Annotated in this window: 205 protein-coding genes, 11 pseudogenes and 1 riboswitch; of the genes and pseudogenes, 186 read left to right on the forward strand and 30 right to left on the reverse strand. The window is 53.0% G+C overall.

Translation table 11 applies throughout. From position 1 onward, the window contains the following. Positions 1-458 precede the first annotated feature (458 nt). The 32 genes and pseudogenes from BLP91_RS02460 (at position 459) to BLP91_RS02615 (ending at position 31,468) form a co-directional block, all read left to right on the forward strand. Positions 459-1,046, forward strand: a complete 588-nt coding sequence (locus BLP91_RS02460) for a TetR/AcrR family transcriptional regulator (protein ID WP_245662021.1) — start codon at positions 459-461, stop codon at positions 1,044-1,046. Between the two features lie 79 nt (positions 1,047-1,125). Next, positions 1,126-1,881 carry an SDR family NAD(P)-dependent oxidoreductase gene (locus BLP91_RS02465; protein WP_091566360.1) on the forward strand — a complete coding sequence of 252 codons (756 nt, stop codon included), beginning with the start codon at positions 1,126-1,128 and terminating at the stop codon, positions 1,879-1,881. A 30-nt stretch (positions 1,882-1,911) separates the two neighbouring features. Continuing rightward, on the forward strand, positions 1,912-2,121 hold the full coding sequence (locus tag BLP91_RS16995) for a hypothetical protein (RefSeq protein ID WP_245662023.1): 210 nt from the start codon (positions 1,912-1,914) through the stop codon (positions 2,119-2,121). Beyond that, positions 2,118-2,891 (forward strand): NADPH:quinone oxidoreductase family protein, encoded by a 774-nt coding sequence (locus BLP91_RS02470; RefSeq protein ID WP_245662025.1) that lies wholly within the window; start codon positions 2,118-2,120, stop codon positions 2,889-2,891. Before BLP91_RS16995 ends, BLP91_RS02470 begins: the two co-directional genes overlap by 4 nt. A gap of 73 nt (positions 2,892-2,964) precedes the next feature. After that, a pseudogene (locus tag BLP91_RS02475) lies at positions 2,965-3,830 on the forward strand (branched-chain amino acid ABC transporter permease). Further along, entirely contained in the window at positions 3,827-4,831 is a 1,005-nt protein-coding gene (locus BLP91_RS02480) for a branched-chain amino acid ABC transporter permease (protein WP_091566363.1), read from the forward strand. Before BLP91_RS02475 ends, BLP91_RS02480 begins: the two are co-directional and overlap by 4 nt. Next, positions 4,831-5,616, forward strand: coding sequence for an ABC transporter ATP-binding protein (locus BLP91_RS02485; RefSeq protein ID WP_091566365.1), 786 nt, complete (start codon positions 4,831-4,833; stop codon positions 5,614-5,616). Before BLP91_RS02480 ends, BLP91_RS02485 begins: the two co-directional genes overlap by 1 nt. Then, positions 5,594-6,309, forward strand: a pseudogene (locus BLP91_RS02490) (ABC transporter ATP-binding protein). The gene BLP91_RS02485 and the pseudogene BLP91_RS02490 overlap by 23 nt, the downstream one beginning before the upstream one ends. 13 nt (positions 6,310-6,322) lie before the next feature. After that, positions 6,323-7,569: pseudogene (locus BLP91_RS02495) on the forward strand (ABC transporter substrate-binding protein). A gap of 81 nt (positions 7,570-7,650) precedes the next feature. Continuing rightward, positions 7,651-8,814, forward strand: a complete 1,164-nt coding sequence (locus BLP91_RS02500) for a thiolase family protein (protein WP_091566367.1) — start codon at positions 7,651-7,653, stop codon at positions 8,812-8,814. 31 nt (positions 8,815-8,845) lie between these two features. Beyond that, a complete protein-coding gene (locus BLP91_RS02505; RefSeq protein WP_091566369.1) occupies positions 8,846-10,012 on the forward strand; it encodes an acyl-CoA dehydrogenase family protein in 1,167 nt (388 codons plus the stop codon). Positions 10,013-10,142: 130 nt separating this feature from the next. Next, positions 10,143-11,558 (forward strand): amidase, encoded by a 1,416-nt coding sequence (locus BLP91_RS02510; RefSeq protein ID WP_176757775.1) that lies wholly within the window; start codon positions 10,143-10,145, stop codon positions 11,556-11,558. Positions 11,559-11,576: 18 nt separating this feature from the next. After that, a complete protein-coding gene (locus BLP91_RS17225; RefSeq protein WP_091566373.1) occupies positions 11,577-11,741 on the forward strand; it encodes an SDR family NAD(P)-dependent oxidoreductase in 165 nt (54 codons plus the stop codon). Beyond that, positions 11,716-12,348: an SDR family NAD(P)-dependent oxidoreductase gene (locus BLP91_RS02520; protein ID WP_091566375.1), complete on the forward strand. Its 633-nt coding sequence runs from the start codon at positions 11,716-11,718 to the stop codon at positions 12,346-12,348. Before BLP91_RS17225 ends, BLP91_RS02520 begins: the two co-directional genes overlap by 26 nt. Before the next feature lie 136 nt (positions 12,349-12,484). After that, complete coding sequence (locus BLP91_RS02525; protein WP_091566377.1) at positions 12,485-14,158, forward strand: long-chain fatty acid--CoA ligase; 1,674 nt, start codon at positions 12,485-12,487, stop codon at positions 14,156-14,158. Between the two features lie 106 nt (positions 14,159-14,264). Continuing rightward, positions 14,265-15,035: a 2,4-dienoyl-CoA reductase gene (fadH, locus tag BLP91_RS02530; protein WP_091566712.1), complete on the forward strand. Its 771-nt coding sequence runs from the start codon at positions 14,265-14,267 to the stop codon at positions 15,033-15,035. A gap of 922 nt (positions 15,036-15,957) precedes the next feature. Then, complete coding sequence (locus BLP91_RS02540) at positions 15,958-16,500, forward strand: MBL fold metallo-hydrolase (RefSeq protein ID WP_143003440.1); 543 nt, start codon at positions 15,958-15,960, stop codon at positions 16,498-16,500. 164 nt (positions 16,501-16,664) lie between these two features. Beyond that, positions 16,665-18,389: a sigma-54 interaction domain-containing protein gene (locus tag BLP91_RS02545; protein WP_091566384.1), complete on the forward strand. Its 1,725-nt coding sequence runs from the start codon at positions 16,665-16,667 to the stop codon at positions 18,387-18,389. Between the two features lie 216 nt (positions 18,390-18,605). After that, positions 18,606-19,496 (forward strand): 3-hydroxyacyl-CoA dehydrogenase family protein, encoded by an 891-nt coding sequence (locus BLP91_RS02550; protein WP_091566386.1) that lies wholly within the window; start codon positions 18,606-18,608, stop codon positions 19,494-19,496. A gap of 14 nt (positions 19,497-19,510) precedes the next feature. Next, the gene (locus BLP91_RS02555) at positions 19,511-20,659 is read left to right on the forward strand and encodes an acyl-CoA dehydrogenase family protein (RefSeq protein ID WP_176757776.1); all 1,149 of its coding nucleotides are present in this window, start codon (positions 19,511-19,513) and stop codon (positions 20,657-20,659) included. Positions 20,660-20,672: 13 nt separating this feature from the next. Further along, entirely contained in the window at positions 20,673-21,323 is a 651-nt protein-coding gene (locus BLP91_RS02560; RefSeq protein ID WP_245662032.1) for a CoA transferase subunit A, read from the forward strand. Between the two features lie 5 nt (positions 21,324-21,328). Continuing rightward, positions 21,329-22,006: a 3-oxoacid CoA-transferase subunit B gene (locus BLP91_RS02565; protein ID WP_091566388.1), complete on the forward strand. Its 678-nt coding sequence runs from the start codon at positions 21,329-21,331 to the stop codon at positions 22,004-22,006. Beyond that, positions 22,003-23,262 carry an ABC transporter substrate-binding protein gene (locus BLP91_RS02570; protein WP_091566390.1) on the forward strand — a complete coding sequence of 420 codons (1,260 nt, stop codon included), beginning with the start codon at positions 22,003-22,005 and terminating at the stop codon, positions 23,260-23,262. The genes BLP91_RS02565 and BLP91_RS02570 overlap by 4 nt, the downstream gene beginning before the upstream one ends. 13 nt (positions 23,263-23,275) lie before the next feature. Continuing rightward, the gene (locus tag BLP91_RS02575; RefSeq protein WP_091566392.1) at positions 23,276-24,151 is read left to right on the forward strand and encodes a branched-chain amino acid ABC transporter permease; all 876 of its coding nucleotides are present in this window, start codon (positions 23,276-23,278) and stop codon (positions 24,149-24,151) included. Beyond that, entirely contained in the window at positions 24,151-25,218 is a 1,068-nt protein-coding gene (locus BLP91_RS02580) for a branched-chain amino acid ABC transporter permease (RefSeq protein WP_176757777.1), read from the forward strand. The genes BLP91_RS02575 and BLP91_RS02580 overlap by 1 nt, the downstream gene beginning before the upstream one ends. Further along, positions 25,154-25,888, forward strand: coding sequence for an ABC transporter ATP-binding protein (locus BLP91_RS02585; protein ID WP_091566396.1), 735 nt, complete (start codon positions 25,154-25,156; stop codon positions 25,886-25,888). Before BLP91_RS02580 ends, BLP91_RS02585 begins: the two co-directional genes overlap by 65 nt. Next, a complete protein-coding gene (locus tag BLP91_RS02590; RefSeq protein WP_091566398.1) occupies positions 25,875-26,579 on the forward strand; it encodes an ABC transporter ATP-binding protein in 705 nt (234 codons plus the stop codon). The genes BLP91_RS02585 and BLP91_RS02590 overlap by 14 nt, the downstream gene beginning before the upstream one ends. Before the next feature lie 149 nt (positions 26,580-26,728). Then, positions 26,729-26,938 carry a hotdog domain-containing protein gene (locus BLP91_RS17465; protein WP_176757778.1) on the forward strand — a complete coding sequence of 70 codons (210 nt, stop codon included), beginning with the start codon at positions 26,729-26,731 and terminating at the stop codon, positions 26,936-26,938. 97 nt (positions 26,939-27,035) lie between these two features. Then, a complete protein-coding gene (locus BLP91_RS02600) occupies positions 27,036-28,247 on the forward strand; it encodes an acyl-CoA dehydrogenase family protein (protein ID WP_091566402.1) in 1,212 nt (403 codons plus the stop codon). 126 nt (positions 28,248-28,373) lie between these two features. Further along, the gene (locus tag BLP91_RS02605; RefSeq protein WP_176757779.1) at positions 28,374-29,129 is read left to right on the forward strand and encodes a sugar phosphate isomerase/epimerase family protein; all 756 of its coding nucleotides are present in this window, start codon (positions 28,374-28,376) and stop codon (positions 29,127-29,129) included. 113 nt (positions 29,130-29,242) lie between these two features. After that, positions 29,243-30,373 carry a Gfo/Idh/MocA family protein gene (locus tag BLP91_RS02610; protein ID WP_091566717.1) on the forward strand — a complete coding sequence of 377 codons (1,131 nt, stop codon included), beginning with the start codon at positions 29,243-29,245 and terminating at the stop codon, positions 30,371-30,373. 48 nt (positions 30,374-30,421) lie between these two features. Further along, the gene (locus BLP91_RS02615) at positions 30,422-31,468 is read left to right on the forward strand and encodes a Gfo/Idh/MocA family protein (protein ID WP_091566406.1); all 1,047 of its coding nucleotides are present in this window, start codon (positions 30,422-30,424) and stop codon (positions 31,466-31,468) included. Positions 31,469-31,831: 363 nt separating this feature from the next. Here the strand turns inward: BLP91_RS02615 and BLP91_RS02620 are convergent, their stop codons facing one another. Then, positions 31,832-32,926, reverse strand: a complete 1,095-nt coding sequence (locus BLP91_RS02620) for an acyltransferase family protein (RefSeq protein WP_091566408.1) — start codon at positions 32,924-32,926, stop codon at positions 31,832-31,834. A gap of 734 nt (positions 32,927-33,660) precedes the next feature. Here BLP91_RS02620 and BLP91_RS02625 point away from each other — a divergent pair. The 5 genes from BLP91_RS02625 to BLP91_RS02645 all read left to right on the forward strand — a co-directional run bounded on the left by BLP91_RS02625 (position 33,661) and on the right by BLP91_RS02645 (position 39,411). Next, the gene (locus tag BLP91_RS02625) at positions 33,661-35,055 is read left to right on the forward strand and encodes an APC family permease (protein WP_091566719.1); all 1,395 of its coding nucleotides are present in this window, start codon (positions 33,661-33,663) and stop codon (positions 35,053-35,055) included. A 93-nt stretch (positions 35,056-35,148) separates the two neighbouring features. Further along, positions 35,149-36,372: an L-2-hydroxyglutarate oxidase gene (gene lhgO, locus BLP91_RS02630; protein WP_091566410.1), complete on the forward strand. Its 1,224-nt coding sequence runs from the start codon at positions 35,149-35,151 to the stop codon at positions 36,370-36,372. A 197-nt stretch (positions 36,373-36,569) separates the two neighbouring features. Further along, positions 36,570-37,769 (forward strand): CaiB/BaiF CoA transferase family protein, encoded by a 1,200-nt coding sequence (locus BLP91_RS02635; RefSeq protein ID WP_091566412.1) that lies wholly within the window; start codon positions 36,570-36,572, stop codon positions 37,767-37,769. 18 nt (positions 37,770-37,787) lie between these two features. Continuing rightward, positions 37,788-38,993, forward strand: coding sequence for an acyl-CoA dehydrogenase family protein (locus tag BLP91_RS02640; protein WP_091566413.1), 1,206 nt, complete (start codon positions 37,788-37,790; stop codon positions 38,991-38,993). An 82-nt stretch (positions 38,994-39,075) separates the two neighbouring features. Then, entirely contained in the window at positions 39,076-39,411 is a 336-nt protein-coding gene (locus tag BLP91_RS02645) for a DUF3870 domain-containing protein (protein ID WP_091566415.1), read from the forward strand. A gap of 173 nt (positions 39,412-39,584) precedes the next feature. Here the strand turns inward: BLP91_RS02645 and BLP91_RS02650 are convergent, their stop codons facing one another. Continuing rightward, positions 39,585-40,136 (reverse strand): hypothetical protein, encoded by a 552-nt coding sequence (locus BLP91_RS02650; protein ID WP_091566417.1) that lies wholly within the window; start codon positions 40,134-40,136, stop codon positions 39,585-39,587. 42 nt (positions 40,137-40,178) lie between these two features. On the opposite strand from BLP91_RS02650, the gene BLP91_RS02655 reads away from it, so the two are divergent. After that, positions 40,179-41,768 (forward strand): solute:sodium symporter family transporter, encoded by a 1,590-nt coding sequence (locus tag BLP91_RS02655; protein ID WP_091566419.1) that lies wholly within the window; start codon positions 40,179-40,181, stop codon positions 41,766-41,768. A 164-nt stretch (positions 41,769-41,932) separates the two neighbouring features. Here the strand turns inward: BLP91_RS02655 and BLP91_RS16290 are convergent, their stop codons facing one another. Continuing rightward, on the reverse strand, positions 41,933-42,178 hold the full coding sequence (locus BLP91_RS16290) for a hypothetical protein (protein WP_143003441.1): 246 nt from the start codon (positions 42,176-42,178) through the stop codon (positions 41,933-41,935). A gap of 473 nt (positions 42,179-42,651) precedes the next feature. Between BLP91_RS16290 and BLP91_RS02665 the strand changes: the two genes are divergently transcribed. From BLP91_RS02665 to BLP91_RS02710, 11 genes and pseudogenes are all read left to right on the forward strand, one after another. After that, positions 42,652-42,993: a hypothetical protein gene (locus BLP91_RS02665; RefSeq protein ID WP_091566423.1), complete on the forward strand. Its 342-nt coding sequence runs from the start codon at positions 42,652-42,654 to the stop codon at positions 42,991-42,993. A 261-nt stretch (positions 42,994-43,254) separates the two neighbouring features. Next, positions 43,255-43,479: an Lrp/AsnC family transcriptional regulator gene (locus tag BLP91_RS17000; protein ID WP_245662033.1), complete on the forward strand. Its 225-nt coding sequence runs from the start codon at positions 43,255-43,257 to the stop codon at positions 43,477-43,479. Positions 43,480-43,497: 18 nt separating this feature from the next. After that, positions 43,498-43,731, forward strand: coding sequence for an Lrp/AsnC ligand binding domain-containing protein (locus tag BLP91_RS17005; RefSeq protein ID WP_245662034.1), 234 nt, complete (start codon positions 43,498-43,500; stop codon positions 43,729-43,731). A 12-nt stretch (positions 43,732-43,743) separates the two neighbouring features. After that, positions 43,744-44,685, forward strand: coding sequence for a nickel ABC transporter permease (gene nikB / locus BLP91_RS02675; protein WP_091566425.1), 942 nt, complete (start codon positions 43,744-43,746; stop codon positions 44,683-44,685). 15 nt (positions 44,686-44,700) lie between these two features. After that, positions 44,701-45,600, forward strand: a complete 900-nt coding sequence (locus tag BLP91_RS02680; RefSeq protein ID WP_091566427.1) for an ABC transporter permease — start codon at positions 44,701-44,703, stop codon at positions 45,598-45,600. A gap of 175 nt (positions 45,601-45,775) precedes the next feature. Beyond that, positions 45,776-47,148, forward strand: a pseudogene (locus BLP91_RS02685) (ABC transporter substrate-binding protein). Between the two features lie 12 nt (positions 47,149-47,160). Beyond that, a complete protein-coding gene (locus BLP91_RS02690) occupies positions 47,161-48,156 on the forward strand; it encodes an ABC transporter ATP-binding protein (protein WP_091566429.1) in 996 nt (331 codons plus the stop codon). Beyond that, the gene (locus BLP91_RS02695; protein WP_091566431.1) at positions 48,134-49,102 is read left to right on the forward strand and encodes an ABC transporter ATP-binding protein; all 969 of its coding nucleotides are present in this window, start codon (positions 48,134-48,136) and stop codon (positions 49,100-49,102) included. The genes BLP91_RS02690 and BLP91_RS02695 overlap by 23 nt, the downstream gene beginning before the upstream one ends. Positions 49,103-49,128: 26 nt before the next feature. Further along, positions 49,129-49,719, forward strand: coding sequence for a chromate transporter (locus BLP91_RS02700; RefSeq protein ID WP_091566432.1), 591 nt, complete (start codon positions 49,129-49,131; stop codon positions 49,717-49,719). A gap of 5 nt (positions 49,720-49,724) precedes the next feature. Continuing rightward, positions 49,725-50,255 carry a chromate transporter gene (locus tag BLP91_RS02705; protein ID WP_091566434.1) on the forward strand — a complete coding sequence of 177 codons (531 nt, stop codon included), beginning with the start codon at positions 49,725-49,727 and terminating at the stop codon, positions 50,253-50,255. A 21-nt stretch (positions 50,256-50,276) separates the two neighbouring features. Beyond that, positions 50,277-51,884 carry a gamma-glutamyltransferase family protein gene (locus BLP91_RS02710; RefSeq protein WP_176757780.1) on the forward strand — a complete coding sequence of 536 codons (1,608 nt, stop codon included), beginning with the start codon at positions 50,277-50,279 and terminating at the stop codon, positions 51,882-51,884. A gap of 77 nt (positions 51,885-51,961) precedes the next feature. Here BLP91_RS02710 and BLP91_RS02715 read toward each other — a convergent pair whose 3' ends face one another. Continuing rightward, positions 51,962-52,771, reverse strand: coding sequence for an acyltransferase (locus tag BLP91_RS02715; protein ID WP_091566439.1), 810 nt, complete (start codon positions 52,769-52,771; stop codon positions 51,962-51,964). Positions 52,772-53,068: 297 nt separating this feature from the next. On the opposite strand from BLP91_RS02715, the gene BLP91_RS02720 reads away from it, so the two are divergent. The 10 genes and pseudogenes from BLP91_RS02720 to BLP91_RS02770 all read left to right on the forward strand — a co-directional run bounded on the left by BLP91_RS02720 (position 53,069) and on the right by BLP91_RS02770 (position 59,931). Further along, positions 53,069-53,830 (forward strand): GntR family transcriptional regulator, encoded by a 762-nt coding sequence (locus BLP91_RS02720; protein ID WP_176757781.1) that lies wholly within the window; start codon positions 53,069-53,071, stop codon positions 53,828-53,830. 53 nt (positions 53,831-53,883) lie between these two features. Continuing rightward, entirely contained in the window at positions 53,884-54,357 is a 474-nt protein-coding gene (locus BLP91_RS02725) for a fumarate hydratase (RefSeq protein ID WP_245662036.1), read from the forward strand. A gap of 12 nt (positions 54,358-54,369) precedes the next feature. Then, the gene (locus tag BLP91_RS02730) at positions 54,370-54,927 is read left to right on the forward strand and encodes a FumA C-terminus/TtdB family hydratase beta subunit (RefSeq protein WP_091566444.1); all 558 of its coding nucleotides are present in this window, start codon (positions 54,370-54,372) and stop codon (positions 54,925-54,927) included. A 57-nt stretch (positions 54,928-54,984) separates the two neighbouring features. Next, a pseudogene (locus tag BLP91_RS17010) lies at positions 54,985-55,846 on the forward strand (HpcH/HpaI aldolase/citrate lyase family protein). A gap of 3 nt (positions 55,847-55,849) precedes the next feature. Further along, entirely contained in the window at positions 55,850-56,635 is a 786-nt protein-coding gene (locus BLP91_RS02745) for an enoyl-CoA hydratase/isomerase family protein (protein WP_245662043.1), read from the forward strand. Between the two features lie 6 nt (positions 56,636-56,641). Next, positions 56,642-57,816 (forward strand): annotated as a pseudogene (locus BLP91_RS02750) (acyl-CoA dehydrogenase family protein). A 12-nt stretch (positions 57,817-57,828) separates the two neighbouring features. After that, entirely contained in the window at positions 57,829-59,010 is a 1,182-nt protein-coding gene (locus BLP91_RS02755) for a CaiB/BaiF CoA transferase family protein (RefSeq protein ID WP_091566450.1), read from the forward strand. A 254-nt stretch (positions 59,011-59,264) separates the two neighbouring features. After that, positions 59,265-59,517, forward strand: a pseudogene (locus tag BLP91_RS02760) (ASCH domain-containing protein); the annotation flags it as partial. 2 nt (positions 59,518-59,519) lie between these two features. Continuing rightward, a pseudogene (locus BLP91_RS02765) lies at positions 59,520-59,771 on the forward strand (transketolase C-terminal domain-containing protein); the annotation flags it as partial. Positions 59,772-59,796: 25 nt separating this feature from the next. After that, entirely contained in the window at positions 59,797-59,931 is a 135-nt protein-coding gene (locus BLP91_RS02770) for a biotin/lipoyl-containing protein (protein WP_091566452.1), read from the forward strand. Positions 59,932-60,167: 236 nt separating this feature from the next. On the opposite strand, the gene BLP91_RS02775 is transcribed toward BLP91_RS02770, so the two are convergent. Further along, the gene (locus BLP91_RS02775; protein ID WP_091566454.1) at positions 60,168-62,216 is read right to left on the reverse strand and encodes a catalase; all 2,049 of its coding nucleotides are present in this window, start codon (positions 62,214-62,216) and stop codon (positions 60,168-60,170) included. Between the two features lie 433 nt (positions 62,217-62,649). Between BLP91_RS02775 and BLP91_RS17475 the strand changes: the two genes are divergently transcribed. From BLP91_RS17475 to BLP91_RS02800, 5 genes and pseudogenes are all read left to right on the forward strand, one after another. Next, on the forward strand, positions 62,650-62,736 hold the full coding sequence (locus BLP91_RS17475; protein WP_091566456.1) for an IS3 family transposase: 87 nt from the start codon (positions 62,650-62,652) through the stop codon (positions 62,734-62,736). Positions 62,737-62,854: 118 nt separating this feature from the next. Continuing rightward, positions 62,855-63,115: pseudogene (locus BLP91_RS17480) on the forward strand (undecaprenyl-diphosphate phosphatase); the annotation flags it as partial. A 99-nt stretch (positions 63,116-63,214) separates the two neighbouring features. Next, a riboswitch (cobalamin riboswitch) is annotated at positions 63,215-63,398 on the forward strand. A gap of 523 nt (positions 63,399-63,921) precedes the next feature. Further along, positions 63,922-65,325 carry a cobyrinic acid a,c-diamide synthase CobB gene (locus BLP91_RS02790; RefSeq protein WP_091566458.1) on the forward strand — a complete coding sequence of 468 codons (1,404 nt, stop codon included), beginning with the start codon at positions 63,922-63,924 and terminating at the stop codon, positions 65,323-65,325. Between the two features lie 251 nt (positions 65,326-65,576). Next, a complete protein-coding gene (locus tag BLP91_RS02795; protein WP_091566460.1) occupies positions 65,577-67,154 on the forward strand; it encodes a cobyric acid synthase in 1,578 nt (525 codons plus the stop codon). A 70-nt stretch (positions 67,155-67,224) separates the two neighbouring features. Further along, entirely contained in the window at positions 67,225-67,404 is a 180-nt protein-coding gene (locus BLP91_RS02800; RefSeq protein ID WP_091566462.1) for an ATP:cob(I)alamin adenosyltransferase, read from the forward strand. A gap of 220 nt (positions 67,405-67,624) precedes the next feature. Here the strand turns inward: BLP91_RS02800 and BLP91_RS02805 are convergent, their stop codons facing one another. Both BLP91_RS02805 and BLP91_RS02810 read right to left on the reverse strand, forming a co-directional pair. Further along, on the reverse strand, positions 67,625-68,650 hold the full coding sequence (locus tag BLP91_RS02805; protein ID WP_176757783.1) for a methyltransferase domain-containing protein: 1,026 nt from the start codon (positions 68,648-68,650) through the stop codon (positions 67,625-67,627). Between the two features lie 331 nt (positions 68,651-68,981). Then, positions 68,982-69,170, reverse strand: coding sequence for a hypothetical protein (locus tag BLP91_RS02810; protein ID WP_091566466.1), 189 nt, complete (start codon positions 69,168-69,170; stop codon positions 68,982-68,984). Between the two features lie 171 nt (positions 69,171-69,341). On the opposite strand from BLP91_RS02810, the gene BLP91_RS02815 reads away from it, so the two are divergent. Then, complete coding sequence (locus tag BLP91_RS02815) at positions 69,342-70,868, forward strand: acyl-CoA synthetase (RefSeq protein ID WP_091566468.1); 1,527 nt, start codon at positions 69,342-69,344, stop codon at positions 70,866-70,868. 225 nt (positions 70,869-71,093) lie between these two features. Here BLP91_RS02815 and BLP91_RS02820 read toward each other — a convergent pair whose 3' ends face one another. The 3 genes from BLP91_RS02820 to BLP91_RS02830 all read right to left on the reverse strand — a co-directional run bounded on the left by BLP91_RS02820 (position 71,094) and on the right by BLP91_RS02830 (position 74,507). Further along, entirely contained in the window at positions 71,094-72,338 is a 1,245-nt protein-coding gene (locus BLP91_RS02820; protein WP_091566470.1) for a glutamate-5-semialdehyde dehydrogenase, read from the reverse strand. Beyond that, complete coding sequence (proB, locus tag BLP91_RS02825) at positions 72,331-73,497, reverse strand: glutamate 5-kinase (RefSeq protein WP_245662060.1); 1,167 nt, start codon at positions 73,495-73,497, stop codon at positions 72,331-72,333. Before proB ends, BLP91_RS02820 begins: the two co-directional genes overlap by 8 nt. A 314-nt stretch (positions 73,498-73,811) precedes the next feature. After that, positions 73,812-74,507: a uracil-DNA glycosylase gene (locus BLP91_RS02830; RefSeq protein ID WP_091566474.1), complete on the reverse strand. Its 696-nt coding sequence runs from the start codon at positions 74,505-74,507 to the stop codon at positions 73,812-73,814. A 159-nt stretch (positions 74,508-74,666) separates the two neighbouring features. Here BLP91_RS02830 and BLP91_RS02835 point away from each other — a divergent pair, with 159 nt between their 5' ends. From BLP91_RS02835 to BLP91_RS02865, 7 genes are all read left to right on the forward strand, one after another. Beyond that, entirely contained in the window at positions 74,667-74,900 is a 234-nt protein-coding gene (locus BLP91_RS02835) for a hypothetical protein (protein ID WP_091566476.1), read from the forward strand. A gap of 114 nt (positions 74,901-75,014) precedes the next feature. Further along, on the forward strand, positions 75,015-76,193 hold the full coding sequence (locus tag BLP91_RS02840) for an acetyl-CoA C-acetyltransferase (protein WP_091566477.1): 1,179 nt from the start codon (positions 75,015-75,017) through the stop codon (positions 76,191-76,193). A 31-nt stretch (positions 76,194-76,224) separates the two neighbouring features. After that, on the forward strand, positions 76,225-76,638 hold the full coding sequence (locus BLP91_RS02845) for an acyl-CoA thioesterase (protein ID WP_091566479.1): 414 nt from the start codon (positions 76,225-76,227) through the stop codon (positions 76,636-76,638). Between the two features lie 115 nt (positions 76,639-76,753). After that, positions 76,754-77,305: a GNAT family N-acetyltransferase gene (locus BLP91_RS02850; protein WP_091566481.1), complete on the forward strand. Its 552-nt coding sequence runs from the start codon at positions 76,754-76,756 to the stop codon at positions 77,303-77,305. 127 nt (positions 77,306-77,432) lie between these two features. Further along, entirely contained in the window at positions 77,433-79,037 is a 1,605-nt protein-coding gene (gene dcuS, locus BLP91_RS02855) for a DcuS/MalK family sensor histidine kinase (protein ID WP_091566483.1), read from the forward strand. Next, positions 79,034-79,753, forward strand: coding sequence for a response regulator (locus tag BLP91_RS02860; RefSeq protein WP_091566485.1), 720 nt, complete (start codon positions 79,034-79,036; stop codon positions 79,751-79,753). Before dcuS ends, BLP91_RS02860 begins: the two co-directional genes overlap by 4 nt. A 96-nt stretch (positions 79,754-79,849) precedes the next feature. Next, positions 79,850-81,160, forward strand: a complete 1,311-nt coding sequence (locus BLP91_RS02865; RefSeq protein WP_091566487.1) for a 2-hydroxycarboxylate transporter family protein — start codon at positions 79,850-79,852, stop codon at positions 81,158-81,160. A 69-nt stretch (positions 81,161-81,229) separates the two neighbouring features. On the opposite strand, the gene gltC is transcribed toward BLP91_RS02865, so the two are convergent. Together gltC and BLP91_RS17485 are read right to left on the reverse strand one after the other, a co-directional pair. After that, positions 81,230-82,135 carry a glutamate biosynthesis transcriptional regulator GltC gene (gltC, locus tag BLP91_RS02870; RefSeq protein ID WP_091566489.1) on the reverse strand — a complete coding sequence of 302 codons (906 nt, stop codon included), beginning with the start codon at positions 82,133-82,135 and terminating at the stop codon, positions 81,230-81,232. Between the two features lie 322 nt (positions 82,136-82,457). Then, positions 82,458-82,660: pseudogene (locus tag BLP91_RS17485) on the reverse strand (glycerol dehydrogenase); the annotation flags it as partial. 175 nt (positions 82,661-82,835) lie between these two features. Between BLP91_RS17485 and BLP91_RS02875 the strand changes: the two are divergent. The 4 genes from BLP91_RS02875 (at position 82,836) to BLP91_RS02890 (ending at position 89,410) form a co-directional block, all read left to right on the forward strand. Beyond that, the gene (locus tag BLP91_RS02875) at positions 82,836-83,894 is read left to right on the forward strand and encodes an SDR family oxidoreductase (protein WP_245662062.1); all 1,059 of its coding nucleotides are present in this window, start codon (positions 82,836-82,838) and stop codon (positions 83,892-83,894) included. A gap of 264 nt (positions 83,895-84,158) precedes the next feature. Then, positions 84,159-87,812, forward strand: a complete 3,654-nt coding sequence (locus BLP91_RS02880; RefSeq protein WP_091566491.1) for a dynamin family protein — start codon at positions 84,159-84,161, stop codon at positions 87,810-87,812. 107 nt (positions 87,813-87,919) lie between these two features. After that, on the forward strand, positions 87,920-89,098 hold the full coding sequence (locus tag BLP91_RS02885) for a glycosyl hydrolase family 18 protein (protein ID WP_091566493.1): 1,179 nt from the start codon (positions 87,920-87,922) through the stop codon (positions 89,096-89,098). A 69-nt stretch (positions 89,099-89,167) separates the two neighbouring features. Then, entirely contained in the window at positions 89,168-89,410 is a 243-nt protein-coding gene (locus BLP91_RS02890; RefSeq protein WP_143003445.1) for a hypothetical protein, read from the forward strand. 34 nt (positions 89,411-89,444) lie between these two features. On the opposite strand, the gene lepB is transcribed toward BLP91_RS02890, so the two are convergent. The 3 genes from lepB to BLP91_RS16565 form a co-directional block, all read right to left on the reverse strand. Then, positions 89,445-90,032, reverse strand: a complete 588-nt coding sequence (gene lepB / locus BLP91_RS02895; protein ID WP_091566496.1) for a signal peptidase I — start codon at positions 90,030-90,032, stop codon at positions 89,445-89,447. Between the two features lie 141 nt (positions 90,033-90,173). Continuing rightward, entirely contained in the window at positions 90,174-91,427 is a 1,254-nt protein-coding gene (locus BLP91_RS02900) for an L-lactate MFS transporter (protein WP_091566498.1), read from the reverse strand. Between the two features lie 149 nt (positions 91,428-91,576). Next, entirely contained in the window at positions 91,577-91,729 is a 153-nt protein-coding gene (locus tag BLP91_RS16565; protein WP_176757784.1) for a hypothetical protein, read from the reverse strand. Between the two features lie 370 nt (positions 91,730-92,099). On the opposite strand from BLP91_RS16565, the gene BLP91_RS02905 reads away from it, so the two are divergent. Beyond that, positions 92,100-93,236 carry a DUF819 family protein gene (locus tag BLP91_RS02905; RefSeq protein ID WP_176757785.1) on the forward strand — a complete coding sequence of 379 codons (1,137 nt, stop codon included), beginning with the start codon at positions 92,100-92,102 and terminating at the stop codon, positions 93,234-93,236. A 44-nt stretch (positions 93,237-93,280) separates the two neighbouring features. On the opposite strand, the gene BLP91_RS02910 is transcribed toward BLP91_RS02905, so the two are convergent. Next, positions 93,281-94,873: an alkaline phosphatase family protein gene (locus BLP91_RS02910; RefSeq protein WP_245662064.1), complete on the reverse strand. Its 1,593-nt coding sequence runs from the start codon at positions 94,871-94,873 to the stop codon at positions 93,281-93,283. Positions 94,874-95,005: 132 nt separating this feature from the next. Here BLP91_RS02910 and BLP91_RS02915 point away from each other — a divergent pair, with 132 nt between their 5' ends. Further along, positions 95,006-95,404: an acyl-CoA thioesterase gene (locus BLP91_RS02915; RefSeq protein ID WP_091566502.1), complete on the forward strand. Its 399-nt coding sequence runs from the start codon at positions 95,006-95,008 to the stop codon at positions 95,402-95,404. Between the two features lie 34 nt (positions 95,405-95,438). On the opposite strand, the gene BLP91_RS02920 is transcribed toward BLP91_RS02915, so the two are convergent. After that, positions 95,439-95,978: a methyltransferase family protein gene (locus tag BLP91_RS02920; protein WP_091566504.1), complete on the reverse strand. Its 540-nt coding sequence runs from the start codon at positions 95,976-95,978 to the stop codon at positions 95,439-95,441. 115 nt (positions 95,979-96,093) lie between these two features. On the opposite strand from BLP91_RS02920, the gene BLP91_RS02925 reads away from it, so the two are divergent. From BLP91_RS02925 to kynB, 5 genes are all read left to right on the forward strand, one after another. After that, on the forward strand, positions 96,094-96,498 hold the full coding sequence (locus BLP91_RS02925; protein ID WP_091566505.1) for a PaaI family thioesterase: 405 nt from the start codon (positions 96,094-96,096) through the stop codon (positions 96,496-96,498). A 105-nt stretch (positions 96,499-96,603) separates the two neighbouring features. Beyond that, positions 96,604-97,464 (forward strand): SagB/ThcOx family dehydrogenase, encoded by an 861-nt coding sequence (locus tag BLP91_RS02930; protein WP_091566506.1) that lies wholly within the window; start codon positions 96,604-96,606, stop codon positions 97,462-97,464. 54 nt (positions 97,465-97,518) lie between these two features. Continuing rightward, positions 97,519-98,355, forward strand: a complete 837-nt coding sequence (gene kynA / locus BLP91_RS02935) for a tryptophan 2,3-dioxygenase (protein WP_425412164.1) — start codon at positions 97,519-97,521, stop codon at positions 98,353-98,355. A gap of 18 nt (positions 98,356-98,373) precedes the next feature. Then, positions 98,374-99,648 carry a kynureninase gene (gene kynU, locus BLP91_RS02940; protein ID WP_091566507.1) on the forward strand — a complete coding sequence of 425 codons (1,275 nt, stop codon included), beginning with the start codon at positions 98,374-98,376 and terminating at the stop codon, positions 99,646-99,648. Continuing rightward, complete coding sequence (kynB, locus tag BLP91_RS02945) at positions 99,645-100,274, forward strand: arylformamidase (protein WP_091566508.1); 630 nt, start codon at positions 99,645-99,647, stop codon at positions 100,272-100,274. The genes kynU and kynB overlap by 4 nt, the downstream gene beginning before the upstream one ends. Before the next feature lie 36 nt (positions 100,275-100,310). Here kynB and BLP91_RS02950 read toward each other — a convergent pair whose 3' ends face one another. Together BLP91_RS02950 and BLP91_RS02955 are read right to left on the reverse strand one after the other, a co-directional pair. Continuing rightward, a complete protein-coding gene (locus tag BLP91_RS02950) occupies positions 100,311-100,739 on the reverse strand; it encodes a hypothetical protein (protein ID WP_091566509.1) in 429 nt (142 codons plus the stop codon). A 112-nt stretch (positions 100,740-100,851) separates the two neighbouring features. Next, on the reverse strand, positions 100,852-101,328 hold the full coding sequence (locus tag BLP91_RS02955) for a cupredoxin domain-containing protein (protein WP_091566510.1): 477 nt from the start codon (positions 101,326-101,328) through the stop codon (positions 100,852-100,854). Positions 101,329-101,776: 448 nt separating this feature from the next. Here BLP91_RS02955 and BLP91_RS16570 point away from each other — a divergent pair, with 448 nt between their 5' ends. The 43 genes from BLP91_RS16570 to BLP91_RS03170 all read left to right on the forward strand — a co-directional run bounded on the left by BLP91_RS16570 (position 101,777) and on the right by BLP91_RS03170 (position 147,708). Beyond that, a complete protein-coding gene (locus BLP91_RS16570) occupies positions 101,777-101,917 on the forward strand; it encodes a hypothetical protein (protein ID WP_171049737.1) in 141 nt (46 codons plus the stop codon). A gap of 326 nt (positions 101,918-102,243) precedes the next feature. Then, positions 102,244-103,404 (forward strand): ADP-forming succinate--CoA ligase subunit beta, encoded by a 1,161-nt coding sequence (gene sucC / locus BLP91_RS02965; protein ID WP_091566514.1) that lies wholly within the window; start codon positions 102,244-102,246, stop codon positions 103,402-103,404. 41 nt (positions 103,405-103,445) lie between these two features. Next, the gene (gene sucD / locus BLP91_RS02970) at positions 103,446-104,351 is read left to right on the forward strand and encodes a succinate--CoA ligase subunit alpha (protein ID WP_091566516.1); all 906 of its coding nucleotides are present in this window, start codon (positions 103,446-103,448) and stop codon (positions 104,349-104,351) included. A 61-nt stretch (positions 104,352-104,412) separates the two neighbouring features. After that, positions 104,413-105,507, forward strand: coding sequence for a DNA-processing protein DprA (dprA, locus tag BLP91_RS02975; RefSeq protein ID WP_091566518.1), 1,095 nt, complete (start codon positions 104,413-104,415; stop codon positions 105,505-105,507). Between the two features lie 581 nt (positions 105,508-106,088). Continuing rightward, on the forward strand, positions 106,089-106,235 hold the full coding sequence (locus BLP91_RS16575; RefSeq protein ID WP_171049727.1) for a hypothetical protein: 147 nt from the start codon (positions 106,089-106,091) through the stop codon (positions 106,233-106,235). A gap of 292 nt (positions 106,236-106,527) precedes the next feature. Next, positions 106,528-108,603 carry a type I DNA topoisomerase gene (gene topA, locus BLP91_RS02985; RefSeq protein WP_091566522.1) on the forward strand — a complete coding sequence of 692 codons (2,076 nt, stop codon included), beginning with the start codon at positions 106,528-106,530 and terminating at the stop codon, positions 108,601-108,603. A 14-nt stretch (positions 108,604-108,617) separates the two neighbouring features. Then, positions 108,618-109,949 carry an FADH(2)-oxidizing methylenetetrahydrofolate--tRNA-(uracil(54)-C(5))-methyltransferase TrmFO gene (trmFO, locus tag BLP91_RS02990; RefSeq protein WP_091566524.1) on the forward strand — a complete coding sequence of 444 codons (1,332 nt, stop codon included), beginning with the start codon at positions 108,618-108,620 and terminating at the stop codon, positions 109,947-109,949. 243 nt (positions 109,950-110,192) lie between these two features. Continuing rightward, positions 110,193-110,732: an ATP-dependent protease subunit HslV gene (gene hslV / locus BLP91_RS03000; protein WP_091566528.1), complete on the forward strand. Its 540-nt coding sequence runs from the start codon at positions 110,193-110,195 to the stop codon at positions 110,730-110,732. Between the two features lie 3 nt (positions 110,733-110,735). Continuing rightward, entirely contained in the window at positions 110,736-112,154 is a 1,419-nt protein-coding gene (gene hslU, locus BLP91_RS03005; protein WP_091566530.1) for an ATP-dependent protease ATPase subunit HslU, read from the forward strand. 17 nt (positions 112,155-112,171) lie between these two features. After that, positions 112,172-112,951 carry a GTP-sensing pleiotropic transcriptional regulator CodY gene (gene codY / locus BLP91_RS03010; protein ID WP_091566532.1) on the forward strand — a complete coding sequence of 260 codons (780 nt, stop codon included), beginning with the start codon at positions 112,172-112,174 and terminating at the stop codon, positions 112,949-112,951. Between the two features lie 185 nt (positions 112,952-113,136). Then, positions 113,137-113,838, forward strand: coding sequence for a 30S ribosomal protein S2 (rpsB, locus tag BLP91_RS03015; protein ID WP_091566534.1), 702 nt, complete (start codon positions 113,137-113,139; stop codon positions 113,836-113,838). 78 nt (positions 113,839-113,916) lie between these two features. Further along, positions 113,917-114,567: a translation elongation factor Ts gene (gene tsf, locus BLP91_RS03020; RefSeq protein ID WP_091566536.1), complete on the forward strand. Its 651-nt coding sequence runs from the start codon at positions 113,917-113,919 to the stop codon at positions 114,565-114,567. 111 nt (positions 114,568-114,678) lie between these two features. Next, the gene (gene pyrH / locus BLP91_RS03025; RefSeq protein ID WP_091566538.1) at positions 114,679-115,404 is read left to right on the forward strand and encodes a UMP kinase; all 726 of its coding nucleotides are present in this window, start codon (positions 114,679-114,681) and stop codon (positions 115,402-115,404) included. Further along, positions 115,405-115,962 carry a ribosome recycling factor gene (gene frr / locus BLP91_RS03030; RefSeq protein WP_091566540.1) on the forward strand — a complete coding sequence of 186 codons (558 nt, stop codon included), beginning with the start codon at positions 115,405-115,407 and terminating at the stop codon, positions 115,960-115,962. Between the two features lie 203 nt (positions 115,963-116,165). Continuing rightward, complete coding sequence (locus BLP91_RS03035) at positions 116,166-116,957, forward strand: undecaprenyl pyrophosphate synthase (protein WP_091566542.1); 792 nt, start codon at positions 116,166-116,168, stop codon at positions 116,955-116,957. A 20-nt stretch (positions 116,958-116,977) separates the two neighbouring features. After that, positions 116,978-117,763, forward strand: coding sequence for a phosphatidate cytidylyltransferase (locus BLP91_RS03040; RefSeq protein ID WP_091566544.1), 786 nt, complete (start codon positions 116,978-116,980; stop codon positions 117,761-117,763). A gap of 14 nt (positions 117,764-117,777) precedes the next feature. Beyond that, the gene (locus BLP91_RS03045) at positions 117,778-118,935 is read left to right on the forward strand and encodes a 1-deoxy-D-xylulose-5-phosphate reductoisomerase (protein ID WP_091566546.1); all 1,158 of its coding nucleotides are present in this window, start codon (positions 117,778-117,780) and stop codon (positions 118,933-118,935) included. A gap of 33 nt (positions 118,936-118,968) precedes the next feature. Continuing rightward, entirely contained in the window at positions 118,969-120,315 is a 1,347-nt protein-coding gene (gene rseP, locus BLP91_RS03050; RefSeq protein WP_091566548.1) for an RIP metalloprotease RseP, read from the forward strand. A 29-nt stretch (positions 120,316-120,344) separates the two neighbouring features. Next, entirely contained in the window at positions 120,345-122,069 is a 1,725-nt protein-coding gene (locus BLP91_RS03055) for a proline--tRNA ligase (protein WP_091566550.1), read from the forward strand. Positions 122,070-122,226: 157 nt separating this feature from the next. Beyond that, the gene (locus tag BLP91_RS03060) at positions 122,227-126,519 is read left to right on the forward strand and encodes a PolC-type DNA polymerase III (protein WP_245662082.1); all 4,293 of its coding nucleotides are present in this window, start codon (positions 122,227-122,229) and stop codon (positions 126,517-126,519) included. Positions 126,520-126,768: 249 nt separating this feature from the next. After that, entirely contained in the window at positions 126,769-127,230 is a 462-nt protein-coding gene (rimP, locus tag BLP91_RS03065) for a ribosome maturation factor RimP (protein ID WP_091566551.1), read from the forward strand. 23 nt (positions 127,231-127,253) lie between these two features. Next, positions 127,254-128,459: a transcription termination factor NusA gene (nusA, locus tag BLP91_RS03070; RefSeq protein WP_091566732.1), complete on the forward strand. Its 1,206-nt coding sequence runs from the start codon at positions 127,254-127,256 to the stop codon at positions 128,457-128,459. A gap of 25 nt (positions 128,460-128,484) precedes the next feature. Continuing rightward, positions 128,485-128,766, forward strand: a complete 282-nt coding sequence (gene rnpM, locus BLP91_RS03075) for an RNase P modulator RnpM (protein WP_091566553.1) — start codon at positions 128,485-128,487, stop codon at positions 128,764-128,766. Beyond that, the gene (locus tag BLP91_RS03080) at positions 128,759-129,064 is read left to right on the forward strand and encodes a L7Ae/L30e/S12e/Gadd45 family ribosomal protein (RefSeq protein ID WP_091566555.1); all 306 of its coding nucleotides are present in this window, start codon (positions 128,759-128,761) and stop codon (positions 129,062-129,064) included. The genes rnpM and BLP91_RS03080 overlap by 8 nt, the downstream gene beginning before the upstream one ends. 14 nt (positions 129,065-129,078) lie before the next feature. Further along, the gene (gene infB / locus BLP91_RS03085; protein ID WP_091566557.1) at positions 129,079-131,271 is read left to right on the forward strand and encodes a translation initiation factor IF-2; all 2,193 of its coding nucleotides are present in this window, start codon (positions 129,079-129,081) and stop codon (positions 131,269-131,271) included. 3 nt (positions 131,272-131,274) lie between these two features. Beyond that, complete coding sequence (locus tag BLP91_RS03090; protein WP_091566559.1) at positions 131,275-131,556, forward strand: DUF503 domain-containing protein; 282 nt, start codon at positions 131,275-131,277, stop codon at positions 131,554-131,556. A 39-nt stretch (positions 131,557-131,595) separates the two neighbouring features. After that, on the forward strand, positions 131,596-131,955 hold the full coding sequence (gene rbfA / locus BLP91_RS03095; RefSeq protein ID WP_091566560.1) for a 30S ribosome-binding factor RbfA: 360 nt from the start codon (positions 131,596-131,598) through the stop codon (positions 131,953-131,955). After that, on the forward strand, positions 131,936-132,931 hold the full coding sequence (locus BLP91_RS03100; RefSeq protein ID WP_091566562.1) for a DHH family phosphoesterase: 996 nt from the start codon (positions 131,936-131,938) through the stop codon (positions 132,929-132,931). The genes rbfA and BLP91_RS03100 overlap by 20 nt, the downstream gene beginning before the upstream one ends. Next, entirely contained in the window at positions 132,931-133,830 is a 900-nt protein-coding gene (gene truB / locus BLP91_RS03105) for a tRNA pseudouridine(55) synthase TruB (RefSeq protein WP_091566564.1), read from the forward strand. Before BLP91_RS03100 ends, truB begins: the two co-directional genes overlap by 1 nt. Positions 133,831-133,835: 5 nt before the next feature. Further along, positions 133,836-134,789, forward strand: coding sequence for a bifunctional riboflavin kinase/FAD synthetase (locus BLP91_RS03110; protein WP_091566566.1), 954 nt, complete (start codon positions 133,836-133,838; stop codon positions 134,787-134,789). 177 nt (positions 134,790-134,966) lie between these two features. Beyond that, complete coding sequence (gene rpsO / locus BLP91_RS03115) at positions 134,967-135,236, forward strand: 30S ribosomal protein S15 (RefSeq protein WP_091566568.1); 270 nt, start codon at positions 134,967-134,969, stop codon at positions 135,234-135,236. A gap of 127 nt (positions 135,237-135,363) precedes the next feature. Beyond that, entirely contained in the window at positions 135,364-137,454 is a 2,091-nt protein-coding gene (pnp, locus tag BLP91_RS03120) for a polyribonucleotide nucleotidyltransferase (protein WP_091566570.1), read from the forward strand. 131 nt (positions 137,455-137,585) lie between these two features. After that, positions 137,586-138,575 carry a polysaccharide deacetylase family protein gene (locus BLP91_RS03125; RefSeq protein ID WP_091566572.1) on the forward strand — a complete coding sequence of 330 codons (990 nt, stop codon included), beginning with the start codon at positions 137,586-137,588 and terminating at the stop codon, positions 138,573-138,575. Positions 138,576-138,641: 66 nt separating this feature from the next. Beyond that, positions 138,642-139,898, forward strand: a complete 1,257-nt coding sequence (locus BLP91_RS03130; RefSeq protein WP_091566574.1) for a M16 family metallopeptidase — start codon at positions 138,642-138,644, stop codon at positions 139,896-139,898. Continuing rightward, positions 139,888-140,334 carry a dUTP diphosphatase gene (dut, locus tag BLP91_RS03135; protein WP_091566575.1) on the forward strand — a complete coding sequence of 149 codons (447 nt, stop codon included), beginning with the start codon at positions 139,888-139,890 and terminating at the stop codon, positions 140,332-140,334. Before BLP91_RS03130 ends, dut begins: the two co-directional genes overlap by 11 nt. A gap of 21 nt (positions 140,335-140,355) precedes the next feature. Next, a complete protein-coding gene (locus tag BLP91_RS17230) occupies positions 140,356-140,484 on the forward strand; it encodes a hypothetical protein (RefSeq protein ID WP_281220338.1) in 129 nt (42 codons plus the stop codon). A gap of 112 nt (positions 140,485-140,596) precedes the next feature. Further along, positions 140,597-140,845 (forward strand): YlmC/YmxH family sporulation protein, encoded by a 249-nt coding sequence (locus BLP91_RS03140; RefSeq protein WP_091566577.1) that lies wholly within the window; start codon positions 140,597-140,599, stop codon positions 140,843-140,845. Between the two features lie 164 nt (positions 140,846-141,009). Next, positions 141,010-141,906 (forward strand): dipicolinate synthase subunit DpsA, encoded by an 897-nt coding sequence (dpsA, locus tag BLP91_RS03145; protein WP_091566579.1) that lies wholly within the window; start codon positions 141,010-141,012, stop codon positions 141,904-141,906. After that, positions 141,903-142,505, forward strand: coding sequence for a dipicolinate synthase subunit B (locus BLP91_RS03150; protein WP_091566581.1), 603 nt, complete (start codon positions 141,903-141,905; stop codon positions 142,503-142,505). The genes dpsA and BLP91_RS03150 overlap by 4 nt, the downstream gene beginning before the upstream one ends. A 110-nt stretch (positions 142,506-142,615) precedes the next feature. After that, positions 142,616-143,647: an aspartate-semialdehyde dehydrogenase gene (locus BLP91_RS03155; protein ID WP_091566584.1), complete on the forward strand. Its 1,032-nt coding sequence runs from the start codon at positions 142,616-142,618 to the stop codon at positions 143,645-143,647. A gap of 17 nt (positions 143,648-143,664) precedes the next feature. Further along, the gene (gene dapG / locus BLP91_RS03160) at positions 143,665-144,897 is read left to right on the forward strand and encodes an aspartate kinase (protein WP_091566586.1); all 1,233 of its coding nucleotides are present in this window, start codon (positions 143,665-143,667) and stop codon (positions 144,895-144,897) included. 59 nt (positions 144,898-144,956) lie between these two features. Next, a complete protein-coding gene (gene dapA, locus BLP91_RS03165) occupies positions 144,957-145,847 on the forward strand; it encodes a 4-hydroxy-tetrahydrodipicolinate synthase (protein ID WP_091566588.1) in 891 nt (296 codons plus the stop codon). 181 nt (positions 145,848-146,028) lie between these two features. After that, on the forward strand, positions 146,029-147,708 hold the full coding sequence (locus BLP91_RS03170) for a ribonuclease J (RefSeq protein ID WP_091566590.1): 1,680 nt from the start codon (positions 146,029-146,031) through the stop codon (positions 147,706-147,708). A 48-nt stretch (positions 147,709-147,756) separates the two neighbouring features. Here the strand turns inward: BLP91_RS03170 and cls are convergent, their stop codons facing one another. After that, on the reverse strand, positions 147,757-149,205 hold the full coding sequence (gene cls, locus BLP91_RS03175; RefSeq protein WP_091566734.1) for a cardiolipin synthase: 1,449 nt from the start codon (positions 149,203-149,205) through the stop codon (positions 147,757-147,759). A gap of 153 nt (positions 149,206-149,358) precedes the next feature. Here cls and BLP91_RS03180 point away from each other — a divergent pair, with 153 nt between their 5' ends. From BLP91_RS03180 to BLP91_RS03190, 3 genes are all read left to right on the forward strand, one after another. Beyond that, a complete protein-coding gene (locus BLP91_RS03180) occupies positions 149,359-150,144 on the forward strand; it encodes a ClpP family protease (protein ID WP_245662065.1) in 786 nt (261 codons plus the stop codon). After that, a complete protein-coding gene (locus tag BLP91_RS03185) occupies positions 150,141-150,350 on the forward strand; it encodes a YlzJ-like family protein (RefSeq protein WP_091566592.1) in 210 nt (69 codons plus the stop codon). Before BLP91_RS03180 ends, BLP91_RS03185 begins: the two co-directional genes overlap by 4 nt. 99 nt (positions 150,351-150,449) lie before the next feature. Then, the gene (locus tag BLP91_RS03190) at positions 150,450-152,789 is read left to right on the forward strand and encodes a DNA translocase FtsK (RefSeq protein ID WP_091566594.1); all 2,340 of its coding nucleotides are present in this window, start codon (positions 150,450-150,452) and stop codon (positions 152,787-152,789) included. Positions 152,790-152,935: 146 nt separating this feature from the next. Here the strand turns inward: BLP91_RS03190 and BLP91_RS16295 are convergent, their stop codons facing one another. Further along, positions 152,936-153,157 carry a hypothetical protein gene (locus BLP91_RS16295; RefSeq protein WP_176757786.1) on the reverse strand — a complete coding sequence of 74 codons (222 nt, stop codon included), beginning with the start codon at positions 153,155-153,157 and terminating at the stop codon, positions 152,936-152,938. 315 nt (positions 153,158-153,472) lie between these two features. On the opposite strand from BLP91_RS16295, the gene yfmF reads away from it, so the two are divergent. The 11 genes from yfmF to BLP91_RS03250 all read left to right on the forward strand — a co-directional run bounded on the left by yfmF (position 153,473) and on the right by BLP91_RS03250 (position 165,362). Then, positions 153,473-154,771 carry an EF-P 5-aminopentanol modification-associated protein YfmF gene (gene yfmF, locus BLP91_RS03200; protein ID WP_245662067.1) on the forward strand — a complete coding sequence of 433 codons (1,299 nt, stop codon included), beginning with the start codon at positions 153,473-153,475 and terminating at the stop codon, positions 154,769-154,771. Next, positions 154,758-156,047, forward strand: coding sequence for an EF-P 5-aminopentanol modification-associated protein YfmH (gene yfmH / locus BLP91_RS03205; protein WP_091566597.1), 1,290 nt, complete (start codon positions 154,758-154,760; stop codon positions 156,045-156,047). The genes yfmF and yfmH overlap by 14 nt, the downstream gene beginning before the upstream one ends. A gap of 54 nt (positions 156,048-156,101) precedes the next feature. Further along, on the forward strand, positions 156,102-156,857 hold the full coding sequence (gene ymfI, locus BLP91_RS03210; protein WP_176757787.1) for an elongation factor P 5-aminopentanone reductase: 756 nt from the start codon (positions 156,102-156,104) through the stop codon (positions 156,855-156,857). An 85-nt stretch (positions 156,858-156,942) separates the two neighbouring features. Continuing rightward, positions 156,943-157,203, forward strand: a complete 261-nt coding sequence (locus BLP91_RS03215; RefSeq protein WP_091566601.1) for a DUF3243 domain-containing protein — start codon at positions 156,943-156,945, stop codon at positions 157,201-157,203. Positions 157,204-157,383: 180 nt separating this feature from the next. Further along, positions 157,384-158,157 carry a DUF3388 domain-containing protein gene (locus tag BLP91_RS03220; RefSeq protein ID WP_091566603.1) on the forward strand — a complete coding sequence of 258 codons (774 nt, stop codon included), beginning with the start codon at positions 157,384-157,386 and terminating at the stop codon, positions 158,155-158,157. A gap of 29 nt (positions 158,158-158,186) precedes the next feature. Beyond that, positions 158,187-159,359: a helix-turn-helix domain-containing protein gene (locus tag BLP91_RS03225; protein WP_091566604.1), complete on the forward strand. Its 1,173-nt coding sequence runs from the start codon at positions 158,187-158,189 to the stop codon at positions 159,357-159,359. Between the two features lie 21 nt (positions 159,360-159,380). Beyond that, entirely contained in the window at positions 159,381-160,541 is a 1,161-nt protein-coding gene (locus BLP91_RS03230; RefSeq protein ID WP_091566606.1) for a helix-turn-helix domain-containing protein, read from the forward strand. 150 nt (positions 160,542-160,691) lie between these two features. Then, the gene (locus BLP91_RS03235) at positions 160,692-161,540 is read left to right on the forward strand and encodes a RodZ domain-containing protein (protein WP_091566608.1); all 849 of its coding nucleotides are present in this window, start codon (positions 160,692-160,694) and stop codon (positions 161,538-161,540) included. 387 nt (positions 161,541-161,927) lie between these two features. After that, on the forward strand, positions 161,928-162,512 hold the full coding sequence (gene pgsA, locus BLP91_RS03240) for a CDP-diacylglycerol--glycerol-3-phosphate 3-phosphatidyltransferase (RefSeq protein WP_091566610.1): 585 nt from the start codon (positions 161,928-161,930) through the stop codon (positions 162,510-162,512). Positions 162,513-162,529: 17 nt separating this feature from the next. Then, a complete protein-coding gene (locus BLP91_RS03245; RefSeq protein ID WP_091566612.1) occupies positions 162,530-163,792 on the forward strand; it encodes a competence/damage-inducible protein A in 1,263 nt (420 codons plus the stop codon). Beyond that, complete coding sequence (locus BLP91_RS03250; RefSeq protein ID WP_091566614.1) at positions 163,779-165,362, forward strand: DEAD/DEAH box helicase; 1,584 nt, start codon at positions 163,779-163,781, stop codon at positions 165,360-165,362. The genes BLP91_RS03245 and BLP91_RS03250 overlap by 14 nt, the downstream gene beginning before the upstream one ends. Positions 165,363-165,414: 52 nt before the next feature. Here the strand turns inward: BLP91_RS03250 and BLP91_RS03255 are convergent, their stop codons facing one another. Beyond that, positions 165,415-165,726, reverse strand: coding sequence for a metal-sulfur cluster assembly factor (locus tag BLP91_RS03255; RefSeq protein ID WP_091566616.1), 312 nt, complete (start codon positions 165,724-165,726; stop codon positions 165,415-165,417). Positions 165,727-165,905: 179 nt separating this feature from the next. Here BLP91_RS03255 and recA point away from each other — a divergent pair, with 179 nt between their 5' ends. From recA to BLP91_RS03325, 14 genes are all read left to right on the forward strand, one after another. Further along, on the forward strand, positions 165,906-166,988 hold the full coding sequence (gene recA / locus BLP91_RS03260; protein ID WP_091566618.1) for a recombinase RecA: 1,083 nt from the start codon (positions 165,906-165,908) through the stop codon (positions 166,986-166,988). Positions 166,989-167,001: 13 nt separating this feature from the next. Continuing rightward, entirely contained in the window at positions 167,002-167,646 is a 645-nt protein-coding gene (locus BLP91_RS03265) for a RecX family transcriptional regulator (protein ID WP_091566620.1), read from the forward strand. Positions 167,647-167,649: 3 nt separating this feature from the next. Then, positions 167,650-168,645, forward strand: coding sequence for a metallophosphoesterase family protein (locus tag BLP91_RS03270; RefSeq protein ID WP_091566622.1), 996 nt, complete (start codon positions 167,650-167,652; stop codon positions 168,643-168,645). Next, complete coding sequence (locus BLP91_RS03275) at positions 168,642-170,108, forward strand: AAA family ATPase (RefSeq protein WP_091566624.1); 1,467 nt, start codon at positions 168,642-168,644, stop codon at positions 170,106-170,108. Before BLP91_RS03270 ends, BLP91_RS03275 begins: the two co-directional genes overlap by 4 nt. Next, positions 170,083-170,346, forward strand: a complete 264-nt coding sequence (locus tag BLP91_RS03280; RefSeq protein ID WP_091566626.1) for a hypothetical protein — start codon at positions 170,083-170,085, stop codon at positions 170,344-170,346. Before BLP91_RS03275 ends, BLP91_RS03280 begins: the two co-directional genes overlap by 26 nt. Next, entirely contained in the window at positions 170,330-171,001 is a 672-nt protein-coding gene (locus BLP91_RS03285) for an ATPase (RefSeq protein ID WP_091566629.1), read from the forward strand. The genes BLP91_RS03280 and BLP91_RS03285 overlap by 17 nt, the downstream gene beginning before the upstream one ends. Before the next feature lie 356 nt (positions 171,002-171,357). After that, entirely contained in the window at positions 171,358-172,902 is a 1,545-nt protein-coding gene (gene rny / locus BLP91_RS03290) for a ribonuclease Y (protein ID WP_091566630.1), read from the forward strand. Positions 172,903-172,951: 49 nt separating this feature from the next. After that, a complete protein-coding gene (locus BLP91_RS03295) occupies positions 172,952-173,743 on the forward strand; it encodes a TIGR00282 family metallophosphoesterase (RefSeq protein ID WP_091566631.1) in 792 nt (263 codons plus the stop codon). Positions 173,744-173,886: 143 nt separating this feature from the next. Continuing rightward, positions 173,887-174,147, forward strand: coding sequence for a stage V sporulation protein S (locus BLP91_RS03300; protein WP_040387185.1), 261 nt, complete (start codon positions 173,887-173,889; stop codon positions 174,145-174,147). 76 nt (positions 174,148-174,223) lie between these two features. Further along, positions 174,224-175,168, forward strand: coding sequence for a dipeptidase (locus tag BLP91_RS03305; RefSeq protein WP_091566633.1), 945 nt, complete (start codon positions 174,224-174,226; stop codon positions 175,166-175,168). A gap of 316 nt (positions 175,169-175,484) precedes the next feature. Next, positions 175,485-177,245, forward strand: a complete 1,761-nt coding sequence (locus tag BLP91_RS03310; RefSeq protein ID WP_091566635.1) for a 2-oxoacid:acceptor oxidoreductase subunit alpha — start codon at positions 175,485-175,487, stop codon at positions 177,243-177,245. Next, positions 177,232-178,098, forward strand: coding sequence for a 2-oxoacid:ferredoxin oxidoreductase subunit beta (locus BLP91_RS03315; RefSeq protein ID WP_091566637.1), 867 nt, complete (start codon positions 177,232-177,234; stop codon positions 178,096-178,098). The genes BLP91_RS03310 and BLP91_RS03315 overlap by 14 nt, the downstream gene beginning before the upstream one ends. A 63-nt stretch (positions 178,099-178,161) precedes the next feature. Next, the gene (locus BLP91_RS03320; RefSeq protein ID WP_245662069.1) at positions 178,162-178,902 is read left to right on the forward strand and encodes an MBL fold metallo-hydrolase; all 741 of its coding nucleotides are present in this window, start codon (positions 178,162-178,164) and stop codon (positions 178,900-178,902) included. 87 nt (positions 178,903-178,989) lie between these two features. Beyond that, on the forward strand, positions 178,990-179,640 hold the full coding sequence (locus BLP91_RS03325) for a hypothetical protein (RefSeq protein ID WP_091566639.1): 651 nt from the start codon (positions 178,990-178,992) through the stop codon (positions 179,638-179,640). Positions 179,641-179,671: 31 nt separating this feature from the next. On the opposite strand, the gene BLP91_RS03330 is transcribed toward BLP91_RS03325, so the two are convergent. Further along, complete coding sequence (locus BLP91_RS03330; protein WP_091566641.1) at positions 179,672-180,298, reverse strand: hypothetical protein; 627 nt, start codon at positions 180,296-180,298, stop codon at positions 179,672-179,674. A gap of 198 nt (positions 180,299-180,496) precedes the next feature. On the opposite strand from BLP91_RS03330, the gene tdh reads away from it, so the two are divergent. From tdh to BLP91_RS03420, 18 genes are all read left to right on the forward strand, one after another. Beyond that, positions 180,497-181,537 (forward strand): L-threonine 3-dehydrogenase, encoded by a 1,041-nt coding sequence (gene tdh / locus BLP91_RS03335; protein ID WP_176757788.1) that lies wholly within the window; start codon positions 180,497-180,499, stop codon positions 181,535-181,537. A 399-nt stretch (positions 181,538-181,936) separates the two neighbouring features. After that, a complete protein-coding gene (locus BLP91_RS03340) occupies positions 181,937-183,112 on the forward strand; it encodes a glycine C-acetyltransferase (protein WP_091566643.1) in 1,176 nt (391 codons plus the stop codon). A 136-nt stretch (positions 183,113-183,248) separates the two neighbouring features. Beyond that, on the forward strand, positions 183,249-184,721 hold the full coding sequence (gene miaB, locus BLP91_RS03345) for a tRNA (N6-isopentenyl adenosine(37)-C2)-methylthiotransferase MiaB (protein WP_091566645.1): 1,473 nt from the start codon (positions 183,249-183,251) through the stop codon (positions 184,719-184,721). A 3-nt stretch (positions 184,722-184,724) separates the two neighbouring features. After that, positions 184,725-185,144 carry a YlbF/YmcA family competence regulator gene (locus BLP91_RS03350; RefSeq protein ID WP_245662083.1) on the forward strand — a complete coding sequence of 140 codons (420 nt, stop codon included), beginning with the start codon at positions 184,725-184,727 and terminating at the stop codon, positions 185,142-185,144. Positions 185,145-185,345: 201 nt separating this feature from the next. Continuing rightward, positions 185,346-185,921 (forward strand): outer spore coat protein CotE, encoded by a 576-nt coding sequence (gene cotE, locus BLP91_RS03355; RefSeq protein WP_091566650.1) that lies wholly within the window; start codon positions 185,346-185,348, stop codon positions 185,919-185,921. Positions 185,922-186,047: 126 nt separating this feature from the next. Next, on the forward strand, positions 186,048-187,427 hold the full coding sequence (locus BLP91_RS03360; RefSeq protein WP_176757789.1) for a putative amidoligase domain-containing protein: 1,380 nt from the start codon (positions 186,048-186,050) through the stop codon (positions 187,425-187,427). A 93-nt stretch (positions 187,428-187,520) separates the two neighbouring features. Continuing rightward, complete coding sequence (gene mutS / locus BLP91_RS03365) at positions 187,521-190,109, forward strand: DNA mismatch repair protein MutS (protein ID WP_091566654.1); 2,589 nt, start codon at positions 187,521-187,523, stop codon at positions 190,107-190,109. After that, positions 190,102-191,982: a DNA mismatch repair endonuclease MutL gene (gene mutL / locus BLP91_RS03370; protein ID WP_091566656.1), complete on the forward strand. Its 1,881-nt coding sequence runs from the start codon at positions 190,102-190,104 to the stop codon at positions 191,980-191,982. The genes mutS and mutL overlap by 8 nt, the downstream gene beginning before the upstream one ends. Further along, positions 191,983-192,759 carry a class I SAM-dependent methyltransferase gene (locus BLP91_RS03375; protein ID WP_143003447.1) on the forward strand — a complete coding sequence of 259 codons (777 nt, stop codon included), beginning with the start codon at positions 191,983-191,985 and terminating at the stop codon, positions 192,757-192,759. It abuts the gene before it with no gap. Then, complete coding sequence (gene miaA, locus BLP91_RS03380; RefSeq protein WP_091566660.1) at positions 192,734-193,687, forward strand: tRNA (adenosine(37)-N6)-dimethylallyltransferase MiaA; 954 nt, start codon at positions 192,734-192,736, stop codon at positions 193,685-193,687. The genes BLP91_RS03375 and miaA overlap by 26 nt, the downstream gene beginning before the upstream one ends. A 39-nt stretch (positions 193,688-193,726) precedes the next feature. After that, entirely contained in the window at positions 193,727-193,972 is a 246-nt protein-coding gene (hfq, locus tag BLP91_RS03385; RefSeq protein ID WP_091566662.1) for an RNA chaperone Hfq, read from the forward strand. 98 nt (positions 193,973-194,070) lie between these two features. Next, positions 194,071-195,051: a stage V sporulation protein K gene (gene spoVK, locus BLP91_RS03390; protein WP_091566664.1), complete on the forward strand. Its 981-nt coding sequence runs from the start codon at positions 194,071-194,073 to the stop codon at positions 195,049-195,051. Positions 195,052-195,136: 85 nt separating this feature from the next. Then, on the forward strand, positions 195,137-196,381 hold the full coding sequence (gene hflX / locus BLP91_RS03395; protein WP_091566666.1) for a GTPase HflX: 1,245 nt from the start codon (positions 195,137-195,139) through the stop codon (positions 196,379-196,381). Positions 196,382-196,416: 35 nt separating this feature from the next. After that, a complete protein-coding gene (locus BLP91_RS03400; RefSeq protein ID WP_091566668.1) occupies positions 196,417-197,700 on the forward strand; it encodes a methionine gamma-lyase family protein in 1,284 nt (427 codons plus the stop codon). A gap of 16 nt (positions 197,701-197,716) precedes the next feature. Next, entirely contained in the window at positions 197,717-198,193 is a 477-nt protein-coding gene (locus BLP91_RS03405; RefSeq protein ID WP_091566670.1) for a DUF456 domain-containing protein, read from the forward strand. 148 nt (positions 198,194-198,341) lie between these two features. Beyond that, positions 198,342-198,749: a MerR family transcriptional regulator gene (locus BLP91_RS03410; RefSeq protein WP_091566672.1), complete on the forward strand. Its 408-nt coding sequence runs from the start codon at positions 198,342-198,344 to the stop codon at positions 198,747-198,749. Positions 198,750-198,781: 32 nt separating this feature from the next. Continuing rightward, the gene (gene glnA, locus BLP91_RS03415; RefSeq protein ID WP_091566674.1) at positions 198,782-200,122 is read left to right on the forward strand and encodes a type I glutamate--ammonia ligase; all 1,341 of its coding nucleotides are present in this window, start codon (positions 198,782-198,784) and stop codon (positions 200,120-200,122) included. Between the two features lie 222 nt (positions 200,123-200,344). Beyond that, positions 200,345-200,803, forward strand: coding sequence for a VOC family protein (locus tag BLP91_RS03420; RefSeq protein ID WP_176757790.1), 459 nt, complete (start codon positions 200,345-200,347; stop codon positions 200,801-200,803). A 107-nt stretch (positions 200,804-200,910) separates the two neighbouring features. Here the strand turns inward: BLP91_RS03420 and BLP91_RS03425 are convergent, their stop codons facing one another. After that, entirely contained in the window at positions 200,911-202,278 is a 1,368-nt protein-coding gene (locus BLP91_RS03425) for an FAD-binding oxidoreductase (RefSeq protein WP_245662071.1), read from the reverse strand. Between the two features lie 367 nt (positions 202,279-202,645). Between BLP91_RS03425 and BLP91_RS03430 the strand changes: the two genes are divergently transcribed. The 4 genes from BLP91_RS03430 (at position 202,646) to dhaM (ending at position 206,322) form a co-directional block, all read left to right on the forward strand. Continuing rightward, on the forward strand, positions 202,646-203,377 hold the full coding sequence (locus tag BLP91_RS03430; protein WP_091566678.1) for a DnaD domain-containing protein: 732 nt from the start codon (positions 202,646-202,648) through the stop codon (positions 203,375-203,377). Positions 203,378-204,188: 811 nt separating this feature from the next. Then, a complete protein-coding gene (dhaK, locus tag BLP91_RS03440) occupies positions 204,189-205,184 on the forward strand; it encodes a dihydroxyacetone kinase subunit DhaK (protein WP_091566682.1) in 996 nt (331 codons plus the stop codon). Between the two features lie 105 nt (positions 205,185-205,289). Next, the gene (gene dhaL, locus BLP91_RS03445; RefSeq protein WP_091566684.1) at positions 205,290-205,937 is read left to right on the forward strand and encodes a dihydroxyacetone kinase subunit DhaL; all 648 of its coding nucleotides are present in this window, start codon (positions 205,290-205,292) and stop codon (positions 205,935-205,937) included. After that, on the forward strand, positions 205,927-206,322 hold the full coding sequence (gene dhaM, locus BLP91_RS03450) for a dihydroxyacetone kinase phosphoryl donor subunit DhaM (RefSeq protein WP_091566687.1): 396 nt from the start codon (positions 205,927-205,929) through the stop codon (positions 206,320-206,322). Before dhaL ends, dhaM begins: the two co-directional genes overlap by 11 nt. 38 nt (positions 206,323-206,360) lie before the next feature. Here dhaM and BLP91_RS03455 read toward each other — a convergent pair whose 3' ends face one another. From BLP91_RS03455 to BLP91_RS03470, 4 genes are all read right to left on the reverse strand, one after another. After that, positions 206,361-207,698, reverse strand: a complete 1,338-nt coding sequence (locus BLP91_RS03455; protein ID WP_176757791.1) for a UDP-N-acetylmuramoyl-tripeptide--D-alanyl-D-alanine ligase — start codon at positions 207,696-207,698, stop codon at positions 206,361-206,363. 198 nt (positions 207,699-207,896) lie between these two features. Next, positions 207,897-208,577 carry a TerC family protein gene (locus BLP91_RS03460; RefSeq protein WP_091566691.1) on the reverse strand — a complete coding sequence of 227 codons (681 nt, stop codon included), beginning with the start codon at positions 208,575-208,577 and terminating at the stop codon, positions 207,897-207,899. A gap of 215 nt (positions 208,578-208,792) precedes the next feature. Then, positions 208,793-209,152 (reverse strand): transcriptional regulator, encoded by a 360-nt coding sequence (locus BLP91_RS03465; protein WP_091566693.1) that lies wholly within the window; start codon positions 209,150-209,152, stop codon positions 208,793-208,795. A 195-nt stretch (positions 209,153-209,347) separates the two neighbouring features. Then, the gene (locus BLP91_RS03470) at positions 209,348-209,530 is read right to left on the reverse strand and encodes a DUF896 domain-containing protein (protein ID WP_091566696.1); all 183 of its coding nucleotides are present in this window, start codon (positions 209,528-209,530) and stop codon (positions 209,348-209,350) included. Positions 209,531-209,601: 71 nt separating this feature from the next. Between BLP91_RS03470 and BLP91_RS03475 the strand changes: the two genes are divergently transcribed. The 10 genes and pseudogenes from BLP91_RS03475 to BLP91_RS16300 form a co-directional block, all read left to right on the forward strand. Continuing rightward, positions 209,602-210,267, forward strand: a complete 666-nt coding sequence (locus BLP91_RS03475) for a YneB family resolvase-like protein (RefSeq protein ID WP_091566745.1) — start codon at positions 209,602-209,604, stop codon at positions 210,265-210,267. A 16-nt stretch (positions 210,268-210,283) separates the two neighbouring features. Continuing rightward, positions 210,284-211,348, forward strand: a complete 1,065-nt coding sequence (locus BLP91_RS03480; RefSeq protein WP_091566698.1) for a M42 family metallopeptidase — start codon at positions 210,284-210,286, stop codon at positions 211,346-211,348. A gap of 84 nt (positions 211,349-211,432) precedes the next feature. Next, positions 211,433-212,377 (forward strand): DUF7847 domain-containing protein, encoded by a 945-nt coding sequence (locus tag BLP91_RS03485; protein WP_091566700.1) that lies wholly within the window; start codon positions 211,433-211,435, stop codon positions 212,375-212,377. Between the two features lie 27 nt (positions 212,378-212,404). Then, on the forward strand, positions 212,405-213,028 hold the full coding sequence (locus tag BLP91_RS03490) for a DUF4129 domain-containing protein (protein ID WP_091566702.1): 624 nt from the start codon (positions 212,405-212,407) through the stop codon (positions 213,026-213,028). Then, positions 213,025-214,218 carry a DUF4350 domain-containing protein gene (locus BLP91_RS03495; RefSeq protein WP_091566704.1) on the forward strand — a complete coding sequence of 398 codons (1,194 nt, stop codon included), beginning with the start codon at positions 213,025-213,027 and terminating at the stop codon, positions 214,216-214,218. Before BLP91_RS03490 ends, BLP91_RS03495 begins: the two co-directional genes overlap by 4 nt. Beyond that, a complete protein-coding gene (locus tag BLP91_RS03500) occupies positions 214,191-215,135 on the forward strand; it encodes an AAA family ATPase (protein ID WP_245662073.1) in 945 nt (314 codons plus the stop codon). The genes BLP91_RS03495 and BLP91_RS03500 overlap by 28 nt, the downstream gene beginning before the upstream one ends. After that, positions 215,089-216,450 (forward strand): DUF58 domain-containing protein, encoded by a 1,362-nt coding sequence (locus BLP91_RS03505; protein ID WP_091566708.1) that lies wholly within the window; start codon positions 215,089-215,091, stop codon positions 216,448-216,450. The genes BLP91_RS03500 and BLP91_RS03505 overlap by 47 nt, the downstream gene beginning before the upstream one ends. Positions 216,451-216,549: 99 nt before the next feature. Then, positions 216,550-217,143 carry a class I SAM-dependent methyltransferase gene (locus tag BLP91_RS03510; protein WP_245662074.1) on the forward strand — a complete coding sequence of 198 codons (594 nt, stop codon included), beginning with the start codon at positions 216,550-216,552 and terminating at the stop codon, positions 217,141-217,143. 174 nt (positions 217,144-217,317) lie between these two features. Next, entirely contained in the window at positions 217,318-218,859 is a 1,542-nt protein-coding gene (locus BLP91_RS03515; protein WP_245662076.1) for an ATP-binding protein, read from the forward strand. Between the two features lie 52 nt (positions 218,860-218,911). Continuing rightward, positions 218,912-219,010 (forward strand): annotated as a pseudogene (locus BLP91_RS16300) (ArsB/NhaD family transporter); the annotation flags it as partial. Between the two features lie 269 nt (positions 219,011-219,279). On the opposite strand, the gene BLP91_RS03520 reads toward BLP91_RS16300, so the two are convergent. Then, positions 219,280-220,065: an aKG-HExxH-type peptide beta-hydroxylase gene (locus BLP91_RS03520; protein ID WP_143003450.1), complete on the reverse strand. Its 786-nt coding sequence runs from the start codon at positions 220,063-220,065 to the stop codon at positions 219,280-219,282. A gap of 70 nt (positions 220,066-220,135) precedes the next feature. Beyond that, the coding region (locus BLP91_RS03525) for a transposase (protein ID WP_143003451.1) at positions 220,136-220,363 on the reverse strand (228 nt) is incomplete at its 5' end.

Below are 220,363 nucleotides of genomic sequence, written 5' to 3' on the forward strand. Positions count from 1 at the left end.
GAGATTAAAAAAGTTGACGCCTGTGGAATACAGACGCCAACTTGTCGCTTAACCCGGGTTTTTTCCAAGAGTCTACAAAATGGGGGCTTGACCATTATTGACCTGCTCCTTTTTTATTTATTATTAGATACGTCTGGTATATTGGGGACAGTAGTTTTCTCGCATTCCGTGTGGTTGTAATTTTATAGGTTGTTGAGTTCATCATAAATTCTGGAACAAATCCTGCACAAGAGATGAAAAGGGTTGATATTCAGAGCAGAGAAAGATGTTAATTACACTTCCTAATTGTACTCTTAAACCAAACAACACTGCACTTCATACGGATCATTTCAAATGATCACAATGTCAGCATTGAGTGTAAAAGCATGTCGGATTTACGCTCAGTGAAGGCGTTCTATTACTGTCCATCGGCTGAGGATTTCGTTGAACGAAATTCTTCGGGAGAAAGGAGATTCGCTGTGAGCGTAAAACAGAACATCGTGGAACAGAGCATCCGACTTTTTGAAACGAAAGGATTTAGTGAAACATCGATCCAGGACGTGGTGGAAGCGCTCGGTGTGACCAAGGGCACCTTCTATTATTATTTTCAATCCAAGGAACAGCTGCTGAAAGAGATCCACCTGATGTACATCGATGAGCTCTTGAAACGTCAAGAGCAGATCATCCGCCGTGCCGACATCAACAATAAGAGCAAGTTGATGGAGATCGTGCGGCTGCTGGTCAACCAAATTAGAGAAAACGGTCGGTCCGCCCGGGTCTTCTTTCGCGAGATGCGAAATTTGAATCCAGAAAGCGCAGCCACGGTCAAACAAAAACGGCGGACATTCCGCTTGAATTTACAGGCGATCATCGAAGCGGGGATGCGGGAAGGGGAATTCCGGCAGGATTTGCGGGCGGATCTGATCACCTTTGCCATCCTGGGCATGTGCAACTGGAGTTACAACTGGTTTAATCCGGAAGGGCCGGCTACAGATGAACAATTGGTAGAAACCTATATGGAAACGTTATTGCATGGCATGGAGAGGCTGAATAAATTGACAAAATAATTGGATAAATGGTTCGATTGTGATAAAATGGGCGAAAAATACCAACCGGTCAGTATTATTGAGAATGGAGGAATACCCCATGAGGTTGGTGGATCAGGTGGCGGTGATAACCGGGGCTGGCAGCGGAATCGGCCGGGCGACAGCCAAAAAATTTGCACGGGAAGGAGCCACGGTGGTGGCGGCAGACATCAACGCCGACACCGGGGAAGAGACGGTGGCGTCGATCCAGGAGGAGGGAGGAGAGGCCACATTTCAAACCGTTGACACTTCCTCTTATGAAAGTGTGGAAGCTCTGGTGGCTCACGCGACCGAGCGTCATGGACGGCTGGACATTATGTTTAATAATGCGGGTGTCGCCAATCAACCCTATCCGGTGCTGAAGATGCCGGTGGAGGAGTATCACCGGACCGTGTCGGTGAATCAGCATGGTGTCTTCTACGGAATCAAAGCCGCCGCCCAGGCGATGAAAGAGAGGGGAGGCGTCATCATCAACACGGCTTCCATTTATGCTCAGATAGCCGACCGTTTTCATTTTCCCTATCACGCCAGCAAGGGAGCTGTGGTGATGATGACCAAATCTGCCGCCCTGGAGTTAGCCCGCTATAACATCCGGGTAGTCGGCGTCGCTCCGGGTTTGATTGATACCGGAATCGTGACGGAATGGAAAAATGATGCGGAGCTGTGGAAAAAGATTGAACGGGCGCATATGAGGCGCCGGGCCGGGCAACCGGAGGAGATCGCCAATGTAGTCGCTTTTCTCGCCAGTGACGAGGCAACCTTCTTGAACGGCCATGTCTATTTTGCAGATGACGGGGCGGCATCCTTCAAACGTTAAACCATGGAGATCCCAAAGGAGGAATCCGGTATGCGGACGTGGCAGGTAGAGAAACTGGGCCATCCCGACGAGGCCTTGGCATTGGTGGAACGCCCCTCCCCCCGACCCGAGGCGGGGGAAGTCGTGATTGAAGTGGAGGCGACGGCTCTCAATTTTTTCGACATCCTGCTTTGTCAGGGGAAGTATCAGGAGAAACCGGAGTTGCCCTTCACCCCGGTGCGGAAATTTCCGGCAGTGTGACCGCGGTTGGCGACGGAGGTTCCCTGCGGAAGGGTCAGTGGGTGCTGGCCACCCCGCCGCTGCCCCGCGGGGGTCTTTCTGAACAGGTGGCCGTGCCGGAAGAGCATGTTTTTCCCATTCCCAATGCGATGTCTTGGTATGAGGCGGCATCGATGTTTATCACTTATCAGACGGCTTACTATGCGCTGCATCGGTGTGGCCGCATCCAGCCGGGTGAGGTGTTGTTGGTTCATGCCGGGGCCGGCGGCGTGGGATCTGCGGCTATTCAACTGGGGGTGGCGGCTGGAGCTCGCGTGATCGCCACCGCCGGTGGACCGGAAAAAGTGCGGATCTGTCAAGAGCTGGGTGCGGAGACAGTGATCGATTACCGGGCGGAGGATTTTGTGCAGCCGGTGAAAGAGGTCACTGAAGGCCGCGGGGCGGATGTGATCTTTGATCCCGTCGGTGGGGATACCTTTGATCGTTCCCGCAAATGTATCGCCTTTGAAGGGCGCCTGTTGGTAATCGGTTTTGCAGGGGGCCGCATCGCTGATGCACCGACCAACCATGCCCTGGTTAAAAACTATTCCGTAGTGGGGGTCCACTGGGGATTATTCCGTCGGTTGATGCCGGAACGAGTTCGAAAAGCCCATCGCGAATTGATGCACTTGTATGAGCAGGGAGCGATTCGTCCGCTGCTCCACCAAACCTTCCCCTTTGACGCATTGCCTGAAGCGCTGGGTCTTTTGGCAGAGCGAAAAACCTGGGGGAAACTGGTGGTGAAACCGTAAAGCCGAACCGGCCGGAGGAGTGTCATAGCCGACGGGGAGATGGCCCCCTGTTGGATGTAAGGAGGGGAAAGGCGTGGATTTATTTTGGCAACAGCTGTTAAACGGATTGTCGACGGGCAGTGTGTATACGCTGGTGGCTTTGGGACTGACTCTGGTGTTCGGCGTGTTGCATATTCCCAATTTCGCCCACGGTGCCTTTTATATGCTGGGGGCTTACGTCGCTCTGACCGTGATGACCCTCTTCGGGATTCCGTACTGGCTGGCGATGTTTTTGTCCATTCTGGTGATCGCGGCGTTGGCGGTGCTGACGGACCGGCTGGTTTATCATCCACTTCGCAACGCGACCCCATTGCAACACTGATCGCCGCCGTCGGCATCCTGCTGTTTTTGGAAGCGCTTGCACAAGTGCTGTGGGGGGCGGATTACCGACGGATGGAGACCCCTTATGGCGACGTCGTCAACCTATTCGGACTGACCGTGACCCAACAGCGGTTGTTGATCCTGATCACCGCCGTCATCATGATGGTTGTGCTCCATTGGTTTTTGCGGAAAACGATGATTGGATCAGCGATCATCGCCATGGCGCAAAACCGGGAAGGTGCGTACCTGACGGGAATCAACGCCAACATGATCGCCGTCTTGACCTTCGCCATTTCCGGGGGTTTGGCGGCGGCGGCTGCCACGCTGGCTTCCCCGATCAACCTGATCTATCCGGCGATGGGCAATCTTGTGATTATGAAAGCTTTTGTCATCATCATCATCGGGGGCATGGGCAGCATCCCGGGGGCCATTCTGGGAGGATACATCCTCGGTGTGGCGGAAAGTTTCGGAGCCACCTATATCTCTGGTGATTACAAAGATGTGCTCGCCTTTGCCCTCTTGGTGATCATCCTGACCTTGAAGCCGACAGGCTTGTTTCCGGGGAGGGTGAACGGATGAGTTGGTTGTTAAACACCCGAAACGGTTGGATCGCAGTGATATTGGCGGCGCTTGTCTTCCCCATGATCGTCCAAAACCAATATGTGTTGCATGTGGTTACCCTGGCGATGATCTGGGCGATCAGCGTCTACGGGTACAACATGAATGTCGGTTATATCGGCTCGCTGTCCCTGGCCCATGTCGGCTTTTTTGCCATCGGTGCCTACACCCTCGGGTTGCTGACGGTAAAGGCCGGTTGGGGTTTTTGGTCCTCCTTTGCGGCGGCATTGGTTCTGACTGCGGTGATCGGATTCTTCGTCGGCTTGGTTTCCTTCCGTACCAAAGGACACTTTTTTGCTATCTACACCATGTGTGTCGGGTTTATCATCTACCTGGTGATCGGTCAGTGGGACAGTTTGACCGGAGGGGTCCGCGGATTGATCGGTATCCCCCATCCGCCTCCGATCGGTCCGATCACCTTTGACACCTTGCAGTCCCAATATTATTTGATGTTGTTCTTTTTGGCCGTCACTATCTTTGTGGCCAAATGGCTCCGGGATTCCCTCACCGGCCGCACCTTCCTCGCCGTTCGCAACAGTGAGGAACTGGCTCGGGCGATCGGCATATCACCGAGGAAAAATCAGCTGTTGTCCTTTGTGATCTCCTGTTTTTTTGCCGGGCTGGCCGGAGCCTTATACGTCTCCTTCATCCGCTTTATCGGCCCGGAGATCGCCAACATCGTCCTAGGTTTTGAAATGTTGATGTATCTGATCATCGGGGGCATCGGCACCCTGGCCGGACCGTTGGTGGGCACCTTGCTCGTGGTTTGGTTGACACAATCCCTTCAGTTTTTGCAGGAATCCCGCATGATCCTGTTTGGGCCGTTGTTGGTGGCGTTGGTTATCTTTTACCCTCAGGGAATCGTCGGCGGGATCGCTGGCTGGAGGAACAGGCGGAAGCGGACCCCTTCACAAAAACGGGAAGGAAAGATGCCGGCATCGAAGGCGGAGGAGGTGGGCTGATGTTATTGCGAGTGGAGCGATTGACCAAGCGATTTGGGGAGTTAACCGCCAACCACCAGGTGGATTTGTCTGTGGAAAGGGGCCAGATTCATGCCATTATCGGGCCCAACGGCGCCGGCAAGACAACCTTTTTCAATCTGATCAGCGGCTTTTATCCGCCGACCTCCGGCCGAATTCTCTTTAAAGGAACGAACATCACCGGATGGCCGCCGGAACGAATCGCCAAAAAAGGGATTGCCAGGACCTTTCAAACGACGCATTTGTTTGAAGAAGCGACGGTGTTGGACAACGTCATCATCGGCAATCGTCTTCGCACCCGCTCTGGTTTTTGGGACGTCATCCTGCGGACGAAGCGGGAGCGTCGGGAGGAAAGGGAGAGTTTGGACCGGGGCCGGGAGGTACTGGACTTTGTCGGGCTTTCCCACCTGGCCGGCGAACCGGTGTCGGAAATCACCCAGGAACAAAAAAAGCGGGTCGCCTTCGCCCTGGCCCTGGCCACCCAACCGGAGCTCGTGCTGCTGGACGAACCGGCGGCCGGCGTCAATCCGGATGAAACTGACGGTCTGGCCGTCTTGATCAAAAAGATGGCCGATACAGGTCGGACCGTTTGCCTGATTGAACATAAAACGTCCATGATCATGTCCCTGGCCGACCGGATCACCGTGCTCAATCAGGGAGAGCGGATTGTAGAAGGAACGCCGGAGGAGATTCAAGGAAATCCGGCAGTGATTGAAGCCTATTTGGGAGGTGATCCCACTGGGGATGGCAGACCTCAAACTGTCTGACTTGCATGTCAACTACGGCTCCTTTGTCGCCTTAAAAAACGTTTCCCTCAAGGTCCACCGCGGCGAGCTGGTGGTGTTGCTGGGAGCCAACGGAGCAGGAAAAAGTACGATGTTTCGGGCGATCAGCGGGTTGACCAAACCCTCCCGGGGGGGGAGATACGCTTCCGGGATCAACGGATCGACGGCTGGTCAGCCAGTCGAATCGTCCAAACCGGTCTCGTTCAATGCGCAGAGGGGCGAAAATTGTTCCCTGCCATGACTGTGCTGGAAAACCTCCAGCTGGGCGGCTTTGTCTACCGCCGGAATAAGCGGGAACTCCGGTTGATGCTGGAGGATGTGTTCGATTTGTTTCCCGCCCTTCGGGATAAGCAAGGCCAACCGGCAGGCTCCCTCAGCGGGGGACAGCAACAGATGCTGGCCATCGCCAGAGCACTGATGTCCAAACCGAAGCTGCTGCTGCTGGACGAACCTTCCCTGGGCCTCGCCCCCTTGATCGTCCGTCAATTGTTCGCGTTGATTCAACGGATCAATGGAGAAGGGACGACGATTTTGCTGGCGGAGCAGAATGCCAGTGCAGCCTTGGCGATCGCGGATCGGGGCTATGTGATGGAGAACGGTGAAATCGTGATGGAGGGCAGCAGCGATACTTTATTCAACCATCCGCAGATCAGAAAAGCTTATATTGGAGCGTAAAGGAGGGCTTGGCATGGGGAAGGTGGGGAAGCTGTTTTCGATGTTGTTGGCGGTGTGTCTGATGGTCGGTTTGACCGGGTGTTTAAGATCGGAGATGAGCCAAACCAGTGCCGGCAAGGGAGGAGAAGAGGGTTCCAAGGAACAGGAGGCCGTTACACCGGAACTGGCTGAGGGGGAGGAAGTGGTCAACATCGGTTACAGCGGACCTCTGAGCGGTCCAGCAGCCCTCTACGGTAAAAATGTGCTCAACGGAATCGAGATGGCCGCCAGGGAGATCAACAAAGCCGGCGGTTTCCAGGTGGACGGTAAGACCTATAAGATCCGGGTTGTCACCTTGGATGACAAGTATCTGCCCAACGAGACCGGAACCAATGCCAAGCGCCTCGTCCAGGAACATGACACCCCGATCATCTTTATCCCCCACAGCGGCGGTGTGTTTGCTTCACAGGTGTTCAATGAGAAGAGAACAATTTTCTGATCGGAGCTTATACCAGTGAGCCGCGCATCGAAGAGCAGAAGAACGATTTGACCGTGGGCATTCCTCCCGCTTACACCATCTACCCGGAAATGTTTACCGAATACGCGATGGAGAAGTTCGGCAAAAAACTGGCTGTGCTCCCCACTGCATCCCAATACGGGAAAGATTGGACGGAAACGCTGTTGCCGGTGTGGAAGAAACACGGGGGCCAAGTAGTTTATCAGACGGAGGTCGACTTTAACAAAGAGACCGACTTTTACTCGATCGTGACCAATGCCTTAAACAAGGATCCCGATGTTCTGTTTGTAGGCGGTCCGTCAGAGCCGACGGCTCTGGTGATGAAACAGGCTCGGCAACTCGGGTTTAAAGGCGGCTTCATGGTGATGGACCAGGCCAAGATGGAAGAGATGGCCAAGGTTTTGGGCGGATACGAGCTCTTAAACGGCATGGTCGGGGTGAAGCCGGTTCGTAAAAACAACGAGCCCGGAACGGCGTCTTATGTGAATAAGTATGAATCAACTTACAACAAATTGGCCACTTCCGAATCCGCTTTCAATTACCAAACCTTGTATGCTTTTGTGGAGGCGATGAAAGCGGCGGGTACGGTGGAGGATGCTCGCAAGATCATGGACAGCATGGGTGAGGGGATCAAAAATCTGCCCGAGAACAAGAGTGTCTACCCCATGGGAGGGATTACGGAGACCGGACGATTGATCTGGCCGCCTCATGTTGCGGTGGTGGAGGATGGAAAGGTGAAGGTGATTGAGGCGGAAAGGGAATGAGGGATCTTTTCGGTAATGGAAAGGTCCCCCCCCCCCGCTCTCAAAGAGAATAGGCATCAGTCCATTCAGGAGGGAAGCAACATGCAGGAAGCGGTCATCGTCTCCGTCGTCCGCACGGCGATTGCCCGTCGCGGCGGTGCCTTGCAGGACCTGGAACCCCACCATTTTGGAGCAGCGGCAATCCGGGAAGCGATTCAGAGGGCGAACGTGGAGCCCGGAGAGATCGACGATGTGATTTTTGGAAACGTGTTAGCCGGCGGCGGTAACATGGCCCGACTGACGGCATTGGAGGCGGGGTTGCCGATGGGAGTGCCCGGCCTGACCATCGACCGTCAGTGCGGATCAGGGATGAACGCTGTCGCCCTGGCTGCTCAGGTGATCCGCGCCGGATTCGGGGAGATCTTTATCGCCGGGGGAACGGAAAGCATGACCCGAGCCCCCTACCTGATGCAACCGCCGGCCAAAGCCTTTGATCGACAGCCGCCCCGGTTCAGGGGGCGGAAGCTGTCGCCGGAGGAAATCGGGGACCCTCCGATGGGAATCACTGCGGAAAACCTGGCGGAAAAATACGGGATTTCTCGGGAGGAGCAGGATGAGTTTGCCTGGCGCAGCCAGCAGCGGATGGCGGATGCGATGCGACAGGGACTTTTTGAAGAAGAAATCGTACCCCTAACGATCCCCAGGAAAAAAGGTGGACCTGTTGTCTTTGACACCGACGAACATCCCCGCCCGGAGACGTCCTTGGATGCTCTGGCCCAGCTGCCGCCGGTGTTCAAGGAAGGGGGCACAGTAACCGCCGGCAATTCCTCGGGGGTAAATGATGGCGCCTCGGCGGTGGTGGTCATGTCAGGGAAAGAGGCGGAGAAGCGGGGATTGGAGCCTCTGGCGATGGTGAAGAGTTTTGCTGTGGCCGGGGTCGATCCCAACATGATGGGGATTGGGCCGGTTCCGGCGACGCAAAAGCTGTTGGAGAAGGAAGGGCTGACGCTGGACGATCTCGATCGGATCGAACTGAACGAAGCTTTTGCAGCGCAGGTGTTGGTTTGTGACCGGGAACTCCATCTGGATTGGAACAAGGTGAATGTGAACGGAGGTGCCATCGCTCATGGGCACCCCATCGCGGCCACAGGAGCTATGTTGGTGACAAAGCTGGTCTATGAGTTGAAACGGCAACAAGGCCGGCGGGGTCTGGTCACGGCCTGCATCGGTGGCGGACAGGGAATCGCTGTCCTGTTGGAACGATAACCAGTACGGGTAAAAAAGGAGATGGGGAAGCATGCATCTGCGGTTGACTGAGGAACAGAAGATGATCCGGCAAACGGTCCGCAAGTTTGTCCAGAAAGAACTGATGCCGCTGGAGCCGGACGTGCTCCGGAACGAGCGGGAAGGGCGGCCGGGGATTACCACGGAAAAAATGAAGGAATTGCAGCAAAAGGCGGCGGATTTGGGCTTTTGGGGAATCAACACGCCTCAGGAGTACGGCGGCGCTGATCTGGGTCAGGTGATGCTGGCGGTTTTAACCATCGAAATTTCCAAAACCTTCGTTCCCTTTCAATTCCCCGGATATGCCGACAACATTCTCTACTACGGCAATGAGGAACAGAAGCAGCGCTATTTAATCCCGACTCTCAAAGGGGAACGGAAATCCTGCTTCGCCCTGACGGAACCCGGCGCCGGGTCCGACACGCGCCGAATCAAGATGTCCGCCAAGAAAGAGGGGAAGGAATGGGTTTTAAACGGGGAAAAAATCTTCATCACCAACGGGAACGAGGCGGATTTCACGATGGTGTTTGCCGTGACCGATCCCGACAAACAGGGACACGGAGGCGTCACCTGCTTCCTCGTCGACCGGGAGATGGGCTGGCGGTCGGAATATATCCACACCATGGGCGAATGGGGTCCCGCCTCGCTCATCTTTGACAACGTCCGGGTGCCGGAGGAGAACATCCTGGGGGAATTACACGACGGGTACCGCCTCGGGTTGGAATGGATCGGTTTTCACCGGTGGATGGTGGGCGCCCGGGCTGTTGGTAGTGCGGAACGGCTGCTACAGATGGCGATCGATTATGCCAAACAGCGGGTCACCTTCGGCAAACCCCTGGCGGAACGGCAGGGGATCCAGTGGCAAATCGCCGACTCGGCAGTGGAAATGGAAGCGGCGAAGTGGCTGGTATTCAACGCCGCTTGGACCCTGGACCAAGGGGAGGACAACCGGCACCTAGCCTCCATGGCCAAGCTGTTCGGGGCTAATATGGGGAACCGGGTCATCGACCGTGTGCTGCAGATCCACGGGGGGATGGGTTACACCAAAGAGCTGCCTATTGAACGTTGGTATCGGGAGGCCCGCTTGTGGCGGATTTATGACGGAACCGATGAAATTCAGCGGATGATTATCGCCCGTAACTTGCTAAAAGGTCACGTGAAGATCGGTGATTTTCTCTGAGTCAAATAGGACTTACTATCATGCAAAAGAGAATGGGCTGATTAGACTTGCCCCCCAGTTTCATCCCTTGTCGTATGGGCACAAATCTTGCATATCCATTGGATGGGGATAGGAAGGGAGATTGATAGCTGTGAGAGAGGAAGATCTGTTATGGATCAGTGCCAATGATTTGGCCCAGCAGATTCGTCACAAAGAGATTTCCCCGGTTGAAGTGGTGCGGATCTATCTGGACCAAATCCAACGCCTCAATCCGGAGCTGAACGCCTACTGCACGGTAGCGGAGGAGCAAGCGATCGCAGCAGCCCGGGAAGCGGAAGAATGCTTGATGTCGGAAGAGGATCCGCCGCCTTTATTAGGGGTTCCCATCGCGATCAAGGACTTGACCCCATCAAAGGGGATCCGGACCACCTACGGCTCCCATATCTACGCTGACCATGTTCCGGATTGGGATTCTGTCTTCTGTACCCGAGTGAAACAGGCGGGAGCGATCATCCTGGGTAAAACCAATACACCTGAATTCGGACATACGGGGATTACGGATAACCTGCTCTTCGGCAAAACCAACAACCCCCATGACCCAAGCCGCACCGCAGGGGGATCGAGTGGCGGATCCGCCGCTGCTGTCTCCGCCGGGATGGCGCCCATGGCTGAAGGGAGCGACGGGGGCGGATCGATCCGGATTCCGGCCAGCTTTTGCGGGGTGTACGGGTTGAAGCCCACCTTCGGCCGCATCCCCTTCGATACCGGTCCCACTCGTTTTTCCACGACGACCCCTTTCTTGCACCGGGGCAGTCTGACCCGAACCGTAGACGATGCTGTACTGCTATTGAATGTGGTGCAGGGGACGCATCGGGATGATCCCTTCTCTGTGCCGGCTAGCCGTATAAGGCTGCCGCTGCAGGAGCCAGATCTAACGGGACTCAAAATCGCCTACAGCCCCAATCTGGATTATTTTGAAATCGATCCGGAAGTGAAGACAGCCGTGGAGAAAGGGCTCCGGGTCTACGAAAGGATGGGGTGTCAGGTGGACGAGGTGACCCTTGGCCTGGAAGAGGAAAGGGTGACCGGGTCCTTTACCAAGATGTGGTCTGTCCAATTTGCCGCCCACTATGGTCACTTCCTGGATGGGTGGCGGGAGCGGATGTCCAAAAGCATGGTTTCTACCATCGAATACGGTAACCAGTTCTCCGCTGTGGAGTACAAGCATTGGGAGAGGGACCGGGATGATGCGTACAGAAAGGTGGAGGCGCTGTGGGAGACTTATGACCTTTTGGTCACCCCCACCGTGGCGGTTCCCGCGTTTCCCCACGGCCCGGGGCCAGAGGCGATCAATGGTCAGCCGGTCAACCGGTACAGCGGGTGGATGCTAACCTCCTTATTCAACATGACCGGACATCCCGCTGCTTCTGTGAACTGCGGGGAATCGTCAGAGGGGTTGCCGATCGGCATGCAGATCATCGGTCCCCGTTTCGCAGAAGAGCTGATCCTGCAGGTCTCCAAGGTGATGGAACAAACCAAAGGTCAGGTAAAAACATGGATGGGATAAAAAGAAAGGAGGAAAAACATGGGTTTGGATCAGTATACCATGCATGGCAAAGTGGTGGTGGTCACCGGCAGTTCCCAAGGGATCGGGAAGGGGCTGGCCATCGGCTTGGCGAAAGAAGGAGCCAAGGTGGTGGTGAATAGCCGGAAAAAGGAAAAAGATGGAACCGGTAGTGAAAGAGATTGAACAGACAAGGGGTGAGGTGTTTCCGGTACAGGCGGATATGCGCCGGTATGAAGATGTGGAAGATATGATGCAGCGAGCGGCGGAGCGATTTGGCCGGATCGATGTCCTGATCAACAACGCCGGTGGCAGCTTCGGCCATACGCTGGAGTCCCTCTCTCCCAACGGCTTTGATGCCGTCGTCCGGAATAACCTGAACCAGGTGTTTTACTGCTGTAAGGCGGTGCGGCCGATCATGGTTGAACAGGGAGGGGGCCGAATCATCAATATCAGTTCCGTGGCTGGTCTACGGGCGACACCGGGGCTGGGTGCCTATGGAGCGGCTAAGGCAGGCGTGGTCAACCTGACGGAGACAATGGCGATGGAGTGGGCTTCGGACGGGATTTTCGTCAATTGTATCGCACCGGGATTGATACAGACGGAAGGGACGGAAGAGGTGCTGATGCCTACCCCGGAAATCAAGCGGCAGTTTGAGGAGCAGATTCCAGTGGGGCGGATCGGGGTTCCCGAGGATATCCTAAATGCCTGCCTCTACCTGGGTACAGAAGCTTCTTCCTATGTGACGGGGGAGACGATCAAGGTTTCAGGGGGCGGCACCGGCCGATTTTAACAGTGGGAGGAAGGTCGGTAAAAAGAGAAAAAACGAAAAAGAGAGAAGCGTGAACCGAAAGCATGGGGCCACGCGACACAGGGTGTGTCTCAAGGGTGTGCGGATACACAAACTTCAAAAGAGCGGGGGGATGTCGATGTTAACCCGTCATTTCCAACATTGGCCCAATCGGTTGCCTCATTCGTTGATCGTTCCTGAAACGGGCATCGTTCATAATTTAGAAGTTTCCGCCAACCGGTATCCGGATAAGACGGCGATCACCTACTATGGGGCGGAGCTCTCTTATCGGGAGCTTTTGGAACAGGTAGATCACCTGGCCGGCTTCTTACAAAAGGAACTGGGGGTCGCCTCCGGTGATCGGGTGCTCTTGTTTATGCAAAACGCCCCGCAATTTGTGATCGCTTATTATGCCATTGCCCGGGTCAACGCCATTGTGGTACCGATTAACCCGATGCATGTGACCCGCGAACTCTCTTTCTATATCGAGGATAATGAACCGAAAGCGGCCATCGTCGGTCAGGAGCTGTATGAACGGGTGGCTCCCTTTAACGGTCAGAGTTCCTTGGAACATGTGGTTGTGGCCGCCTACAATGACTACGCTGATCCGGCCTCAGACCTGCCCCTGCCGGACGTAGTGAAACAGAGCCGCCAAGCGATCGGCGATGACTATGTGACGGAGTGGCGCGACGCTTTGGCTTACAAAATCAAGCCCGACCCGGTTCCCTTCAGCCTCGATGATCCGGTGGTTTTGCCCTACACCTCCGGTACCACCGGCAAACCGAAGGGATGCGTTCACACTTCCAAAACGGTTCAGGCCAACACCGTAGGGGCGGTTCACTGGGGGAATGCGTCAGCCAGTGGCGTTGTCCTGTCCACTTTACCCTTTTTCCACGTAACAGGGATGATCCACGGGATGCACGTTCCGATATACTCCGGCGGCAACATGGTGTTGATGACCCGCTGGGAACGGGAGACAGCTGCCCGGCTGATCGAAAGGTACCGTTGTACCCACTGGACCAATATCAGTACCATGCTCGTCGACTTTCTGTCGATGCCGGACATCACGGAGTGGGATCTCGAGTCCCTTACTTACATCGGTGGAGGTGGGGCTCCGCTGCCCCGGGCGGTGGGAGAAAAGCTGTTTGAACTGACGGGATTGCGCTATGCCGAAGGGTACGGTTTGTCGGAGACCATCGCCCAGACCCACTTCAACCCGCCGGACCGGTCAAAATTGCAATGTTTAGGGATTCCCTCTTTTGATGTGGATGCACGGATCATTGACATGGATACGCTGGAGGAATTGGGAGAAGGGGAGACGGGAGAAATCGTCGTCAACGGACCCCAAGTCTTTAAGGGATATTGGAGACGTCCCGAAGAGACGGAAAAGTCTTTTTTGACCATCGACGGGAAGCCCTTTTTCCGGACTGGAGATATCGGCCGTTATGATGAAGAGGGGTACTTTTTTATCGTCGATCGCGCCAAGCGGATGATCAATGCCTCCGGGTACAAGGTGTGGCCAACGGAGGTGGAATCCACCCTGTACAAGCATCCCAAAGTGCAGTCCGCCTGTGTGGTCGGGGTTCCGGACTCCAGGCGCGGGGAGACGGTCAAAGCCTTTATCGTGCCTACGGACCAGGCCCGCGACGATGTGACCGCGGAGGAGATCATCCAGTGGGCCAAGGAGCAGATGGCCGCCTATAAATACCCTCGTCTGGTGGAATTTGTCGATTCCCTGCCCATGACCGCCAGCGGCAAGATTTTGTGGCGAGTCTTGCAGGAGAAAGAGTGGGAAAAGGCGAAACAGAAATAAGACCATTTGAACAAAGATGGTAATCGGTGGTCGGAGACCCATCGCGAAGGGCAGGCGATTGGGTTTCCGGCCCGGTTTTTTATCCTTTTTTCAGGAGGTCGACCCCATGAAGGATCAGACGGTAATGGTGACCGGCGGAAGCAGCGGGATGGGCAAGGCGATGGCCAAGAAATTTGTCGCGGAAGGGGCCCGGGTCGTGATCACCGGCCGATCGTCGGAACGTTTGCAAGCGGCAAAAGCAGAGATCGCAGGGGACGAGGGCCAAGTTTTGTGTGTCGAGATGGATGTCCGCGATCCGGAACAAGTTCAGTACACAGTGGATGAGGCGAACCGGGTGTTCGGCGGTATCGATTGTCTCGTCAACAACGCCGCCGGCAATTTTATCTGTCCCGCAGAAGACCTCTCCATCAACGGCTGGAATGCTGTCGTCAATATCGTTTTGAATGGAACCTGGTACTGTACCCAAGCGGTCGGAAAAGAATGGATCAAAAAAGGCCAGAAAGGGAGCATGATCAACATGTTGGCCACTTATGCCTGGGGAGCGGGCCCGGGCGTGATCCACTCCGCCAGTGCGAAGGCTGGAGTGCTGGCGATGACTCGAACACTGGCGGTGGAGTGGGGCCAAAAATACGGCATCCGGGTCAACGCCATTGCACCGGGACCGGTGGCCGGTACCGGCGGGCAGGAGCAGCTGTTTCAATCGGAGGAAGCCCACCGACGCACGGCGGACAGCGTTCCCCTGGGCCGCTTAGGGGAGCCGGAGGAAATCGCGGAACTGGCGGCTTTTTTGCTCTCCCCGGCTTCTGCCTACATCAACGGGGAGTGTCTCACCATCGATGGCGGGCAATGGCTCAGCGGCCGCAAGTCGTTTATGTAGTTCCTTCGTTAAAAACGTTGTGAAAAACGAGCGGGGGGGCCTTTACCCGAAGCCGCTCCGACTGCTGTCCTGCAGAGAAGGTTGGACTTTTTCTCCGAATCATCCATGCTTCGGGCAGGGGCAAAGCTGAATTCGAAGATGTAAATTGCCCTTGCATGCTGATTCTCCGCTGGGTAGGACAGCATCCTTTTTTCAGGGCGTCAGCCCATCTGTTCGTGGTGCCCTGGGGTGCAAAGTCGCTTTTTCGGGTAAACGCTTCCTCTCTTGTATCGACCCTGCCTTAAATCATAATGCTTTTAGTCATGATTGAAAAACTGAAGCAATCAGAATCTCCGTTACGATTCATCTTTGAAGCATAAAGTGAATGACCTTTCATTCATTTTGATTTAGACGGGAGGTGATCCGGATAGCATATGACACTCTAAGGACACCCGAGCTTTATACGTTTACCTTTCCCACCCCGTTTCCCATCATCGGTCAATGTCTATCTCGTAGAGGGAGATGCTTTAACCCTGATCGATGTCGGGCCGAAGACGGATGAGGTATAGGTGTCTCTGAAACAGCAGCTGAAGGAATCGGGATTCCTTCTGTCGGATATCGATCAGGTGGTGTTGACCCCTCATCATGTGGACCATACTGGCCTGTTGGACTGCCTCGCCCAGGGAAGCCCCCTTGCGGTGTTGGGGGATCGACGGAATACCTTGGATCAGTCGGGATCCCCTTTTTCGGAAGGAGAGCGGCCGTTTTTTCCAACACTTGTATCGCGCTTTCGATGTAGAGGAACAGCATATCTCCCGTTTGGGACAGATGTTACGCGGGATGGACCCGTACGGATGCCGGATGAAGCTGGATGTGTCGTTGGTGGAGGGGGATGCGATTCCGGGTATGCCGGAGTGGACCGTGGTAGTGGCAACACCGGGACATGCGCCACATTTCTCTGTATCGGGAACGGGATCACCCCCTGATCGGTGGTGACCATGTGCGGGCCCATGTCTCCTCCAACGCGATCGTGGAACCACCCTCCTCAGGTGACAAGGTGCGACCGAAAACCTTGCTCCAGTGTCGAGAATCCCTGCGAAAGCTGCTTCCCCTTCGCATATCCCGTATCTTCTCCGGTCATGGCTGGGAGGTGACCGGGCCCAACCGGTTGATCAAGCATCGGTGGCAAAAACAGGAGCAACGCGAGGGTGAGATTCGAGATCTTATTTTATCTCAATTGTTGACCGGCGCTTTCCCGGTAAATATGAACCGCAATTATCCCTGGTGGTATCGGAAGCATTGGGTCATCTCAATTTGTTGGAATCCCAGGGGGATCACCGTGACAGAAACAGACGAGGGGTGCTGCAGTATTGCGCGGTGTGACTCGGCTAGGCTGGAAGCCTTGTGGAGGAGAAACGGCTGTGTTTTGTGTCGAACCGTTGGGATGTTGTCCTGCTATTATCAAATCCGTATGCAAGGGCGTTAGGGGCCAGCAGGGTGATTCGAAGCCGACGGTGTATATCATCTCAGCAGAACATCCGTTACATCGGCTTCGGGTCAATGCTACTGCTCTATTTCTAAACCCTGGAGGCAGGTCGATTTCTTCAGAGAATCAGAAAATCTGAAACTCGTTATGGAGGGGGATGCCTGATGCAGCTGGATTGGCAACATCTCTGGGAAGAATTGCCCTGTTTGATGGCAGTGGTAGACGCGGACGGAAAGATTGTGAAGGTGACCCGTTCCCTACGGCAGCTGTGGGAAGAGGTGGCCACTGGAAGCCACTTTCCGCAGACCTGGGAAAAGTTCCAATCCTTTTTTTTGGAACGGACGTCGGGGGAGGTTTGGATTACCCGCAAAGGGGAGGCGTATCGGTTTTATCAGGAACAGCCAGCCAGCCTTGAGGGGGGCACACTCTACCGGTTGGAGCCCTATGATCAGGGGACGCGGGGCAGTCAGGAGTTGGATGCGATTATTGAAAACTCCTACGATTGTATCTATATCACCGATGCCCATGGGATCACTCTTCATACCAACTCGGCGATCGAACGGCTGACCGGCATCCCCAAGGAGTACTATATCGGTAAAGATGTGCGGTATTTGGAACGGAGGGGAATTCTGAAAAAGTCGGTGACGCTGGAAGTATTGAAAACCGGCCAGCCGGTCAGCGTCGTTCAGGCCAATAAACAGGGAAAGTTAAACGTGATCACCGGCAGCCCCGTCTTTGATGAGGACGGGAAGGTGGTCCGGGTCGTCACCAATATTCGGGATGTGTCGGAACTCAATCGTCTCAAGGACGAACTGGATGAGACGAGGAAGAAGTCCGACCGCTACCGCCGGGAATTGTCCCAGCTACGAAAGTTGCATCTCAAAGACGAACTCTCTATCATCATGAATGATCTGTCCATGAAACAGGCGGTTCATCTGGCCGAACGGGTGGCCCCGACGGATACCACCGTTTTACTACTGGGTGAGTCGGGGGTCGGCAAAGAGGTGTTTGCCCGCACCATTCACAGGCAGAGTCCCCGCTTTGAGGATGGCTCCTTTATCACCGTCAATTGTGGAGCGATTCCCCCTGACCTGATCGAGTCCGAACTGTTCGGGTACGAACCCGGCGCCTTTACCGGAGCAAAAAAAGAAGGGAAGCCGGGAATCTTTGAAATCGCAGAAAACGGGACCATCTTTCTGGATGAGATCGGGGAGCTGCCGCAACCGATGCAGGTGAAGCTCCTTCGGGTCCTGCAGGAGCGGAGTTTGCGCCGGGTGGGCGGTATCCGATCGGTTCCCTTCAATGCCCGGATCATCGCCGCCACCAACCGCAACTTGATGGATATGGTGAAGAAGGGGGAGTTCCGGGAGGATCTCTACTATCGGATCAGCGTCGTGCCCATCGAAATTCCCCCCCTCCGCCACCGCCGGAATGATATTAAGCCGTTGTTGCTCCATTTTCTCGATCACTTTAACAAGAAGCATCGAACCTCCCGGTATTTCCTACCGGAAGTGTACGAGAAACTGCGGGATTATGACTGGCCGGGCAATGTGCGGGAACTGGCCAATCTGGTGGAACGGGTGGTGATCACCAGCCCCACCGACGCCATCACGACCCAGATGATCCCTGAGACTCACGGATTTTCGAAGACGATGGAGGAAGAAAGGGAGCCTGGTGTCCGGGCGGAGATCAACGGGGAACCTTACTTTTTGAGCGGGGAAGGATCGTTTCCCAACCTGCCTGCTTTTTCCGCCCAGGTAGAGCGGGAGGTTCTTGCTCAGGCCTACCGGCGGCATCACAGTTCCTATCAGGTGGCCAAACGTCTATCCATCAGTCAGTCCAGCGCCATCCGCAAAGCTTACAAATACGGTATCAAAAAAAAATCGTAACGGTAAGTCGATTCCGGTTGATGAAGCGGAATCGACTTATTTTTTTGACTTAAATCACCTCGGGGTTAATCACGAGAAGCGATCACAAGGTGTGCTATCTTTGGCACACCTTTTGCATTATACAGCAGTCGATCACTCAGGAGGTGAGAATGGAGTTCATCCCGGTGGAGTCAAGGAATGGCAAATATCGTGGAACGTTTTGAAGGAGAGTGAAAGATGAAAGAGGTACGTCAAATCGGTGTCATCGGTGCTGGTGTGATGGGAAAGGGAATCGTCTATCAGGCGGCTGTGCAAGGTTTTTCTGTCTGCCTGTATGACGCTGATCCGGAGGCGCTGGAGCAGGCAATTCCCCAATTGGAGTCATTGGTGGCACGGCAGGTGAAAAAAGAACGGATCACCTCGTCAGAGGGAGAGGCGACCTTGGACCGGATTCAGCCGGCGGATTCCTTGGAAGCTCTAGCTTCCTGTGACTTCATCATCGAAGCGGTGGTGGAGGATCTGGAAGTGAAGCAGAAGCTGTTCCGCCAACTGGATGCCATTTTCCCCGATGAAGTGGTGCTTGCCACCAACACTTCGGCCAAAAGCATCACGGAAATCGCGGCAGTGACCTCCAAGCCGGAGCGGGTGATCGGGATGCACTTTTTCAATCCGGTCCATCGCATGAAGCTGGTGGAAGTGGTCCGGGGGTTGCAAACCAGTGACCCGGTGGTGGAGCAAACCCTGCGCGTGGGGCGCGAACTGGGCAAAGAAACGGCCCGTATCCAGGAACGTCCCGGATTTGCCACCAGCCGAATCTCTGCCCTGGTGGGCAATGAAGCCTTCTATATGCTGATGGAAGGGGTGGGTTCAGCGGAGGAGATCGACCGGGCGATCAAGCTGGGATTGAATCATCCGATGGGTCCCTTTGAATTGGGGGACCTGGTGGGTTGGGACACCCGGCTCAAGGTGCTGCAGTATCTCCATGAGACGCTGGGGGAAAAGTTTCGCCCCTGCCCCCTGTTGGTTCAGTATGTGCAGGCCGGCCGGTTGGGGAGAAAGACCAGGCAGGGTGTGTACCGTTATGACGAACAGGGCCGTCGCTTGCAACAAACGGAAGAATCTCCATAAGGACGGTGATCAATATGGTCAGGACCGATACGGAAATCAAGCAACTCACCACCGTGGTTCGCGATTTTGTCCGGGAAGTGGTGGAACCGGTGGCCCAGACCATCGAGCAAGAAGACCTTGTGCCTGAAAAGGTGACGGAACAAGCCAAGGAATTAGGGCTGTTCGGGTTGTCCATTCCGACGGAATACGATGGGTTGGGCCTGAACATGACCGAGAAATGCATGCTGCTGGAAGAGTTGGGGAAGACTCACAACGGATTTACCAGCCTGATCGGCGCCCACACGGGGATCGGTACAGTGGGCATCGTGGAATTGGGCAATGAGGAGCAAAAGCGGCGGTTCCTGCCGGAGATGGCCCGGGGGGAACGGCTGGGCGCCTTCGCTCTGTCCGAGCCGGAAGCGGGATCCAACGCCGCCAATCTCAGAACCCGCGCTGAACGAAAAGGGGACCGCTACATCCTGAACGGGATGAAGCATTTTATCACCAACGGTCCTGAGGCGGATGTGATCACCGTGATGGCGGTGACCGACCCCACCAAAGGAGCGAAGGGGATCACCTCCTTCCTGGTGGAGGCCGACACCCCGGGACTGAGCCGCGGTCCTGCCGACGAGAAGATGGGTCTTCGGGGATCCCACACCTGTCAACTCTTTTTCGAAGATGTGGAGGTGCCGGTGGAAAACCGCCTCGGCGAAGAAGGCCAGGGGTATGTCAATGCCCTCAAAATCCTGGCCAACGGACGCGCCTCCCTGGCTGCCCGTTGCCTCGGTTCCTGTGAAAAATTATTGGAGCTGTCGATGGATTATGCCATGCAACGGAAACAGTTCGGCCAACCGATCTTCGAGAATCAGGCGGTTCAGCATATGCTGGCGGACACTGCCCTGGAAATCGAAACCCTCCGCAGCCTGTTGTACCGGGTCACCTCCCTGGTGGATCAGGGGGAAAAAGTGATTAAAGAATCAGCTGCTGTCAAGTTGTACGCCTCTGAGGTGTACAACCGAGTTGCTGACCGAGCCGTCCAAATTTTCGGCGGCATGGGTTATATGAAAGAGTTTCCGGTGGAGCGGTTCTATCGGGATGCCCGCATCACCCGCATCTATGAGGGGACCTCGGAGATTCAGCGGAATATCATCGCCGCGCAGTTGAAGCGGGAATACACCCGGTGAGGAGGTGTGGACGGTGTCCGTGCAACAGATGACGGCGAAACAGGCGGTGAGCCGGATTGAGTCCGGGGCCACCCTGATGGTGGGCGGCTTTGGCCTGTCCGGTGTCCCTTTCAAGCTGGTGGATGCTCTAGTGGAGTCGGACCGGAGGGACTTCACCCTCATCAGCAACAATATCGGCACACCGGGGCAGGGATTGGGAAAGATGTTGAATACAGGGCGCATCCGAAAAGCGATCGGCACCTACTTCACCACCAATCCTGATGTAGGAGAAGCATACCAACAGGGGAGGCTGGAGGTGAAGTTGCTTCCCCAGGGCACCTTTTGTGAAGCGATCCGTGCCGGCGGAAGCGGGATTCCCGCTTTTTACACCCCGACCGCAGCGGAGACGGAATTGGCAGAGGGGAAAGAGGTCCGCGAGTTTGAGGGGAGACCCCATGTGTTGGAAAAAGCGCTGAAGGCCGATGTTTCCTTAGTGAAGGCGCATCTGGCCGATGAGCTGGGCAACTTGGTCTATTACAAAACGGCGCGCAATTTCAACCCCTTGATGGCCATGGCATCTCACCTCACCATCGTGGAAGTGGACCGGATCGTTCCTGCAGGAATGTTGGATCCGGAAGCCATCATTACTCCCCATCCCTTTGTCGATATCCTGGTAACGGAGTGAATCACATGGAACATCAACTGATTCGAAGAAGGATCGCCCGTCGGGCGGCACAGGAGTTGCGCGACGGCGATGTGGTCAACCTGGGCATCGGCATTCCCACGCTGGTCAATAATGAACTTTCTCCCGGTGTGAACATCCATCTCCATACGGAAAACGGAATGATGGAAGTGGGGCCCAGCCCCCCGCCGGAAGCGGCGGATCCCCAACTGATCAATGCCAGCCGCCAATTGATTTCCGAATTGCCGGGCTCTTCCTATTTCGACAGCGGGTTATCCTTCGCCATGATGCGTGGAGGCCACCTGGATGTCACCATTATCGGGGCATTGCAGGTTAGCCAACGGGGAGATCTCGCCAGCTGGGCCGTCCCCGGTAAAACCGTGCTGGGGGTGGGAGGAGCCATGGATCTGGTGGTGGGAGCGAAACGGGTGATCGTGGCCACCACCCACCGTACCAAAGAAGGACAGCCGAAACTGCTCCCCGAATGCACCTTGCCGCTGACGGCCAGGGGGGAAGTGGATGTTCTGGTGACGGAACACGCGGTTTTCCGTTTTGAAGCGAATTGCATGATTTTGACCGAGATCGGAAGCCATTTGTCGCTTAGAGAATTGAAAGCGATCACACCGGCTGAATTTCAGGTGCATCCCCAGTTGAAAGTGGTCAACCGGAAGGAGGTGTTCCAATGAAGCGGTCGACCATCCTGCTGTTGACTTCGATGTTGACGCTCTCCCTGTTGGTGAGTGCCTGTGGACGGCCAGACTCCCGGGCTGACGCCAACACAGTCCGGGTGGGGGTCGCCTTTCCCACTTCGGGGAATCTGGCGAAAATCGGTCAGTCTTGTACCCGGGGGACCCAGATCGCCGCAGATATCGCCAATGCCCAGGGGAAAGGGCCCAAGATCGAGTTGGACAAGGTGGATGTGCCGACGGCCGTAGCCGCTGTTCACGAGGTGAATCGCCTCATCCTGAAAGAGGATATCCGCGTGATCGTGGGTACCTACGCCAGTCCGAGCAGCATGGCCGCCAGCGGGATAACAGAGCGAAACCGAGCAGTGTTATGGGAGGTGGCGGCCACCGATCCCCGTCTCACCCGCCGCGGTTTCAAGTATGTTTTTCGTCCCAATCCTGATGCCACCATGTATGGGCCAGCGACGGTCCGTTTTCTGGAAGAAGTGGTGGGGCCGAAGCTGGGGTTGGAAAATAAAGAGATGAAAATGGCGCTCGTCCATGAGGACGGGGATTACGGCGAGGGCGTGGCTGCCTCCACCAAAAAGGCGGCCAAAAAAGCCGGCATCCCCATTGTGGAGGAGATTCGCTACAACGCGAAAGCGACTAATGACCTTTCTTCCGCCATCCTTCGTCTCAAAAATTCCGATGCTGATATCATCAATATGGTGCAATACGACACTGATGCGCAGCTGTTTTGGAAACAGGCGAAACAGCTGGGCCTCAATGCCAAGGTGTTTATCGGAAACGGCGCGGGCCAAAGTTCAGATAATTTTGGACAAACCTTCGGAGAAGGAGCCGACGGGGTCATGGATACCAGCAGCGCCAATTCCGTCCACCCCCGGGCCTTGACGCCAGAAATGCGCAAAATGGAACAGGAATTTCAACGACGTTATGAGCAAAAGTACGGTCAAAAGCCCGATCTGATCGCCACGCTGGCTTTTTCTTCCGCCTATATCCTGTTTCACGATGTGATCCCCAAAGCGGGGGGGACCGATCCAGATAAAATCCGGAAAGCGGCCCTTTCTTTAGACAAGCCGGTCGGATCCACCCTAGTCGGCTGGGGAGTCCAATTTAACGAAACCGGTCAGAATACCCGTGCGGCCATGTCGGTGATGCAGTGGCAAGATGGAAAGCTCGTGGTGATCTACCCGGAATCATTCAGCAAGAGCCAACCCCAGATGATCCCTATGCCTGAGTGGTCGGAAAGGAAATGAGAGGAGGGAATCCATGATCTTTTTACAGCTCTTGATTTCCGGGATTCTGATCGGCGGGGTGTACGCCTTGATCAGTCTAGGGCTGACCCTGATTTTCGGCGTGATGCGCATTGTTAACTTTGTGCACGGGGATATGCTGATGGTGGCCATGTACTTCTCCTACTGGTTTTACACCTTATACTCCGTGGACAACTATATCGGCCTGTTTCTGGTGGTGCCTGCTCTCGGTCTGTTGGGAGCACTGATGTACCGGTTCGTCATCCGTCACGCCATCCGGCGCTCCCATGAAGCTTCCATTTTGGTTACCATCGGGCTGTCTATCGTGATTCAAAATGCTGCGTTATTGCTTTGGTCCGCCGATTACCGTTCCATTCATAACGAATGGGCGACTCGGTCACTGCAGTGGGGGGATCTCCGAATATCGTCGCCCTTGTTGATCGCCTTTATCGTCGCCTTGGTGGTGACCGGAATCCTGTTCGCTTTTCTTCACCGCACCTATCTGGGTAAAGCGATCCGGGCGGCATCCATGGATCGCTTTGCGGCGGTCTTGATGGGAGTCCATCCCCAGCGGATTTTTACTCTGTCCTTCGCAATCGGCATCGCCCTCGTCGGGGTGGCCGGTGCCCTGTTGTCTTCTGTCTTTGCCGTTCACCCAACGTTGGGGACGCAATTTTTGTTGGTCTCCTTCGTGGTGGTGGTGTTGGGCGGATTGGGCAGTCTTCGGGGAGCGATTCTCGGCGGTCTGTTGATCGGCGTGGTAGAGACGACCAGTGCTTACTTTATCGGTTCTTCGATGAAACAACTGGTCTATCTCTTATTGTTTATCGTCATTCTGATCGTGAAGCCGGCGGGTCTGTTCGGTAAGCGGATTCCCGAGGTGAACCAATGATGAACGTCACAACCGAAGGAAATAAGAGACGGTCGGCGATCCTGACACCCACCGTCGGAGTGGGGTCAGCTGCGCTCTTTCTGATCGCCCTACCCTTTTTGCTGCAAAACCAACTCTATTATTTGGATACTGTGATTTTGGCTCTGTTATGGGGAGCTGCAGCCGGCGCCTGGAATCTGGCCGGGGGGTACGGAGGTTTGCTCTCCCTGGGGCATGCCGCCTTCTTCGGGATCGGGGCCTACACCTCCACGCTGCTGTTCGTGCGGCTGGGCATTTCCCCGTGGCTGGGGATGTTGGTGGGAGCGGTGTTGGCAGCGATATTGGGCTGGTTGATCGGGATCATCACCTTGCGCATGAAAGGCCCTTTTTTTGGATTGGCCACCATCGCCATCGCTGAGGTGCTCATGATTGTGGCTGTCAACTGGACGGAAGTGACTCAGGGTTCCCAGGGGATTACCGTCCCATATAAACCGGGGTTTGCCAACATGGCCTTTGACTCGAAAATTCCTTATTACTTTATCGCATTGGTCATCTGTCTGATCCCCTTTCTGCTGGCCCGGTGGTTGAAGCAGTCCAAGTTCGGTTATGAGCTGATGGCGATTCGAGACAATGAAGCGGCGGCTCAAGCCCTCGGTATCCATACGGTTCGGGTGAAGGTGGGGATCCTGGTGATCAGCAGTGCGATCACGGCCGTAGCCGGCACTTTTTATGCCCAGTATGTCACGGTGATCGAACCATATCACGAATTTTCCTTCAATGTTTCCATTCAGATGGTGCTGATGACTATGATCGGTGGATTGGGTATGGCCTTGGGGCCGGTGTTCGGCAGTTTTGTCGTCACTGGACTGGACACCCTGATGCGTGATCTGTTGCAAGGGACGCAGGGAGGCGTCCACGCGATGATGTACGGGACGCTGTTGGTGCTGGTGGTGCTGTTTGTACCTGAAGGCATGATTCCGTGGCTAAAAGAGCGATTCCGTTCAGGAAAAGGGGGGAGATCACATGGCTCCGTTGTTGACAGTGGAGCATCTGACCAAACGTTTCGGGGGCCTGACGGCGGTGGATGATGTTTCCTTTACCGTGGAGGAAGGCGATTTCTTAGGGATCATCGGGCCCAATGGAGCGGGCAAAACCACCCTGTTTCACCTGATTACTGGCTTTCTGCCAACCGATGCGGGGGAGGTTTGGTTCAAAGGGAAAGCGATCACAGGTAAAAAAGCGTATCAGATCAGCCGGCTGGGGATGACTCGGACCTTCCAGATCACGAAACCTTTCGGTCAGCTGGATGTGATGGAAAATGTGGTGGTGGCCGCCCTGCAGCAATCCCCCGCCTTGCGGGAGGCGAGGGAACGGGCGGAAGAGGTGCTCCGGTTTGTAGGCTTGGGAGCTTATCTCCACCATTCCGTCACCCATCTGCCGATCGGTTTGAAAAAGAAGCTGGAACTGGCCAAAGCCTTGGCCACACGTCCCTCCCTCCTGTTTCTGGATGAGGTGATGGGGGGACTCTCCCCCGACGAGGTCCGGGATCTGATGGACGTGTTGCGAAAAGTTCAGGAGACCGGTGTGACGCTGGTGATGATCGAGCACGTATTGCAGGCGATCACCGAGCTGACGCAAACGTTGCTGGTCCTTCATCACGGGGCGCTGCTGGCCCATGGAGCGACAGTTGACGTGATTCGTGATCCGGAAGTGGTGGATGCCTACCTGGGGGAGGTGGAGCCGGATGCTGTCCATTGAGAAGGGGTACGGACGATATGGGGAGTTGACGGTGCTGCACGACATTCACTTATCCGTCTCCCGCGGTTCAATCGTCAGTGTGGTGGGGACCAACGGAGCGGGCAAATCCTCCTTGATGAAATTCCTGATGGGCGTGGAGATCGAGACGGAGGGTCGGATCTGGCTGGAGGGAGAGGAGATCAGCCGCTGGCCTACGCATCAACGGGTGGCAGCCGGCATGGTGATGGTGCCGGAGGGGCGAAGGTTGTTTCCGGAGATGTCGGTGCGGGAGAACCTGGAGATGGGGAGCTACACGCCCCGTGCCCGCAAGCGGCGAAAACAGGGATTCGACTTCGTCTATTCCCTGTTGCCGAAGCTGAAGGAGCGGGAAAAACAGCCGGCCGGTTCTCTAAGCGGCGGAGAGCAGCAGATGGTGGCCTTGGGAAGGGCCTTGATAGCCCAACCTCAGGTACTGCTGTTGGATGAACCTTTTTTGGGACTGGCACCGATTATGGTGCGTCAGGTGACTCGATTTTTGCAGGAACTGAGAGAGCAGGGTCTCACCATTCTGATGGTGGAACAAAATGCTACCTTTTCCCTCAGGTGTTCCGATTGGGGCTACGTATTGGTTAGCGGCCGGATTGTCTCCGATGGACAGGGAAAAGATCTTTTACACAGCCGAGACTTGCGAAAAGTGTATTTGGGTGTTTGAAGAAGGGAACAGAGATCGGCCGCTATTTTTTAAGAAGGGGAAGGACTTAGAGTGGGCGACGGAAGGATAAAGAAGCGGAGTTACAACAGCTGTTTCGATATTTCCCCCGGGATATTCCCTTCTGGCATCTGGCAACATATCGGCTGACGGTGGAGCGGCTGCACTTCAACGGAAACGGGACCGCCCACGGCGGGGTGCTCTCTTCACTGCTGGACAACGCCGTGGGCTTGGCGATCCAGTCCGTGTCGGGGGCGAAAGCGGCTACCACTCAGATGATCCATGTGGATTTTATACCCCAGTCTCCGAGGAACTCATCCGCTGTCACGGGGAAGTGCTGCATCAGACCCGCCGCACGGTGACGGCCTGGGGGACGGTGGTGGATGAGTCTGATATGATGGTCACGGTCACCGGGTTTTTCCGCATTTTGTGCAAATCGGATTCTTGAGGAGTGATCCAATGTTTGATTTTTCGCCAACAGAAGAGCAGCAGGCGGTGCAGAAGACTGTACGCAAATTTGTCGACCGGGAAATCATGCCTCATATCGAAAAATGGGATGCGGAACAGCACTTTGAAACCGAGATGATCGATCAAATGGCCGACTTGGGCTTGATGGGGGTCTGTATCCCCGAAGAATACGGAGGACAGGGGATGGATTACAATACTCTGGCCATCGTTTGTGCTGAACTGGAGCGGGGGGACACCGCCTTCCGGACGGCGGTATCCGTCCATACGGCCTTGAATAGCATGACGTTGCTCCAGTGGGGGGATCAACACCAAAAGGAGAAATATTTGACCCCTCAGGCACAGGGGACCCGGGTGGGAGCTTACGGATTGACCGAACCCAATGCCGGCTCCGATGTGGCGGCTCTGCAAACGCGGGCGGTAAAGGACGGGGATGACTATATTCTCAACGGGAGCAAGACCTGGATCTCCCTCTGCGATGTGGCCGATCACTTCCTCATCTTCGCCAAAACCGATCCGGATGCGGGACATCGGGGGTTGTCCTGTTTCATTGTGGAACGGACCTGGGAAGGGGTGTCCACTCGCGGTTTTAAACACAAGTTGGGTATTCGGGCGGGCAATACCGGAGAGGTTTTTCTGGAAAACGTGCGGGTGCCCAAGGAAAACCTTGTCGGGGAGGAAGGGGAAGGATTCAAAATTGCGATGTCTGCTTTGGACAACGGTCGGTTTAGTGTGGCTGCCGGCGCGGTCGGCCTGATCGACGCCTGCATCGAGGCCAGCGTCAAGTACGCCCATGAACGGGAAACCTTCGGAAAACCGATCGGCCGCCACCAGCTGGTTCAGCAGATGATTGCCAAGATGATTGCCGGTTACGAATCCTCCCAGCTGTTGGTCTACCGGGTGGGCTGGATGAAAAACCAGGGCATGCGCAACACCCGGGAAACGTCTCTCGCCAAATGGTATGCCTGTGACGCTGCCTTCCAAGCTGCAGTGGACGCCGTTCAGATCCACGGGGCCAACGGATACTCCCACGAATTTCCCGTGGAGCGGTATATGAGAAACGCCAAAGCTCCTGTTATCTACGAAGGTACCCGGGAAATCCATCAGGTGATGCAAGGGGAGTATGCCCTCGGTTACCGCAAGGATAAAGATTTGCGGAAGACGCTGCCCCGGTGGCCCTTTAAAAAAGAAGAAATCTTCTCTTAATCTGTGCGAAAGCTGCCGGCTGAAGTCCGGCATCTTTTTATGGGGCTGGACAGGAGACCGGATGTCTGCTATTTTTGACAAAAATTAATGGGTAGAATCTTAGGAATAGAAAGGATGCGGCTTTTTGTGCCCGTACAAATCGGATTACAGTTGTATACGTTGCGGGAAGAGTGCGCTAGAAACCTGGTGGAAACCTTGTCCAAAGTGGCGGAGCTGGGCTATCGGGGAGTGGAGTTTGCCGGATTTTACGGATGTTCGGCAGTCGAAGTAAGCCGGATGCTACAAGAGTTCAACCTGCACCCCATCGCCAGCCATGTCAGCATCGATGACCTTCGTCAGCGGCTTCCGGAAGTACTGGAATTTCACCGGGAAATCGGATGTGACTATATCGTGTGCCCGTGGGTGGGTCCGCAGCTATTCCGGGACGGAAATCGAGCCAGAGCTTTGATCGGAGAGTTGGAGGAGATTGGCAAAACCGTCGGCCAGCGGGGGATGCGGTTCGGTTACCACAACCACGCCTTTGAGCTAGAAAACAGACTGGACGGGGAAATCGCCTTGGATGCTCTGTACCGCCGGACGGAGGCATCAGCTGTTTTGGCCGAACTGGATCTTTATTGGATTCGCAGGGCCGGGGAGGATGAGCTGGCCTACCTTCGCCGTTATGCAGGACGGATCCCTGTCGTCCACTTGAAGGATATGGCGGAGGATGGTTTTTTCGCCGAAGTGGGTACGGGGGTGATGGATCTGGATGGGATCTTTGCCGTAGGCAACACTTCCGGTGTGCAATGGTATGTGGTGGAGCAAGATGAATGTCGCCATCACTCTTCCCTGGAAAGTGTTAAAATCAGTATGGAACAGCTGAAAGAGCGGGGGTGGGTTTAGTCCATACTTCGTGGGTTCGGGTGGGAACAGGTGGTACGGTAAGCAAGCCGATCAAATTTAAGAAATATTGAAAGCGAATTCACTCGAAGGAAGGATGGAAACTGGTGGATGGAATGAAGCGACAGGTGCGGGTTGGGATGGTCGGTTACAAGTTTATGGGCAAGGCGCACAGTCACGCCTATCGGGATCTTCCGTTTTTCTTCGAACCGGAAGCGGTTCCGGTGTTGCAGGCTGTGGCTGGTCGAGACCGGGACGGAGTGGAGGCGGCAGCCAACCAACTGGGGTGGGCATCGACTGAGACCGATTGGCGCCGCCTCATCGAACGGGATGATATCGACTTGATCGATATTGTCACACCAAACCATCTGCACGCAGAGATCGCCATCGCGGCGGCAGAGGCCGGCAAACACATTCTCTGCGAGAAACCGCTGGCGCTGACCGTGGCCGAAGCCCGGCGGATGGCCAGAGCGGCGGAGCAAGCCGGTACGGTTCACATGGTTTGCCATAATTATCGCTTTGCCCCGGCGGTGCAGTTTGCCAAAAAACTGATCGACGACGGTCGCCTGGGGCGGATTTACCACATCCGCGCTCAGTATCTGCAGGACTGGATTATGGATCCGAACTTCCCGCTGGTATGGCGCCAACGTAAGGAAGTGACCGGATCCGGCGCCCTCGGGGATATCGGTGCGCACATCCTGGATCTGGCTCGCTTTCTAGTTGGGGAGTTCACAGCAGTGACCGGAATGATGGAGACTTTTATCAAGGAGCGTCCCCAAGCCGAGGATGACGTCAGGGGGGAAGTGGATGTGGATGATGCCACGGCGTTTCTGGCCCGGTTTGAAAATGGTGCGATGGGTGTCTTTGAAGCGACCCGCTTTGCCGGCGGCAACCGCAACGGCAACCGGTTTGAGATCAACGGTGAAAAGGGGTCCATCCGCTGGGACCTGGAAAACATGAACAACCTGGAAGTTTATCTAGAGGAGGATGAGAAGGGGATGCAAGGCTTCCGTACCATCCATTGTACCGAAGAGGTTCACCCTTATGCCGGTGCTTATTGGCCGCCGGGTCACATCATCGGGTACGAACACACCTTTATCAACCTGTTTTCGGAATTGATGAAGGGAATTGCGAAAGGGTACAGTCCTTCGCCCAATTTTGCGGATGGACTACGAAACCAGATGGTGTTGGAGGGTGTGGAACGGTCGGCACAAAGCGGTGGTTGGATTGAAATATCAGAGGACTAACATGAAAACGAAATAGACTCAATCAAACAGCAAAGGAGCAACCAGGAGATGACAGATGTATTGCGAATCGGCATGATCGGTGCAGGGGGAATCGCGAGAGATGCCCACCTTACCAATTATCAAAAATGCGGGGACCGGGTGGAAATCGTTGCCGTCGCCGATGTGGTTAAGGAGACGGCGGAAGCTTGTGCGGAGATGTTTTCCATTCCCCGAGTCTTTACCGATTATCAGGAGATGCTGGAGCAGGTAGAGCTGGATGCGGTCAGCGTCTGCACCCCTAACAAATTTCACGCTCCGGCCACGATCGCTGCTCTAAAAGCCGGTTGCCACGTCTTATGCGAGAAACCACCGGCGATGACGGCGGAGGAGGCGGATGAGATGGCGCAGGCGGCAGAAGAAGCGGGGAAGATCCTCACCTATGGCTTTCATTATCGTCATGCCCCGGAGGTGGAGGTGTTGAAGCGGTTTGTCGATGCCGGGGAACTGGGTGATGTTTATGCCAGTCGGGTGCACGCCCTGCGCCGCCGGGGCATCCCTGGCTGGGGGGTGTTTACCAACAAAGAGCTGCAAGGAGGCGGCCCTCTGATCGATATCGGAGTACATATGCTGGATACAGCCCTCTACTTGATGAGCTACCCCGAACCGGAGCTCGTGCTGGGCAGTACTTACCAAAAGCTGGGCAATCGCAAGGGTGTCGGTGTCATGGGCGAGTGGGACTGGGAGAATTTTTCCATCGAGGACATGGCCCGGGGCATGATTCGGTTTCAAAACGGAGCGACCCTGATCCTGGAAACGGCTTTTGCCGCCAACGTGGACCAACTGCAGGAAATGAACGTTACCCTGATGGGGGACGAAGGTGGTGCCGATCTGTTCCCGCTCACCATCTACCAAGAAAAACACGAGACACTCGTCAATCTCACCCCCGCTCACCTGCCGGACATCAATTACCACGAACGGGAGATCCAGCGATTCGTGGACAGCTGTCTCACCGGCACCCCGCCCCTGTCCACCCCTCGTCAAGGGGTGCTCCTCCAACGCCTGATCAACGCCTTCTACCAGTCCGCGGAGACCGGTGAACCGGTGAAGCTGTCCTGATTCGGGTTGGATTTGAAAAAAAAGACCACCGACAAGTCATGAATTGCCGACGCCGCCTCGCTGATCGAAGCGTCGGTGTCACCGCCGATTTCTTCCATATGAATAGGAGAAAATATCTGCCGGAGCCAGACGAGGATCGATAGCCGCCGTTTCCAGCCCGGAGCCGCCCACTTGAACTTTATCTACGGCCCTCCAGGAAATTTAGTACGGGGGATACATCCTCGTAGCAGATGCGACTGAGTCCTTGCGCTGTCTGCCAACATGCATCGAACCAGCGGGCGAAACCCCTAACCCATGAGCCCCAAAAAGAGACCGCCGTATCTTGGCGGTCTTTTTCTTTTCCGGTTAACGGTTAGAAATATCCTACATTCGATAATAGGCATTTGCGGTTGTTCTTCGGTTCGTGATTGATTTTCGGCTCTTTCCCAGCTTGCCGACCAGATAAGCACCGTAAGGAAGCTGGTTCAGAATATAAGTGACGAGAAAAGGGATGATCACTCCGCCTGTAAACATCACTACAAAGAAGATGGCAAAGGGTAGCCCGTCTGGGAGCAACGTCTCCTTCAACAGCTTGCCCATCACGATGGGATGCAGGAGGTAGATTCCGTATGAAGTATGGCTGATGAGAATCACCCATGAAGGAATCTCCTTCATTCGTGTAGCCAGGTAATACAGAGCACACAACATCAATATGGTATACGGCAGGATGTCAAAGCGTTTTGAGGCTGTCCAAGGAATCCAACCGGCGTATTTGATGAAAGCGACCAAAAAGGCATATCCCGCCGTCCCCGTCAGGATCCATTTGGAGTACTTTGTCACGAAGGCCTTAAACTCGTCGAAGTAAACCCCAGCGTAATACCCGACGGCAAAATAAAAAATCCAAGCCGGAAAGATCAGGTGATGGTGCTGCATCCATCCATCAAGCGTTACCTGTTGCATCCGCAGGAGAAAAATAATAAATAGGTATCCGAAGTTGATCGCAAAGGCCCAAAAAAGCCCCTTTCGCAATGGCCACTTCTTTCCGCGACGAATCCACCAGGTGTGAATCACATAAAACTGAAAGATGATGAGAACGAAATAACCGTGCCATTGAGCGGCAAAAACCATATCCATGAATCGTTCCAGCCGCTCCGGCCACGTTTGTTTGTAAACGAAGGCGTACAATCCTCCCATAAACACAAATGGGAGCAAGATATATTGAATCCGTCTTTTCCAGAAACCGCGAGGGATTCTGTCCGGGTAGGAATACGCCAACAGAAATTCGGAGATGCAGACGAACAAGGGGGTCGCAAACATAAACAGCATCTGAAAGGCTTGAACCCACCGGGTTTCTGCCGGTGTGGGATTGTACGTCAAATACATCAGAGAGATGGCGTGAAGACAGACGACGCTTAAACAGGCAATCGCCCGAACAAAAAACAACTCTCCGACAAAGGGTTTTTCTAGAGAGGCATTCATCGAGCAACCTCCCCTCACACAGATGACCTACCGGGACTAGGAAAAATTGGGAACCCTATTGTATTATACACGGGGTTCGTCCACCGGTTCGCGGTTCAACGATAAATTTTACATACTCTTTGAGCCCGATTAACAATCGGAGGTGGAAGGAGGCTAAACCACATCGCCACAATGGAACAAATCCCTGGTTCCCCAGCTTTGAATGGATCTGGGTCAGGCGAAAAGTGACCACCTCGGAGGCGGTCCCTTTTCCATCAAATCAAACTGGATTCAGGAAAGCAGTTACGATTGTCGTTACAACCCCTGAACGGCTACCATACACTCTCCCCATGGTCCCTAGATTCCGAAGAAATCAATAGAGGGACTGAGGAAATCACCGGTACATCAGGGGTCGACGGAACCAACGCCCATGATAAAAAGGACTCCGCAGAGACCTTTATCATTCAGGCCAGGTTGGGGTCGTCCGGTGAACATTCTGGAATGAGAAAAAGCTATTGACAACCATCTTTGCACGCATTATTCTCAATATTAAATTAATACATGACCATAGCCTGTGCCCATTGACCCAGCCGGTCGAGGAATCCACGGGTGTGAGCCGGGAGTTCAAGTATTTGGGTGGATCCATCCCCCCTGTCTTGAGTTGCCCGGCTTTTTTATCCTTGAGGAGCAGCTCCGAGCGGGATACCGACAAAGATGTTGAAGTAATCGTGCAAAACCTTTTGGGGGAGGATGGAATGGAACCAAAACAGCAGGCGGAGAAGGTGTTGTCCCGGGTTGATGTGTTGGCGTTGGCTTTTGGCGCCATGATCGGATGGGGTTGGGTGGTTTTGGCCGGTGAATGGATCAGAGAGGCGGGATTGATCGGGTCCGTCCTGGCTTTTGTCGGTGGGGGGATCATGGTGCTGTTTGTCGGCTTGGTCTATTCCGAGTTGACATCGGCAATGCCGCAGACTGGCGGGGTTACGGTCTTTTTGGAAAGGGCCCTGGGGTACGGCTGGTCTTTTATCGCCTCCTGGGCGATCGCTTTAGGTTACATTTCTGTCGTCGCTTTTGAGGCGGTGGCTCTGCCGACGGTGGTTGATTATTTGTTTCCCGACTATCAAGTCGGTTACCTGTGGCAAGTAGCGGGCTGGGATGTGTACGCCTCCTGGGTGGGAATCGGGATGGCAGGCTCCCTCATCGTCACCTGGATCAATTATCGGGGCATCAAGCAGGCGGCTTTTTTTCAGATCGTATGTACCGGGTTGCTGACCTTGATCGGTTTGGTTTTGATCATCGGCGGCCCTCTCACCGTTACCCCCGATCACGTATCTCCCGCTTTCACAGGCGGCATCGCTGGGTTATTCGGGGTGCTGATCATGACGCCGTTTATGTTTGTCGGCTTTGACGTCATTCCCCAAACGGCGGCTGAAATCAATCTCCCCTTTAAGAAAATCGGCCGGGTGTTGACGCTGTCGGTGTGTATGACTGTGGTCTGGTATATCGGCATTGTGTATGCTGTGGGACGTTCTTTGAGCCCGGAGGAAATATCACGGTCTTCATTGCCTACGGCAGATGCGATGGCCGCATTAATGAACAGTCCGTGGGGCGGTACCTTGCTGATCATCGGAGGAATCGGCGGGATTTTGACCAGTTGGAACGCTTTTTTTGTCGGTGGGAGCCGGGTTTTATACGTGATGGCGCGTAAAGGGATGCTCCCTGAAGCTTTTGGTCGGCTCCATCCCAAATACCACACCCCGGCCAACGCGATCCTTCTGATTGGCGTATGTTCCGTTATCGCCCCTCTATTTGGAGAGCAGACACTTCTTTGGCTTGCCAATGCCGGAAGTTTATCGATCATGATGACCTATCTTCTGGTTTCGGTTTCCTTTGTCGTATTGAGGAAAAGGGAGCCGCAGTTGAAACGCCCCTTCAGAGCGGGTGAGTCCTCCTGGATCGGCTATGGAGCGGTATTCACCAGCCTGTTTCTGTTTATCCTTTACCTGCCGTCTATGCCCGCCGCCTTGCAATGGCCCTATGAATGGATGATTTTATTGTTGTGGTGGGTGCTGGGATTGTTTTACTTTTACAGAGGAACTCGGGGGAAAAAAGAGCGGAGTCAGTCGGCGGGTTCGGATCAAACCGCATGAGTCTGAGAGCCTGCTCCATCTGTTTAGTGGGAGGTCGAAAATCCTGAAGTGGAGAAGTTCGGTACGGTTTTACCGTGTTGGAGGAGGAGATCGATGTACGATTTTGCCATCATCGGAGGAGGGATTGTGGGACTGTCGGTAGGGATGGCGCTCGTCAAGCGGTTCCCCCGGGCTAAAATCGCCGTCATCGAGAAAGAAAAAGATCTGGCGCAGCATCAGACGGGTCGCAACAGCGGCGTGATCCATTCCGGCATCTATTATCCACCGGGCAGTCTGAAAGCGAAACTGGCCCGGGAGGGGAATGCGGCGATAGTCGCATTTTGTGAAGAACACGGGATTCCCCATGAAGTCTGCGGAAAAGTGATCGTGGCGGCGGATCCGGAGGAACTGCAGCAGATGGAGCGTCTGTACCGGCGCGGACGAGAGAACGGATTGGAGATCTTCCGTCTGGGTCAAGGAGAGCTGAAAGAGAGGGAGCCTCATGTACGGGGGATGGAAGCGATATACGTTCCCAAAAGCGGAATTGTGGATTACAAAGCCGTCGCCAGGGCCTTCGCCCGCATCATCCGGGAAGGTTCGGGTCATCTATTGCTGGATACGAGGGTGGAAAACATCGTGGAGACAAAGGAACAGGTCACCCTGGAAACCAACCGGGGTACCTGGTCGTCCCGCTTTTTGATCAACTGTGCGGGCCTATACAGTGACCGGGTGGCGGAAATGGCTGGGCAGGCTACCGGCTTAAAAATCGTTCCCTTCCGGGGGGAGTATGTTGAACTGGTTCCGGAAAAACGCCACCTGGTCCAACATCTGATCTATCCGGTGCCCAATCCCGATTTCCCCTTTCTCGGTGTTCATTTCACCCGTATGATCGACGGGAGCGTTCACGTGGGTCCCAATGCGGTGCTCAGTTTGAAGCGGGAGGGATACAAGAAAACCGATGTTGATATTGCCGACTTGGCTGAGATCCTCTCTTATAAAGGCTTTTGGAAATTAGTGCTGGCTCATATCGATGAGGGGCTCAAAGAGATGATCCGCTCTGTCAGCAAAAAGGCTTTTCTCCGCAGTTTGCAACGGCTGATCCCAGAGTTGACGGAAAAGGATCTCGTACCTGCGCAGGCTGGGGTTCGAGCCCAGGCACTCCGACCTGACGGATCGATGGTGGACGATTTTGCCATTTTACCGGGAAAACGTTCCCTCCATGTGTGTAATGCCCCATCACCCGCCGCCACCGCATCGATGAAGATCGGGGAAGCGATCGTCAATCAGATTCCCGAACCCGCTCTGGATCAGATCCCCACGATTCGGCAGAGTATATGAGATGGAGGTCCCCTGATTGATTTGACAAAAGAGTCAAAATTACATATAATAATCATATAACAATTGAAATCATATCCTGCGATTTTTAATCACGCCGGTTAAAAAACCGCAGGAGTGAGCCGGGTTCCTGAGCGAGCTGCATTTTCGCTCAGCAGCCCGGCTTTTCTATTTTTTCAAAGGTGAAGGAGGAGACATCTATGAATCGGGAGGGACCTTTGGCAGGAATTCAGGTGCTCGATTGTTCCCGCGTCCTCGCCGGCCCCTTTTGTACCATGATCTTAGGTGATTTAGGGGCAGAAGTGATCAAAGTGGAAGCACCCGGAGGAGGGGATGAAACCAGAGGCTGGGGTCCTCCCTATGCAGGCGAGGAAAGCGCCTATTATCTGAGTGTCAACCGGAATAAGCGATCAATGGTACTCAACCTGAAAACCAACCAGGGTCAAACCATCCTCATGGATTTGGTTCGCCAATCCGATATCCTGGTGGAAAATTTCAAAGTCGGCACGTTAGCACGCTTAGGTATTTCTCCCGATCGATTGTTACAGGAAAATCCACGCTTGATTGCCGCAGAAATTTCCGGATTTGGGCAAACCGGTCCCCATGCGCACCGGGCGGGCTATGATTATATGATCCAAGCCCTGAGCGGGCTGATGAGCATCACCGGGAGCGAAGCGAGCGGTCCGATGAAGGTGGGGGTGGCCATCGTCGATGTGTTGACCGGGCTGTTTACGGCGACCGGGATTCTGGCCGCTCTACAGGAGCGCAGCCGGTCAGGGAAAGGGCAATTTCTCGATGTGGCCCTGTTTGATGCGAGTGTCGCTTCCTTGGTCAATGTGGCCAGCAATTACCTCATCTCTGGCAAACTTCCGGATCTACTAGGAAATGCCCATCCCAACATCGTCCCTTATCAGCTTTTTCATACTCAGGATCAACCGATGATTCTCGCTGTGGGTAACGACACCCAATTCCGGCGGCTGACGGAGCGCCTCGGCTGCCCTCAGTTAGCGGAAGACCCGCGTTTTGCCGACAATTCCGCCCGGGTGGAGAATCGGGAGATGTTGACGCAATTCTTGGAGTCTATCTTGCTGGAACAACCTTGTTCCCATTGGATGGCCCTGTTTGAAGAAGCCAATCTACCCTGCGCACCGATCCAAACCTTGGATCAAGTCTTTTCCGGTTCACAGGTGGAAGCGCGAAAGATGTTGGTGGAGATGGAACACCCCACCGCCGGTAAGGTGCCCTTGGTGGGGAGCCCCTTACATTTTTCCCGAACCCCCGTTTCCTACCGACAGCCCCCCCCTTTGCTAGGAGAACATACGAAAGAGATTTTAAGTGAACTGGGCTATGCCGAAGAGCAAATCAAAGAATGGGAAGAGACGAAAGTGCTTCCCGGATGAAATGAGGAGGAAGTGAAAATGTTTGAATTCTCTTATTCCGATGAGCAACAGGCCGTCCAAAAGATGGTTCGCAAATTTGTGGACAAGGAGATTATTCCGCACATCGAAGGCTGGGATGCGGAGCAGCATTTTGAACCACAGATCCTGGATCGCTTGGCCCAACTGGGACTGATGGGTATCTGCATCCCTGAGCAGTATGGGGGACAAGGGATGGATTACAACACCCTAGCCATCGTTTGTGCTGAATTGGAGCGCGGAGACACCGCCTTTCGGACCGCTGTCTCCGTCCATACGGCGCTCAACAGCATGACGCTCTTACAGTGGGGAAATGAATTTCAAAAAGAAAAATATCTGACTCCGCAAGCACAGGGGAGCAAAGTGGGAGCCTATGGATTGACCGAGCCAAACGCCGGCTCCGACGTGGCTGCCATCCAAACCACGGCTGTTCGTGACGGAGACCACTACATTCTCAATGGAAGCAAAACCTGGATCTCCCTCTGCGATGTGGCCGATCACTTTCTGATCTTCGCGAAAACCACCCCTGACCAAGGGCATCGTGGCATCTCCTGTTTTATTGTGGAGCGAAGCTTTTCTGGTGTTTCTACTCGTGGATTTAAGCATAAATTGGGCATCCGAGCGGGGAATACCGGGGAAGTTTTTATGGAAGAAGTGCGGGTTCCGGTGGAGAATCGGGTAGGAGAAGAAGGGGAAGGGTTTAAGATCGCCATGTCCGCCTTGGATAACGGGCGTTTCAGCGTCGCTGCCGGTGCCGTCGGGTTGATCGACGCCTGCATCGAGGCCAGTCTCAAATACGCTCACGAGCGAGAGACCTTTGGTAAGCCGATCGGTAAACATCAGCTGGTGCAACAGATGATCGCCAAGATGGTCGCCGGCTATGAAACATCCCAACTCTTGGTCCATCGGGTGGGCTGGATGAAAAACCAAGGAATGCGCAATACCCGGGAGACTTCCCTCGCCAAATGGCACGCTTGTGATGCAGCCTTTAACGCCGCTGTTGACGCGGTTCAGATTCACGGGGCCAATGGGTACTCCCACGAATTCCCGGTGGAGCGATACATGCGCAACGCGAAGGCCCCCGTCATTTATGAAGGAACTAGAGAAATCCATCAAGTGATGCAGGCGGAATATGCCCTGGGTTACCGAAAAGATAAGGAACTACGCCGCAATTTACCCGCCTGGCCCTTTGCCCAGGTGGAGGTGTAGTCGGGTTCTGGATTGCACGATAGACATCTGATAACCTATAAGAAAAGTCGAAATATAGGATTTTTCTTATAGGAGGAATGATATGGCACAGAGTGTGATGCTAGCGGGCCATGCCAAGTTGCCACAACGGATGGCGGCCCGATCTGTTTATGATTCCTTGACCCTGACGGTGGAGATCGACCCCAAATACGGTGTCATCCTCGACGCCTCCTGCACTCTGGCCACCCAGCACGCCCGAGGATTTATAGGAGAGCTGTTGAAAGGCCACAGTTTGAGGGAAGGGGCGGAACCGATGACCGAAGCGATTCAAACTGCTTACCACGGCAAGGCACAACAGGCACTGATCGCTGCTATCCGGGACCTTCACCAGCAGTATTTGGTGTACAGCGAAGAGATTCCGACCATAACACCAGGTTGATATGGACGGCATAAACAAAAACCGGCCCATGTACAGAGGGCCGGTTTTTGTTTATCAAAAATTTGCAGAATAGTGTCACACCAATTAGAATAGGAGAAAATTAGTTAATTTTAAAAAGTTAGTCTTATACCGTGGGGGGAAGGTGAAGGGGATAGTCATACCGAGCGCCCCGGTTACGAATTCATCTGCAAAAAACAAAAGGCGAGAAAAAGGTGAGAGAGGTTTAGAAACAGATTGGCAGCTATCGTGAATAAGAAAATGGCAGAGACCAAGGTAAATATCATCACGGTAAAGAGATAGGATACCAACGCTGGGGAGCCCCGTCCTTTGTGGGAGATTAGCAAATGGCAGGTTAAATAGAGTGAGAAAAGATAGAAAGGAAGGATGCAGATTCCCATGAGAAGCTGTTTTTCCAAGAAGGAAGCGGGATCCACGAATAGAAAAAATCCATTGAAAATAACGATGATCGATATGAAAAAGAGTAACAGGTCCAGGTTTTGTTCTAGAGGGGATGATTGGACCGACAGGTGAAGCAAGAATCGTACGTGTTTATAGGAAGAAATGATGGAAAGGAGGGTGATGACGAGGTGAAGAGCGGACCAAACACCTTTCTCCAAGGGATGGGTGGCTGTGATGAACAGCAGCAAAAGGGTGGTGTTGCAGAAAAATAGAGTAAGTGCATAAACCAAGGCATGGTGATCGGTTGCATTCAGGTTCTTGTGCACGTTTCCAACCTCTCAGGGAAAAATAGAAAAGGAGCTGGGATAATGACGCTGTTTACTGTGATTTCGTTTCTCTTTTTCACCGGTTTGGTGGCATTTTTATCCTACATCTTGACCCGCAAAGATAATCTTCATACATCGGAAGGATATTTCCTGGCGGGAAGAAGTCTTGGTGCTTGGGTGATCGCCGGATCGCTGATGCTGACCAATTTATCCACGGAGCAGCTGATGGGGTTGAATGCTCAAGGCTACGAGTTTGATATGTCGGTGATGGGTTGGGAAGTGGGGACGACCATCGCCTTGATTCTGGTGGCGATTTTCTTGCTGCCTCGTTACTTGAAAGGTGGAATTAAGACCATCCCCGATTTTCTGGAAGAGCGCTTTGATACGGGTACCAAACAGATTGTAACCATCTTATTTTTGTTCGGCTATATCCTCAATCTGTTGCCGCCGGTTCTCTATTCCGGAGCGGTTGCGATCAACGGGATCTTCCATGTGCCGGAAGCCCTCGGCATCAGTTCCACGGCTGCTCTGTGGCTCACGGTTTGGGCAATCGGGGTCATCGGATCGATTTATGCCATCTTCGGTGGTTTGAAAGCGGTTGCGATCTCAGATACCTTAAACGGGATCGGGCTGTTGATTGCCGGGTTGATGGTGCCGATTCTCGGCTTAACCGTGTTAGGTGGGGGCTCCATTGTGGACGGTTTTCATGAGATCATCAAACATTCCCCCGAGAAATTAAATTCTATCGGTTCTCCCTCGGACCCAGTTCCCTTCAGCACCTTTTTTACAGGGTTATTATTGGTCAATCTATTTTACTGGGGGACGGCACAACATATCATACAGCGGGCGTTGGCGGCAAAAAGCTTGAAAGAGGGGCAAAAGGGTTTGATCATCGCCGCCTTTTTAAAGCTGTTGGGGCCGTTTTTTCTCATTATACCGGGTATCATCGCCTTTAATATGTTCGGTCCCGATTTGGAGCCGATGAAAGCGTACCCGATGTTGATCCGGGAGGTGATGCCGGCTCCGCTGGCAGGCTTTTTTGCGGCGGCATTGTTTGGCGCGGTGTTGTCCACCTTTAACTCGGTTCTCAACTCCTCCGTCACCCTGTTTGTTTTAAACATCTATAAACCTTATTTCAACCCGAGCGCCTCCGATCGCGAGATCGTCGCCCGGGGGAAAGTGATCGGTTCGTTTTTGGCGGTCTTTGCCATGTTGGTGGCGCCGTTACTCGCATCGGTTCCCCAATCCTTTTTCCAGTACATGCAGATTGTAAACGGTTTCTATAACGTTCCGATATTGACGATCATCGTCATCGGCTATCTGACGAAGCGGGTGCCTGCGATCGCGGCTAAAATCGCTCTGGTCTTATTTATCACCATTTACGGGTATACGCAGCTCTTCATGGATGGAGAGATCTACTTTTTGCATATCCTAGGAATCCTCTTTCTCCTCTGTTCCGGGCTGATGCTCCTGATCGGAAAAATCTGGCCGCGGCAAACGGATTATCAGTTACAGGATAGACAAGTTCTTCCCTTGACCCGATGGAAGTTGCTATACCCGATGAGCATCGCGGCGACGGCTCTGATGATCACCTTATATCTTCTGTTTTCTAAGGCAGGGATTGGCACTTGAATCCCTCTACCAAACAACCGCCGACAAAAAGTCGGCGGTTTGTCCGTTTTATGCTTGGACGGGTGGTTGATCTAAACGGACCAGGGCTGCTCGGGATACCTCATGAAAGGAAACACCGTGGAAACGGGCGGCTCGGGCGACGTCTTCGTATTCCGGCGCGGCTTTTAATCGTTTTCCCTTTTGGTATGCCACCTTGATGTGTCGGCAGCCCACTGTTGCAGTTGATTGTTGTACTTGGCCATAAATGCAGGGTCCTTCTTGTTGTAGATGGTCGTAGCCCCGATGTGGTGGTCCTGGATCATCTGACGGGTTTTCTCATCAGGCATTCCTCCTGGCGGGTCGTGGGTGATGTCCATCACCATCTGTCCCACTTTCTCTTCTGTGGTCATGCGGGAAAGGAGCTGATCCACAGTAAGATCGCACTTGGTTTTATCAGCAGTGGGAGAGGGTTTCGCCTGTCCGGAAACCGTCGAGGGGAGGAGCAGCCGGGCAAAGGCAGTAGTGATCGTTAAAAAGCGCCGAATTCAGCCCATGGACACATTCCCTTCCGTAGTGATATGAAAACCATTAGCTAAAAGACGGACGCTTCCTCCCTGGCACAATCCGCCGATATATAATCGATACCGTGCCCCGTTCTTAACGGTCATTTACAACAACCGCGGTTGGAAAAAGGACTGGACTTGGGCATGTACCGCCATCGCGATTCTGTGGAATCTGTGTTCTTCGGTTTCTGGTCTGTTGCCATTATCTCCAACGTTGCGGACACTTCGTTTTTGAAAGCCGCTTTAACTGCAATATTCAAAGCCGACACCGTATTTTGGGCTTTTCGGCCGGGGGATGGCTTGCAGATTACGCGGTCAGGAGGGGTTGGGGGCGTAAAGGTATGCTTCTTGCGTTTACCCTTATCCAGGGACTTCTTATCCTCGCTTTTGGTTTCTACTTGACGCAGGGTGGCCAATCCGTGATCGTTATGGGGATTCTTCTTTTTGTCACCAGTCTCTTTTTCAACGCTCTTCAACCCATTTCCCAAGCCTTGACGGCGGATATCGCTCCCCCAATATCGGGGAGCCGCCTATGGAATGTTGAACCTCATTGGAGAGATGGGGCTGTCATGTCCCCTATGGTGAGTGGTGCGCTGCGGGATGCAACGGGCAATTGGTCGGCTGCGGTGGTGTTGGACGGTACTTTGATCTTTCGTCAGTTTTGTTTTGATACTCTTCGTTAAAGAGAAAAGAAATATGGATGAAAAAGTAATGGATGTGGCGGAATAAGTGAGTATGATGAGGACGAGACAAAATGTAATACATTTTTGCTTTAAAGTTGACTTATATTAGACAAAATTCCGTATATTTAGAGGATTGATAATAATCTGTATATAACTTATGATTTATTAATATAAAAATAATCGTACCTATTTTCTGATTATCGTACGAATATCGGATCGTAAGTGATGATTGATGCCGATTTGATGAAGAGGTGAACGGGATTGGATCAAATTATGGAATTTAACGAGTATCGGCAGTTGGACGAGTTGGACCGTCAGATCGCCGTGTTGCTGCAGGAAAATGCCCGAATGCCCTTTACCCGAATCGCTGACGAATTGGGGGTGACGGAGCGGACGATCCGTTCCCGGGTAGCCCAGATGCAGGAGGATGGGATCCTCAGTCTGGTCGGGGTGGTCAACCCGATCAAGGTGGGTTTAAACGTATAGACCTATATTCAGGTGGCAGTGATTCCGCAACGGATGGAGGAGGTGGTCTCGGCGTTGAAGGCGTTGGATGAAGTTCGCTGGATCGTATTTACGACGGGGAAGTATCCCTTGATGCTGGAAGTGCTGACCCGCGATTATGATGATTTATCGGAATTTTTGATGAACCGATTGAATCGGATCGAAAGCATCACTTCCACTCAGGTCATCACCGTTTTGAAAAAGTTGAAGAGCCGCTTCAATTTTATCCGGTAGGGAGGGAATCGGATGGCTGCTTTGATCGTTCGCCGATTGTTCCAATTGGTCCCTCTTCTCCTGGGGGTTACCTTCGTCGTGTTTATCTCTCTTCATCTGGCGCCAGGAGATCCTGCCAGCATCATCGGAGGGCCAACGGCGACGGCGGAAGACGTGGAGTCCATCCGGCAAAAGCTCGGTTTGGACGACCCTTTGTTTACCCAGTATTTTCGCTATCTCGGTGATTTGTTCCAGGGTGATCTGGGTTACTCCTATCAATCCAACCAGTCGGTGGCGGAGGCGATCATGCTCCGCTTTCCCAATACTTTCAATCTATCGGTCGCCAGTATGATCGTCGCCACCTTGATTGGAGTCGGGGCAGGGATCCTATCAGCAATCAGGCAAAACAGCGCCGTCGATACTTTGAGTACCATCGGCGCCTTGGCGGGGGTTTCCATCCCCAACTTTTGGCTCGGCAGCATGTTGATTCTGATTTTTTCGGTCTATTGGCAATGGTTTCCTGCTGCTGGTTTCACCCAGCCCCCTTGGACCTGGGCTGGCCTCCGGGAGCTGATCTTACCAGCGATCACCCTGGGGACGGGGTCAGCCGCCCTAATCGCTCGGATGACGCGTTCGGCGGTGTTGGAAGTGATCCGACAGGATTACATTCGGACGGCCCGAGCGAAGGGAGTGAAAGAGAAGAGCGTCATCCTCGTACACTGCATGCGGAATGCGATGATTCCCGTGATCACGGTGATCGGTCTCAATTTTGGGTTTTTACTGGGAGGCACGATCATCACCGAGCAGGTTTTTGCCATTAACGGTGTGGGCCGCTTGATGGTACAGGCGATTGCGGCCCGGGACTATCCCATGGTCCAGGGTTCGGTTTTATTGGTCGCCACCCTGTTTATCCTGGTCAATCTGATCGTCGACATCCTGTATGCATGGATCGATCCGCGCATCCGATACGAATGAGAGGGAGGTCCCGACATGACGACATCCGCTGCAACGACGACGGAAACGCCATCCGTCTCCCAGACCAAGACGGGCATCCGATTTTGGCGTCGGCTGTGTCGAAATCGGTTAGTAACGGTGGGCCTGGTCATCATTGCACTTCAATTGTTCACTGCTGTGTTCGCCCCATGGTTGACCACATATGATCCAACGGCGCAGGATTTGGCGGTGAAAGAGTTGCCCCCGGGCTCCGAAGGCCATTGGCTGGGTACGGACGAATACGGTCGCGACATGTGGAGCCGCTTGGTTTACGGTTCGCGCATCTCCCTTTTGGTCGGCATCTCTTCGGTGGTACTGGGCCTGGTTGGTGGGGTTGTGTTGGGTTTGTTGGCGGGGTATTACCGGTGGTTGGACGGGCCGATCATGCGGCTGGTCGATCTGATGTTCGCTTTTCCCGGCATCCTGTTGGCGATGTTGGTGATCGCGATGCTGGGAACCCGTTTGATCAATGTGGTGATCGCCATTAGTATTTGGTCGGTTCCCACGTGTGCCCGCATCGTTCGGGGAAGCGTTCTGTCGCTGAAAGATCGGGAGTATGTGCAGGCGTTGCGTTCCATGGGGGCTGGCGATGGCCGCATCCTCTTTAAGCACCTGCTACCGAACTGTGCCGCCCCGATCATCGTCTTCGCCACCATGCGGATGGCTACGGCGATCCTATCCACGTCGGCCCTCAGCTTCCTCGGACTGGGAGCCCAGCCACCGACTCCGGAATGGGGAGCTATGATTGCTGCGGGACGAGATTATATGTGGACCGCTCCCCACCTGACGATCATTCCGGGGGTGGCGATCATGTTGGTGGTATTCGCCTTCAACGTCGTGGGGGACGGCCTGCGTGATGCGCTGGATCCCCATATGGATGTGACTTACGAATCTTGATCCAATCAACGGAGGGATGATGATGTTTTTTGTGAAAAAACAACGGAGTGGATGGGTTTGGGTGTTGGCGCTATTGGTGATGATCGCTGGCTGTGCGCCGCCATCATCGGGTTCCTCCGCCAATCAGGAGCTGGTTTACGCCTCGACGGCGGATGCGGTCGGGCTGTCGCCGATCATGACCAACGATTCCGCTTCCTCGCGGGTGATTGATCAGATTTACGAGACCTTATTCGTTCGAGATCCGAAAACGCTGAAAATCAAACCAAAGTTGGCGAAGTCTTATGAAAATCCCGACCCAAACACCTGGATCATCCACTTGAGGAAGGGCATCCAGTTTCACGACGGGACCCCCTTCGATGCCAAAGCGGTGGAGTACACCTTCGACAAGCTGCGGGATCCGGATACCGGTGCACCCCGTGCTTCGCTATTGGCCTCCGTCAAAGAAGTGGAAGTGAAGGATGCGGACACAGTGGTGTTGAAGACGGACAAGCCATACGGACCGATGCTAGCTGCTCTGATCCATACCAACGCGGCAATCGTCAGTCCTTCTGCAGACAAAGAGCAGGACTTGATGAAAAAGCCCATCGGCACCGGCCCCTTCCAATTGGAGAAATGGGTACAGGGCGATCGGCTCACCTTGGTGCCTAATCCGGATTACTGGGGCGACAAACCGATGTTGAAAAAAGTCACCTTTCGCGTGGTGCCGGAAATCTCCACCGCCATTTCCCTGTTGGAGCGAGGGGAGGTGCATCTGGTCGATGGATTGCAGCCGGAACACCTGGATCGGTTGAAAAACCATGACAAGATCAAGTTGAGTAAGCAAAAGGGGACACCGATCACCTATCTCGGATTCAACATGAAAAAGCCCCGATGAAGGATCATGCATTCCGTCAGGCAATCGCCTACGCCATCGACGAAGAGGCGATCATCGGCGCGATGAACGGACTGGCCTATCCTTCGGAGGGAGTCATTGGACCGAAGGTGTTCGGATATGATGACTCCATCGAAGGAAAGGGGTACAAACACGATCCCGACCGGGCGAAAGAGCTGGCCGGACAAGCGGATATCGACCAAACAGTGACGATCACTACGGCCAACACCGGCAATTACCCGATGCTGGCGGAACTGATCCAGGGTCAACTCTCCAAAGCGGGGATCAAAGCGAAAATCAAAACCCTGGAGTGGGGGGCCTACCTCGACACCACGCGCAAGGGGGATTTTGAATTAATGGTGGGGGGATGGTCGAACAGCACTGCCGATGGCAGTGAGCTGGTCTATCCCAATCTGCACTCGGACAATGTCGGCTCATCGAATTCGACGCAGACGGCAATTCCGGAAGCGGATGAGCTGATCATAAAGTCCCGAACCACCACCGATGAGAACGAGCGACTGAAGGCGTTGAACGAAGTGAATCAGTTATTGGTGGAGCGAGCCCCCTGGATTCCGTTGTATCATGAAGTGGTGGTGACGGCGATGACGGAAAACGTCCAGGGTCTCCAGGTGGATCCCACCGGTCGTTGGGAACTGGCTGGAGTGACGCTGAAATGAGGAGGGATCACTGTGGAGTCCATTCTGCAGGTGGACAACTTGGAGGTCTGCTTCCGGACCGCTCATGGGGAAGTTCCCGCAGTCCGGGGCGCTTCCTTTTCTGTTCGCCCCGGTGAGGTATTGTCGATCGTCGGCGAGTCCGGCTCCGGAAAGAGCGTCACCTCTCTATCGCTGATGGGCCTGTTACCGGAATCCGCCCGGGCGATGGGTTCCGTTCGATTTGACGATCGGGATCTGTTGCGGTTGAATGGAGAAGAGATGCGAGAGCTGCGTGGCAACGGGATTTCGATGATCTTCCAGGAACCGATGACCTCTCTCAATCCCGTGTTCACCGTCGGATTTCAGTTGATGGAGCCTCTCAGGATCCATCGCGATCAGTCGAAGAAAGAGGCGTATAGGGAAGCGGTTCGTCTGCTGGAACAGGTGGAAATCCCCGAGGCGAAAAAGCGCATGGAACAATTCCCCCACGAATTGAGCGGTGGGATGCGCCAACGGGTGATGATCGCGATCGCCCTCGCTTGTCGGCCGAAGCTGCTGATCGCGGACGAACCGACGACGGCTCTGGATGTGACCATCCAGGCTCAAATTCTCGATTTGATCGTGGACTTAAAGGATCGGACCGGGATGGGGGTCATCCTGATCACCCACGATATGGGTGTGGTGGCAGAGACAGCTGATCGGGTGCTGGTCATGTACGCCGGCCGGGTGGTGGAGGCTGCGGGTGTGGAAACCCTGTTTCACGAGCCGAAGCATCCCTATACCCAGGGGCTGCTACAGTCGGTTCCCAACGTGGACGATTCGCTATATCCATTGAACTCCATTCCCGGCTACATGCCGAAGCCGGGGGAGATTCAGCGCGGGTGTCCGTTTCATCCCCGCTGCCGTGAGGCGGTGGAAAAATGCAGGGATCACCACCCGCCTTCCTTTGCCTTTGGTACGGAACATGTCGCCAGCTGTTGGCTGGGCGAAGAGGAGGGGGAAGCCCATGGCGGCTCCAGCGCTGGTTAAACTGGAAAACCTCAAGAAGCATTACCCGAGACGGAGCAGTTGGTTCCGCCGCTCCACCGGCGAGGTGAAAGCGGTTGACGGGATCTCCCTCGAGCTGTATGCAGGGGAGACCCTCGGCGTCGTTGGCGAATCCGGCTGTGGCAAATCGACCATCGGCCGGACGCTGATCCGCTTGGAAAAGCCGACGGAAGGCCGGATCCGATTTGAGGGGGCGGACATCACCCATCTGTCCAGCCGCAAGTTGAAGCCGTATCGGAGAAAGATGCAGATGGTGTTTCAGGATCCCTTCGCGTCCCTCAACCCGAGGCAGCGAATCGATGATACGCTGGAGGAGCCGTTGACGATCCACCAGATGTTGGACAAGCGAGCCCGTCGGGAGAGGGTGTGGGAACTGCTCGATGAAGTGGGGTTGGATCGGGAGCATGGGGAGCGCCTTCCCCATGAATTCAGCGGTGGACAGAGGCAGCGGATCGGGATCGCCCGGGCGCTGGCCCTGAATCCTTCTCTGATCGTGTGTGATGAACCGGTGTCCGCTCTTGATGTTTCTGTCCAGGCACAAATTTTGAAATTGCTCAAATCCTTGCAGCAGAAACGGGGATTATCCTATTTTTTTATCTCCCACGATCTAGGTGTGGTTCGCCACCTCTGTGACCGCGTGTTGATCATGTATCTGGGCCAGGCGATGGAGCTGGCTTCCGCCTTCACCCTCTTCCGGGAAGGGCAGCATCCCTATACACAGGCGCTGCTCTCGGCGATCCCCCGCCCGGTTCCCGGAAAAAAGCGGGAACGCATTCTGTTAAAAGGGGATCTTCCCAGTCCTTCGGATCCACCTTCGGGCTGTCCCTTTCATACCCGTTGTCCGGAAGTGCGGTCCGTTTGCCGTGAGAGGCGGCCGGAGTGGAAGGAGATCGCTCCGGGGCATCGCATCGCTTGCCACGCTCGTTGACGTAAACCAGTAGAGAGGTTGAAAGAATGAAACGGTTATTGCAAATCTTTTTAGCTTTCTTTCGGGTGGGCATGTTGGGGTACGGAGGAGGGCCATCCTCTATTCCCCTTGTCCACGGGGAAGTCGTAAAGAAATACCGTTGGATGGATGATGAGGATTTTAGTGACGTGCTCGCATTGGGCAATGCGCTGCCGGGTCCCATCGCCACCAAAATGGCCGGTTATATCGGGTATCGAGTATCGGGGATTGGCGGCTGTCTGGTTGGTGTTGTCGGGATGGTGCTGCCAACGGTGCTGATCATGATCGCGTTGTTAGGTTTTCTCATGGCTTATAAGGATTCGCCCCATGTTCAGGGGATGACGGCGGCGGTTCGGCCGGTGGTGGCGGTGATGTTGACCGTTCTCGCCTACAATTTTTTCAAAAAATCATGGAGTGAACAAAAAGGGCCGCGGACGGTCGTCATCGCCGGGATCAGTGTGGCAGCCATCTATGTTGGCATTCATCCGGCGATCGTGATCGGGGTCCTATTGGTATGGGCACTGGTCGCAGGGGGGTGCGGCGGTGGTTCCGCCTCAGCCGGAGAAGCGTCCGTCGGCGAGACGAACAAAAGGGGTTGACGCAGGTGATCTATTGGGAACTTTTTTTGGCTTTTTTTATCCCAGGAATCGTGGGTTACGGCGGTGGTCCCGCCACCATCCCCTTGATCCAGCATGAAGTGGTGAACCGGTACGGCTGGATGAGCCTGGAGGAGTTCGGGGATGTACTGGCTTTAGGGAATGCTTTGCCCGGGCCGATCGCCACGAAGATGGCCGGATTTATCGGCTATGAAGTCGGGGGTGTATTGGGTGCCGCTGTAGCTTTGCTGGCCACCATCGGCCCGTCCCTGGTGGCGATGATCTTCCTTTTGGCTTTGCTGTACCGGTATCGCCATTCGCCGAAAATCAAACGGATGACGATGATGATCCGACCGGTGGTCGGGGTGTTATTGGCCCTGATCGCCTATCAGTTTTTCGCAAGCGCATGGGGACAGGTCGGTGTGCTTCAAACCGTAGGCCTCTCCCTGTGCAGTCTGTTTCTCTTGGAAAAGTGGGGAGTTCACCCTGCTTGGGTGATTGCCGGCTCCCTGATCTATGGATTTGTATGGTTAGGATGACAGGAAGTAGGAGGGATTTTGATGCAGTTTCATTCGATGCACCGCCCGTATCTTTCACAGCGAACCACTGTGTATGCCAAAAATGGGATGGTGGCTACATCCCAGCCCCTGGCGGCTCAAGCCGGCCTGGATATGTTGAAGCAAGGGGGAAATGCCATCGATGCAGCCATCGCCACTGCCGCAGCTCTGACCGTTCTGGAACCCACCTCCAACGGGATCGGCGGGGATGCCTTTGCCTTGGTGTGGACCGGCGGAAATCTTCACGGCTTAAACGCCAGCGGCCCGGCGCCTGGGGCACTGGATATCGATAGCGTGCGCCGAGCTGGATATGAACGCATGCCTCGATACGGCTGGCTGCCGGTGACGGTGCCGGGGGCGCCGGCGGGCTGGTCGGAATTGTCCCGTCGGTTTGGGAAACTTCCCCTGACTCAAGTGTTGGAGCCGGCGGCCCGTTACGCTGAAGAAGGCTATCCGCTGACGCCAGTGCTGGCCCATTATTGGGAAAAGGGTTTTCGCACCTTTCAGGATCAGTTACAGGGAGAGGAGTTTGCCTCCTGGTTCCGTACCTTCGCTCCGGAGGGACGGGCGCCGCGGGCCGGGGAGATATGGCGGTCGGCGGATCACGCCCGCACCCTCCGCTCCATCGCCGAGACCGACGCCGCCTCCTTCTACGCTGGCGATCTGGCGGATAAAATCGATCAGTTTTCCCGTCAACACGGGGGGTTCCTGCGTAAAAAGGACTTGGAATCCTACCGGCCGGAATGGGTCGATCCGATCCATATTCACTACAGGGGATACGAGGTGTGGGAAATCCCGCCCAACGGGCAGGGGTTGGTGGCCTTGATGGCCCTCAATATTCTGAAGGGAATGGATTTTGGAGAGCGGGAGACGGCGGAAGCTTATCACCGCCAGATCGAAGCGATCAAGCTGGCATTTGCCGATGGTGAAGCTTATATTACGGAACGGGAGAAGATGCCTTGCTCCGTGGAGGATCTCCTTTCCGAAGGATATGCGGAGGAGCGGAGGCGACAGATCGGGACGTCTGCGCTGACCCCCACGGTGGGGGAGCCGGTTGGTAGCGGGACGGTTTACTTGGCTGCGGCGGATGGAGATGGAAACCGGGTTTCCTTCATCCAGAGCAATTTTATGGGCTTCGGCTCTGGATTGGTCGTCCCCGGCACCGGGATCAGCCTGCAAAACCGGGGCTACACCTTCTCCCTCGATCCCCATCACGCCAATGTCCTGGAACCGGGCAAACGAACCTACCATACCATCATTCCGGGCTTCCTCACCAAAGGCGGCCGTCCCGTCGGCCCCTTCGGAGTGATGGGCGGCTATATGCAACCTCAGGGACATGTGCAGATGATGCTGAACACCATCGACTTCGGCCTTAATCCCCAATCCGCTCTGGATGCCCCTCGTTGGCGCTGGGTGGAAGGGAAAACCGTGGAGGTGGAGCGGGGCGTTCCCGACATGATCGTCCAGGAGCTGATCCGCCGGGGCCACGACATCCGCATCGCCACCGATCCCGGTGGATTTGGCCGAGGCCAGATCATATGGGAAAACGAACACGGCGTCCTCGCCGGCGGAACCGAACCCCGCACCGACGGCTCGATCGCCGCTTGGTAATCTGCTGAAACCGTTTCATCAAAAGGAACCATGAAAAGGGCCGACCCGATCAAGGGTCGGTCTTTTTCGCGTGGTGATCACCGACCTTTCAACAGGTAGCCGAAGGGGGTGCGGTCGAGCATTTTGGTGACTGCCAGGGAAACGGCGAACAGGGAGACGGACCACAAGATAAACCAGAGCCCTGTACCCTCCAACATCCACCCCTCTGCGAGACGATTGAGAGAATGGAGGAGCATCGGATGAATGAGAAAGATGCCGAAGGAGTACCGACCGGCAGTTTCCACCCAGTTGAAACGGAACCGCTGGGGCAAGCGGAATCCTAGGACCAGCACCATCAGGGATAAGAGGATGGTCATCAGGGTGTGGTAACCCCCCCGATCGAGAAAAACCATCTGATGCAGCAATAAGACGGCGGAGCTTAGAAGCAGAACGGATAAAAGGGTCCAGGGGAAGCGTCGCAGCTGGTGCAGGCTTTCTTCTGGATGAAGGCCCAGCCATCCGCCGAAGGCAAAGTAAAACAGCCACGGGAAGAGGCTGCGGCGTACCGTCACTTCGTTCATATGAATTCCGATAAATTCCTGCACTTCACTCCAGGTCAGCATCTGTGCGGCCAGGGTGATTCCCAACATGAGGGGTAGGAGGGTGATTCCCTGCCATTTTTGAAACAGATGCCGCAGAAAGGGAAACAAGAGGTAAAACTGGGTCATGACGAACAGAAAATACAGGTGATAGTAGGATGTGCCCATCACCAGTGTTTCTAGGAGGGCTCCGAAAGTATGGGGAACGGATCCGGATTTCGTAACCCCGGGGTAGATCAGGTAGATTAGGGACCATGACAAAAAAGGAACGATGACGTAGATGGACCGCTTCTGGTAAAATTCCCCGATCGCTAAGAATTCCGTCTACCGTAACGGTAAAAGAGGATAAAACCGGAGATCAGGAAAAATACCGGCACACAAAAGCGGCTTAAACCATTGATGGTCAAAAAGGGCGTCTGATCGCTGTGATATGAATAAACAAAACGGCGAAGATCGCACAACCTTTGAGAAAATCAAATTCCGTAATTCGTGACACGTTTTGCCCTCCTGTTGCAGGTGATCGTCAAGAGGGGAAAAACGGGTTTCCTGTCACCGATGTTTCAGAATTTAAAATCAAAACATTCTTTATTTTCGGTAGGAATTGATGTGTTTTTGTGGAATCAGTATGTGCAACAATTTTGGATACAGTATTCAATCAACAAGTTGGTGGTAGCATTGAAAAAATTTCAGTTAAGTGATCGGAGCACACTGCAGGAACGCGTCACGACCGCGTTGCGACAAGCGATCTTGTCCGGCTTTTACCAACCGGGAGAACGGTTGAAACAGGAGAAATTGGCGGATGAGCTGAGTGTTAGCCGAATGCCGGTAAGGGAGGCGTTGCGGCAGCTGGAGGATGAAGGGCTGATCACCTGGGAGCGCCACAAAGGGGCGGTGGTAAAGGAAATCACAGCGGAGGATCTGGCGGAAATCTACGCACTGAGGGCTGAGCTGGAACCGCTGGCGTTGAGACGTAGCTTCCATCGGATTACCGAAGCCGACCTGGAACACATGCAGCAGCTGATTTACGACATGGATGAAGCGATCCGAGAGGACGAGATGGAGCTGTACTGTCGACTCAATTTTGATTTTCATCGATTGTTATTGTCCCGCTCTCCATGGCAACGCCTTCAGTCTATCATCAAGCAAATTTGGAATGGAATTCCTCTCAAGGCCCCGACTTTTGTCCCAGGACAAGCCCCTCGATCCCATCAGGATCATCGGGAGATGGTGAAGTATATCAGGGAGGCGGAGTTGGAAAAGTGTTGTCAGGTATTACGAAAGCATATTACCGTCAGCGGAGAACAGTTGGTGGCTTATTTGCAACAAAAGGAGGCCAGCCTAACGGGTCTGTCCAAAGATGGGCGCTGAAGTGAGGCAGTTGATGGAGTATGGTGTCTGATCGATATCAGGGAGGGATTGGGTTGAAAAAACGTGTGTCCGTTTTGATCGGGATTTGTATGATGGCGTTGTTGCTCGCAGCCTGCGGCGGAGGTTCCTCAGCTGACGGAGAGATTACCATCAAATTCTCCCATGTGGTGGCCCCTGACACCCCAAAAGGTAAAGCGGCTGACATCGTGGAAGAAGCAGGGGGGAAAGCTTGTCCGCCCCTGGTGGTTGGGGTGGGCGTCGGAGGGAACTTTGACCGGGTGACCACCCTGGCCAAGCAGGCCATCCTGCGCCAGGTGGGGGTTCATCATCATGAGCCCCACCTGGCTGCCTTGGAGCGAGACCTTTTGGACACGATCAACCGGACGGGGATTGGCCCCCAGGGGCTGGGGGGCACCCAGACCGCTTTGTGGGTCGCTGTGGAATCCTTCCCCTGTCACATCGCTTCGCTGCCGGTGGCGGTCAATTTGCAGTGTCATGCAGCTCGGCAACGTTCCGGGGTGATCTGAAAGGAGAGAAAGATGGCTTCATATGAAATGACGCCTCCCTTGAGCAATGAGGAGGTAGCAAGGTTGCGGGCGGGAGACCAGGTGTTCTTAAGCGGTGTGCTGGTTACCGCTCGAGATGCTGCACATCAGCGGTTGGACCAATTGTTGCGAGAAGGACGAGAGTTGCCCATCGATCTCAAGGGGCATGTTTTGTACTATGTAGGTCCCTGTCCCCCGAAACCAGGGGACGTCATCGGATCGGCGGGACCGACCACCGCGTACCGCATGGATCCTTATACGCCCCGGCTGTTCGAGTACGGAGTGAAAGGGGCGATCGGGAAGGGACCCCGGGGGCCACAGGTCAAAGAAGCTTGCCGAGCCTATGGGGCGGTCTCCTTTTCAGCGGTGGGAGGTGCCTCCGCTCTGCTGGGACAAAGGGTGAAAAAAGTGGAGCTGGTGGCTTATGAGGATTTGGGCATCGAAGCGATCCGGGCCTTTACCGTGGATCGGCTGCCGGTGCTGGTGGCTTACGACAGCCTGGGACAAGATGTCTACGAAACAGAAAAGCAGAAGTATCGAAGGCTCTCTTAAGGAGGGAACCCGATGAAGCGGAGGTCATGGCTGTTTGTCCCTGGGAGTCAGAAACGAATGTTGGAGAAAGCGCAGACGTTACCGGCGGATGTGCTGATTATCGACTGGGAGGACGCGGTTTTGGCATCGGAGAAAGCGGCCGCCCGAGAATGGACGCGACAGCTTTTGGAATCCGGTGTGGAGCGGGAGGTCTATGTGCGCATCAACGGCACCGACACCCCTTATATTGAAGCGGATCTCGCATCCGCCGTTCGGCCTGGGCTGACCGGAGTGATGCTGCCCAAGGCGGCGGAAGGTACCCAGCTGGAGGCGCTGGATCGGGCCCTTACCCGAGAGGAGCGAAAGGGGGGGCTTAAGCGAGGGCAACCTGCGTGTGGTACCCTTGATCGAGTCGGCTCAAGGCGTACTTCAGGCCCCAGAGCTGGCGGCGGGGCCAAGAACCCAAGCTTTAGCCCTGGGATCGGTCGATTTAGCCCTGGACATTGGGGCGCGGCTGACCCGGGAGGGTGATGAGCTTGTTTATGCCCGTTCGCAACTGGTGCTCATTTCCCGCGCCGCTGGTATTGAGGCGCCTATCGACGGAGTGTGGTTGGATGTATCTGACGGAGAAGGGCTGGCTGAAGCGTGCCGGCGAGTGAGCAACATGGGCTTTCAGGGGAAGTTGGCCATCCATCCCGGGCAGCTCTCCGCGATCAATGATTCCTTTTTGCCCACCGAGGCGGAAGTGGAGGAGGCGCGGGAGGTGATCCGAGTCTATGAAGACAGCCTTCACCAAGGGGCGGGAGCAGTCAAAGTCGGGTCGAGGATGGTTGATGCCCCGGTAGTGGAACAGGCACGCCGCGTATTAAGACAAGTGGAGTCGACGAAAATTCTTTTTGACGAAAAAATTGGATACAGTATCCGAGAATCGGAGGGGTGAGAGGTGCATTCGGTCCATTGGCAGCGGCGGGAGGATCATCCGGCGATCGCTGAAATCTTTTTGCAGCGGGAAGAAGTGTTGAATGCCTTTCATACAGAGATGGCTCAAGAAATGATTCGCGCGTGCCAAGAGCTGTCAAAAGAATCGGGGATTCGGGTGGTGGGACTCCGCTCCTCCACACCGAAAGCTTTTTGTACCGGAGCGGATCTAAAGGAACGGAACCGTTTAAGTGAAGAGGAGTGGCACGCCCAACATCGGGTGTTTGAAGAGATGTTCCACAGCTTGGCGGATCTTCCCGTTCCCACGATCGCTGTCATCGACGGCTACGCTTTGGCAGGGGGAATGGAGCTGGCTTTAAATTGCGACATGTGGGTGGTGTCAGAAGGGGCGGTATTCGGATTGCCGGAAGTGACCCGGGGGATTATGCCGGGTGGCGGCGGCACACGATTGCTCGCGCAGCGGATCGGCATGCACCGGGCCAAGGAGTTGCTGTTTACAGGCAGGCGGGTGACCGCTAGGGAAGCGGCGGAAATGGGTCTAGTCAACCGGATCCTGCCCCCAGAAAAACTGGAAGCCGCCTTTCTGGAACTGGCGGAGTCGATCAGCCGCAATGCCCCCTTGTCCCTCCGGTATATCAAGGGAGCGGTGGAGGAACTGTGGGGGATGCCCGATGAGGAGGCGAGGGAGCGAGAGGTTGACTGGTATAACCGCTGTGTCGATACAGAGGACCGACGGGAAGGGGTTCGCGCCTTCAATGAAAAAAGGCAACCCCGGTTTCAAGGGAGGTAACCACCGATGCAAGCAACCCATGCGAAGGAAGAGCTGCACGAGGAGCTCAGACGCGGAGTTCGCCGGGTTTGCCGGGATTACCCCGGCTCGTACTGGAGGAAATTAGATGCGAACCGGGAATACCCCCACGAGTTTGTGGAGGCTCTGAATCGGGCGGGGTATTTGGCCGCTCTTATCCCCGAGGAATACGGAGGGGTGGGTTTCGGAGTGACCGAGGCGGCCATCATCCTGGAGGAGATCCATTATTCCGGTGGTAACGCAGGAGCTTGCCATGCATGCTCAGATGTACACCATGGGAACGCTGCTTCGCCACGGTTCCGAGGAGCAAAAGCAAAAATATCTACCGGAGATCGCTCGTGGCTCTCTGCGGTTGCAAGCTTTCGGGGTGACCGAACCCAATACGGGCACAGATACCACCCAGCTCCGAACGACTGCTGTCCGCCAAGGGGATCATTATATCGTCAACGGACAGAAAGTGTTCATCTCCCGCACAGAGCAGTCCGATCTGACGATTCTGCTGGTCCGGACCACCCCCCCTGGATCAAGTAAAGAAAAAGACGGAAGGGCTGTCGGTGTTGTTGGTGGACCTCAGGGAAGCAGTGGGAAACGGACTCGCGATTCGCCCCATCCGAACCATGATGAATCATGCTACGACAGAACTTTTTATCGAAAATTTAAAAGTTCCTGTGGCCAATCGGATCGGGGAAGAAGGAAAAGGATTTCGCTATATCCTGGACGGGATGAACGCGGAACGGACCTTGATCGCGGCGGAATGTATCGGGGACGGGCGCTGGTTTGTGGAAAAGGCCACCGATTACGCGGGCCAGCGGCAAGTATTTAACCGGCCGATTGGACAGAACCAAGGGGTGCAGTTTCCCATCGCCCGATCCCATATCCAGGTGGAGGCGGCCAAGTTGATGTGCTATGAAGCCGCCCGGCGCTTCGATGCGGGAGAAGCCTGCGGGGAACAGGCCAATATGGCCAAACTGCTGGCCGCCGACGCTTCCTGGGAAGCGGCCAACGTCTGCCTGCAAACCCATGGCGGCTTCGGCTTTGCCGAGGAGTATGATGTGGAGCGCAAGTTTCGGGAGACGCGCTTGTACCAGGTGGCTCCCATTTCCACCAATATGATTTTGTCCTATGTAGCGGAGCACGTCCTGGGTCTCCCCCGGTCTTACTAAGGAGGTGATGGCATGTTACCCTTGGAAGGAGTGACCGTGGTCGCCCTGGAACAGGCGGTGGCTGCCCCCTTTGCGACGCGGCAGCTGGCGGATTTAGGTGCCCGGGTGATCAAGATCGAACGGCCTGGGGTGGGGGATTTTGCCCGCCACTATGACCAGACCGTCCGCGGCCTATCCAGCCACTTCGTTTGGCTGAACCGATCCAAAGAATCCCTCGCCCTGGACCTGAAACACCCCGATGCCCGTAAAATCATGGACGGATTATTGGAGAAGGCGGATGTGTTTATTCAAAATTTGGCCCCCGGTGCCGCGGAACGGTTGCACCTTGGCAGTAACGAGCTGATGAAACGGTATCCTCGCCTGATCGTGTGCAACGTCTCTGGCTTCGGGGAGTCGGGTCCCTATCGGGACAAGAAGGCCTATGATCTGTTGATCCAATGTGAAACCGGACTGGTATCCATCACGGGAGATGAAGAGGTCCCGGCCAAAGCCGGAATCTCCGTCGCTGATATCGCGGGGGGGATGTATGCCTATTCTTCGATCCTGACCGGTCTGTTGCAACGCGAACGAACCGGTCGGGGTACAGTCATCCCCATCTCCCTGTTTGATTCCTTGGCGGAGTGGATGGGCTATCCCATGTATTATGCTGGTTACGGCGGTTCAGCTCCCCGGCGCACCGGCGCCCGCCATGCCGCTATCGCTCCCTATGGGCCCTTTGCAGCGGGGGACGGGCGCAAGGTTTTTCTCGCGATTCAAAATGAGCGCGAGTGGAAGCGGTTTTGCGACGAGGTACTCCGATGGCCGGAGTTAGCCCAGGATCCGCGGTATGTGTCCAATTCTCAGCGGGTAGAGAATCAAACATCCCTGCAAGCATCGATCGATGCCGTCTTTAAGAATCAAACCGCAGATGAGGTGATGGACCGCCTCGACCGGACCCAGATCGCCAACGCGGAGTTGAAGGATCTCCACGCTTTTATCCAGCATCCCCAGCTGCGGCAGCGGAACCGAGTGCATAAGGTGGAGACCCCTGTGGGTGCGATCGAAGCCCTGCTGCCCCCGGGGCTCCCAAAGGGAGTCGATCCGGTGATGAATCCGATACCGGAAGTGGGCGAACATACGGAATCGATTTTGCGGGAATTGGGATTTCAATCAGAAGCGGTCGATACATGGAAAAAAGAACAGGTGATCAGCTGACGAAGAGCTTAGACCGAGGTCGGTAGTCTTTGAAGAAAAAAATTAGAATGAAGATGGCGGCTTTTTCCCCGACGTGACGAGGAGAGCCGCCATTTTGCTTCCGAATGGACTGAAATGATCCAATCTATGACGAATAATGATATTATAGTCCTCCGAAACGAGGAGGGTTCCACATATGGAATGATTTTTACGTACTGAGGAACCCTTCTGATTGGATTCTTTCTTTTACGTTTAATATTTGGAGGGGCTTCAAAATGAATCAGGCAGCACAAATGTATTGGGATGCGTTTTGGAAAGGTCAAAGGAAAAGATGGTGTAAAAACAGCGACCTGCTCGGCCGTTATTTTTGTGGAAAATGAGCCCATTCCTTCTGTTGGGGATTACAGCATGATCTTAAACAACATGGATGAGCCTGTAGCCATCATTAAAACAGTAGAAGTCAAAATGTTGCCTATGAATGAATTTCCTGAAGACTTTGCTGTTGCGAAAGGAGAAGAGGATCGAACCTAGAGACCATCCTCCAATCCGTGAAGAAAACCCATCGCCTGCTGGTCGTAGATGAAGACTACCGTTCCTATGGAATGACGGCGGAGATCGCGGCGACTGTGGCGGAAGAGGCGCTTTATGAACTGGATGCACCGATTCGGCGGCTGGCCGTGCCCGATGTGCCTATTCCCTACAGCCGGCCGCTGGAAAATCACGTCATCCCTGGGACGGAGTCGATCGAAGAAGCGGTACGGTCCATGATGAAAGAAGCCTAAACGATAGGAGGGGGATGATGAACCATTGGAAGTAAAGATTCCAAAAACGACAGAAGAAGGACTGGACAGCGTCGTCGTCTTTTGGCATAAGCGGGAAGGGGACCTGGTGGAAAGCGGCGAAGTGTTGTTAGAAATTCAGACGGATAAAGCGGACCCTTAGCGTACTGGGAGCAGCTTATGGACGCCGATCGGACTAGCGTAGGATTTTTTGTCAAAATGCTGATGGGACCCTTGGTTCCCCTTTACAACAATAATAACAGCAGATCCAATGAGACCACCTTGAATGATCCCGTCCCACGAATCAGTGATACGGGATCATTCTTTTGCTTCACCTTTTGGACAGCCTTTCCATTGTTCATGTCTACGCCGTTTCAGCGACAATGACAACCTTGGCCACTATTTTCTATCCCAAAAACGTTGCTGACCGATGGCCGCAACAAATTTCTCCTCGAAGTCAGGATTAGCTTCGGCAAAAACGACGCCCTCTGCAGCTTTTTGAAAAAAGGACTGCGCATTCGTTGCAACACCAATCGGTTTATAGTGTTTGTATGCTGTATTCACAAAGTCCGTAATGTCTTGATGAAATTTCGTTTCATTTTTAGATTGTCCGCCAACGACATAAAGTGAATCTAACAGATAGGGACTGGTGGTAAGAAATGTTTTATCGACTTTAATTTCTGTGCCATCCGCCCCTGTCACAGTACCAAGCGTTTCACTTATAACTTCTACAAAAACCACACATTGCTGTAGATAGTTAAGCACATTTGTTACCTCCTTCCCATTGAAACCATTGCCAATCAGAACACCAACTTTTTGCGTTTTTGCATTACGAGGTGTATTGGCCTGGCTAAGAGAAGGATAACTTGTAGAAAGAGGTACATGGGATCCACTTGGACGATCGACACCAATATTATCAGCAATGATGCAAGCCATTTCCTTATCTACATTGACCAACAAATTGACGTTTTGCTGGCGAACTGATTTGCTTTTTACTCTTCCGAGTTGATAGCTAAATGCTTCAATAGTGTGCTGCCTTTCGACGGGGGTCATACTATTCCAGAATATCCTCGGTTGCGAAAAGTAATCCTTGAACGATTCACTTCGGGCGCGTATAACATGACCTTCCACTTTCTTTGGATAATGCTCATAGCCGCCTTCTTCCGGTGATGTTGTGTATGGCGTGTTATTTGCTAGTGAATTTTGATGATAGTTCACCTGATCGACATCGATTCGCTGTCTCATATAGCCTCGTCGCTGATTATTATGAAACGGGCAAACTGGCCGGTTAATTGGTAACTCATCGTAATTGGCGCTGCCTAGTCGATGTTGTTGTGCATCTCTATATGCCATTAACCTTCCCTGCAAGACAGGATCATTGGAAAAATCAATTCCCGGAACGACATTTGCAGGGTTAAATGCGACTTGTTCAGACTCCGTAAAGTAATTATCAATATTTCTATTTAATGTCATCTTACCGATGATTTGAACAGGGACGAGCTCTTCTGGCCAAAACTTTGCCGGGTCGAGCACATCAAAGTCGTATTTAAATTCATCCTCCATCGGAATCAACTGGACTCCTAATTCATATTCAGGATAAGCACCATGGTCAATCGCCTCCCTAAGATCCCTTCTGTGAAAGTCGGGGTCGAGTCCGCCGATGGTCAGTGCCTCATCCTGAAGCAGGGAATGGACACCGAGGACAGGCTTCCAAACATACCTCATAAATGTTGCTTTCCCTTGATCGTTGACAAATAGGTACGTATTAATGGACCACGATTCCATCATGCGATAACTTCTTAAAATGCCCCGATCGGACATGATCCACTGCACCATATGAAGTGCTTCAGGATTATTGGCTACATAATCCCAAAACCTGTCGTGTGCACCAGTGGCCGTCGGTATATCATCATCCTGCTTAGATTGGAATGCGTGCATGGCATCCGGAAACTTCATGGCGTCATTATTAATTAATACAGGCATGGCAATCGTTGTCAGATCTAAATTTCCGTCTTCTGTATACAACTTCACGCCCTGACAACGTAAATCTCTTGCCGTATCATAGGACCCTTTGGGACCCTGTACAGTAGAAAAACGGACAGTTAATGGCGTCTTTTTACCTGCTTCCTGTAAAAATCCTGCTTTTGTCACATGTTTCATGGACTGATAACATTCGAACTCTCCATGAGCACTGTAACCCCTTGCATGAACCACTCTTTCTGGTATCTCTTCATGGACAAAATGTGACATTTTTTCAAAGAACTCATAATCTTGCCGTAATGTAGGACCACGCACACCGGCTTTTAATTGGTCCTGATCCTGTGATCTTTTTCTCCCTTCGTTTGTTGTCATTGGCTTCCCTGTGTTTTGTATACGATACTGATCTAGTTGTTCTTGTTTCATGTTTCCATCAAAAGGGTTTTGGTTTCTTGATGACTTCTTATCCATGTTATCACCGAACCTATCCTCAGTTTTAACACGTTAGTAGCGTGTACACTTTTTCTGAACTTATACCTTGGGTTAAGGAATAAGTCCCGTACCACATTTATAAAAAACAAATGATTGAAAAAGATAGGGACCTTTCTTCAGAGAAACCCACAGACTGAATTTGGATTCAGATTTCAGATATGGATATTAAACGAGCTGCCAAAACAAATAAGGGAACTGGGTATCCCAGACCTCGTTGAAACTCCTTACCATGGTCTTATCCCTCCAGGCCCTTCACTGGTGATCGCTGCCACATCGACCGTCACCCTGGGGACAGCGCAAGGGTGATCGCCCGGTACCTGGCTGCTACCCGTGGCACCCGTCACCGGTGATTCAATTAAGAACATATCCTGGCAGTTTGTCGGCTCCATCCCTAATACGGGGTTATGTACGAATGACCATGGCGCTACGTCGTGAGGGTATCGTGGTCAACCGAAAACATGTCCGGCGGTTGATGCGTCACCTGGGATCCGTTCGGTGATTTGCAGAAAGCGACCCTTTTACCGGTATAAAGCATCAGTCGTTTTTTCGAGCCAAAGCTCCGGCTCCGTTGCTTGGTCACTGACATTACATATGTGCGGATCGTCGACTTCCGGTTTGTGTTGTTTATCCTGTTGGGAACGATTCCGGCGGGCGTACTAGGAGTGTTGTTTAACGATGTGATCGAAGACAACTTGACCGAGGTGAAAGTGATCGGCGGGGCGCTCATCGTAACCGGTGTGGCACTGTTTATGATTCGTAATTTAAAAGGACGGAAAAATGACGGGGATCTGACAGTTCGGGAGGCACTGATTATCGGTTTGGGCCAGGCTGTCGCTCTCATTCCTGGGATCAGCCGATCCGGGGCGACGATTGTGGCCGGGATAATCGTTCAACGGTTTCTTTTTTTTATGGAGGTTTGTTTTTCTCATTCTCCGATGGACAGATCAATTGCAATTGGATATAGTGAAAGAAGACCAGTTATAAGGAAAAGGACAGGTGCCGACTGTTTATGGCGGCTTAAAAGGGAAGTCGGTGTGATTCCGACGCGGTCCCGCCACTGTGATGGTAGCAAACTGCACACATGTCACTGTTTTTCGGAACGGGAAGGCGCAGGGAGCGATGACCATTAGCCAGGAGACCTGCCTGTTCGTTGACTGCCGCCAGTACCTACGAGGATGGGGAGGTGAGTCAGGGGCGTCCTGTTGCTTATTTGCTGATCGGGACAGCGATCCAGTCGTGGACACAAGCGCATCCTCCAAGGATGTGTTTTTTATTTTTATCGGCGGATTTGGTGGGAGGACCAGAGAAAGGTCGACATGGGGGACTCCGTCAATTGCCCTCGGGTTAGGGTCGGGTCAGGGGGCCCGCCTGCGTGTAGGTGGATCCAACGGTGTGCAGCGGCTGCTGATGGAGGGGTCGGCTAACAAGTGTCTCCGTGGCTGAAGAGCGAGATGGATGAGGTCGCCTTTAAACGCCATCATGGCACTTTTCACACAGTTCAGGTATGACCTTGCGTTGCCGCATAGATCCGCTTTGGTCCGACACCGTTCGCAAACACGGATGCCGGTGGATGTGGAAGCCCTGGAATCCACTCGGGAGGGGAGCGGGCGATGGCCGGCCCGGTTTCCCGGTCCCCTGTAACCGCGTGGGATGGATGATGAGAAGAGGAAAAGGAGGGCGTTGAATGGAACAAAATCCGCCCCGGTTGATTGTGGCCGGGACTGGAAGCGGTGTGGGTAAAACTACGGTAACCTTGGGATTGCTGGCAGCGATGAAGCGGCGGGGGATTGCTGTGCAGGCATACAAGGCGGGGCCCGATTACATCGATCCGGGGTTTCACAGTGCGGTGACCGGGCGGTCCTCCCGCAATCTGGATAGCTGGATGTTGGGGAAAGATGGAATGCGGGAGGTGTTCCTGCGGGGCGCATCTAAGGCGGAGGTGTGCGTCGTTGAAGGGGTGATGGGCCTTTTCGACGGCGAAGCCCCTGATAGGAACGACGGCAGTACAGCGGAGATCGCCGCGGAATTAAACACCCCGGTGGTGTTGGTGACGGACGCCAGTGGAGCAGCCCGCAGCGCAGCGGCAGTCGTGCGGGGGTTCCAGGTTTTCGATCCCGCGGTGGAGATCGGTGGCGTGATCTTAAACCGGGTGGGCAGTGAAGGTCACGCTCAGATGCTAAAAACGGCGATTGAGCAGGAGTGTGACATTCCCGTTTTGGGGGCGCTCCCCTGGGACGAATCCCGCCTCCTGCCGGAACGGCATCTGGGACTGATTCCAGCTTGGGAGCAGGGTCAAAGGAATCGGTGGCTGAAACAGGTGACGGATCGAGTGGAGTCGAACATCGATCTGGATCGCTTGCTGTCCTTAGCCCGACAGAAAACTCCGGTGTCGATGCCGGAAGCGTGTCGTTATCCACGTCCGCGCCGGGATGAGCAGGGCCCGGTGATCGCCGTGGCCAAGGATGAAGCCTTTCACTTTTATTACGAAGAAAATTTGGAACTGCTCCGTTATTATGGTGCCCATCTTCATATGTTCAGTCCGCTTCAAGGGGAGGATCTGCCAGAAGCGATCGATGGGCTTTATCTCGGTGGAGGGTTTCCTGAGGAGTTTGCCGAAAGGCTATCCCGCCAGACCCGGCTGATGGACTTTCTGCGGGACCGGATCCAATCAGGGTTACCCACTTATGCTGAAGGTGGAGGGTTCATGTTTTTGTGTGACTCTTTAACCGATCGGCACGGGGAACGGTATGCCATGGTCGGCGTGATTCCGGCACAGGTGGAGATGAGCTCCCGCCTTGCCGCGATGGGTTACCGGGAGGTGTGTGCGAAGAGGGATTCGTTGTTGCTGGCGAAGGGGGAGACGGCCCGTGGACATGAATTTCATTACTCTCGATTGTCCACCCCGCCGGAATGGGAGCCGCTCTACAGCAGCCGGGGATCCTTCGGTAGCGGTGGCGAAGGCTACGGTCACGACCGTTTGTTGGCTTCCTACACCCATCTTCACTTCCTTTCCCAGCCGAGCATGGCCCGGCGATGGGTGGAGATTTGTCGAGCATATAAGAGGGAGCGAACCGGTTTTTCACCATAAACAAGAGGATGGTGACAGATTTGATCAAGGTTTCCCGTTGACCGTATCATTCCTACAGAGAATCCGGAACCCTCTACCGACGGCATCGGGGTGAAACTTCACTCTTCGGCTCCCGTGAGATAATCATCCACAGAACGACCAACCATGGAGAAGGGGAGCGATTGATTGTTACAGGGTACCTACCGAATTCATAAAAAGCCGCGGCAGTCGGAAGTGGATGACCGCCAGGTCCGAGGAATGGGGGGATAGGGATGGAAAAAAGGCTGATGTTACAAGGGACGGGCTCCGATGTGGGTAAAAGTGTTTTGGCCACGGCTTTCTGCCGGCTGTTTCGGCGGGAAGGCTGGTCCGTGGTTCCCTTCAAATCGCAAAACATGGCCCTCAATTCCTATGTAACCCGGGACGGGAAAGAGATCGGCCGCGCTCAAGGGGTACAGGCGGAAGCCTGTGGGGTGGAGGCGACAGCGGATATGAACCCGATCCTGATCAAGCCCTCCGGTGAGTCCCGCTCCCAGATCGTCCTTCGGGGGCGATCCCACGAAGAGATGGATGCCCGTTCCTATCGGGAGGATTTTCATCAGGAGGCATGGTCGATCATTTTAGACTCCTGCCGGCGTCTGCAGCAGCAGGCGGAGGTGATGGTGATCGAGGGGGCCGGCAGTCCGGTGGAGATCAATTTGAAGGATCGGGAAATGGTGAATATGAGCCTGGCCAAAAGGCTTGACGCTCCTGTTCTGCTGGTGGCGGATATCGACCGGGGCGGCGTGTTTGCCCAGATTGTAGGGACGATGGAACTTTTGGAACCGGAGGAGAAACAGCGGGTAATCGGTTTTTTGATCAATAAATTTCGCGGGGATCCCTCCCTGCTGGAGCCTGGCCTATGTTGGCTGGAGAAGCGGACTGGCAAGCCGGTGCTGGGTGTCATCCCCTTCTTGCCGGATATCGACATCGAGGCGGAGGATTCCGTCACCCTGGGTAGTCGCCGGCAACCGGAAAGCGGGAAGGACCGCATTCGGATTGCGGTGATCCGCCATCCTCACATCTCCAATTTTACCGACCTTGACGCCCTCGAAGGAGAGCCTGATGTCGAGCTGGTCTATGTAAACCGTACCGAACACCTGGGATCACCGGATGCGATCATCCTCCCCGGCAGCAAAAACACCTTGGCGGATTGGCTCTATTGGGTGGAGAAGAAGCTGCCGGAAGCCATTCGCAACCAGATGGCGAAGGGGGCCCGGTTGGTGGGGATCTGCGGAGGATTTCAGATGATGGGTCAACAGATGAGGGATCCCGAGGGGGTGGAGTCGGAACATGAGGAAGCGGAGGGATTAGGCGTTTTCCCCTTGGTTACCCGCTTCTCCTCCGAAAAAAGGACCCTCCGGGTGAAGGGAAGGGTCGCTGTCCGGCATTCAGCCTGGAAAAGGTTGTTTGGGACGACAGTGAAAGGGTACGAGATTCATATGGGGAATTCCCGCATCCTTGCACCTGAAGAAGGGGAGCCCTTGCTCCGGGTGACAGCTGATGGGGAGGCGGAAAGGGAGGAGGGTCGGATCACCGCCGACGGCCGTCACTGGGGAACATATCTCCACGGCATTTTTGATAACGACGCCTTCCGAAGAGACTGGCTCGATGATATCCGGCGAGAAAAGGGATGGAGCCCGGTGGAGAAAACCACCTCTTTTCGGGACCGACGGGAGGCCGCCTTTGACCGCCTGGCGGATCATGTCCGCGACCATGTCGATCTGAAACGGCTGTATCAATACCTGGGATGGTGCAGCGGGACGAGTCACTCTACAAGACCTTATCCAGGTGCTGACGGAATCCAGTAGGAATTGTTTGATGTGGGGAGCGACCTGGCCGTGATCAAGGAAAAACGCCCGTATAAAATCACGGCGGAACATGTGGAACGCTTGGAACCTTGGGGACCGTTATTGGCAACTAGCTCCCACGGTGAAAAAATTTATCCTGCCCGGCGGAACCCCGATCGCCTCCAGTCTTCACATCCGCCGAACGGTGGTCCGCCGGGCGGTCACAATGACTTTGAACGATGAAATCAATCACGAAGCCCCCGATATCTGAACCGCCTGTCGGATCTGTTTTTCGCCATGGCCCGTGCCACCAATGCCCGGGAAAAACGGGAAGATATTCAGTACGAACGGGGACGTGAGGTGTTCAAGAACCGTTTCCGCAAGGAAATATTGAAGGAACGCTATTACAAGCTATCTCTCATTTATGACGAAGCCCCGCGCCAAAAAAGGCCAGGGCTTTTTTCTCGATCGATTGAATCGGACGAAGGTATTTATTTCTGCAATCGGTATATAGCTGGTCGGAGACCTTTCAAACTGATTTCGAACCACTCCTGACAATCGAGAGAATTTCGATCAGCCGCACGGCGGAGCAAGGAGCCTTCTTCTGTCAGAAAAATGGCGATTCCGCCGGGTTTCAATACTCTGGACGTCTCCCTTATCAACTGATCGTACAGTTCTCCCAGTTCGCTGCGATTCCCCGTTTGACGACCAAAGGGGAGATTGCTGACAAACTTACTTGCATAACCGCGATCCAGCGGGAGTTGTCTGGCATCCCATCTCTGAACCCCGGGATAAACCCCCTCCCCCAGATTACTTCTGGCAGTGCGAACCGCCGTTTCTGAAAGATCTCCCCCCCTAATTTCAGTGAAGGGATAATTCAGTCGTTCCGAGAGGATCGTACCCGATCCGCAACAGGGATCGACAAATAAATCCGTCGCCGCAGGGGAGGAACACCAGACCAGGGCATGAGCGACCGTCGGTCGAAGAGCAGCGGGAGAAAACAAACGGTTCCTGCCCCTGTATCGAAAAGAGGAGTCGGTCAAACGAAGGGAAAACACCGCTTGATCCCCATCCAGATCCAGTCGGAACTCCAGAGAATGATGGTGTGCGGTCCCCTGGGTCCATCCAGGATAACGGCTGGCGATACCCCGCATCGCTGCTTCAGCTGCTTCAAACCGACTGTAGGTATGCTTTCCTCTCCGGCTTGCATTGACAAAATAGCCTTCCTCGAATCCCTCTTTCGTTTTCGCAAATGAAAGATCAAAGGTCGCCACCCGTTCTTCTATTTGCGATAAATGCCTTTTATGGGGCCCCACAGAAAATTGACCGATGAAAAGGTATAGATGATCGACGGTTTTCAACTGAAAATGATGATCCGTTGGTAGATAAGACTCAAAAAAAACTTTTCCGCGCGATGTCGATAGCAATCGATCTTTGGGAAATTTTTGCTGAATTTCATCGACAGCGATATCCTCCAGTCCCGGCAGAACAGTGGCCATATATCGGGTGGACTTCATTGACTTCTCCTCCAATTTCACTGGCATTACGTGCAGGCTGTCTATTTGAACGCGGAAGGTTTGGAAAGCAACCAATGGGCCTTTTTGTTCATTACTTACAAATGTAGCCGCAAGAAAAAGCCCTTAAAACATCCATTAAGAACACGGCTATCTTATTACATTTAGTAGATGCTTATCAAATATGATTTCGATTGTCGATTTTTATCTAACGATGATGAGACGACAACTAGACGAATCAAGCAAAATCAGTAACTAGAATGATTAGCGACACGACTGCATCCAACGGTTCCAGTTGCTACGGGGAGCAGCTAAAAGCCTGCAAAATAGGTTCTCAGTCAATTTTACATTTATAGAAAAGTATCCGGTAAGAGGTGCTCAAGTGGATCTGACTGTTATCGCCTTTGGCGCCGGCGGCCAGGAGGGTGATGGAATCTGTCTCCCTCCAACAATTCTTTAGCCAAGGTTCGGTATGACTGATAGCTTCCTCCTTCGTCACCTTCTGCAGTTTGTTCATTGCCAATCGTTGTTTCCCTTCAGTTCACAGTTTCTACGATGAACCTTCCCATCTTATCAGACAGGAGACAAAGGAAGAGCATTTTTAGCAAGTGGCCGCTTAGTTGATTAACTTGCCTAATTGCGTGTAAAATCTGAATAGAATGCACAATGGATAAGCGGAAAGGGAGTGAAGCGGATGGAACCGGTGTGGCGCAACACAATTGGGGATCTGATTCATAGAAGTGCGAGGCGAAATCCAGAACAGGTCGCTTTACATTTTGCCAACCGACGTTGGACCTATCGGGAATTAGATGAAGCATCCAATCGGTTGGCTCGCCAGTTGCTGGGAGCAGGGTTGGAGAAAGGGGATCGGGTGGCCGCTTATGGGCGCAACTCCGATGGCTATCTTCTTCTCTGGTTGGCAGCGGCTAAGGCGGGGTTGGTCCATGTTCCGGTCAATTATGCTCTGAAGGGAGAGGAGCTGGCCTACATCATCAAGCAGTCCGGCAGCCGGGCTCTCTTTTGCGATCCGGGATTGGCCGCCGAGGTGGAGGCGGTCCGGGACCGGCTGCAGCTGGAGGTTGTCGGATCCCTACGGGACGGAGAGGATTTGGATACGTTGCGACTGGCCCAAAAAGGCCCGGCGGAACCTCCCGCGGTGGAGCTGGAGGATACGGATTTGGTTCAGCTTTTGTACACCTCTGGCACCACCTCTGCTCCCAAGGGGGCGATGATGACCCATCGGTCCCTGATCTACGAGTATATCAGCTCGATTCAGGCCCTGGACTTCCAAGGGGAGGATGTTCCGCTTCATGCCCTGCCTTTATACCACTCGGCTCAGATGCATGTTTTTCTCATGCCGTATCTCATCCTGGGTGCGACCAACCGGCTGTTGGAAACTCCCGATCCGGAGACGATCCTGAGGGTAGTGAAGGAAGAGGGGATCACCAGCTTTTTTGCCCCGCCCACGGTTTGGATCTCTCTGTTGAATCACCCCGCTTTTCAGGTCGACTCCCTTCGCAAAGGATATTACGGCGCCTCCATCATGCCGGTGCCGGTATTGGAAAAGTTGCGTCAAGCGGCGCCGGACCTGGACCTGTACAACTGTTTCGGCCAATCGGAGATCGGGCCCCTGGCTACTGTGTTGCGTCCGGAAGCCCATCGGGATCGTCCCGATTCAGCAGGCCGACCGGTCCTGTTTGTAGAGATGCGGGTGGTGGATGATGAGATGCGGGATGTTGAGCCGGGTGGCATCGGTGAAATTTTGTACCGCTCTCCCCAACTTTGCCAAGGGTACTGGGACAAGCCCGAGGAGACGGAACAAGCCTTTGAAGAAGGTTGGTTTCATTCCGGGGATTTGGCCCGGATCGATGAGGAGGGATACATCTACATCGTCGACCGCAAACGGGATGTGATCAACACCGGCGGGGTCCTGGTCGCCTCCCGGGATGTGGAAGAGGCTATCTATCCCCATCCTGCCGTCAAAGAAGTGGCGGTGATCTCCACACCGGATCCCAAGTGGATCGAAGCGGTCACCGCCATCGTCGTGCTTAAAGAAGGAGAACAGCTGGAGGAAGCCGAGCTGATCCATTTCGCCAGAGAGAGGCTGGCCGCCCACAAAGTCCCGAAACGGGTTCACTTCCTAGACGATCTGCCCCGCAACGCATCGGGCAAAATTCTGAAGCGACAGCTGCGGGAAGCCTATGCGGGGGTGAAGAGGTAATCACAAAAAACCGCCGACCGGCTGGACGGTCAGCGGTTTTTTGTGGGTGTAAGCCCACGGTTTGATAATAGACGAAACCAGCCCAAAACACAGGCGATGAAATATCGCATGATATAATAATCATTTTAGGTGAAAAGTTATTGGTTGAAGCAACGTAAGCCTAATTGGAAAACGGACCGCAAATCATGCGGTCCGTTTACTTTTATAGGTTTTATCTACCCGTTTTCACCTCACCTGGCCGGAGCCGAGCACGTGATACTTGTACGAGGTGAGCTCTTTGAGTCCCATTGGGCCGCGGGCGTGCAGCTTTTGGGTGCTGATGCCGATTTCGGCACCGAAACCGAACTGGGATCCATCGGTGAAGCGGGTGGAGGCGTTGTGGTAGACGGCGGCGGCATCGACTCCTTGGAGGAAGCGGCGAGCGATGTCGTCGTTTTCGGTGATGATGGCTTCCGAGTGGCGGGTCCCGTAGCGATCGATATGCTCCATCGCCTCCTCCGCCGAATCCACCACCTTAACAGCCAATACCCGGTCCAGATATTCCGTCTCCCAGTCCGTTTCATCGGCAAGAGCAGCTTCGGGAAACTGCTCCCGGGTGCGGGAGCAGCCCCGGATTTCCACCTGGTGTTCGCCCAGAGCGTGACAGAGGCGGCGTAGGTGTTCCTTCGCCCAATCTTGGTGGACGAGGAGGGTTTCGGTGGCGTTACAGACGCCGGGGCGGTCGGTTTTTCCGTTGATGACAATCGTTTGCGCTATCTGCGGATCGGCGGAGCGATCGATGTAGATGTGGCAGTTACCTACACCGGTTTCCAGCACCGGAACGGTGGATTCCCGCACCACCCGCTGGATGAGGCCGGATCCACCCCGGGGGATGATCACGTCGATCCCATCCTTCAGGGTCAACATTTCTTGTACCGCATCCCGGTTGAGATCTTCTACTAACCCGATCGCTTCCGGCGGCAAGGAAGTGTCGGATAAGGCCTCCTGCATCACCTGGACCAACGTGATATTGGAGCGGAAGGCGGAGGAAGAGCCTCGGAGCAGGATGGCGTTCCCCGTTTTTAGCGCAAGACCGGCGGCGTCCACGGTGACATTGGGACGGGCTTCATAAATCATACCGATGACACCGAGGGGCACCCGCACTTTTTGGATCCGCAGCCCGTTCTTCCGATGAATTGTCTCCAATTCCTCCCCTACTGGATCCGGCAACTCTATTAACTCTTCCAGTCCCCGAGCCATACCATCCAGACGCTCATCAGTCAGTTTCAGCCGGTCCATCAGCGCCGTGGACAGATCGGCTTGTTCCCCGGCGCGGAGATCTTCACGGTTTTGTTCCAGAATCTCCTTTTTGCGATCCCGAAGGGCGCGGGCGATGGTCTTTAAAGCCTTGTTTTTTTCCTCCGGTGTGAGGATGGCCAATCTCTTGGCGGCTCCTTTGGCCGCTTTCGCTTTTTGCCGCACATCACTCATGTTTTCCTTCTCCTTTCCCAGCTTGAGGTTCGAGGTTCTGATTTAAGGGCTGTTGTTTGACAGGGACCCAATCGTCCCGATGAATCACTTCCTCGGGATGGTGGGGGGCGATCCGAGCGGCTTCCTCTGTTTGCAGGCCTTTCACTTGCTGAAGCAGGGGGGAGGAATAACGACAAAGGCCGCGACCCAGGGAACGATCATCCGGTCCGATCACCTCCACCAGTTCTCCGGAATCGAAGGGACCGTGGACGGAGACGATCCCGCAAGGCAACAGACTCCCGCCTGCTTCTAATAAGGCTCTGGCGGCGCCAGCATCCACGGTAACCCGACCGCGGGGGCGAGAGTGGGAGGAGATCCATTGTTCCTTGCGACTGATCCGGTGGGGGATGGCGTCGATATAGGTGCCGCTGCCGTCACCTTGGACCGTTTTCTTCATCCAGCCGATCTGTTCGCCGGTGGTCCCGATATAGACTTGGACCCCGGTTTGGGAGGCTTTTTGGGCGGCGAGCAGTTTGGAACGCATCCCTCCGCTGCCTAGGCTGGATTTGCTGTCATCTATACGGGAGAGAAGGGTTTCGTCAATCCGATGCAAATGGCGGATCTTTTCCGCATCGGGCTGCGTAGTCGGGTTGGCGGTATAGAGACCGTCGGTGTTGGTGACCAACAAGAGCCACTTGGCTTGCAGCAAGCCAGCTACCAGCGCGGCCAGGGTATCGTTGTCTCCCCACTGGATCTCATCGACGGCGACAGAGTCGTTTTCGTTGACAATCGGAACACAGTCCCGTTCCAGCAGGTAGTTTAAGGTGTTGAGGGCGTTTAAAAAACGGGTTCGATCGTCGAAATCCCCTCGGGTGAGCAGCACTTGGGCGCAGGAGGTGCCCGATGCGGCAAAAGCTTCCCGGTAACGCTGCACCAGCTGTCCCTGCCCCACGGCGGCGGCCGCTTGCTTCCCGGCGAGGGTGCGGGGGCGTTGTTTAAGCCCCAGCTCGTGGAAGCCGGCGGCGATGGCTCCTGACGAGACCAACACCACCCGATATCCCGCCTGCTTCAGTTGCACCAGGGAGTCTGCGTGGCGTTGGAGGCGGGCGGTATTTAGTCGGCCGGATTCGTCGGTTAAAGAGGATGTTCCGATTTTGACTATGATGGTTTCCTGGTCCAATGCTGACACCTCTGTATTTGCAAATAAAAGAAGAACCCTCTCTTCCATAAAAGGACGAAAGAGAGGGTTCTTCCGCGGTACCACCTTTATTGGCACATGATGTGCCCGTCTCGTACCGGAATAACGGCCGGGGCCGGTTCGGCTTGGTCGCCGTCCGCTGCTGGAGGTGGGTTAGGGCGGGCATCCCGACGGAACCTTACAGCCTGTGGATTCCGCTCTCTGATCGGTAAGCCGGCCTTACTGGCCTCCGTCATCGCGTTTGCAAAACGAGTCCGTTTTCGTTGCTATTATTATGCACGGGTCCCGTGGTTCTGTCAATGTGCTCTTTTTGAGTCCAGATCCGGAATCGTCCAATCAATCTCACGATGCCCCGCTGCTCTCAACGCACGGTTAATCGCCGAAAAGGGCCGGCTGCCAAAGAAGCCTCGCCTGGCGGACAAAGGGGAGGGGTGGGCCGATTCGATCACCGTGTGCCTCTCGGTGTCGATCCATTTCTTCTTCTTTTTTGCCGGATTTCCCCACAGCACAAAAACCACTGGATCCTCCTTTTGATTGACTTTACGGATGATGGCGTCAGTAAAGGTTTCCCACCCCTTGTTCTTGTGGGAGTGAGGTTGATGGGCGCGGACAGTCAATACCGTATTCAGCATCAATACCCCCTGCCGTGCCCAAGAGGTGAGGTGACCGTGTTTGGGAATGGAAATCCCCACATCCGCCTGTAACTCTTTAAATATGTTTTTTAATGAAGGGGGCAAGGGAACACCGGGACGGACGGAGAAGGAGAGGCCGTGGGCTTGTCCCTCCCTGTGATAGGGATCCTGTCCCAATAACAGGACCTTCACCTGTTGGTAGGGAGTGAGCGCTAGGGCGGAAAAAAGGTCCTCCTCCGGGGGAAATACGGGATGTTGTCTTCTCTCCGACTGCAAAAAGTGGTACAGTTCCCTCATATAAGGTTGCTCCAGTTCATCGGACATGACCGTTTTCCAGTCATTGGGCAATGAAAAGGCCAATGGACGTCGCCTCCGTCGGATGGTGATTCATCTTTTCTTCCGAGACTGTACCACGGTTTGTTCCCCGTGGAAAGGAGTGGGGTGAAAAAAGGCTTTTCCCATCTAAAAAACGAATTGGATAACCATTACGGTCACCTTTAAGGAAGGAAGGGAAAGTTTGTGTATGACCGCCTGACGGAAGAGTTGGCCCGGAAGTACGGTCTGCCGCTGAAACAGACGGAACAGATCGTCAAACATGCCCGTGATCGACTACACGCCGAAGCATTGTGTCAATCGAAAAAAGAGCCCGTCCACCGCTGCCCGGGGTGTTCGATGACCTGGTATCAAGTCACCTTTTCTTTCACCTGCCCCCGTTGCGGGAGGAGCATCAATCCCTCCCCTATCGAAAAATGATAGACAGTAGAATGAATGACCCCCCTTTCTTTTCTAGAGATGAATCATTCAGACTTGTATGATGGTTGTGAAGGCTTGCTTCAATCAATCCAACTTCCAGGAGGAGTGCAACCAATGACAGATGTGTATATTGTAAGTGGTGCCCGCACCCCCTTCGGCACCTTCGGAGGATCTTTTGTCGACGTATCTGCCGAGGAGTTGGGGGTGACCGCGGCGAAAGGGACGATCCACCGGGCGAGCGTAGAGGCGTCCCGTGTAGACAACGTGGTTTTCGGCAATGTGATTCAAACCCATCGCGGAGCTCCCTACCTGGCCCGGCACATCGCCCTGCAGGCGGGAGTGCCCATCGAAAGCCCGGCGCTGACTGTCAACCGCCTCTGCGGTTCCGGTATGCAGGCGGTGGTCTCCGCTGCCCAGTCGATCCAGCTGGGAGAGTCGGAGCTGGGGCTGGCCGGTGGGGCGGAAAACATGAGCCAGGCCCCCTATGTCTTGCGTAAAGCCCGCTGGGGGATGAAGATGGGGGACGGGCAGCTAGCCGACACCTTATCCGAAACCCTCAGCGATAAGCAGTGCGGGTTAGGGATGGGATTGACGGCGGAAAACCTGGCAGAACAATACGCCATTTCCCGGGAGGAGCAGGATCAGTTCGCGCTCCGAAGCCAACAGCGAGCGCTGGCCGCCCGGGAATCGGACCGCTTCGCAGAAGAGATTGTACCGGTGACGGTCCGGAGCAAAAGAGGGACGAAACAAGTGGACCGGGACGAGCATATCCGTCCGGAAACGACCCTGGAAGGTCTGTCCAAACTGAAGCCCGCTTTTAAAAAGGAGGGTACCGTCTCCCCCGGCAACTCCAGCGGTATCAACGACGGAGCGGCCAGCCTGCTCTTGGCGTCAGAACAGGCGACCCAGCGGCAGGACGTCCAACCCCTCGGCCGCATCCTCAGCTGGGCGGTGTGCGGCGTCGATCCGACGATCATGGGGATCGGTCCCGCACCCGCCAGCCGTCTCGCCTTGAAACGGGCGGATTTGGATCTGGAAATGATCGATTTGGTGGAAATCAATGAAGCCTTCGCCGCCCAATACCTGGCGGTGGAAAAGGATCTGGGGCTAAACCGGGAGATCGTCAACGTAAATGGCGGAGCCATCGCCCTCGGCCATCCCGTGGGAGCGAGTGGGGCCCGCATTCTGTTAACCCTTTTGTACGAATTGAAACGGCAGGGCAAAAAATACGGGCTGGCTTCCCTCTGCATCGGTGGCGGACAGGGGATCGCTATGGTCGTGGAAGCCGTTTAAATATCAGAGTCATCAGCAGAGGAGGGATTCCATGATCGAATCAGAGATCAAGGTTCGCTTTTGTGAAACCGATGCCTTGGGCCACGTCAACAACACCAGTTATTTTGTCTACTTGGAACAGGCGCGGGTGGAATTTTTCGAGGAATTGGGTGCTCCCATGGGCATGTCGGAATGGCCCTTTATCCTGGGGCATATCAGCTGCGATTTTCTGCGGCAGGTGTACTTCAACCAGAGGTTAAAAGTCCGCACCGGCATCAGCCACATCGGGAACAAAAGTTTCCGCCTTGGGCAGGAGCTCCTGGACGCTGACAGCGGTGTCCCTGTGGGCCGCTCGGAGTCGGTCATGGTTTATTTCGACTTCGAGAAGCAACAAAGTATTCCCATCCCCGATGATTGGGTGAAGAAGCTGAAAGCCCACCAGGTGGAGCCGATGGAAAACCGATAACAAGGAGAAGGACCCCGACTTTCCCTGGGGAGGGTCGGGGTCTCCTTGATCATCGATGGCGTCTGCCATGTGGTGATGGTTACCCTTTTGCAGAGGAAAGGAGCTGGCATCTGAAATGTTTAGTGAACGAGTCAGGGAAGATGTGGATCTCAAGTGGCTGGAGCCTCATCATGCTTGGGAGCTGTATCGGTTGGTGGATGTGAACCGGGATCACCTGAATCCTTGGTTGCCCTTTGTCGATGGAACGTGTTCCCCGAAGGATACGGAGGATTTCATCCGAGGAGCGATCAGGGGATTGTCTGAGGGAAGGGAGGCTCATTTTGGCATTTGGGCCCATGGTAAACTCGCCGGGGTGACCGGTGCCAATACCATCAATCAGCAAAACCAGACAGCCGTGATCGGTTACTGGCTGGGAAAGGATGTTGAGGGGCGCGGGATCATAACAGCCGCCGTCAGCCGCCTCTTGGATGATCTGGTGCAGGAGCGAGGCCTTCACCGGATCGAGGCCCGCTGTGCCGCAGGGAATAACAGAAGCCGCCGTGTGATGGAGCGACTCGGCATGCGCCATGAAGGAACCCTGAAACAGGGAGATCTCCTGGCTGATGGTCGCTGGGATGATTGTCTCGTGTATGGGATTCTGGCTTCTGAGTGGAAAGATCAAAAATGATCTTTGGAATAGGTTTAGTCGAACAGGAGTCCTGGATATTTGCTAGATAGAGAGTGCTTCGTTTGCCGTCTATCATGATCATGGATAAACTCTTTATAGATTTTTCGGCCAATGGAAGGGAAAACCGATGCGATTCGGAAGATTTCAATTCAGTCTGCGGCATGTTATCACCCTGTTGGTTTGCACAGTGGTGATCCTGGCCTTGTCCGTAACCGGAATCTTGGTCGGGGAGGAGATGGTGGAGGAAACGGAGCGGCGCTTGTCCGATCAAGCGATGGGGATCGCGCAGTCCGTCGCCCTCTCCCCGGTGGTGGTTCAATCCCTGGAAGGAAAGGGAGAAGAGGGCGCGATCCAATCCTTCGCGGAAAAGGTTCGTCGCAAAACCGGGGTTCGGTTTATCGTGGTGATGGATATGAACGGGATACGCTGGTCCCACCCGGACCCGGCGAAGATCGGGAAACGCTTTGTCGGGAGGGATGAGGGGAAAGCCCTTCATGGCGACTCCTACACTTCGGTGGCGGAGGGAACCTTAGGGGCGTCCCTGCGCACTTTTGTCCCGGTTAAAAACGGAGAAGGGAAGCAAGTGGGGGTGGTGGCTGTCGGCCTCATGAAGGACCGGGTGGAAGAGGCCGTGGGCCGCCGCTTGCGTGTCCTTTACCCCGCCATCGGCTTTGGCCTCTTGGTCGGCATCCTGGGTGCCTGGGCGCTGGCCCGCAAGGTCAAACAAGTGCTGTTCGGGCTAGAGCCGCTTCAAATCGCCAGACTCCTGCAAGAAAGAAACGCGATGCTGGAGTCGGTCCGGGAAGGGATCGTCGCTGTCAATCGGGAAGGGCAAGTGATTCTGGCCAATGGGGAAGCGGTCCGTCTCTTTCAAAAGGCGGGGCTGTCTGACGATCTCATCGGGCGACAGGCGGAAGAGATCATTCCTCGCTTTCGATTGAAGGAGGTGGTGGAAAACCGCTCCCTGCAAAAGGATCAAGAATTGCAAATGAACGGGTTGACTCTGCTTGTCAACCGGGCTCCGATCCTAGTGGACCATCATGTCATCGGAGCGTTGGCCGTCTTTCGCGACAAGACGGAGGTGAAACAGCTGGCGGAACAGCTGACCGGCGTCAAGATGTATGCCGAAGCCCTGCGGGCTAAAACCCACGAATTTATGAACCGCCTCCATGTGATATTGGGAATGGTGGAAATCGGGGAGTATCGAGAACTCTCCGGGTATATTCGGCAATGGACCGATCATTATCAGCTGGAGGTGGGATCTGTCTCCCGGCTGGTGAAGGACCCCGTGTTGGCTGGCTTTCTGTTGAGTAAAATGAGTGCGGCTCGGGAGCAGGGGGTCGAGCTACATCTTACGGGGGAAGGAAGTTGGCCGAAGTCTCCGGAGGCTCATGTGGTCGACGAGTGGGTTACCATTGTGGGCAACTTGATTGACAATGCCTTGGAAGCGGTGCGAAAGGCACGACAAAAGGAGATTGATCTCGTACTGAAGGCATCGGATACCCAACTTTCGCTCTCGGTTTCGGATACCGGTGGCGGGATCCCGAAAGTGCTGAGACGGAATATTTTTGTGAGAGGTTTTTCCACGAAGGGAGAGGATCGGGGTTTTGGGTTGACCCTGGTACAGCAGAGTGTGGAAAGGTTGGGGGGGACCCTCTGGTTCAGCTCCGGAAAGGATGGAACAACCTTTCAGGTGGATTTGCCCCGAGAACGGGAGGAGGTGAGCTCATGATCCAGGTATTGATCGTGGAAGATGACCCGATGGTGGCAACCATCAACCGACGGTACGTGGAGGCGATCTCGGGCTTTCGTTGTGTCGGTTGGGCGTCGGAGCGATCCGAGGTATTCCATCTTTTAGCCCAGAATCGTGTCGATTTGGTACTATTAGATATTTTTATGCCGGGGCAGAACGGACTGGAACTGCTGCGGGAGCTCCGATACACCGAGGAGGAAATCGATGTGATCGTCATCTCCGCCGCCAGCGATGTGCAGCACATTCAGACTGCCCTGCGACTAGGGGCGACGGATTATCTAATCAAACCCTTTGAATTTGAACGGTTGCGACAGTCTCTCGAATCCTATCAAAAAGAGCTGGAGTTGATGCGCGGACAGGAAGAATGGAGCCAGGAGGAGCTGGACCGACTCCTCCAGTCCCGCAGTTTGTCTGACGAACCGACGCCGGAATTGCCCAAAGGTTTAACGTTTACCACATTGGAACGGGTGGTAGAGAGCATTCAGCAAACGAAGGCGGGATTTTCTACTGGTGACCTGGCTCAGGTAGCCGGCATTTCCCGCGTTTCCACGTCCAAATATTTGAAGTTTCTAGTCAAGATCGGGTATCTCTCTGTCGCTATGCAATATCGGGAAGTGGGCCGGCCGGTTTACCGGTATTACCTGACCCGGGATCATCGAGAACGAATTCAACCTTATGTGGGGACACGGAGTTAATTTATTTACAAAATGGTTTGTTTGCTTATTATTTCTGGGTGCTCCGTTCAGGGGGGATATAAGATGAAAGGAGGTTGATAGCCAAGGAGGATGACGATGCAAAGAATGGAGCAAGGAAATTTATCAGGCCATTTATCGTGGGATCGATTGAAAGGGCTTGCAATATATGGTATCCCTCTCCCCCTGTTCGCACTTTTTTCTCTGTTGGCCATTGTCGCCATGTATCTGAACTTATTGCCTTCGGGGATGATCGGGGCTCTATTGATTATGATCGTCCTCGGTGAGTGGTTTGGCTGGATCGGAGATCATACCCCGGTGATCCGCAGCTTTTTAGGCGGTGGAGCGATTGTGGCGATCTTTGCATCCGCGGTGATGGTGTATGGCGGGTGGATGCCCGAGGAGACGGTGACGTCGATCACCCAGTTTATGAAATCTGGCGGCTTTTTGGACTTTTATATCGCTGCCTTGATTACCGGCAGTATTCTGGGAATGGATTCTCGGCTTCTGGTCAAAGCGGGAGCCCGCTACGCTTTCCCCTTGCTGGCAGCTGTGTTGGGATCGATTGTGCTGGCCTGTGTGGTTGCTTTTTTTATCGGTTTTGACGTGAAAGAAGCTGCGTTGGTCGTGGCCATGCCGATCATGGGGGGAGGTATGGGGGCTGGTGCCGTTCCCATGTCCCAAATTTATTCGGAGCTGATGGGGCGAAGTCCGGAGTACTATCTGTCGATTCTCGTTCCGGCATTGGCATTGGGGAATGTGTTTGCCATCATTTTTGGGGGGTTGTTGGATCGGATTGGCAAACGATTCCCAAACTGGACCGGGAACGGACAATTGATGAAGGGAATGGAGTATCAAGAAGCTGAAAAAATCCGATTGGATATGACCTTGATGGGGGGAGGGCTGCTGGCGGCGTTAAGCTTTTTTGTTCTGGGTCAAGTGCTGGGCCAATGGGTGCCGATCCATCCTTACGCCTTGATGATTTTGGCGGTGGCGGCAGCAAAGATTTTCCGGTTGATTCCCGCAACCTTGGAAGAGGGGGCCAGCCAGTGGTATCGGTTTGTGGCGAAAAACTGGACCTTCGCTCTTCTGGTGGGGATCGGAGTGGCATACACCGATCTAGAGGCGGTTCTGCAAGCGATTAATGTCGAGTATGTGTTGATCGTTTTCTCCGTTGTGCTAGGTGCGGTAGCCGGATCCGCTTTGATCGGCAGATGGGTCGGTTTTTACCCCATCGAATCGGCGATCACCGCGGGGTTGTGTATGGCCAATATGGGCGGAACAGGGGATGTTGCGGTTTTGTCGGCTTCCCGACGGATGGAGTTGATGCCCTTCGCTCAAATATCTTCCCGTCTAGGTGGAGCCCTGATTCTGCTTCTGGCCAGCCTGATCATTCCCCTTCTCGCTTAACCGTGGAAATGGTGGGGATAGAAAAAGAGGGCAGGGATTAAACCCTGTCCCTTTTGTCTGGATGTGGTTTCAACTTCGGAATCGGTCTAGGTTGGCGAAGAAGTCTTTCAGAAAATCATAAAACAGTTGTTCCGATGGAGGAAGATCTCGGTTTTTAGGGACGATGATTCCGACGGTGCGGGTCAGTTCTGGTTCGCTGATGGGGATTTTGACCGTTCCCTGTGGAATGCTTTCCATCAAGGTGATCTCCGGGAGGATGGTGACGCCGAGGCCGGCAGCGACCAAGCCTTTGATGGCATCGATATCCTCACCTTCAAAGGATACATCGGGTGTAAAACCCATCTGCTGGCATGCTTCCACCACGATTTGATACAAAACGAAACCGGAGGGAAAGAGGACAAATGAATGATTCCGCAGCTGGTCTAAACGCAAAGCGGGTTGGTCAGACAAGTCATGGTTGGAGGGGAGCAGGGCCACCAGCTTTTCAGAGAAAAAAATATCCCCCTTAAAATCCCGGGTGTCGGAGGGGACAGGAGCGATCATGGCCAGCTCCAACTCCCCACGAATCAAGGAGTCGATCAGTTGTCGCATGGAACCTTGTCGGAGTTGAAAGTTGATGTTGGGATAAAGTACCCGGAAAGCGGAAATCACCCGCGGCAGGATATGTGATGCCATACTGCTGGGAAAACCGAGCCGAATCGTGCCCCGCTCCGGATCCAAAAACTCCTCGATCTCCACCAATGCTTTGTCGATGGCGAAAACTGATTTTTCCGCGTGTTCCAAAAAGATCCGACCTAAGGCGGTTAATCGCACGTTCCTCCCTTCCCTGACAAAAAGTTGCACGCCCAGTTCCGATTCCAGGTTGGCGATTTGCCGACTGACTGCAGATTGTGCTACATGAAGGGCGTTGGCTGCCTCAGTGACATGTTCCCGTTTCGCCACTTCAATAAAATATTGGATCTGTCTCAGCTCCATGGGATAGACCTCCGGATCATTAATTAATATCATACAGAGATTGTTTTTTATCCAACATTATAACGTACCGATCGATCCTCGCTACTAAAATAATAAATCGTTGCAGAAAAGGGAGGATCAACTTACAGAGGGCTGTTGTTTAACGAAAAAACCCCTTAAAGCAGTTCCGTCCACAGAGGGCCTGTGTCTGCTTTAAGAGGTCGATATCCAGGCGATGTGGCTGGATTAGGAGAATGGATCTGCTTCTTGATATGCTCGGGCGTATTGATCGGCGGCTACAATCGCATCAGCCACTTCATCTGCGGTGATCTGAAAGGCCTGGAATGTCTTCCTTTTGCAATTCCTGGACCACTTGGTGTCCGGCAATTTCTAAACAGTTTGATCCGCGATGACGACAGCTCCTTGAGCGATCCCTTTTAAATATGTTCCGATTTGTTCGAAGGCGTTTTTACCTTGCACATATTTGGAGGGGCTGATAAAGACTCGTTCAGCCAATCGATACACCCTTTCCTTTTGTTCTCCCATTTAGTATGAGGTTTTGTTTGCCGATTATCCGTAGGAACAAAGCGATCAGATAAAAGCGTTCCCTTTGTATAAATATTCTTAAATTACAGTTGAGAAAAATGATTTTGTTTATTAAAATTAGTGATACGGAATCGTATCCGCTTAGTCCGGAAAATCGAGTTTGAGGTGATCGCTTTTGTCCAATCATTACATGTTAACAGGGTATCCCGGATTCCTCTCTGGCCGGCTGTTTCGCGGATTGGTCCAACATGACCCCTCCGCTCGCTTCACCTTTCTCGTTCATCCCAGTCAAATGGATAAAGCTCGTCAACAGATCGGCTCACAAGACCATGTGCACCTGCTGGAGGGGGATATCACTCTGGAAGACTTGGGGATCCCCGAGGAAGAGACGAACCGCCTCCGGGAAGAGGTGACCCATTTCCTGCACCTGGCGGCCATTTATGATCTGGCTGTTCCCAAAGATGCCGCCTATAAGGTCAATGTAAAGGGCACGGACCATGTGAACCGGTTTGTACAGTCCTTAACACATCTGAAGCGGTATGTGTATTTCAGCACCGCTTATGTTTCGGGAACGCGGACCGGGAAGGTGACGGAAGAGGATTTGGCATGTGGCCAGGATTTTAAAAATCATTATGAAGAGACCAAATTTGAAGCGGAGAAACTGGTGCGTGATTTAAAAGGGGTTCCAACCACTATTATCCGACCTGGGGTCGTCGTCGGGGATTCCCAAACGGGAGAGACGGAGAAATTTGACGGTCCTTATTTCATCTTCCGTTATTTGGATGCCATGAACCCGTTTCCGGTTCCTTATGTGGGTAAAGGTGAAAACCCTTTCAATATTGTGCCGGTGGACTATATCATTCAATCCACAGTATATTTGACCCATGCGGGGAAAGACGGAACCTTTCATCTGACCGATCCGTCTCCCTATTCCGCCCGGGAAGTCTACGAGATGATCGCAGAGGAGTTGCTTGGAAAGAAACCGCGCTATACCATTCCGGAAAAAATAGCGAAAGCGATGATGTCCATCCGCATGATCCGACGCTATTTCGGCGTAGAAAAAGAAGCGATCTCCTATATGTCCAGTCAATCTGATTATGACAGCTCCTGGACGCAGTCGGTCCTGCGGGAGGGAGGAATCCACTGTCCTGATTTTAAATCCTACTTACCCAATCTGGTACGTTATTATCAGGAGCATCGGGAGGATACTGCTAAGAAGATTCCGATCCGTTAAACGGACAGGACCATTTTGCAAAAAAAACTTTTAAAAAAGAGATGAAAAGGTACCTAAAAATCGATACCCCTTACGAATAATAGATTATAAAGGTAAGAATCCCTCTTACTTTTTGGTCTGGTCTTGACATACCCCTGTCCGCAATTCAGCGGCGGGGGATTTTTTGTGAAGAGAATTCGTTTACTTCCCTTTTCCACTTGTATTAACATAGAAGTATTGTAGCAAGACATCGGAATGGAATTATGATCAAAGGGGAAACGAACCGTGGTTGAGACTTTGACAGCAGGAATGATCCACCGGTTGGCCGAGATCGATCGTCTGATGGGTTTGAGGAATGACGAGCTGCATCAGGGCCGAATCCGGGATTTGATCCGAAAATGGGATCAAGAGGAGTTTACAGTGGCTTTTTGCGGCCATTTTTCGGCGGGGAAATCGACGCTGTTAAACGAGTTGTACGGGAAAGAATTGCTTCCGACAAGCCCCGTCCCGACAAGTGCCAATGTAGTGAAGGTTCGCGCCGGGGAGGATCGGGTGGTGATGACGCTCACCTCCGGTGAACGCCATGAATATCGCGGTGCGTATACAGATGCCGATTTGCAAAGGTTGTGTCAAAACGGAGAAGAAGTGACTGCGGTGGAAGTCTATCGGCAAGATGCCCCATTACCGGAGGGGGTCACTCTATTGGATACTCCCGGGGTGGATTCTACCGACGATGCTCATCGGAGGTCGACAGAAGCAGCCCTCCACCTGGCGGATGCGATCTTTTATGTGATGGATTACAACCATGTGCAATCAGAAGGAAATCTTCACTTTGTCCGTCGTTTAAAGGAGCGGAACAAACAGGTCTATCTGGTCATCAACCAAATCGACAAACATCGAGAAGAAGAGCTATCCTTTGACCGCTTCCGAGAGCGGGTAGAAGAGACGTTTTCCGGGTGGGAACCGGCGGTGGACGGGGTGTTTTACACCTCCCTGAGGCAGCCGGACCACCCGCACAACGCCTTGAATGATTTGAAACAGCAGATTCGCGAGCTGGTGCTGAATCGAAGCGAGCTGTTGGAGCAGAGCCTTTATCGGGAAGCTTCCCATCTGGTTCGGGAACACCTACGGGTTTTGGAGGAACGGAAGCGAAGCATTGCGGAAGAATATGCGGCTGAAGCAGAGCCCAGATCGGAGTTGGAGCGGGAATACCACTTTTGGCAACAAGAGCGAACACGGCTCGATCAGGCGTGGGAACAGACGGATGCCGAATTTCGTAAGGGTTTGGAAGATATCCTAGCCAATGCTTACCTGATGCCCTACGAAAACCGGGAACGGGCCCGCCTGTACTTAGAGACGATCTTGACCAAGTTTCGAGTGGGATGGTTGTTTTCCCGAGGAAAAACGGAAAAAGAGAAAGAAAGTCGGTATCAATCCTTTTTGAACGCCGTGCAGCAGACTGTGGATGCCCAGTTGGATGTTCACATCAAGCAGTATGGGGTCCGATTTCTGAATGAAAAGGGGATCTACAGCGAAGAGCGGGTGGCCGGAATATACAAATGGGAATCCCCGGTCCACGGGGGTCTGTTAAAGGAAACGGTGAAAGAGGGCGCCGGCTTGAGCGGGGACTATGTTTTGAAGTACACGGCCGATCTCTCGGAAAAAATCAAACAGAAATACCGCCGTCTGGCGATGGATTGGTTTGCTTCCATCGCCGATGCGCTGCGGCAACAGATCGCGGTTCAACAGAAGGAAGCAGAAATGGAACTAACCCGCTTGCAGGAGCGGATCGACTCAGCTAAAAAGATAGAGCGATTGGAGTCCGATTATCGCGAAGCGGAATCCGTGTTGAACGCGCTCCTTGATGGCCGGATGGTGCCGGAAGAAGAAGTCGATCTGAAGCGGATTCTGGGGGAAACGAGTCCGGTCATCAAAGAAGGGAACTGGCCCGAAGCGATGGATCCCTCTCTGCAGGAGTCGCAAAAGGCAGATACCGAGGATCCAATCTCGTCCGATGCTCCATCTACTCCTGTAGAGGCCAATCGGACGGAAGCGGCGCTGGTCACCTTCCGCCAAGCGGAATCAGTGATGGAAGGGATCAAACCGCTCCAGTCCATCCGGCAGGATCTGGCGGCGAAGCGGGAGCGAGTAGAGAATCGACACTTTACCGTTGCCCTCTTTGGTGCTTTTAGTGCCGGGAAATCATCCTTTGCCAACGCGTTGATGGGAGACCGCGTATTACCGGTTTCCCCCAACCCGACCACCGCTGCGATCAACCGAATCTCCGCTCCAGAGGGCGAGAATCGGCACAAAGAAGTGATCATCCGATTTAAGGAAAAAGAGACCTTGTTGCAAGAGGTGCAGCAAGCCTGCCAACGCTACGGAAAAACCGTCGACTCTCTGGAGGACTCCCTGGAGGTGATTTCGGAGATGCTGGAACGCTCCGATCCCGATCCTGGAAAACAGACGGTTCTCTCCTTCCTGCGTGCATTTCGGGAGGGATACGAAGAGGTGGTCGGGATGTTGGGCCAATCTCGCCGCTTTACGTTGGAGGCGTTCAGCCGTTATGTATCTGACGAATCCCGTGCCTGCTTTGTGGAGCTGGCTGAGTTGTATTATGACTGTCCCCTGACCCGACAGGGAGTCACGTTGGTGGATACCCCCGGAGCCGATTCCATTCACGCCCGCCACACGGAAGTAGCCTTCCGCTATATCAAGGATGCCGATGCGATTCTGTTTGTCACCTATTATAATCATGCATTTTCCCGTGCGGATCGCGAGTTTCTGATTCAGTTGGGCCGGGTGAAAGATGCCTTTGAAATGGATAAGATGTTTTTTATCATGAATGCTGCGGACCTGGCCTCATCAGATCGAGAAAGACGGGATGTGATGGCCTATTTGGAGGACCAACTCCTCCAATATGGGATCCGCAAGCCCCGGATGCATGCCGTCTCCAGCCTTCAGGCGTTAAAACCCCAAGCGGTCGACGGGGATCTGCCGCCGTCTGGCACCGGGATGGGTCGATTTCGGGAGGCTTTCAGCACCTTTTTAAATGTGGACCTGATGTCAGTCTCTCTCCATAGCATGGAGTCGGACCTGAACCGGGCCCGAGGTGTGTTACGGGGATTGTTACAGGATGCGAAAGAAGATAATAAGGATCGGCGGCGCAAGCAAGAAGCCTATCGGGAGGAACAGGCGGCCTTAAGCCATCTTCTGGAGGGGATGGAGCGACCCTCCGACCAGCATGCGCTACGTCAGGAAATTGAAGAGCAATTATATTATGTGAAACAGAGATTGTTGCTGCGGTATCATGATGTGTTTGCCGAAATTTTTAACCCTGTGGTGCTGAGTGGTAATCAAGGGAGCAAAAAACAACTGAACGCCTGCGTCCGGGAGATGATCGAGTTTATACGGTCCGACCTCCTGCAGGAATTGCGGGCCACCTCCTTACGGGTGGAGCGCTGGATGGCCGGGGGGCTGAGTCAGCTGATGGACACTTTCCTCGAAGAGGCTCACCAGCTGAACAGCAATCTTCCCTTATCCCGTGACCCGCAGTGGGAGGTATCAGCACCGGATTGGAATCCACCCTTTCCAGAACTGGGACCGGAAGCTTTTAAACAGGCGGTTTCTCTGTTTAAAAACAGCCGGGACTTCTTTGAAAAAGGCGGAAAGACTCGGGTTCGGGACGTGATGAAAACGGGTCTGGAAGAGGCGGTTGCCGATTATCTCCGCCAAGAGATGCCCCGGTGGGTAAACCACTATGAAGGAGAATGGCGAAATGCGGTAGAGGATATCCGCAGAAAGTGGACGACCGATGCCACGGGGTATTACGAGGATCTGTCCCATGTATTGTCTCAAGAGGTGGATCCCTCTGATTATGAACAAGCGGTGGAAAAATTAAATGACCTGTTGCGGGAGTTGGACCGCAAACAAACGTAAAAAGCATGCCGACCTTCGGCATGCTTTTTTATATCGCATAATTTCCGCCGGTTTTTGAAAGGTTAAGGGTGATTTCAATCCAATCAAAACAATCAGGGGAGATCCATATGAACAGATTGATCAGTATCACCATGACCGCGATCCTCCTCGTAACAGCGGGATGTGGCGGTAGTGGGGGGCAACAGCAACAGGGAAGCGGTAGTGGGGAAAACAATCCCCACAAAGCTCAGTCTGCCCACCCGCCGAAGGTGGAAAAGGTTCGAAATCAGAATCAGGCCGGACCCGATGAAAACCGACCAGCCAAGCGCAAGATCGAATCCCTCGGCTTTCTGGAGCCGATGGATAAACAAAAAGCGGTGAAGGATGTCAACAAGGTTGCGGACCATCTGACCTACGTCAGTTTCTTCAGCTACCGGGTAAAGCCTGACGGAGGACTGACTCCGCTGAAGAAGGATGAACCAGCCTTGGAAGAGACCCGCAAACACGGGGCGATTCCCATGTTGGTGATTACCAACTTCGAGGAAGGAAATTTCAGGCCGGAAGTGGCTCATAAGATTTTTACGGATAAAAAGGCGAGCCAACGGCTTACCCGCAATGTGATCCGGGTGATGAAACAAAAAGGATATCAAGCTCTCAACGTCGATTTTGAACATATTAAGGAAAAGGATAAGAAACTGTACAACGGTTTTTTGGAGACTTTTTTGCCGGCGATTAAAAAAGAAGGTTTCACCGTGTCGACGGCTTTGGCTCCCAAATCGAGTGAAAAACAGGGCGGTGCCTGGCACGGAGCTCACGATTACGCGTTTCACGGCAAGGTGGCCGATTTTGTTATCCTGATGACCTATGAATGGGGCTGGTCTGGCGGTCCCCCGATGGCCGTTTCACCGATTCCTCAGGTGAAAAAGGTATTGGACCACGCGGTCACCAAAATACCTCGGGAAAAAATCGTGATGGGAGCCCCGCTGTACGGCTATGATTGGACGCTTCCATACAAAAAGGATGGCCCTCCGGCCAAACGATTGGCGCCCCAGGAAGCGATGGAGCTGGCTCAAAAAACAGGGGCAAAGATCCAATTTAACAACCGCGATCAAGCACCGTTTTTTTACTATCGGGATGATCAACAGAAAAAGCATGTGGTCTGGTTTGAGAATGAACAGTCTACACAGGCCAAGTTTGATCTGATCAAGGAGTACCGCTTGCGCGGGATCGGATATTGGGTGCTTGGAGAGGAGTATCCTCGCAACTGGTCTCTCCTTCAGGACAACTTCAACATCAAGAAGAAATAAACGGACAATCGCGGTCAATGTCCGGCCCGCATAGGATGAACCATCCTGCAGCAAAGGGTGGTTCCGATGGTGAAAAAGAGAAGGCGGCAATCCCACCCGCCTCGGGAGCCGAATCTTCCCTCGAAGAAAAAAATGATCAAAGAATCCGACCTGTATTACAGCCAGATAGTGGCACCGATACAGCGGGAATTACGCCGGGCCCAACAATTTCGCAATTTAGATGTGATCGATGAGCTGTGGAATAAGCGTGAGCAGGCGCTTCGGCAATACCAACTCTTGGTCAAACGTGCGTGTTACATCAAACGGCCATAACAGAACCCCCACTCACCAAGTGGGGGTTTTTCCCTTACCCGAGGGGCCATCCTTCCATTTGGAAGATCATTTTCCCCAGTACGTGATCAATCGGTATCGGGCCGATCGCCCGGCTGTCTTGACTGTTGTGCCGGTTGTCCCCCATGACGAAAACGTGGCCCTCGGGGACGGTCAGTTTATGCATGTCTTCGTCTGACGGGGGTGGAGTGGTTGCATCTTTAAGATAAGGTTCCTTTAAGAGTTGACCGTTTCGGTAAACGATGTTGTCTTTAAACTCCAAGGTGTCACCAGGTCGGCCGATCACCCGTTTAAGCCAACGGTTGTGAGCTTTTTCCTGGCCCGTTACCATCCGGTACAAGGAGGCCTCTTGAAATTCTCTCATCAGGGACCGATCACGGTTGATCACGCTGTCGATCACTACGATATCCCCGTAGTCTGGGACCTGGTCAAACGTATTTGGCAGTTTGGAGATCAGGATATAGTTGTTGTCCTGCAAAGTGGGTTGCATCGATTGGCCGTTCACTTCTGCGGGTTCGATCAGGAAAGTGGTAATCAACAGGGAGAGAGTTGCCGCGATTAACAGTGAGATCGACCAATGAATCAGCGTTCGGATCAGTTTCATAAAATCCCCTTCACATTTTGTGTTTCAATATGGATCCATGAACCTTTTTTCATTATAACGGATGAATGGGGATTTATGACGATGTCTGCTGAAAAAGATGGAGAATGGGGATACGATCCCCAGACGATGATTTAAGTCTCCCTAGGCGCTGTGACGGGTGGGTGGGGCGACTTTGTTCCGTATATCCGATCGTATCCAGATGGACAGGATTAGAGCGATGATAAACAAGCTGGCGAATAAGGTCAGACTTGAGGTGTAGCTGCCTGTGGCCTCCCGTACCAAAGAGGTGAGGGAGGGGCCGGCCAATCCTGCTGCGGCCCAAGCGGTAAGAATGTATCCGTGAATCGCTCCCAGTTCCCTGGTGCCGAACAGATCTCCGATATAGGCCGGGATGGAGGAGAAGCCGCCTCCATAACAGGTGAGGATCAAAAAGATCAGGATCTGGAACAGGAGTGGATGGGTTGTGTGGGGCAGTAGAAAAAAAGCGGCTAGTTGGATCAGAAAAAAGGCGGTATATGTGTTGGGGCGCCCGATAACATCCGATAAGGAGGCCCAGCCGATCCGCCCGAAGCCGTTAAATAAGCCCATCAGCCCCACCATGGAGGCAGCGGCGAAGGCACTCATCCCGGTGATTTCTTGGGCCATCGGAGAGGCGACGGAAATGATGGCGATACCGCAGGTGACGTTGATAAACAACATCAACCACAGAAAATAAAAGCGTCGGGTTTTTAGGGATTGCCGGGCTGTCAATGGGACGGGTTTGTCGATCTTTTGCTGTTTCCCCTGCTGCAGCTGTTGTTTGTAACCACGGGGCAGCCAGTCTGCCGGCGGGGGCTCCAGATAAAGGGAAGACGAGAGCATCAGCGCAAAATAGACCAGACCCAAAATATAAAAGGTGGGTGCGATTCCGGTCCATTCGATCAGCCGGGCCATAATCGGTCCGCTGATCAGGGAGGCGAAGCCGAACCCCATGATGGCCAAGCCTGTCGCCAACCCCCGACGGTCGGGGAACCATTTGACTAGGGTGGATACTGGGGCGATGTATCCCACTCCGAGGCCAATTCCGCCCAGTACACCGTAAAAAAAGTACAGGAGAAACAGGGATCCGATTTGGACGGCAAGGCCGGATCCGGTAACGCCGATGCCGAAAAAGACGGCGGCTAAAATACCGGCTTTTCGGGGACCGTATTTTTCAACAAAGTGGCCGAGAAAAGCGGCGGACAATCCCAAAAAAAGAATGGCGAGGCTGAAGGTGAAGGCGATCTCGCTGTCATCCCACCCGAAACGGCTTTTGAGGGGATTGGTAAAAACGCTCCAAGCATAAACCGAACCGATCGAGAGATGGATACCGACTGCACAGGCGGCGATCAACCAACGGTTTTTATGTTGTTTCATCCGGTTCCTCCTAACGTCACGCATATAAATCATAATATTCCGAAATATATTTTTTACTATACTACCATGAATCAACCTTTTATCACAACCGATACCTGCTCGGAAAATAAATAAAAGGTCAACCCTGCGGCTGACCTGTTTCTATCCGATTACTCTTTATTTTCTGGTTCCGTTGGCTCTTTTTTTTCCAATTTTTTTTTCAGATTGATGAGCGCTTCCTGTTCCGTGTAGCCTTTGCCGGCAGTTTTTCCGGAGACGGCGACATAGAGCATCCCTCTGCAAATGATCTTTACGTTGTCCATGGGACAGTCCCTCTTTCTCTCCTCTCCCGGTGTTCCGCGGCTGTATGACCCGGATAACTGGATAGGCGGGATTCCTTCCTCCTTTCACTGGCATCCATTATGTAGAGTTTCCATTCTATTTCTATCATATGTGATTTCGTCACAATGTCAAAATCCTTTATCGTACGGATGATGAATCATCAGGGGAAAATTCGTTTGCTGTTATCCCTTAATCCTATTGCATAGATTGAATAAGAGAGGAGGAATCGTCCGGTTTTTTAAGTATTTTTTGTTATGATGTGCTTATGATTGGACCAATTCCGGATACAGAATGGAGGTAGGTCTGATGCCAAGTGATGCGCTTATCACCACTCCCTTTGGAGTTGGAGCAATGATTACATCCCTTATTGCCGTATCGTTTTGGCTGGACCGTCGCTTTCGACTGTTTTCCTTTCTGGGGACAGCCATTCTCGTCATTTCCGGTGGGGCGTTGCTGGTTAATTTCGGGGTGATCCCCCCCTCAGTAGGTGTCGATACGATCCACCCGATTTACGTCTTTGCCAATGACTATGCCGTGCCGCTTGCCATCGTCCTGTTGTTGTTATCTTCGGATTTGAGCCGGTTGCGTTCCTTGGGCCGATCTGCCGTGGTGGCCATCCTATTGGGAATGATCGGAACAATGGTCGGTGCGGGTGTGGCCATCGGGTTGACAGCCAGCTGGATCGGACCGGAAGCGTGGAAACTGGGCGGCCAATTCGCAGCCAGTTACATCGGTGGGGGGGTCAACTATGCCGCTGTCGGGAACGCCCTGGATACTTCGGAAACCTTATTTGCGACCGGAGCGGCTGCCGATAATATCATGACCAACGTGTGGATGGTGATGACGGCGATCTTGCCGGCCCTGCTGATTCGATGGTATCCCAGTATCCGAAGGCAGACGGCGAAGAGAGCCGAGGAACAGGGGATCGAGTTTTGGAACCGGAAGGGTGTCTCCATTCAGGATTTGGTCCTGTTGGCGGCAGTCACTTTTACAGTGGTGGCGATTGCGGAGTCGGTGACTCCGGTGATCAATCGATGGGCTGGCTTTGAAATCCCTTCCGTGATCTGGTATACCACCTTGGCTTTGTTGTTGGCGGCATTTACTCCAGTGAACCGCTTGCGAGGGGGAGGGGAGGTGGGTAATTTTCTGCTTCACTTCTTCTTCGCCACCATGGGTGCGGGTACCATTCTCAGCACATTAGTAAATAAAGGTCCTGTCGTGTTTCTGTTCCTATCGGTGATGGTGGGTGTCCACGCCCTTATCTTGTTTGGAATGGGCCGAATTTTTAAAGTGGAAATTGAAATGTTGGCGGTGGCCAGTCAGGCTTGTGTGGGCGGTCCGTCAACGGCGCTGGCGTTGGCCAGCTCCAAAAGATGGACCCCCTTGATCACCCCGGCGGTCCTGCTCGGGGTATTAGGTTATGCTGTTGGAAACTATGTCGGGATATTCATGGCACATTGGATACAGTGGATGTTGATGGGCGGTTGATTGAAAAAGCCTGGCCGATATGGTCAGGCTTTTTGGCAGCTCACTTATGGAGATGGGGTCAACAGGGTCAAAATATAATCTTTCAGGTCGACGATGCGCCAACGCGACGGAAGTTGATCCGTTCCGGCGATGATCAAAGGGGCGGTGGAATCGATTCGATGGAGTGAGCCGTGGCCCGCTCCCCCTTTGTGGGTGGGGGAAGCAGTGTCCGCCAGTTCGTATCCAGGACGAGCGGTTACCAGGAGGTAACGGCCGGCATGGGAGTGTAAGGCGGCGTGCAGACGAACCAAGCCATCCGGATACTCCCCATAGGTGATCTGCTTTCGCTTCTGATCCAGATTCAAATCCAGTGCGGCTGGCTCCTCCTCCAATTCCCATGTTTGACTGTAGGGATCCGTCCATTCTCCTCCCGGTCGAAACCGCATTTGTTTCTGTTTCACGCTATTGACGATGCGGACCCAACCATCATCATCGACCCAGGCCAGGATATCGATGCGATCGTCCTCTTTTAATCGATCCGCCAGTTCTTCCAGCTGGACCTCCTCTTTCAAAGCATAGACATAAGCAGATCGTTCGTTGACAGCCAGCACCACATCCGTATTCTCATCCGGTTGTCGGCCCGGCTGGAGGGTTTTATAATTTTGCAAGAGTTGGTCCAAGCGGACGACGGGCTGTTGATCCGCTGGATGGATCGCCGTCTGTCCCCCATCTCCGCAGACCGCCCAGATTGCCTGTCGAAGGGCTTCATCCCAACTGCCAAAAGCGTCCAGGAGTTGGGCGATTTCCCGATCCACTTTCTGCAATTCCTGTCGTTCCTGGGGACCCGGTCCTTTCCCGTGGATCGGTTTGTCTGGATCCGGCAGATAGACGAACAGAAAATTGGGAAGTCGGTTTTCTTTGATCAGAAACTTCACCGTATCAATGGAATAGGCATCCTTTAGTCCGAATTCCGATAAGGGACCATCGGGTAGGGAGATCTTTTCCTGGAGTGGATTGGTGAGGGCGCCCAGGCTGAGAAAATCGGGTCCTTTTACTGAAAGGCGACGAGGGATCGAGGACGGAACGGACATCCAGACGGGAAAGGTAAGTTCATGATCCCGTGTGCCGCGGTAGATCATACCGTTGACAGAGCCGGTTTTGATACCTTGTTTTTCCAATTCTTCATAAACGGTTTGAACTTGTGGATTTAGGTGTTTTTGATTCAGGTTGATGATCGCGTCCTCCGCAACCTGATTCCAACCGTCCTGGATCATCTCCCCCAGCCCGGTTCCGTAGTTGACCAGGCGCTTTTGCTGCTCGTCGAACCAGATCAGCCCCGGAACCCCGTGTTGATCCGGGTAGGCACCAGTTAAAAAGGAGGTGTCGGCGGTAACAGACATCGTGGGAAAGGAGCTGACCAAACCCTTCTGATAATGACCGTGTTGGATCAGAAAGGAGATGGCTGGTAATTCCCCGTTTTTAACCCCCAGATCCACGGCGGGGGCCATCAGAGAGTCGACCATCAGCCAAATCACTTTTCGTCTGCCCGTCTGGGAAGAGACGCGGGACAAATCTTTCTCCTTACTTTTGGGTTTCGGTTTTTGGGTCAACAGAAAAATGATGATGATGATCACGAAGGCGATCCCAATCCACCACACACCGATCACGTCCTTCAAAAAAGAGGTCTAACCAAATGGTGGCTTTTTTGCTGGGTTTTTATACAATTTGTGAATGAATGGTCATTCATTTTATGGTATACTATGTTTACTTCTATAAGGGGAGGCCGACCGATGCGACACGAATTTCATTTAACGGTTCGATCCACCGATGTGGATATGATCGGCCATGTCAATCACGCCAAGTACCTGGAATACATGGAATGGGCTCGGTTTGAATGGCTGAAAAAGTTAGGTTTGTCGATGGACGAGTTAACACGGCGACAGCTTTTGCCGGTGGTGGTCCATCTCCGTATCGATTATCGCAAGGAACTGAAATTGGATGAACAGGTGAAGATCATTTCCGAACCGATTCGCTCCGGTACAAAAAGCAGTGTGGTGGGCCAAAAAGCATTTAACTCCAGGGGTGATCTCGCCTGTGAGGCGGAAATTACCTGGGTGTTGATCGATGCCAAGCGGAGAAAAGCGGTAGAGCTGCCTTCCGAGGTGAAAAGCTTGCTCCAGTCAGTGTGAGGAAAAAGCCCTTCTTCTCCGAAGGGGAAAAGTTTTAATAGATCAGAGGGATCAACCGCCAGGTCCGGGACTGATAGTTTCGGTATGCGCTGCCGAAAAAGGCGATCAACATTTTTTCCTCCACATGCATTCGGTAACTGTAGGCGATCAGGAAACAGCAGCCATTGATCAGGACAACCGGCCACCAGCACGTGCTTAAGGCAAATCCGAAAAAGGTGATCAAGGTGCCGAGGTAGCCGGGATGGCGAATGAACCGGTAAAATCCGGTGTCGATCACCCGGTGTTCTTGTTGGATCCCGATGTTTCGACTAAAGAAGCGGCCCAGTGTCCGCATCGCTTTCCAGCGAAGCCAAACCCCCGCGATCCCGATGAAGATTCCGAGATAAAAGAAAAGGTGTTGACTGGGAAAGCCGTTGGAAAGAAAGACCAGAGTGGGACAGGCGACCATCAGGCATAGCGCTGCGCCCAGGAGCAGTGTGGAGATACGGTCTTTTCTCCGCTCTCCCCGAGGCTGTTCTCGCACACTTTCCAAAAAGATGTAAAGGATAACGGGACTGTATGCCAACCCGATCATAGAACATCCGTCCTCTTGATTTGATAGGACATTCTATGAAGACGGGGTGTTGAGAGAAACGGCGGCTGGCCCGTCGGGACCGGACAGCTGGCAAATCAGCAAAAGGAGGGATTTTATGAACCGGGAAACGTCGAACCCTGATCATGTGGTTCAATTATTGGGCATTCAGACTGAGGAGATCAATCCTGACCGCGTCGTGATGAAGATGCCGGTAGACGCCCGTCACCACCAACCCTTTGGCATCCTTCACGGAGGTGTATCCGTCTTGTTGGCGGAAACGGCAGCCAGCTATGGTGCCTGGCTCAATTGCGATCAGGAAAATGAAATCACCGTCGGGCTGGAGATCAATGCCAACCATATTCGCTCCAAGCGTGAGGGGATGGTTACCGCCGTGGCGACTCCCTTTCACAAAGGGCGCTCCACCATGGTGTGGGAAGTTCGCATCACCGATGAAGAAGAACGACTTATCTGCATTTCCCGCTGTACCATGGCGGTTGTACCCAAACAAAAAGAGAAGTAAAGGAAAAAGACGCCAAGGAGGCGTCTTTTTTTATGAAAAGATTCTTATGTTACAATTATGCAACAAATAGTTTTACTTATATGACAAAGCGGGGGAGGTTCCGTCTTGAACGACGATGAGGATAAAAAAGAGTATCGGTTAAAGCCGGGTGTCCGTGTTTGTCCGACAACGGAGGGTTGGGAATTTTCCCTTGGGGAGACAAAGGTGCTGCTTGAAGAAAAGGGCGGAGCATCTGTTCCCGCAGTTAGGCAGTTACTGGAAAAGAGTTTGCTGCAGGCTGAGCCGCAGTCTCCTTTGAAATGGGTTCATGAAGCGACCGCCTGGCCCCCGATCGTGTCCCGACACTTGAATTCTTCCCGTGTGACAAATCAACAAGGAATGATCCACCTGCGTGCAGGGGATTTGCCGGATCGGTCGTTAGCGTCGACCTTGGTCGCCCGGCGATCCCCCAATAAGATGCGCCCCTTGCCGCAAGGGACGGTCTGTGAACTGGGTGTCTACTTAAAGTGGGCGGTGGGAAGTGACGAGGACGACAGGCGGATGTATCCGTCGGCGGGGCCTCTCTATCCCAATCGGATCTTCGTCCTCAATCGGCAGATGGAGTCCCTGGAACCGGGGCTTTACGAATATCTCAGCCAAGGGCACGTGTTGTTTCCCTGTGAACCGGACGGAGAAGTGGAGAAGGCTCTGGTGCAGCCGGATATGGAGTTTAGTTTCTGCCTGATTATCGCCGTTGATCTTACGCGGGCCGAGGAAGGCTATGGCTTTCGGGGGATTCGCTTTTGCCTGATGGAGGCCGGACATATGATGCAAAATCTGCAGCTGGTAGCACAGGCGATGGATTGGGATGCAGCTCCCATCGGCGGCTTCCGGGATCGACAAGCCGCAAACATTTTGGGTAAAGCGGGAGCGGAGTTGGCCCCCCTCTATTTGGTTCCGGTGGGGAAAGCTTCGGAAAGGGAGTAAGTTATCCGAGTGGCGTTTTTTCATATATCCCAAACAGGAGGAAAAAGGGGGAGGATGATGGTGAACAAAAAGTCGGGTCAACCGGACATTCATACCGATTTCAGCGAAGAGATGACCTATGGGGACTATCTACAACTGGATCGAATTTTAAAAAGTCAACAGCGGCTGTCGGGACACCACGATGAAATGTTATTTATCATCATTCATCAGACGAGTGAGTTGTGGATGAAGTTGATCCTGCATGAACTGGAAGCAGCGATCCAAGGGGTTCGTTCCGGCGAGCTGGAGCCGGTGTTCAAGATGCTGGCTCGGGTGGCAAGAACCCAGGAGCAATTGATTCAGTCCTGGGATGTGCTGTCCACACTGACACCTTCGGAATATATGCAGTTCCGGGATCGGCTGGGTCATTCCTCGGGGTTTCAGTCGTGGCAGTATCGTTTGATCGAATTTGCCCTCGGTTATAAAAATCGAAGGGTACTGGAGGTCCATCGCCATCGGCCTGACTTGTATCAACGGTTGGAAAAAGCGTTGTATGCCCCCAGTATTTATGATGTTTCGATCCAGGCTCTTGCCGACCGGGGTTTGCCGGTGGATCCCTCCTGTCTCGATCGGGACTGGTCGGTAAATCATTCCCCTCATCCCAGTGTGGAAGCGGCGTGGTTAGCCGTCTACCGGGATGTGGATCGTTACTGGGATCTGTATGAGTTGGCGGAAAAATTGGTCGATATTGAAGATAAACAGCAACAATGGCGGTATAAACATATGAAAACGGTGGAACGGATCATCGGCCACAAACCGGGTACCGGTGGTTCTGCCGGCGTCAGTTATCTAAAGCGGATCCTGGACCACTGCTTTTTCCCTGAGCTGTGGAGTTTGCGTACACAGTTGTAATGACGATGAGGAGGGCTCATGATGGAACGGACGCGAAAGACGGCGGAACGATGGGATCAGGAAGACGATTTAAGTCGGTATCGGGAAGAGTTTTACCTCCCCGAGGGACAGATCTATCTGGATGGAAACTCCCTCGGCCTGATGTCGAAGCGGGCGGAACAAACTTGTCTAGACGTGCTGAACAGTTGGCGGAAATGTGGGATCGACGGTTGGACTTCGGGCCGTTATCCCTGGTTTTCCCTGTCAGAAGAACTGGGCAAAAAGAGCGCTCCCTTAGTAGGAGCGGACCCGGCAGAAGTGATCGTCACCGGCTCCACCACAGTCAACCTGCATCAACTGTTGGCGACATTTTATCGGCCAGAAGGGAAGCGAACCAAAATATTGGCTGATTCCCTCACTTTCCCTTCGGATATTTATGCGATGCAGAGTCACCTCCGTCTGCACGGGTTGGATCCGGGAAAACATCTGATCCAAGTCGCCTCCCGGGATGGACAGCTGTTGGATGAAGAGGACCTGATCGCTGCGATGACCGATGAGGTGGCGATCATAGTCCTGCCGTCGGTTTTGTACCGGAGCGGACAGGTGCTGGATATGAAAAGGTTGACAGAGGCGGCTCGGAAACGGGGGATTCCCATCGGGTTCGATCTTTGCCACTCTGTCGGAGCCATCCCTCACCACCTGCACGATTGGGGGGTGGATTTCGCCTTCTGGTGCAATTATAAGTATTTGAATGGAGGTCCCGGTGCTGTTGCGAGCCTATTTGTCCACGACAAACACCACGGAGGGCGGCCGGGATTAGCCGGGTGGTTTAGCTCCGACAAAAGGGTTCAATTTGATATGGATCATCGCTTGGTCCCCGCCGCCGATGCCGGCGCTTATCAGATCGGAACCCCCCATATCCTCAGTTTGGCACCTTTGATCGGTTCCTTGGAGATGTTCAATGATGCGGGAATCGACCTCATCCGGAAAAAATCCCTAAAACAGACCCGCTTCTTAATGGAGTTGGTGGAGCAGGAATTGGGGGAGTGGAGATTTGCGATGGGTAATCCCATAGAGGATGAGCGACGTGGGGGCCATATTAGTCTGGCCCATAGGGAAGCGGTCCGGATCTGTAAATCCTTGAAAGAAAAAGGGGTGGTTCCCGACTTTCGGCCCCCGGATGTGATCCGCCTCGCTCCAGTCGCTCTGTATACTAGCTATACTGAGATCTGGGAGGCGGTCCGCATTCTAAAAGAGATTATGGAGACAAAGGATTACCGACGGCATAAGGCAAGACGGGAGGTGGTTTCATGAGCGGTTGGATCGATATATCTCAGGTGTTGACAGAGAAAATACCCGTTTGGCCCGGGGACAGCCCCTTTACTTATCGGTTGACATGGAGTAAGGAAGAGACCGGTTCTGTCAATGTAGGTCAAGTGGTGATGAGCACCCACACCGGTACCCACATCGATGCACCTTTTCATTTTGATTCCGACGGAAGACGAGTGATCGACTTAGATACAGACCTTTATATCGGGAACGCTCGGGTGATCCATCTCCACCGGCCGCAAGCGATCACCTCCCGGGAATTGTCTGGTGAAGACTTGACAGGGGTGACCCGTCTGTTGATTCGAACGGATGCCTGGACGGAAAGGTCAGCCTTTCCATCATCGATTCCTGCGATCGATCCCGACTTGGCCCCCTGGCTGTCACAAAAGGGCATCCGGCTTGTGGGGCTGGATCTTCCTTCGGTGGATCCTCTGAACAGTAAAGCGTTGCCTGCACACCATGCCCTTAACCACCATGGAATCCATATATTGGAGGGGTTGGTGTTGGACCACGTCGCTCCCGGTGATTATGAATTGGTGGCGTTGCCGCTTCCTTTGGCTGATGGCGACGGCAGTCCGGTACGGGCGGTGTTGAAGCCCCAGAAAACATGATAGATGCCGGTTTATTCCGGCATCTATTGAAGCGGGTCAGCTGTTTTTTTCCTCTTGGATATATTCGGGGAATTCATTCATGAAAGTGCGGGCGACCTCTTCGTATTCCTCGTCAGGGATATCTTTTAATTCCCCGTCTGCCAAACGGAAGAAATAAGGGGGACCGCTGGGCTGTTCCCGGTTATAATACATCCCGATCCGCTGTCCCCGAAAATGAAAGGTCGCTCCCAACACCACGGGGAAGTCGGCCTCTTCGGTTTCTAGGCGCCGGAAGAAGACCGGTTCCACCTGGGCCCATACCGTTTCCAGATAAGTCTCCCCGGGATAGGTGAGAGTCATGCACTCTCCTTCCTCTTCCACGACAAAAAGTTGCTTTTTTGCTTCCTTGGACCACAGGATCAGTAGGTGCTTCACATCTTCGTGGATAAAAACGTATTGATGCGGGGTGGAAAACCGAATATTCATGGAACCCCTCCATCCTCAGGGTGTTGAAGTCGCTCTATTCTGATTGTAGCAAACCGCAAGTTGTCGCGGCAAAAAAGGGCTTCCTGTTTAGAAAGCCCAGTCTTACGCGGTTTTATCCTTCTTTACCGAGGACGGTAATATAGGCCACCATCGGGCCGTTGGATTTGGCTGTATGATGATTGTCGCAAACCAGCTCGTAGGTTCCTGGGCGGTCAGCGGTAAAGTTGACGGTGGTCTTCTCCCCTTTGCGCACAGTTCCTTGCACCCCGAATTCTTTCAATGAGAAATGGTGTTCCTTGCCATGGAGACCGTGTAAAACCAGGTGGACGCGATCCCCTTCTCTGACAACCAGGTTACCCGGGTTCCAACGGTAAACTTCCAACTCCTTACCCCGATGTTCGGTCTTATACTCAGTGGTGACGAGATGGAAGGTTTGATCGGCTGGGGCGGGGGCGCGGGAGGAAACCTCTTCCACTTCTTCAACGACTGTGTTGCCGTTGAACCAGGGGATGGGAAGCAGGGCCGCGGTAGCGATCAAAACGAGGGCGAAAGCGAAGCTCAGATAAAGCCACTGTCGGGATGTAGTCATGAAGAATCCCTCCTTGTCACGTTATACTATTTTTATCGACAGAAACAGTCTTGTTTAACCCTGCGTCCTGATATTTGGATCTTGCATCGTTATATGGGGGAAACATATAATAAGAACAAATGTTTCGGTTCGGAGGGGTTTCCATGCTGGATTCCTGCGGCAGGTTGTCGAAGAGAGAGCCCCTTGAGCTGATCTACCTCGATAAAACAGGTTTTATCCCTGGACAAACAACGGTTGCATGTCTTTTGTCATCAAAGGCGACAGTTCCGACCTTGGACCGGGAGGGGATCCTCGCGGCATTCCCGGTGGAAGGGGGAGCAGGGGGCCGAAACAGATACGGGTATAAGAGTATTTTCCGCGCATACAAAGCATGCTATACTTAGGTTGGGAAAAGATATTGAAGCCTAGGACAGCTGTGTTGCTGTCCGGAAACGCAGGAGGTTGGAAGATGAGCTCCCAGACGGAACCCCGTAATCAACATGAAGAAGAAAACGATTTTCTGGACATGGTAAAAGGGACGATAATTTTTACCGGCCTGTTTATGGGGATTGCTTTGGTCGGTGCCATTCTGGCCGAAGTGATGAAATGATATTTGCTGGTGGAGGGCTGACTCAGCCCTCTGTTTTGCTGTTTAGGAGAGAGACGGTCGGCTACATAACATCGGCAGATCGACCTGTGCCGTCAAGGACGTTGGCAAACCCGTGACCGTTACGCTATACTTTCATGGGAACCGCCTATCGTATGACGGTGCCCGCTACACGTGGCATGATGGTTTTCCATTTGCAGCTGATGGATGTATAAAAAATCAATCTTGTCACATATTCGGTCTTCCTGAGAAGAAGAAGGAAGGGGGCCGAAATCAGGTTCAACTTTTACGTATTCCAATACGGTATTTTTTGGATAGGGGGATAGGGCATGAATGTACATGAGTATCAGGGTAAGGAAGTATTAAGGCAATACGGGGTTGCGGTACCCCGGGGCCATGTGGCATTTACCCCGGAAGAGGCAGTGGATACCGCCAAGAAACTCGGCGGCGATCTGTGGGTGGTTAAAGCGCAGATCCACGCTGGCGGACGCGGGAAAGCCGGTGGGGTGAAACTGGCCAAGAGCTTGGACGAAGTGAAACAATTTGCAGAAGAGCTTTTGGGCAGCACACTGGTTACCCATCAGACCGGCCCCGAAGGGAAGGAAGTGAAGCGGCTGCTGATCGAAGAGGGCTGCAAAATCGAAAAGGAATACTATGTGGGGGTTGTCATCGACCGCTCTCAGGATCGCGTGACCATGATGGCTTCTTCCGAGGGCGGAACCGAGATTGAAGAGGTAGCAGCCAACACACCTGAAAAGATCGTCAAAGTAACTGTCGATCCCGCAGTGGGATTGCAGCCTTTTCAGGCACGGCAGTTGGCTTATGCGATCGGCATTCCGAAAAAGCTAGCCAACAAAGCGGTTAAATTTATGATTGGTCTGTATCAAGCTTTTGTAGACAAAGACGGCTCCTTGGCGGAGATCAACCCCTTGATCACCACCACCGATGGTGAAGTGATGGCTTTGGATGCCAAATTAAACTTTGACTCCAACGCTCTTTATCGGCATAAAGATATTGTCGACCTGCGGGATTTGTCCGAAGAGGACCCCAAGGAGATCGAAGCCTCCAAATACGATCTGTCCTATATTGCTCTCGACGGAAACATCGGATGCATGGTGAACGGTGCTGGGTTGGCGATGGCTACCATGGATATCATCAAGCACTACGGTGGAGAGCCGGCCAACTTTCTGGATGTGGGAGGCGGCGCCACAGCTGAAAAAGTGACCGCAGCCTTCAAAATTATTTTGGATGATCCCAATGTACAAGGGATCCTGATCAATATTTTCGGCGGCATCATGAAGTGTGACGTCATCGCCGAAGGTGTTGTGGAAGCGGCTAAAGAAGTCGGATTGGACCGCCCCTTGGTCGTTCGTCTGGAAGGGACCAATGTGGAGCAGGGTAAAAAGATCCTGAATGAGTCCGGCTTAAAGATTACCGCTGCCGATTCTATGGCCGACGCTGCAGAAAAGATCGTTTCCCTGGTGAAGTAATCTTTCATCGATATCATCTGGAAAGGAAAGGCGGGTCCATCTTGAGTATTTTCGTCAACAAAGATACAAAAGTGATTACGCAGGGAATTACAGGCTCCAACGGTCTGTTTCACACGAAGCAGGCCATCGAATATGGAACTCGTGTCGTGGGTGGGACCACTCCCGGAAAAGGCGGACAGGAAGTGGAAGGGATCCCGGTTTTCGACACGGTTCGTGAAGCGGTAGACAAAACCGGAGCCAATGCCTCTGCCATCTATGTTCCTGCTCCCTTTGCCGCCGACGCGATTATGGAAGCAGTGGATGCAGAGCTGGATCTAGTAATCTGTATCACCGAAGGAATCCCGGTGATGGACATGGTGAAAGTGAAACGTTATATGGAAGGTAAAAAGACCCGGTTGGTGGGACCCAACTGCCCCGGCGTCATCTCACCGGGTGAGTGCAAGATCGGCATCATGCCCGGTTATATCCATACGCCCGGTAAAGTGGGGATCGTTTCCCGGAGCGGGACGCTCACCTATGAAGCGGTCCATCAGTTGACCACCCGAGGTATCGGTCAGTCCACCGCTGTCGGCATTGGCGGGGATCCGGTCAACGGGACCAATTTTGTCGATGTGCTGGAAGCCTTCGAAAATGACCCTGACACCTCCGCCGTCATCATGATCGGGGAAATCGGCGGGACTGCCGAAGAAGAAGCGGCCGAATGGATCAAGGCGAATATGACCAAGCCCGTGGTCGGGTTTATCGGCGGCCAGACGGCTCCTCCGGGAAAACGAATGGGACATGCCGGCGCCATCATCTCCGGGGGCAAAGGGACGGCAGCGGAAAAAATCGCCACCCTGGAAAAGAGCGGCGTCGCCGTCGCCCCGACACCGGCTACCATCGGCGAAACGCTGGCCCGGGTCCTGGAGGAAAAAGGCCTGTTGCAAGAGTGCACCACTGCGAAATAACATCTGTGCTGTTGAAGGACCTCTACAAGGAGGTCCTTTTTTATGGATAGGAGGGAATTGGATGGGCGAGTGGGAGGAACGAATCGGCTTGGTGGCGATGCACCAAATTCGCGGGGTTGGCTGGCACACGCTGGATAAATTGAGGCGGTTAGGTTGGGATCCAGGGCGGCAACCGACAGATGCGGAGCTGAATCGATGGAAACGGGAGATCCCCGGTGGGACAGTGGCTCGGATTGGTGAAAGATGGACAGCGGATTTTATTGATAAAGTGGACAAGGAGCTTGCAGTAAGACAGATTCAACCGGTGACGCTGTTGGACGAAGAATATCCGCCCATGCTGGGACAACTGCCACAGCCGCCCTGGGTGTTATATGTGCGGGGAGAAGTCTCCCTCTTATCTGAAACTTGTCTAGCGGTGGTAGGGAGTCGTAAGCCGACATCCTACGGCAGGCGGGTCACCCGTCAACTGTCCCGGGAGATGGCTGCCCGAGGCTGGACTGTGGTCAGCGGCCTCGCAACAGGGGTGGATGGAGAAGCCCATCGGGCCGCCCTGGAGGCCAAAGGGAAGACCATCGCTGTGATGGGGTGTGGGGTGGATGTGGTTTATCCCCGGCATCATCGTGATTTATATAAAAAGTTGGTCCACGAGGGGGCAGTTGTCTCCGAGGTGCCGCCGGGGACCGAGCCCCACCCGGGCCTTTTTCCCCAGCGAAACCGTATTATCAGCGGGTTAAGCTATGGCACCTTAGTGACGGAAGCGGCGGAGAAAAGCGGCTCCTTGATTACTGCCCACTACAGTTTGGAACAAGGCCGGGAGGTGTTTTCTGTTCCTGGGCTGATCACCTCGGCTCTCAGCCGGGGAACCAATCAACTGATCCAGCAGGGGGCTAAACCCATCCTTCAGGTGGAAGATATCCTGGAGGAATTTCCCTATCTGAAACCGGACCCTCCCAGGGAATCGGAAAGTCCTGGTAAAGTAGCTGTAAGTGAGGCGGAAGACCAGCTGTTGGCTCTGCTGAAAGAGGAGCCGATTCATCTCGATCAATTAGCGGAGCATTCCGGACAGCCAGTCACTGAAATTCATCAACACTTGCTCTCTCTTCAGGTGAAAGGCTTGATCCGGCAACTGCCCGGGGCTCAATTTGTGCGGGTATGAAGTATGCGATCATCTAAATTTGTTTGACAGGTTATTCGTTTATAGCAAGCTTCCATCTTCCTTCGTATTGTAAGAATAAGAAAGGAGTGAAGTGGAAGTGAAAAAAGCACAGTTAGTGCGCAAATCACAGGCCTTTCCTGTCCCCCGGGGCCGAACGTTTAATCTGTCGTGTGACAATTTTAACACGCAAGTCGCTCGGATTCGGTTAAGGAGAGGAGATTTTATTCGGGTGACCTGCCGGGGTCGGACGGCCTTGGTTTTCAACTCGTTCTTCGGTTTTAACCGGGGGAGAGTCAACCTGCGCCAGGGAGAGTGGATCAACTTCTTCGGAACTTAATCCAACCTCCCCTTGCCAATCACCTTCAGCTATGAACAGCTCCTTGTTCATGGCTTTTTTTACTGAATAAAAGCTGCAAAGGATCCTGCATGTCTGCTGGAGGAGGATCATAACATAAGGTAAAAATATGAATATTTTTCGACAATTATTGTAAGCGATTCCACATTGGCGGCAGGACTTAGAGTGCGGATATGGAATTGAGTAGCACAAGGAGTTGAATACCGGTAAAAGGGGGGCCATCGATATGAACATCATGATCGGATTTGGAATTCTCATTTTTTTGATGTTTTTCACATCTTTGGTAGGAGGGTTATGGTGGCTAGCCCAGACCGAAAGTCGTCAGGAAAAGATGGAGGAATCTCTCCCTGAAAAGAATCAGAAGCAGGTTTGAAGGTTTTTGTGGTAAGATAGACAAACACCGACCGCTTCGAAGCCACTCTCATTCGAAGCGGTTTTCCTTTGTTACGGTATGAACTCGCCAACGAGGTATGATGGCTGGAAAAAGCGGAAACAGTGTTGCTATATAAATGGAAGGTACGGCACATTCTCGGCAAAGTTGCTTCCCGTATTGGGAATTTGATATGGTACAATAGCTATTCATTCTTTACCATAGGGAAGGATTTGGTTATCTTCCTGTGGAATCTCGAAGAATCGATTGTCAGTTTTTGAGGGGAGGACGAGAGATGGCCGATTCACTCGTCATCGTCGAATCACCCGCCAAGGCGAAAACCATCGGCAAGTATTTGGGAAAGAAATATATTGTCAAAGCGTCGATGGGACATGTGCGGGACCTGCCCAAAAGTCAATGGGGCGTTGATACGAATAACCATTTTAAACCGAAATATATCACCATCCGGGGCAAGGGAGAGGTTTTAAAAGAGCTCCGGAAAGCCAAAAAAAAGGTGAAGCGGGTCTACTTGGCCGCCGACCCCGATCGGGAAGGGGAGGCGATCGCTTATCATCTGGCTCACAGCCTCAACCTGGAATTGGATGATGAATGCCGGGTGGTCTTTAATGAGATTACCAAGCAGGCGGTCAAGGATGCGTTTAAGCATCCCCGCAAAATCGACATGGACCTGGTCGAAGCGCAACAGGCCCGTCGTATTTTAGACCGGTTAGTCGGTTACGGAATCAGCCCGGTCCTGTGGAAAAAGGTGAAAAAGGGGCTGTCTGCCGGGCGGGTGCAATCGGTGGCGGTCAAAATGATTATCGACCGGGAAAATGAGATTCGCAACTTTAAACCGGAAGAGTATTGGACCGTGACCGCTGTCTTGGAAGCCGACGGAGAACTCTTTGAAGCCAAGTTTTACGGTTACGGCAAGAAAAAAGAGGAATTAAAAAGCAAAGACGATGTGGACGGGTTGCTGGCGGCGATTAAAGGCAAGCGATATGTGGTGCAGACGGTAAAGAAAAGTGAACGACGGCGTAATCCGGCTCCGCCCTTTATCACCAGTTCGCTGCAGCAGGAAGCGGCTCGGAAGCTCAATTTTCGAGCAGGCAAGACAATGGCTGTCGCCCAGCAACTTTATGAAGGGGTGGACTTAGGCAAAAAAGAAGGAACCGTGGGTCTGATCACCTATATGCGAACGGACTCCACCCGCATCTCCGAGACGGCTCGTACTGAGGCTCGGGAGTATATCCAAAAAGAATTTGGGGACGCTTATGCTCCGCAGAAGCCCCGAACCCACAAAAAACAGGCCGGGGCCCAGGATGCCCACGAGGCAATTCGACCCACTTCTACGCTGAGAACGCCGAAGGCGATGAAAGCGTATCTTTCCCGGGATCAGTTTCGACTGTACAAACTGATCTGGGAGCGGTTTGTCGCCAGTCAAATGGCGCCCGCTGTTCTGGACGCCATTTCTGCTGATATTCGTGTAGGGGAAGCGATCTTCCGCGCCACCGGATCCAAAGTGAAATTCCCTGGTTTTATGAAAGTGTATATCGAGGGGAATGACGACGGCAAAAAAGAGGAAGCGAAGTTTCTTCCACCCTTGGAAGAAGGACAGAAGCTGAAAAAGAAATCCCTGGATCCCAAACAACACTTTACCCAGCCTCCGCCCCGATATACCGAGGCGCGCCTGGTGAAAACGCTGGAGGAGAAAGGGATTGGCCGACCCAGCACCTATGCTCCAATCCTGGATACGATCCAAAAACGAGGCTACGTGGTGTTGGAGGATCGACGGTTTGTTCCCTCGGAACTGGGTGAAATCGTCATCTCGCTGATGGAGGAGTTTTTCCCGGAGATATTAGATGTGGAATTTACGGTCAGTATGGAAGAACAGCTGGACCATATCGAAGAGGGCAAGGTGGATTGGGTCCAGATCCTGGAAAGATTTTATGAGCAGTTTAAAAAACGGCTGGAAGTGGCCGAAGAAGAGATGAAAGAAGTGGAGATCAAAGATGAGGTCTCCGATGAGGTCTGTGAAAAGTGCGGCAGTCCCATGGTGTATAAATTTGGGCGTTACGGCAAGTTTCTGGCCTGTTCCGCTTTTCCTGATTGCCGAAATACCAAACCGATCCTCAAATCGACTGGGGTGACCTGCCCCGATTGCAAGCAAGGAGAGATTGTGGAAAGGAAGACCAAAAAGCGGCGAACCTTTTATGGGTGTGGTCGCTATCCGGAATGCGAATTCGTTTCCTGGGACAAACCCGTCCCCCGTCCCTGTCCCCGGTGCAATCATTTGATGGTGGAAAAGCGTAGAAAAAAAGGTACCTTGATCAAATGTACGGAGTGTGATTATCAAGAAGAAAAGAATTAAAGGAGGTAGAGACTATGACCGACCAACCAGTAACCGTGATCGGCGCGGGGTTGGCTGGGAGTGAGGCGGCGTGGCAGCTTGCCCGCCGCGGAGTACCGGTCCGCCTCGTGGAAATGCGTCCCGAAAAGCAGACGCCCGCCCATCGGACGGGGCAGTTTGCTGAATTGGTTTGCAGCAACTCTTTTCGGTCCAACGCTCCCACTAACGCCGTCGGCGTTTTAAAGGAAGAGATGCGCCAGCTTGGCTCCCTGATTATCAAATCTGCGGACAAGAATGCGGTGCCCGCCGGTGGTGCACTCGCTGTGGACCGAGATCGTTTTTCCGACGCTGTCACCGAAACGTTGCAGAGCCATGAAAAGGTTGAATTCGTCGGTCGAGAAATTCAAGATATTCCCGACGGGATCACTATTATCGCGACGGGACCGCTCACCTCCGATGCCTTGTCGGAAAACATTCGCAGGTTGACGGGGGAAGAGTATCTGTACTTTTACGATGCTGCTGCTCCGATCGTGGAGAAGGATAGCATCGATATGGACAAAGTCTTTGTCGCCTCCCGATATGATAAAGGGGAGGCGGCCTATATCAATTGTCCCATGACCGAAGAGGAATTCAATCGCTTTTACGAGGCGCTGATTTCGGCGGAAGTCACCCCGTTGAAGCGATTTGAAAAGGAAATCTATTTTGAAGGGTGCATGCCGATCGAAGTGATGGGGAAGCGGGGGAGAAAAACCGTCCTCCATGGGCCGATGAAGCCGGTCGGTCTCACCGATCCGCGGACGGGCCAAACTCCATATGCCGTGGTTCAACTTCGTCAGGACAACGGAGCGGGAACCCTCTACAATTTGGTTGGCTTTCAAACCCATATGAAATGGGGAGAGCAGAAGCGCATTATTCGGATGATCCCCGGGCTCGAACAGGCGGAAATCGTCCGCTACGGGGTGATGCACCGGAATACCTTCCTCAATTCCCCCCGTGCGTTGCGACCGACTTATCAGTCCCGCCACCGGGAGGATCTCTTCTTCGCCGGTCAGATGACCGGTGTTGAAGGATATGTGGAATCGGCGGCAGCGGGGCTGATCGCTGGTATCAATGCCGCTCGACTCGCCATGGGGGAAGAGCCTGTGGTTTTTCCCCACGAAACCGCGATGGGAAGTCTCGCCCGGTATATCACATCGGCGGATCCCGACCATTTTCAGCCGATGAACGCGAATTTCGGGCTGTTCCCACCGTTGTCAAAACGGATTAAGTCCAAACGGGAGCGGAACATGAAATATGCGGAACGGGCCGTAGCGTCGATGGCTCGATTTGCACAACGGTTGAATCCTGTGAGCCGTTTATCCGGTTGAATCGGAACCAGGACCGAATTCGGTCCTGGTTCAACTTAAGTGTCAGAATGTTACAACAAAATATCCTCCTCCTGCCTTGCGACGGCCAAACCCTGTGTGATACGATGGGATAGAGTTTGGAATTGGGAACCTTTGACACTTTTTTGAAGGAAAAAATGAACAGCCCAATTCAGAAATAAAACGGCGTCATCCGCTGTTTTTTTCTTCCCGCGCCGGAAGATAAGCAACAAGGGGGCCAATTGATTGGAAAGCATGCACGCGACGACGATTTTTGCTATTCGTCACAAGGGATCCGGAGCCATGGCCGGTGACGGTCAAGTCACCTTCGGAAATCAGATGGTGATGAAACACCGTGCCAAAAAAGTGCGCCGTCTCTACCGCGGTCAAGTGGTGGCCGGGTTTGCCGGCTCTGTAGCCGATGCTGTCACCCTTTTTGAGAAATTTGAGTCCAAACTGGAGGAATTTCACGGTAACCTGCCGCGAGCGGCGGTTGAACTGGCTAAGGAGTGGCGGGCGGACAAGGTGTTGCGTCGATTGGAAGCGATGCTGGTGGTGATGGATAAGAAGAATCTCCTGTTGGTGTCCGGTACCGGAGAAGTGATCGAACCTGACGACGGGATGATGGCGATCGGGTCTGGCGGGAGTTTCGCCCTTTCGGCCGGGCGAGCCCTCCATCGGTACGCACCGGAGTTGTCTGCTCGGGAGATCGCTGAGGCTGCATTAACCATCGCCTCTGAAATCTGCGTGTTTACCAATGATCAAATCTTGTTGGAGGAGGTGTGACCGATGACCCCGACCCCTGAACAGAAACGGCAGCAATGGACGCCCCGCCAGATCGTGGCGGAGCTGGATAAATACATTGTGGGGCAGAATAAAGCGAAGCGAGCGGTGGCTGTCGCCTTGAGAAATCGTTACCGGAGAACACTGCTGCCGGAAGATCTGCGCGACGAGGTCGTCCCCAAAAACATTCTGATGATCGGTCCCACCGGTGTCGGAAAAACGGAAATCGCCCGCCGCCTGGCCAGTTTGGTCGGCGCTCCTTTTGCCAAGGTGGAAGCGACCAAATTTACAGAGGTCGGATACGTCGGCCGAGATGTGGAATCGATGGTTCGGGACCTGATGGAGACAGCGATCCGCATCGTTAAGGCGGAAAAGTTGGAGGATGTAAAAGAAAAAGCCGAGGAGTTGGCGGATGAAAAGATCGTCAACCTGTTGGTACCGTCTAAGCGGGGAACGGACTCCTTTAAAAACCCCCTTGAGATGCTGTTCAACTCGGCGAAAGACGAGCGGGATACCGGCGGTGAAGCGGCGGAGAAGAACCAGGATCTGGAACAGAAACGGCGCAAGGTCCGCTTTCAGTTGAAGAGCGGGGATCTGGAAGATAAAGTGATCGAGATCGAAGTGGAAGATCAGCCGCCGATGATGGATATGTTCGCCGGGTCCGGTGTGGAGCAGATGGGTATCAACATGCAGGAGATGCTGGGTCAGTTTATGCCGAAAAAGACGAAAAAGCGGCGGCTGCCGATACGCGAAGCCCGAAAAGTGCTGATTCAGGAAGAGGGGCAGAAGCTGATCGATATGGATCAGGTTCAGCAGGAAGCCTTGAACCGGGTGGAACAAACAGGGATCATCTTTATCGATGAAGTGGATAAAATCGCCGGTAAAGACCGCCAAGGGGGGCCCGATGTGTCCCGGGAGGGAGTACAACGGGACATCCTGCCCATCGTTGAGGGATCGACGGTGATGACCAAATACGGGCCGGTCAAGACGGATCATATCCTGTTTATCGCCGCGGGGGCTTTTCATGCCGCCAAGCCTTCCGAAATGATTCCGGAATTGCAAGGCCGCTTTCCGATTCGGGTGGAATTGACAGACTTGTCGACAGAGGATTTCATCCGCATTTTGACGGAGCCCAAAGGCGCCCTGTTAAAACAGTACACGGCCCTGCTGGAGACCGAGGGGATTCAGGTTAAGTTTACCGATGATGCGATCAGGGAGATCGCCCGGCTTGCGGCGGATGTGAACCAAGGGACGGAAAATATCGGTGCGCGCCGTCTGCACACCATGATGGAACGGCTGTTAGAGGAACTATCTTACGAAGCACCGGAGATTACATTGGATGAAGTTCAGATCACACCTGAATATGTTCGGGAACGTTTGGGTGATATTGTGGAAAACAGGGATTTGAGCCAATTCATTTTGTAAGGAGTGTGTAGCAGGAAATGGACCTGTTGAGTAAAGCGCGGGAGATTAACAGTCTCCTGCAAAAAACAGGAGGGCAGGCTGTCAGTTTTAAAGAGATGGCCGAAGTTCTCGGAGAGATTATCTTGGCCAACATTTACGTCGTCAGCCGAAAGGGTAAGATTCTCGGTTTTGGTGTGGCCCAGGAATACGATGACGATGAACTGTATCAGGGGGTTCTCCGGGAAGGGCGTCTTCCCGAGAGCTACAACGACTTGTTAAAATCGGTGCGTGAGACGGCAGCCAACCTGGATGAAACCAGTGAATACAGTTTCACCCACCAGGTCACCGGCCGCAACGAACATCGCTTTACTACCATCGTCCCCATCATCGGCGGCGGCGATCGGTTGGGAACTTTGCTGCTGACCCGGTTTGATCAACCCTTTGTGGAAGATGACCTGGTTCTGGCTGAATACGGTGCCACTGTGGTCGGGATGGAGATTCTTCAGATGAAAGCGGAACAGGCGGAAGAGGAAGCCCGCAACCGGGCGATGGTCCAACTGGCCGTCGATTCGCTTTCCTACAGCGAGCTGGAAGCGGTGGAGCATATTTTTGAAGAGCTGGATGGGATGGAAGGAATCCTCGTGGCCAGCAAGGTGGCAGACCGAGCCGGCATCACCCGTTCAGTTATCGTCAACGCCCTTCGCAAACTGGAGAGTGCGGGGGTGATCGATTCCCGTTCCCTCGGGATGAAGGGTACCCATATCAAAGTGTTGAATGAAAAGTTGATTCCAGCCTTGGAAAAATTGAAGCGGTCTTGAGAAGAAGGAACCTCCAAAAAAACTTCTCGCAATTTGCCCCTTCACCTTGCGGGGGCGGATTTGAGTGTGGTATATTAATCAGCGGTGTTGAATACACACGTCGGGGAATGCGCCCGGTCGGTGCCGGAGACGGTCCCGGTTGCAGCGGATCCCGACGGAGGAATAACCAAAAGGAGGAATGGAATATGGCGGTTGTTTCCATGAAACAACTATTAGAAGCGGGTGTTCACTTCGGGCATCAGACCCGTCGCTGGAACCCCAAGATGGAAAAATACATTTTTACCGAACGGAATGGGATCTACATCATCGACCTGCAGAAGACGGTCCGGATGATGGAAGATGCCTATAATTATGTGCGCGATTTAGCGGCTAATGACGGCAAGATCCTGTTCGTGGGAACGAAAAAACAAGCTCAGGACGCTGTCCGGGAAGAAGCCGAACGCTCCGATATGTTTTATGTCAACCACCGCTGGCTCGGTGGTACGCTGACCAACTTCCAGACGATTCGCCGGCGCATTAACCGGTTGCACCAACTGGAAGTGATGGAAGAGGACGGCACCTTTGACGTACTTCCCAAAAAAGAAGTCGTCATGCTGAACAAAGAAAAGGCTCGTCTGGAGAAGTTTCTCGGCGGCATCAAACACATGAAAGAACTTCCTGACGCCGTCTTCATTATCGACCCCCGCAAGGAACGCATTGCCGTGGCGGAAGCCCGCAAGCTGGGGATTCCGATTATCGCGATCGTCGATACCAACTGCGATCCCGATGAGATTGACCACATCATTCCCGGTAACGATGACGCGATCCGTGCGGTCCGGCTGTTCACTTCCAAGATGGCTGATGCGGTTTTGGAAGGGAAGCAGGGAGAGCAAACGACTGCGTCCTGATTGAGGAACAAACGGGGTGGCCACGGGATGCGTGACCACCCTTTTTATACGATGATTATTTAATGGGAGGAATACATGATGGCGATCAGTGCTGCACAAGTGAAAGAGCTGCGCGAAAAAACCGGCGCAGGTATGATGGATTGTAAAAAAGTGCTTCAAGAAGCAGACGGCGATATGGACAAGGCTGTGGAACTGCTTCGGGAAAAAGGGATGGCGAAAGCTGAGAAAAAATCGGACCGGATCGCCGCCGAAGGTTTGGTGGACTCCTACATACACGCCGGGGGACGGATTGGTGTGCTGGTAGAGGTCAATTGCGAAACGGACTTTGTGGCCAAAACCGATGACTTTAAATCTTTTGTCCGGGATATTGCGATGCAGATCGCCGCGATGAATCCTCAGTATGTGCGTCGTGAGGATGTGCCGGAGGAAGAAGTGGAAAAAGAGCGGGAAGTGCTGAGGACGCAAGCCCTTCAGGAAGGGAAGCCGGAGCACATCGTGGACAAGATGGTGGAAGGCCGTCTCGGCAAATACTTTGAAAAAATTGTGTTGATGGAGCAGCCCTACATCAAGGACGGCGATCTAACGATCGAAAAGCTGGTGAAAGAAAAGATCGCCAAAATCGGCGAGAATATTTCTATTCGCCGCTTTGTGCGTTATGAACTGGGTGAAGGGCTGGAAAAACGGGAAGACGACTTTGCCTCCGAAGTGATGTCCCAGGTGAAACAGTAACTCGGACGTTTGATGGGGGAACACGTCGTGTTCCCTTTTTTCAAGGCGGAAAGAGAGGATCCTTAAAAAGCGGTGTCGAATTGCTTCATTGGGAAACGGGGGTTGTGGAGGATGGAAGAACCGAGGTATAAACGCGTGGTACTTAAACTAAGCGGGGAGGCGCTTGCGGGGGAGCAGGGCTATGGAATCGATCCCGACGTGCTTCATTCCTTCGGGAAGCAATTAAAAGAAGTGGTGGAGCTGGGGGTTCAGGCGGCGATCGTCGTTGGCGGGGGCAACATCTGGCGTGGAATGGCCGGCAGTGCAAAGGGGATGGACCGGGCCACCGCCGATTATATGGGGATGTTGGCCACTGTGATGAACTCCCTCGCCCTGCAGGATGCCTTGGAGAACGCGGGGGTTCCGACCCGGGTTCAAACGTCCATCGAGATGCGGCAGGTGGCGGAACCCTATATCCGTCGGCGGGCTATCCGCCACCTGGAAAAAGGTCGGGTGGTGATTTTCGCTTCGGGAACGGGCAACCCCTATTTCTCCACGGATACGACAGCTGCGCTCCGTGCGGCCGAGATCGAAGCGGAAGTCATCCTGATGGCGAAAAACAAGGTGGACGGGGTATATTCCGCCGATCCCAGTCGGGATCCGGAAGCGGTGAAATACGATTCACTCACTTATATGGATGTTTTAAACCAGGGACTCGCTGTGATGGATTCCACCGCCTCATCCCTTTGTATGGACAATGATATTCCATTGATTGTTTTCAGTATTGAAGGCCAAGGGAATATTCGCCGAGTCATCATGGGTGAACAACTTGGTACTGTTGTAAGGGGGAATGAATAAATGCTGTCTGACATTCAACAGGATGCTACCCAACGGATGGAAAAAGCGATCCAGGCTTTGAGAAGGGACCTGGGAACTTTGCGTGCCGGCCGCGCCACTCCTTCTCTTCTGGACAAAATAACGATTGAGTACTACGGCAGCGAGATGCCACTCAATCAGGTGGCTAATATTTCCACACCGGAACCACGTCTTTTGGTGGTGCAACCCTGGGATAAATCCATCCTCGGTGATATTGAGCGGGCGATCCTCAAGTCCGATTTGGGACTGACGCCGAACAACGATGGGAACCTGATTCGGATCAACATTCCTGCTTTGACGGAAGAACGGCGGACCGAACTGGTAAAGGTCGCGAAAAAAACCGGGGAAGAGACCAAAGTGGCCATTCGCAACATTCGTCGAGATGCCAATGATGAGATCAAGAAACTGGAGAAAAAAGGCGACCTTTCTGAGGATGATGCAAGACGCGGTCAGGATGAGATTCAGAAGCTGACTGATCGCTTTATCCAAGAGACGGATCAACATGTAGAAACCAAGGAAAAAGAAATCATGGAAGTTTAACAGGGTCATCCCCCTTCTGTTGAGGGGGGATTTGCTTTACCAATAGGAGCAGTGATTCCTCACAGGTATTTTCGGTAGAAAAGAGAGCCAAAGTATTGCATACTAGAAATGCATGTACATCAGAAAAACCGACTGCGCCAGGTCATATCCGGGTCCGTCCCCGATACCGGCCGCATGTTAAGGGAAGTTCGGAGGAATGGTCGATGATTCAAACATTGAAGAAATGGTTAGTGGGATATAGCGAGGAAGATGAGCAGACAGAAGAAAACGAAACACGAATCGGAGAACTCCGAAAGGGACCGTTACCCCGCCACGTGGCCATTATTATGGATGGGAACGGCCGCTGGGCCAAAAAACGAGGGATGCCTCGAGTGGCCGGACATCGCGCCGGAATGAAAACGGTTCGGCACATCACTCGGGCAGCAGATGCTTTGGGCATTGAAGCCCTTACGCTTTATTCATTTTCTACAGAAAACTGGAAGCGCCCCCAGGATGAGGTCAACTACCTGATGGGTCTGCCTGAGGAGTTTCTCCGGACGGATGTGGACGAACTTGTCGAACGCAATATTCGCGTCGGCATGCTCGGGGACAGAAAAAACCTTCCCGACCATACATTGGAAGCGATTGATAAGTTTAAGGAAGCGACGAAGGACAATACCGGTTTGAGGCTCAATTTCGCCCTGAACTACGGGTCGCGGTCGGAAATCATCCGTGGCGTGCAGAGGATTATAGATGATGTTCAATCGGGTAAGCTGGATAAGGATGCGCTGGATGAATCCCTATTCGGCCAGTATCTGTATACGGCGGATCTGCCTGAGCCCGACTTGATGATTCGAACCAGTGGTGAAGTACGGATCAGCAACTTTATGCTGTGGCAATTGGCATACAGCGAACTCTGGTTTACCGATGTCCAATGGCCGGATTTCACAAAGGAAAGCTTTTATGAGGCGATCGAAGATTTTCAGCGTCGTTCCCGTCGCTACGGGGCGGTCTGAAGAAAACGGGTGAGTAATGGATGAAACAACGAGTCATCACGGGGGTGTTGGGCGGTGCTGGTTTTCTGATCCTGCTTTGGATCGGGGCATGGGGCTATGTCAGTCTGGTGGCGGTTTTGGCCACCCTCGGCTATTTTGAATTCACTCGCATGAAGCGGATCTCGTTTTTGTCGATCCGGAGTCTGATCGGTTTATTTTTGATCTGGTGTCTGTTATTGCAAAGCTTCGGCGGCCTCGACTGGCCGTGGAGTAAGTCGGATACCGTATTAGCCGGGATGTTGATCTTTCTCATGTTGATGGTGACCAGTCGCAATCGAGTCGATGTTGACGAGATCGCTTATCTTTTTTTAGGGTCATTATACATAGGATACGGTTTTTCATTTATGATTCATGCCCGAATGATCGACAACGGGCTCGCCTGGTCCCTGTTGGCCATCATGGTTACCTTTGCCAACGATACCGGGGCTTATTTTTCCGGGAAACGGTGGGGAAAACGGAAGTTGTGGCCTTCGGTCAGCCCCAATAAAACTTGGGAAGGATCTCTGGGCGGAATTCTCTTTTCTCTGGTGGTCAGCGGGGTGATCGCTTTCTATTTTCCGGAGCTTGGCAGCCTTGTCGCCGTAATCGGTATCGGCCTTTTGATCAGTTTGACCGGTCAATTCGGGGATTTGGTCGAGTCTGCGATTAAGCGCAAGATGGGAGTGAAGGATACAGGCACTTTGTTGCCTGGTCACGGCGGGGTATTGGACCGTTTTGACAGTTTGCTTTTTGTCTTTCCTGTTCTTCATCTGGTCCAGCTCATCTGAGGAGTGAATAAAGGATGCAACAACGATTGGCAATACTCGGTTCCACAGGCTCGGTCGGAACCAACACCCTGGAAATTGTCCGACAACATCCGGACCGATTTGAGGTTGTTGCCCTCGCTGCGGGAAGCAATGTGGATGAAATGGTCTCCCAGGTGGAGGAGTTTCACCCGAGCCTCATCTCCATGTCGACGAAAGAAGCAGCGCAGGAAGTGAAAAGACGGGCCAGCCACCCGGTTCGAGCGGTTTTCGGTCCAGAAGGGATGGAGGAGGTGGCGGCCCATCCTGACGCCACTTATCTGGTTTCGGCCTTAGTAGGGAGTCAGGGGTTACCACCGACATTAACAGGAATCCGCGCAGGTAAGACGGTGGGGCTCGCCAATAAGGAAACCCTGGTGATGGGGGGTTCGATTGTGATGGGGGAAGCGAAGGCAAAGGGCGTCGACGTGCTCCCCATCGACAGCGAACATTCCGCTATTTTTCAGAGCCTCAACGGGGAAAAAGTTTCCCAGGTTCGCCGAATCATCTTAACAGCCTCTGGGGGAGCGTTTCGGGATTGGACGAGGGAAAAGATGAACAAGGCGACCCGGGAAGAGGCATTAAACCATCCTAATTGGTCCATGGGGGCCAAGGTGACAGTTGATTCCGCCTCCATGATGAACAAGGGGCTGGAAGTGATCGAGGCCCGCTGGCTGTTTGATCTTCCCTATGACCAAATCGATGTGCTGGTCCACGAAGAAAGCATTATCCATTCCATGGTAGAATTTGTGGATGGAGCGGTGATGGCTCAGCTGGGCACACCGGATATGAAGGTCCCGATCCAGTATGCCCTCAGCTACCCCGGTCGCTTGCCTTTAGAAGGGAAACCCCTGGATTTGGCACAGCTGGGGACCCTTCATTTTCGCCAGCCCGACCTGGAACAGTTTCCCTGTCTAGGATTTTCTTACCAGGCCGGCCGGCAAGGAGGTACGGCGACCACGGTGTTAAACGCCGCCAACGAAGTAGCTGTGGAAAAGTTTTTGGAAGGCGGACTTCCGTTTCTGATGATCGAGGAAATCATTGGGGAAGTACTTTCCCGACATCAAACGGTGCCTGAACCTGGGCTGGAGGATCTTTTCGAAGCGGATCGTTGGGCTCGCAGGACTGCCCGGCTCCAGCTGGAGAAAGCCCTTTGATTAAACCCGCGATCAAGAAGGCGGTGATGGTATATGCAGACGGTTATTTCTTTTGTGTTGTTGATCAGTGTACTGGTGTTTATCCATGAATTGGGCCATTTTATCTTTGCCAAACGGGCGGGCATTTTGGTCCGGGAGTTTGCGATCGGATTCGGTCCCAAATTAATCTCCTGGTTTCGCGGGGAGACCCAGTACTCTGTCCGCATTCTCCCCCTGGGCGGTTATGTTCGTATGGCCGGGGAAGATCCGGAAATTGCGGAGCTGAAAACAGGTTCCCAGTTGGTGCTCGATCGGGACTCCGATGGCCGTGTCATCCGGATTCGGGCGCCGAAATCCGCCTCTTCCGGCAACGCTTCTTCCATGGATGAAGTAGCCCGCGAATATGGAGAGGTGGACGACTTTGCCGGGAGCGATTTGCCGGCCCACCTTCCTCCGGCGGTGGATGCTGTGTCGGGAAAAATGTTGGAGGCGGATTTAGAGGACAAGCTGTTCATCCTGATAGAGGATGAAGAAGGTAATGAAGTAAAATACCGCCTTCATCCCCAGGCTGTCATCCAATACGATGAGAAAAATATCGTACAGATTGCCCCTTTGGATCGTCAATTCAGTTCTAAGGGGGTCCTGGACCGGGGCTTGACCATCTTGGCCGGTCCGGTGTTTAATCTCCTTTTGACCGTGATTCTGATGGCGGTGCTTACTCTGGTGATTGGTCTGGAGACCAAGGTGTCGATCCAGAATGTCTTACCGAATTCTCCTGCGCAAGAGGCGGGGATCCAGCCTGGAGACGTGGTCCGTGAAGTGGAAGGAAAGCAGGTCAACAGCCTCAATGATATTCGCATTCCTCTTCAGGACGCCCAGGGCGGGCCGGTGGATATGGTGGTGGAACGGGCCAACCAACAATACCAAACCACGATCACACCGGAAAAGAAAAACGATGTTTATATGATCGGTATTGAGATGAAACAGGAGTTGAGGGATGCGACCATCTCCGAAGCGGTTGTGAACGGTTTTACGCAAACCTATGATCTCGGCGTGGTGATGGTGAGAGGGATCAGCCAACTGATCACCGGTCAGGTGGGCTTGGAAAATCTCGCGGGACCGGTGGGGATTGCTGACATCACCGGAGAGGCGGCCGAAGCGGGATGGATCCCCCTTGTTAGACTGGCAGCGCTGTTGAGTCTCAACCTCGGTATCCTGAACATTCTCCCCTTCCCGGCTTTGGACGGCGGTCGGCTGGTGTTTATCGTGTTAGAGGCTTTTCGCGGAAAGCCGGTGGATCCCAGCAAAGAGAGTCTTGTCCACTTTGTCGGTTTTGCGCTGTTGATGATGTTGATGTTGTTTATCACTTACAACGATATCCTGAGGGTCTTTTTTAGATAACCTGGTTTGTGGTGTGAGGAGGAGCGACCATGAGACAGAAAAACATGCTGATCCCCACGCTCCGGAACGTGGGGGCGGAAGCGGAGATGGTCAGCCATCGGCTGATGCTCCGCGCCGGGATGATCCGGCAGCTGGCGGCGGGGGTATATACCTATCTGCCTTTGGCCTATCGAACGCTGCGCAAGGTGGAACAGATCGTCCGGGAAGAGATGGATCGAATCGGGGCCCAGGAGTTGCTGCTTCCGGCAATAAATCCAGCCGAGCTTTGGCAGGAAAGTGGGCGCTGGGATGACTATGGACCGGAATTGATCCATTTCCAGGACAGGCATGAACGGGATTTTTTGCTGGGTCCCACCCATGAAGAAGTGATCACCGATCTGGTGAGAAACGAAGTCAATTCCTATAAAAAGCTGCCGATGACCCTGTACCAGATCCAGACGAAATACCGGGATGAACGTCGACCCCGTTCTGGTCTGCTGCGGGGACGGGAGTTTTTGATGAAGGATGCTTATTCCTTCCATGTTGACTGGGAATCACTCGATAAGACGTATCGGGATATGTACCAGGCTTACATCCGCATCTTTACCCGGCTAGGGTTGGATTTCCGCGCTGTGGAAGCCGATTCCGGCGCCATGGGCGGGGAGGAAAACCACGAGTTCATGGTACTGTCTGACTCTGGTGAGGATACATTAGCCCTCTGCAGCTCCTGTCAGTACGCGGCCAATGTGGAAACGGCCAAGGTCGGGCGGGATGAGACGAAGGCACCTGACATGGCCGAAGTTCCGAAACCGGAAAAGTTGTCCACCCCTGGAGCTTCCACTATCGACGAAGTTATCCAGATGCTGGACAAGCAACCGGAACAACTGATCAAGAGTCTCCTGTTTACCGTAGACGGCGACCCGGTGTTGGTGCTGGTCCGCGGCGATCATGAGGTGAATGAGATCAAAGTGAAACAAGCCCTGGGTGCGGAAACCTGTCATCTGGCCGATGATCAGACCGTAAATCGAGTGACTGGTGCTCCCACCGGCTTTGCTGGTCCTCTCGGTCTGAAAGAAGCCGTTCGGGTGGTAGCCGATCACGCGGTGTATGAAATGGCGGAGGCTGTCACCGGAGCCAACGAAGCAGATGCCCATCTGCTCCATGTGGCTCCGGGACGGGATTTCCAGGTGGATCTCTACGCCGATATCCGTACGGTGCAGGAAGGAGATGCCTGCCCACACTGTGGTGAACCGATTCGGTTTGCCAAGGGGATTGAAGTGGGTCACGTCTTTAAACTGGGTACCCGCTACAGCGATTCCATGAATGCCACCTTCCTGGACCAGGAAGGGAAAGAGGGTCGACTGATCATGGGATGTTACGGCATTGGCATCTCCCGTCTGGTAGCGGCCACTGTGGAGCAGTCTCACGATGACAACGGAATCATCTGGCCGGTTGGTGCTGCGCCATACCATGTCCACCTGATTGCTGTCAATTTGAAAGACGAAACCCAATCCCGTTTGGCGGATCAGCTCTATGAGCGGCTCCGGGCGGATGGCGTGGAGGTGCTTTACGACAACCGTCAGGATCGGGCTGGTGTCAAATTTAAAGATTCCGACCTCCTGGGCATCCCGCTTCGGATTACCGTGGGAAAAACGGCAGCAGAGGGAAAAGTGGAATACAAGTTCCGACGGTCAGGGAAAAGCGGAACACTGACCACAGAGGAACTGATAAAGAAATTGCCGGATCTTCTGAACAGAGCCGATCAGCAGCAATAACGGAGGACAACACCCCGTCGCATCGACGGGGTGTTTCTTTTCCAGCGAGGAGAGGGTGAATCTCGTGGCTTTTTTTTGATAAACTCGGTAGGGAGAATGAAAACAATCCGATGGAGATAGAAACGAGGAGAGGAAGCAGGGGGGAAACGCGTTGTCGATCAGGGAACCGAAAAAACGGGATCGGTTGGTGGAAGTGTTGCGGCGAGCTCAGATTTCCGACGAAGAAGCGCGCCACTTTGCAGGAGCGTATATAGAGAAAGTGAAAGTAAGCCGTCGGGATCGAAGCTGGACCTTTTGTCTTCAGCTACATCACCCGGTGCCGCCAGATATCTTGTTTAAGGTGCAGGAACGGATCGCTCGTGCCTTTCAACAGGTGGCTGATGTTCGATTTGTCATCCATTATGATCGTGCCGATCTGTCCCAGCTGATGGAGATGTACTGGCATTGGATCCGAAAACGGGTGGGGGAAAGGCTTTCCCCCTCCGCGGCCGGGTGGTTGTCCCGTGCGGAATGGTCGTTAGAGGGAGAACAACTCACGATTCGCTTTGCCAGTCCTCTCATGCAGAAAATGGCGGTCGCTAAGCAGCTGGACCAAGCGGTATCTGCCTTCTTTCAAGAAATATCCGGTCATCGGATCCAGGTAGCTCTCGACTGCCAATCTTCCACTGAGGCGACGGAGAAATTTTTGGAGGAAAGGGAGCAGGCGGAACGCCAATGGGTTGAGGAAGCGATGAATCACCTTGAGGCAAGCGAACCACCTGCTGAGGAGGACGAATCAGCGGAGGAAGTGCCGGTGACGATCGGCTATGATTTTCACGATGATCCCATTCTGATCAAAGAGATTACAGATGAGGAACGCCGGGTGGTGATCCGTGGTTCCGTCTTTAAGGCGGAGGTACGCGAACTTCGGAGCGGACGGACTTTGTTGACCTTCAATGTGACGGATTACTCCGATTCGATCGCGGTGAAAGTTTTTGCCCGGGATAAGGAAGATGCGGCCAAGTTGGGCCGTGTCAAGGACGGGATGTGGCTAGCGATTCGGGGTTCTGTGCAGTTTGACACCTTCGCCCGGGATCTCGTGGTGATGGCCAATGACTTGAAAGAGGTACCGCCACATAAACGGGAAGATCGAGCCGAGGAGAAACGGGTGGAGCTCCATTTACATACGGCGATGAGCGCTATGGACGGGGTTCATGATGCCGAGTCCATGGTGAAGCAGGCGGCGGATTGGGGTCATCCGGCGGTGGCTATCACCGATCACGGCGTGCTGCAGGCCTATCCCGATGCCTATGCTGCCGGACAAAAACACGGGATTCAAGTCATCTTCGGTCTGGAAGCTTTTGTGGTTGATGATGGGGTGCCGATCGTCACTCGCCCTTCTGACCGGGCCTTAAAAGAAGACTCCTACGTGGTCTTCGACGTGGAGACGACGGGACTATCAGCGGTGCACGATGAGATTATCGAGTTGGCGGCGGTAAAGGTGGAAAAAGGGGAGATCGTGGATCGGTTCGAAGCTTTTATCAACCCTCATCGGCCCTTATCCGCTACGATTACCGAGTTAACCGGAATTACCGATGATATGGTAAAGGATGCCCCAGATCTGTCTGATGTGCTGCCCCGGTTTCTATCCTTTATACAGGGATGTGTCCTGGTCGCTCATAACGCCCGGTTTGATATGGGATTCCTGCAGGAAGGTTGCAAAAAAATCGGTAAAGATCCGGTGGACAATCCCGTGATCGATACGCTGGAGTTGGGGCGATTCCTATATCCACGGTTAAAAAACCACCGGCTCAACACCCTTTGTAAGAAGTTTGACATCGATCTGACCCAACACCACCGGGCGATTTACGATGCGGAAGCGACGGGTTATCTGTTGTGGCAGATGGTCAAGGATTGTGAGGAGCGGGAAATTCTCCGGCTCAATCAGCTGAACAACTTTACAGGAGAACGGGATCTTAGCCGGTTGCGCCCCTTCCACGCCATCGTTTTAGTAGAAAATTACACCGGATTAAAAAACCTGTACAAGCTGGTATCCCGCTCCCATCTAGAATATTTTCATCGGATGCCTCGCATTCCCCGGAGTTTGTTAGAAAAATACCGGGAGGGCCTGATCATCGGATCCGGCTGTGAAAAAGGGGAGCTGTTTGAAGCTGCGCTTCAAAAATCGCCTGCGGAAGTGGAGGAAATCGCCAACTTCTACGATTATCTTGAGATTCAGCCGGTAGAAGTGAACCAACACTTAGTCGAAAAGGGTATCGTGGAAGACCAGGAGCGTCTGCGGGAGGCCAACCGTCTGTTGGTGGAAATCGGGCAGAAATTAAACAAGCCCGTGGTGGCCACCTCCAATGCTCATTACCTCAATCCGTGGGAAGCCACATATCGGGAAATTTTGGCCTTTAACCAGACCGGCGGCTTTCGCAATCGTGGGCCGTTGTCACCAGCTTATTTCCGTACTACCGATGAAATGCTAGAGGAGTTTTCCTATCTGGGTGAGGAGACAGCCCGCAAGGTGGTCGTTGATCATCCTCGGGACATTGCCGCTAGGATTGAAGAGGTGAAGCCTTTTCCCGACGGTCTGCACACACCGATTATCGAAGGAGCGGACGAAGAGCTGCGCCGGATCTGCTATGAAACGGCGACCCAGCTATACGGTGACCCTCTGCCTGAGATTGTGGAGGAGCGGCTGGAAAAAGAGTTGGGCAGCATATTGAAGCATGGTTTTGGAGTGATTTATCTCATCTCGCACAAGTTGGTGACCAAATCTTTGGCGGACGGCTATCTGGTCGGTTCCCGAGGGTCGGTTGGTTCCTCTTTTGTGGCGACGATGAGTCACATCACCGAGGTGAATCCGCTGCCGCCTCACTATGTTTGTCCGGAGTGCAAGCACAGCCAATTTATCACCGACGGATCGGTCGCTTCCGGGTTTGATTTGCCTGATAAAGATTGTGAGCAGTGCGGCGCCAAAATGAAAAAAGATGGTCACGATATCCCCTTTGAAACCTTCCTCGGGTTTAAGGGGGACAAAGTGCCTGATATCGATCTCAACTTTTCCGGGGAGTATCAACCCCGTGCTCACAAATATACGGAAGAACTGTTCGGCCAAGAGTACGTGTATCGGGCGGGAACGATTTCGACGGTGGCCCAAAAAACAGCTTTCGGTTATGTGAAAAAATATGAAGAAGACAGAGGGATTCAATGGAGGAATGCGGAGATCGACCGTATGGTGGAGGGCTGTACCGGTGTGAAGCGAACTACCGGTCAGCACCCCGGAGGGTTGATGGTGATCCCGCAAAACATGGATGTGTACGATTTCACACCGATTCAGCGCCCCGCCGATGATGTGAAATCGGAAACCATCACTACCCATTTCGACTATCACGCGATCAGCGGTCGATTGTTGAAGCTTGATATCCTGGGTCATGATGATCCGACGGTTATCCGCATGCTGCAGGATCTGACGGGGGTAGATCCCAAAACGATCCCGGTCGATGACCCGGAAGTGAAAAAGCTGTTCAGCGGCACCGAGTCTCTGGGTGTCACTCCGGAAGAGATCGGAACGGTAACCGGAACCCTGGGCATTCCCGAGTTTGGAACCCGCTTTGTTAGGCAAATGTTGGAAGATACAAAACCGACCACCTTCGGGGAATTGGTCCGGATTTCTGGACTTTCCCACGGCACCGATGTCTGGCTCAACAATGCGCAAGACTTGGTCCGCTCTGGTACAGCGGTGTTGGCGGAGGTGATCTCCACCCGGGATGACATCATGGTCTACCTCATTTATAAAGGGATGGAGCCTTCGATCGCCTTTAAACTGATGGAGAAGGTGCGGAAAGGAAAGGGGCTTACCGATGAAGAGGCGGACTTGATGCGTAACCACGGCGTGCCTGAGTGGTATATCGATTCCTGCCGCAAGATCAAATATATGTTTCCGAAGGCTCATGCTGTCGCCTATGTATTGATGGCTATTCGGATCGCCTGGTTTAAAGTGCACTACCCCATTGAATACTACGCCACTTATTTTAGTGTGCGGGCCGACGACTTCGATGTGGAGCTGGTCCTAAAAGGGGCAGATGCGGTGAAAAAGGCGATTCAGGAGATTGAAGAGAAGGGAACAGGGGCTACTCCGAAGGAAAAAGGGCTGCTTACCGTGCTGGAATCGGTACGGGAGATGCTGGCCCGGGGCTTGTCCTTTCAACCGGTCGATCTTTACCGCTCCGATGCTACCCGTTTTCTGGTGGATGGGGATAGCCTGATCCCACCTTTCTCGTCGGTAGCAGGGATCGGGACCAATGCCGCCAACAACATTGCTCAGGCGCGGAAAGAAGGGGAATTCTTGTCCATCGAAGACTTGCAGAAGCGGAGTCGAATCTCCAGCTCGGTGGTCGATGTGCTGAGACGTCTTGGTTGTCTGGAAAATATGCCGGAGAGCAATCAGCTGACGCTGTTTTGATGCCTTTTCGCCTCACCGGAATATTTTGCGAACCACTCGCTCTTATGATATGATGTCGGAGAACGTTTTCTTCCCCGTCTCCGGCCATAACCGGAGCTTTACCTTGTGACGCGGTTGTAGTTTAAGATCTTTTTGGCTATACTGAGCGAGAGATATGTTTTCGGCCGAAAAGAGTGGGTTGGCACCCACTCTTTCCCTTTGTGGTGAAATTTCTTCATAGGGAAAAGGGCTGACAAGGAGGGAATAAAGTTGAGTCGCAAGGTGATTGAAGCGGTGGAGCAATTAGCCGAACCGATTTTGGCCGGGGAAGGCTTGGAATTGTACGACACAGAATATGTCAAAGAAGGGAAAAACTGGTATTTGCGCGTATATATTGACCGACCGGGCGGGAAGGTCGATCTCGACGATTGCAGCCGAGTGAGTGAACGTCTCGGAGAGGAATTGGACCGGGTAGATCCGGTTTCGGGCCAGTATTTTTTGGAGGTCTCTTCTCCAGGTGCGGAACGCCCGTTGAAGAAGCCGTCACACTTTGAACGGGTGGTGGGGGAACGGGTGTTTTTGACCACTTATGAAGCCATTGAGGGAAGAAAGAAGTTTGAAGGGATTTTAACCGATTACTCACCGGAAAAATTGACGGTCGATCTAGATGGTGAACAGGTGGAAATCCCGATGGAAAAAGTGGCCAAGGCGCGTCTGGTCCTCGTGTTTTAATCGAAGGGAGGAGAATGAAAAAGATGAATGCCGAGTTCATCGAGGCGCTCAGCCAACTGGAAAAAGAAAAAGGCATCAGCAAAGAGGTGTTGATCGACGCGATCGAGGCGGCTCTGATTTCCGCTTACAAACGGAACTTCCATTCTGCCCAAAATGTACGGGTGGACATCGACCGAGATACCGGTCAGGTTCGGGTCTTCGCCCGGAAAACCGTGGTGGAGGAAGTGCTGGACCCTCGTCTGGAAATTTCCCTTGAGGCAGCCGCCGATATCAGCTCGTCCTATGAGCTGGACGATATCGTTGAGATTGAAGTCACCCCGGCAAATTTTGGCCGTATTGCTGCCCAGACCGCCAAGCAAGTGGTCACCCAGCGAATCCGGGAGGCGGAACGCAGCATCATCTATGAACAATTTGTCGACCGGGAAGAAGATATTGTGACCGGCGTGGTGCAACGGGCGGATAACCGGCAGTACTATATCGACCTGGGCCGGGTGGAAGCCTTGCTTCCCTTCCAGGAAACGATGCCGGGGGAGCGTTTTAAACATAATGATCGAGTGAAGGCGTATATCAACCGTGTGGAAAAGTCGACTAAGGGTCCGCAGGTGTTTGTCTCCAGAACCCACCCCGGGTTGCTGAAGCGCCTATTTGAACTGGAAGTCCCGGAAATCTATGAAGGGATCGTGGAGATTCGCTCGGTGGCCAGGGAAGCCGGGCATCGGTCCAAACTGGCTGTCTCCACACGTGATGAGCAGGTGGATCCGGTCGGCGCCTGTGTCGGTCACCGGGGCATGCGGGTGCAGACGGTGGTTACCGAGCTGAGGGGAGAAAAAATTGACATCGTCCGTTGGTCGGAGGATCCTGTCGAATTTGTTTCCAATTCTCTCAGTCCCTCGAAGGTAGTCAGTGTGGATATCTATGAGGAAGATAAGATAGCCCGTGTGGTTGTCCCCGATCACCAACTCTCGCTAGCGATCGGTAAAGAGGGGCAAAATGCCCGTTTGGCAGCAAAGTTGACCGGTTGGAAAATTGACATTAAGAGCGAGTCTGAAGTGGGAGAGATAGTGGAGGAAGAGCCGGAAGCTGAAGAAGAAGCCGTGGAAGAAAATACGTTAGAAACGGTACCCATCAAGGAGCAGACCGTCCAAGGATCTGACACCGTTGCCGAGGAAGCGGCGGAAGAAGAAACTGCGGACGAACAGGAAAAGGATTCCGCTACGGAATCGGAATAACCATCTGCGCCAGGAGGTGGGTGGAATGAAGAAGAAAAGAAAGGTTCCGATGAGAAAGTGCGTAGCTTCTCAGGAGATGTTTCCAAAAAAAGAACTGATTCGAATTGTGCGTACACCGGATCAGGAGGTCCGGATCGATCCCACTGGGAAAAAATCCGGTAGAGGGGCATACCTGTGCGCGAAGCCGGAATATGTGGCGATGGCGAAAAAAAGGAAAGCCCTGGACCGGGCGTTGAAGGTTAAGGTGGATGAGGAATTTTACCAACGATTGCAGGATTACATCGAGACGGGGAAGCTCGATGAATAAACAGCAACTCCTACAGATGTTGGGGTTGGCGATGCGAGCGGGTAAGGTTGTGTCCGGCGAGGAACAGGTGTTGGCTGCCATTCGGTCCGGTGCCGCCTACCGGGTTCTCATATCGGATGATGCCGCACCTAACGCCAGGAAAAAGATCGCGAACAAATGTGATTTTTACGATGTTCCGCTGACGATAGCAGGTTCCCGCCAAGAGTTGGGCGGAGCGATTGGCAAAGCCGAACGGGTGGTGATTGCTGTGACCGACCCGGGCTTTGCCAAAGCCATGGGGAATGGTGCGAGTAACTGACGGGGGTGATCGATTTGGCGAAAATCCGCGTTTATGAATACGCTAAAAAAATGAATATGAGCAGTAAGGAAATCTTGACGATCCTTAAACGGTTAAATATTTCCGTCAATAATCACATGAGTGTGATGGACGATGAGATGGTTAAGAAAGTGGAGCAATTTTTTAAAGACGTAAAACAGGGGGCGGAGAAATCGGAACCGAACACAGCCAAGCATGAAGAGAAAACAAAACAGAAGTCAAACAACCGCACTGGTGGGAATCGACGTTCGGAAGGCGGAAAAAATCAAGGCCGGGGCGGAAGAAAAGGCAAGCAAGATCAAAACCGCACCGGCGCCGATCAACGGCGTCGAAATCGAGGAAATGGGAAGGACAACAAAAACCGCGGCGGCGGTCGAGGCCGTAGAGGAAACCGCAGGGGTGACCGTAAAAGTCAACAGCCGAAGCAGGCCCCCGTACTCCCCTCGGAAATTGAAGTGACCGGCCCGATGACCGTGGGTGAACTTGCTCAATTGCTGCGGCGGGAAGCTTCGCAACTGATCAAAAAGCTGATGGGTCTCGGTACCATGGCCACTATCAACCAGGAGATCGATGTAGATACGATTACCTTGCTTTCCGAAGAATTTGGTGTGAAGGTTCATTACAAAGAAGTGGTGGATGAATCCGCCTTTGAAGAGTTGGAAGAGAAAGATGACCCCGAACAGCTCGAGGAACGGCCCCCGGTTGTAACCATTATGGGTCATGTGGACCACGGGAAGACCACGCTTCTGGACACGATTCGGAAGACGAAGGTGACTGCCGGCGAAGCGGGTGGTATCACTCAGCATATCGGGGCATATCAGGTGAAAGCTAACGGCAAAAAGGTTACTTTTTTGGATACCCCCGGTCACGCGGCATTTACCACGATGCGGGCTCGCGGTGCCGAAGTGACCGATATTACCATCCTCGTGGTGGCCGCCGATGACGGTGTGATGCCGCAAACAGTTGAAGCGATCAACCACGCCAAAGCGGCAGATGTGCCGATTATCGTGGCCATGAACAAGATCGACAAGCCGGAAGCTAATCCTGATCGGGTCCAACAGCAATTGACGGAACACGGACTGATCCCTGAGGATTGGGGCGGTGACACCATCTTTGTTCCGGTTTCCGCCATCAAAGGAGAAGGAATTGATGAGCTCCTGGAGATGATTCTCTTGGTAGCGGAAGTAGAGGAGTACAAAGCCAACCCTGACAAACGCGCCCGCGGGATTGTGATCGAGGCGGAACTGGACAAAGGACGAGGTGCGGTCGCCCGGTTGCTGGTTCAGAACGGAACTCTCAACGTGGGAGATGCACTGGTGGCCGGAAGCTATTTCGGTAAAGTGCGTGCCATGATCAATGATCGCGGTCAGCGGGTGAAAACGGCAAACCCGTCCACTCCTGTCGAAGTTTTGGGTCTGTCTGATGTGCCGGAAGCGGGCGATCCCTTCATCGTCTTTGAGGATGAGAAAAAGGCGCGGGAGGTTGCCGACAAGCGGAATGAGCGGAAACGTCAGGAAGAGCTGGGCGTAACCAGTCGCGTGACTCTGGACGATCTGTACAAACAGATTCAGGAAGGCGAGACAAAAGATCTGAACATCATTATCAAAGCAGATGTGCAAGGATCGGCGGAAGCTCTTCGCGGCTCCTTCGAAAAGATCGATGTGGAAGGCGTCAAGGTGCATATCATCCACTCCGGTGTCGGCGCGATCACGGAATCCGATGTCAAATTGGCTTCTGCTTCCAATGCGGTTATCGTTGGCTTCAACGTGCGTCCTGAACCCCAGGCCCGCATCACCGCGGAGCAGGAAAAGGTGGATATCCGCCTCCATCGGGTGATCTATGACGCCATCGAGGAGATCGAATCGGCGATGAAGGGCATGCTGGATCCCGAATACCGTGATAAACTGGTCGGTCGCGCTGAGGTGCGGCAAACCTTTAAAGTGTCCAAGGTGGGGACAATCGCCGGTTGTTATGTGACGGAAGGTAAGGTTGTCCGGGATGGTAAGGTGCAGCTGATTCGTGACGGTGTCGTGATCCATGAAGGAGAGATCGATACCCTAAAACGTTATAAAGATGATGCCAAAGAAGTCGCTCGGGGATATGAGTGTGGAATCACCCTCAAAAACTTTAACGACATCAAAGAGGGTGACACCATGGAAGTGTTTATTTTGGAAGAGGTGGAGAGATAACGATTGCATATCGGTCTCTTGGACTGCCGCTGTCTGCTCCCAGGTGCAACCTCCCTCAAGGATAAGCGCCGGGCGGTAAAAAGCGGTCTGTCCCGCATCCGCCACCGGCTCAACCTGTCGGTGGCGGAGGTAGGGGCTCAAGATAACCGGCGGTGGGCAGAGTTGGCTGTAGCCGGTGTCGGAAGCGACAGGAGGATTGTAGAAAAGGAGCTGCAGGAAGCGATGCGTCTTCTGGAATCCGTTCACGATCTGGAAATCGTTGACGCGGAAATTTCCTTCCTGTAGCCCCATCCTGTCAAGGGAGTCGAACAGGAGGTGTCGCTGATGGCGCGCATTCGGGCAAGTCGTGTCGGCGAACAGGTGAAAAAGGAATTGAGCCATGTCTTACAGCATGAAATGAAAGATCCCCGGATCGGTTTTGTCACTGTAACCGCTGTGGAAATGAGCGGGGATCTCCAGCAGGCGAAAGTGTTTATCAGCGTGTTGGGAAACGAGGAACAGAAGGACCAGACGCTCTTGGGATTGGAAAAAGCGAAGGGTTTCCTCCGAACGGAAATCGGCCGCCGCGTTCAGCTCCGCCACACCCCGGAATTGATTTTTAAGTTCGATGAATCGATCGAGCACGGTCAATATATTTCCAAGTTATTGGAAGAAGTGAACCGAGATGGCGACCAATCAAAGTGAAGCACGAAAGCGGGCCGAAGCTTTTATAACAGATTCAGGACCGTATTTGGTGGTCTCCCATCTGCACCCCGATGGGGATGCGATTGGTTCCACTCTGGCAGTGAAGTGGATTCTGGAAAAGTTGGGTAAGTCCGCAGTACTGGTCAATGAATCCCCTGTCCCTCACAAATTTCAATTTCTACCTGGGGCGGGCGAGATCCGTTCCCCGGAAGAGTGGAGGGGAGACGCTCCTTTTCGACAGGTGATTGCCGTCGATGTGGCGGACGCAGAACGGATGGGGAAAGCGAGCCGACTGGTAGCCGATGATGCACAGATTCTCAATATCGACCACCATCCGACCAATGATCGGTTCGGAACCGTCAATTGGGTGGAGCCAAAGGCCGCTGCCACGGCGGAAATCCTTTGCCATTGGGCAGCCCATCTCGGGGTGAAGGGGGACCGAGCACTTGCCACCTGTCTCTACACGGGGTTGCTCACAGATACCGGCGGTTTCCGCTACTCCAATACAACCCCGGAAGTGATGGAGCTGGCATCGGGGTTGCTTCGCCACGGGGTGGAACCTGCCGAGGTGGCCGACCGGGTGATGGAAACGATGACTCGGGAACAACTGGCCCTGTTACAGAGAGCCCTGGATACCCTCTCCTTTTCACGGGACGGCCAGGTGAGCTGGATGTGGTTGAGTCGGGAAGCGTTTCGGGAAACGGGGGCTCGGCAAGAGGATCTGGACGGGATTGTCAATTACGCCCGCAATGTGGTCGGGGTAGACGTCGGCATCCTGTTTCGTGAAACGGAGGAGGGTGCGGTTAAGGCCAGCTTCCGCTCCCGTGAGATCGTCGATGTAGGTGCGCTGGCGCAGGCGCTGGGCGGAGGTGGTCATGCCCGGGCGGCGGGATGCACCCTTAAGGGTCCCCGGGAGCGGGTGGAAGCCCTCGTCCTGGAACGGGTGGGCGAAGCCTTGCAACAGGGGGGAGCGTGATGCTTCACGGTGTAATTCCCGTGCTGAAACCTTCCGGTTGGACCTCACACGATGTGGTCAACCGGATTCGCCGTCTGTCCGGTCAGAAAAAGGTAGGACACACCGGGACTCTTGATCCTGAAGTAGAGGGGGTGCTCCCGGTTTGCCTGGGACAAGCTACCCGAATCGCCGAATATATTCAGAACCTGCCTAAACGGTATCGAGGAACGATGACCCTGGGGATCGCCACCGACACCCAAGATCAAACAGGTCAAGTGGTGGAAGAAAAACCGGTGGATGTTGTTCCGACTCCGGAACAGATTGATGCAGTGTTCAACCGGTTTACAGGAGCGATCCAGCAGGTTCCCCCAATGTTTTCCGCGGTCAAAGTGAAAGGGCGTAAGCTTTATGAATGGGCCCGGGAAGGTGAGTCAGTTCAGAGGCCGCCTCGCACTGTGACCATTTATTCTCTGCGCAGAATCGGCATGGAGGACGGTGAACACCCCCGAGTCGACTTTGATGTGACCTGTTCCAAAGGCACCTACATTCGCACGCTCTGTGTCGATCTGGGGGCGGCGTTGGGCTATCCGGCTCACATGTCCCGATTGGTGCGTACGGAAAGCGGCCCTTTTACGCTGACAGATGCTCAACCGCTGCAAAGTTTGGCGGAACTGGCGGAAAAAGAGGAGCTGCACCGGGCGTTGATCGGGATCGGAGACGCCCTGGCCCATTTACCCCAGGTAGCGGTGACAGAAGAAGCGTCAGCTGGGGTGCTCAACGGCAGACCTCTTTCTATGAAGGGCGATTTTGCGGTTGGTACTTTGTTCCGGGTGTTTACCCATTCAGGTCAATTCTGTGCGCTGTATAAGATGAGGGACGAACAGACGGCAACGCCGGAAAAAGTATTTCGGGTCAGGTGAATCTGATGGAAACAATCCATTTATCATACCCCTTAAAAACTGAAGAAACCTTCCCTCCCATTTCGCTGGCGATTGGTTATTTTGACGGGGTTCACCGCGGACACCAGGCTGTGATTCAACGAGCACGGAAGATAGCCGCTGATCTAGGTGTGATCTCAGGTGTGATGACCTTTTATCCCCACCCGCGGGACGTGTTAGGCAAAGCTAAGGTGAATCAATACCTCACCCCGCTTCCGGACAAGCTGGCCCAATTTGAACGACTGGGCGTAGAACGTGTCTATGTGATGCGTTTTGACCGGGAGCTGGCCGCCCGTTCCAAGGAGTCTTTTGTAGAGGATGTATTGCTCCCTCTGCAGGTGAAGGGAGTAACCGTCGGATTTAACTTCACCTTTGGCCGCGGAGCGAAGGGGAAGGCGGAAGATTTAGCGACACTGGGAGCGGGCCGGCTGCAGGTGGAGGTGGTGCGGCCGATTCAGCATCAGGCTCTCTCTGTCAGCAGCACCCGGCTGCGTCAGGCGCTGGATCAGGGCCGGGTGGAAGAGGCTTGTGAGATCCTGGGGCGTCCATACACCTTGCGTGGATCGGTGGTCCAAGGAGATCAACGGGGGCGGACGATCGGGTATCCAACTGCTAATCTGAACCTGGATCAACCTTTTATCGTTCCCAAACAGGGCGTTTATGTGGTCCGTGTCCGCAAGGGGGAGAAAGTTTACCACGGGATGATGAATATCGGCGTCCGCCCCACTTTTAAGGAGAAAGAGGCACAACGCACCTTGGAGGTCCACCTTTTTGATGTGAACGAAGACCTCTATGGTAACCACTTACAGGTGGAATTTCTCCATCATCTCCGGGACGAGGTCCCTTTTGATTCCGTGGATGACTTGATCGCTCAATTACAACAGGATGAGCAGAATGCTCGTTCCTGGCTGGACCTTGGCAAAGGTGCTAATCGAACTTAAATACATTTACTATTACCAGTGGTTATGCTATACTGTCCAGGTACCGGGTGGCGCTGTCACCCGGTCTCCGTGTCGAGGGCTTTTTCGGCCCTTCGGCGTAGCAACCCTGGCGCGGATCATTGACTGCCTCGGCGATGGCCTGGGCCATGGGGGTTTTGAAATAAGGAGGTGAACGGGATGAGCTTGTCCCTGGAACGCAAACGGGAAATCATCAACGAGTTCAAAACGCATGAGAATGATACCGGATCTCCCGAAGTTCAAATCGCGATCCTGACTCATCGGATCACGGAGTTGAATGAACATCTCCGGGAGCACAAGAAGGATCACCATTCCCGCCGTGGTCTTCTGAAGATGGTCGGGCAGCGTCGCAATCTGCTCAACTATCTGCGGAATAACGATGTTCAGCGGTACCGCCAGGTGATTCAAAAATTGGGCTTGCGCCGGTGACGTGAACAAAGCGGGGGATTCCCCGCTTTTTTCAGTAACAGAGAATCTAAAAGCCTCCTTAGAAGGAAATAATGCTACCATGAAGAAAGTATTAACTGTGCGTGTGAGAGGAGGGTTCGCAGCAAAGATGGAATCAACGGTTTTCGAGACGGAGTTGGCGGGGAGGCGATTAACGCTGGAATTTGGCAAATACGCCAATCAGGCCAATGGTTCCGTTTTAGTACGTTACGGAGAGACAGCGGTATTAGCTACGGCAACGGCGTCGGAAGAGCCGAAGGACCTGCCCTTTTTTCCCTTGACGGTGAATTATGAAGAACGGTTGTACGCGGTGGGAAAAATCCCCGGCGGCTTCATCAAGCGGGAAGGGCGACCCAGTGAAAAGGCGATTCTGGCCAGTCGGTTGATCGACCGGCCCATTCGTCCGCTGTTTCCGGAGGGGTTCCGGAATGATGTGCAGGTGATTACGACGGTGATGTCCGTCGATCAGAACTGTTCATCGGAGATCGCCGCTATGATCGGCGCTTCCGCCGCCCTGTCCGTCTCCGACATCCCCTTTTCCGGTCCGATCGCCGGAGTGATCGTCGGCCGGATCGACGGAGAGCTAGTGATCAATCCGACGGTTGAAGAGAGCGAAAAGAGCGATATACACCTGGTTGTCGCCGGTACCAAATACGGTGTTAACATGGTGGAAGCGGGTGCTGACGAGGTTCCGGAAGAGGTTATGCTGGAAGCGATCCTGTTCGGTCACGAAGCGATTAAGGAGCTGGTGGCCTTTCAGGAGGGGATTATCGAACAGATCGGAAAAGAAAAGATGGAACCGGAACTGCACCGAGTGGACCCCGAAGTGGAGAAGCGGGTGCGGGATCTAGCAGCCGTCCCCATGGCGGAGGCCGCCCAAGTTGTAGAAAAACAAGCCCGCGAGGAAAGTATCGAGCAGGTGAAAAAGGCGGTTGTGGAGGAGCTTGCTGAGGAATATCCGGAAGAAGAACAACAACAAGAGATCGACGAAGTGCTGCAGACGGTGTTGAAAGAGGAAGTCCGCCGCATGATTTTGGTGGAGAAAAAACGGCCCGACGGACGGTCTCCAGAGGAGATACGCCCCTTGACCAGCGAGGCGGGTATTCTTCCCAGAACTCACGGCTCTGGCCACTTCCGGAGAGGGCAGACACAGGTGGTCAGCGTCTGTACCTTGGGTGCCCTCGGAGATGTACAGATTTTGGACGGCCTCGACCTAGAAGAGTCCAAACGGTTTATGCACCATTACAATTTCCCTCCTTTCTCCGTGGGAGAATCCCGGCCGATTCGTGGACCGGGGAGACGGGAGGTCGGGCACGGCGCCCTGGGAGAACGGGCACTGGAGCCGATCGTCCCCTCTGAGGATGAGTTTCCTTACACGATTCGAGTCGTATCGGAAGTGTTGGAGTCCAACGGTTCCACCTCCCAGGCTAGTATCTGTGCATCGATTCTGGCTATGATGGATGCTGGTGTGCCGATCAAGGCCCCTGTTGCCGGTATCGCCATGGGCCTGGTCAAAGAAGGTGATCAGGTGACTGTGCTGACGGACATTCAAGGGATGGAAGATCATTTGGGTGATATGGACTTTAAAGTAGCGGGAACGAGCCAAGGTGTAACCGCCCTCCAGATGGATATCAAGATCCAAGAGATCGATCGTGGGATCCTGACACAGGCCCTGGAGCAGGCTTATCGAGCCCGCCAGGAGATTCTCAGCAATATGACAGCGACACTGGAGGAGCCCCGTAACGAATTGTCTCCTTATGCTCCCAAAATTCTCACCTTGAAGATTCACCCCGATAAAATCCGTGAAGTGATCGGACCCAGTGGTCGGGTGATCAACAAAATTATTGAGGATACCGGGGTGAAGATCGACATTGAGCAGGACGGACGGATCTTTATCGCCTCGACGGATCCGGAAAAGAACCGCAAAGCCAAAATGATCATCGAAGATCTGGTACGGGAAGTGGAGGTTGGTGAGACGTACACCGGTACCGTGAAGCGGGTGGAAAAGTACGGGGCCTTTGTGGAAATTCTCCCGGGCAAGGAAGGTTTGGTACATATTTCCCAGCTGGACAAAACTCGGGTGAACAAAGTGACCGACGTGGTCAATCTCGGGGATTCCATCGAGGTGAAGGTGACGGAGATCGACAACCAGGGGCGGATCAATCTGTCGCGAAAAGCCTTGTTGACGGATAAGTCCTGAGAATGGATCTTGTCCCCCACAAAAAGAGTCAGAGCGATCTGTCTCTTTTTTTATTTGTCCTAAACCCTTGTATAGGAGTCGGTAGCGACGCATAGATTAGGAATATCTGGAATGAAGGTGTTGTTGCCGACATGAATAAGGGAAAGCTTTCATTGAAGTGGCTGATCCTTTCTTTCCTCCTGCTTGTCTCCGCAGTCTATTCTCCACCGGTCACCGCATATGTCGATTCGGTGAAGCAGGGAACGGCGGAGCCAGTGATTCAGCCCTTATTTGAAGAAGAACATATAAAAGACGTGATCGAAAAAGGAGCCCGTGCTCGGTATGAACCACCGGTGGATGCCCGGGTGGATCCGATCTGGAAGGCGATTCCCGGTTACAACGGCCGAAAAGTGGATCAAGAAGCCACTTATCGTCGGGCCCTGCGGAAACAAGGAGGGGAAATCCCCTGGGTTTACCGGGAGGTGCCCCCGCGGGTGACGCTGGATCAATTGGGAGCCCAGCCGATTTACCGAGGCAACGAACAGAAGCCGATGGCGGCTCTGATGGTGAATGTAGCCTGGGGAACCGAGCACCTACCGGGAATGCTGAACATCCTGGAACAGGAAGGTGTCCCTGCTACCTTTTTTTTGGACGGATCTTGGGTGAAAAAACATCCGGAAGAAGCTAAGATGTTGCTGGAAAAAGGCTACGAGGTAGGCAACCATGCGTACAGCCATCCGTTGATGAGCCAAATTTCCCGGGATCGCATGCAACGTGAGTTGCAAAAGACCGAGGAGCTGATCCGTGAACTGGGTGGTCGATCCCGTTTTTTTGCTCCCCCGGCGGGGGATTTTAATCAGTCTGTTGTGAAAGAGGCCTATCGTATGGGGATGAAAACCGTTTTGTGGACGGTGGATACGGTGGATTGGAGGCCCAGTTCCAGCCCGCAATGGATGACGGAGCGGGTACGAACAAATATCGACAAAGGCAGCCTGTTGTTGATGCACCCGACTCCGCGAACGGTACAAGCCCTTCCTCAAATCATAAGAACCATTGAGCAAAAAGGATTACGATTGGGCACGGTGGGTGAGGTTTTATCATCAAAACGGATAGATCCTGTTGAGCCCTTCCACACCTTTTGATATAGTGATTAATACTTGCGGAAAAAACTGACATATAAAAAGGATAAATGGGATAGGGGGAACAAATTGATACAAAAATGGACGCTTTCCAACGGGATCCGGGTGGTGGCGGAATCGATACCCCACGTCCGCTCAGTCGCGCTGGGTCTGTGGTTTGGTACTGGTTCCCGTCATGAAACATCGGAGAACAATGGGGTTTCCCATTTTTTAGAACACATGATGTTCAAAGGCACAAAAACACGGACTGCTCGCCAGTTGGCGGAAGGATTTGATGAAATCGGCGGCCAGGTCAATGCCTTTACCTCCAAAGAGATGACCTGCTACTACGCCAAAGTGATGGACGAACATTTGGAGCCGGCGGTGGAACTGTTGGCCGATATGGTGCTTCAATCCACTTTCGATGCTGACGAGATTCGCAAAGAACAGAAGGTGGTGGAGGAAGAGATCCGGATGGTGGATGATACGCCCGATGATGTGGTTCATGATGAGCTTTATTCTGCTGCAGTCGAAGGTCATTCCCTCGGATTTCCGATTCTGGGAAGTGTGGAGAATGTGCGAAGTTTCGATCGTGGTGGTCTCTTGGATTTCAAGGAGAAGCGCTATCATCCCCAAAAGCTGGTGATCGCCTGTGCAGGCAATCTACCGGAACATTTTTTGGAGTTGCTGGAGACCCATTTTGGACACTTTCAGGGGGTGCCGGATCCGATTCCTCGGACAAAGCCGGTGTTTACTGCCGGTGCCGCGATGAAGAAAAAAGCGACGGAGCAGTCTCATTTTTGTCTCGGTTTACCTGGGATCGCGGTTGGCGATCCTCGCCATTATGCTTGTATCCTGCTCAACAATTTGGTGGGAGGAAATATGAGTTCTCGCCTGTTTCAAGAAGTTCGTGAAAACCGGGGGCTGGCCTATTCCGTATTTTCTTACCACAGTTCCTACAGTGATTTTGGCTTGTTCACGATCTACGCGGGAACGGCACCTGGTCAGGAAAATGAAGTGATGGATGTGATTCTACACATTCTCGAGGATATTCGGAATGACGGAGTGACCGATGAGGAGCTTCGCAAAGGGAAAGAACAGTTGAAAGGCAGCTTGATGATGGGACTGGAGAGCACCAGCAATCGGATGAGCCGGTTGGGGAGAAATGAACTTCTCTTAGGTCGTCATAAATCTTTGGACGAAGTGGTGGAGGCGGTGGAAAGCCTGACCCGCCAAGATTTGCTTGAAGTGGCCCGGGCTCTCTTTTCCCATCCGATGGCGATCTCTGGTATCTCGCCAGAGGGTCGATTGCCTTCAGCATTTAGGAGGGAAGCCCTTGCACTATGAAGTTGGCATTCAACAACTTCCCGGAAATGAGGATTTAACGATCCCCCGCCAGATGTCTGCGGGAGCCAGTGGGTTTGATTTACAGGCTGCGGTAAAAGAAGAGATTTTATTGAAGCCGGGGGAGTGGCGGCTGATTCCGACAGGGATTGCGTTGGAGATGCCCCCAGGGTTGGAAGCCCAGGTGCGACCTCGCAGTGGACTGGCTTACCGTTACGGGATCACATGCACCAATGCCCCTGGAACCATCGATGCGGACTACCGCGGTGAAGTTTCCGTCATTTTGCACAACCTGGGGCATCAGCCCTTTCACGTTCAGCGGGGAGATCGCATTGCCCAATTAGTATTTCAGCAGGTTCCCGTGGTACGGCTCACGGAGAAAATGGAGCTGGATGAAACCCAGCGAGGATCGGGCGGCTTTGGTCATACAGGAAAGTAATCTCAACATCGGAGGGGAAAGGTGAGTTTCGAGAGACGCAAAGGTTTGGATGAAGAGCTGGAACAGGTGAGAAGCGCCCTGTATCAGGTGGTGGATGGAAAAAGCTCCCGATTGTCCGCAGCGGCGATTCTGCCTATCAGCCAACAGTAGGATTTATTGCTGAACCGTTTCCACGCGGAAAAAGAATCGTTCCGGATGAGGTTTTTTTCCTCATATCCTGAATTCACGAGGGATACATATGGATCAGGGGGAGGGATCGCCTTTGCGGTGGAGCGAGTTTGCTGAAAAAGAACTGATCGATGTTGGAGGAGGGGAACGGATCGGTAATGTGGGGCAGGCAGATCTCCTGATCGATCCGCAAACGGGAGAAATCCGTTCCCTGTTGCTGCCAGTTGGCTCTTCGTGGTTCGGAAAAAAGCAAGGTACCCGGGAGATCAACTGGGGACATATCAAAAAGATCGGACCGGAAATGGTGATTGTGGAGACGGGAAGCGGTCTCTATCATCGGTAATAGAAGCTTCATGCGGTAACGAGGTGCACTGCACCTCGTTTTTTGTATGTGGTAACCGATAAAGAACCCTCGACATATGATGCAGGAGAGAGCGGCGACTTCCCAAAGGTAGGGGTGCCCGCCGCCATTGGGTACTCCACCGGGAAAGGGGTCATTCAGGGGAGATGTTGAAAGGAAAACATGTGGTATTTATCGGCGGTGACGCTCGGCAGCTGGAAGTGATCAAAAACTGCATCGAGGGGAAGGCAAGGGTTAGTCTGATCGGTTTTGACAACCTGCAGAGCCCATTCAGCGGCGCCGTCAACCGGGAACTGACCGAAAACCTATTAAAGACGACAGATATATTGATCCTTCCGATTTTGGGAACGGATGAAGAAGGATTTGTTGACAGCATTTTTACCACCAAAAAATTAGTGCTGACCGAGAGGCATATCGCATCGTTACCCCATCATGTCACGATCTTTTCAGGAATCGCAAAATCATACTTAAAGGATTTAAGCGAAAAATACTCCATTCGATTGGTGGAGCTCTTAAAACGGGATGATGTAGCCATCTACAACTCGATTCCCACCGTCGAAGGCGCTCTGATGATGGCCATTCAAAATACCAATATCACCATCCACGGGTCGACTTGTGCTGTGCTGGGGTTGGGTCGAGTGGGAATGACTCTGGGAAGAACTCTGACAGCATTGGGGGCTCAGGTGAAAATGGGCGTCCATCGACCGGATCAGGCAGCCCGTGCTGAAGAGATGGGACTAAAGGCTTTTTTTACGAAAGATATTCATGATCAAGTGGATGATGTAGAACTGCTCTTCAACACCGTCCCATCATTGATCGTTACGGAAGAAGTGCTCAATCGGATGTCCCACAACACGGTCATCATTGATCTCGCTTCCAAACCGGGTGGTGTCGATTTCCTCCATGCTGAAAAGAGAGGGATCAAAGCGTTGTTGGCGCCCAGCCTACCCGGAATCGTCGCATCCAAATCAGCGGGCCGGATTTTGGCCCAAACGATTATCCGCCTGGTGGCGGAGCAGCATGAGGAGGGTTCCAACCGATGAATTTGAAAGGGAAAACCGTCGGATTTGGAATGACGGGTTCCCACTGCACCCATGACGAAGTGCTGCCGCAAATGGAGCGGTTGGTAAAGTTGGGAGCCCGGGTGATCCCGATCCTTTCCCATACCGTTCAAACGGTGGACAGCAAGTTTGGGGAAGCGGCGGAATGGTTGCGCAAGATCCGGGACATCACCGATGAGAATATGATCACTAGTATTCCTGAGGCAGAACCGATCGGCCCGAAAAAGCTATTGGATTGCATGGTGATCGCCCCCTGTACCGGGAGCAGTCTGTCCCGCTTGGCCAACGCGCAGACAGACAGTCCGGTGCTCATGGGTGCCAAGGCGCAGATGCGCAATCAGCGGCCCGTCGTTGTCGCCATCTCTACCAACGACGCTCTGGGTCTCAATGCAGCTAACCTGGCCCGTCTTCTACCAACCAGGCATATCTATTTTGTCCCCTTCGGCCAAGATGCACCGGAGCAGAAGCCCAATTCACTGGTAGCGCGGATGGAAATGATCCCCGAGACGATTGAGGCGGCTATGAACGGGAAGCAAATCCAACCATTGATAGTTGAAAAATACCGCGATTTGATCTCATAATAGATAAAGATGCACCACCAGCATACACCGGGTTGCGGTGGCCTTCATTTATCCTCAATGGAGGCCCTCGTAACTTTTGGCCTACTGAAGTCTTTAGGGGGACTGATTACATGCCTTTGAAAGAAGCAACGGTCGCTGTCTTAGGAGCAACAGGTGCTGTCGGAGAACAAATCCTGCGCAACCTGGAGAAGCGTTCTTTTCCCGTGAAAGAACTTCGCCCGCTGGCTTCGGCCCGTTCTGCAGGAAAGACGGTTCGTTTTAAGGGTGAAGCGGTCACAGTGCAGGAGGCAAAGCCGGAAGCCTTTGAAGGCGTGGACATCGCTCTGTTCAGCGCCGGCGGCGGCATCAGTGAAAAGTTTGCTCCCGAAGCTGTGAAACGGGGTGCCGTGGTTATTGATAACACCAATGCCTTCCGTATGAATCCGGATGTTCCCTTGATTGTGCCGGAAGTGAATGGGGACCAAATCAAGAACCATCAAGGGATTATTGCCAATCCCAACTGTTCCACGATTCAGATGGTGGTGGCGCTCAAACCGCTTTACGACCGGTATGGATTTGACCGCGTGATCGTTTCAACCTATCAGGCGGTCTCCGGATCTGGTGCTCAAGCGATGGAAGAACTGAGCGAACAAACACGCGCCTCTTTAGAGAATCGGGAGGTAAAAAAGGAGATCATGCCGGTCGGCAAGCTTGACAAACATTATCAGATCGCCTTCAACACCCTTCCACAATGCGATGTGGCCCAGGATAACGGGTTTACGTTGGAAGAGATGAAGATGGTGCGAGAAACAAAAAAGATTTTCGGTAATGAACAGATCGGCGTGACCGCCACCTGTGTGCGGGTTCCGGTCCAACGGGGACACAGCGAATCCGTCTATGTGGAATTGGAAAAAGAGTTCGATCTGGAAGAGGTACGTCAGGCTTTACGGGATGCGGACGGGGTGATCCTGGAAGACGATATCCAAAACCAGGTGTATCCCACTCCATTGGATTCTGTCGGCCGGGATGAAGTGTTCGTGGGACGCGTGCGCAAAGACATCGCTCATCCCCGGGGACTCAACCTGTGGGTGGTAGCCGACAATCTTCTGAAAGGCGCTGCGACCAACGCCGTACAAATCGCAGAACGTTTGGTTCAAGCGTAAGGTAGAAGGGATTATTGATGAAAATCCGAGTACAAAAGTTTGGCGGAACTTCGGTGGCCACTTTGGAACGCCGGCAGCGTGTCGTCCATCATATCCAGCAGGCCATTGAAGAAGGTTGTGGTGTTGTCGCTGTGGTTTCGGCGATGGGACGTAAAGGGGATCCCTACGCCACAGACACATTTTTAAACTGGATCACGGAAAATGGGCAGTCCCTTTCTCCGCGGGAACAAGATTTGCTACTCTCCTGCGGGGAGATCATTTCCGCCTCCACCCTATCCAGCCTGTTAAACCGAGAGGGAATTCCCAATACGGTGCTTACCGGAGGGCAGGCTGGAATTATCACCAACGATAACTACAACAACGCACAGATCCTAACCATCAATCCCAAGCGCGTCCAGGAGGAATTGAAGCAGGGGAAAGTGGTTGTATTGGCCGGGTTTCAGGGCCAAACGGTCGATGGAGAGACGACGACCTTGGGCCGCGGGGGGAGCGACACGACCGCTACTGCCCTCGGGGTCGCTCTAAATGCTGACGTGGTCGATATCTTCACCGATGTAGAGGGTGTGATGACCGCCGATCCCCGGATTGTGGAGGATGCGGCCCCTCTCGAGAGCGTCACTTATACGGAGATCTGCAATTTAGCCTTCCAAGGGGCGAAGGTGATTCACCCCCGTGCGGTGGAACTGGCCATGCAGACCAATGTGCCGATCCGGGTGCGATCCATCAACCGCGATCATCCAGGCACCTTAGTTTCCAGCACCCATGAGCAACACCGTGTGGCCAGTGAAGTGAACGATCGCCTCATCACCGGCATCACCCAGATGGCCAACGTCACCCAGATCAAAGTTCCGGCGGGCGAAGGGCAATATGACCTCCAGTTGAAGGTGTTTAAAGCCATGGCGGAAAACGGGATCAGCGTGGACTTTATCAATATTAACCCCAGCGGAGTTATCTACACCGTGTATGATCATGTTGCGGATCAGGCGGAGACCATCCTTCGCTCCATGGATCTCAAGCCGGAATTGTTGCGGGGATGTGCCAAGGTGTCCTTAGTAGGTGCTGGTATCGCCGGCGTCCCCGGCGTCATGTCTGAAATCGCCGAAGCGTTGACCAGAGAGGACATCCCGGTACTGCAATCCGCTGACTCTCATACGACGATTTGGGTGTTGGTGCCAGGGGAAGATATGGTGAAGGCGGTTCGTTCGTTACACCGAAAGTTTGATCTTCACAAAGCCCATTTAACCAGTTAATATATAGAGAATGGTTGGGTGTTTAAACAGATCTACACCGATAGATCGGGACTAGGGGGATGGACGTCGTGCAATTTGGTAGACTTCTGACTGCTATGATTACTCCCATGACCGATCGCGGAGCCATTGATTGGCCGCGCGTCGATTCTGTTATTGAACATCTTATTCAGAACGGCACCGATTCTATCGTCGTCGCTGGTACGACAGGAGAGTCGCCGACATTAAGCCATCAGGAAAAGCTGGAACTCTTCCGGCATTCGGTTCAGCGAGCCGGCGGTCGCGCCAAAGTGATCGCCGGCACCGGCAGCAATAACACCGCGGCATCGGTCCAGTTGACCCGCGAGGCGGAAGAGGCTGGAGTAGACGGTGTGATGCTGGTGGTTCCTTACTACAACAAACCGACACAGGAAGGGTTATACCAACATTTCAAAACGGTGGCCGAATCGACATCCCTCCCGGTCATGGTCTACAATATTCCCGGTCGGAGCTCTGTCAACCTCAGTGTCGATACATTGGTACGGTTGACCCATGAAGTGGAAAATATTACTTCCATCAAAGAGTCGAGCGGGGATCTTGTTTCGTTAATGGATCTTGTGGAACGAAAACGGGATGGCGTAGCCATTTATAGCGGAATGGATGAGTTGTTGATTCCTTACCTCTCTATCGGAAGTGTCGGCATCGTCAGCGTGGCGAGCCATGTAGCCGGAAGAGAGATCAAGGAGATGATTGAAGCGTTTTTTGCCGGGGAAGTGGAGAAGTCCGGTGCGATTCAGCGCCGCTTGATTCCCTTGTGGCGAGGCCTTTTTATGACAGCCAGCCCAGCACCGCTTAAATACGCCCTATCGCTGCTGGACGTTTGCGAGGAACATGTCCGCCTTCCGATCGTTCCCTTGAATCAGGCGGAAAAGACGCATATGCAGACACTCCTTCACACCATGCAGATCACTTGACAAAAGGTGATGAGAGTGTAACCCCGGGTCTTAAAGGGCCCGGTTTTTTCGTTTGCACTTCTGGAATATTTTCTTATCCGGTTTCTTGCAACCCTTCTTTCCATTCGTGTATAATAACGATAAGTGACTTGTGCGGTTTATGGGTGAACTACAATTGAATATGTAACAGGAGGAATTTTTTTTGACAAAAAACAACTCACGAAGCAAATTGTCCATTTTTGCTCTCGGTGGGTTGGATGAAATCGGGAAAAATATGTACGTGGTCCGTTACGGCGATGACATCGTCGTAATCGATGCTGGATTGATGTTTCCGGAAGAGGAAATGCTGGGAATCGATGTGGTGATTCCGGATATCACGTACTTGCTGGAGAATCGTGACAAAGTGCGCGGGATTCTTGTCACACACGGGCATGAGGACCATATCGGCGGTCTTCCTTACATCCTTAAACAGCTTCATGTGCCGGTATACGGTACAAAATTGACGATGGGCCTGGTGGAACACAAATTGCGTGAGGCCCATCTTTTAAACCAGACGAAACGGGTGGTTATCAACAGCCGGTCGGAAGTGAAGCTGGGTTCGATGAAAGCCACCTTCTTTAAGACGAACCACAGCATCCCTGACTCGGTCGGGATCTGTCTGGAAACGCCGGAAGGGCGGGTCGTCCATACCGGTGATTTCAAATTTGATATGACCCCCGTCAACGGACAGGCTGCAGATATGCATAAAATGGCTGAGATTGGTAAGAAAGGTGTTTTATGCCTTCTTTCCGATAGCACCAATGCGGAGCGGCCCGGGTTCACCGGATCGGAACGTACGGTTGGCGAAGCGCTGGAGGCTGTGTTCCGCAAAGCGAAACAGCGAGTGATTGTAGCCACATTCGCTTCCAATATCCACCGGATCCAACAAGTGGTGGACGCGGCTCACATGCACAACCGAAAGCTGGCTGTTGTTGGGCGCAGCATGGTTAATGTGGTCAATATCAGCATGGAACTCGGTTATCTGCGTGTTCCCCCCGGTCTGTTGATCGACCCCGATGAGATCAACCGATTGCCTGCCCATAAGGTGACGGTGATGTCGACGGGAAGCCAAGGGGAACCTATGTCCGCTTTGACGCGTATGGCCAATGGATCCCATCGCAAGGTGGAAATTTTGCCTGGGGATACGGTGATTTTAGCTGCCACGCCCATTCCCGGCAATGAAAAATTGGTCGCCAAAACCGTCGATAGACTCTTTCGGGTCGGGGCCAACGTGGTCTACAGCACCAATTCCCAGCATGGTGTCCACGTGTCCGGTCATGGATCCCAGGAAGATCTGAAACTCATGCTCAATTTGATCAAACCGAAATACTTTTTCCCGATTCACGGTGAGCATCGGATGTTGCGTGCTCACAGCCAACTTGCCGAATCTGTCGGAATTCGTCCGGAGAATATCTTTATCAGTGATAATGGAGACGTGGTTGAATTCTCCGGCGGTAAAGCGCGTTACGGCTCCAAGATCCAGACGGGGAATGTCCTCGTCGACGGGTTGGGGGTCGGAGATGTGGGAAATATCGTTCTTCGCGATCGTAAACTGCTGTCCCAGGATGGCATTCTCGTCGTTGTAGTCACCCTCGGAAAAAATAATGGTAAGATTTTGTCCGGACCCGATATCATTTCACGTGGCTTCGTTTATGTGCGCGAATCGGAAAAACTTCTGGAAGAAGCCAACCGCATTGTCACCCAAACGATGGAAAAATGTGTGAGTGAACGGGTCAGCGAATGGGCATCGCTTAAAACGAGCGTTCGGGATGCTCTGAGTAAGTTCTTATTTGACAAAACACGTCGTCGCCCGATGATCCTTCCGATCATCATGGAGGTTTGAGACGTATCTAAAAAGACCGCGATCTCTTTTACGAGGTCGCGGTCTTTTTTACAAGATCGGGGACAACAGTCTGGAGACGGACTCCTTAAAACGGATTTTTAAGGGTCGCTGTTCGTACTCCTCCATGGTCAATTCCCGGGATTGTCCCAAATCCGATTGGAAGATGGCTGACAATTGTCGTGTAGTCGGTTGATGGTACATGAAGGCATTGACCTCAAAATTGAGCCGAAAACTGCGGACATCGATATTGGCTGTTCCCACCGAGCTGATTTCATCATCGACGATGATCGTTTTCGCATGGATGAAGCCGTTTTCATACAGGTAAATTTTCGCTCCGGCTTTTAACAGTTCGCCAATATAGGAGTACGTCGCCCAGTAAACAAACATATGATCCGGTTTGTTCGGAATCATCATACGGACATCGACCCCTGATAGGCTGGCGATTCTTAAGGCATCTAGCAGGCTGGCGTCGGGAACGAAGTAGGGGGTTTGAATATAGATCGATTTTTTGGCAGAGGTGATCATTTTGATGTAACCGTTTTTGATCTGTTCCCATTCGGAGTCAGGTCCGCTGGTGACGATTTGCATGGTCACTTCCCCAACCGGGGGTGTGACGGGGAAGTAGCGGTCGGAGTAAGCGATGGGGTGGCGGGTGGTGGCCTGGTTCCAATCCAGAATAAATCGGGTTTGCAATGCATGGACAGCGGTTCCGATGATGCGCAAATGGGTATCCCGCCAGTAACCGAATTGGGATTTTAATCCCAGGTATTCATCTCCCACGTTGAAGCCACCCACATAGCCGATTTTTCCGTCGATAATACCCAATTTCCTGTGATTTCGGTAGTTGAGCCGGGGGTTGATAAACGGAAAGGAAGAGGGAAAGAATTCTTCCACGTGTCCGCCGGCCTCGATCAGTTGGCGAAATGGTTTTTTCGATGTTTTTCTCGATCCCAAATCGTCAAACAGGACGCGTACTTCAACCCCCTCCATCGCCTTTCGGGTCAACGTTCGAATGAGTCTTTTTCCCAAGTTGTCATTGCGGAAGATATAGTACTGAAGATGGATGTGGTCCTTGGCCGACTCGATGTCCCGGAACAAGGAACGAAATTTATCTTTACCGTCGGTAAACAGGTTGACTCGGTTATCCTGGGTCAACACGGCGTCGTTATTGATCAAGTGCATGTAAATCAGACTCTGATGTTTCTTCGTGTCAGGATTTTGGAAGGGGAAGGTGTTGTCTTTAATCGCTTGAATCTGTGTGTGAATCAAGTGTTCAATGCCGATTTTATGTAAATCCTTCCAAACAAAAAGGCGTTTACGACTCAGATTTTGTCCGAAGATCAGGTACAACAAAAATCCTGCTAGGGGGACGAAAAACAGGATTAACAGCCAGGCCCAAGTGGCGCTGGCATCCCGTCTTTCCATAAAGATCAAGATAATGGCAACCAGGATATTGAGGATGAAGACGATACTGAGCAGAATCGACAATAGGTTAATGTTTTCATTCATATGAGACCCCTGCCTGTCGGTTTTTTAAACCTATCTCGCATCATTCTTACGTTTCCTGCTGGATTCGTCAAGCAGATAGCAGCAACGAGCATAGGATTCCCACGAGCCCCCCATACTAACTGGAGGAAAAGGGGGATAAGTATGAATGGAAAAATGACACCGCAAACCAATCCGACCACACAACCTCCAGGTGCACCTTCTCCCGGAGCTCCCGGACCGCAGCCGGGAACGGATCCGGAAAAGAAAGGGGCCCCAAAGCAAAAAGGAATCGTCGATGCCATACAACAGTTGGGTCAAACCAACGTACCTCAGATGGAGTCCAATGTCCACTGTCTCTCTATCATCGGTCAGGTGGAAGGGCATATTGTGATGCCAGCCCAAAACAAAACGACCAAGTATGAGCATGTCATTCCTCAGATTGTGGCAGCGGAACAAAACCCCAAAATTGAAGGGGTTGTCGTGATGTTGAATACTGTCGGCGGGGATGTGGAAGCCGGGCTGGCGATCGCAGAGATGATCGCCTCCATGAGCAAACCGACGGTATCCTTGGTGTTGGGAGGAGGCCACAGTATCGGGGTGCCGATCGCGGTGGCTTCCGATGTAAGTTTTATCGCCGAGACGGCCACGATGACGATTCATCCCGTCCGCTTAACCGGTATGGTGGTGGGGGTTCCGCAAACCTTCGAGTATATGGAAAAAATGCAGGACCGGGTGATCCGGTTTGTTGCGGAACACTCCGCCATCAGCGAGGATCAGTTTCGGGAGTTGATGTTTCGGACCGGCGAGTTGGCCCGGGATATCGGAACCAATGTGATCGGAGGAGATGCAGTCAAGTACGGTTTGATCGACCATGTGGGGGGCTTGGGCGACGCCTTGACGGAATTGAATCGACGAATCGGGACTGGTTCGGAGGGACCGATCCAATGATTTATTACTCCGTCATCCCGATGGAAGCTGCTCTCACCGACCCTTCAGAACAGGGGCCTGAAATCCGGGAAGTGGATGTAGGAGGTGTCTCCATGGTGGTGGAGATGGAGGGAGGCGGTCAGGGGCGAATCCTGCGCCTGCTCTCCACTGATCCTGGACATTACTTGGATCCCCGCTATCAACCGGGTTCCCGCGTACGTTTATAAATCTACATGGCAAGACCCTCCATCCGGATTCGGACTGGAGGGTCTTGCCATGTTATAATGGAAACACAGGAATAGTTTGGACAGAAAAGGGGACCGGTGATGGCGAAACAAAAAAACAAACCCTCCCAAAGTGTATCAAATGCGATTTTATTTGAATTATACGGCATTGTGATCTTCACCCTTTCGCTGATGGCGATGGCCCAGATGGGAGCTGTCGGTCGGGCGCTGGGGTATTTATCCCGCTTTTTTGTGGGTAACTGGGACTTTCTGATCCCACTGGGCGGGTTGATATTGGCGGTCCGCATCATGGCCAAGCGCCGATGGCCGAGCCGCTGGTCCCCCCGCTGGTTGGGGATCCTGATGATTGTGCTGGCCTTTCTCATCTGGAACCACATGGAAACTTTTGACGCCCTGGAAGAGCAGGGGGCGAAAGGGTCGATCCTCTCCATCACGTGGGAACGGATTTTGGAGGAGAAAAATTCCCGTCTTCCGACGGATATCGGAGGTGGTATGGTAGGGGCGATGGGCTATGGGCTGTTTCGTTTTCTATTTGACCGAACCGGCTCGACATTAGCTGTGATCGCTCTCGGATTGGCAGGGGTGATGCTGGCGACGGGACTATCCTATGTCAATAGCTTTCATGCTCTGAAGGCGCGCTGGAATCAATTTGTACAACATTGGAAGGCGGAGCTGCTCCGTCGCTTTACTGATCAGCGTAAAAAAGCGGCAACTTCTTCACGGCGTCGCCCGGTTTCGAAAGACAAAGGAAAACGGTCGGCGGAACAAAAGGAATCTCCTGATATCCCGGTGATCCACGACTTTTCGGAAAAGGCGGAAGAAGAGAAAGACGTGCCGGCGGAGCTTGTACAACCGGAGCTTTTTCCGGCGAAACCCCCGATTACGGAGAAAAAGGAGGCACAGGTCCAATCGTCAGACTCTGATAAAGAAAAATCCGCTGGTGCAGTGGTGGTTCACTTCAACAAAGAGAAAGACCTTCCCGAGTACCGGCTGCCGCCCTTTACACTCCTCAGTAAGCCGAAAACATCGGGAAATCGGGATCGTCGTGGGATGACCGATAATGCGAAAAAGCTGGAGAAGACGTTGGAAAGTTTCGGGGTAAAAGCGAAAGTGACGCAAATCCACCGAGGTCCGGCGGTTACCCGATATGAAGTGCAGCCGGATATCGGGGTCAAGGTGAGCCGGATTGTCAACCTGTCCGACGATATCGCACTGGCACTGGCTGCCAAGGACATCCGGATTGAAGCGCCGATTCCGGGGAAAGCTGCTTTAGGTATCGAGGTGCCTAACCCGGAAATATCGATTGTGGGGCTCCGGGATGTGCTGGAAAGTTCTCAGTATCACGAGGCCCATTCCAAGCTATCCATCGCCCTGGGCCGGGATATCTCCGGTGAACCCATCGTGGGAGATTTGTCTAAAATGCCCCACCTGCTGGTAGCCGGCGCGACAGGGTCAGGCAAAAGCGTCTGTATTAATGACATCATCTGCAGCATTTTGTACAAGGCAAAACCCAATCAAGTCAAGTTGATGATGATCGACCCTAAAATGGTGGAGCTAAACATCTACAACGGGATTCCGCACCTGTTGGCACCGGTGGTTACCGATTCCCGGCGGGCCGCAGTAGCTCTAAAAAAAGTGGTGGCGGAGATGGAAAAGCGGTACGAGCTGTTTGCGGAATCTGGAGCTAGAGATATTGAACGTTACAATCAACTCGTCCGGGAAAAGGGGGAAAAGGAGCCAGAGTTACCCTACATCGTGGTGATCGTTGACGAGCTAGCCGATCTGATGATGGTGGCACCGGCGGATGTGGAAGATGCCATCTGCCGACTGGCTCAGATGGCCCGGGCTGCCGGCATCCATCTGATCATCGCGACCCAACGCCCGTCTGTCGATGTTATAACTGGGGTGATCAAGGCCAATATCCCGTCGCGCATCGCCTTCGGCGTCTCCTCAGCAGCCGACTCCCGCACGATTTTGGATATGGGCGGAGCGGAGAAGCTGTTGGGACGGGGGGATATGTTGTACCTGCCGGTGGGAGCATCCAAACCGATCCGGGTGCAGGGATCTTTCGTTTCCGATTCAGAAGTGGATGCGGTGGTGAAATATGTGAAAGATCAGCAGGAGGCCCGTTATCACGACGAAATGATTCCGGAAGAACAGAGCGAGGACACAGCGGAGGAAGACGTGGAGGATAGTCTGTTCCCCCAAGCTGTTCAATTGGTGGTAGAGGCGAAAACGGCTTCGGTATCTTTGTTGCAACGGCGTCTCCGAGTGGGTTATACCCGGGCGGCTCGCCTGATCGACTTTATGGAGCAAAAAGGGATCGTCGGTCCCTATGAGGGAAGTAAACCGAGAGAGGTGCTGGTAACCCCTGAACAGCTGGCGGCGCGACAACAAAACTCCGTCTGGCGCTCCGGCTGATTGGACAGGGGTCATGAAAAGACGCAAATGAGGGTGTGGGGACAACTCCGGGTGGGGATGTCCCCATTTTTCACGTTTCTATGAAACGCTTGAAAAAGCGATGGTTGAGTGTCGTTTCTGACATGGGATGCGATCAGTGGGGGGTATTACTCAGCGGCCTGCTGGAGGCTGCCGGTCTGATGACTGTTACCGGTAGGGTTAAAAACCTCGGGAGAAGCGGAGGTAGCGATGATGGAGGTCAGTCCCTGGGATCGAAACTTGATCCCCAATTTGACCCCATCTCCGACCACGTTAGCGGGGCACGGGCCTATCTCTTTAGCGATACCCATTTTCAGGAAGTGATACCCTTTCGGCGTCTGAGCCGCCACCTATTTCGGCTTGGCAGTGGGGATCGTTTGAATCAGCCAGCTCTTTTGGATTGACAGTTTGGAGCTGGCTGTTTTGTTGGGGTGGGCGGCAGGCCCTTGCAGCCATTGAAATCCGATGAAACCTGTTAAAAAGAGAGATGTTTTTTCCTTTCTCCGCAGCATTTCTGTGGAGAACGGTCATACTATAGAATATTGAGTGGATTTCGGGAGTTGGGGGTATCTCTCGCATGCCTCTCTGTTCTTTGGTACAATTTAGTTATGAAACCCGGTTTTAAACGGCCGGATTCCTGTGATTTACAGAAAAGAGGTGTGGGTGTGACTGAATTGCGTTTTGAGACGGTGGATGTGGATCACCTGAGGGTTCATGTCTGCTCTACGGATAAATTTAAGACCAATATGATCATCGCCCTTGTGCAGCAAGATCTCTCTCCGGAGACGGTGACCCGTCACGCGCTCCTTCCCAGTGTTTTGCAACGGGGAACCCGTACGTACACCTCGACGGTTCAGTTGAAAAGAAAATTGGAGGAGTTATACGGGGCCTCGTTGTTTGGTGATGTGTTTAAACGGGGCGAACGGCATATCATGCAGGTGGGCCTGGAGATTCCCGATGATGCTTACCTGACGGAGACGGGGTCACTTTTGGAAGAAGGGGCTGCCTTTTTGGGTGAAATCCTCTATCAGCCGGCGACTGAGGGAGAAGCCTTCCGCGAGGATTACGTCCAGGCGGAAAAGAAAAATCTTCGTCAGAAGTTGGAAAGTTTGATCGATGACAAAATCCGATTTGCCGCCATCCGGTGTATTGAGGAGATGTGTAAAGAGGAGCCTTACGCCCTCTTCAACCACGGCCGCCTTCAGGATTTGGATGCCATCGACCCGCAGAACCTTTATACATATTACCAGGGGTTGATGAAGAACCAGCCGATCGACCTTTATTTTGTAGGGAACGTCACCCCAGAGCAGGCGGAAAAGTTGGTGAAGAACCACTTCCCGACCCAGGGTGGCCAACGAAGTGAGGTTCGTCCTTCCACTTCGAATCGTGTGCCTGATGAGGTCAAAGAAGTGGTGGATCGTCTCGACGTAAATCAGGGGAAATTAAACATGGGTTGCCGCACCCAGGTGACCCTGGCTGATGACGACTATCCGGAACTCCTGGTGTATAACGGTATCCTGGGCGGATTCCCCCATTCCAAGCTGTTTACCAACGTTCGAGAAAAAGCCAGCTTAGCGTACTACGCTGCGTCTAGGGTGGAAAGTCATAAGGGGGTCATGACGGTTCAGTCCGGCATCGAGATTGACAATTATCAGCGGGCGGTCGATATTATTCGCAAGCAGTTCGAACTGATGGAACAGGGGGAGATCAGCGATTCGGAGTTGAGCCAGACGCAAGCGATGCTGACCAACCAGTTGAAGGAACGGCAGGATCGGGCCCATGACCTGATCGATTCCCACTATCACGGGCTGTTAAGCGGGCGCAAGCGTCCCCTGGACCCATTGATTGAACAGATTAACCGAGTGACAGTTGCTGATGTGAAAGCGGTAGCCGAAAAGGTGAAACTTGATACGATTTACTTTTTGAGAGATAAGAAGGGGGGAGACGAAGGTGGAAAAAATTGAACACAGCCAGTTGAAAGAGACCATTTACTATGAACAACTCCCCAACGGGCTTAAGGTCTATCTGCTTCCCAAACCAGGTTACAATAAGACTTACGCCACCTTTACCACCCGGTACGGCTCCATCGATAACCATTTTCAACCGCCGGGAAAAGAGGAAATTCGGGTTCCTGACGGTATCGCCCACTTTTTGGAGCATAAGATGTTCGAGGAGCCAGAGGGAGATGTTTTTAATAAGTTTTCCAAACAGGGGGCTTCCGCCAACGCTTTTACCAGCTTTAATCGGACAGCTTACCTTTTTTCCTGCACGGAAAACGTGGAGAAAAATTTGCAGACGCTGATCGATTTTGTTCAACATCCCTACTTTACCGACGAGTCGGTGGAAAAAGAGAAGGGAATCATCGGTCAGGAGATCCGCATGTATGATGACAATCCCGACTGGCGTTGTCATTTTGGCTTGATCGGTGCCATGTTTCAAAACCATCCGGTGAAAATTGATATCGCCGGAACCATCGAATCGATATCCAAAATTGATAAAGAGACCCTTTACACCTGTTACCACACCTTTTATCATCCCAGCAACATGCTCTTGTTTGTGGTGGGACCCATCGATCCAGAAGCGATTATGGATCAGGTCCGTCAGAATCAGGCGGACAAAGCCTACGAAAAGCAGGAGGATATTCGCCGCATCTACCCTGAGGAAGATGAGAAAGTGGCTCAGGAGAAGGTGGAAGCGCATCTGTCTGTGGGGATTTCCAAATGCTTGTTCGGTTTTAAAGAAAACCGGATCGGCTTAAGTGGTGACGATCTCGTCAAGCAGGAACTGGCTACGGAAGTAATGTTGGAAGCTTTGTTCGGCCAAGGTTCCGAGTTGTATCAGTCTCTGTATGATGAAGGGCTGATCGATGACCATTTTGGCTACGATTATACTTTGGAGGAAGGGTATGGATTTTCCATGGTGGGAGGAGACACAGCCGATCCCGACCAACTCCTCGCCCGGATCCGGGAGGAGCTTCCCTCTATCAAGGAAACGGGTATTCCTGAGGAAACGGTGGACCGGATTCGAAAAAAGAAGCTGGGGAACTACCTTCGCTTTTACAATTCTCCGGAGTGGATCGCCAACCAGTTCACCCATTACCGTTTGAATGATACGGATCTGTTCAACATCATTCCGATGTTGGAGCAGCTGAAGTCGGAAGAGGTGAACAAACGGTTACAGGAACATATTGATTGGGATCGTTTTGCTGTATCCTTGGTTCGCCCGATCAATGAGCAGTAACGAATGATGGGCGTGCCTTTCGGGGCACGCTTTTTTTATGGAGAGGGGGAGAATATGGACCGTCCTTTATCTGGGCAAGTGGCCCTGGTTTCTGGGGGAAGCCGCGGGATCGGTGCTGCAATCGCCCTTCGATTGGCAGATGCAGGGGCGGATGTGGCTATCGCTTATCTCCGCTCCCGGGAAAAAGCGGAGAGGGTGGTCGAGCAGTGCCTCTCCCATGGGAGCCGCGCCATTGCCATTCGTTCCGATGTCCGTTCTCGGGATGCAGTCAACGAGGTGGTGGAAGCAACCCGCCGGGAGCTGGGAACCCCCCTTTTACTCGTTCACAATGCCGGCGTGGCGGGGGATAGCGTTTTGTTTCAAGATGTGACCGATGAGGAGTACAACCGGTTGATGGATACCCATGTCCGTGGCGGGTATCATCTGATTCAAGGGGTGATGCAAGAGATGGTGAGGCGCCGTTTCGGCCGTATCATCCTGCTTTCGTCTGTTTGGGGGGAATCAGGTGGTGCCGGAGAGGTGCTTTACTCCGCTGCCAAAGGAGCGGTCAACGGAATGACCCGGGCGCTGGCCAAGGAATTGGCTCCCTCAGGGGTGACCGTTAACGCTGTCGCCCCCGGCGCGATCGAGACCGATCTGTTGAACGCACAGTTATCCGGTGAGGAGCGAAGGGAGTTGGCAGAAGCGATCCCGTCCGGACGCCTGGGAAAAGGGGAAGAAGTGGCCGCGATGGTTGAATGGCTCTGTCGCAGAGAAGCGGCTTATGTCACAGGTCAAATTCTCCATATAAACGGGGGTTGGTATCCATAATCGGCATGCTCTTTTTTGTATAAGGAAAAGGGGATCGGATCATATTACCCGTAGAGGACATCATCCCCAAAGGAGGATAAAATCCATGTCGGTCCTTAACAACTTCCAGGACTGGAAAAACTTCTTGAACGAACGCGTCGAGCAGGCACAAAGTTTAGGGATGGATAATGAAGCGCTCAACAACGCCGCTGTACAGATTGGCGAGTATCTCTCCAAGGAGATCGATCCCAAAAACGACCAGGAACGCATGTTGAAGGAATTGTGGGACGCCGCAGACGAACAAGAGAAGCACACGATGGCCAATTTGATGGTCAAGCTGGTTCATGGCGGCGATCAACAGTCTTAATAAGGAAGAGATGAAACACCCTTTATCGACAGGGTGTTTCATTTTTTTATTCAAAGATATTATTAAGTAGCCGGGGTTCGATTCTCAACGGACATGTGGTATACTATTAAACAAATTTGCAACCTTGTTTAAAGTCTCCTGAACAATTTGACAGACGGTCTTGCGGAAGGGTGTGTACATATGGGCGACCACGATTGGTATCTCGAATACCAAATCCATAAAAACCGACCTGGTCTGCTTGGTGATATCGCCTCTCTGCTGGGGATGCTCTCCATCAATATCCTGACCATCAACGGGGTGGAGAATCGACGAAGAGGGATGTTACTCAACACAAACGACCGGGAAAAGATCGAAGCCCTGAAACAGATCCTGAAGCGTATGGATAATATCACGGTCACCGCGATCCGTCCGCCCACTCTGATGGATCGGATGGCGGTTCGCCACGGCCGTTATCTGGACCGATGTCTCGTGGATAAAAGAACGTACCGCTTTACTCGAGATGAGTTGGGTCTGCTGGTTGACTTTTTAGCGGAGCTCTTCAAAACGGAAGGGCATCAGCTCATCGGGATGCGCGGTATGCCCCGGGTGGGAAAAACGGAATCCGTGGTCGCCTCCAGCGTGAGTGCCAACAAAAGGTGGACCTTCGTCTCATCGACCCTTCTGAGACAGACGGTCCGTAAACAACTGGCGGATGATGAAATGGATTCCGATAATGTTTATATTATCGACGGGGTGGTTTCCACTCTGCGGTCGACGGAGCGTCACTTTATGCTGATCCGGGAAATTATGCGCATGCATGCGACCAAGGTGATCGAACATCCGGATATCTTCGTCCGGGAGACGGAGTATGAGCTGGATGATTTCGACTATCTGATCGAACTGAGAAATGATCCGGATGAAGTGATCAGCTATGATGTTTTGGATGATGACATTTCCACTTTTGATATCGGATAGAAATAGATGGGAATTCAGGAGGTACAGTAATGTCTGGAATCGGAAACCGGTTAAAAGAGACAAGGGAAAACAAAGGCTTATCTTTGGAACAAGTGCAGCAGAACACCAAGATTCACATCGAATACTTGCGTGCATTGGAACAGGAGCAGTTTAATTCTTTGCCTAGTCCATTTTACGTCCGGGCTTTTCTGCGCACTTATGCTCACAGTCTGGAACTGGATGCACAGCCGTTGTTGGATCGTTATGAGCGGTTGTCAGCTGCAGGAAGAGTGCAGGGGAGGCAATCTTCCTCTGCCAACCACGCTACACAAGGGCGGGAACGGGTAGGGGGGATGCGGCAGCGGCGCCCGATGCAACAGAGTCCCCGATTGGGACGAACTTATTCCCCCCGTTCTCAGCGGATGGCGCCCCCGTCCCCATATGGGCGGTCGGCCAGTGCTTTTGCTAATGAGAATCAGCAATCGCGACAACAAACGAATCCTTTGTCTCAGCAAGGGACAAGCCGTTTCCGGACGATTCCGCCAAGGCAGGCCCAACCATCGGTTTCCCAATCCACCCAGCGCTATCAACCGCCGGTGACCCCCCCTGGTGAGACAGGGACAGGGTCCCAACAAAATTTGCAGCAAACGTTAACCCCCCGTAAAGTCAGTCAAGAAATCAAACGTGGAATGGCGGAAGGGGATGGCAGACCGAAAAAAAGCGGCGCCAGCAAGTGGATGGTGCGAGTGGCTGCCATCGGAGCGCTGTTGTTGGTCTCTATCGGAGGTTATACAGTGATTACCACTGGGAGCGACGACAACCAGGTAGCCAAAAACGAGCAGCCGCAAGATGGAGGGGCTTCCGACAAAGCGGATACTACGGATAAAGCGGAAGCAGATGCTCTAGATGCCCCAACCTTGACAAAGGTGGAGACCGGCGAAGAATTGGAAGGAGATCTTTACGTCCTGGAAAATGCTGATAAGTTGAAAGTGGAGATCAAGGCGAGCAAGGGAGATACCAACATCAATGTCGGCAGCAAGGTGAATCAGGTAGAGGATTCATACGAGATTAGTGCGGGGGAACAGCGTACATTGTCCTACGACAAGTTTGTCTGGTTCCGTCTGACAAAGCCATCTAACACTCAAATTAAGGTAAATGGTGATGAGATCGATACTTTGGCTCAGGACGTTCCCAGAAGTTATCGGATTCAGTTGAAGAAATAGTAATGGCAGGAGGTGGGCCGGGTGTCGGTTAAGATCGGTCACCGGCTCAGACAAGCCCGGGAGTCCCGAGGGTTAACTCTGGAGGAGATGGAAGCTCATACACGGATTGCCGCCCATGATCTGGCTGCGCTGGAAGCGGAGGACTTTGACCGCATCGCCAGTCCCTATTATGTACGGACCTATCTCAGGACTTATGCGCGCGTCCTCGGCTTGGACCCGCGGGAGATCGTGGAGGATTACCGTCGAGGAGCGGAGGGACTGTCGTCATCTCCTGCAGGCGGTATCGGTTACAGGGATGGTCGGCCTGGATCGAGGGCCCGCTCCCGCCGTTCCAGAAAATCCCGCCGAGATCGGGATGCGGTTCCACCTGCAGTGGAAGAGTCGAGTGAGGAGGAGTTCTCTCCTCCGTCACGCTTTAGCCGACTTCCCCGCAGGCATATACGGAGCGAGTCTGATGAAGTGGAAGAAGAAACTGGAACTCCGCGGGGCGGAAACACCACCCCGCGGATAAGTATGCCGCCGGATTTACCAGAACCTCAGGAATTGGGGTTATCCCCTCGTCAAGGGCATCAAAGGTCGGAAGGTGCAGCGGATAGCCTTGAAGGCGAGTCGCTCAGCCGCAGCGGAAAACATGCAGCGATGGGACGGGGCGGCCGAAAGAATCAGCAATCGAAGGATGATCAAAAGGACCGTTTAGGTATATGGTACACCCGCTTTTTAATCGCGATGGCTCTCTTGCTGATACCGGCGGCCATATATGTTTTTTCGACAATGTCCGGAGATGAATCTGGCTCCGCCGACCCCGTTGGCCAGGATGAAAAATCAGAAGGTGATAAAGAAGAGACTGGATCGGCTGATACTCCCAAGCCTGTGCTGACTCCCTTGGAGATGGGCGGGGAAAAAATGGACCGTTATGAATTGGCTTACGCCGATCAGATTCAACTCAAGGTGAAAGGCAAGGATGAATGTTGGTTGCAGGTTCGGGAACAGGAGATCGGCGATGCGCTGAAGGAATCCCTCCTGAAGAAAGAGGATGTTTTTTCCTATACCTATAAAAAAGGTAACGAACTATTTCTGGTATTGGCGCCCGCTTCCGGTGCAGAGGTGACCGTTAACGGGGAACAAGTGAAAACGTCCTCGTATGATCACAAAAAGGTGATTCACATCGCCCTTGTCGATTGAAGCTCCCCGTCTGGGGAGCTTTTTGACAGGGGGGAGTCTCTCGGTTATACTGAACCAGAACTTTTGCCGGGTTATGCCCATCTTCTGAAAGCTGAGAGAGGCAGAAAATCCCGGTTTTTTTGAGGTTCTGCAGGGAGGTGGAACAGGCCAGTGGCGAAGCCGACCGACCCGTTGAGAAAAGCAAGAGAGGCGGCCGGTTTGACGTTGGAGGATGTGAAGAGCCGGACCCATATACGGTTGCATGATCTACGGGCGGTGGAGGAAGGGGACTTCGACGCACTTCCAGGAAAATACTATACCCGAACATTGATTCGAAAGTATGGGGATTATCTCGGAGTGGATCCAGCCCCGATTTTGCAGGAGCTGGAACAAGAGAGGACGTCGGCAGTGATAGAAGAGGAAACGGCAGAGAAGGAGCTGTCCGTATCTCACCTCAGCCGGAAAGAGCGGTATCGCGCAGAGAAAGAGAAAAGCCTTTCTTTTCCCCAAAGTGTGGGCCGCTTCCTTCCCACTTGGTTGAAGTCCCCGCCTAAAAAGTACGTCTGGATTCTTTTGGCCTTTTTTGCGCTGTTGATCCCCGTTGCTATCTATGTTTCCTCTTCCGCAGAGGATCCGTCGGGGGAATCGAATGACCAAAAATCGGTTGACGCTCAGGATTCGAAGAAAAATGCGGAGGACGATGCCGTCGTTGAATTGGTAAAAGCGTCGGAAACTTATACCTACGGCGATATGTATGAAGTTTCCAAGGCGGATGAAGTTCAGGTGACCTTGGAGGCTAAGGAGGATACCTGGTATCGGTATCGCGCAGGGGGCCCGACAAAAAAGGTGAAAGAGGAAGCGACGATCCAAAAGGGAGAGAAAAAAACCTTCCGTCATCCGGAATGGGTCTCACTTTTGGTTGAAAGCCCTAACCAGGTCAAGCTTACTTTTAACGGCCATGTTATCTCTACAGAGGGAGTGACAGGCCAGCATGCTTATCAGTTGAAGCTGAAGAAATGATCGAGGCGCGGGAGCTGCTGAATAGGCAGACTCCCGCTTTTGACATGTGAGAAAGTGATATATTATACTTACGATATTCGCGGGAAAAGAATGGGAACGTTCACCCTCTGGGCCCTGCTTTCTACGGGGGCTTGTTTTATGCTTTTGGATGCGAGTACATAGATATTGACGCCGACTGGGTTACCATTGGCACAGGTCTGGAGCTGACGGTTTTTGCGCAAGCTGGATTATGGTAAGGTTAGGAGAGCAAGACCCGGCAGGTGGAAGAAACGCCCCTTTGTTTCCCGGGGGAGGCGATTACCTGGATGATCAACGGATGCGGAGAAGCGGCGGGACGGTTTATTTGCACCCTGCATCTTCCGATTCTGCGGGGGAGGGTTCGTCGACGTGAATCTGGCCAATAAAATTACACTGGCCCGGATTTTTTTGGTGCCGATTGTGATGCTTTTTTTGCTGGTAAATTACGATCTGGGTCAATTCCGTTTGGAGCATGGTGTGATCACGGTAAGCGAGATCATTGCCACCTTGGTATTTATCTTGGCAGCGGTGACGGATGGTTTGGATGGCTACATCGCCCGCAAACGGAAATTGGTGACCAATCTGGGTAAATTTCTTGATCCCCTTGCAGATAAACTGCTGATTTCAGCATCGCTCATTTCCCTGGTGGAGATGCAGCGTTTAGACGCGTGGATCGCCATCGTGATTATCAGTCGGGAGTTTGCGGTAACAGGTTTGAGATTGGTTGCTGCTGCGGAAGGGAACGTGATCGCTGCCAGTCGTCTCGGTAAGTTGAAAACGATTGTGCAAATCATTGCCATTGCAGCGCTGATGCTGAATAACTTTCCCTTTTCCTTTATCTCATTTCCCTTTTCCCAGATTTTCGTCTGGTTGACTGTGATCATTACAGTTCTGTCCGGGATGGACTACTTTATTAAAAATCGGGCTGTGATCCGGTTTTCAAAATCTCGTTGACAGAAAGGAAGTCATGGATGCGAGCTGAGCTGGTGGCGGTGGGAACCGAACTGTTACTGGGACAAATCGTGGATAGGCATTCGGCTTTTTTATCCAAGGAGTTGTCACAGCTGGGGATCGATGTGTTTTTTCATACATCGGTGGGCGATAATTGGGGACGGCTTAAAGAGATTGTGGAGACGGCGGTTTCCCGTTCCGACTTGGTCATTTTCACCGGGGGATTAGGTCCGACGGAAGATGATCTGACCAAAGAGACAGTGGCTGAAGTACTGGATGTTCCATTGGTGGAACATCCCCCGTCCGCAGAAGTGTTGGAGCGTTTATTTTCGGAGCGCGGCCTGTCTGTCCCCCCTTCCAATTATAAGCAGGCGTTGATGTTTGACGGCGGAACGGTTTTTCCGAACCCTAACGGTACCGCTCCCGGTGTTGCGATCAGCCGTGATGGGGTGACGTGTGTGCTTCTCCCAGGACCTCCTACAGAATTGTATCCGATGTTTGAGGCGCATGTTCGCTCCTATCTGGAATCGATTCGCCCCGACCATGAAGTGGTGGTCTCCAAGGTGCTACGCTTTTTCGGGATCGGGGAATCTCACCTGGTGGAACGGATCGATGACCTGATTCGGAACCAGGATAATCCGACGATTGCCCCCTTAGCCAAGGAGGGAGAGGTTACCCTGCGCTTGACGGCCAAGGCGAATACCCGACAACAGGCTGAGGCGATAATTGCTCCGGTGAAGGAGTCCATCCTCCAGTCGGTCGGCCGGTATGTGTACGGGGAGGATGAGGAGAGCTTGGAGAGGGTCCTTGTCACCGCTCTCGCTCAACAAAACCGGACGGTTTCGCTGGCTGAAAGCTGTACTGGAGGACTTCTCAATCACATGATCACCTCGGTCCCCGGAAGCAGTGCCGTGTTTCAGGGAGGCATCGTCTGTTATACTGATGAGGTGAAAAAATCCATGCTGGATGTTTCTCCGGACATTTTGGCCGGTCCAGGGGCAGTCAGCATGGAAACTGCACAAGCCCTCGCTGACGGAGCCCTTCGCCGCCTGGGCTCCGATTTCGCTCTTTCCGTCACCGGTGTGGCTGGTCCGGAGCCTGCGGAGGGAAAGCCCGTTGGCCTGGTCTATCTGGGTTTGGCGGAACGGAACCAACCAACCCGCACTTATCGGCTCAACCTCTCCGGTTCACGGGAGAAGATCCAGATCCGTGCGGCTAAACAAGCGCTCTATATCCTGTTGGAACGATTAAAGAAAGGTGAAGCTACGAATGAAGCAATTTGATACCTTTGAATTGGACTCCCGCATTTTAAAAGGGATCCGGGACATGGGCTTTGAAGAACCCTCCCCGATCCAGGAGGAGTGTATTCCTGCCGTTCTCCGTGGGGAGGATGTGATCGGCCAGGCTCAGACGGGGACTGGTAAGACCGCCGCCTTTGGCATCCCCCTTCTAGAGCATGTGGATACTGATCTTCACAAAGTGCAAGCGGTGATACTGGCGCCTACCCGGGAGCTGGCCATCCAGGTTTCGGAAGAAATCCGTCAGATCGGCCGGCCGAAGCGGGTCAAAACCCTCCCCATATATGGTGGACAACCGATTGGCCGCCAGATTAAGGCCTTGAAGCAAGGAGTTCATGTGGTGATCGGAACTCCCGGCCGGATGCTGGACCATCTGCGTCGCAAAACGCTCCGTCTTGATGATGTGGATACGCTGGTGTTGGATGAAGCTGACGAGATGTTAGACATGGGCTTTATCGATGACATCGAAGCCGTGATGAACTTTATGCCGGCCAATCGGCAACTGCTCCTGTTTTCAGCCACCATTCCCCCAGCCATTCGTCACCTGGCCCGTAAGTATATGAAAAAGCCCCGTTATATCACAGTTAGCCGAGGAGAAGTGACGGCGCCAGTGATCGAACAGGTGTACTACCGGGTATTGGAAAGCGCCAAGTTGGAATCGCTGTGCCGGATCCTTGACAGCGAAGAGGTGGAGCAGGGGATCCTGTTTTGCCGGACGAAAAAAGGTGTTGATGAGTTGGCGGAATCCCTGTCAGGACGGGGATATCTCGCCGGCGGGTTGCATGGGGATATGGCTCAGCAGCAGCGGGATCGGGTGATGAACGCCTTCCGCCGCGGCGATATCGAGCTTTTAGTGGCGACTGATGTGGCTGCTCGGGGGATCGATGTGGGCACGATTTCCCACGTGATCAACTACGATATTCCTCAAGATGCGGAAAGCTATGTTCACCGGATCGGACGGACCGGCCGTGCGGGACGGACCGGGGTCGCACTCACGCTGGTCACCCCCCGGGAGATGAAACAGCTTCGTTCCATCGAATATGAGATTGCCGGACAATTGCACCCCCGGGAATTGCCCAGTTTGGAAGAGGTTGCGGAGCGGCAGCAACAGGTGTTGCGAGAGCAGCTAGACGAGATGATCGAATCCGGCGAACAGATTCCGATTTTCGAAGAGCTGGTTAAGGAGCTGTCGGAGAAACACGATGCGGAAAAGATTGCCGCAGCCGCTCTTCATATGGCTTTTGCCGACCGATTCAATGCCGGCACCGATGCTGTGTACGACTTCGGGGAGACCGGTGCTTCCCCGGGGATGGTTCGCTTCTTCATCAATGTCGGTCGCAACGTCGATATCCGTCCGCGGGAGCTGGTGAAAGCGATCGCGGAACAGGCAGGAATCGCCGCCAAGAAAGTGGGTCGCATCAACATCTACGACCGGTTTTCTTTTGTGGAAGTCCCTGAAGAAGTGGCCCCTTTCGTCTTTGAAGCTCTGCGTCGAACCAAGATCAATGGAGCCCGGGTCAATCTGGAACCGGCCCGTCCCCGAAACCGTTCCTGATGATCCTTTAAAAAAACCTGCCGATCGGCAGGTTTTTTTAAAGGATGGAGGATCAGTGAATGCCCAGGGCCATCTTGGCGTAACGGGACATCCGTTCTTTGCTCCAGGGCGGGTTCCAGACGATGTTGACCTCCACGTTGTTCACCCCGTCGACCGACTTGACGGCGGTATCTACCATTTCGTTGATCATACCAGCCAACGGGCACCCCATGGCGGTCAGAGTCATGGTGACTTTGACGTTGTTTTCATCGTCAATGTCTACACCATAGACCAGTCCCAGGTTGACGATATCGATGTGGAGCTCTGGATCTTCGACGGTTTCCAAAGCTTCCATAATCTCTTCTTTCATTTGTTCCTTATCCATTTTTACCCACTCCTTTACGGGATGAGGCATCTTTTATACTTTATAATTACTCTACCACAAGCATACAGGTGATAAAACACTTCACAGGGAATCGAATAAATGTTCGTAAATAATCTTGGCAGGGATCTAAAAAGGATGTATCATGATAATATCCATGGGATCGAAGGAGTGAGGAATGCATGTCCGACCGCAGTCAAGCTCTGGATATGGCGTTAAGGCAGATAGAAAAGCAATTCGGAAAAGGTTCGATCATGAAGATGGGAGAGTCGACCGGTCGTCAGGTGGAGACCGTATCCAGCGGTGCTCTCGCCCTGGACATTTCTCTGGGGGTCGGGGGATATCCCCGGGGGCGGATTATCGAAGTGTACGGCCCGGAATCTTCAGGGAAGACGACTGTTGCTCTTCATGCAATCGCAGAAGCGCAGCGCAACGGGGGACAAGCCGCCTTTATCGATGCCGAGCACGCGCTGGATCCTGTTTATGCCCAGAAGCTCGGAGTGGACATCGATGAATTGCTCCTGTCTCAGCCCGACACAGGCGAGCAGGCCTTGGAGATCGCCGAAGCCCTGGTCCGCAGCGGAGCTATCGATATCATCGTTGTCGACTCAGTGGCTGCATTGGTACCCAAAGCGGAAATCGAAGGGGAGATGGGTGACTCCCATGTGGGCTTGCAGGCCCGTCTGATGTCCCAGGCGCTTCGCAAACTTTCCGGCGCGATCAGCAAGTCGAAAACGATCGCTGTTTTCATCAACCAGATTCGGGAGAAAGTGGGCGTGATGTTCGGTAATCCGGAAACCACTCCCGGCGGCCGTGCGCTCAAGTTTTACTCCAGTGTCCGGCTGGAAGTTCGCCGTGCCGAGACGATCAAGCAAGGGAATGAGATGATCGGAAACCGGACCCGGATCAAAGTGGTCAAAAACAAGGTGGCCCCGCCCTTTAAGCAGGCGGAAGTGGATATTATGTACGGGGAAGGGATTTCTAGGGAAGGGAGCATCCTGGATATCGGCAGCGACTTGGATATCGTGAAGAAAAGCGGTGCCTGGTACTCCTTCGAGGGAAATCGCCTCGGACAGGGTCGGGAGAACGCCAAACAGTTCTTGAAGGAAAATAGTGAGACCACTCTGTCCATCGAAAATAAGATCCGAGAACATTACAATTTACCGACGGTCAGTGTTGCGGAAGAGAAGACGGAGAAGAGCAAAGGAAAAAAGGCCAAGGGTGAGGAAGAATCTGAAGCCCTCTCCCTCGACCTGAAGGAGTAAGGGGACGGGCGTGATGGGTGAGATCACGCGGATCGAACGACAGAAGAACGGACTTCCCCGCTACAACATTCATGTGGATGGAGCTTACCGGTTCGCTGTTCACGAGGATGTGCTGGTACGTTTTAGACTGAGTAAGGGGATGGAAGTGGATGCTGCCGAGATAGAGTCCATCCTGGCGGAAGAGGAGCGGAATAAAGTGTATCAGGCCGCCCTACGCCATCTCAGCTACCGTCCCCGCACGGTCTTTGAGTTGAAACGCCATCTCCTGGATAAGGGATATGAATCTGCCTATGTGGATGCGGTAACTGAGGAGCTGAAGGAGAAGCGTTATCTGGATGATCGGCGCTTTGCACAAGCCTGGGTGGAAGAACGGCGTCGACGAAAAGGATATGGCTCCCTTAAGCTGAAACATGAACTGGAACAGAAAGGTGTTTCTTCCGAAACCGTGGAAGAAGTGCTGAGCCAACTGGAAGATGAGAAAGAGAGAGAGCTGGCCCGAATGGTTGCGGAAAAACGGTACCGCCGTCTTGTCGGACAACCCTGGCCCAAGGTGGAAAGGCGCCTGGGCCAGTATTTGTTCAGGCAGGGCTTCAACCCGTCACTCGTTTATGAGCTCCTCCGTACCTTCCGGAGCCGGCACGAACGGGAGGAGGGATGATGAATGCTCCGCCTTCTCTATGTCACCGATACGCACATCCGGGGAACGGCTCCCCGCAGCCGGACTGACGACTTCGTCCAGGCCATCGGCGATAAATTGGATGAAGTGGTGGAGATTGCCCATCGGGAAGGGGTGGATGCTGTCCTTCACGGTGGGGATTTGTTTGACCGGCCCGACCTTTCCCCGGCCGTGGTGCGGGATGCTGCCCGGTTGTTACGCCGTCTCCAGCTGCCTATCTATACAGTGGCCGGCAACCATGATATTTACGGCCATAACCCAGACACGGTCGAGCGGTCGATGTTAGGACTATTGGATGCGTTTGGGGTAGTTCAGCTCATTCGGCCAGGGGAAAAGGTTCTTTTGGAGGGCGGTGGCCGGAAGATCCAGTTGACCGGCCAGCCTTTCCACTATGATTTGGATAGACGGGAGGCATCTCTGGACTATGCAGTCCAGAATGAAACAGGTGCCGATTACTGCATTCATATGGTTCACGGTATGGCGGTGGATCGACCGTTGCCGGATGGGGTGGCCCACACCATGGTGGATACGCTGTGGTCAGAAGAGGTGGATGTGCTTCTGACTGGACACTACCATGCCGGTTTTCCCGTGAAACAGAAAGAAGGCCGCTATATTATCAATCCCGGTGCCCTCGCTCGCATCAACAACCATCCTTCGGAAATCAGACGGCATCCTCAGGTGGCGCTCTTGGAGTTGGGAGAAGAGATTCACGTCCGTTTGATCCCTATCACTTGTGCGGCACCTGGTGATGCGGTCCTGGACCGCTCGTATCTGGAAAAGGCTGCCTACCGAGAGGAGAAGATGGCCGAGTTTGTGCGGATGTTGCGGGACGATGGGGAGTTCAGGGCGCTGGCTGTCCGGGAAATTGTTGAGGAGATCGCCGGGTTGGAGAAAGTGGAGGATGAGGTGAAGCATGAAGCCCTGCGACGAATCGCTGTGGTTCAAGAGCAATGGGGGAGTGAAGGGGGGCTGGTGGAGTGAAAAAGTTTGACAAGTTGGTGATTGAGAACTTCCAGTCCCACACCTATACCGAGGTGGATTTTACCGAAGGCTTCAATGTGTTCGTCGGTCCGTCGGACAGTGGAAAGAGCGCTATCCTGCGGGCGCTCCGCTGGCTGTTGTACAATCAGCCCAAGGGGACCGATTACATCCGGGCAGGCAAGAATCGCTGCCGGGTCTCCCTTACCTTGTCCGACGGGACGGTGATCACCCGGATCCGCTCTGCCTCCGTTAACCGATACATACTTCAGGATCCCCAGGGCAGTGAGCAGGTTTTTGAGGGGTTCGGCAGCCAGGTGCCAGAAGAAGTGAGTCGTGCCCACGGGATGCACATGTTGAAGTTGAGTGCTGATTGGAACCTCCCCGCTCAATTTGGCAGCCAGCTGGAGGGGCCGTTTTTGCTGTCGGAGACAGGCAGTGTCAAAGCCAAGTCCATCGGCCGAATCAGTGGTGCACACCTGATCGATATGGCCCTGCAGGAAACGGGGAAGGATTTGAGACGAACGGCTGTAGATTTAAAGTATCAGACGGCGGAAGCGGAGCGGTTGAAAGAGGAATTGAAACCATATGAACACCTGCCGCAACTGATCCGCGATCTCGACCGTTCCGAAGCGATTGAGCGGGAAGCGGAAGGAAAACATGAAAAGCTGCAGCGGGTTTTGGCCTTACGGGAACGGCGCACCGCTGTCCATCAGGAGAAGGAAACGGTGCAGGAGCGGCTGAATCGTTTGGCCGGTTTGGAGCAAGTGCAAGATCTGCTGAATCGATTAGAGAGTGAAAACCTCCGATATCGACAGTTGGAGCGGTTGCGGTTGAGCCGAAGAAAACTGGTGCGGGAACGGACATATTGGCAAAATGTCTTAAAGGCGAGCCAGCACTTAAATCAAGTCCAACACCGACTCCAGGAGCTGGTGATAGCCAAAGACCGGTTGTCCAAACTTCGCACCCTTCATGGCCATCTGGCGAACATCCGCGCGGAGACGGCGCGTTATCAGCGGTTGCAGCAGCAGACCGAGGGCATCCACCAGATCGATGTTTCTCGACTGGAAGAGAAGGAAGAGATGTTGAAGCGGTTGGCCGGGTTGCAACCCCGATATATGCGAGTGAAGTTGGGAAAAAAAGAGGTAAACAAGGTATTACAGGCGACGGAACGGCTCCCAGTTCAGAAGGTGACCCGTCTGGAACAGATGGCGGAACGACTGGCCTGGCTGAGGAAGCAAGCTCAAAAACGAGCGGATCTTCGTTCCCGATTGGAGAAGGGAGCGGTCTATCTCAAGAACAATGCGGAGCAATTTGATCGGTTGACGGAAGAGCTGGTAAGCCACCTTCGAAAGCTGGGTCGATGTCCCCTTTGCGGTTCCGAAATCGGCTCATCCGTCCTTGAACACTTGATGGAAGAGTACAGGGGAGGGGTAACTGGTGCAGCGGCAGGAAGAGAGGATTAAAGAGATTAAGACGGCCTTGGAAGAGGCGAAAAACCAGCGTTACAAGGCCGAACTTCGGTTGGAAAACCTTCAGCAGCAGGAAAAGGCGATCCTGGAGGAGTTGGAAGAGCTGGGTGTAGAACCGGAGCGCTTGGATGAAGAAATCCAACGGCTGGAACAAGAGATCGACCGCCAGATTGAGGAAGCCTGGTCGTTGCTTCCCCAGGAGCTGATCGGGAACTATGGATCGGAAGAATGAACTCCAGCAACTGAAGGAGCGCCTGAATGCTGCTCGGGAAGAGGCCTTGGTGCGCAAGACCAAGCGGGATTCTCTAACAAGTATGTTGCAGGATGTGGAGCGTCGGATGGCGGAGGCTGAGTCCAAGCAAAAACTTTATGAAAAGGTTGGCGCTCTTCTCCAGGAATCGGCGGAGCATGCTCGAAAACAAGCGAAAGCCCAGATGGAAAATCTAGTGACGAATGCGTTGCAGTATGTATTCGGACCCATGTTTCGCTTTGAAATTGAGCTCTCTGACCATGGTGGCAAGCCGGTAGCCGACTTTTTTGTGGTTACGGAGTGGGACGGGATCACGGTAAAGAACAAACCTCAGGATGCTCGCGGCGGCGGTGTGGTGGATATCATCTCTCTCGCCCTCCGGGTGGCCTTGATGGAAACCTTTCGGCCGTGCCCGAAGGGTCCGTTGATTTTGGATGAGCCGGGCAAACATGTCAGCTCCGAATATATCGTATCGATGTTGGAATTCCTTAAATCTACCGGAGAGATGTTTGATCGGCAGATCATCTTGGTGACCCACAATACACACTTGACGGAAGGTGCCGATCGGGCCTTTGAGGTGGGTCTAAAAGACGGAACGACCGTCGTCCGCCCAGTTCGATTTCTTGACAATGGGTGAACCTAATAATACAATTGGAGTGCATCTGAGATACTCCTTTTGTGGTTTCTCATGATGTTTTGTTTAAAACTTTCCCCGTAATAACAGGTTTCTAGCTTGTTGTCATCGGGTAACTCCATGATTTCCAACTTCAGTTTGAAGTCAACCATCCGGAACTGTCCGCTTTACCCGGATGAAGTTAAAGCGATGGAGTGCGGAGCGAGCGAAAACTCGGTAAACTATACATCGTTTGCCCGATCGGAAAAAATGGGCGGCGTACCCCTTTTCGCCATGTGGATGATAGGGGAGTGACTGGACAGACCGATGTGCTCGGTCTTGTTTTTTACTTGAAAAAGGGAGGAGGTGGGTAGCAATCGATGGGTGATTTTCTTCTCTGGCTGCTCCTGTTCCTCCTCGGTATTGGACCTGGTCTGGCCATCGGGTATCGCATGCGGAAACTGACGGCGGAAGCCCGTATCGGCAGCGCCGAGAAAGAGGCGGAACAGATCATCGATAAAGCCCGCGGAGACGCGGATTCTTTGAAACGTGAACGGATTATTGAAGCCAAGGACGAGGCGCACCGCATCCGCGCTGAAGCGGAACAGGAAATCCGGGAACAAAGAAATGATCTTGCTCGGCTGGAACGGCGGTTGATGAGCAAAGAAGAGAGCCTCGACAGAAAACAGGACGCCCAGGAAAAACGGGAAGAAGAACTGAATCGGCGGGAAAGCGGGATCCAAGACCGTGAAAACCGAACGGAAGAATTGTATAAAGAACAGGTAGCCGAACTGGAACGACTGTCCGGGATGAGCTCCGAAGAAGCCAAACAGATCATTCTTTCCAGAGTGGAAAACGAAATGAAGCATGAAACGGCTCAGCTGATCAAGGAAATGGAACAACAGGCGATAGAAGAGGCGGATAAACGAGCACGAAGTATCCTCTCTCTCGCTATTCAGCGTTGTGCTGCCGATCATGTGGCCGAGACGACGGTTTCAGTGGTAACGCTCCCCAACGACGAAATGAAGGGACGAATCATCGGTCGGGAAGGTCGGAATATCCGCGCCTTGGAAACCCTGACCGGGATTGACCTGATTATCGACGATACACCGGAAGCGGTTATCCTGTCCGGGTTTGACCCGATTCGGCGGGAAGTGGCCCGGGTCGCTCTTGAAAAATTGGTGGCAGATGGCCGCATTCATCCCGCCCGCATCGAAGAGATGGTGGAAAAATCGCGAAAAGAAGTGGATGAACGGATTCGAGAGTACGGGGAACAAGCCACATTTGAAACGGGGGTCCACGGTCTCCATCCCGACTTGATCAAGATTCTCGGGCGGTTGAAGTTCCGGACCAGTTACGGACAAAACGTGCTGCAACATTCGATGGAAGTGGCACATTTGGCCGGGTTGCTGGCGGCAGAACTGGGTGAGGACGTTCATCTGGCCAAACGAGCCGGACTTTTGCACGATATCGGGAAAGCGATAGACCACGAGGTGGAAGGGTCTCACGTAGAAATTGGGATCGAATTGGGTAAAAAGTATAATGAGCACCCTGCCGTGATCAACGGGATCGCATCTCACCACGGAGATGTAGAAGCCACAAGTGTCATCTCTGTTTTGATCAGTGCAGCGGATTCATTGTCCGCCGCCCGTCCCGGTGCACGGCGCGAGACCCTGGAAGCTTACATCAAACGTCTTGAGAAGTTGGAAGAGATCAGTGAATCGTTTAACGGGGTCGATAAATCTTACGCCATTCAAGCCGGGCGCGAAGTGCGGATTATGGTTCGCCCCGATGAGATTGGCGATAGTGAATCGACAAAATTGGCTCGGGAAATTAAAAAAGAGATCGAAAACCAGCTGGATTATCCGGGACATATCAAAGTCACGGTGATCCGTGAAACACGGGCTGTCGAATATGCAAAATAAAGTGGCTTCATGCCGCTTTATTTTTTTCCCAATCTGGAGGAGCTAAACGATGCGTTTGTTATTGGTAGGAGATATTGTTGGATCCCCTGGCAGAAAAGCCTTGTGTGAATATTTGCCTCGTATCAAACGGGCGAAGCGCCCCGACCTGATTGTGGTCAACGGGGAAAACGCTGCCGATGGGCGAGGGATCACCCGGGCCATCGCCGGGGAGTTTTTCGGCATGGGCGTCGATGGCATCACCTTGGGGAATCATACCTGGGATAAGCGGGAGATCTTTGATTTTATCGATGATGAACCTCGGATCGTCCGTCCGGCCAATTATCCCGAAGGGACGCCTGGGCAGGGCTATACCCATCTCCGCTTTTCTCGCGGGGAACTGGTGGTTATCAGTCTGATGGGACGCACCTTCTTGTCCAGCCTCGAATGTCCTTTCCGTACTGCCGACGCTATTTTGAAATCATTGAAGGAGAATGTACCTGTCCTCGTTGACTTTCATGCCGAAACTACCTCTGAAAAACAAGCACTGGCCTGGTATCTGGATGGAAGAGTTTCAGCGGTTATCGGGACCCATACCCACGTACAGACTGCCGATGAGCGGATTTTACCCGGGGGTACCGCTTATTTGACCGATGTGGGGATGGTGGGACCATATGATGGCATTCTCGGGATGGACAAAGACTTGATCGTCAAGCGATTTTTGACCCAACTACCGGTCCGTTTCGAGGTGGCAACGGGAAAAGTTCAGCTAAATGCCGTGCTACTCGATCTGGATCCGGCAACCGGAATGGCTTCGGACATCCGCCGCATCCGTATCGATGATGATCATCCTTGGTTTGATTAAGCGGTTGGAGAGCCTTCTCGGTGGCAAAATAGAGCATCGCTGATAGAATTGCTCTTTTATACGACGAATAGAAGGAATTTATAAAAGATTGCCGAATATATTTAACAGTGGACTCACTCCAAACCATCGAGGAGGTAGCCAACATGGAAGTATTAAAAGTTTCAGCAAAGTCCAACCCGAATTCCGTCGCCGGTGCACTTGCAGGGGTTTTGCGTGAACGCGGCAACGCGGAGATTCAAGCCATCGGTGCAGGTGCACTCAACCAATCTGTCAAGGCAGTTGCCATCGCGCGAGGGTTTGTAGCGCCCAGTGGAATTGACCTGATCTGTATCCCAGCTTTCACTGATATTGTTATCGATGGTGAGGAACGTACGGCGATTAAGCTGATCGTTGAACCTCGTTGAGAGGGATGAAGCCTGATCGTAAAACCTGTTTATACCTATAAACAGGTTTTCTTTTGTGTGACAGGGAGGGAAAGAGGTGCGTTGGATCGATGGACATTGCGATGTGTTGTATAAAATGTGGGAGAACCCATCTAAGAAACTGGATTTTTACAGAAGGGATTCCGCCTTGGATGTAAATGCCCCGGCAGCTAAAGAGACTGGCATGCTGCTGCAGGTGTTTGCCGTTTTCGTTCCCCCCGAAGTGCCGCGAAGCCAGACTTGGCAGGTGGCGTTAAACCAAGTGGACCGGTTTTACGAAGAGGTGATCCGTGATGGACGGTACGTTCGTCCGGTGCAAAGCCCTGATGATTTGTTTGCGCTGACCCGGGAAAACCGGATGGGGGGGCTTCTCGCATTGGAAGGTGCCGATGCCCTTCAAGGCGATCTCCGTCATTTGCGCCTCTTGTACCGGCTCGGTCTCCGTCAGGTGGGGTTGACCTGGAATGGAACCAATGAAGCGGCGGACGGGATTCAGGAAGAACGGGGCGGCGGCTTGACCCGTTTCGGGTGGGATCTGGTGAAAGAGATGGGGCGATTGGGAATGGTTTTGGATGTCTCCCATCTGTCGATTCGAGGGTTTTGGGATGTGATGGAATCGGATCTTCCGGTGGTGGCCTCCCACTCCAATGCCCGGGCAATTTGCTCCCACAAGCGAAACCTGCTGGACGATCAGATCCGGGCGCTGATCCAAAAACAAGGGCTGATCGGGATCACGTTTGTCCCCATGTTTGTACGGGATGACCCAAACGCTGCTACCATAGACGATCTGCTCTTACACATCGAGCATATCTGCAGTTTGGGAGGGGAACAACGGATCGCTTTCGGCTCTGATTTTGACGGGATCGACCAAAAAATTCCCGGACTTCGTCACATCGGTGATCTGCCCTATCTGGAGGAGTCGTTATTGAAACGGTTCCCGGAACACCTGGTACGCAAATGGATCGGGGAGAATGGGTATCACTTTTATATGGAACATCTGTAAAGTGGAAAAGAAGACGGTAACGGTTGCTTTTTGCCCTTGGGGCGTCTAGAATGAATAACTACCAATAGCTATCGAAGGCAGGCAGAACCTGTTCTGCGGTTTCGGTATGCGGTCCAAACCCTCCGGGTTTGAGCAGGAGCGGCCGTGCGGCCGTTCATCGGTACCTGATGACGCAGGGAAACCGTTTCCCAACGCCTGTGGAGATGCGGAAAAAAAGAAAAAACCGGGTCGCTGAAACAGGAACTTATCTTTAAGGGGCGTCACAATATGTTTTTTTGTGCACAGTTGCAGGGAAGAATCAAAGGAGATGAGTTGATTGATCGAGCAGCTTTCGTGGAAAGTGGGCGGACAGCAAGGGGAAGGCATCGATAGCACCGGAGAGATCTTTTCCACCGCGCTGAATCGCTTGGGTTATCATCTTTATGGTTATCGTCATTTTTCTTCCCGCATTAAAGGAGGTCACTCCAATACCAAGATTCGCATCAGTACCCGACCGATTCGGGCGGTTTCTGATGATTTGGACGTTTTGGTCGCCTTCGATCAGGAAACGATCGATCTCAATGCCCATGAGCTCCATTCTGACGGGGTAATTATTGCCGATACCAAATTTAAACCGAGTTTGCCGGAGGGGATCACAGCCCGACTCTTTTCCATTCCATTTACAACCATCGCCAAGGATATCGGTCTGGCCCAGATGAAAAATATGGTCGCCGTCGGGGCATCCAGTGCTTTATTAGGTCTACCGACGGAGTCCTTTCAAGAAGTGATCGAGGAGAAATTCCTCCAAAAAGGGCAGGCGGTTGTGGATAAAAACATGGAAGCGATCAAAAAAGGCGCCGACCATGTCATGCAGGAGGCAGGCGGACCGATCGAGGCACTGCGCTTGCAATCATCCGACGGAAAAAAACGCCTGTACATGATCGGGAACGATGCGATCGCATTAGGTGCGATCGCCGCAGGTGCACGTCTGATGGCCGCTTATCCGATTACCCCTTCGTCAGAAATTATGGAATACTTGATTAAACAATTGAGCGAATTTGGGGGTACCGTTGTCCAGACGGAAGACGAAATCGCCGCCATTTCTATGGTGATCGGTGCCAATTATGGGGGGGTCCGAGCGTTGACCGCATCGGCCGGTCCGGGACTTTCCTTGATGACGGAAGCGATCGGCCTCTCGGGAATGACGGAAACTCCGGCTGTTATCGTCGATACCCAGCGGGGCGGCCCCAGTACGGGACTTCCCACCAAACAGGAGCAAAGTGATATCAATGCGATGATGTACAGCACGCATGGGGAGATTCCCAAGATTGTGATTGCTCCCAGTACAGCGGAAGAATGCTTTTACGACACGATCCAGGCTTTTAACCTGGCGGATCAATATCAGTGTCCGGTCATCATTCTCTCCGATCTGGCCCTCTCCCTCGGTAAACAGACGGTGGAGCCCTTGGACTATGATCGGATTCAGATTGATCGGGGGAAGCTGATTACCGACTCGGCAAACCTGCAGGAACTGGAGAATTCTGAGCTGTACAAGCGATACGAGGATATCGATGACGGGATTTCTCCCCGCATCCTGCCCGGTGTGAAAAATGGACTGTACCATGTGACCGGAGTGGAGCACGATGAGACCGGCCGACCCTCGGAGAATGCCGCCAATCGCAAAAAGATGGTGGAAAAGCGATTGCGGAAGCTGGAACGGGGGATCCCCTTTAAAGATCCGGTTTATGTAGATGAGAGACACGAGGAAGCGGATCTCTTGATTGTGGGTATCAACTCCACCCGGGGAGTGATTCAAGAAGCCATGGGACGATTGGAGGTTGATGGAATCAAGGTGAATCACCTCCACTTGCGTCAATTGCTCCCCTTCCCGATCGATGCCGTTCAACCCTACGCGGAAAAAGCGAAGCGGGTGATTACTGTAGAAAATAATGCCACCGGACAATTAGCCAACCTGTTGAAACTTCAACTGGGTATGAAAGATAAAATTTCCCATGCGGGTAAGTATGACGGCAACCCCTTCCTTCCTGCGGAAGTGTACAATCAATGTAAGGAGCTGTTAGTCCATGGCCACGTTTAAAGATTTCCGCAATAAAGTAAAACCCAACTGGTGTCCGGGGTGCGGCGACTTTTCTGTGTTGGCGGCGATGCAGCGGGCATTCGCTAATCAGGGGTTGGAGCCGGAAGACGTGGTGTTGGTTTCGGGGATCGGTTGCTCCGGCCGGATTTCCGGTTATATGAACGCTTACGGTTTCCATGGGATCCATGGAAGGGCGTTGCCGATTGCTCAAGGGGTAAAATTGGCCAACCGTGATTTGACTGTGGTGGCAGCCGGTGGTGACGGGGACGGTTTTGCTATCGGGATGAGTCATACCATTCACGCCATCCGGCGGAATGTGGACATCACGTATATCGTGATGGATAACCAGGTATATGGGTTGACCAAAGGGCAAACCTCTCCCCGCAGCGAGATGGGTTTCAAGACGAAAAGCACTCCGAAAGGTTCTATCGAGTCCTCCATCGCTCCCTTGGAGATGGCGCTGACAGCCGGTGCCGGCTTTGTTGCTCAGGGTTTTTCCAGTGATCTGAAACAGCTGTCCCGCCTGATCGAAGAAGGGTTGAAACACAAAGGGTTCTCCTTGATCAACGTATACAGTCCCTGCGTCACGTACAATAAAATCAACACCTATGATTGGTTTAAAGAGCATCTGGTTAACCTGGATGAAGAAGAGGGATACGATCCTTCCAACCGGATGATGGCGATGCAGAAACTGATGGAGTCCAATGGATTGGCGACGGGTCTCATCTATCAGAACAAGGAGCGGGCCAGTTACGAAGAGATGATACCAGGATTCCGCGAAACGCCGCTGGCGAAAAGCGATTTGAAGCTGGATCGAAGCAAATTTGAGCAATTGGTCGCCGAGTTCGCTTAAATGGAGCCACAGCCACTTTCCGGCAGGGAAGTGGCTGTTTCATTTCCGAAGGGGGACTGAGAGATGTTGCGGTGGACCGTTTTGGGTTGTCACAGTCCGTATCCCGCGCCGGGTGGTGCCACTCCCGGTTATCTTTTGGAAACAACGGAACATAAGATATTAGTGGATTGTGGCAGCGGGGTGTTATCCCAACTGGGCAAAAAAATCGCCCCTCACGAACTGGACGCTGTGTGGCTATCCCATCTCCACCATGACCACATCACAGATCTGTTCGTGCTGCAATATGCGGTGATGATGGCGATGCAAACGGGGCAGAGAGAAGAACCATTGACGGTGTATGCGCCGTCTGAACCAGCAGGGTGGGCGGAGAAAATTCCCTATCGCCATTTTGTTCGACATCAGCCGATTCAAGAGGGAGAAAGCTACTCCCTGGGCGATGTGACCATCATCCTTCATCGAACGGAGCATGCCGTCCCCTGCTACGCACTAGAGGTTCGACAAGGCGAGCGGGTGCTCTTGTATGGAGCGGATGCGGGTCCGTCTACCTCATGGGAATCGATGGGTTCTTCCCCCGACTTGTTTATTTGCGAAGGGACGTATCTGCACCGAGATCTCCCTCCTCACCCCGTCGGGCATCATTCCGTGTTGCAGGCTGCACAAGCAGCAGATCGGATTCAAGCCCGTCGGCTGCTGATCACCCATCTGTATCCCGAGTATGATCCCGATGACCTGCGAGCGGAGGCCTCTTCCGCCTATAAAGGGGAAATGTGGGTGGCGCAGTCCGGATGGACGATCCGATTGTGACGAATGGTTCCAGCCGTGGTATACTCCCTTTGATAGACGAAATTAGAACTGCCTGTCGGCGGAAGGAGCGGGAGAGGTGGTTATTGAATGCGTCGCCTGTTTGATGATGAAGAGACGCGGAAGATGGTGAACAAAACTCGACGCTGGTTGGAGAATGGCCTGCAGAAGAGCAAAAAGGGCGTCCAGAGAGCCTGGCAGGAATACAGGCAGGAAATGGCGCGCCGGGAGCGGGAGAAGGACGAACGGGAAGAATTTGAAGCGGAATTTCGCTATCGGGACCGGGAACTGGATTTTCATATGTTGATTTCCGCTGAGGAAGCGAGCCTGTATGAACAAGCAAAACAAAAATTGCAGGAGATGAAGCGAAGGAGCTCGGATCCTCAAGTTCATAAGGAATGGGAAGCGAAAAAGTATTTGACGTTACATGAACACTTCACGGAACGAATTCAGTATTATTTTCGGCGTCGTCTGTCCGATCCCGTGGCCCTCCACCGAGCGATCCGATATTGTGAACGCCAAATTGAGTATGCCCCTGTAGCGAAGCGAGCGTATCAAATGGATCCGATGGTTACAGAGCTCCCAGAACACCCCGGCTATGATATCCTGGTCACCCTCTATGAAGAAGCGGAGGAATGGGAGAAAGCGCTTCGTCTGTCGCAAGAAGCGAAAGAGGAGGGGTGGGGCGGCGATTGGGAAGAGCGGATCCAGCAGTTGAAAGCATGGGCCGATGCTAAATAAAAAGCAGCCGCAATGAGTGAGCGGCTGCTTTTTATTTCTTCAGGCTTTTACGGTAGCGGTCGATCCGGTGTTGCCAGTCTCCTTTCCATCCCTGAGCGAGGGCTTCTTCACACAGACGGATCGCCTCTTCGACATCCCCTTGCTTCTCCCGGATGATGGCCAGCTGTTTAAACCCGTAATGGTGGGGCAGCGTTTTTGCCTGCGGATCCATACGGTTGGCTTGGATTGCCATCGGGGCGTACGCGATCTGTTTTTGGCAATATTGAATCGCTTTTTTCAAATTTTCCGGGTCCTCGTTGCGCAATTTGTAAAAATGTTGAGCCCGGTCTCTATAAAAGATTTGCAGTGCCCAATACTGTTTGGCATAGAAGTGCTTTAACTGGTTGATTTCCCAGGCATTGGCCCCTTCCCCGAACCGGCGTTTCATCTCTTGATACTTTTTTCTGGCTTCATCCACCACCTGGCGCTCCTCTTCGTCCAGCGGCATGGAAAAACGGAAGTCCCCTTCTTCATAGGTTAAGCTGGCCTCTGCAGAATGCGAGTTGTTATGCGCCGGCTCCTCATCCGCGGCAGTGACGGGTTCTTCCCCCCGACCAGTCGCTGACGATTGGGAAGGTTTTAACAGTTCTCGAGCCTTTGTCAACAATTTTGCAAACACTCCCCACCGACCTCCTCGGACATAAATCGACATATGATGTACTACCGAAATGGTATCTTTCACCGCCGATTCTGTCAATTGGGCTCCGTCGGCAGACAATGTCCACTATTAAAGGACATTACACAATCGGGTTAAAAATGATATAATCCTTAATGTAAAAAGGATAAAGCGGTTTCGTAACAAGAGGAGGTGTCCGTGTTGAATGGAAAGATGCGTGCGCTGGTAAAACACCATGCAGGCTTTGGTGCTGAATTGCGGGAGGTCGCCATCCCCGAGCCCGGTCCCGATGAGGTGTTGATCAAGGTTCGCGCCACGACTATTTGCGGTACAGATGTTCACATTTACTCATGGGATGACTGGGCAGCCAAGCGGGTCAACCCTCCCCTGGTCTTTGGACACGAATTTTCCGGAGAAGTGATTCAAGTGGGAGAGCGTGTCAAACACCTCGCTGTCGGGGATCATGTTTCCGCTGAAACCCATATCGTCTGCGGTCAATGTCCCCAGTGCCGACGGGGGGAAGCCCATGTTTGCGCCAACACAGAGATCATCGGCGTGGACCGACGGGGATGTTTTGCGGAGTACACGGTGATGCCTGCCGCGAACTTGTGGAAAAACCAACAGGATCTGCCCCCAGAGGTAGCTTCGTCGATGGAACCGATGGGGAATGCGGTCCATACGGCGCTGTCCGGACCGGTGAACGGCCGCTCCGTAGCGGTGATCGGTTGTGGACCCATCGGCATCATGGCCGTGGCAGTGGCTCGGGCCTCCGGGGCGTCCCGGGTAATCGCCCTTGATATCAATCCCTATCGGTTGTCCTTGGCGAAAAAGATGGGAGCGGATGTGGTGATCCATTCCCTGGAGCAGGATCCTTTACAGGAAACGGCGAAGTGGACTAATGGTCAGGGTGTAGATGTGGTGTTGGAGATGTCGGGGAACCCCACGGCCATCCAACAAGGTTTCTCCATGTTAACTTACGGGGGCCGCATGTCGATGCTCGGTTTACCCACTCGGCCGGTGGAGTTGAATGTGAGTGATGAAATTGTGTTTAAAGGCATTCAAATCCACGGCATTGTCGGCAGACGTATGTACGAGACATGGCAGCAAACTGCGGGTTTTCTCGAATCGGGCCGTATCGACCTGGAACCGATGATCACCCACCGGTTCCCGCTGGAAGATTATGAGGCAGCTTTTCAACAGATGATCAGCGGAAACTCCGGCAAAGTGGTGTTATATCCTTGAGCGAAAAGTGAGGGGCGGCACTTACCCGAAGCCGGCCACTGCACCCAAAGGGCATAAGTCTCTCCAGCCGCTTCGTTCCTGGTCTCGCTATGTTTATCCTGCCAATCATCCTGCTGCGAGCAAGGGCAAAGCCGGGAAGGGAGTCAATTTGAGGAAGAATGTTTCTCCCAAACGCCCTGGCCTGCTAAATCTTCGCCGGGTTGGGCAGCATTCTCTCCTTTGGGCGCCAGTCCATTAATTTCGTGGTGCCCTTGAGTGCATCCACTCCTTCGGGTGTCAGGCTGTCTGTTGGAGGTGCCTAGTAGGTGCAAAGTCGTTTTTCGGGTAACACCTCCCCTCGCACAAGGTCTCCATCGATTAAATGCTTTTGAAACCTCACAAAACATCGGAGGGAACAAAATGACAGGTTTTGAGTATCTGGAAGAGGAAATCCGTCAATGGAAGCAGGAAAGAACCTTTCGCTCTCTGACGGAATTGGAGTCGGACCAGGCATCCCGGGTAAAGATTCAGGGACGTGAAGTGATTCAGCTTTCATCCAATAATTATTTAGGATTGACGACACATCCTCGCTTACAAGAGGCAGCCTTGCAAGCGGTGAAGGATTATGGGGCCGGAACCGGTTCCGTCCGCACGATTGCCGGCACCTTTTCCATGCATGAGGCGTTAGAGCGTAAGCTGGCGGATTTTAAACACACAGAAGCGGCGTTGGTGTTTCAGTCTGGCTTTACCGCCAACGTCGGCGTGCTATCCTCTATTTTGTCTGAGAAGGACGTGGTAATCAGCGATGCCCTGAATCACGCCAGTATCATCGATGGTATCCGACTGACTAAGGCTGGCCGCCGTATCTACAAACACGCGGACATGGACGACTTGGAGAAGGCGCTTCAGGAGACACAAGGGGCTCGCACTCGTCTGGTGGTGACTGACGGTGTTTTCAGTATGGATGGGGATGTGGCCCCGCTGCCGGAGATCGTGGAGCTGTGTGAGAAATATGACGCCTTGGTGATGGTGGATGATGCTCACGCCAGCGGTGTCATGGGGACAAATGGCCGGGGGACAGTCGACCATTTCAACCTGCACGGACGGGTCCACATCCAGGTGGGGACGCTGTCCAAAGCGATCGGTGTTTTGGGCGGCTATGTGGCCGGCCCGTCAGCGCTTCGGGATTACCTGATCCATCGCGCCCGTCCCTTCCTGTTTAGTACCTCCCACCCTCCCGCTGTCACCGCCGCCTGCTCTGCGGCGATCGATGTGCTGCTGGATGAGCCGGAATGGGTGGATCGTTTATGGGCCAACACTCGCCTGTTTAAAAAAGGTTTGCAACAATTAGGATTTGATACCGGAAAAAGTGAAACTCCCATCACTCCCGTGATGGTTGGAAACGATGCACTTACCCATAAATTCTCCGATACCTTGCTGGAGGAGGGGGTATACGCCCAGGGGATCGTCTATCCCACCGTGCCCAAGGGGGAAGCCCGGGTCCGCACCATCGTGACCGCCGGCCACTCCCGTCAGGAGCTGGAGAAGGCTTTGGAAGCCTTCGGTCGGGCCGGTCAAAAGTTGGGGTTGATCTAATTTCAAGAAAACAGCCGGCCTGTAACCGGCTGTTTTTTGTTTGCCCTCTTTCTTACATTGATGAACATCTGGTTTTCCGATATAATTTATAAGATGCAAGAGATCACTCATGCCGGTAGAAAGGTGTTGAGTATAGATGAACGAAGAAATGCGCGCATTTTTTACACCGCCTGACCTGAAGGCGGCAAAGCAACGCCGGAGACGGGAAGTCTCCGTGCTGGAATTTGACCAGATCCCCGAAGAGATGCGGGCGATCGGGCAAGGCAAGAAGTATATGATTAAAACTTATGGTTGCCAGATGAATGTACACGATTCGGAAACCATCGCTGGGATTTTGGAACAGATGGGATATGAGCCGACAGAATCGGAAGAATCGGCAGCCGTTATCCTGATTAACACCTGTGCCATCCGCGAAAACGCCGAGGATAAAGTGTTCGGTGAGATCGGCCGTTTGAAAACCTTGAAGACGGAAAAGCCGGAGTTGGTGTTGGGCATGTGCGGTTGCATGTCCCAGGAAGAGTCTGTTGTCAACCGCATTTTGCAAAAACATCAGCATGTGGATCTCATCTTCGGCACCCACAATATCCATCGCTTGCCTCATCTATTAAAAGAAGCGCTCATGTCGAAGGAAATGGTGGTGGAGGTCTGGTCCAAGGAAGGGGACATTGTGGAAAATCTGCCTAAGTCCCGTCAAGATGGACTGAAGGCGTGGGTCAACATCATGTATGGCTGTGATAAGTTTTGCACCTACTGCATCGTGCCCTTTACTCGCGGCAAGGAGCGGAGTCGCCGTCCGGAGGATGTATTGGCAGAGGTGCGGGAGTTGGCCCGGAAAGGGTATCAAGAGGTCACTCTCCTCGGACAAAATGTCAATGCCTACGGAAAAGATTTCACGGATCGGGATTACCGGTTTGGGGATCTGATGGATGATATGCATAAAGTGGGCATTCCCCGAGTGAGATTCACCACCAGCCATCCGCGGGATTTCGACGATCATCTGATCGAGGTGTTGGCGAAACGGGGTAACCTGGTGGAACACATCCATCTCCCGGCTCAATCGGGCAACAATGCCATCCTGAAGATCATGGGAAGGAAATACACCCGCGAGCGTTTTCTGGAGCTGGTCAGCAAGATTAAAAAGGCGATCCCTGATGTGGTCTTAACCACCGATATCATCGTCGGCTACCCCGGAGAGACGGAAGAGCAGTTTGAGGATACACTCTCTCTGATGAAGGAAGTGGAGTTCGATTCGGCCTTCACCTTTATCTATTCCCCCCGGGAAGGAACGCCGGCGGCCAAGATGAAAGACGATGTTCCCCAAGAAGTGAAAAAAGAGCGCCTCCACCGCCTAAATCGGCTGCAGGAAGAGATCAGTCGTAGGAAGAATGAAGCGCTCCGCGATCAAGTGGTGGAAGTCTTGGTGGAAGGGGAGAGCAAAAAAGATCCCGATGTGTTGTCGGGACGCACTCGGACCAATAAATTGGTCAATTTCCGCGGACCAAAGCACTTGATCGGCGGGTTCGCCCACGTCCGGATCACCGAACCCCGCACTTGGACGTTGCGCGGGGAATGGGTTGGAGAAGCCTCTGTGGAAAAGGTGGGGAGCTGATTGATGGAGACGGTATTACAAGATCACCCCATCTTGAATCACGCCTCGCAGTTGGGGAAACGGCTCTTGGAAACAGAGGAGATCCAACGGTTTCGCTTGGCTGAAAAACAGGTCCAAAACAGCCATCGCGTCAACAGCCTGATCGAAGAGATCAAGCGAAAACAAAAGGAACTGGTTCACGCGAAGCATTACCAGAAACCGGAGTATATTCGTCAGTTGGAAAGGGAATTGGACCGTCTTCATGAAGAGCTGGACAATCTCCCTATCGTTCGCGAATATCAACAGTCCCAGGTGGAAGTTAACGATATATTACAGATTCTGACCGATGTGTTGGCTCAGGCGGTGTCGGAGAAACTGGATGTAGACGTCAGCGGAGATGTCGGCGGCGGTTGCGGCAGCGGCGGGCCCTGCGGTTGTAGGTAACTCGATAGAAATCGAGTGGAGTGTCGACCCCCCGAGGAATCTTCCTCGGGGGGTTTTTGTGCGCACATTCAGGCGAATCACCCATACACCCGCCCGAACATCTTTTCATAACTTAGGCTCCTATAGGGGCTTTTTTTAGCACCCTGGACTATGGCCCTGCATACTAATGATACTGAACGACTGTTTGGAGGAGGGAGTATCGTGTCAAATACAGAAGGCGGAATGCAATCCCGCCAAATCATCACCAAAGCGGTCACAGGCAGGGGCCGCAAGTTCTCTCAGGCGACGCACTCCATCCATCCCCCCGATCAAATTTCCAGCATTCTCGGTGCTTGGATTATCAACCACAAATATGAGGCCAACCGGGTGGGGGATATCATTGAGGTTTCGGGAAGCTACGACATCAACATGTGGTTTTCATTTAACCAGAACACCAAGACGGAAGTAGCCAATCACACGGTGCGCTATGTGGAGCAAGTTCCGCTAAGTTATTTCGACAGCAATGTGAGAGAGGGGACCACAGAGGTTAGCGCCGTCGCCACTCAGCCGCCCAACTGCATCGAGGCGACCATCTCCCCCGACGGTTCCTGCCTGGTCCGAGTGGAAAGGGAGTTTTATGTGGAGATGGTCGGTGAAACCAAAGTGTGTGTCCTGGTCAGTCCCGCGGGGTGCGAGGACTGGGATGATAAGGTTTTCGATGGAGGAGATATGGAAGAGGCAGGCGATGATTTCGAAGATCTAGATCCGGACTTGGTGATTGATGATTTGAACGATTGATTTTTAATCAAAGGGAAGGCCGTGGAGGCGAATGCCTCCATTTTCTTTTATGCGCTAACCCCAAGAGCTTCCTGCACATAACATATGATCAGGTCTTTCAAGCGGACATGCGAAAGGGGAAGGGATATGGAACCGATCCAACTTCCGATCAAATCATCCGGGGACGAACAGGCGCTGCGCAGCCAGTTGGTGACAGCGAAAAAGATGCTGGTGCCTTCCATTCGCCTTCAGGGTTCACCGGACCATTATGCCAAACCCTTACGGACGTTAAATGACGCCGATGCCGTGGAAAGAGCAAAAGAGAAAGGACACCGGGTCGCAGCCTTGAAACTGCACGGGCTTCCTGTAGCTGAGGGGAGCATCCGGTGTCTCAGGCGGTATGTTGCAGTGGTGTTTCAGACCCAGGTATGGCTCTTGTACCGATCACGGGAGCCGAAGGCGTGGCTGGCCGGTAACCGCAGTTCTGTCAAGCAGGGGTTCCGGATTATTCCTTCCAATGAGAGCAATCGGGAGATTGTTCGGGTGAAGAGGTTGTGTATCCGGGCTTTGTATGCCCTCGGACTGGACTACGGGGTGGTTAAAGTCGGCGTCCGATCCGGAAACCGGACGGTTGTCCTTGATATCTACCCGACGCCAAAGTTGAACCGAGAGATGGAAAACGCTTTTTGCCAAGCATTTACTCAGTATATGGGTAAATTGCCGCGGTTGATGACGGATCTGAACCGCGTGACTCTTGGCGCAGATCCGGAATTTATCATGAAAAAGGAAAACGGAGAGCTGGTCATGGCCTCTAACTATTTTCCCAGATTCGGCTTGGTCGGTTGTGATGCCATCTGGTATGGACAAAACCGTTCGGCGAGACCCTTGGTGGAGATTCGTCCAAAGCCGACCCCGGAACCGCGTCAGTTGGTCATCCGATTGTATAAGGGGTTGATCCGGGCTTCCCAGCGGGTCAAAACGAACCGGTTTCGCTGGCTTGCTGGTGCCCTGCCCCACCCCGGCTACCCTTTGGGAGGACACATTCACTTTAGCGGAGTTCCCCTCAATTTTAAACTGCTCCGTGCCTTAGACCATTATTTAGCCCTGCCGCTGGTATTGATTGAGGATCCACAAGGAGTGAAAAGGCGTCCGAAATACGGATACTTAGGGGATTTCCGCACTCAATTTCATGGTGGGTTCGAATACCGGACACTTCCTAGCTGGTTGATCTCCCCGACAGTGACAAAGGGGGTGTTGGCAGCAGCGAAACTGATCGCCGCTCATTACCCGGTATTGAAAAGCGGGTATCTTCAGCGACATACGGTGCAGAAAGCTTATTACGAAGGGGATAAGGAAGCCTTACGGTCTATCGTGCAGGATTTGTTGGTAGAACTGAAAGGGTTGAAAGGGTATCAACAATATCGAAACTATCTAGATCCTTTTTTTCAAATGGTGCTATCAGGTAAAAAATGGAATGAATCGAAAGATATCCGTTTGGTATGGAAGATCACCTCGAATCGTTCCTGAGTGGAGCTGGTTGTTCATGGAATCGACCCATGATAAAATGATAGTTACGCAAAGATCAGCAAGAAAAAATCTAATTTCGGAGGGTCTGTCAAAGTGGCCGGATATACTCCGATGATGCAGCAATACTTATCGATCAAGGCAGAATACCCCGATGCCTTTTTATTTTTTCGTTTAGGCGATTTTTACGAAATGTTTTTTGACGATGCTAGGCTGGCGGCGAAGGAGTTAGAGATCACTCTGACTTCCCGGGATACCGGTAAAGAGCGGACCCCGATGTGCGGTGTTCCTTACCATTCAGCCGAAATGTACATCGGGCGGTTGATTGAGAAGGGTTATCGGGTTGCCATCTGCGAACAGGTGGAGGATCCCGCTTCCGCCAAAGGGGTGGTGAAGCGGGAAGTGGTCCGGGTGATCACTCCTGGAACCGTTGTAGAGGAAAAGATGCTCACCGATCAGGAAAACAACTTTTTGGCGGCTGTAACCCGTCGACACGGGCAGTTTGCCGTGGCGGCCAGCGATCTGTCCACCGGCGAATTTTACGTGACGGCGATATCCGGTGATCCGCAGGCGGTTATCGATGAGTTGGCGGCTTACCAGCCGAAGGAAGTTGTGCTGGATACCGAGCTGGCAGAAGATGCCTTCAAAGAGGAGTTGAAGCTTCGCCTTCGGACCCTGATCACAACGCCCGCGCTCCCTCCTCAAGGTGAGAGGGAGCGGGCGTTGACTGAGCACTTTCCAGACAGCCGGTCTGTGTTGACGACTCCCGTCCTGGAGGAAGTGGCGGGTCTCTTACTCGGTTATCTGCAAACGACGCAAAAACGCGCGTTGTCCCATATGAACCGGATACAACGCTACGATGCCAACCGGTTTATGGTGCTGGATGCTTCAGCACGACAAACCTTGGAGCTGACCCGTTCCCTTCGCGAGGGGAAAAAGGCGGGTTCCCTGTTGGGGCTGTTGGACCAGACGGCAACCGCCATGGGAAGCCGCTTGTTGAAAAAGTGGCTGGACAAGCCCTTGCTGGATGTTCATAAAATCGAGGAACGTCAGCAGGTTGTGCAAGCGCTGATGGAGGAGTGGATCCTGCAGGATGAGATCCGCGATAAGCTGAAAGAAGTCTACGATCTAGAACGGCTATCGGCCCGGATCGCGTATGGGTCAGCCAACGGACGGGATCTGCTGGCACTGCAGCGTTCTCTCAAAGCGATTCCCGGGTTGAAACAGGAGCTTATCCAAACGGGGAATCCGGCGCTGAAACAAATTGCGGAGGAGATGGATCCTCTGACGGAATTGGCTGATCGGATTGAACAGTCGATTGCGGAGGAGGCCCCCGTCACGATCCGGGAAGGTAACTTGATCCGAGACGGATATGATGAAGAGTTGGACCGCTTGCGCATGGCAAAACGCGAAGGAAAGGACTGGATCGCCCGTCTTCAGCAGCAAGAGCGGGAGAAGACAGGGATCAAGTCTCTGAAAATAGGCTTTAACAAGGTGTTTGGTTACTATATCGAAGTGACCAAGCCCAACCTGCGTTACCTTCCTGAAGGGCGGTACCAGCGCAAGCAAACCTTGGCCAATGCAGAGCGCTTTGTGACTCCGGAACTGAAGGAGCGGGAACGGTTGATCCTAGAAGCGGAGGAGCGTTCCGTGGAACTGGAGTACCAGCTGTTTCTCCAGATTCGAGACCGGATCGCCCAAGAGATTCCCGCTATTCAACACTTAGCTGACCAGGTGGCCCGCCTCGACGTGCTCCATTCCTTCGCTCTGGTTTCCGGCAAGTATCGCTATGTTCGCCCAGAAATAAAAGATGATGACCGGCTTCGGATTGAAGGGGGTCGTCATCCGGTGGTGGAGGCGGCAATGGGTGAAGGCGAATTTGTGGCCAATGACAGCGACATGGATGGCGAACATCGTCAGGTGTTGCTGATCACCGGCCCCAATATGGCGGGGAAGAGTACATATATGCGACAAGTGGCCTTGATCACTGTGATGGCTCAGGTCGGTTGTTTTGTTCCCGCCAAGCGTGCGGAGATCGGTATCGTCGATCGCATTTTCACCCGGATCGGAGCAGCGGATGATCTGGTCGGCGGCCGGAGTACATTTATGGTGGAAATGGATGAAACTCGCCTCGCTCTCGCCCAGGCGACGTCACGCAGTTTGATTCTTCTCGATGAAGTGGGCCGTGGGACATCCACCTACGATGGCATGGCGCTGGCCCAGGCGATTGTGGAGCATATTCACCATCACGTGGGAGCCAAAACGTTGTTTTCCACCCACTATCATGAATTGACCCGTCTGGAAAAGGAACTGGACCGTGTGCTGAATCTTCACGCCCGCTGTGTGGAGCGGGACGGTAAAGTGGTTTTCTTGCACCGGATGGAACCCGGCGGGGCGGACCGGAGTTATGGCATTCATGTGGCCCAGTTATCAGGTATGCCCCGTGAGGTGATCCAACGGGCGCAAGGATTGTTGGAAACCTTGGAGGGGCAGGCGGAAACCGCTGGGGCTCACCAGTTGGATCTCTTCTCATTCGGGAGCGAGCAGCCAGCTGATCCAGTGGAACAAGAGGCGTTACGTGCGCTGCGAGAGTGGGATCTGATGAATCGTACCCCCCTGGAAACGGTTCAATTTTTGTTTGAATGGCAGCAAAAGCTGAAATCCGGAGGCGGTTCTCATGGGTAAAATCCGTCTGATGGATGAACGCCTGGCCAACCAAATCGCCGCCGGAGAAGTGGTGGAGCGGCCAGCTTCGGTGGTGAAAGAACTGGTGGAAAACGCTCTTGATGCGGGAGCGAATCAGGTGAATATCTCTATCGAGGAGGGGGGCATCCGGTCCATTCGCGTGGTGGATAACGGTTTTGGGATGGATCGCGAGGATGTTCAGCTCGCCTTTGAGCGGCATGCCACCAGCAAAATCGTGCGGGAACGGGATCTCTTCTCCATTCGATCGCTGGGTTTTCGCGGGGAGGCACTCCCCAGTATCGCATCCGTATCCAAGATGACGCTGATCAGTTCCACCGGCGAGGGACCCGCCACCCGGCTGATGTTGGAGGGCGGGCAGCTGATTTCCGAGGAGGAAACGGCCCGTTCCAGAGGGACTGAGGTGCTGGTAGAGGATCTATTCTTCAATACGCCGGCCCGTTTGAAATACCTGAAAACCGTCAATACTGAAGTTAGTCATGTGGCTGATGTGGTGGGACGTCTAGCACTAGCTCGCCCGAAGATTTCCTTCTCTCTGGCACACAACGGGAGGGAACTGTTTCGGACCTTGGGGGACGGCAAGCTAAACCACGTGGTTTATGCGCTTTACGGGAAACAGGTGGCACGCAAGAGCTTACCTTTTTCCGCCGAAGATCCGGACTTTACACTGGAAGGGTTGGCGGTCAGGCCAGAGGTGACCCGCTCCAATCGCAGTTACATCTCTGTGATCATCAATGGACGTTTTGTCCGCAGCTTGCCGATCACCCAGGCGGTGTTGCGTGCATATGACACCCTCCTGCCCATCGGTCGGTATCCTATCGCGGTCTTAAGCATCGGGATGGATCCCAAACTGGTGGATGTCAATGTTCACCCCTCCAAATTGGAAGTCCGTCTCAGCAAGGAGAAAGAGCTGTTCCGGTTGATCGAAGGGGAGTTGAAGGGATTATTTCAAAAGCATGTGCTGATCCCCGATGCAGCCGCCCCCCGACGGGAAAGGCCGACGGTCGAATCCCGTCCGGTACAGCAACGGCTCCAATGGGATGCTCCCCCACCCGCAGCGAAACAGTCGGTAACTCCCCCTCCAGCAGAGGTGCGGGAGACGGCGGCACCCTTTGCCACGGAGGCGAAGTCGCCACCATCTCCCTCTCCCCGGCTGGAGGATGAACAGAGCCATCCCTATCAACAGGAGGAGGCATCATCGTTAGAACAGACGCCCTCGAAACAGGAGCCACAGTTGTCTGAGCGTCCTTCCGATCCGACAGAAGCCGGGGAGAGGCTGCCAGATCTGACCCCATTGTCGCAGATTCATGGGACCTATATCATCGCCCAATCGGAAGATGGTTTTTATATCATGGATCAGCATGCAGCTCACGAACGGATTTATTATGAAACCTTCTATCGGCGCATGAAAGAACAAGATACTAGACAGCAACCTCTCCTGATTCCAATGACGGTGGAATGCACACCGGCGGAAGCGGAGGTGATTGGAAATTGGTTGCCTCGTCTATCTCAAATGGGGCTGGAATTGGAACCTTTCGGCGGGGCCACCTTCCTGGTCCGCTCTCACCCGGGCTGGTTTCCCGCAGGTAGTGAGGAAGAGTTGATCCGGGAGGTTCTCGACTGGATCAAAAAAGGGGAGAATATGGACTGGGCACGTTTTCGCGATGATGGAGCCAAAATGATGGCTTGCAAGGCGGCGATCAAGGCCAACCGGCATCTGCGCCGAGATGAGATGGAGAGTCTGATCCGCCAACTGAAGGCGTGTGAATCCCCCTACACTTGTCCTCACGGCCGACCGATTCTGATCCATTTCTCCACTTATGAAATTGAAAAGATGTTTAAACGGGTGATGTAAGTGGTAGTGGTTACAACGTCCCGCCGTCCCCGGCAAACCGCTCGCCAATGGGCGGAGCGAATGGCACGGGATTTGGAAACGGTTTTTCTTCCGCGGGAAGATCGTTCTCTCAAGCGATTGATGGAGGAGGTCGGCGGCGCAGAGGGCGCAGTGGTGGTCGGAAACGGGGAGGTTTGGTGGGAAGACCGGTTCGGACATCGGTTCCAGTTCCACCCCAACCTGGCAGCCCTCCGGGTCAAATCTCTAGCAGCCGGCGGAGAGGACGCCATGGTGAGTGCAGCGAAAATGATGCCAGGTGATCAGGTGCTTGATTGTACGATGGGTTTGGGGTCGGATGCGATTGTAGCGGCACATGTGACCGGTGCGGAGGGCGGGGTGCTTGGGTTGGAGAGTCAGCCGGTGATCGCCGCACTGGTCGCCTACGGTTTACAACATTATCAACCGTCTTCCCACCGCTTAAAAGAGGCGATGCGGTCCGTGCAGGTGGTAAATGTCGATTATCGGGAATACTTGTACCAGCAACATAGCCGTTCGGTTGATGTGATTCTTTTCGATCCCATGTTTCGTCAGACCGTCAACCGCTCCTCAGGGATTCAACCCTTGAAAAAGTTAGCCAACCCGAGACCGCTTGACCGGGAATCGGTTCGGCAAGCGGTAAGGGTAGCTCGGAAACGTGTGGTGCTCAAGGAGCGGCTGATGAGCGGGGAATTTGAGCGTCTGGGATTCCAGGTGGTAAAGGAGGCGTCCAATCATGCCTTCGGCATCATCGAACCCTGACCGAGAAGCATTGCTGGTGATCATCGGTCCAACAGCGGTCGGAAAGACGAAACTGAGTCTGGAGCTGGCGCAATCCTTCCGAGGGGAAATCATCTCGGGCGATTCGATGCAGGTATACCGTTATATGGATATCGGTACAGCCAAGGCGTCACCAGAGGAAAGAAAAGGGATTCCCCATCACCTGATCGACCGATTTGATCCCGACTATCCATTTTCCGTGGAAGAATTTCAGCGGTTGGCCGGCGAACTGATTACCGAGATCAACAAGCGGGGTCATCTTCCCATGTTGGTGGGCGGTACTGGCCTCTATGTTCAGGCGGTGACCCACGGATACCGCCTCCCCGGCGTACAGGAGGACCCAGCCTTCCGCGAGGAGATGCATCGGTTGGCGGATGAAAAGGGAAACCAAGCGCTCCACGCCCGCCTGCAACAAGTAGATCCAGAGGCGGCGGAACGATTGCACCCCAACGACCGACGGCGTACGATCCGGGCGCTGGAGATCCATCGGGCGATGGGAAAGCCCCTCTCCCAAATACAAAGGGCCGATCCCCCCGACCGCCGGACGTTGTGGATCGGCTTGACCATGCCCCGGGAGCTTTTGTATCAACGGATTGACCAGCGGGTCGACCAGATGATGGAGCAGGGTTTGCTCGATGAGGTGGCGGCTCTGCGCCGGATGGGCTACGATACGGATCTGGTCTCGATGCAAGCCCTTGGATACAAAGAGTTAATGATGCATCTGAAGGGAGAGATGACCCTGGAAGAAGCTGTCCGCCTGATCAAAGGTCGCACTCGCAAGTTCGCCAAACGTCAACTCTCCTGGTTCCGCAGACTGACCGAAATCCATTGGTTTGACATGACGGATAAAAATTCCGGGGAAGAAATTCGCACGCTTGTAGCAGGAAACTTCCCCCGTTACCAAGAATAAAGTAAACTAATGTCAGTATGTACATAGGAGGTACACATTTTGAAGCAATCGATCAACATCCAGGACACGTTTTTGAACCAGATCCGGAAGGATTCGGTGCCGGTCACTATCTACCTGGTAAACGGCTTTCAGTTGCGCGGTGTGGTTCGCGGCTTCGACAATTTTACGATCGTGATCGACAGCGACGGCAAACAACAAATGGTTTACAAACATGCCATCTCCACTTTTACACCGACACGAGCCGTTTCGCTCATGTCCAACGAAGATTCCAATAAGGAAAGCTAAAACCAAGTGGCTACACTTGGTTTTTCCATGTCTGTTCACCATTAAATGGGCGGATGCGTATACATATGTGAGCCGATTCCAGCAAAGAGGTGACAGAGATGGCAAGCCGCGTTATCACGAAGGAACCCCACCGCATTCATGTGATGTTGGATCACGGCAAGAAGAACACCTCTTTACAACGAGAAAAAACACCGGGGATCGACTACAGCGGGGAGGAACACCTACCGCTGAGACGGTGCATGGAGGAGTTGGACCGTCTGGTCGGACTCTCCGGGATCAAAACATTCATTCATGAGATCTATGCGTGGTTGACGGTCAACAAACGCCGGCTGGCTGCGGGGTTGATGACGGAAAATCAAGTGCTGCATATGGTTTTTGAGGGAAACCCGGGAACAGGGAAAACAACAGTAGCTCGCATTATGGGACGGTTGCTGAAAGAGATGAATGTACTCTCTGAAGGACACCTGGTGGAAGTGGAGCGGGCCGATCTGGTGGGTGAATATATCGGCCACACTGCACAAAAAACGAGGGATCATGTGAAGCAGGCACTAGGCGGTATTCTGTTTATCGATGAAGCTTATTCCCTTTCCCGAGGTGGAGAGAAGGATTTTGGTCGAGAAGCGATCGATACTTTGGTCAAATCGATGGAGGACCATAAAAATGAATTTGTGCTGATTTTGGCGGGTTATCCGGAGGAGATGAAACGCTTTCTCCGTTCCAACCCGGGGCTTCCCTCCCGATTCCCGATTCACCTCCGTTTTCCCGATTTCACCATCGACGAATTGCTTCAAATCGCCCAGGGTATGCTGCGGGAACGTCAATACCGTTTTTCGGAAGCGGCTTTAAACAAGTTGCGCCGCCATCTGCACGAAGCGGCCCGTTTTCCGGGTGATAACTTTGGAAACGGGCGATATATCCGCAATATCGTGGAGAAAGCGATCCGACATCAGGCTGTCCGCCTGTTAAACAGCCGCCATGTCTCCCGAGAGGATCTGATGACTCTGCATGCCGACGATTTGCGGTTTCCTCGCAGGGGAGAAGAGGAGGGGCCAGTGGTTCCCTTTCGGTTCGCTCCGTAAGTTTTTCTGTGCGGAAAATGGTATAATGGTGGAAATCTGTCTGAAAACCTGGGGAGGATGAGAAAAGATCGACGGAGAAAAGGCGTTGGAGCGGGCGGTTTTGGTTGGTTGCGGGAGCCGTTCGCAAGAAGAAGAGATCAGATCGTCCCTATCCGAATTGGAAAGATTGGCGGATACAGCCCGAGCGATCGTAGTCGATACCTTAGTCCAGTACCGGGAAGTTCCGGAACCAGCCTGGCTGATTGGACGGGGAAAGGTGGAGGAGCTGGCCGAAAAGGTGAGCTCTGATGCGATTGACGTGGTCATCTTCGATCGAGAACTCTCCCCCGGTCAACAGGCCAATTTGGATCGGCGGCTTCCCTGCAAAGTGTTGGACCGGACCCGGTTGATCCTGGATATATTTGCTATGCGGGCGAAGACGAAAGAGGGAAGCATCCAGGTGGAGCTGGCTCAGCTGGAGTATATGCTCCCCCGTCTGGCGGGCAGAGGGCATGAACTTTCTCGGCTGGGCGGCGGAATTGGGACCCGGGGGCCCGGAGAGAAAAAGCTGGAGACGGATCGCCGGCATATACGCCGCCGTATTCGGGATCTGAAACAGGAGTTGGAGCGGGTGCAAAAGCACCGTCGCCTACATCAATCCCGACGGCGGAAAATGGAGATGGTCCAGGTGGCGCTGGTCGGTTATACCAATGCCGGAAAGTCGACCTTGCTCAATCGTTTGACCGGCGCCGATGTGCGGGAAGAAGACCGGTTATTCGCCACTCTTGATCCCACTTCCCGTTTTTTAGAACTCCCCTCCGGGGAGAAAGTGATGCTGACGGATACCGTCGGCTTTATTCGGAATCTGCCCCACCATCTGGTGGAAGCCTTTCAGTCCACCTTGGAACAGGTGAGAGAAGCGGATTTGCTCCTGCATGTGGTGGATGCTAGCCATCCGGAAGCCGGGAAACAGATGATCGCGGTGGATCGGGTGTTAAAAGAGCTGCAAGCGGATCGGGTTCCGACGCTCACCGTTTTTAATAAAGCGGATCGTCCCGGTGGGGAGATCTTGACGGCAGAAGGGAGATCCATTCGGATCTCCGCTTGGGACAACCATGATTTAGACCGGTTGAAAGATGAAATGGACGACATGCTTTATGCTGCCCAAATTCACGGTTTGGCGGAGATACCGGTATCCAGAGGAGAAATGATTTCCCACTTTTATCAGAAGGCAGAAGTGGTCCATTCCGAGGTGGACGGTTTGACGCTCAAAATGGACTTCCGTCTGCCTCTCCGTCGTTTTGAACGGATGTCTCCTGAAGTGAAATCCTTTATCCGCCGAGTTTACTGATTAAAAATCTAACAGTAGAAATGGTGTTTAGCATGATGTACAAGCATTTTCGTCACGGGGATCTATTGAAACAGTGGGCCGAGCAGGCGGAAGCCCGGATCGCTCCGCGGATCAGGGAAATCGAAAAACGAGTGGAATTTCATCAGTGGCGGCTCTTAGAAGCGTATCGCCAAACGGGGGTGAGTGAACAACATCTCTCTTCCTCAACCGGTTACGGATATGATGACATGGGAAGGGAAGCCCTGGAAGAAATTGTGGCCAGGGTTTTTGGTGCGGAAGCAGCACTGCTTCGCCCCCATATTACCTCTGGAACCCACGCCATCGCCGCTTGTCTGTTTGGCGTTCTCCGTCCAGGTGAAGAGCTGCTGTATATTACCGGGCCTCCTTACGACACGCTGACGCAGGTGATCGGTGAAGAACAGGACGGTACAGGATCGCTGGCCGATTACGGAATCGGTTATCAAGCCGTAGACTTAACCCCAGAGGGAAAGGTTGATTGGCCGGCTGTTCAAAAAGCGATTCGCCCCCAAACGCGGTGTATCGCGATCCAACGCTCCCGAGGATATTCGGAACGCGCTTCCTTCTCGGTAGAAGCGATCGGCGAAATGGTGGAGAAAGTTCGCAGGCTCTGTCCCGATGCCATTGTATTTGTGGACAATTGTTACGGGGAATTCGTGGAAGATCAGGAGCCTTCTCATGTGGGGGCTGATTTGATCGCCGGTTCTCTTATCAAAAATCCGGGTGGGGGATTGGCCAAGTCCGGCGGCTATATTGTCGGCAGAAAAAAATGGGTAGATCGGGCTGCTTCCCGATTGATCGCGCCCGGTATCCTGGCGGAGGGAGGCGCCACCTACGGTTATCTGCGTGACTTTTACCAAGGATTTTTCCTCGCGCCTCACGTGGTTGGAGAAGCGTTAAAGGGAGCTCTGTTCGCATCGGCGGTCCTCGAAGCCGCAGGCTTTGAAACCACTCCCCGCTACGATGAGCCTCGTACGGATCTGATCCAACTGATCCGTTTACAGGACCCCAAACGATTGATTGCCTTTTGTCAGGGAATTCAAGCAGCATCTCCCGTAGACGCTCGATTCCTTCCGGAGCCATCTCCCATGCCGGGATACGAAGACCCAGTGATCATGGCGGCGGGAACCTTCGTACAGGGGGCTAGTATTGAATTATCAGCCGACGGTCCGCTCCGTCCGCCTTATCTGGCCTATCTTCAGGGGGGACTCACTGCTGCCCATGTCAAAATCGGGGTACTGACGGCGTTAGATCGGATGTTGACCCATTCCCCTTCGGAATCGGCGAAACTGGAACGGTGATCGGAGGAGGACAAAGATGGAGATTTTGTGGTGGATCTTGACTATTCTGTTGTTTGTGTTGGGTTTTCTCGGATTGGTGGTTCCGGTTTTACCGGATGCACCGCTGTTTTTCTTGGGATTGCTCATCTATCACTTTTTGATCGATTCAGAAGCTCTCGGTACTTCGTTTTGGGTGGGAGCGGTATTGATCACCGCCTTAGTGGTCATCACCGATTATGTAGCCGGCGGTATTGCTGCACGGACTTACGGGGGCTCCCGTTGGTCGCTTCCCGCTGCTGTGGTAGGAGCCTTGGCAGGGATTCCCTTAGGCCCGCTGGGGCTGGTTCTTGGTCCGGTAGTGGCGGTGATCGCCGTGGAGTTTTTTCGGAAAAAAGACTGGCAGGAAGCATTTCGAGTCGGTTTCGGCACGTTGCTCGGCTTTGTAGGCGGTGTCCTGGTTAAGGGCCTGATGATGGTCGGATTGCTCATTTGGTTTTTGATCCTGGCTTTATAAAATCAGCTCTTCTTAAAAGGAATCTTTTAGGGGAGGATACTGAGCAAAAAGAGCTTCAGGATTCCTCCTTATTTTATGTCACATTTCCTAACATATCTTGACGAGGTAAACTGACATAAATATACTGAACTAGAAGGAGGAACTGCTGATGAGCGATGAAATCCGTCGTAATATGCCCCTGTTTTCCATGGGTACCATCACGAAACTGACGGATCTCACCCCCCGGCAAGTCCGTTACTATGAGCAACAAGACCTGATCCGTCCGGAGCGGACCCGTGGGAATCAGCGGTTATTTTCATTTCATGATGTGGACAGACTCCTTCAAATTAAGTCGTTAATGGAAAAAGGGGTCAACATCGCCGGTGTTAAGGAGATATTGCAGGATCAAGATCGATCACAGGATTCAAAGCGGGCTGAGCAAAAACCGAGACCCAGTAAGCCGGATTTGTCGGAAGAAGAGCTGCACAAACTTCTGAAACGACAACTGTCTGAATTGAGTTACCAGCCAAACCGGGGTCATCTGATCAGCGGTGAGTTGTCCCGTTTCTTCCATTGACGTCACACTATTGGAAGGGAGTTTCCAAAAACATGCCGAAACGCTTTACCAAGGACGACATTCTAAAGTCCGTCGAAGAAAACAATGTGGAGTATATCCGTCTGCAATTTACGGATCTGTTGGGGACGATCAAGAACGTGGAGCTCCCCAAAAGCCAGTTGACGAAAGCCCTGGACAACAAAATGATGTTTGACGGTTCTTCTATTGAAGGGTTTGTGCGCATCGAGGAATCGGATATGTATCTACACCCGGATCCTGATAGCTGGATCATTTATCCCTGGGGCGGTACCGAGGATTCCCGGGTGGCCGGTTTAATCTGTGATGTCTATTCTACAGAAGGGACCCCTTTTGCCGGTGACCCTCGCAGCATTCTTAAAAGGGTCCTCAAAGAGGCGGAGGAGATGGGATTTACCGCCTTTAACGTGGGACCTGAGCCGGAATTCTTCCTCTTCAAAACCGACGCCAAAGGTGAACCGACGATGGACCTGAATGACAAGGGCGGATACTTTGATCTGGCCCCCCTCGACCTCGGGGAAAATTGTCGTCGGGATATTGTGGTTACGTTGGACAAATTAGGCTTTGAGATGGAAGCTTCCCACCACGAGGTAGCCCCGGGGCAGCATGAGATCGACTTTAAATATGCCGGCGCCGTTACCGCAGCAGACAATATCCAGATCTTTAAGCTCGTGGTGAAAAACATCGCCCGGCGTTACGGATTGCACGCTACCTTTATGCCGAAGCCGCTCTTCGGCGTGAGCGGTTCGGGGATGCACTGCCACCAATCCCTGTTCCGCGGTAAAGAAAATGTCTTCTATGATGAATCCGATGAATTGGGTTTGTCCGAGACCGCTCGTCATTATATGGCTGGGATTTTGAAGCATGCCAAAGCGTTTACAGCACTGACTAATCCCTTGGTCAACTCTTATAAGCGGCTGGTGCCAGGCTATGAAGCGCCAAGCTATGTGGCCTGGTCCCCGACCAACCGCAGTCCGTTGGTCCGTGTACCCGCCTCCCGCGGCCTTTCCACCCGGATCGAAGTCCGCAACCCTGATCCGGCGGCGAACCCGTATCTCGCACTGGCGGTGATGCTGAAGGCAGGGTTGGACGGAATCAAAAACAAGTTGGAGCTGCCGCAGGAGACCGACCGAAATATCTATGTGATGGATGAAGCGGAGCTGGAGGAAGCCGGTATTGAAAAACTGCCGGCAACATTAAAAGAAGCCCTCGACGAACTGCAAAAAGACGAAGTGATCACAGAAGCCCTCGGTGAACACGCCCTCAGACACTTCGTTGAAGCCAAGGAGATCGAGTGGGATATGTTCCGCACCCAGGTCCACCCCTGGGAACGGGAACAGTACATGTCCCTTTATTGAGCCCGATTCAACCAAACCCCTTTGCCGACTGGCGAAGGGGTTTTTGTCGTTTCGATAAAGTCCAGTGCTTCTTGGAACACCTCATGACTCTGATGCAATGGATCGAAAGTCTGAGATATAAATCCATATTTCGACGGATGGGAAATGTTGTACGCTGATGTATGGTGTGAACCAAAGCAGGACTGTATAAATGGTTAAAACTATTCAGGGAGGTCTTCCATCATGATTAAAGGTTTATATGAAGCTCATTTGCCTGTAAGTAACTTAGCTCAGTCGATTGAATTTTACCGAAATTTAGGTCTTGAATTGGCCTATAGAAGCACCGTTGTCTCTTTCTTTTGGATTGAAAAAGAAAAAAGTTGGCTTGGTTTATGGGAAGCTGAGCAAGTAAATACTCCTTATCACCCTGCCATTAGACACATAGCATTTAGGGTCGATCTTGAAGACATAAAAAAATCGAAGGAGTGGTTGGAAAAACGGAACATTAAAGTAAAAGAAGCTTTTGGGTTTTCACCAAACAATCAACCCCTTGTTTTACCAAACAACCCGCAAGCCCACGCAGCCATCTACTTTCAAGACCCTGATGGGAATTCATTAGAATTGATTGCACCGCTTAGAATCGATGTTGATGAAGAATTTCAAATGATGGAGTTAAATCAATGGTATAAACAGAAGAAATGATTAAAATCAAACTAGTTTGTTCCACCAACCAATTACCCCCTAATGATAATGGGGCCGCCAAACCCATAATCAACCCGGACGCTGGATCACGTCCGGGTTGATGCTTTCTATTTTTCGTCGAACATCTTCCCTGGGTTGAGGATGGCTTTAGGGTCGAGCAGCTGTTTGATCTCCCGCATCACATCGTAGGCAGGGCCATGTTCCTTTCGTTGATAGGCGATCTTTCCCGAACCGACACCGTGTTCGCCGGTGCAGGTGCCACCCTCGGCAAGCGCGTGTTCCACCAGCTGGTGGTGGATCTGGTTGGCTGCCTGTACGTCAGCTTCATCCGTGGGGTCGATCATCAGTAAGGCATGAAAATTGCCGTCTCCGATATGACCAAAAACAGCTCCGTCCAGATGAGAAGCATCGATCAGTTGACGGGCGTATTCCAGGGAAGCGGCCAATGCCGATAGAGGGACACAAACATCTGTCACCATCTGTTGTTTGCCAGGGGTACCGTGGACAAAGGAGTAAGCCAGATGATGGCGTGCTTCCCATAACTGCGCACGAGCCAGGGAATTCGTTTCAAAATGAAAGTCTTCGCATCCCTCGTTTTCCGCCAATTGCCCGGCGAAATCGGCATCTTGTTTCAATCCGGCGGGGTTTCCGTGAAATTCGAGGAATAAGGTGGGCTGCTCCGGGTACTCGGCGTGGTTGTAATGATTCACCTGTTGGATAGCTCGGGAATCGACCAATTCCAACCGGGCCACGGGGATTCCTGCGGACAGGATGGACTGGGCGGCACGGACAGCCGGTCGAATTCCCGGAAAAACGGCTCGGGCTGACAGGATGCTTTCCGGAATTCCGCAAACCTTCAACCGGATTTCTGTAAAGACGCCCAATGTTCCCTCAGAGCCGACAAACAGACCCGGAAGGTGATACCCGGAAGAGGACTTTGCAGCTCCCGATCCGGTCTGGAGAACACGGCCGTCCGCCAGCACCACTTCCAATTCCAACACTTGATCTCGGGTCACTCCGTAACGGACGGAGGTGGTGCCGCTGGCATTGGTGGCGACCATACCGCCGATCGTAGCGTCCGCACCTGGATCCACCGGGTAAAACAATCCGTATTTTTTTAATTGCTGGTTCAACTGCGTGCGGGTCACTCCCGGTTGGACCCGCACTTGAAAATCTTCCGGCCGGATTTCCAAGATACGGTTCATCTGTTGCAAGTCGAGGGAAATCCCGCCTTTGGAGGGAATGACGTGTCCTTCCAGGCTGGATCCGACCCCGAAGGGGGTCACCGGAATTTGATGCCGATCAGCAAACTTCATTACTTGGATCACCTCGTCGCGGCTTTCGGGAAAAACCACAACATCCGGCAAGTGGGGGGGATGGTAAGACTCATCTTTACTGTGCTGTTCGCGAGTGGTCAGGTTATCCGTAACCCGATGTTCCCCCAACATGTTACGCAATTCCGTCATCCAATCCAATGAAAACCCTCCTGTGAGCAGGTTAAAACAATATCCGAGGTTTAGTCCCTCACCTTGATCTTATCACGGGAGAAGCTTACCGGAGGCGTTCATCGTCTCTATATTTATGTAAACAAGTTTACAACACAAACAAAAGGCACAAAAAAGAACCACAAGCTGCCATCGATGCTTATGTCGGCTGGCCGACGCTTCTGCTTGCTTTCTTGTTGACTCCCTGGGGTGATCACGTATATAATGAACAGGTTAAGATCGGGAGCTGTCCTACACATGCGGATTCGGCGGTATCGGTGTGAGGCCGGTGCTTTTTATTTTTCAAGTCTGTTTTTCCTTCGAAAGGGTTGCTATAGTAAACAGTGAGGTGAAATCGATGGACCGAAAAATGTCGCCGCACTCCGCTCTGGTGGATGTTCTGCAGCAAGGATCGACGGCTTTTCCGGTCGTGTTGTTCAAGGAATATAAGAGGTTGGGTTTGAACGAAGGACAAGTGATGTTGCTTTTACATATTATCGTATTTCGTGAGAAGGAAGAGATCCCATTTCCCACCGTCAACCAACTGGAAGAGCGGATGAGTGTTTCAGCCGATCAGATTGTGCAATGGTTGCAATCCCTGGTCCAGAAAGGATTCTTATCGATTGAGGAGACGGTAGAGGAGGGAGGGATCCGAAGCGAACAATATTCGATTGCACCGCTGTTGCAGCAACTAGCGGCCTCCTATTTGGACCGAGAATCGCTTGAGGAGCAACCGCCAGCAGAAGAGACATATGGAAACCTGTTTCAGCTCTTTGAACGGGAGTTTGCCCGCCCTCTTTCCCCGATGGAATGCGAAACACTCACTCAATGGCTGGATGAGGACAAGTACCCATCACAGTTAATTGTTGCCGCCTTAAGGGAAGCGGTATTTTGCGGAAAACCCAGTTGCCGTTATATTGATCGGATCCTGCTGGAATGGAAACGAAACGGAATACAGACGGTGGAGGAGGCGGTGGAGTACTCACGGAAGTTCCGACAAAAAGGGATCCTCTACCAGCCAGACCGCTCCGGCGGTGAAGCCGGCGGCAGTGGATTTTCTCTTTACAACTGGGTGAATCAAACTCCTTGACGGAAGCAGTCGCTTCCGTCTTTTCTCTTTCCGCCGTTTACGGTTTGCTGAAGAAGCTATGCCATAGACGTTGAATACGAAATTCGATTCAGCGTCTATGGCGTTAACAAGGATTAAACCCCCAGAATTGTAAAATGATATGCCCTTACCTCGGGATTGGAGGGGAAGGGGAACAGAGATAGACAGGAGTGGCGAATTATGTATTTATATCTCTCTTTTTAAAGTACGAAATTAGGGGTAATCGTTTTGGTCCGAAAGTGGAATTGAGAAAAAGAGATACTTCCATCTATTATTTTATTCGAAAGGACTTTTCTTTTTATGTCCACTTTCTCTAAAAATCTCTCATAGAGAGGGAGGAGGATCTTCTTGCATTTGCCCTCGAGAGGTACTGTGTTTCGGAAACAATTCACATCGATTCGACTCAGTTGGTTGGATTTGATGGACCGATGGGCTCGCTTTATCGGGATGAAACAGCAGGTTCGTTGCCAACACTCGCAAAGCCGGCCAGCTTGGTTCAACGGGGCCCATGTAGGTTTTATCTGTGATACTTGTCAACGAATCATTCCTCATCTGGATTCGCAATGGATGCAATCGCTTTCCTGGAACAAAAAAATGGATCTCTTATCCTTCATCCACGCGAATAAATTTCAGACTGATTTAAATTATCGGTCCCTTAAGCGGAGCGATGTCTTATTTCCCTCTGAGCCAGAAGAAAGGGCACAGCTTAAATCGGAAGGTTCGGGAAGGATAGGGGGAAAAGGGGAAAAAGTGTTATGATTTATGGGGAAGTCCGATGGAAGGGGGAAGCTTCATGAAAAAGGTGATGAATCAACCGGAACATATTGTGAGCCAAATGCTGGATGGGATGGCCCAGGCTTATCCCGAACGCCTTCGCTTGTTGGAGGAAACCGGCGTGCTGGTACGCAGGGATGCCCCCGTCAACGGGAAGGTTGGTTTGGTCAGCGGTGGCGGTAGCGGCCATGAACCGGCTCACGGCGGCTATGTAGGGAAAGGGATGTTAGATGCGGCTGTGGCGGGGGAGGTGTTTACTTCTCCAACCCCGGATCAGATCCTGAAGGCGATTCAAGCTGTCGATAGTGGGGAAGGGGTTCTCTGTATCGTAAAAAACTATACCGGGGATGTGCTCAATTTTGAGATGGCGGCAGAACTGGCTGCGGCGGAAGGAATTCAGGTGGAACAAGTGATCGTCCATGACGATGTAGCTGTAGAAGACAGCACCCATACTACTGGACGTCGTGGAATTGCCGGCACGGTCCTTGTTCACAAAATAGCCGGTGCTAAAGCGGAGCAGGGGGCATCGCTTAAAGAAGTGAAGGAAGTTGTAGAAGAGACCGTCTCCCGGGTACGCAGCATGGGAGTGGCTTTAGAGCCGTGCACATTGCCGGAAGCGGGTCAGCCTAGTTTTACCTTGGGAACGGATGAAATTGAACTGGGAATCGGCATTCACGGGGAGCCCGGAGTAGCTCGGACTGAACAGTTGCCCGCTGAAGCATTAGTTAAGCGGTTGTCGGGAAAGGTGATCGGTGATCTTCCCTTTGAGCGGGGGGATCGTGTGGCGGTGTTGGTAAACGGTATGGGTTCCACGCCGCTGATGGAGTTGCATGTCGTTCATCGAGAACTGATTGAGATCCTGTCGGAGAACGGGTTGACTCCCGTACAGGCATGGGTCGGGGAATATATGACTTCTCTCGATATGGCAGGGTTTTCTATCACGCTACTAAAGTTGAATAAGGAACTGGAACAACTATTGCTAAGCGAGAGCGATACCCCCGCCTTTCGCGTTTAAAAAAGGAGTTTCAACTAAAATAAACATATTTGTAATGCAAACCAATTAGGTCAAAACAAGCAAAGCTCAGCTCGACCGCGTGTTCTCCTTGGGAGGCGATTTGATTTGGATGTAACAGTGGCGAAAGCTTGGTTTCAACGTTATGCTGATGTGATTTCAGAGGAAAAGGCTTTATTGACCCGTTTAGACTCTGCTATCGGAGATGGGGACCATGGAGCCAATATGGCCCGAGGTTGGAAAGCGGTTCAGGAAGAATTAGAATCCTTCACGGGAGGATTGTCCGATGCTTTTCTGTTGGTCAGCCGCACTCTGATCTCCAAGGTCGGGGGGGCCTCGGGGCCTTTATACGGAACGGTTTTTCTGCGCATGTCGATGGCGCTGAAGGGAAAGGAGACCATCGACGAGACCGACTGGTCCAACCTTTTACAACAAGGGGCAGAAGGAATCGCCCAGCGAGGAAAAGTGACGGGTGGGGAGAAGACCATGTACGATGTCTGGTCGGTATTGCCACAAGCAGCAGAGGAAACGGCTCAACAGGGTGAGGATGAGCTGACGCTGGTCACCCGCCTAGCACAGATCGCTCGGGAAAAGGCGGATGCCACCCAAGAAATGAAGGCGACGAAAGGTCGTGCCGCTTATCTGGGGGATCGAAGTATTGGCCACAAGGACCCAGGGGCGGAATCGACTGCGCTCTTGTTTGACGCTCTTCGTTCCACCTTGGCCGATAAGGGAGGTGCCGATCATGAAAACTGATGCGGCACTGGTTTTGGTGTCCCATAGTGAACGTTTGGCCGAGGGGGCACGGGAGCTAATCTCATCTATGGCCCAGGATGTCCCGATTTTGATCGCTGCCGGTGATGGGGAAGGAGGACTGGGCACGCGATCCGAAGGGATTGTCGAAGCGGTCCAATCGGCCAATGCCGAGCATGTGCTGCTCATTTTTGATTTGGGAAGTGCGTTGATGAATGCAGAAATGGCGTCTGAACTCTTGGCCGCAGAAGGTCATGAGGTGACTGTTGTAGACGCCCCTTTTGTAGAAGGGGCGATGGTGGCGGCGATGGCTCTGCAAGTTGGAAAAGGGGTTTCCGAAGCGATCAAAGAGGCAGAAGCCTCCCGTCAACAATTGAAAAAGGGTTGATAAGAAAACGCCCGCAGTTGGCAATTGCGGGCGTTTTCTTATTTTCGATTGGCTAGTGCATTGACGATCCGTTCAAACTTTTGTTTTCTGGAAGCTTTAAAATAAATGATGGATCGGGGTGGAGTATTCCGCAGGTGGCGAAGCAGCGATTGGCGGGAATGGAAATGGATCACACGCTGGGGATTCATCTTTTCGGCAATGGCGGTTTTTCCGATTTCCCGTGCCTCCCGTCCATAGGTGATCAATTGATGGAGATTGAGCTGGGCAGCAAAGCGGCCGACTTCTCGGTGTGCCGATCGGGTGTAAGAGCCTAATTCCATCATATTTCCCAGGACCGCAATGGCCGGTCGGGTTCCTGAGATGGAATTCAAAACAGTCAACCCTGCTTTCATCGCTGTGGGATTGGCGTTCCATGCATCATTGATCAGTACCCGCCTGGCAGCTCCTTGCAACCGTTGCAGGCGCATTTTGGGAAGTTCCACCCGTTGCAGCCCGCTTTTGATTTTGCGCAGACTGCTTCCCAAAGAACGGGCGATACCGATAGCGGCAAGGGCATTGTAGATATTATGTTTTCCCCAGGTGGGGATGAAAAAGGTTCCCCGTTTGCCGTCCATTTTCACATCAAAGATCGTGCCCCGAGTCGTGTAGCGCAGGTTTCCTCCTTGAATGTCGGCAGGTTGATGGATGCCGAAGGTGTAAACTTTTCCCTGAAAACGTCGAGTGGAGAGTTGTCGGGAGCGCTGGCAGTCCGCATTTAAGTATAGGGTGCTGCCGGAACGCAAACCGTCGATCAGTTCCTGCTTTGCCTGTACAACGCGATTCAAACCGCCGACGCTCCCCGCATGGGCTTCCCCTACATTGGTGACGGCGCCCACCTCTGGACGAACGATCCGACATTGACTGGCGATGTTGTCGAGGGACTTCATTCCCATTTCCAGCGACAGAACTTGGTCTCCAGGCGAGAGTCTCAACAGATAGGAAGGAAGATAACGAAAGGTATTCAGGTTCCCAGTGGTATGAACCACCCGCCGGTTCTGTTTGAGAATCGAAGCGATCATGGCTGTGGTTGTCGATTTACCAGCACTGCCCGTCACGGCGGACACGCGGGGGGCATGCTGTCGCCAGTTCCAGAGGGCCAGCCGCCAGCGGGCTTTGTCCATGTCGGACACTTGAATGACGGCGGTTGCTTTCGGAATCGCTGCGGGGCTGACTCCCCTTGGGATCACTACTGCGGCGGGAGGGCATCTTCTCAGCGCAGCGATTTGTTTCTCATGGGAGCGGGAGGTCGAATAAAAGTAAATCTGTTTTTTTCGTAGGTATTTATATTTCCCCTGATTGGCGGCGTGGAGAACCGTATGGCCGTTTCCTCGAATCAAAGACCCTTTCAATATACGTACACAATGATTGAGGGCGATGGGTTTCGTCGGAACCGCCTCCTTCAGCCTATAAACGGAAATCGAGGTTGATCCCATCCTATTCAGGAAAAGGATTTTCGGAGACGGGAAAAGCGGCCCATTTCCTTGTAAAAAAGCCCGCTGCAAAACTCCTGCAGCGGGCCCCAGAGATCATATGTGTTAACCTTGGGTGGCCTGCTTTTTTTTGGACAGACGCCCCAAGGTGAGAACCCCCACCACGATGAGGAGGATCAATCCATATTTCATCACGGGCTGTTCTTCGAAAAATCCTTTTAGAAAAGGTTCATCCACAATCATCTTCCCTGCGGTCCAAGCCAAAACTCCAGATCCGATGTAGATAATCACCGGAAAGCGTTCGATCCATTTTAGAATCAAAGTGCTTCCCCAAACAATGACGGGCACACTGATCAGAAGTCCGATGATAACCAACAAATAATGTCCGTGAGCTGCCCCCGCAATGGCCAGCACGTTGTCCAGACCCATGACGGCATCGGCGACGATGATCGTTCCGATCGCTCCCCACATGCTATTGCTTGCTTTTACATCGTCCTCCTGCCCCTTCTCTTCGACCAACAGCTTGTAGCCAATCCAAATCAGGATGAGACCGCCAACCAACAGCAGACCGGGAATCTTCAACAGCCAGACGACGACCAATGTGGCGATAGCGCGGATGACGATGGCGCCCAGGGTACCGCCGATAATCACAGGTTTCTGTTTATCTTTTGGCAGGTTTCGGGCGGCTAGACCGATTACAATGGCATTGTCTCCGGCCAGTACTAAGTCGATAATCACGATGGAAATCAATGCTTGAAAAAATTCCAAGCTCAGAAAGTCTGCCATACAACTAACCTCACTCTTTTTGATTTTGAAAAAAGCAAATAAAAAGACCTTCACCACAAATAAGCGGTAAAGGTCTTGCCAACAACGCTCGGGTTGCCAACAAAGCCGGGGAGATTCCCGTAATGACGACTTTGTTGTAGCAGCTACTCCCCTTTAACAGGAAGAAGAATTCCTATTCCATTAAAAGCTATTGTTATGATACTCAATAAACTTACTTAAGTCAAGGTTGTGCGAGAGACGATGTGATTTTCGTTATGGGCCCCTTGCCGTTGAATGGCCCGGTGTATCGAGGCGAGTTGTTTCCAATGACGATCAACAGCGGCCCGACCCTCATCGGTGATTCGCACGGTGGTCTGAGGGATCTTTTTTCTGATGAAATGTTTGTCGATTACGATCAGTTCTGCCTTTTCCAGTTTGGCCAAATGGCTAGATAAATTTCCCTTTGTCAGCCCTGTCAACTCTTGCAAAAATAAAAATTCAGCCAATGTACATGCGGAAAGGGCGGTAAGAATAGCAAGACGGGCGGGTTCGTGTACCAGCTTATCCAGGCGAGCCAGTTCTTTATAGGGCAACATGTATGAATCACCCCGAAAATCCCAATATTTTGTCCCTTCAATTACTATATATTACCGACTCATTGTTATCAAGAACCAGTTTGTAATGTAAACCTAAAAAAACCGAGAAAAGAGACTGAACACAGCTTCGTTTCTCGGTTTTCGCGGATTTTATTTCGTTTTTTCTCAAGTCTTGTTTATAATAGAAGGGTACGCTTAGGAATCCTCATCTTCTACAAATCGAACTCGGTCCAGTTGGTTTTTCACCGATCCCCGGATCGCTTTCAAATACTGTTCCCGAAGATGCTTCTGTTCGCTTTTCTCATCTGGAGTGAGCCCTTCGGCTTTTTGTTTTCGAGCCAGCTCGTTAATCCGCTGGATCATTTTATCGCTAATCACAGTATCACTCCTCCAAGCATTCACTTTACTGAAAAGAGAGTGCTTTGGCAAGGCCAAAGGGGGTGGGAAGGATAAAAGGGGTCATCTATGCAAGAGTATCCACCCAGCGGACGGAGCAGGAAACCAGTCTGCAACGACAGGTGGATGATCTGAAAGCCTGGGCAGACACCTTATCCTGTGAGGTGGTGGAGGTGATTACCGAACAGCAGAGCGGTTTCGACTTGGAACGGGAAGGTCTATACCGAATGTTGGATGAGGTTCGAAGCGGTAAAGCTGAAGTTATCCTGGTCCAGGACGATACCCGGTTGGGACGGGGGGAAGCGAAGTTGGCTGTCATCCATCAGCTCTCCCGCTGCGGCGCGACAATCTTCAGTCTCCAATCCGGGGGAGAGCTGGAGCTGGAGGCCGGTGAATCGACGGTGTTGGCGATCATGGCCAAGGTAGAAGAGTTGCAAAGAAAATGGATGAGCCAAAAAATTTCCTGGGGGATGCGCCGAGCCATACACGAAAGAGGTTACAATCCCGCCGTTAATCTAAAGAATCAGGGGCAGGGGGGACGGTCCCGAAAAGAGGTTCCCATTGAGAGAATCGTGGATCTGAAGGAGAAAAGACTCACCTTTGAGGAGATTGCAGCCACCTTACAAGGGTTTGGCTATGATGTCTCCCGGGCGACGGTGCATCGTCGCTACCGGGAGTGGAAAGCCTCCCTGGAAGAGGGAGAATACATATCGAAATGATGGAGTGTTGTAGCTGATGGATTGGAATCGTTTTCGTGAATTGACACAGATGCCCGGGGTGCCAGGGGCGGAGGGGACGGTTCGGAAGGCGATGCGGACCGAGATCGCCCGTTACACCGAAGATATAGTGCAGGATCGGCTCGGTAGCCTGTTTGGGGTCAAATGGGGCACAGCGATGCAACCCCGTGTGATGATAGCTGGCCATATGGACGAAGTCGGGTTTATGGTCACCCGGATTACGGAAAAAGGCTTTATCAAATTCCAAGCGCTCGGCGGTTGGTGGAACCAGGTGTTGCTGGCTCAGCGTGTTGATGTGGTTACGCGGAGCGGAAAACGGATTCCGGGGGTTATCGGTTCCGTGCCTCCCCACCTTTTGAACAATGAGAGAAGAAAAAAACCCGTGGAGATTTCCGACATGTTTATCGATGTGGGAGCCGATAGCCGGGAAGAGGCGGAAAAGGCCGGAATATATCCGGGGGATCCGATCACCCCGGTATGCCCCATGGTGGAGATGGAAGGGGGCAAGCGGTTGATGAGCAAAGCCATAGATAACCGGTTCGGGTGCGCCATGGCTCTGGAACTACTGGAAGACCTGACGAAGGTGGATCACCCCAATACGGTCTACGCCGGGGCCACGGTACAGGAAGAGGTCGGAACACGCGGCGCTGTCACAGCTGCTCATACGGTAAAACCGGATGTCTTTTTTGCGGTAGATGCCGGGCCGGCAGGGGATACTCCAGGGGTTGAAAACGGTTTTGGTGAAGTGGGTAAAGGCGTCGTCATCCGCCTTTTTGATCGGTCTATGGTACCCCTGGCGGGAATGCGTCGCTTCTTGATTGAGACAGCGGAGGAAGAAGGGATCCCTTATCAATTTTTTGTTTCCCAGGGCGGAACCGATGCCGGTGCTGTCCATAAAACCGGAATCGGCGTCCCTTCGGCCGCTGTCGGAGTGTGCGCCCGCTATATCCACTCTCATGCCTCCGTGGTGGATAAGGAGGATATCCGCTCGGTGAAACGCTTCTTGACTGCTCTGGTTCGCCGCTTGGATGTTCATCGTTTGGATGAAATGATGCGGGATTAAGCCTGTCGCTTTCCTGTCACGGTTTGTTGCCCGACCATACGGTTCGGGCTTTTTATTGGATGAAAAACGAGAGGAGGCCTTGGGTTGGAAAGTAAGGTCAACATCCGAGTCGGAAGCCGTCCCCGCTCCTTCACCGGGATCTTAGACGGAGTCTTTCGCCTTCTTCGCTCCCAGTTATGGGTGGTGTGGATGGTTTGTACGGTTTTTCTGGGTCTTGGTTCTTTTTTTCTGTATTTCTCGATCTATCGAGGAGATTCCATCATAGGTTCCAGTCTGTACGGGCCGCCAGATCCCTTCGACCTGGTCATGATGATGCTGTCGATGTTGGTCTATGGATTGTGTTATTTGTTCCTAGCTCCGCTTGTTACGGCTTCGGTCACGGGTATCACCCTCCGACAGGTTAAGGAAGGCCGGAGAACAGCGTTAAAGGAGGCGTTTCATCTCATAGGCACCTTTGGGGGGCGGGTGTTAGGCACCCTGCTTTTAAAGTGGCTCCTGATCCTGGCTTGCGTGGCTGTATCGGTATTGATCCTGCTGGTATCGGGTCTTTTGATGGGATCAGCAACGGGGGAATGGGCGGTATCGATGGGGACCGTCGCAATTTTGGGAGGTGTGCTCGGTTTTGGTCTGCTGACATTCCTGACAGTCCGTTTCTACTTGGCTGTCCCGGTCATATTAGAAGAAGGGAGTGCTTACTGGGAAGCGTTGAAGCGGAGTTGGCGTTTGACCTATCTTTCTTTTTGGAGAACATTTGGCCTGATGGTTGTGCTCGGACTGGTGCTATATGTCTTTAACCTGATTCCTTCTGTATTACTTCCGGCGCTTTTTGTGCCAGCAGGTTTTTTTCTTCCTCAAGGCGCTGTAACCTTTGCCCATCTCATCCTCTCTCTGCTGGTTGCTGCGTTTGAAGCCCTAGCATATGCACCGGGAGGGATTTTAGCAGCGATCTTGTATCTAGAGCGAAGGGCACGAAAAGAAGGAGCTGATTTGGCAGAAGAAGCGGACCGCCTCCGGCGGAAGCTGGTATGATTGCGAAGGGAGGAGGTGGCAGTTTCCTTGGCCAGGGATTACCAAGAAGCGAATCGGCAACTTTCGGAGATTTTGAAAGAGGAGGAGCGTTCCGGCGAAAATCTGCTCCTAAAAATCAAACAGGGATTGTATAACGGATGGATCGATTGGAATCACCGGTTCCAGGAGTGGTTGGAACAGCTGTTGGGGGTTGAGGTGGATACACGGCTCGGCTGGTTGTTGCCGGTGTTGCTAGCCGCCCTCCTATTGCTGGCCGCGGTCTGGATCTTTCGCAAAACCACCTATTCGGGAAAGGTTCAGAAGGATCAACAGCATGATGTCCCTTCTGTCGAGGATGAAGCCTTCCGTTGGTGGCTCATGGCTGAAGCAAGGGCGAAGCGGAAGGAGTACCGGGAAGGGATCCGCTATTTATTCCGGTCGGTGTTGGCCTCCTTAGAGAAGCAGCAGATTTTAGTTCGCGGTGATTACAAAACCAATCATGAGTACCGGAGGGAAGTGGAACAAAATCGCTCCGACCTCCTTCCTGCTTTTACCGAACTCGTCCATCAGTTTGATCGAATCTGGTACGGTCGGGTTCCGGCTGCAGAGCAGGAGTATGAGGTTTTCCGGTCGTTATCGGCACCGCTGGCAAAAAAGGGGGGGCCCCGATGAAAAAGAGGAGGGTTTGGCCTTGGGCGCTCACAATAACGGTGTTGCTTACGGTGATCGCATTGGTGACGACGTGGTTGCAGACATCGCCGATACCTTACTCCAGCCTCAATTCTACGGAACAAGGAACCAAGGGAATCTATCGGCTGTTGAAAGAGCGGGAGGTTCCCGTGGACAGGTGGGAAACGGGATGGGACCGGTTGCCGGAGTCAACGGGCCATGTGCTGTGGGTGATTCAACCAGAGCAAAAGGTATATTTCCCAGAAGTGGAAGGCGAATGGCTGAAGCGATGGGTGAAGAAAGGAAATACGGTCGTGATTTGGTCAGGACCGAAGACCCCTCTGTCTCAGGAATTGGGATTTGACGCTGCCCAATCGGCTGATGGTGTGCGGAAGGTGAAGATGGCACCCACCACTGAAGGGTGGCTAAAGGAGGTTCATTCCCTTTATTTCCCTCATGGACACCAGGTGGAAGGGTCTCCGGATCGGGTGTGGATGGATGAACAGGGGAGCCCGCGTGTGGGGAAGCGGAGCATGGGCCGGGGGGCGATTTACTATATACCGGAACCGGATGTGATCACCAACCAAGCCATCGACAGGGCAGACAACCTGGCATTGGCTCTCCACATGGCCTCCTTTACGGCGGGTGAGGGCAAGGTTTGGTTTGACGAATCGGTCCATCAGTCTGTGGAAAGCACAGCACCGGCGGCCCCCTCACAACCGGGGACTCCCTCCACCGTCGAGGAGCTCCTTACCCCTTTGATGCGATTATTGCTCGCCCAATTGCTTCTCGGGGGGATCCTCTGGTTATATCTGCAAGGTAAACGTTTTGGAGCACCGCGCCTAGAACCGATCCAGGAGGAAGCGACCGGTGACGAATATATCCGGGGGATGGCTTCTCTTTATCAATGGGCCGGTTTAAAACAGGAATCTTTAGCTATTCAGTTGGAAGGTTTATTGCGGGAGACAAATTTACGGATGGGTTTGAGCCCGAAGGCTTCTCGCGCAGAATTGTGGGAGCAGATCGAGAAACGGATGGGGCCGACGGCATGCAAAGGACTACAGGACCTGGCCGATCAAGTGGAAGGTCTTACACCACCGGTTAAAAGAAGCTCCTTCCTGCGCATCAGCCAGGCGTTGCAAAAATGGAAAGAGGAGTTGGAAGAATGGACTCGAAACAGATCGGGGAGATAACGGATAAGGTGTTGAAGGGGCTGGCTCCAGTGGTAGTCGGCCAGAAGGAGCAGCTGCGATTGTTATGGGCTTCATTTCTGACAGGGGGGCATGTCCTGTTGGAGGGAGTGCCGGGATTGGGGAAAACCCTAATGGCCCGCGCCTTGGGAGCCGCTTTGGACATGTCCTTCGCCCGCATTCAATTTACACCGGATCTGATGCCTGCAGATGTGACGGGAACCAATATCTTCGACATCCAATCCGGTCAATTCACTTTTAAACGGGGTCCGATCTTTCATCATCTCATCCTAGCGGACGAGATCAACCGGACCCCACCGAAAACCCAAGCCGCTCTTTTGGAGGCGATGGAAGAAGGTCACATCACGGTGGATGGAGGGGAGTTCTCTCTGCCGCAGCCGTTTTTTGTGGTGGCGACACAAAATCCGATCGAATACGAAGGTACCTATCCACTGCCTGAGGCACAGCTGGATCGCTTCATGGTGAAGTTGACGGTAGATTATCCCAAAGAAGCAGAGGAGATGGCCATATTAAAGGGGCATCGGCTCACCGCCCGCCGGGAAGAGCCTTTAGATGCTCTGGTGAGCGCCGAAGAAGTCTTATCCTGCCGGAAAGCGCTGGATGGAGTTCGTGCGGATGATGTGGTGGTCCGATATATCACGGCACTGGTGCGGGCGACACGAGACCATCCCCAGGTGATACTGGGAGCGAGTCCGAGGGCGGGTATCAGTCTGTTGGTGCTGGGGCGGGCGTTGGCTGCCATGGACGGCCGCGATTATGTGACTCCCGATGATATTAAAAGGGTGGTCGCTCCTGTCTTTCGCCATCGTTTGGTCCCCAGCCCCGATGTGGAACTGGAGGGTTTGAAGATCGATGACCTCGTCGAAGAGATCACGCGCTCGGTTTCGGTTCCGCGATAATGCATTCCTTCCCACCCCGCGCCTGTTGCGGCTGATCGTTCTCGGCACCGCTGTCACCCTGCTCGCTTCGGCGTGGGGGATGGAGATCCAAGCAGCGGCAGGGTTCTACAGCATATTGGGAATTCTGACGCTGGCGGATGCAGTTGGGCTTTGGCGCAAGGGGAAGGTCGAGCTGTCACGTTCGACTCCCCATCTGTTTGAGCTGGGATCGGACAGTGATGTCGTGCTAAGGGCGTCCCATCTGGCCCCATACCCGGTCCGTGTGCATTTGCGGGATGATTTCCCCCTCGGTTTTTACGCGGATCGGCGGGATTTGTCCCTGACACTCCCGCCAGCAGGGTCAGGAAGCGTCATGTATCGGTTACGCCCTCACCGTCGCGGTCTGCATCCCTTTGGGAAGATTCACGCCCGGGTAACCGGGCGTCTGGGGCTGCTGATGAGACAACAGGCTCAAACAGCGGAACACGAGGTGCGGGTGTTCCCGCCCTTGCAGGAGGTGCGCAGGGTTCGAGCTGGTGTGTACCGAAAACTCTTGACTGCGGAAGGGCCTCACACCTGGCGGGGCTTGGGGCAGGGTTCGGAGTTTTCTCATATTCGCGGGTATGTGCCTGGGGATGAACCCCGCTTAATCAATTGGAGCGCCACAGCCCGTCGACATAAGCTAGCAACCAATGTTTATCAACCGGAACAAGGTCAGCATGTGGTGATCCTGATCGACTGTGGTCGGATCATGGGAGTGAAGGACGGGGAATGGAGCCGCTTGGACCGAGCAGTAGAGGGCGCCCTCGCTTTTGCCGCCATCGCTCTGGAACGGGGCGATCAGGTGAGCCTGTTCGCATTTGCCAACCGCGTCCTGCGTTGGGTGCCTGGGGCCAAGGGGCGATCACAGTTGCAACGTCTGGTGGAAGCCTGTTACAACCTCGAGCCGGCCTATGCGGAGTCCAATTATCGTGCAGTGGTGGAAAGTTTGGCTTTTCGCCAGAAGAGGCGGGCGTTGGTGGCGCTTTTCACAGATACTGGAAATCTTACCTATGCCGATGATCTGATGGAACAGCTGACTCGGCTACAGCGGCACCACGCCGTGATGACGGTCACCTGCGAAGATTCCATCCTGCAACGGGAACAAAATCGTTTTCCCCAGGAAGAACTGGATGTGTTTCGCAAGACGGTGGCGCAGCGTGTCTCCGAGGAGCGAAGGGAGCAGATGGTCTATCTCAGGCGGCGAGGAGTGACGGTATTGGATGTGCCTCCGGATCAGCTGGCCACTTCCGTTATCCACCAATATATCGAGATCAAAAATCGGGGTCTGCTGTAAATGACGTTCCTTTCCTGACGATTATTTTCTTTGCGCTATCCAAAAGATTCTCCCTAAGTTGTTGGCAGGTGTGCCATAAGGGAGGATCTTTTCTTTATCATGACGAAGAAGCAGACGGGGGTGCTGCGGATGAGCTCTGAACAAGCGATCCGAGTGGTCGTCGGTGCCGGTGAATATAACAACAATCCCGGCTGGATTCATACGCAACGGAGTGAATTGGATTTATTAAGAAGGGAGGATTGGGAAAAGCGCTTTTCCCCTGACTCGATTCAGACGATTCTGGCCGAGCATGTGTGGGAGCATTTGCGTTTTGATGAAGGGGTGGAAGCAGCGAAAAATTGTTATCGATTCTTAAAGCCAGGCGGATGGATTCGGTGCGCGGTTCCCGACGGCTATTTTCCAGATCCAGCTTACCAACACGTAGTTCAAGTGGGCGGCCCCGCCCCCAAGGATCATCCGGCCGCCAGCCATCAAATCCTTTATACTTATGATTGGATCACAAAAATGTTCCGCCAGGCTGGGTTTGATGTGTACCTGCTGGTATACTTTGATGAAACGGGGCAGTTTCATTATAATAAATGGGATGAAAGGGGTGGGTTTATCTATCGTTCCCTTCGTTTTGACCACAGAAATAAGGGTGGAAAGATCGTTTTTACTTCTCTCTTGGTTGATGCGGTCAAGCCGATGAGGTGATATTTTTTCTTTCTAAAAAAAGATTGCACTTCTAACAGGAATCTTCAGTGACGATGAAGAATAAATGCTCCGAATGATGAAGAATCAAAACTCCATGGCTTACTCACTCCCCAAATTCGCCCTGCACAACGCCAATTAACAAAATATTCTACACCCAAAGATAGGAGTGAGAAGATGGATACAACCGAAAAGAAAGCAATGAAAGAGACCGACCCTGCCCATCTCAGTCGCTTAGCATCAGTCGGTCAAATCGCTGCGGGAATTGTACATGAAGTTCGCAACCCGCTGACAACGGTGCAAGGATTTCTCCAAATGATGGAGGAAGATAAAGAGTCTAAATATATTCACATCGCCAAAACCGAATTGGATGACGCTTTAAATACCTTAAACAGTTTACTACAAGTGGCTAAACCGGACATGGGCGATGAGAGGAAGCAATCGATTAACTTATCGGTGGAGCTGGAGAATGTACTTTCTCTCTTCCCCTTCCAATCTTCCGATGTGGAAGTGAAACGGATATTTAGAGATACAAATGTTTTGGTATACGGGAAGAAAACGCTTTTAAAAAAAGCACTGTTTAACTTATTAAAAAACGCATTTGAAGCGATTCAAGGCAATGGCAAAATCACCCTTCATCATCAAGCGGACGCAAAGTATGTTTATGTGGCGATTCAGGATACGGGGATAGGCATCCCGGAAGAAAAAGTTTCCCTGTTAGGAACTCCCTTTTTCTCAACCAAAAAAGTGGGCACGGGAATGGGGTTGGCCCAGGTCTATTCTGTAATACACCAGCACGGTGGATCGATTGAAGTAGACAGCGAAGAAAATGTCGGCACTACATTTACGCTTATCTTCCCAAGAGATGATGTAAAGAAAAAACAAGGAGTGATCCATTTGGACCTAGAATATAAAGAAGGGTTGGGAATGAAGGAATTTTTCATGGAAAACCGGGAGGCTTTTGAAGAGCGGCTGTTGTCGGAGGCGGTCAATGCTAAAGACAAAATTAAAGAGATTGACGAAAGAGGAAATATCAATCTGTTGGAAAACGCCCATAAACTGGTTTTGTATGTAGTGGACGAACGGGAACACGAGTTGATCCAATTTGCCAAACAAGAAGGGGAAGTATGGGCGAAACATTCGTTAGCATTGGCTTTCAAGCTGGAATGGATTCAGGCGATCCGAAGGACCTTGTGGGACTTTATGTTTAATTACGACCAAATGAGCGAGGCGCTTAATCGAAAAGAAGAGTTTTACGCCCTTGAAAAGCGGATTAACGAATCGGTGGATCAATTTTTGCATCATTTTTTTATTAGCTATTCAAAGTTCAAAGATAAATTGATCGAATCCCAACAAAAAATAGTGGAAAATTTATCGGTTCCGATCATCCCGATCAAAGAGACGATATACATACTGCCGATTATCGGCCAAGTGGACCATTACCGGATCATTGCGATCGAAGATAAAGTGATTCCGGAGGTGGGGAATTCTCACATCGAAACTCTGATCATCGATCTCTCCGGTGTTGCCACGATGGAACCCAGTGTGATTCAGCATCTATTGAAAATCCTGGAGGGCCTGTCCTTGATGGGATGTAAACCGGTCGTCACCGGTCTTCGCCCGGATATCGTCAAATCGATCATTCACATGAATTTGTCATTTGAACAAAAGGCAGAGACGAAAAGAACCTTACAGCAAGCATTGCTGGATTATATATGAATAGGCTAAACAAAAAGCCACTCCCGAAAAAAACGGGGGTGGCTTTTTGTTTACAGAGCTGGCGATGATCCTGATCTTCCTCATCCTTGATGAGATCGGTTTTTTTGAATGGGCCGCCCTCCACATGGCCCGCCTCGCTGGCGGGAACGGACACAAGTGATCGTCTACGGCTTGAAGGGGTAATACCAGCGAAGCTGTCACCAGGGGCAAAGTAGATTCCATAAAAAGTAAAACCCTCAACTGAGGGCTTTTTCGTATGGTCACCGGACCAAAACAAGAAAATGTGTGTACACCGTAAATCTCTCCCGAAGGGGGAGGTTAATAATTAGAATTTTTCTTTGGTGCCCCAGGCACCCTCAATACTCAAATAAAACGCTTAATTGGCCCATAACTAATTTGGATCTTATTGCTCCCGATTTATCATGTACTTATATTTGAAAGTAGATCAGGGGTAAGTATTTCATCTGATCGGTTAATTAGTGATTTCATCCTAGGTGTGAGTAACTCCCAACTTAACTGTTGCTGCTTAAGTGTATTTAAAGCATACTTAGTTTTTTTAAAGAGTTCTGATGATCTTCCGTGGATTGAAATATCATCTTCATTAAAGCCTAATCTTTTTCTTAGACTAAGAAGCTCAGTAGCCACAATTATACTATGAACCACTCCATAAACCGGTCTCCTCGTGTTCCGAATAGCAGAAGGAACCCAAGCCTTCTCATCATTCAAAGCAACATCTTTATGAAAATGACCGTAACACTGTTCATCAAGATATAAAAGTGTATGGGTCATTTCGTGAACAAGGGATTCTACAATGTCTTTATCGGACCAGTTATTATCTGGCTGTACCCAAATCATACCAACAGCTTTGTGAGAGGAGGCACTGCCAGGAGTCGTTACTGCTGTAGTTACTGCAACAGTATCCACAACAACACGAAAAGTATCACCCAATTGCGAATCATTCTTATTGAGGTAATTAAATCCTTTCCTTACTCGATGCAAAGCCTTTTCATTAATAAAATGTGGTGAATTCATGTTTTTATTATATTTCTCTATATCCATTATCTGAAGTAATGAAGTCAATCGATCGCCAGAAATAATGAATTCTGGTTCAATTTCTTTACTACGGGTTACTTCTGGGTTAATTTGTGAAAGATGCTCTTTCAGAGCATTCAGAGTGTGGAGAAAGCCCTTCACTGCTTTCTCCACACTCTTTTTTTATGGACAAAACCAGCTCATCGACGTATCAAAACCTGGATCAAAAAGGCCGCCCAACCACCTAGCCGGCTTTGGTTAGGTGGTTGGCAATCTTCTTGATGTTTTGCGCTGCGGCCGTCATCAGCGCTTGCTCTTGGACCTTTTCCCTTCCCCTCAACCGGCAGTAGCGAAGCCCGTGCAGCTCTTTCGCGTCTGCAAAGCTTCGCTCGATCGTCTCTTTCCGTTTTTTGTACAGGTATTTTCCCGTAGAGGAAAGGCGATGGGCTCGCACTTTTTCCTTATGTTTTTC

It is taken from the genome of Melghirimyces thermohalophilus, assembly GCF_900102685.1.
GTDB lineage: Bacteria > Bacillota > Bacilli > Thermoactinomycetales > DSM-45169 > Melghirimyces > Melghirimyces thermohalophilus.

What these genes read in the sequence shown, in the direction of transcription:
- BLP91_RS02755 (WP_091566450.1), top strand. Translation starts at nt 57,829, where the DNA reads ATGTTACCCTTGGAAGGAGTGACCGTGGTCGCCCTGGAACAGGCGGTG.
- tsf (WP_091566536.1), top strand. Translation starts at nt 113,917, where the DNA reads ATGGCGATCAGTGCTGCACAAGTGAAAGAGCTGCGCGAAAAAACCGGC.
- miaA (WP_091566660.1), top strand. Translation starts at nt 192,734, where the DNA reads ATGCCTTCGGCATCATCGAACCCTGACCGAGAAGCATTGCTGGTGATC.
- BLP91_RS02505 (WP_091566369.1), top strand. Translation starts at nt 8,846, where the DNA reads ATGCATCTGCGGTTGACTGAGGAACAGAAGATGATCCGGCAAACGGTC.
- sucC (WP_091566514.1), top strand. Translation starts at nt 102,244, where the DNA reads ATGAATGTACATGAGTATCAGGGTAAGGAAGTATTAAGGCAATACGGG.
- BLP91_RS03040 (WP_091566544.1), top strand. Translation starts at nt 116,978, where the DNA reads ATGAAACAACGAGTCATCACGGGGGTGTTGGGCGGTGCTGGTTTTCTG.
- BLP91_RS02885 (WP_091566493.1), top strand. Translation starts at nt 87,920, where the DNA reads ATGAACAGATTGATCAGTATCACCATGACCGCGATCCTCCTCGTAACA.
- BLP91_RS03100 (WP_091566562.1), top strand. Translation starts at nt 131,936, where the DNA reads ATGGCGACCAATCAAAGTGAAGCACGAAAGCGGGCCGAAGCTTTTATA.
- BLP91_RS02800 (WP_091566462.1), top strand. Translation starts at nt 67,225, where the DNA reads ATGTGGAACGCTTGGAACCTTGGGGACCGTTATTGGCAACTAGCTCCC.
- BLP91_RS03155 (WP_091566584.1), top strand. Translation starts at nt 142,616, where the DNA reads ATGCCTTTGAAAGAAGCAACGGTCGCTGTCTTAGGAGCAACAGGTGCT.
- BLP91_RS03035 (WP_091566542.1), top strand. Translation starts at nt 116,166, where the DNA reads ATGATTCAAACATTGAAGAAATGGTTAGTGGGATATAGCGAGGAAGAT.
- BLP91_RS03215 (WP_091566601.1), top strand. Translation starts at nt 156,943, where the DNA reads ATGTCGGTCCTTAACAACTTCCAGGACTGGAAAAACTTCTTGAACGAA.
- BLP91_RS03220 (WP_091566603.1), top strand. Translation starts at nt 157,384, where the DNA reads ATGGGCGACCACGATTGGTATCTCGAATACCAAATCCATAAAAACCGA.
- BLP91_RS02655 (WP_091566419.1), top strand. Translation starts at nt 40,179, where the DNA reads ATGACGCTGTTTACTGTGATTTCGTTTCTCTTTTTCACCGGTTTGGTG.
- BLP91_RS02575 (WP_091566392.1), top strand. Translation starts at nt 23,276, where the DNA reads ATGATCTTTTTACAGCTCTTGATTTCCGGGATTCTGATCGGCGGGGTG.
- BLP91_RS03055 (WP_091566550.1), top strand. Translation starts at nt 120,345, where the DNA reads ATGAGACAGAAAAACATGCTGATCCCCACGCTCCGGAACGTGGGGGCG.
- dpsA (WP_091566579.1), top strand. Translation starts at nt 141,010, where the DNA reads ATGTTGAAAGGAAAACATGTGGTATTTATCGGCGGTGACGCTCGGCAG.
- BLP91_RS02950 (WP_091566509.1), bottom strand. Translation starts at nt 100,739, where the DNA reads ATGAATATTCGGTTTTCCACCCCGCATCAATACGTTTTTATCCACGAA.
- BLP91_RS03045 (WP_091566546.1), top strand. Translation starts at nt 117,778, where the DNA reads ATGCAACAACGATTGGCAATACTCGGTTCCACAGGCTCGGTCGGAACC.
- BLP91_RS03295 (WP_091566631.1), top strand. Translation starts at nt 172,952, where the DNA reads ATGCGTTTGTTATTGGTAGGAGATATTGTTGGATCCCCTGGCAGAAAA.
- BLP91_RS03515 (WP_245662076.1), top strand. Translation starts at nt 217,318, where the DNA reads ATGGATACAACCGAAAAGAAAGCAATGAAAGAGACCGACCCTGCCCAT.
- BLP91_RS02485 (WP_091566365.1), top strand. Translation starts at nt 4,831, where the DNA reads ATGTTATTGCGAGTGGAGCGATTGACCAAGCGATTTGGGGAGTTAACC.
- rseP (WP_091566548.1), top strand. Translation starts at nt 118,969, where the DNA reads ATGCAGACGGTTATTTCTTTTGTGTTGTTGATCAGTGTACTGGTGTTT.
- BLP91_RS02775 (WP_091566454.1), bottom strand. Translation starts at nt 62,216, where the DNA reads ATGGATAAGAAGTCATCAAGAAACCAAAACCCTTTTGATGGAAACATG.
- rnpM (WP_091566553.1), top strand. Translation starts at nt 128,485, where the DNA reads ATGAAGAAGAAAAGAAAGGTTCCGATGAGAAAGTGCGTAGCTTCTCAG.
- dhaK (WP_091566682.1), top strand. Translation starts at nt 204,189, where the DNA reads ATGAAAAAGGTGATGAATCAACCGGAACATATTGTGAGCCAAATGCTG.
- frr (WP_091566540.1), top strand. Translation starts at nt 115,405, where the DNA reads ATGCTGTCTGACATTCAACAGGATGCTACCCAACGGATGGAAAAAGCG.
- BLP91_RS02700 (WP_091566432.1), top strand. Translation starts at nt 49,129, where the DNA reads ATGAAACGGTTATTGCAAATCTTTTTAGCTTTCTTTCGGGTGGGCATG.
- BLP91_RS03245 (WP_091566612.1), top strand. Translation starts at nt 162,530, where the DNA reads ATGCGAGCTGAGCTGGTGGCGGTGGGAACCGAACTGTTACTGGGACAA.
- BLP91_RS02640 (WP_091566413.1), top strand. Translation starts at nt 37,788, where the DNA reads ATGTTTGAATTCTCTTATTCCGATGAGCAACAGGCCGTCCAAAAGATG.
- BLP91_RS03300 (WP_040387185.1), top strand. Translation starts at nt 173,887, where the DNA reads ATGGAAGTATTAAAAGTTTCAGCAAAGTCCAACCCGAATTCCGTCGCC.
- BLP91_RS02795 (WP_091566460.1), top strand. Translation starts at nt 65,577, where the DNA reads ATGGAAAAAAGGCTGATGTTACAAGGGACGGGCTCCGATGTGGGTAAA.
- BLP91_RS02545 (WP_091566384.1), top strand. Translation starts at nt 16,665, where the DNA reads ATGCAGCTGGATTGGCAACATCTCTGGGAAGAATTGCCCTGTTTGATG.
- BLP91_RS02905 (WP_176757785.1), top strand. Translation starts at nt 92,100, where the DNA reads ATGATTACATCCCTTATTGCCGTATCGTTTTGGCTGGACCGTCGCTTT.
- BLP91_RS03510 (WP_245662074.1), top strand. Translation starts at nt 216,550, where the DNA reads ATGACGAAGAAGCAGACGGGGGTGCTGCGGATGAGCTCTGAACAAGCG.
- BLP91_RS03460 (WP_091566691.1), bottom strand. Translation starts at nt 208,577, where the DNA reads ATGGCAGACTTTCTGAGCTTGGAATTTTTTCAAGCATTGATTTCCATC.
- BLP91_RS02600 (WP_091566402.1), top strand. Translation starts at nt 27,036, where the DNA reads ATGTTTGATTTTTCGCCAACAGAAGAGCAGCAGGCGGTGCAGAAGACT.
- BLP91_RS02845 (WP_091566479.1), top strand. Translation starts at nt 76,225, where the DNA reads ATGATCGAATCAGAGATCAAGGTTCGCTTTTGTGAAACCGATGCCTTG.
- truB (WP_091566564.1), top strand. Translation starts at nt 132,931, where the DNA reads ATGCTTCACGGTGTAATTCCCGTGCTGAAACCTTCCGGTTGGACCTCA.
- pnp (WP_091566570.1), top strand. Translation starts at nt 135,364, where the DNA reads ATGGAATCAACGGTTTTCGAGACGGAGTTGGCGGGGAGGCGATTAACG.
- ymfI (WP_176757787.1), top strand. Translation starts at nt 156,102, where the DNA reads ATGGACCGTCCTTTATCTGGGCAAGTGGCCCTGGTTTCTGGGGGAAGC.
- BLP91_RS02585 (WP_091566396.1), top strand. Translation starts at nt 25,154, where the DNA reads ATGGCTCCGTTGTTGACAGTGGAGCATCTGACCAAACGTTTCGGGGGC.
- BLP91_RS02550 (WP_091566386.1), top strand. Translation starts at nt 18,606, where the DNA reads ATGAAAGAGGTACGTCAAATCGGTGTCATCGGTGCTGGTGTGATGGGA.
- miaB (WP_091566645.1), top strand. Translation starts at nt 183,249, where the DNA reads ATGAACGAAGAAATGCGCGCATTTTTTACACCGCCTGACCTGAAGGCG.
- BLP91_RS02850 (WP_091566481.1), top strand. Translation starts at nt 76,754, where the DNA reads ATGTTTAGTGAACGAGTCAGGGAAGATGTGGATCTCAAGTGGCTGGAG.
- spoVK (WP_091566664.1), top strand. Translation starts at nt 194,071, where the DNA reads ATGGCAAGCCGCGTTATCACGAAGGAACCCCACCGCATTCATGTGATG.
- BLP91_RS02635 (WP_091566412.1), top strand. Translation starts at nt 36,570, where the DNA reads ATGAATCGGGAGGGACCTTTGGCAGGAATTCAGGTGCTCGATTGTTCC.
- BLP91_RS03495 (WP_091566704.1), top strand. Translation starts at nt 213,025, where the DNA reads ATGAAAAAGAGGAGGGTTTGGCCTTGGGCGCTCACAATAACGGTGTTG.
- glnA (WP_091566674.1), top strand. Translation starts at nt 198,782, where the DNA reads ATGCCGAAACGCTTTACCAAGGACGACATTCTAAAGTCCGTCGAAGAA.
- BLP91_RS02805 (WP_176757783.1), bottom strand. Translation starts at nt 68,650, where the DNA reads ATGAAGTCCACCCGATATATGGCCACTGTTCTGCCGGGACTGGAGGAT.
- BLP91_RS03185 (WP_091566592.1), top strand. Translation starts at nt 150,141, where the DNA reads ATGATTTATTACTCCGTCATCCCGATGGAAGCTGCTCTCACCGACCCT.
- BLP91_RS03125 (WP_091566572.1), top strand. Translation starts at nt 137,586, where the DNA reads ATGAATAAGGGAAAGCTTTCATTGAAGTGGCTGATCCTTTCTTTCCTC.
- BLP91_RS02625 (WP_091566719.1), top strand. Translation starts at nt 33,661, where the DNA reads ATGGAACCAAAACAGCAGGCGGAGAAGGTGTTGTCCCGGGTTGATGTG.
- BLP91_RS03360 (WP_176757789.1), top strand. Translation starts at nt 186,048, where the DNA reads ATGGAACCGATCCAACTTCCGATCAAATCATCCGGGGACGAACAGGCG.
- BLP91_RS02710 (WP_176757780.1), top strand. Translation starts at nt 50,277, where the DNA reads ATGCAGTTTCATTCGATGCACCGCCCGTATCTTTCACAGCGAACCACT.
- lhgO (WP_091566410.1), top strand. Translation starts at nt 35,149, where the DNA reads ATGTACGATTTTGCCATCATCGGAGGAGGGATTGTGGGACTGTCGGTA.
- BLP91_RS02860 (WP_091566485.1), top strand. Translation starts at nt 79,034, where the DNA reads ATGATCCAGGTATTGATCGTGGAAGATGACCCGATGGTGGCAACCATC.
- BLP91_RS02790 (WP_091566458.1), top strand. Translation starts at nt 63,922, where the DNA reads ATGGAACAAAATCCGCCCCGGTTGATTGTGGCCGGGACTGGAAGCGGT.
- BLP91_RS03080 (WP_091566555.1), top strand. Translation starts at nt 128,759, where the DNA reads ATGAATAAACAGCAACTCCTACAGATGTTGGGGTTGGCGATGCGAGCG.
- rbfA (WP_091566560.1), top strand. Translation starts at nt 131,596, where the DNA reads ATGGCGCGCATTCGGGCAAGTCGTGTCGGCGAACAGGTGAAAAAGGAA.
- BLP91_RS03430 (WP_091566678.1), top strand. Translation starts at nt 202,646, where the DNA reads ATGGACCGAAAAATGTCGCCGCACTCCGCTCTGGTGGATGTTCTGCAG.
- BLP91_RS17225 (WP_091566373.1), top strand. Translation starts at nt 11,577, where the DNA reads ATGGGTTTGGATCAGTATACCATGCATGGCAAAGTGGTGGTGGTCACC.
- nusA (WP_091566732.1), top strand. Translation starts at nt 127,254, where the DNA reads ATGAATGCCGAGTTCATCGAGGCGCTCAGCCAACTGGAAAAAGAAAAA.
- BLP91_RS02815 (WP_091566468.1), top strand. Translation starts at nt 69,342, where the DNA reads ATGGAACCGGTGTGGCGCAACACAATTGGGGATCTGATTCATAGAAGT.
- BLP91_RS03465 (WP_091566693.1), bottom strand. Translation starts at nt 209,152, where the DNA reads ATGTTGCCCTATAAAGAACTGGCTCGCCTGGATAAGCTGGTACACGAA.
- kynB (WP_091566508.1), top strand. Translation starts at nt 99,645, where the DNA reads ATGAGCGGTTGGATCGATATATCTCAGGTGTTGACAGAGAAAATACCC.
- BLP91_RS03150 (WP_091566581.1), top strand. Translation starts at nt 141,903, where the DNA reads ATGAATTTGAAAGGGAAAACCGTCGGATTTGGAATGACGGGTTCCCAC.
- dcuS (WP_091566483.1), top strand. Translation starts at nt 77,433, where the DNA reads ATGCGATTCGGAAGATTTCAATTCAGTCTGCGGCATGTTATCACCCTG.
- BLP91_RS02590 (WP_091566398.1), top strand. Translation starts at nt 25,875, where the DNA reads ATGCTGTCCATTGAGAAGGGGTACGGACGATATGGGGAGTTGACGGTG.
- BLP91_RS02730 (WP_091566444.1), top strand. Translation starts at nt 54,370, where the DNA reads ATGGCTTCATATGAAATGACGCCTCCCTTGAGCAATGAGGAGGTAGCA.
- BLP91_RS03325 (WP_091566639.1), top strand. Translation starts at nt 178,990, where the DNA reads ATGCGTCGCCTGTTTGATGATGAAGAGACGCGGAAGATGGTGAACAAA.
- kynA (WP_425412164.1), top strand. Translation starts at nt 97,519, where the DNA reads ATGATGGTGAACAAAAAGTCGGGTCAACCGGACATTCATACCGATTTC.
- BLP91_RS02610 (WP_091566717.1), top strand. Translation starts at nt 29,243, where the DNA reads ATGAAGCGACAGGTGCGGGTTGGGATGGTCGGTTACAAGTTTATGGGC.
- BLP91_RS02865 (WP_091566487.1), top strand. Translation starts at nt 79,850, where the DNA reads ATGCAAAGAATGGAGCAAGGAAATTTATCAGGCCATTTATCGTGGGAT.
- BLP91_RS02465 (WP_091566360.1), top strand. Translation starts at nt 1,126, where the DNA reads ATGAGGTTGGTGGATCAGGTGGCGGTGATAACCGGGGCTGGCAGCGGA.
- BLP91_RS03500 (WP_245662073.1), top strand. Translation starts at nt 214,191, where the DNA reads ATGGACTCGAAACAGATCGGGGAGATAACGGATAAGGTGTTGAAGGGG.
- mutL (WP_091566656.1), top strand. Translation starts at nt 190,102, where the DNA reads ATGGGTAAAATCCGTCTGATGGATGAACGCCTGGCCAACCAAATCGCC.
- rpsB (WP_091566534.1), top strand. Translation starts at nt 113,137, where the DNA reads ATGGCGGTTGTTTCCATGAAACAACTATTAGAAGCGGGTGTTCACTTC.
- BLP91_RS03255 (WP_091566616.1), bottom strand. Translation starts at nt 165,726, where the DNA reads ATGGATAAGGAACAAATGAAAGAAGAGATTATGGAAGCTTTGGAAACC.
- BLP91_RS02920 (WP_091566504.1), bottom strand. Translation starts at nt 95,978, where the DNA reads ATGATCGGGTTGGCATACAGTCCCGTTATCCTTTACATCTTTTTGGAA.
- BLP91_RS03225 (WP_091566604.1), top strand. Translation starts at nt 158,187, where the DNA reads ATGTCTGGAATCGGAAACCGGTTAAAAGAGACAAGGGAAAACAAAGGC.
- BLP91_RS03250 (WP_091566614.1), top strand. Translation starts at nt 163,779, where the DNA reads ATGAAGCAATTTGATACCTTTGAATTGGACTCCCGCATTTTAAAAGGG.
- fadH (WP_091566712.1), top strand. Translation starts at nt 14,265, where the DNA reads ATGAAGGATCAGACGGTAATGGTGACCGGCGGAAGCAGCGGGATGGGC.
- BLP91_RS02645 (WP_091566415.1), top strand. Translation starts at nt 39,076, where the DNA reads ATGGCACAGAGTGTGATGCTAGCGGGCCATGCCAAGTTGCCACAACGG.
- BLP91_RS03320 (WP_245662069.1), top strand. Translation starts at nt 178,162, where the DNA reads ATGTTGCGGTGGACCGTTTTGGGTTGTCACAGTCCGTATCCCGCGCCG.
- BLP91_RS02480 (WP_091566363.1), top strand. Translation starts at nt 3,827, where the DNA reads ATGAGTTGGTTGTTAAACACCCGAAACGGTTGGATCGCAGTGATATTG.
- BLP91_RS03420 (WP_176757790.1), top strand. Translation starts at nt 200,345, where the DNA reads ATGATTAAAGGTTTATATGAAGCTCATTTGCCTGTAAGTAACTTAGCT.
- trmFO (WP_091566524.1), top strand. Translation starts at nt 108,618, where the DNA reads ATGACCGACCAACCAGTAACCGTGATCGGCGCGGGGTTGGCTGGGAGT.
- BLP91_RS03505 (WP_091566708.1), top strand. Translation starts at nt 215,089, where the DNA reads ATGACCTCGTCGAAGAGATCACGCGCTCGGTTTCGGTTCCGCGATAAT.
- BLP91_RS03110 (WP_091566566.1), top strand. Translation starts at nt 133,836, where the DNA reads ATGGAAACAATCCATTTATCATACCCCTTAAAAACTGAAGAAACCTTC.
- lepB (WP_091566496.1), bottom strand. Translation starts at nt 90,032, where the DNA reads ATGAAACTGATCCGAACGCTGATTCATTGGTCGATCTCACTGTTAATC.
- topA (WP_091566522.1), top strand. Translation starts at nt 106,528, where the DNA reads ATGGCCGATTCACTCGTCATCGTCGAATCACCCGCCAAGGCGAAAACC.
- BLP91_RS17475 (WP_091566456.1), top strand. Translation starts at nt 62,650, where the DNA reads ATGACCATGGCGCTACGTCGTGAGGGTATCGTGGTCAACCGAAAACAT.
- nikB (WP_091566425.1), top strand. Translation starts at nt 43,744, where the DNA reads ATGGCTGCTTTGATCGTTCGCCGATTGTTCCAATTGGTCCCTCTTCTC.
- BLP91_RS03480 (WP_091566698.1), top strand. Translation starts at nt 210,284, where the DNA reads ATGGATTGGAATCGTTTTCGTGAATTGACACAGATGCCCGGGGTGCCA.
- pyrH (WP_091566538.1), top strand. Translation starts at nt 114,679, where the DNA reads ATGGAAGAACCGAGGTATAAACGCGTGGTACTTAAACTAAGCGGGGAG.
- BLP91_RS02680 (WP_091566427.1), top strand. Translation starts at nt 44,701, where the DNA reads ATGACGACATCCGCTGCAACGACGACGGAAACGCCATCCGTCTCCCAG.
- dhaM (WP_091566687.1), top strand. Translation starts at nt 205,927, where the DNA reads ATGAAAACTGATGCGGCACTGGTTTTGGTGTCCCATAGTGAACGTTTG.
- BLP91_RS03400 (WP_091566668.1), top strand. Translation starts at nt 196,417, where the DNA reads ATGTACAAGCATTTTCGTCACGGGGATCTATTGAAACAGTGGGCCGAG.
- BLP91_RS02620 (WP_091566408.1), bottom strand. Translation starts at nt 32,926, where the DNA reads ATGAATGCCTCTCTAGAAAAACCCTTTGTCGGAGAGTTGTTTTTTGTT.
- BLP91_RS03315 (WP_091566637.1), top strand. Translation starts at nt 177,232, where the DNA reads ATGGCCACGTTTAAAGATTTCCGCAATAAAGTAAAACCCAACTGGTGT.
- BLP91_RS03350 (WP_245662083.1), top strand. Translation starts at nt 184,725, where the DNA reads ATGGAGACGGTATTACAAGATCACCCCATCTTGAATCACGCCTCGCAG.
- BLP91_RS03285 (WP_091566629.1), top strand. Translation starts at nt 170,330, where the DNA reads ATGGATCGGAAGAATGAACTCCAGCAACTGAAGGAGCGCCTGAATGCT.
- BLP91_RS02565 (WP_091566388.1), top strand. Translation starts at nt 21,329, where the DNA reads ATGGAACATCAACTGATTCGAAGAAGGATCGCCCGTCGGGCGGCACAG.
- BLP91_RS02840 (WP_091566477.1), top strand. Translation starts at nt 75,015, where the DNA reads ATGACAGATGTGTATATTGTAAGTGGTGCCCGCACCCCCTTCGGCACC.
- BLP91_RS03410 (WP_091566672.1), top strand. Translation starts at nt 198,342, where the DNA reads ATGAGCGATGAAATCCGTCGTAATATGCCCCTGTTTTCCATGGGTACC.
- dapA (WP_091566588.1), top strand. Translation starts at nt 144,957, where the DNA reads ATGGACGTCGTGCAATTTGGTAGACTTCTGACTGCTATGATTACTCCC.
- dapG (WP_091566586.1), top strand. Translation starts at nt 143,665, where the DNA reads ATGAAAATCCGAGTACAAAAGTTTGGCGGAACTTCGGTGGCCACTTTG.
- BLP91_RS03340 (WP_091566643.1), top strand. Translation starts at nt 181,937, where the DNA reads ATGACAGGTTTTGAGTATCTGGAAGAGGAAATCCGTCAATGGAAGCAG.
- BLP91_RS02540 (WP_143003440.1), top strand. Translation starts at nt 15,958, where the DNA reads ATGCGCCACATTTCTCTGTATCGGGAACGGGATCACCCCCTGATCGGT.
- BLP91_RS02915 (WP_091566502.1), top strand. Translation starts at nt 95,006, where the DNA reads ATGCGACACGAATTTCATTTAACGGTTCGATCCACCGATGTGGATATG.
- kynU (WP_091566507.1), top strand. Translation starts at nt 98,374, where the DNA reads ATGATGGAACGGACGCGAAAGACGGCGGAACGATGGGATCAGGAAGAC.
- BLP91_RS03190 (WP_091566594.1), top strand. Translation starts at nt 150,450, where the DNA reads ATGGCGAAACAAAAAAACAAACCCTCCCAAAGTGTATCAAATGCGATT.
- BLP91_RS02555 (WP_176757776.1), top strand. Translation starts at nt 19,511, where the DNA reads ATGGTCAGGACCGATACGGAAATCAAGCAACTCACCACCGTGGTTCGC.
- BLP91_RS02520 (WP_091566375.1), top strand. Translation starts at nt 11,716, where the DNA reads ATGGAACCGGTAGTGAAAGAGATTGAACAGACAAGGGGTGAGGTGTTT.
- BLP91_RS02500 (WP_091566367.1), top strand. Translation starts at nt 7,651, where the DNA reads ATGCAGGAAGCGGTCATCGTCTCCGTCGTCCGCACGGCGATTGCCCGT.
- BLP91_RS03270 (WP_091566622.1), top strand. Translation starts at nt 167,650, where the DNA reads ATGCTCCGCCTTCTCTATGTCACCGATACGCACATCCGGGGAACGGCT.
- BLP91_RS02820 (WP_091566470.1), bottom strand. Translation starts at nt 72,338, where the DNA reads ATGAGTGATGTGCGGCAAAAAGCGAAAGCGGCCAAAGGAGCCGCCAAG.
- BLP91_RS03405 (WP_091566670.1), top strand. Translation starts at nt 197,717, where the DNA reads ATGGAGATTTTGTGGTGGATCTTGACTATTCTGTTGTTTGTGTTGGGT.
- rpsO (WP_091566568.1), top strand. Translation starts at nt 134,967, where the DNA reads ATGAGCTTGTCCCTGGAACGCAAACGGGAAATCATCAACGAGTTCAAA.
- codY (WP_091566532.1), top strand. Translation starts at nt 112,172, where the DNA reads ATGGACCTGTTGAGTAAAGCGCGGGAGATTAACAGTCTCCTGCAAAAA.
- BLP91_RS16995 (WP_245662023.1), top strand. Translation starts at nt 1,912, where the DNA reads ATGCGGACGTGGCAGGTAGAGAAACTGGGCCATCCCGACGAGGCCTTG.
- BLP91_RS03180 (WP_245662065.1), top strand. Translation starts at nt 149,359, where the DNA reads ATGAATGGAAAAATGACACCGCAAACCAATCCGACCACACAACCTCCA.
- BLP91_RS16575 (WP_171049727.1), top strand. Translation starts at nt 106,089, where the DNA reads ATGAACATCATGATCGGATTTGGAATTCTCATTTTTTTGATGTTTTTC.
- BLP91_RS02570 (WP_091566390.1), top strand. Translation starts at nt 22,003, where the DNA reads ATGAAGCGGTCGACCATCCTGCTGTTGACTTCGATGTTGACGCTCTCC.
- gltC (WP_091566489.1), bottom strand. Translation starts at nt 82,135, where the DNA reads ATGGAGCTGAGACAGATCCAATATTTTATTGAAGTGGCGAAACGGGAA.
- hslU (WP_091566530.1), top strand. Translation starts at nt 110,736, where the DNA reads ATGACCCCGACCCCTGAACAGAAACGGCAGCAATGGACGCCCCGCCAG.
- dprA (WP_091566518.1), top strand. Translation starts at nt 104,413, where the DNA reads ATGGGCGAGTGGGAGGAACGAATCGGCTTGGTGGCGATGCACCAAATT.
- BLP91_RS16570 (WP_171049737.1), top strand. Translation starts at nt 101,777, where the DNA reads ATGAGCTCCCAGACGGAACCCCGTAATCAACATGAAGAAGAAAACGAT.
- BLP91_RS02525 (WP_091566377.1), top strand. Translation starts at nt 12,485, where the DNA reads ATGTTAACCCGTCATTTCCAACATTGGCCCAATCGGTTGCCTCATTCG.
- BLP91_RS03265 (WP_091566620.1), top strand. Translation starts at nt 167,002, where the DNA reads ATGGGTGAGATCACGCGGATCGAACGACAGAAGAACGGACTTCCCCGC.
- BLP91_RS02900 (WP_091566498.1), bottom strand. Translation starts at nt 91,427, where the DNA reads ATGAAACAACATAAAAACCGTTGGTTGATCGCCGCCTGTGCAGTCGGT.
- BLP91_RS02925 (WP_091566505.1), top strand. Translation starts at nt 96,094, where the DNA reads ATGAACCGGGAAACGTCGAACCCTGATCATGTGGTTCAATTATTGGGC.
- recA (WP_091566618.1), top strand. Translation starts at nt 165,906, where the DNA reads ATGTCCGACCGCAGTCAAGCTCTGGATATGGCGTTAAGGCAGATAGAA.
- BLP91_RS02580 (WP_176757777.1), top strand. Translation starts at nt 24,151, where the DNA reads ATGAACGTCACAACCGAAGGAAATAAGAGACGGTCGGCGATCCTGACA.
- rny (WP_091566630.1), top strand. Translation starts at nt 171,358, where the DNA reads ATGGGTGATTTTCTTCTCTGGCTGCTCCTGTTCCTCCTCGGTATTGGA.
- BLP91_RS02955 (WP_091566510.1), bottom strand. Translation starts at nt 101,328, where the DNA reads ATGACTACATCCCGACAGTGGCTTTATCTGAGCTTCGCTTTCGCCCTC.
- BLP91_RS02665 (WP_091566423.1), top strand. Translation starts at nt 42,652, where the DNA reads ATGCTTCTTGCGTTTACCCTTATCCAGGGACTTCTTATCCTCGCTTTT.
- BLP91_RS02615 (WP_091566406.1), top strand. Translation starts at nt 30,422, where the DNA reads ATGACAGATGTATTGCGAATCGGCATGATCGGTGCAGGGGGAATCGCG.
- BLP91_RS02695 (WP_091566431.1), top strand. Translation starts at nt 48,134, where the DNA reads ATGGCGGCTCCAGCGCTGGTTAAACTGGAAAACCTCAAGAAGCATTAC.
- BLP91_RS16565 (WP_176757784.1), bottom strand. Translation starts at nt 91,729, where the DNA reads ATGGACAACGTAAAGATCATTTGCAGAGGGATGCTCTATGTCGCCGTC.